The following is a 223,386-nucleotide window of genomic DNA, read 5'->3' as shown; positions in this document are numbered from 1 at the left end:
TCGTCACGGTCGCGCGACAGGTCGCCACGGCGGATGAAGGCCGTGATGTCTTCGTGGTTCACGAGACGGACTTCGATGCCGCCATCGTTCACCGCGGTGACTTCAGCCGAAACGACGGCGTTCTTGCGCAGGTCGCCGGAAGCGGCAGCTTCGCCGACCGAGTCGCGGCCGAGCTGCTTGATGCCGAGCGAGATGCGCTCCTTGTCGACGTCCACATCGAGAACGACAGCCTTGACGACGTCGCCCTTGTTGTACTCTTCGATGACCTGTTCGCCCGGACGGTTCCAGTCGAGGTCGGAGAGGTGAACCATGCCGTCCACGTCGCCGTCGAGGCCGATGAACAGGCCGAATTCGGTCTTGTTCTTGACTTCGCCTTCAACTTCCGTGCCAGCCGGATGGCTGTGCGCGAAGGCCTGCCACGGGTTCTCGAGCGTCTGCTTGAGGCCGAGCGAGATGCGGCGCTTGGTCGGATCGACTTCGAGAACGACCACATCGACTTCCTGGCTCGTGGACAGGATCTTGCCGGGGTGAACGTTCTTCTTCGTCCAGGACATTTCGGAGATGTGGATCAGGCCTTCGATGCCCGGCTCCAGCTCGACGAACGCACCGTAGTCGGTGATGTTCGTGACGGTGCCGGAGATCTTCTTGCCGACCGGGTACTTCGTGCCGATGCCATCCCACGGATCCGACTCGAGCTGCTTCATGCCGAGCGAGATGCGGTGGGTTTCCTGGTTGATGCGGATGATCTGAACCTTGACCGACTGGCCGATGTTCAGGATTTCCGACGGATGGTTGACGCGGCGCCATGCCATGTCGGTGACGTGCAGCAGGCCGTCGATGCCGCCGAGGTCAACGAACGCACCGTAATCGGTGATGTTCTTGACGACGCCGTCAACAACCTGGCCTTCTTCGAGGTTCTGAACGATTTCCGAACGCTGCTCGGCGCGGGACTCTTCGAGGACCGTACGGCGCGAAACGACGATGTTGCCGCGACGCTTGTCCATCTTGAGGATTTCGAAGGGCTGCGGGTTGTGCATGAGCGGCGTGACGTCGCGGATCGGGCGGATGTCCACCTGCGAACGCGGCAGGAAGGCCACGGCGCCGTCGAGGTCGACCGTGAAGCCACCCTTGACCTGGTTGAAGATGACGCCTTCGACGCGCTCGCCGGCTTCGAACTTGGCTTCGAGCTTGATCCAGCTTTCTTCGCGGCGAGCCTTCTCGCGCGACAGAACGGCTTCGCCGAGAGCGTTTTCGATGCGCTCGACATAGACTTCGACTTCGTCGCCGACCTTCAGCGAACCGTCCTTGGCGCGGGCGCCGAATTCCTTCAGCGGCACGCGGCCTTCGACCTTGAGGCCGACGTCAACGATGGCGACGTCCTTCTCGATGGCCGTGATGATGCCCTTGGCGACATAGCCTTCGGCAAGATCGGTCTTGGCGAAGGATTCCTGCAGCAGGGCTGCGAAATCGTCGCGGGTGGGATTGGCTTGAGACATGGAAACTCCTGATGGATGCCGCATGCGGCATCGGCGCCGGGGGTTGGTGTTGATCAAGTCCGGGGAGGTGTCCGCCTTTCCACGTGTCTCGCGGAAAGGCAAATCCGGCGCGGGGACGCGCTCCTCGAACGGTCTTCAGTCTATCTTGGCTGTCTGTGGAGGCCGAAGCGCTCCGTCAACGTCCGAGCGCTGCATCGATGATGGCGCGCGCGGCCGAAAACGCGGCCTCTATACTCATTTCCGACGTGTCGAGCAAGTGCGCGTCGTCGGCCGGCTTCAGCGGGCTGTCGGCGCGGCCCATGTCGCGCTGATCGCGCGTGATGACATCGGCCAGCACGCCATCGTAATCGGCCACACCGCCGCCGGCGATGATCTCGTCGTAACGGCGCCGGGCGCGGACTTCGGCCGATGCGGTGACATAGAGTTTCACCGCCGCATCCGGGCAGACCACCGTGCCGATATCGCGTCCGTCGAGCACGGTGCCGGGCGCGCGCTTCGCAAAGGCGCGCTGGGCTTCCACCAGCGCCCGCCGCACGGCCGGCATCACGGCGATCTTTGACGCCGCCTCGCCGATTTCGTGGCGCGAGAGCACGGTGCGATCGAGGCCGGCAAGCTCCACGCGCCGCGCCGCCTCTGCCGCCACCGCCTCGTCGTCCAGCGGCAGTCCGGCATCAACGAGCGCCTTCGCCGTGGCGCGATAGGTGAGCCCCGTATCGAGATGGTAGAAGCCGTAGGTCTCGGCGATCTTTCGCGAGAGCGTTCCCTTGCCGGCCGCGGCCGGTCCGTCGATGGCGATGGTCAGCATGCCGGTCCCCTTCTGCTTTGCCGCCGCTTTGCCGCAAAACGGGCTGGCGGGCAAGGCGCGGCAGGGCTTGCGCGCCCAAGTTAAGCTTTGACAGATGCGGGCAAGACGATATATGGGGCCGCTATTCATTCAATCCCTGACATGCCGGGAAACCGGCCGCACCGGACTTTCCGGCTATAGACGAGGCTGCACCGTGGTAAAACCGGAACTTGGAACAAAGCGCATCGACCCGGAAACGGGCAAGAAGTTCTATGACCTGAACCGCGACCCGATCGTGTCGCCCTATACGGGCAAGTCCTACCCGCTCTCCTTCTTCGAGGAGACCTCCGTCGCCAAGGTTCTGGAGAAGGAAGAGGAAGAGGACGTCACGGAAGTCGACACCGAAAACACGGAAGTCGAACTCGTCTCCCTGGAAGAGGCCGACGACGATGCATCGGGCGGCGACGACCTGCCGGATCTCGGCGACGACGATGTCGAGATCGACGGTGACGACGACGACACCTTCCTCGAAGCCGACGAAGACGAAGATGACGACGACATGAGCGGCATCATCGGCGTTTCCGACGACGACGACGACGTCTAAGTCCTTCATGGACAAGGGGATTGGCCGCATGCCAGTCCCTGCCCGGCTAAAAAAGAGGGCGGCAGTGAAAAAAATCGGCAAGACGGAGTTTTTCGACTTGCCAAGGCCGATCGCCGGCTTTAATGAGACCGCACTTCCCGAGGCGAACGCTTCGGAAGTCACCCGGGCCGGAGAAAAACCGGCACCCTGATGGGGCTATAGCTCAGCTGGGAGAGCGCTTGCATGGCATGCAAGAGGTCAGCGGTTCGATCCCGCTTAGCTCCACCAAATTTTTTCTAGGCAACCCTCTGTTTGGTCGACTGATGTGAAGACGGCGACGTTTAGCAGTCTTATGCCAGGAAAACTTGGATGCTGAGTCGGTTTCCCCTTTCGGTTTACAGGACTCAGGCGCGCCGGATCGGCTAACGCGTCCTCTTCTGCGCCCTGCGGTAGACGTCATCGTCTTCGTGGGCACCCCTGCGGCACTGTTTTGTGCCAACCGCAATCGACGTAATGGATTTCAGCGCCGCTTTTCGAACCACACTCGTCGTCGCGGTGTCCGTTCGCGGGAAGGCGTGACGATTCTCGTGGAAGACCGTGATCGACTTTCCGGCCTTGTCCCGAAAGAGCACGGTCACGCAGACATCGTCATCGTCGCTTGGGTCGTTGTTGATGAGCCGGTTCGTGACGGTGATGCCCTTGCTGCCGGGCGCGATTCGGATCTCGACGCGCTGGTCACGCTTCCAGTCCCAGCGTGTCCTGGTGACTGGGCAACGTCCATCCTGCAGGCATGTCCCGATCGGCTGCGCCGTCCAGACATAGTCGCGCCACTCTCCCGGATTGACGGTGGGATCACTGGCAAGCAGGCCGATGGCGAGGCTGAAGGCATTGAGAGAATCGGACATGACGTCATGGTGCAGTGCAAAAGACTGCTTGCCAATCCCTCTTGATGCGGTGCCGCCCACCGCGACAGCGCCTTGCGTGAAAAGCGGCTGACAACGAATCGTGAGTGAGCGTGAACACCCGAGCTCAGCAAATCCGCCTAGAGTGGACCAATGCGAATCCAGTATCTTCTCATCGCGGCACTCTCGTCGCTTCTGTTCTGGTCATGGCTTTTCCAGGCCGTCGACCAGCTTGTCGCGGGGCATGACGCGCAAAAGCTGGAGACGTCGCGCGGCAAGCGCGTGATCGAGCTGACGGTCAGGACCGCCTGAGCGGCAACAGCAGCAGCCGCGCTCAGCTGTGCGCGAAAATGTCCGTTTCTTCCCAACCCAGCAGGTCGAGCTTGGCGCGTGTCGGAAGGAAGGCGAAGCAGGCCTCGGCCATCGCCTCACGGCCGTCGCGGGCGAGGCGATAGGCGAGCTTGTCGCGCAGTGCATGAAGATGCAGCACGTCGGAGGCGGCATATTCGAGCTGGGCAGGCGACAGCGTTTCGGCGGCCCAGTCGGAGGACTGCTGCTGCTTGGAAATATCGATCTCCAGCAATTCCTTCAGATTGTCCTTCAGCCCGTGCCGGTCGGTATAGGTGCGCGTCAGGCGAGAGGCGATCTTGGTGCAGAACACCGACGCCGTCGTCACGCCGAAGGTGTGGAAGAGAACGGCGATGTCGAAGCGGCCGAAGTGGAAGATCTTCTGGCGCGCGGGATCGGCGAGCATGGCGACGAGGTTGGGTGCCGCCGTCTGGCCCGCGGCGATGCGGATCACATCCGCCGTGCCGTCGCCCGGCGACAGTTGCACCACGCACAGGCGGTCGCGGCGCGGCACCAGACCCAGCGTTTCGGTGTCGATGGCGATCGCGCCGGTGTAGCGGGCCGCATCGGCCGCCGGAATATCGCCTTCGTGGTACCGGATGGTCGCGCTCATGAAAATCCTCGTTCCGTCTATCGTGAAGGCCCCGCCTATACCGCAATTGCACGCAGCGGGATATATGAAACGCAAGCCGACCTCCGGTTGGCGTCGTGAGGGTGAAGGCGGAATGAAGATCGTGCGCTATGGATATGTCAGTTGCCGATGGGCGATCCTGATCCTGATCGTCTGTGCCGGTTCCCCCGTCGCCGGATTGGCTGCCGGTCAGGCCATGCCGAGCCAGCCGCCTGCCGAAGCCTTTCGCGATCTTCCCGGTGTACGCCCGCCCGCAGATCTGCCGCCCGAAGACGACCCGCCAGTTTGCCAGCAGGTCTTTGTGGAGCGTGACTTTCCCTTTGAGCCCACGCGCGCACCGCGCACCGAATTGCGGTATCGCTGCGAGAAGGATGGCGTCACCTTCGAGAGCGATCATCTGCCGCGCAATCGTGAGCGCATTCAACGCGGGCTGCCCTGGTAGCGACATCTTCCCCGATGGCGCCGAACGCGATAAGCCGAAGGCGGAAGAGGCACCGCGCCTGAGGCGCATGCAAGGCAGACAGGCCCGTAGGGCTGCGGAGGAATGGCATGACCGAAAGAGGACGTCCGCTGGTTATCAGCGCACCGGAACCGCGCACACTCGATTTGATTTTTACGCCCGCGGCGCGGGCCGAGCTGCACGCGCGCTACGAGATCCTGGAAGTCGCCGCCGATGCGGTCGCCGCTCTTGACCCGGCCGTACTGAAGAATGTGCGCTACATCATCGGCCAGCCGCCGCTGGACCATGCGGCGCTTGACGCCATGACGTCGCTTCGCTGCATTCTCAACGTGGAAAGCAATCTCATCAACAACATGCCCTATGATGTGCTCTTTGCGCGGGGCATTCATGTGGTGACCACAGGCCAGGTTTTCGCCGAGCCGGTCGCAGAACTCGGGCTCGCCCTGGCGCTCAATTTGGCCCGCGGCATCGTCGACGCCGATCTCGATTTCCGGGAAGGACGGGAGCGGTGGGGTGGAGATGGCAATCGCTCCGCACGGCTTCTCTCCGGAGCAGAAGTGGGCATTATCGGCTTCGGTGACCTCGGCAAGGCGCTGAACCGTGTTCTCGCCGGCTTCCGTTGCCGTACGCGCGTCTTCGATCCCTGGCAGCCTCGCTCGCTTCTGATCGACCAGGGCGTGGAGCCGGCCGATCTCCAGACGGTTCTTGCCCAGTCTGACTTCATCTTTGTCGTCGCTTCCGTGACCTCGGAAAATCAGGGTTTCCTCAACGCCGACGCCTTCGCGGCCATGCGTGAAGGGGCAGCCTTCATCCTGCTCAGCCGCGCCGGGGTCGTCGATTTCGACGCGCTGATGGCGGCTGTTGCCTCCGGCCATATTGTTGCGGCCAGCGACGTCTTCCCCGAAGAGCCGTTGCCGCTTGACCATCCCGTCCGAACCTTGAACGGCTTCCTGCGCTCGGCCCATCGTGCAGGCGCGCTCGACAGCGCCTTCTTCAAGATGGGGGACATGGTGCTGGAGGATTTGGACCTTATGGATCGCGGCCTGCCGCCCATGCGTTGCAGGCGTGCCGAGCGCGAGACCGTTTCGCGCATGCGATCGAAGCCCGTTACCGTCAACTGAAACGCCAGACGAGGACCGCAGACAGCGGCCGTCAGGCGGCCGCGGTCTTTGTTGCGAGTTCGATGGTCTCCGGCGTCGGCTCGGCCATCACGTCACGCTCCAGATTGGTCAGCATGATGCGCAGGATGGCTGGCAGCGCGCGCATGAAGGCCTCGACACAGTGCGGGTCGAACTGCGAGCCGGCGCGTTCCTGAATGTGCTGGACGGTGCGCTCGACGCTCCAGGCTTCCTTGTAGGGACGCGACGTCGTCAGCGCATCGAAGTTGTCCGCGATCGCGACGATCCGTCCGACCAGAGGAATGTCGTGGCCGGCGATACGACGCGGATAGCCCTGTCCATCCCAGCGCTCGTGATGGCTGCCGGCGATCTCGGCGGCCAGGCGCAGCAGGCTGGACTTAGATTCCTTCAGGATATCGCAGCCGACGATGGTGTGCGTCTGCATGGCCGCAAATTCCTGCTCCGTGAGCTTCCCCTTCTTCAGGAGAACTGCATCGGGAATGGCAACCTTGCCGATATCGTGCATGGGTGAAGCAAGACGGATATCCTTGGCGTAATCCTTGCTGAGCCCGCACTCGAGCGCGATCGCCTCGGAATAGGCCGCAACCCGCTTCGTGTGGCGCGCCGTCTCGGTATCCTTGTAACTCGCCGCAATCATCAGGCGCTCGATGATTTCCTCTTCGCGCTCGCGGATTTCGCGTACTGCCTTGTCCACCTCGGTGCGCAGCCAGTCGGCGCGGTCGGCGAGTTTGTTGCGCGCCTCGACCAGTGCGATCAGATTGCGCACGCGGGCCTGAAACTCGAGCGGATTGACGGGCTTGGTCAGGAAGTCGATGGCGCCGGCGTTCAGCGCAGCCATGCGTGTCGCCGTATCCGTGTCAGCGGTCACGAAGACGATCGGCTTGTCCCGATATTTTTCGAAGTGCACGATCTCCGTCAGCAGCTCGATGCCATTGTAAACGGGCATCTGAAAATCGATGATCGCGATGTCGAATTCCAGGCCCGGCATGTCTGCCAGAACCTTTTCCGGCGCCTGGTAGGGAAGGGCGACGCACCCGGGCAGCTTCTCGACCATCTTGGTGAGGAAGCCGAGGTTGGTCTTGTTGTCGTCCACCAGCAAAATGCGCATGGTCTTCCTCTCTCCGCAAGACGAAGCCGGTTGTCTTCCCGCCTTGCTTCGTCACCGTCTTCCTGGTTTTCAGTTCATGTACCTACAGGCTTTCATCTGCTCCGAAAGTCCTGAAGAAAATCGGAACATAAGTCCATTTATGCCGCAAGCCTTTGTTTCATTTTGACTATCTCCTCCGATAGTTTTACGATGTCATCTCTTTGCACGGCCTGGTTTCGCAGCCGCTGGCAATGGTCAGCAATCCGGTCAAGTCCGACACTGCCGGCCGCTCCCTTCAGCGTGTGAAGGAGGTGGTCCCGCGTGCTGGCGTCCAGCAGATCCATCCGCTCAAGCTGCGACAACAGGCTATGCGCATCCTCGAAGAAGGAGGCGACAAGCTCGGCAAAATCATCTTCGCCCAGCACCGAGATCATCTCCGCCCGTCGCGCGGCGAAGACGGGATCAAGTTCATCCGCGATGACAGCATCCGTGTCGGAGCGGATATCGGGGGCGGCGGCGGCATCTTCGGCGTCGGTCTGCGGCACCGTCTCAGGTTCGCCCGCAACAACAGTTCCGTAGCGCTGGAACACGGCCGTTATTGTCTTCAGCGAAATCGGCTTGGACTGGAAATCGTCCATGCCGGCCTGCGTGCAGAGATCGCGGTCGGTATCCGAGGCATTGGCTGTCATGGCGACGATCGGCGTGCGCACGTATCTGCTGGCTTCTTCTGCCTCGCGAATGCGACGTGTCGCTTCGATCCCGTCCATTCTTGGCATGTGCATGTCCATGAGGATGAGATCGAAGCGTTGCTCACCCGTCAGGGCGAGCGCTTCCAGCCCGTCCTTCGCCACCGTGACGGAGTGGCCCATATGCTTGATATAGCGCATGGCCACGTCCTGGTTGACGGCATTGTCTTCGACGAGGAGCACATGCATGGGCTTTATCCGGGGTGCAGATGCCCGCTGTGCGTCCTCTGCCGGAGGCTTGGCCGTAGCCTCGGTCTCGTTCACCGGCAGTTCGAACCAGAACGTGCTCCCCACGTCCTTCGTGGAGCGTACCCCGATACGCCCGCCGAGGGCCTCGATGATCTCCTTGCAGATCGTCAGGCCGAGACCTGTGCCGCCAAAGCGACGTGTGATGCTGGCATCGACCTGCGAGAAGGGCTGGAAGAGCTTTGTGAGGCCTTCCGGATCGATGCCGATGCCGGTGTCGGAGATATCGGCACCAAACCACAGACGGCCGTTTTCGGTGAACTCGCGGATTTCCAGCGTGACGTTCCCGTTCTTCGTGAACTTCACGGCGTTGCTGAGAAGGTTCAGCAGAACCTGTCTCAGCCGCGTGGCATCCGAAAGCACCCAGGGGGCGGACAGCGCCTCCGGGGCCAGAAAGCGCATCGTGTTGCCATTTTCCGCGGCGCGGTCGCGGATCATGTCGGCAACGTCGCTCGCCAAGGCGAGGACATTCACCGGATGCAGATCGATATCCATCTTGCCATTCTCGATCTTTGCGAAATCGAGAATTTCATTGATGATCTCGAGCAGCGCCTGGCCGGAGCGGCGGATCGTCTGCACGTTCGGCCGAACGTCGTCCGGCAGTGCAGAGAGTTCGAGCAGTTCTGCCGTCCCGAGGATCGCATTCAGCGGCGTGCGGACTTCATGGCCGATCGTGGCCAGAAACTGCGACTTGGCGCTGTTGCCTGCCTGCGCGTCCATATAGGCGGAATTCAGCGCATTCGCCATCGTCTCGAGGCTGAGCCCAGCCGCGCGTACGGATTTCAGCTGTCGCCGGAGGGTGAAGATCAGGAACAGCACGCACACGACAAGCAGCAGGATGATGCCGCCCGTCTTGATCTGGATATCCATAAGGCCGTTGCGCGCATCCGCACGGGCAGTCGAAACCGTTGTATTGGCAAAGGTCAGCAGATCTTCGGTCTGCAGCACCATCCGCTTTGTCGTCTGTGCGACGCTGTTCAACTCGGCATATTGAATCGCCTTGCCGGCTGACAGGCGATCGAAAAACGGCGTCAGGACCTCTACCGATTTCTGGATGCCGTCGATCTTCTCGAGGATCCTCGCATTCCGCGCAAAGCTCTGCTCGAAGCTCGCCTGTTCAAGGATCGTCATGCGCGAATAGAGAATATCGAACCGGCGCGACAGATCCCTTTGGCTGGCACGCCAGGTGGCCGGATGGTGCAGCGTATCGGAAATCAGTTCGTTCAGTTGACGCGTTTCCCGGTCGAGCTGGAAAACCGACCAGAGCGAGTTTTCTCGTATGCCGTCCTCCAGGGAGGCGTAGCGGCTGGAAATCTCGTAAAGCATCAGGCCGAGCAGCAACAGCAGGAACGCGGCAAATCCCTGGAGCAACACCGTTGACGTGCTGACCTGGCGGATGACATCGCCACTGCGCCGCGCTGAGTCTCTCACGGCGTGACCTCGATTGCCTTGATCTGCCAGACCGAGCGCGAGAAATACTTCTCATTGTAGAGATTCTTGTCCTGATCGAAGGGATAGATCAGGAAGAGCGGCCCCTTGCTGCGGATCGACATCGTCTCCCCGTTCATGCGGGTCGCGAGGATGGTATCGAGGTCGGTTGCATCCTCCATCGGAATTTCCGCGGCGTAATCATTGAGTGCGCGCACCTTGATCGTCGTGCCTTGCGCACCTGCGGCAGCCAGAACCTCGTGCAGAAGCGGACCGCTGAAGGTGACCTTGCCCTCAGTCCACGGCGTTTCCATCGTTCCGGTGCGGCCTTTGAGGGCTTCGAGCATGGCGAGGTCGAACTCGGCGGCGGCGCCGGCATTCGGATGCTGGAGATTGGGTCCTGTCACGGTCAGGATGACCTCGCCCGTTGGCTTATCCAGCGCAAAGGCGTGCGAGGAGAAGGGGGCGACAAGCAACGTTGCGAGCAGCGCTCGCTTGAGGAACGACATGGAAGGCTCCGGAAATCAGCTCTGCGCCTGAGCACATTGTGAACAGGGTGTCGCATGTCAGACGAACGCCGGCGCCAACAGGCGTCGCCGACATCGCTCCAGCCTCATGCCGGTGCATCATCATGACACTGGGAACTTACCGAAGCGCCTTTAAATATTAGTGAATATCAAAACTCAAATACGGTACGTACTGCCGCCTCAAAAGCAAAAAGCAGGAGCTGTCCAAATTATTCGAAGTAACGACAGTCGGGACATCCAAGGGTAATTTCCGCGATCAGAAAGACAACCTTGGGAAAAGCATGCGGCCAGAACAAGCCCTGCCTGCAATGGGCAGTTATCGCCCACCAAGCTGCGTTGTTACGCAAATTATATGCAAGAAAGTGAAATAAAAGAAGATCTGCACGAAACGGAGATCTTCAAAGGGAAATGGTGCCAGAAGAGGACTCGAAAGATAATTCCAAGTCTTTGAATTATATCAGCTTAAAAGACGTGTTTTGATCGGAATACCAACACATGTACCAACAAATCGAAAGTCGTCGTGCCTATCACGCTTACCCGTCCCCTGATCTGGCTTATCCCCAAAAAAGGTCAGGCTGGCCTACCGATCGTCGCATCAACCCGGCTGAAGTCGCGGTCGCCGATCATAAGGAACACGCACGATCCGCCTGATCGATCTGCCCACAGCTCGCCGACAAGACGTTTCTCCTTCGAGTCGTCATTGGTGATGTAAGGTGCGCCCTTGTACTCCAGGACCAGATAGCGCCCGTCTGTGAGGAGCGCAATGAAATCGGGATAGAACTTGTCCGTTGCCGTCTGAAGCCAGAACGAGTTTGGCTGTTGCGACGTGTTGCGGACCCAGGCTTTCACCTCTGGCATCCGCTCCAGATAGACCGCACAATCATGTTCTTCGCCCGACGGCTCCAGATCGCCGATGACGCGGAACAAGTGCTTCCTGAAGTCAACCCGACCCTTGTAGGGCTCGCGATATCCGTAGCGGTTTTCATCGAAGGTGAGTTCAAGGTCAGCGCTCGTCTCAAATTCCAAGCCGCTTTGCGGAATGAGCGCCATCTGAAACGCCTCACCTTCGCGACGATCGCGATGCTTCGCGATCACCTTCACCAGCGCGTCGACCAGTCGGAACTTTGCCCTCGCCAACGCTTCAAGCGACATACCCGCGTTTGATGTGATGTGATCAAGCGCCTTCGATATGAAGAGCGTAGAAGAGACGCGGGTGATGTCTCGCCGGGCGGTGAAAGGAAGCCGCCGGTCAAGCCAGTTCACCAGCGCATTCTTTGTCCAGCCGCGTTCCTGAAGGTTGAGCATCAATTGCTCGTGCAGATCCGTCACGAACTGCACATTCACATGGCCCGTCTGATCCACGTCGACATGCGCTTCGTCGCGTGCCTGTTTGGGCGGGACGAAGTAATCCATGATCGGCGCCGGGTCGTCGCTTTCCAGCTTCCACGGAATATCCAGGAAGTGCCCGCGATCAAAGAGTTGCAATCCGTGCGAGGTCTTGACTGCAAGGCGCGGCACCGCAAATCGGATGGCTTCCTGTTCCTCGCCAATCGATTTCAGCCGTGCGCCGCGCGACTTGTGGACCAGCGCTTCCACCATGCCGGCGGCCGCAGGTGGAAGGGCGAGAAGGAGTGCCCTCTTATCGTAATCTGTGAGCGCACCGCGCGCCCGGATGACCTGCTTGTCCGCATCGAATTCGACACGGCCGCCCGTCAATGTGTGGATGTTCTTTTCAAAAGCTTGGAAATCCAGTTCGAAGGGCACAGCCTCTTCATGGGCAAAAGCAATCCCGCCCGGCTCCAGCCCCTGAATCGGCTCGGCAACCGCGCGCACCAGCGCTTGCGCTTCCACCCGCTCGAAGCCGTTGTTCACAAGCCCGTCGCGCAGGGTATTGGCAGCGTTCTGAAAGCTGGTGGTTGTCGCAAATGCAAAAGCGCGGTTCAGGTCTTCATGGTGCTTGCGCTTTGCATGCGGAAGTCGCAGTACGCGGCCAAGAAGCTGCTCAACCGCCCGCGCCGATTTCTGCTCGGCCACAGAACACAACACGTAGGCGAAAGAGCAATCCCAACCCTCTTTCAGCGCCTGTTGGGTGATGATGAAGCGCACCTTGCAATCGCGGTCAAACAGGTCGACGCCCTTAAGACCTTTGCTGTCGCCAGTCGCGATCACAATATGCTCTTCCAGCACACGGAAATCGTCGACCAGGAGCTTTTTCACCTCGTCGGCGTGAAGCGTCGGCTTATCTTTCGATTTCGGTTCGGCCTGCACCAGCATAACCGGGCGAACGAATTCGCCTGTCAGGTTCTCTTCCGCCCGCGCCGTGGCAGATAATTCGTCCAGCCAAGCCATGGCGTCGCTGATCGTATCACGTGGATCGGCCCGCCCGCGAAGAATGACGGGCAGCTTGATCATCTCTTCCGCCTTCAACTCCGCTGCCGAGACATGGTGCAGGACGTTTGAAGCGTAAATGCCGTTGTCTGGCTTGTGCTCCTCCGGCGTAACGGGCGTTGCGGTGAACTCCACAATCAATGAGGGGGAAAGCCGGCCCAACGTGTCGAAGGAAAGGTCGGTGCGGGCATTGTGCGCCTCATCCACGATCACCATAGGCCGGCGCATGCGCAGCACATTGGCAAGCGACGGCAGCGGATCGCCGGAGGGCCCTGCTTCGAGAATGGCCCGCTGTTCATTGGCCAAGCCGCTGAAATGGTCCATCAGCTCGCCATTTGCCTCATAAACCTTACGGCCTTCTGTCTTCTCTACGCGGAAGGCTTGGATCGTCGCGACGATGACCACAGCGCCGCCGTCATAATCGGCACGTTTTGCATAGAGCGCATCTTGAATAGTCATGACGCGGACATTCTCGCCAAACCGATCCGCGAGCGCTCGCCGGTTCGGGTGCGCTCTATCAGATAACGTCGCCAGCGTCTGTTCACGGATCGGGTCAGACGGCACCAGCCAAAGCACTGTTGGATTGTCGCAACGAAGGAACGTGTCGGCGGCTATGGCGACGCTATGGGCGGCAAGGATCGTCTTGCCGCCGCCGGTCGGCACGCGAAGGCACACGTAAGGCAGGCCCGGCAACTGCGAAAGTTCGTAATAAGGCCGGTTCGTCATATCGATGAAGCCGGTTGACGCCTTGCCGAACTCCACTGTCTTTTCCAGAAAGCGCCGAAGGCTGGCAAGCGTCTGAAGCTGATAGGTCTTCAGGGAGAATACGGGCAATGCCATCATCAAATCCCCTCAATCTGATAGGGGATCTGCTTGAAGGTGACGCCAAGGGCGGACAAGCGGTCATCCGGGACTGTGCAGCCCTCCGCATAGACGATCCGCGCACCGGCAAAATCCTTGTCCGGCAACGGCAGCGCTTCCAGCACCGCACCTGTCAGCACATTGCCCGCCTGTTCACGCGCAACGCCTACAGCTTCCGCCGAATGCAGTAGATAGATTGCCCGGTTCTGGAACGTGCCGATCAGCGGCGACGCGCCATCGGCACGCTTGGGGATTGGCGATCCGGTTTCGCAGAAGAACACATGCGCGGCAAGATTGGGAAAGGTTACGGCAGGCGAAACATTGCCATCGGCATCGAACAAAGGTTCGCCCAGAGTGCAGAAGCGGAAGCCGCCGCCGCCGCTCCAATTTACCTCTGAAGTGACACCACCATCATCGGAGTTTTCGATCACCTTTTCGATACGCGGCGCAATGTGATTACGGGCATGCTCGCCCATTTCGATAGCAATCCATTTTCGGTTTAGTTTGTGCGCTGCGGACGCGGAAGTTCCAGAGCCTGCAAAGGAATCCAGAATCATATCACCCGCTGATGTAGATACTTGAATAATATTTTTCAGAAGTTTCTCGGGCTTGGGTGTTTGAAAAACGTTCCCTTCACTAATAATGCTCTTAAGGTGAATGCTGGCTTCTTTATTGCTTCCGTTTTCATTGTGGGGCCACCAAGAGCTAAGTTTTAGTCCTTCGTCCATTTCCCGAAGGTATTTCTTGAGCATCGGTCTGCCCGTGCCTTTTAGGCCAAAAGTTATGCGTCCATCATTTAGCCAGTTCTCATACTGACTTTGGTTGCAACGCCAATAACGGCCTTTGGGAGGAAGGAAACTCTTGCCGGTTGGTCCAATGATCGGGAATTGCCCTTCACTGTAGAATTTTCCCGCCGATAAATTCTCGGCCTTCCAGTCACCGCGAGGATCATTATCTGGATTTTTAAACGTCTTCTCCTGTTCGGGCGTCCTTGCGATCTTGCCAATCACCAGCAGGTCTTCATCCTTCGCATAAGCAAGCAAATGATCATGGTTGTCAGATATATGTTTTGCTGTCTGGTTCGCGGTGTAGGATTTCTGCCAGACTACGTTCGCAATAAAATTCTTGCGTCCGAATATTTCATCCAGAATCACCTTCATGTAGTGGGATTCATTATCGTCTACAGATACCCAAATTGACCCATCGTCACTCAAGAACTCCTTCAGCAACCGCAAGCGCGGATACATCATGCAAAGCCATTTATCGTGGCGGGACAGGTCTTCCGCTTCCTTACCGACAACACTACCCAGCCAAGCGCGGATTTCCGGCGAGTTCACATTGTCGTTGTAAACCCAACTCTCATTGCCGGTGTTGTAGGGCGGGTCGATATAGATGCACTTCACCTTGCCGGCGTAGTAGGGCAGTAGCGCCTTCAGCGCTTCGAGATTGTCGCCCTGCACAAGAAGATTGCCGGCATCCGGATCGCCATGGCTCATGTCTTTGTCGCAATGGATCAGCCGATACGGAACCTCACGATGATGGTTCACAACGGCCTTCTTGCCGATCCAGTCGAGTGTGGGCATCCCAGGTCCTGCAATCTGTCATTGGTCGATGACATGCTTTGTAGTGACCCGAATTGGGGCTGTCACGCCTTCTTGCGCTCCCTATCCAAGATAGCGGTGATCGCCGCAACGGCTTCGGATGACATGCTGCTTTGCTCATCCCGTTGCCGCAACGCGGCGATGATATCCGCCTGCCGGTTGATTGCGACCGTGCCGTAACTGGTGAATGTCGTCAGCACTTGCTCATGCCCCCAGGTTTTGGCTCCAGGCCTTGAACTCCTCTGGGGTACGGCAGCGCTGTTCCCCCAACATCGCAATTGTGTCGCGCAGGCTGTGCGGATTGGCATAGGGCAAGCCCGCCGCCTCGAAGGCCGATCTGAAGATGCGCCGGATGGCCGACGCGTCCTTCCAGTGTTCGCGCGAAAGACCGGCAGCCCCAAAGAGGCCTGCATTGGTCAATGCGACCCTTGTTGCCGGAAACAGCGGATCATCAGGACCGAACAGAAGTGTGTCCTTAAGATAACCGATCCACTCCTTAACGATCGCATCGGCTTCGTCGCCGATAGGGAAAAAGAAGGTGGTGAAGCTCTTACGGTTTTTTGTCCGTACGTCGCGCGCATCCTGAAACACACTTCGAGCGGCAAGATCGACATGCTTCAGCTTAAAGGACGCAACGGCATTGTCCCGTGCACCCGTCAAAAGCGTGAAGGCAATGATCGCCCGATCGCGCTTCTCTATGTCGCTGGCGACGGGCATGCGTGAAAGCACGTGCGTGACCTGCTCGACCGTCGGCACCTTCTTGTCGCGCCGCGCTGTGGCAATCCGGCTGTCGTTGGCGTTCGGATTGAAGTACTCCGCATCGGCGTAGGAAATCCGCGACTTGTAGCCAGGCTGTCCGGCAAGCCAGAAGACGAAGGCTTTGAGCGCCATGAGCCGCGAATAGATCGTCGCCTTGGAGAGCGGTGCCCCCGTCTTGGCGTTTCGCTGCTTTGCCAGGTGAGCCTTGAAGCTCTTGGCCTGATCGATACGAAAGTTCGCGAAGTCGCGATAGTGTGACCATTGCTCGAAACCCGCGATCGACGCCGCGACGAGGTCAACGCTGCTGGTGTCCATTCTCTTGGCTTCTTTCAGGTAGTCAAAATAGCGGCGCTTGATTCGCTCGTTCTTCGGGTGGTGTGTCTTCACCGTTTTGGCTCCTTTCCCAAGTGATCATTGCGACTGGCATTGCCCATCTCGTTTAGGCGTGGATCACCCTTCGGAAATGAAACCGCCGCTTGCCGCTCCAGAAGAGCGAGCTTTGAGGCGCTAAAGCTCCTATGCATGATGGTCTCGCAGGTCTGGCAGATCGCGCTGAGCTGCCCGCTAAGAGCTGTGTGTGGGGTGTAGTCGATCATTCCCCCGGCAGCGGCTTTCGGTTCTCGGCAGCGAAAGCAGTAGAATTCGTGCAGCGCGCATCGCTGCTTTGTTCGGCCCCGCTTGTCGAGAAAGTCCCGCAGATCGCCGCCCAGGATAAGAAAGGGCCGTTGGTCGGCCATATGTGGCAAGCCCGACTTCAGCCATCGCCGCACGCTGCCCTTCGCCACGCCAAGCAGAAGAGCCGCCTCTTCGGTCGTGTAACTGAAGTGCTGCTTTATCGCCCGTCGGTTCGGGCGACGCCCGGCCATTCACCGGCCCCCGCTGTCGATCAGCGAACGGATGTCTTCCACCCGCCAGGCGGTGATGCGCGGCCCAAGCTTGACCGGCTTTGGAAAACGGCCGTCCTTGATGCCGGCCCACCAGGTCGACTTACTGACTGGAATTGGCCCGTGCGGCGCAATGATCGCGGAAAGCCGCAGAAAGCCGGTCGTCGGGAAAGGAGTGTTGTCTGGCATGGTGCCACCTCGTCTTGGTTGAAACGAGGTCGTTCTAGATCGGCCGATAAGGCAGTGGCCGAATTCGGGAATGTCAAACCGATTTCGGTTTCAGCATGTGGCTAATCGGGTTTGTCTTGAAGCAAGAGCTTGGCTTCATTGAGATATTTCCGGACGGTATCATCATCGAGCCGCAAACCAATTTCGGTAACGGCACCTGCAATGTGGGCGGTGGCGTCATTTTTTGCCTTGGTCGGATCGAAACGATATTTCTTCATCGCCATAGCCAGAATCATTTTCAGCATGCTTTCGCGCTCGCGTGGCGGAACTGGCTTTTGGTTCGCAGTGTCGGACGAAAGCTCGGCCAACTTGGCGTGAAGCTCGATATTCTCTTCCAAGAATGCGATTGCCGCGTCGCGAAGCGTTTTTAGTTCCTGTTGCGCCCGTTCCGCTTGGGTGCGGAGCTCCGCTTCGGTCCTTCCGTGCTCGATAATTAAACTGTTCAGAAATTGCGCAAGCGTGTCGAATTCCGTTTTCCAATCGGCGATCTGCACGCCCCGCGATGTAACGGCTTCCAGCGCCTTCGCAGGCACGTGGAACCCCGTTCTGAGCGCCCATGCTAGGAAGAAAGCAGGGGTGTTCTTGTTCAGAAGCTGGCCGGTTTCGATGGCGCGGCTGACAAGCTGCAACTGTGCATGAAAGGCACCCACGAAAACAGAGTTGCTGGCATAAGGCTCCAGGGTCTGGATATTGACCACTTTGGGGTCCTTGCCAAACGAGATTGCCGTTGCTTCCTCTGGCGTCCAGTAGGAGATCTTCGACCAGTAGTCCCAATTGGTCTCTGCAAGACGGGTATTGAAGAAGCGCTTCGCATCCAAAGCCGCAGCCATTTCAAAGCGCTCTTCGAGAAATCGATTGATCTCACTCTCTAGAATCGCATCGAACTGTTCAACGGAAAGGCCATGCCCAATGCTTTCGGTAAACCGACTTGCCGCGTTACTGGCCGCCTCGTAGCGCTCTTTATGTTCGGGATAGGTGTCCCAATACTCCTTGTTGGCAAAAATCCGCTGATCCGGAAACAGTCGATCCACGACAAAGGCGATAGGGTCGACCTCCCAAGGAGGTAATTGTGTGTCCATCCTGCGGTCCTGATTCTCTGCCTTCAGGATTATCAATGGGAAGGCAAAGTCGGGCGAGTCCGGCCACTAGGGATTGGGAGTTATCCCGTGTTTTCACGCAATAGGCGCGTTTCATCCGCCCACCACTCGGCCATCTTCACGCGCTCGTCCCAATACAAGGCGCGGTGATAAGCTTTGCGGACCTCGTCCGCGCCGACATGTGCTAGTTCTGCTTCGATTGCATCAGGGGACCACTTGCCACTTTCGTTGAGCAAGGAGGAAGCGCTTGCGCGGAAGCCGTGGGACGTCGCTTCTTGTTGCGAGAAACCCATCCGCCTAAGTGCGCTGTTCATGGTGTTCTCGCTCATGGTGCGCATGGGTGACGTCACGGCGGGGAACAAGAACTTACCATGACCCGTCAGCGCGCGAAGGTCTTCTAGGATCGACAGAGCCTGCTTGCTAAGCGGCTTGCGATGCTCCCGGCGCATCTTCATGCGTACAGCCGGCAGCGTCCAGATTGACTTACCGAAGTCGATCTCGCTCCACTGCGCTTGGCGAAGCTCGCCCGGTCGGGGATAAAGCAGTGCCATCAATTGCAGTGCCATCCGCGTTTCGGGCATGCCTTCATAAGCCCAGATCGCGCGAAGCAAGCCCCCGAATGCCCTCTTGTCCGTAACAGCAGCACGATGCGCCACAGTCGGTGCGGTCAATGCGCCTTTCAGGCCGAAGGTCGGGTCGTTTTCGGTCCGCGCTGTGGCGATGGCATAGCGGAAAACTTGACCGATGGCCGACCGAACCCGCCTCGCCGTTTCATAATTGCCTTTGGCTTCGATCCTGCGCAATGGAACAAGAACTTCGGCAGCGGTGATGTCGCGGACAGGTCGCGCGCCAATGTCTGCCATGGCAAGGCCAAGCAGCCATTCTTTTTTGTTTTGCGTTGCGTCGGCTTTGCCTTCCTTTGCAATCTTCCGAAGATACTCTTCCGCCACCACTTTGAACGTGACGGCGTTGCTGGCCTGTTTCGCGATGCGCTCCAGCTTCGCATGCTGTGCCGGGTTTACGCCCTTGGCCAGCAGTTCCTTGACGCTTTCCCGCTGGCGTCGGGCATCGGCAAGCGAAACGGCGGGGTAAGCGCCCAGCGCCATCGTCTGCTGTTTGCCGTCAAAGCGATAGGACAGTCGCCACAGTTTCGAACCGTGAGGGGACACCAGGACATGCAGCCCGCCACCATCGCTGTGTTTTGTTGGTCTTTCTGTTGGCTTCAAGGCCTTTAGGGCGGTATCCGTGAGCGCCATGTTGGTATCCAGCCGAAAAATGTTGGCATCGGGCCAAGCCGCAGTTGGCATTCTCTGCCAAGTACCAACGATGCTACCAACAAAACTTTCGGATGCAACGGGACGTCACTGGACGCCAGACAACAAAAAAGCCCGGAGATCCGGGCTTTCTTTGATACTTCTAGACCACCTTGGATGATCTGAAACCGGAATTTGGTGCCCAGAAGAGGACTCGAACCTCCACGCCTCGCGGCACAGGTACCTGAAACCTGCGCGTCTACCAATTCCGCCATCTGGGCGACGGAGCGGGGTGTACGGTCCCGAGGCGGAAGTGTCAACACGGAAAATTGGATTTTTGCGCCGGATGTTGAAAAACCGTCGCAAAGGCAAAACTGGGGTCATCCTGTCCCCGCCCATTCCATTTCTGTGGCGGCGGCGGGTCAGCCTGCCGTGCCGCTATCGACTGTGTCCGCACGGACTGCGCGGTCCGTATGGCCGAGATCACGATCAGGGTCGATGATGTCGCGCAGGCGCTGCTTCAGATCCTTGGGGCCGGGAAAACCCCCATCGCGTTTGCGCTCCCAGAGCAATGCGCCATCGACGCGGATTTCGAAGTTCCCGCCCGTGCCGGGAATGAGCGCCACCTCCGAAAGACTGTCGGGAAAGCTCTGCAGCAGTTCCTGCGCCATCCACCCGGCACGCAGCAGCCAGTTGCACTGGGTGCAGTAGAGGATGGTGACGCGCGGCTTCGTTGCGGCCGGGCTGACGTCATTGGGAGTGTCCGTCATGAATAAGGCTCCTTCGGCATGTCAGTCTCGCCTTCAGCCATAGCCGCCCCTCACGGAATTGTTAACCCGAATTATCATGTTTTCTTGATGCCATGCTTGTCCGGGCCTGCCCGGTCGCCGAAAACGACGGCCCACGAGCACGTGTGTCATGCCAGAGAAAGGACTTCACCAATGGTTGCCAAGACGCAAGATCAAAGGCCGGCACCCGCTGATGCGGCGAAGGGTCTGGTGGTGCCAGCGCTCGGCCCTGTCTACCGTCGCATGACGCCTCTGATGGAGGCGCTGTTGCGCATCCTCGCCGGCCTGCTGCTCGCCGTCCATGGCAGCGGCAAGATTTTCGATCCTTTCGCCATGGTCGCCATGGTTGAGAGCCTGGGCTTCCAGCCAGGCGAATTCTGGTCGCCGCTGCTGGCCATCACAGAGTTCTTTGGTGGTCTCCTGATCGCCTTTGGATTTCTGACGCGGCCCGCTGCGCTCGCCGGTGCGCTTGTTCTCGCCGTCACGGTCTATTTCCATGGCATGGTCATGGACGAAGGATTGACGGGTATGGAAAAATCTCTGCTGTGGATGATGATCCTCCTGTTCTTCTCCATGCGCGGCGCCACTGCCTATGGAATCGACGCCCGGCTTCGTCGCCAGGTCTGACGGATGTCAGGGACTTGATGACAGCGATTCGGCATGCTCAATTCCGTCGAGCGAAGAGGGAGACCCTGACGGGCATGCACATTCTGGTCGTTGAGAACTACGAGGGAACGGATCTTGGCCTCCTCGGTCGGGCCCTCGCCGAAGCCGGCGCCAGCCTCGATGTCCGCCGCCCGTATTTGGGGGATCCCCTGCCGGAGACCCATGACGATCACGATGCGCTCGCGGTGATGGGCGGCGAACAGTCGGCGGTTTCGGATGCGGACTATCCCCATCTCCTGCCGCTCACCAGGCTGATGCGGGCCTTTGGCGATGCCGACAAATCCGTGCTGGGCATCTGCCTCGGCAGCCAGCTTCTGGCCCGTGCCTATGGCGGCGAAAACCGCGTCGGCGGCCATCGCGAATTCGGCTGGTGCCCCGTGACGCTCCTGCCGGCCGGGCAGGAAGATCCGGTTCTCTCCGCGGCCGGCGATTGCTTTCGAATCTTCGAGTGGCACGATGACAGCTTCACCCTGCCGGAAGGCGCCGTGCATCTGGCAACCGGCTCGATCGACAACCAGGCATTCCGCATCGGTCGTGCCGCTTACGGAACCCAGTTTCACTTCGAGGCGGGGCTGGATGTGGTCGATGCCTGGCGAACCCGCTCCGCGGCCACGATTGCCGACAAGGCACCCGGCTGGCTGGAACACTACGATGACGAGGTCCGCGCCCATGCCGGCGATGCGGAGCGTGCCGGCCTCGCATTGGCCAGGGCCTGGATCGGGACCATCCGGCCACGGGCAGGAGGCGCCGCGGCAGCGCGCAAGCAGGCAGAAAATGACGCGACCACGACCGGTTGACGTTGTTCATCTTCCCGCCGCAATCCATGATCATAGGCCGGATGAACCCAAGGGGAATACGACTCATGCTGAAAAAATGCGCGCTTATCGGCCTTGCGGCCGTCTATCTGGCCGGCTGCACCACCACCGATCCCTATACCGGTGAGCAGAAGGTCTCCAACACGACAGGCGGTGCGCTGATCGGCGCCGGCCTTGGCGCGGCCACGGGCCTGCTGATCGGTGGCAATGCGAAGGAGCGCCGCAACGCCGCCCTGATCGGTGCGGGTATCGGCGCGCTCGGCGGCGGTCTGGCCGGCAACTACATGGATCAGCAGGAATCGGAGCTGCGCGCCCAGTTGCAGGGCACCGGCGTTTCCGTGACGCGTGCCGGCGACCGCATCATCCTCAACATGCCCTCCAACATCACCTTCCCGACGGATCAGGACCAGGTGCTGCCGGGCTTCTACCCGACGCTGAATTCGGTCGCGATCGTGCTGCGCAAGTTCAACAAGACGCTGATCGACGTGGACGGCCACACCGATTCCACCGGCAGCCCCGGCTACAACCAGGCGCTCTCCGAACGCCGCGCCGCATCGGTGGCCAATTACCTCGCGTCGCAGGGCGTCGAGACACGCAGAATGTCGGCCATGGGTTACGGACCGGACCGTCCGGTCGCTTCTAACGCGACAGAGGCCGGCCGCGCCCAGAACCGCCGCGTCGAGATCTCCATCGCGCCAATTCAAGAGTAAGTTAATAATTACATAATGCGAGGTGGCAACATTGCCGCCTCGCACTCACCTCTCCGGAGGTGGCGCTGGAGGATAGGCGTGCACAACGTTATTCCGGTCGCGGATCTCGTAATTGCCTTCACCAAGATCTCGGATCGGCCCTGCCGATGCTTGTACTTTTCCAAACCCACCTGGAATATCCAAAACGTAAGTAGGAACGCACAATCCGGACACCCGTCGGCGCAGGGCTTCAACGACATCGCGGCCTTCGGCCAGCGAGAGACGGAAGTGCGCGGTGCCGGGCGCAAGGTCCGGATGATGCAGGTAGTAGGGCTTGATGCGCAGCTCTACGAAGCGCCGCATCAGCGCTGCAAGCGTTTCAGCGTCGTTGTTGATGCCCCGCAGCAAGACCGTCTGGCTGACCAGCACGATCCCTGCATCGGCGAGATCGGCGATGGCCTGTTCCGCCTGCGGCGTGAATTCCCGTTGGTGATTGGCGTGGATGGCGAGATAGATCGTCTTGCCGCTCGCCTTCAGCGCAGCAATCAGCGCGGGATCGATATGGCCGGGATCGACGACGGGAACGCGGCTGTGCAGGCGCACGATCTTCACATGGCCGATGGCCGCCAGTTTCTCCATGATCGCCGCCAGCCTGCGCGGCGACAGCACCAGCGGATCGCCCCCTGTCAGGATCACTTCCCAGATCTCGGGATGATCGGAAATGTAATTCATGGCTTTCTCAAGGGGCGTGCCCGCCAGCGTCCCAAGGCCCTCCGGCCCGACCATTTCGCGCCGGAAGCAGAAGCGGCAATAGACCGGGCAGACATGCACGACCTTCAGCAGAACCCGGTCGGGATAGCGATGCACGATGCCCTCCACCGGACTGTGCGCGAGATCGCCGATCGGGTCGTCCTGCTCCTCGGGCGTGGTGTCGAGCTCGCGCGGATCGGGCACGAACTGCAGCGCAATCGGGTCGGCCGGATCGGCCGGGTCGATCAGCGCCTGCATGGCCGGCGTGATTCCGATCGCATAGCGCGCGCCGACGGCAGACAACGCATCCCGCTGGTCCTCGGCAACAAGACCGGCGGAAACCAGTTCGTCCGCGCTGCGCAGCATGCGCGCGCCACTCATGCCGCGCCCTCCGTTTGGGCCACGGGAGCCCAGAGAACCTGCTCGATCCGGCTTGCGCCCGTTGCCAGCATCACCAGCCGCTCGAAGCCGAGCGCGATGCCGCTCGCTTCGGGCATGATGGCGAGCGCCGCCAGGAAATCCGCGTCGATCGGATAGGTCTCGCCATAGACACGCGCCTTCTCGGCCATCTCCATCTCGAAGCGCCGGCGCTGTTCCTCCGGATTGGTCAACTCGCCGAAGGCATTGGCAAGCTCGACGCCGCAGGCATAGAACTCGAAGCGCTCCGCCACCCGGGCATCGTCACCTGCCGGCCGCGCGAGTGCCGCTTCGCTGACGGGATAGCGATCGAGGATCGTGGCGCGCCCGATGCCGAGATGCGGCTCGATCCGCTCCACCAGCACGCGGCTGTAGAGATCGGCCCAGCGGTCGTCTTCGGCGACGCGAAGCCCGGACAGGCGCATTTGTGCTGCAAGGCCGTCGCGATCCGTTTCACCGTCTTCCGTGACGGTGGCCAGAAGATCGATACCGGCATGGCGAAGGAACGCGTCTGCAACGGAGAGGCGCTCGGGCTCCGCGAACGGATCCACGGAAAGGCTGCCAAAGGTAAGCGTTGACTGACCTGCTGTCTCCGCCGCCAGCGCCAGGAGGGCGGCGGCGTCGTCCATCAGGGTCTCGTAGCCTTCACCCGCGCGATACCACTCCAGCATGGTGAATTCGGGATGATGCAGCGGGCCGCGCTCCCGGTTGCGGAAGACATGCGAGAAGGAGAAGAGCCTCTGCTCTCCGGCCGCCAGCAGCTTCTTGCAGGCAAATTCGGGCGAGGTGTGCAGGTAGAGCGGCTGGCGGGCGCCATCCGTGCCGATGGCCTCGGTGGCAAAGGCATGCAGATGCGCCTCGTTTCCGGGCGAGATCTGCAAGAGGCAGGGATCGACCTCGACGAAGTCGCGCGCCTCGAAATGGCGCGTGATGGCGCTGCGGATGCGGTTGCGCAGGAGAAGAAAAGGGCGCCGGTCGTCATGCACATGCGGCGTCCACCAGGGCGAAGGGCGTGTCATCAGGGGTTCGTTCCCGATCTATCTGCGCTGCCGGCCGCCGTAAGGCTGGCTATTTGCGCGAAATTGCGGTATCGGCGGCGCGAAATCCCGTTTTCGCGCGCCACGACGGGCCGTCTGCCGGCCCGATGCTGTTGCGCTACCTCTGTTACAAGGACGTTCCATGGTCAAGGTCATCGCTTCTTCCGTGCGCAAGGGCAATGTGCTCGATGTCGACGGCAAGCTCTATGTCGTGCTCACCGCGCAGAACTTTCACCCGGGCAAGGGCACGCCGGTGACGCAGGTCGATATGCGCCGCATCTCCGACGGCGTGAAGGTTTCCGAGCGCTACCGCACGACCGAGCAGGTCGAGCGCGCCTTCGTCGAAGACCGCGAACACACCTTCCTTTATGAAGATGGCGAAGGCTTCCACTTCATGAACCCGGAAAGCTACGACCAGGTCGTCATGTCTGCCGAAGACATCGGCGACGGCAAGGCCTACCTGCAGGAAGGCATGGCCGTTATCCTGTCGATCCACGAAGGCGTCGCCATCGCGATCGAACTGCCGCGTCACGTGACGCTCGAAATCACCGAGACCGAGCCGGTCACCAAGGGCCAGACAGCATCGTCCTCCTACAAGCCCGCCATTCTCTCCAACGGTCTTCGCACCCTCGTGCCGCCGCATATCCAGGCCGGCACGCGCGTTGTCATCGCCACGGAAGATACGTCCTACGTCGAGCGCGCCAAGGACTGATCCGGTCTGTTCGCAAGCTTCGCATTGATACGGGCGTCCCTCGGGGCGCCCGTTTTCTCTTGCATGGCAGCTCCGCGTTCAGCCTGTTGACAGCAACGCCAATCATCCTATTTTTAGAATTATTCTAAACTAGGTGATGCCATGCAACTGTTCCGCTCCTCCACGCGCCGTCCCTTCTCGTCCCTCAGCGAAGAGGAAGTCCTGGCTCTCGCCATTTCATCGGAGGAAGACGATGGTCGCATCTACCTTTCCTATGCCGATGCGCTGCGCGCACAGTATCCGGCATCCGCGAAAGTCTTCGAGGCGATGGCGGAGGAGGAGAGCGAGCACCGTCGCGTGCTGATCGAGCAGTTTCAGAAGCGTTTTGGCGAGCGCATACCGCTGATCCGCCGCGAGCATGTGCGCGAATTCGCGCCGCGCAAGCCGGACTGGCTGGTGGCCAACATGCCCATCGAGAAGGCGCGCGAGGAGGCGGAGGCCATGGAGAACGCCGCCCACCGCTTCTATCTCGAAGCTGCGAAGCGCAGCGAGGATGCGTCGACCCGCCGCCTGCTTGGCGATCTCGCCATGGCTGAGAAAGGCCATGAAACCATTGCCCGCCGTCTGAAGGAAGACAATCTGCCGGAGGATGTGCGGGCAGAGGAAGACGAGGGCGCCCGTCGCCAGTTCGTGCTGACCTATGTGCAGCCGGGCCTTGCCGGCCTCATGGATGGCTCTGTCTCCACGCTCGCGCCGATCTTTGCCGCCGCCTTTGCCACGCAGGACACCTGGCAGACCTTCCTCGTCGGCCTTTCGGCCTCCGTCGGTGCCGGCATTTCCATGGGCTTCACCGAAGCGGCCCACGACGACGGCAAGCTTTCGGGGCGCGGATCACCCGTCAAGCGCGGCCTTGCCTCCGGCATCATGACGGCGCTCGGCGGTCTCGGCCACGCTCTTCCCTACCTCATTCCGCATTTCTGGACGGCGACGGCCGTGGCGGTCGCCGTGGTGTTCTTCGAACTCTGGGCCATCGCCTTCATCCAGAACCGCTACATGGAAACGCCCTTCCTGCGTGCCGCCTTCCAGGTGGTGCTCGGCGGTGGGCTGGTGCTGGCTGCCGGTATCCTGATCGGCAATGCCTGACGGGCATGAGCCATGTCGGAACGCGAAAAAGGCGGCCGATCGCCCGGCCGCCTTTCCGTATTCACAAGACCCTGAGGCTTAGTTGCCGACCGAACCGACGAGGACTTCGCCGCCATTCTCGATCGTGACCCAGCGTCCCGAATGGAACGAGGCCTGACGCTTCAGGAAACGGTAGGGCGTGTCGGTCCAAAGTTTCACCTTGTCCTCGAGATTGTCGAGGATGAAGTCGCCTTGGGCGGTGCGGACCGTGAGCACGGCGTGGCCTTCGCCATCCGGCTTGCGGACGACGGTCATCAGCAGGTCGCTGGCGGAAAAACCGCGCTCCAGCAGCATCTTGCGCTTCAGAAGAGCCATGTCTTCGCAGTCGCCGGCCGTCGTCGGGTAGGCCCAGACTTCGTCCTTGCCGTAAAGCTCGAGATCGGTCATCGGCGTGATGTTGCGGTTGACGGCGTCGTTGACCTCGCGGATCACGGCCCAACCGTGTTCCGTCACCTTCGCCGGCATCACTGAGCGCGACTTCACTTCGCACTCGTCCTTGTACTTCTGGCAGAATTCGTAGTGGCCGATCGGCTGCGACGTGATCGCGCCGGTCTGCATCCAGAGCGAGGGGCCAGCCTGTGCCGGGATGGCGTGCGAAGCCGTCATCAGCATGGCGCAGAATGCACCTGCCAGTCCCCAAACCCCCGCAGCCTTTTTCATCCGCATTCCCCTGTCGCCGCGGTCGGAGGCTTCATGCCTCTTTCATTCCGCTCTTGTCCCTGCTGGCTTCCGGCAGGGATCGGGCGTTTTGCCTCGTCCCCAGCTCTGATCGTTAACAAAAGGTTAATCGTCAGGCGCAGGGCAAGTCAATCCAAGGAATTCGCGATTGGCGCATATGGTTAAAATGCCGCCGATTTGCTCAGGCGTCGATGATTCCCTCCAAGGCGCTCCGCAGCCGCGCGATATCCTCCGGCCGCGACAGGCGATGATCGCCGTCGGCAATCAGCGTCAGAACCACGTTGTCGGTCGGCAGATGGCTGACGAGGCGCAGCGCGTGCTCGTAGGGCACATCCGGATCCTTCATGCCTTGAAGAATATGCACCGGACAGCCCGCTTCTATCACGCCGGCAAGAACGCGGTTCCGTCGCCCGTCCTCGATGAGAGCGGCCGTGAAGATGTTCGGATCGGGTCCGTAGGGCGTCGGCTCCTCGAAATAGCCGCGCTCGATGAGGGATACCTTTTCAGCATCAGTCAGGGCTGGCTCGATGAGTTCCGAGGTGAAATCCGGTGCCGGTGCAATCAGCACGAGGCCGCGCACGCGCTGGCCGTTCTCCGCCGCACGCAATTCCTGAATCAAGCGAAGTGCGATCCAGCCGCCCATGGAGGAGCCGACCAGGATTACGGGAGCTGTCCCCGTCAACGCCAACGCAGCCTGGCTCTCTTCCAGCCATCGCGAGATCGTACCATCTCGGAATTCGCCCCCCGAGATGCCGTGTCCGGAATAGTCGAACCGCAGGCAGCCCAGGCCGCGCTCATGGGCGAAACGCTCGAGCTCGATGGCCTTGGTGCCGCTCATGTCGGAGCGGTAGCCACCGAGCCAGACAAGAAAGGGCGTGTCCGGCCGCGATGGCGCCAGAATGCGTGCCGCGATTTCCCGTGCCTCGCTGCCCGTGCCGACCGTCAGCGTTGCCGCCGGGCTTTCGATGGTCGCAGTGCTCATGGGCTCATTTCCTTGGCTGGTGTTTGCATGTTTTTGCCGCGTTTGCCTGTAAAACCGATTCGGAACGTGCGTGACAGGTGGTGATTTTCCGTGGGAGCTGTGCTATGGACTCATCCATTGAACATCCCACATATGCTTCGTGCCTGTTGTTTCCGCCTCTGAAGAGGCGCAAATGCCAGTCACATCGCACCATATGCTCTGCAACAGCTCGAGGAGACAACGACCATTCGCAGGCCATTCAAATCGGAGGCCCCGACCAGGGACGGCCCCCGTTCCAACAAGGAAATCCGAGTTCCCCGGGTGCAGCTCATCGACGCAGAAGGCGGCAACCAGGGCATCGTGCCCACGGACCAGGCGCTCCGCATGGCGGAAGAAGCCGGCCTCGATCTGGTTGAAATCTCGCCCAATGCCGAGCCGCCCGTCTGCAAGATCCTGGATCTGGGCAAGCTGAAATATGCGACCCAGAAAAAGGCCGCCGAGGCCCGCAAGAAGCAGAAGATCATCGAGATCAAAGAGATCAAGATGCGCCCCAACATCGACACCCATGATTACGAGGTGAAGATGAAGGCGATGAACCGCTTCTTCGAGGAAGGCGACAAGGTCAAGGTGACGCTGAAGTTCCGCGGTCGCGAAATGGCCCACCAGGAACTTGGCCTCAAGCTCCTGCTGCAGGTCAAGGAAGACACGCTTGGCATTGCCAAGGTGGAAGCTGAGCCGAAGCTCGAAGGACGCCAGATGATGATGGTTCTGGCGCCGAAGTAAGGCAGCCTGTCTGATCGATCGGGTTAGAGATCAAAGCGGGCCGCTCGCCCGTCTTGCAAAAGCCGCCATCGCCTGGCGGCTTTTGTTTTGCCGGAAGTGGGCGACGCGCTGATTCAGTCGTTGCACTTTGGGTGCGCTTCGGTTAAAAGCCGCCGTCCGAACGGTCCGGCAGGGCATGCCGTGGCCGTTCTTTAAGCTGGAAGCGATCTCGTCAATCGCGTCCCCCAAGAAAAAACGGAGTAGCAAAATGCCCAAGATGAAGACGAAGTCGTCTGCCAAGAAGCGGTTCAAGATCACCGCTTCCGGCAAGGTCCTGGCAGCTGCCGCCGGCAAGCGCCACGGCATGATCAAGCGGTCCAACAAGTTCATCCGCGACGCGCGTGGAACCATGGTTCTCGCCGAGCCCGATGGCAAGAAGGTCATCAAGAACTACCTGCCGAACGGTCTGTAAGACCCGGCGCTGTTGGATTTAAGGAGATCATGACATGGCACGTGTAAAGCGCGGTGTAACCGCTCACGCCAAGCATAAGAAGACGCTCAAGGCCGCCAAGGGTTTCTACGGCCGCCGCAAGAATACCATCCGCGCCGCCAAGGCTGCCGTCGACCGTTCGCGTCAGATGGCAACGGCCGACCGCCGCGCCAAGAAGCGCAATTTCCGCGCCCTGTGGATCCAGCGCATCAACGCTGCCGTCCGCGAGCATGGCCTGACCTACGGCCGGTTCATCGACGGCCTGAACAAGGCTGGCATCGAAGTCGACCGCAAGGTTCTGTCGGACATGGCCATCCATGAGACGGCTGCTTTCGGTGCGCTCGTCGAAGCCGCCAAGAAGGCGCTTGCCTACCTCAAGGATGCCGGCACGGCCAATGAGTTTGAAAGCGCGGTTCGTTAAGCCAGCGCTTCCCAAGCTTTCTGACAATTGAATTGGGAAACCCGCGCTGGCAGGGCTGGCGCGGGTTTTTTCGTTTCGTGGATATCAGACGTGCAACATGATGAGCCGGAAACTTCGGTTTCCACCCTTCCGGAACAAGACATGGAGCGGTTGCTGGCAGCGCTGGTGGCCGGCCGTTCCCGTGTCGAGCGCCTGGAACTGGCCGATCGCACCGTCTGGATCAAGCGCTACGCCGGCCGTGAGGGCCTGATGCGGGTGCGCGCGCAGTCACTTCTCGCCCGCCTGCTGGGAGAACCCATGCTGCGGCCGTCGCCGGTTCTCTCCCCGGACCGCATGATCGGTCGCGAGACGGGCAAGATGGCGGCTTTCAAGGCTGCCGGCTTCCGCACTGCCGGGATCGTCTATCGCGGGCCGCGGGCCCTGGTGCTCGAAAACCTCGGCCGCAACCTTGGCGGCGATATGCGCGATGCGCGTGGCGAGCCTGTTTCGCACGACGCGCTTCTGGTGCGCTGCGCGACGGAGATCGGTCGCCTGCACCGCGCCGGGCTTTGTCACGGCCGCCCCCATCCCCGCGATTTCGTCATCACCGCAGACGATGCCTTCGCCTTTCTGGATTTCGAAGAAGACCCGGAGGCCGTGATGCCGCTGGCGAGCGCCCAGGCGCGCGACGTCCTGCTGCTCTTCCTGCAGATCGCCACCCGCAGCCTGCTGCCGGAAACGCCGGAGCGCGCCTATGCCGCCTGGGCGGCCCAGGCGACGCCTGCGGCCGTCGCGGAGCTGTCACGCATCGTTGCGAGACTGGCGCCCCTGCTGGTCCCGGTCCGTGCCGTGCAGCGCATTCGGCCCGGTCAGGACGTGGCACGCTTCATTGCAGCTGTCGAAACCCTTCAACAATTGACGGGCACCTCCACCGGCGCTGCCCACCGGTCCGGCGAGGACCGTGCGAACTCTTCACCCAACAAGGCAAAGACCCCATGAGCGACGATCTCTCTCATCTTCAACAGACCCTGCTTGCCGACATCGAAGCGGCGGCCGACGAGGCGGCGATCGAAGCGGTGCGCGTCGCCGCACTCGGCAAGAAGGGCTCGATCTCCGAACTCCTGAAGACGCTCGGCGCCATGTCTGCGGAAGAGCGCCAGACCCGCGGCGCGGCGATCAACGCGCTGAAAAACACGGTCGGCGAGGCGATCGCGGCCCGCAAGACCGCGCTGAAGGACAAGGCGATCGCCGAGCGGCTGGCGCGCGAGACGGTGGATATCTCGCTGCCCGTGCGCACCTCTCCGGCCGAGCGCGGCCGCATCCATCCGATCAGCCAGATCATCGACGAAATCACCGCCATCTTCGCGGACATGGGCTTCTCCATTGCGGAAGGTCCCGATATCGAGACCGATTACTACAACTTCACGGCGCTCAACTTCCCCGAGGGACATCCGGCCCGCGAGATGCATGATACCTTCTTCTTCCAGCCCGATGAAAAAGGGGAACGAAAGGTGCTGCGCACGCACACCTCGCCGGTGCAGGTGCGCACCATGGAAGCGCAGAAGCCCCCGATCCGCATCATCATTCCCGGAAAGACCTACCGCCAGGACTCGGATGCCACCCATTCGCCGATGTTCCACCAGGTGGAAGGCCTTGTGGTCGATACCCATTCCAACGTCGCCAACATGCGCTGGATCCTGGAAGAGTTCTGCAAGGCCTTCTTCGAGGTCGATGATGTGACGATGCGCTTCCGCCCGTCCTTCTTCCCCTTCACCGAGCCCTCCTTCGAGGTGGACATCCAGTGCGACCGCTCCTCCGGCCCGATCGTCAAGTTCGGCGAGGGCACGGACTGGATGGAAATCCTCGGCTGCGGCATGGTGCACCCGAATGTTCTGCGCGCGGGCGGTCTCGACCCGGATGTCTACCAGGGCTTTGCCTGGGGCATGGGCCTCGACCGCATCGCCATGCTGAAATACGGCATGCCGGATCTCAGAAACTTCTTCGACGCCGACGTGCGCTGGCTCAGCCACTACGGCTTCCGCCCGCTCGACATGCCCACGCTCTTTGGCGGGTTGAGCGCTTAGGGAAAAGGGAGGATGCCGACGGTCCTTCGCAAATACGGGTTCCGTTTCCACTTTTACGGCTACGGCATGGGCGAGCCGCGGCATATCCATGTCACTGGTCACGGAGGAACGGCCAATATTTGGCTAGATCCGATCGGACTTGTGGAAGCGAAAGGGTTTAATGCAGCCGAGGTGCGGCGTATCATGAACGTCGTGAAAGAGCATCAGGATCAGTTTGTGGAGGCATGGGATGAATTCGCCGAGTTTGTATCCTGAAAACGAGCGCCCCGTGGAAGCATGGTGTGATCTCCATAACGTTCATGTGCGGCTTGCGGACGGGCGGGAAGTTATCACCCCCCTGTGGTGGTATCCAACCCTCTTTCAGGCCACGCCGGCGCAGCGCAACAACATCGAATTGATGCTGGCCGGGGTTCATTGGCCTGACGTCGATGAGGACCTGTCGATCCGGGGCATGCTGGCTGGCTGGAAATATCCGCAGGCCAAGGTGCCGGAGAAGGCTGCTTGAGGCCATGCCGACACTGCTGATCTGGCACGGCTATAAGTTCCGGTTTTACGCCTTGGATGTCGGCGAGCCGCCGCATGTCCATATCGTGAAGGACGGAAAGTCGCTGAAAGTCTGGCTCAACAGTTTGGAAGTGGCCCACAACAAGGGATATAGCGACCAGGAAGTCGCAAGACTGCTCAAAGTGGCCCTGGAACATCGCGATGACTGGATAGGTGCTTGGAATGACTTCTTTGGCCTTTGAAACGGATCAGATGCGTCCCGTTCGCGCCTGGTGCGAAGGCGGTGATGTCCATGTCGCGCTCGCCGACGGTCGTGTCATCGCGACTCCTCTGTGGTGGTATCCCTTCCTGTCAAAGCTCACCGCGGAGGAGCTGAACGACATCGAGTTGATGTACGAAGGCATCTGGTGGCCTGCCGTCGATGAGGGCATCTCGGTAAAGAGCATGTTCCTGGGAGTCAAAGCCCCCGGCGCCAAGTCACCCGAAAAAGCGGCATGAGCGGGACCGGCATCCTTCTGCAGCCGGATGACTATGCGCAGGCCAACCGGTTTGCGTTCGGCGACTCGCCCGCGCTGGCCGACGAACTGCTCGCGCTCGTCCTGGCGGGCACGAAGACGGCGACCTGCGGTGCGCTCGCTCATTTTGGCGCGGGCGGCGAGCCGCTTCCCGAGGTCGGCCGGCAGGATGTGGTGCTGGATGGCAGCGGCCGTCCCGCAGCCGTCATCGAGACGATCGAGGTGACGATCCGTCGCTTCGATGACGTCGATGCGGAATTTGCCCATGCCGAGGGCGAGGGGGATCGCTCGCTTGCCCACTGGCGGCGGGAACATGAGCGCTACTTCCGGCGCAATGGCGGTTTTGCGCTGGACATGCAACTGGTGTGCGAGCGATTTCGCCTCGTAGGCCGATTTGAACGGGATCGGGGCTGAGGCCCAAGTGTAAGAAGAGATTGGCATCATGAAATTCACCCTCTCCTGGCTCAAGGAGCACCTGGAAACCGACGCCACGCTCGAGGCCATCTGCGAGCGCCTCACGTCGATCGGCCTCGAGGTCGAGGATGTCGATGACAAGGCGGCCTACAAGCCCTTCGTCATCGCCAAGATCCTGACCGCCGAGAAGCACCCGCAGGCCGACAAGTTGAAGGTGCTGTCGGTCGATGCCGGCGACGGCAAGCCGGTGCAGGTCGTCTGCGGCGCGCCGAATGCGCGCGCCGGCCTTGTCGGCGCCTTCGCGCGGCCGGGCATGTATGTCCCCGGCATCGATGTGACGCTCGGCGTCGGCACCATCCGCGGTGTCGAAAGCCACGGCATGATGTGCTCGGAGAAGGAACTCAACATCTCCGACGATCACAACGGCATCATCGATCTGCCGGAAGACGCGCCCGTCGGCACCAGCTTCGCGTCCTACGCCGGCCTCGATGATCCCGTCATCGAGATCAATCTCACGCCGAACCGGCCGGACTGCACCAGCGTCTACGGCATCGCCCGCGATCTCGCCGCCTCCGGCCTCGGCACGCTCAAGACCCGCCCCGCGCCGTCCTTCGCGGTCGAAGGCGAGACGCCGGTGAAGGTGACGCTTGATCTCGGCGCCGATACCCATCTCTGCCCCGGCTTTGCGCTCCGCCTGGTGCGCGGCGTCAAGAACGGGCCGAGCCCGCGCTGGATGCAGCAGCGCCTGCTGGCGATTGGCCTGCGCCCCATCAATGCGCTGGTCGACATCACCAACTACATGACCTTCGACCAGGGCCGGCCGCTGCACGTCTTCGATGCCGCCAAGGTTGCGGGCAACCTCACGGTGCGCCGCGCGGCGGAAGGCGAGACGGTGCTGGCGCTCGACACGCGCGAATACACGCTCTCGCCGGCCAATGTTGTCATTGCCGATGACAACGGCGTGGAATCCATCGGCGGCATCATGGGCGGCGAGCATTCCGGCTGCGACGCGAACACGACCGACGTGCTCATCGAATCCGCCCTCTGGGACCCCATGAACATTGCCAAGTCCGGCCGCGGCCTCGGCATCATCACGGACGCCCGCTACCGCTTCGAGCGCGGCATCGACCCCGAATACATGGTGCCCGGCCTGGAGCGCGCCACCGAACTGGTGCTGGAGCTCTGCGGCGGCACGGCGGCGAAGGCGGATGTGGTCGGCTATGCCGGCTACACGCCCAAGGTCGTCGACTTCCCCTTCGCGGAGGTAAAGCGCCTGACGGGCCTCGAGGTCTCCACGCAGGAGAGCCGCGAGATCCTGACGCGCCTCGGCTTCGTCATCTCCGGCACGGGCGAGCGGGTGCAGGTCTCCGTGCCCTCCTGGCGGCCCGATGTGGATGGCAAGGCCGACCTCGTGGAGGAGGTGATGCGCATCCATGGCGTGGACGCGATCAAGGCCAAGCCCCTGCCGGCCAAGGGTTCGGTCAATGGCCGCATCCTCACGACGCTGCAGATCCGCACCCGCGCCGCCAAGCGCGCCTTGGCGTCGCGCGGCATGCTGGAAGCCGTCACCTGGTCCTTCATCCCGAAGGCTGAGGCCGAGCTGTTCGGCGGCGGTTCGCCGCAGCTGGCGCTCGCAAACCCGATTGCGGCCGACATGTCGGACATGCGCCCCTCGCTGCTGCCGGGCCTCTTGACGGCCGCGCAGCGCAATGCCGACAAGGGCTATGGCGACGTCGCGCTCTTCGAGGTCTCCGGCACCTATGAGAGCGACCTGCCCTCCGGCCAGCGCCGGGTGGCGGGTGGCGTCCGCCGTGGCACCGCGACCCTCGCCGGTGCCGGCCGCCTCTGGTCGAATGCGACGAAGGGCGGCGGCAAGCCGGTCGATGTCTTCGACGCCAAGGCCGATGCCATCGCCGTCCTCGAAGCCTGCGGCCTGCCCATGGCCAATGTGCAGTTCGAGGCCGGCGGCCCCGCCTGGTATCATCCGGGCCGCTCCGGCACCATCAAGCTCGGGCCGAAGGTGGTGCTCGGCCATTTCGGCGAGTTCCACCCCAAGACGCTCGATGCGCTCGACGTCTCCGGCGCGCTCGCCGGCTTCGAGATCTACCTCGATGCCATGCCGGAGCCGAAGAAGAAGGCGACCCGCACCAAGCCGGCGCTCGACCTCTCCGCCTTCCAGGCCGTGAAGCGCGACTTCGCCTTCGTGGTCGATAGGGCCGTCGAAGCCGGCGCCATCCAGCGCGCCGCGACCGGCGCCGACCGCAAGCTCATCACCGGCGTCAGCGTCTTCGACGTCTTCGAAGGTGCCGCGCTCGGCGAGGGCCGCAAGTCCGTGGCGATCGAGGTAACGATCCAGCCGGTGGACAAGACGCTGACGGATGAGGATTTCGACGCGCTGACGAAGAAGATCGTCGCCAATGTCGAAAAGACCACCGGCGGCACGCTGCGCGCCTGAGCGCGCCCCGTCCCCCGATGACGACGAAACCGGGTGGCGCGGCCCCGCTGCGCCGCCTACTCTCCTCCCTGAAGTCAACGGGGAGGAAAGGCGATGCGCAAACCCGCCAGCATGAAGGGCCTGGAAGAGCTCGGCCGCGCCAGGCTTTCGGAGAATTTCTTCCTGCGCGATTTCCTTCATTCCGAAATCGCCGCCTTTTATGGCCTCCGCAACATCCCCGACGATCCCGACCTTGCCATTGCCGCCGGCCGAAGGCTCTGCGAAGACCTGCTGGAGCCGCTGCAGGCCACCTTCGGGCGGCTCGCCATCCGCTCCGCCTATCGCTCGCCGCAGGTCAACGCCTTCGGCAACGAACACGGCCTCAACTGCGCCTCCAACGAAGCCAGTGCCGCCGGCCACATCTGGGACATGAGGGACGCCGAGGGCTGCATGGGGGCCACGGCCTGCGTGGTCGTGCCCTGGGTGGCGGATCGTTTTCGCGAAGAGGGCGACTGGCGGCGGCTCGCCTGGTGGATCCACGATCACCTGCCCTATGCCAGCCTCGAATTCTTCCCGAAGCTCTGGGCGGTCAACATTACCTGGCACGAGCGCCCCAGGCGCATCATCTCGAGCTTCGCCACCCCGCGCGGCATCCTCACGCGGCCGGGCATGGCAAACCACGAAGGCAGCCATGCGGCGCACTATGCCGGCTTTCCGCCGCCCGCCGCCGCCGGCCGGGCCGCGGCCCCCTGACCGGCACCGCCGGCGCGCCGGACAGATGGTCTTGTCAAAAAGCGGGCCCGTCAAAGAGCGCAGTCGTCAAAGAGCGGGCATGCGGGCGCGCGCACGCGGCAGCATCTGCCCGTGGCATGCAAATCTGTCGGCCGGGGCGCTGAAAGCTGCCTCGCAGGATAGTCTAAGGATAGCACCTCTCAGCGCCCCGTTCGGTCGTTTCTGCCCGCAGGTCGGTCCCTCTGGAGGGAAGACCACCGCCGTCCGTCTCTCATCGCCCGCCCCGCATCCGGGCCCCCGAGAGGAGGCACGCCTGCGGACGGACAACGGGCGATGCGGCCCGGCAGTCGCCGTCCCCGTGCACACCGCACAGGTGAATCCGGCGCGCTCATGGGATGGACCGGCAGGCAGACGTCCGAACGCCCGACCGACCCGCCCCCGTCGCCGGAGGGAGACCCGTTAACGGACCCGGAGCCTGGGGCCTTGCGTCCTTTCCCCAAACCCCGAACCGGCCCCGCATCGCCGGCACGCCTGCCGGTGTATCCGCTGCGGGACGAGGGCAGTGTAGGCAGGGATTCGGGGGAGGGGGAAATGGGGGGATGGGGATTTTCTCGCAAGAGTGCAGCTGCCGTGCTCCGTCCTGTCGGACCAAAAGGCCAACTTGTAAGGCGACGAAAGCAGCCATAGCGCCCTGACAGCGCAATATCGCCTGCGCGCCGCCAGCTCGGATGTCGTTCTCTGTGTCTAGTATCCCGAAAGCTGCTGTTCGCGACACCACAAATTCGAGAATTGGCTGGGAATTGGCTTCCGCCGAAAATTCAAGAACTGGCCCATCAATTGACTATGCTACCAGCCGAATCACTTTCACAAAGCTTGCTGCAACCACTCACGCTCAAACTTTGAAAGCCTTCCCATCGGATTCTGAATGGCTTCATACATGCGGTTCTTCAAGGTTGTTTTGGTGTCACCCTCAACATAGAATAGCTGAGAGATCTGAATCGGCACCCCTTCCTCGTCCAGTTCCTTTAGAATTTCCGGCTGAAACCAGCTCGCAATACTGCCAATGAACAAACTGTAGTCTACTTGTGGTGAGTGTGTACGAACAAAAATCTCTACTAAGGCAAAATTTTGCGGAAGTCCATATTCGCAAGATCGCAAGAATTTGAATATACTGTCTTGACTCTCAGGTTTTCCTTTATAGCTTCGGTCTTGATTAAGAAGAAAATCTACAATATTTTTAGATTTTCTAAGCTTGTCAATAAGCGTCGCAAGTTGTCTTGTGCTGAAAGCCCCGAAAGAATCAATTTTCTGCTCAGAACAGAAAACATTACATACTTCGAGGATCTCAGGCCATTTTGGCCAATTTGCCCAAATCAATCGATCGCTTTCGTCAAGAGAAAATTCTACCCTTTTCTTTATAGCGATAGCTGTTTCCAGCCCAATCGAAGATGCCAATTTAAGCTCGTCGCCTTCAAGGCCTAACCTGTCACGGTAGTAACGAAATCTATCATCTGACCGCTTTGACCTATCCGGTTTGTCGATATGTACGATGTACTCGTCGGGTAGCTCGTCGTCGTCTGAAAACAATGTTGGGCTGACTTCCAGTTCGGTATGCTCAGGGATGTCATTGAAAAGCATAACTTGGCCGACGTGGTGCTGTCCCAGTCGCCCAGCGCGCCCTTTGATATTTGAGTAGGTGAAGAAGTCATACGAATCCCGATTGATATCTTTGTCGAATATCATTACTGTCTTCGCCGCAGTGTTGACACCCTCAATAAGAGTTGAAGTGCAAAGCAGTATCGGAAGCTTGCCTTCATTGAATAATCGAACCATCTTCGCGGCAATTGCTCTTGGAATTCTGCCATGGTGAACGCCGAAGCCAAACTTAACGGCTAAGGATAGAAAATTGTTCGATCCTATATTTTCTTTTAGCCAAATGGCGAAGTCGCTAGTCTCCTCCGCAACGGCCATCTTCTCAGAGAGCTCGATTGCCAGTTTGTTCGCCCTGCCCGGTGACGAGATGAAGACTAATGCAGGCCAGTTCCGATCTTCTCCGATTTCTTCGATCAGGCGTTCGCGCTTGTCTGGTGCCGCCCGAAGGTCCAAGGTCTCTACGGCAACCGTAGAAAAGCGAGTCCTTAAGAACTCAAAATTCCAGCGAGAATCTGGTGCAGCAGAGATCTTGTCGATATTGGGTCCGAGAAAGAAAAACTGCTTGGATCGCTTGAGCAAACGATATACCGCAGCGTTAAGTGTGTTGCTTCGCTCGTCGCGCCTGCCCGGATCAAGTTTGTAAAACTCGTCAACAACGGTCAGATCTAGATCTCCCAAGTCTTCTCGATATATAAGTCGCTCTTGGGTCCCAAGGAAAATGGTTGGTTCATCAGTCGATGCTTCGCTCTGATGCATCACCAATCTGAATTTTTCTGCGAAACGATCTCGAAAGCGCCTTCGGAATTCATCGAGTAGCGCAATCGTCGGAAGCACGACAGCCACCCGTCGATAGCGTTCAGTCGAGAGTAGAGCGTCGATCAGAAGACTCTTTCCAAAACTGGTGGGGGCGCTCAAAATGAGGTTGCGTCCCGCAAGAAGAGCATCCAGTGCTTTGATCTGTTCGCGGTGAAACGTAACCCCTCCCAATTCGGGAGAGGTTACGGCTTCGGCAACAAAAGCATCTGTCTCGTCAGCCCACTCTGTTTCGATGTAGTTCCAGAGGCCTGTTGACCGGGCCAAAGAGCTTACAAGGGGCCGAAAACTTTGGAGTTCTTCGGGGTGTGTGGCTAAGAGGTTAGCGAGTCTGGGCACAACCTCAAGCAAGTTCGGATCTTCAGGATCGGCCGATTGAATAGCAAAGGACGCAGCCTGTATAACCTGAAACGTTTCGCGCTTCAGATCAGAGCCGGAAAGCTTATTCAGGTAATTCCAGTTGATATCTAGAGCAGGCATTAAATGCACCTTATTCAATTTGCAGCCCCTTAAGGCGCTCATTGAAGGCTTTGCTGAGCGCATCCTTGTCAGCCAGCGGGACGTAAATGAGTTTAATTTTTATTTTTTCAGTCAGCCCTGATGCCTTCAGTTTCTCCCATAAATCTTTCATCTCAGCATCGACCTCCGCACTGTAGTCATCGCATGCCGACACGTGACTCGCTGTCGCATCGCTATTCGCGGCAATCAGAACAGGGAAAACTGCGTTGGCAATTAGATCGTCTAAAGAAGCTTCGGCAGACAGAAGGTCCTTGATCCTTGCGCTGTGTGGAATATCACTGGATACCTGTGGTCCAAGGAGCAACTTCTCGTTCTTGAGGAAACCCGCGGTGATGTGCCCTTTGATGGATGCGACTGCATCCTTAATCGCATCGTTACGGTCTTTGAAAAACTTCGCCTCCCCCAGCCACATCTCAAAACGATCATCTCCGACGTACCGCACATGGACCAGGTCAAATGCCTTTATCGGATCGTTTGATGCGCTGAGATAGTTGACTCTAGCTGCGACGGGAATTGTATTGAAATAAGTTCGGCAAACAGCATGAGCAGCAATTTCAGCAATTTCGCCTCGACGTTCATATTTCTTTGTAATGTATACTCTAGAAGCTGCCTGCTTGAGACGAACAAAAGTGTTGGTGTGATTTGTATTGCGAAGTTCGTCAGATTTTAAAGCGTAGTCGATAATCCATTCTATCAGATTGTCCGCGAAACCAGCGCAGCGCCACTGACTCAGCTCGAAGCCTGCACAATAGCATCCCAAATGTTCAATAGATTCTGTAAGTCGAGTTAGGATGCATTTGGGGGCGATTTCGTAAGGATTCGACATTTAGCACGCTGCTCTTGGTCATATTATAAGACTCTGCCTTAAAATCCTCGAATCGGCAACTCGCTTGGGTTGCGCGCGCTGCTGTGTGGCTATCAATTTCCATGGTGTTGATGGCTTGGAGGAGGCGCTAAACAGCACGACATCCGACCCCCTCCCGCGCCCAGCCTCTACCGTCCCGTCAACCCCTCCTGCGCCGCCGTATACCGCCCACCCGCCACCTTCTCCGGTGCCAGCAGCGCGCCCAGCTCCGCCGCCTCTTCCGGGGTCAGGCGGATATCGGCGGCGGCGAGGTTGGTTTCGAGGTTGGGGATCTTGGTGGTGCCGGGGATGGGGACGATGAAGGGGGCTTGCGCCAGCACCCAGGCGAGCGCGAGCTGGCCGGCGGTGATGCCGCGCTCGCGGGCGCGCTGTTCGAGGAGGGTGACGAGCGCGCGGTTGGCGTTGAAGTTCTCGGCGTCGAAGCGGGGCAGGCCGCGGCGGAAGTCTTTTTCGCCGAGTGTCGCGATGTCCGTGAGCGCGCCGGTCAGCATGCCGCGGCCAAGCGGCGAGAAGGGCACGAAGCCGATGCCAAGCGCCCGGCAGGTGTCGATGACGCCATTGGTCTCGGGGTCGCGGGTCCACAGCGAATATTCGCTCTGGATGGCGGCGATGGGGTGGGTGGCGTGGGCGCGGCGTAGCGTTTCGGCGCCGGCTTCGGAGAGGCCGAGCGCCCGCACCTTGCCTTCTTTGACGAGATCCGCCATGGCGCCGACGGTCTCCTCGATCGGCACGGCGGGATCCACCCTGTGCTGGTAGAAGAGATCGATGACCTCGACGCCGAGCCGCTTCAGCGAGGCTTCAGCCACGGCCCGCACATGCTCCGGCCGGCTGTCGACGCCGGAGGGGCGGGCGGCGGTGGCGTCTTCCCCGATGGTGAAGCCGAACTTGGTGGCGATCTGCACGCGGCCGCGATGCCGCTTCAGGCCCTTGCCGACCAGCTCTTCATTGGTGAAGGGGCCGTAGACCTCGGCCGTATCGAAAAGCGTGACGCCAAGCTCCACGGCGCGGTCGAGAAGCGCGAAGGCATCCTTTTCCGCAAGCGGCGTGCCATAGGCATGGCTCATGCCCATGCAGCCGAGGCCGAGGGCGGAAACGGTGAGGGGGCCGAGTGTGCGGGTGTCCATGCGGGGTCTCCTGTGCTGCCGGCGTCGCTTCTGACGTCGATGGGGCATCATAGGGCGGAGCGGGGCCGTTCGGGAATTGACGAAATGCGGCATCCGGTGTTCTAAATGATAGAACAATGAACCGCACCCAACTCGCCCAGCTCGCCGTTTTCGCCGCCGTGGCCCGCGCCGGCAGCTTTCGCCAGGCGGCCACCGATCTCGCCATCGCGCCATCCGCCGTCAGCCATGCCGTGCAGGCGCTGGAGGCAAGCCTCGGCGTGCGGCTGATGGCGCGCACCACCCGCGCCGTGGCGCCGACGGAGGAGGGACGCCTGCTGCTCGCGACCCTCTCGCCGGCGCTCGCCGACATTGCCGGCGTCCTGGAGGACCTGCGCGAACGGCGGCAGAAGCCGTCCGGCCCCTTGCGCGTGACCATGCCGATGATGGCGGCGGAAGACGTGATTGCCCCGCGGCTCCCCGCCTTTCTCGATGCTTACCCGGATATCGAATTCGACCTCCGGATCGACGACCGCTTCGAGGATATCGTGGAGGCGGGGCTGGATGCAGGCCTGAGGCTCGGCGAAAACCTTCACGCCGACATGATCGCGGTGCGCGCGAGCGGCCCCTGGCGCAGCCTCATCGTCGGCGCGCCCGCCTATTTCGAGCGGCATGCAACGCCCGCCCATCCGCGCGCGCTGACGGGCCATGACTGCATCCGCCGTCGCTTTGCCTCGGGCCGGCTCTATCGCTGGGAGCTGGAAAAGGACGGCCGGGCGCTCTCCGTCGACGTGACGGGGCGGCTCATCCTCGCCGATCAGGGGCTGATGCACCGCGCCGCGCTCGACGGCGTCGGCCTCGCCTTCCTCTTCGAGCACCGGGTGGCCGATGACATCGCCGCCGGCCGGCTTGTGCCCGTGCTGGAAGATTGGTGCCCCGCCTTCGACGGCTTCCACATCTACTACCCCTCCCGCCGGCAGATGCGCCCGGCGCTCAGGGCCTTCTTGGATTTCTTCCGCTATTCCGAGACCGTGACCGTATAGCGCAAGCGGGGGAAGGCCTGCCGCGCCGGTGCGGACGTAAAGCCGCTGACGTGGCTTTGCTGGGCGTTCCCTAAATCCGCTCTGTCGTCGGCGTGATCAGCACGTCTACCGTCCTGTTGAGCGCGGCAAGGTCACTCAGGCTGAGCTCCGCGGTGGTGTCGCGTGCGTTGAGGAAGCGATAGCCTCTCGCGACCAGCTCTGCGGCGACGGACATGAAATCCGGCCAGTTGGGATTGGACTTGCCCCACCCCAGCTCGACAAGGAACTCCGGCCGGTAGGTCTGGTCAATGAAATCCAGAAACGGCCGCAGGACAAAGAGCTCGTAGCCTTCCACGTCAATCTTCACGAAGTCAGGTTTGAAAATGCGGATGAAATTCCGGGCATCTTCAAGCTTGATCGGGATCGCATTGTTCGTCTGCCTTTTCTCGTTGACCAGTGTGACCCAGCCAAGATTGCGATTGTGGGGCAGGTAGATATTCGCTTCGCCAGACTCTTCGCCGAGGGCCGCATTCACGAAGATCTTCTGGACATTGAATTGTGCGATCGTCTTCGTCGCAATCGACAGGAGGTTGGGTATCGGCTCGAACAGGACCACTGTCCCGGTATAGCCCCCTTCGAGAATTTCGCGCGAGAAGAAGCCCGAATTGGCGCCAACGTCAAAGACCGTCTTCGCATTCTTCAGGCGATGCCTGATGGCTCCGGCAATCGTAGAATTGTTTTTCTTTTCCTTCAGGAAAAACTTCTTGGCCTGCGCTTCGGTCGCAGTGGTGGGATCGATTCTCAAGAAGTACCGCAATTTCTTGCGAAGCGATTTCAAATTGGCCATCACCGGTCCCTAAAGGTCTTTCTAACTTAACGATTGCGTAATCTACCAATAATTGTGATGGATTTTCAATGGTCACCCGCCGTACGATCGTGGAGAGCGAACGGTTTTGCAGCGATTTCTCATCCTGTGGTTCAGGCACGCACTGCGGGAAGACCCGGGCGCTCTCCCGGGATTGACGTCTTGCCGGGGCGCAGCGCTGTCTGCGCGAAGCAGGCGATCCGTGTGGCCGCCTCGGGAAAAGGCCGGACCCACCCGTCGTGGCGGCGTCCGCTACCCCTCGAGCGTGACCGTATAGCGCACGAAGCCGTCGGCCGGGCCGTAGCTGTCGTAGAGGGCGCGGGCGCGGGTGTTGGTTTCGTTGGTGTGCCAGTAGAGCCGCTTCCAGCCGCGCGCCTTGCACAGCGCCTTGAGATCGTCGATCAGGGCGCGGCCGACGCCGTGGCCGCGGGCGGCCTCATCCACGTAGAGGTCTTCGAGGTAGCAGTCGTGGGCGATGTCCCAGGTGCTGTCGTGGTGGTGGTGGGTGGCAAAGCCGACCATCTTTCCGTCGAGAAGGGCGACCCGCATGGAGACCCGCTCGGCGGGATCAAGGATGCGGGCAAGCGTGTGGCGGGTCACCTCTTCGGGCACGTCCGCCTTGTAGAAGGTCAGGTAGCCCTGCCAGAGCGGGCGCCACTCAGCCTCGTCGGCGGCTTCGGCAAAACGGATCTCAAGGGTCATGGGCGGCCTCGCGCTTCATCGGTCGTCCCTCGTCGTAGAATCTTCCATTCCGCAATTCCAGTCCGCACACGAGTGGGATAGTGTCCGGCCCTCATCAGGAGGATGCCATGCTTCGTTTCGGAATTCTGTCGACGGCCAAGATCGGCCGCGAACTCGTCGTGCCCGCCATCCAGGATGCGGATAATTGCGTCGTCACCGCCATCGCCAGCCGCGATCAGGCCCGCGCGCGGCAGATGGCCGACCGCTTCTCCGTGCCGCACGCCTTCGGCTCCTACGAGGAGATGCTGGCCTCCGACACGATCGACGCCGTCTACATTCCGCTGCCGACCGCCCAGCATGTGGAATGGACACTGAAGGCGGCGGACGCCGGCAAGCACGTGCTGTGCGAAAAGCCGATCGCGCTGAAGGCCGCCGAGATCGACCAGCTGATCGCCGCGCGCGACCGCAACAAGGTGCTGGTGTCGGAAGCCTATATGGTGACCTATGCGCCGGTCTGGCGGAAGGTGCGGGAACTGCTGGCGGACGGGGCGATCGGCACGCTGAAGCATGTCCAGGGCGCCTTCACCTACTTCAACCGCGACCCGAACAACATGCGCAACATTCCCGCGCTCGGCGGCGGCGGCCTGCCGGATATCGGCGTCTACCCGACCATCTCGACGCGCTTCGTCACGGGCGCCGAGCCGGTGCGGGTGCAGGCGACGGTGGAGCGCGACACGGATTTCGGCACCGACATCTATTCGAGCGTGCGCGCCGATTTCGGCGGCTTCGAGCTGAGCTTCTACATCTCCACCCAGATGGCGGCGCGCCAGGTGATGGTGTTCCACGGCGACAAGGGCTTCATCGAGGTGAAGTCGCCCTTCAATGCCGACCGCTACGGCGCGGAGGAAGTGGAGCTGACCAACCAGAACCACAGCCAGTCTCAGCATTTCCGCTTCCAGGATTCGCGCCAGTATCGCCGCGAGGCGGAAGCCTTCGCGAAGGCTGCGGTCAGCGGCGACCATGCCGATATCGTGTCGCTGGAAAGCTCGAAGAAGAACCAGGCGCTGATCGATGCGATCTACCGTGCCGGGCAGAAGGATGGATGGGAAACGGTCTGAGCGGCCGCATCCGCACCGCCAGGACGGGCGCGCCAGAGATGGATCAGGCGTGCTCGGATGCCATGGCGAGGCCCAGCATCGTCATGATGCCGGCATTGTAGGACAGCACGGCCAGCACGACAGTGGCCCAGCCGAACGCCCCGTTGCTGAGGCCGACGCCAAGCGTCACCGTGAGCAGCACGAGAATGCCGCTGAGCGCACAGGCTGTCACAGACCGCAACTGGGCGGCCGAAACGCCGATCGAATAGGCAACAATGAATGCGAGCATGCCGTCTGTCTCCTCCGACGACAAACATAGTCGAAAAAGACGGCTTGGCGACATTAAAGTCACAGTTTGACGAAAATGCGGTGCATTCCGCCATCAGAAACCCCTATTATTAGGGGGTTCTGATGCAGATCGACTGAAGTCGCAGAGGTTAAATCTGGCCCTTGCGCGGGCAGCAGGGAGACAACGCCCGGTAACGCCAGTGATTCGCTGCGCTGCAATATCTGAGATTGCAGCGCACACTTTTGGCGTGTCTCCGGTGCCGGCTCAGGAAAGGCCAACCAGGCTCGCCGCCGTGGTGCCGGTGGAGAGCACGCGGTCGGCACGCAGCGGCAGCAGGCTGCCGGCCGGAACATCGGCCAGCGTCACCGTCGCGCCGGAGGCAAGCCGGACCGTGACCGTTCCGCCGGCTCCGACATAGATGGCGCGGGTCGTTTCGGGCAGGTCGGCCGTGTCGCCGGGCGTGATGGCGAAGCCGTGACTGGCGGGGGCGGTGAGCGAAGACGCATTGGCGGAAAAGCGGTCAGGCATGGAAAGATCCTCTCGGTTGGGCCTCCAGTCTGGCCGGCCTCGACGGGCGGTGGACCGAGGGGCATAAAAACCTCTGTTGACCCGCAGCCTGCGCACTGGTTTCCCGGCGTCGGGAGCGCCACATTGGACCCATGAGTGCGCTCTTCGATGCTGATTCGCCGACCAACCTTGCGGAATACTCGGTCTCCGAGCTTTCCGGTTCCATCAAGCGGACCGTGGAGCAGGCGTTCGACCAGGTGCGCGTGCGCGGCGAAATCTCCGGCTATCGCGGCCCGCATTCCTCCGGACACGCCTATTTCGCGCTGAAGGACGATCGCGCCCGGATCGATGCGGTGATCTGGAAGGGCACGTTCTCGCGCCTGCGCTTCCGCCCGGAAGAGGGCATGGAGGTGATCGCCACCGGCAAGGTCACGACCTTCCCCGGTTCCTCCAAATACCAGATCGTCATCGAGACCCTGGAGCCGGCCGGTGCGGGCGCGCTGATGGCGCTGCTCGAAGAGCGCCGCCGCAAGCTCGCCGCCGAGGGCCTGTTCGATGCGGCTGCCAAGAAGCCGTTGCCCTTCCTGCCGCGCGTGATCGGCGTCGTGACATCGCCGACCGGCGCCGTTATCCGCGATATCCTGCACCGCATCGCCGATCGCTTCCCCGTGCATGTGATGGTCTGGCCGGTGCGGGTGCAGGGCGAGGGCTCGGGCGACGAAGTGGCCAATGCCATCGCCGGCTTCAATGCGCTCGATGGCACCACCGGCCTGCCGCGGCCGGATGTGCTGATCGTGGCGCGCGGCGGCGGCAGCCTGGAAGATCTCTGGGGGTTCAACGACGAGGCCGTGGTGCGGGCCGCCGCAGCCTCCGCCATTCCGCTGATCTCCGCCGTCGGCCATGAAACGGACTGGACGCTGATCGACCACGCCGCCGACCGCCGCGCGCCGACGCCGACGGGCGCGGCCGAAATGGCCGTGCCGGTGAAGGCGGAGCTGGAAGCCGAGGTTGCGGCGCTCGGCGCGCGGCTGCAGGCGGCAGGCCTCCGGCAGATGGAGATGCGCCGGCAGGCGGTGCGGGCGCTTGCCCGTGCGCTTCCCTCGCTCGACCAGTTGCTCGCCCTGCCGCGCCGCCGCTTCGACGAGGCCGCCGCAGGCCTCGGGCGCGGCCTGTCGCTGAATACGCTGAACAAGCGCCGCAGCTTCGAGCGGGTGGCCGGCCATGTGCGGCCGGAAATCCTCGAGACACACCTCGTGCGCCGCCGCCAGCGCGTCGCCGACGCGGTCACGCGGGCGGATCGCTCCACGGAACGGCTGGTGACCCGGCTCGGCACGCGCCTTGCCGGCTCTGCCGCCGCGCTGCGCGCCTTTCCGCCGCGCCTCGAAGGCCAGATCGGCCGCCAGCACGATCGGCTGCGCAGCCTCGATGCGCGCGGCCAGACCGCGATGGCAGCCTTCCTGAGCCGGCGAAGCGACCGCGTGAAGGCGCAACTGCGCATGCTGGAATCGCTTTCCTACAAGAATGTGCTGAAGCGCGGCTATGCGCTGGTGCGCGACGCGGCCGGCCAGCCGGTGAAGGCCGCCGCCACCGTGACCGCCGGAGACCGGCTCGCCATCGTCTTCCATGACGGCACGGTGGAGGCGGTGGCCGGCGAAGGCAGTGCCGATCCCGTGTCCGGCGCCCCCTCTGCCCAGGGCACCGCCAGCGTACCCACGCCGGCATCAACCCGGCCGAAGAAGCCGAAGACGGCAACGCCGACCGATCAGGGCAGTCTTTTCTGATGCGGGTCCTGATCGTGCTGGCCCATCCGCTGCCAGACAGCTTCGCGGCTGCCGTGGCAGCGGAAGCCCGCGCGGCGCTGGTGGCCGGCGGCCATACGGTGGATTTCCTTGATCTCCATGGCGAGGCCTTCGACCCACGCCTCTCCTGCAGCGAGCGCGCAAGCTACATGACGCCGACCTACAGACCGGACGGGACGGAAGAGCTGATCGCGCGGCTGCAGGCCGCCGAAGGGCTGATTTTCGTCTTTCCGCAATGGTGGTTCAATCTGCCAGCGATCCTGAAAGGCTTCATCGACCGGCTCTTCGTGCCCGGTGTCGCCTTCGATCCCGACCCGGAGGCGGGCCGCATTCGCCCGAAACTCGACCATATCCGCTTCTTCCATGTGCTGACGACGACCGGCTCGCCCTGGTGGATCGTCCACCTCCATATGGGCAATCCCGTCCGCCGCCTGCTGAAACGGGGCCTGGCCATGGCCTGCATGAAGAATGCGCGCTTCCGCATGCTGACCCTGCACGACATGGACCGCGCCAGCGCGGAAAAGCGCACAGCGCACCTTGCCCGCGTGCGGGCCATGCTCTCCCGCATTTGATGCGGCAGGGGAAGAGAGCGCCGGCCATCCCGCGTCAGCGCTCTCCCGACTGAGCCATGCCGGCCTTTACTGTCCGATCCAGATTTCCAGAACGCCGGGGACGATCACCGGGTTCTGCGTTGCCGCGACGCCGCCCTTGATGCCGGTCTGGTTGATGTCACTGGCCAGCAGCTCGGCGGCCGCCTTGTCGGCATCGGCAGAATAGCGCACCTGCGACAGGCCGGCCGCCGCGGCAAGGCGCTGGCCGCCTTGCGCAGCCCCCTGAACCTTCCAGCCGGCAGCCTGAAGCGCTTTTGCCGCATCGATCACCGTTTGGCGCTGGTAGCCGGCAAACTGGACGTAGATTGTGTATTTTGACTTGTCGACTGCGGCGGCGGGTGTCGTTGCAGGAGCTTCAGCCTCATCGACCGGTTTGATGGCTGGGGCGGCATCCGAGGTTGCAATCGTATCCTGCACCTTGGTGCAGTTCTCAAGCGGACGCACCCAGCATTCAATTCCCTTCAGCCAGACAGGTGGTGTCCTGCTTTCGAAAATGGATGCAATCAGTCCGGTTACTGGATTGAAGAGGCCGCCGGCTGCGGTCAGGAAAAGCCAGGCAAGGGCAAGGGCCAAGACGATCCAGCCTAAAATCTGACGCGTCGCCCTCGATGCAACGATCGCAGCGATGACCGTGAAAAGGAAAGTCAGAATAAGACTTACAAGACCGTAGAGAAGCAATGTCCAGGCGTCGATGTTGAATGCGGCGAAAGCGCCTACAATCGCGAGGATGGTCATTGTGGCCATCAGGAAGATGGCAGTCGTGTGATCGACCTTCAGCAGTTCTCTCAGTGTCGATTGCGGATTTGGCAGTTGCGGCATGACATATCCCCCATTTTAGCGATGCAACCATCGCGTCTATTGAGGAAAACATCAATTAAAAAGTGTTTCGTGGCGACGCGCTGAAGCAGGCCGCGTGCGAGCCTGAGCTTCGTTCTCGGAAGCCCCCCAGAAAAAACTCATCTTCCCGGGGGGCTAAGTGATGCCGAGCGCCTTACTTCGTGACCGTCAGCTTGTTCTGCATGCCGGCTTCGTAATGGCCCTTGATGTTGCAGAAGACGAGGTAGGTGCCGGGCTTCAGGTCGACGCTGAGCTCGCCGTCCTTGCCGGGCTTGAGGTCGGCGACTTCGCCGAGGCTCTTCAGCTTCTTCTCGTCCACGCGGTGCTTGGCGGTGTTGAGCGGGATCTTGTCGTCCGGCGACTTCAGCTTCACGACGATCATCTCGTGCTCTTCCGTCATCGCATCATTGTGGACGTGGAAGGTGGCGGGGCCGGCCTTCACGGTCGCGGGCTCGAGCTTCAGGCCCATGGGCTGGCCGCCTTCGCCGGTTTCGACGACGTTGATCATCGTGCCCGCGGCAAAGGCCGGGGCGGCGACAGCGGCGAGCGCGGCGGCGAGCGTCAGGATTGCAATCCGTTTCATGAGTCTGTGCCTTTCTGTGGGGCGGTTGATGGTGCGTTTCTGCCGACCAAGGCTGACTCCCCGCTGAATGCGGGCGCGTGCTCGGGATAAAAGAAAACCCCGTCCGGGGTGGACGGGGTTTGGCAGGGGTAGCTGTGCCCGGCGCGGCAATACCGGTCAACGGCGCCTGTCGCTTCGCGGTGGGGCAGTCCGGCAATCCCGACTGCCGTCATCCTCGGGCTTGACCCGAGGATCCACAGCCACGCATGCGGACGCCGCGTGGATCCTCGGGTCAAGCCCGAGGATGACGCAGGAGTGGAGCATGGCTTCAATCAACCGTGTCCCACAGACAGAGTTGATGACGGAGGCGGTTAAGGTCGCCTTCCATGAGGTCCACCCCATCGGTCGTGGTGGGGGTTTTCGCTCCCTCCGGCGATGTTACGCCCACTCGCCCTTGCGCATGACCGGCACGCGGCTGCCGTCGGCGGCGACGCCGTCGATGTCGACCTTGTCGGAGCCGATCATCCAGTCGATGTGGATCAGGGAGGAATTGCCGCCCTGCGCGGTGATCTGGTCCTGCGAGAGGTTGGCGCCATCGAGGAAGCACTTGGAATAGCACTGGCCGAGCGCGATGTGGCAGGAGGCGTTTTCGTCGAAGAGCGTGTTGTAGAAGAGCACGCCCGAAGCCGAGATCGGCGAGGAATGCGGCACCAGCGCCACTTCGCCGAGGCGCCGCGCGCCCTCGTCCGTGTCGAGCACCTTGTTCAGGACTTCCTCGCCCTTGCTGGCCTTGGCTTCCACGATCCGGCCGCCTTCGAAGCGGACCTGGATATTGTCGATCAGCGTGCCCTGGTGGGAGAGCGGCTTGGTGGAGGAGACATGGCCCTCGACCTTCAGCGCATGCGGCGTGGTGAAGACCTCTTCGGTCGGAATGTTCGGGTTGCAGGTAATGCCGTTCTTGGCGGTGGAGGCGCCGCCATGCCACTCGTGGCCATCGGCAAGCCCTACCGTCAGATCGGTGCCGGGGCCGGTGAAGTGAAGGGCATCGAAGCGCTTCTCGTTCAGCCAGGCGGAGCGCTTGGCCAGTTCGCCATTGTGCTCCGCCCAGGCCGCGACCGGATCGTCGCGATCGACGCGCGAGGCCGCGAAGATGGCTTCGGCCAGCTTGGTGACCGCCACATCTTCCGGGTCGTTCGGGAAGACGAGCTTGGCCCAGGTCGGGTTCGGATAGGAGCAGATGTTCCAGTTGATGTCGAAGTTGGAGATCTTTTCGAGTGCCGGCTTGTAGGCGACCGACATGGCGCGGTTGGCGCGGGCGACCTTGGCCGGATCCTGCGCGGCCAGCATCATCGGATTGTCGCCGGAAATGGCAAGGCGCGCGGCGCCATCCGCATAGGCCTTCGCCATGCCCTCGTAGAGCCAGGCGCTGGCACGGTCGAAGCTTTCGTCCGGCGCATGGGCGTAGCGGGCAAGCGTCGCATCCTCGTCGGCATAAAAGGTGGTGACGAGGCCGGCGCCGGCGAGATAGGCGTGCTTGGTGATGAGGCGGGCAAGCGGCAGGGCGGCAATGGGCGCGGTCATGACGAGATCCTGCCCGCGCTTGAGGCCAAGGCCCACCTTGACCGCCACTTCCGCGAGTTTCTCGAGCTTGACGGGATCGACGGCGGATTTGATCTGCGACTGGATGGTCATGGCTTGCCCCTTGCGGATTGACTGTTGGGAAGGAGATGTAGAGCGCTTTGCGGCGAAAATGAAGCTCGGCCCGCTCACGCGACGAGCGGCGCCACCACGGCAGCGAGCACCGTCACGGCATCCTGCGGCGAAAGCCGGACCTGCAGCCCGCGCTGGCCGCCATTCATGCACACGCTCCCGTGCGCCATGGCTTCGGCCTCGATGGCCGTCGGCACCTTCTTCTTCTGGCCGAAGGGGCTGATGCCGCCGACGACATAGCCGGTGAGCTTCTCCGCCGCTGCCGGCTTCATCATCGCGGCCGACTTGCCGTTGAAGGCGCTGGCGAGCTTCTTCATGCTGACCTCGCGGTCGGAGGGAACGACGACGCAGACCGGCTTGCCGTCCACCTCCGCCATGAGGGTCTTCAGCACGCGCGACGGGTGCTCGCCGATGGCCTCGGCCGCCGCAAGGCCGATGCGGCTGACATCCGGATCGTAGTCATAGGCCAGCACGGTAAAGCTGACCCCGGCGGCGGTGAGCGCAAGCGTGGCGCGCGTGCTCTTCGACATGGGTCAGGCCTTGCCGAAGAGGCCGGCATAGACCTCCGGCTTGAAGCCTGCGGTGAGCGTGCCGTCGCGCTCGAGGATCGGCCGTTTGATCATCGAGGGCTGCGCGGCCATCAGGCGGATCGCCTTCTCCGCAGTCAGATCCTGCTTGTCGGCCTCGTCCAGATTGCGGAACGTGGTGCCGGCGCGGTTCAGAACCGTTTCCCAGCCGAGCGACGTGACGAAGCGGGACAGCGCGGCCTCGGAAATGCCTTCCGCCTTGTAGTCATGGAAGCGGTAGGCGACGCCGTGCCCGTCCAGCCAGGCCCGCGCCTTCTTCATCGTGTCGCAGGCCTTGATCCCGTAGATGGTCACCGTCATCGCACACTCCTTCATGCTGTCCGACGACAGGAATAGCCGCGCCGGGCGCGCGGGGAAAGACGCGACCGGCGGGAAGGCTCAGGTGATGCCGATATAGCGCTCGGGACGGTGGTTGATGGCGAGCGTCATGTTGACGATGGCTGCGCCCAGCACGGAGAGCGCGATGTTTTGCGGCGAGAGCACCAGCATGGAGGCGGAGAGGATGGCGAGATCGACGGCGAGCTGGAAATAGCCGGCACGGATGCCGAAATGGTCCTGCAGGTAGAGCGCGAGGATATTGATGCCGCCAAGCCCGGTGCGGTGGCGAAAGAGGATGAGAAGCCCCGTACCAGAGAGGCACCCGCCGATGATGGTGGCATAGAGCGGGTCGAGCCGCGCCACGTCGATCCAGTGCGGCGTGAAGGCCGAAAACAGCGAGACGAGGCTGACGGCCGCAAAGGTGCGCAGCGCAAAGCGCCAGCCCATGCGCTTCACGGCGAGAATGTAGAAGGGCAGGTTGACGACCGAGAAGATCACCCAGAAGCCGTAACCGCTCAGATATTGCAGCAGCAGGGACAGGCCCGCCGTGCTGCCGACCAGCAGCATGGCCTTGGAGTAAAGCGTCATGCCGAGCGAGACGAAGAGCGTGCCGACCAGCATGGCGATCGCGTCTTCATAAAGCCGGTGGCGCAGCGGCCGGGTGTCGGCCACCTCGGCCGCCGCATCGGGAGAGGAGATCGCCATGCTGCGCCCGCCTCAGAGGGACGCGATGCGCTGGACGACATCCGCCGCCCGCGCCGTTGCCAGACCCGCAATGTTGATGCGCCCGGAGGCCGGCATGTAGATGCCGTGGTCGTGGCGGGCGGCGAGCACCTGCGCCTCCGTCAGCGGCAGGAGCGAGAACATGCCCTCCTGCTCCGCGATGGCGCCGAGCGCCTGCCAGCGGCCGCGCAGGCCATCGGCGAGGATACGGCGCAGGCCGAGAATGCGCTGGCGCATCTCCTCCAGCTCCGCCTTCCAGTCCGCCGTCAGCGCGGCGTCGGCGAGGATGGTGCGCACCACGGCCGCGCCATGGTCCGGCGGCATGGAATAGCTGGTGCGGGCGAGCGCGCCGAGATGCATGCGGGCAATCGCGACCGCCTGCGCCGAGCGGCCGACCGCGAAGGCGCCGCCCGTCCGGTCCCGGTAGATGCCGAAGCTCTTGGAGCAGGAGACGCAGATGAGCGCTTCCTCGACGGTTGCGATCATGGTGCGCAGTCCCGCCGCATCCTCCTCGAGGCCGCGTCCAAAACCCTGGTAGGCGATGTCGATGATGGGCAGCAGGCCGCGACGCGCCACCACCTCGGCAACCGCCTTCCAGTCGGCATCGGACAGCGCCGCGCCGGAGGGATTGTGGCAGCTGGCATGCAGCAGCACCGCATCGCCCTTCTCCGCCTTTTCGAAGGCGGCCAGCATGTCCTCGATCAGCACGCGCTGGGTGGGGATGTCGAAGAAGGGATAGGTGACGACATCGAGGCCGGCGGCCTTGAAGATCGCCGCATGGTTGGGCCAGCCGGGAAGGCCGAGATGCACGCGCCGGCTTCCGAGCCGGGCGGCGAGATCGGCGGAAAGGCGCAGCGCGCCGGAGCCGCCGGGCGTCTGCACACCGGCCGAGGCCCGGACGGTCGCCTGATCGCCCGCCACCAGCGCCCAGAGATGGTCGAGGAAGACGAGGTCGCCTTCAAGCCCCAGATAGGACTTGCTCTCCTGCCCCTCGACAAGCCGGCGCTCGGCCTCCTTCACCGCCCGCATGACGGGGGTCCGGCCCGCCTCGTCGCGATAGACGCCGACACCGAGATCCACCGTGTCGGCGCGCGGATCGTTGCGGTAGAGCCCGATCAGGGCAAGGAGCGGATCGTCGGGCAGGGGCTGGAGCGTGTCGAACATGGGCGGGTTCTCGGTCCTGTTCACGGGGGAAGGGTAAGGTGTCCTCCGATTTACGCCTGCAATGGCGCAAATTCATCCGCAAACTTGCGTCGGTGACCAAATTCCCTTGAAGGATTTTGCGGCCTGTCCAATGGTTGGCGCAGAAATTTGCGGGGAGAGGGCAATGAGCGCGGGTGACGAGATCACGCTGGATGCGGTGGACCGCCGCATCGTGCGGCTGCTGCAGGAGGATGCCGGGCTCAGCAACAATGCGCTGGCCGAGCGCGTGGGCCTTTCGCCCGCGCCGCTGTCGCGCCGTCTGCAGCGTCTCTATGACAGCGGCCTCATCCGCCAGACGGTGGTCATCGATCCGCGCAAGGCCGGCATCGGTCTCCAGGCCTTTCTGGAGGTCACGCTGGAGAGATCCGTCACCATGGTGGGCGAACGCTTCATCGAGACGGTATCGCGCATGCCGGAGGTGATCGAGTGCCATACGGTGGCGGGCGACTTCGATTTCCTGCTGAAGATCGCCGTCCGGGATGTCGCCGACTACAAGCGGCTTCTGTGGGAGGGGTTTGACCGCATTACGGAGGTGAAGACGCTGCGCTCCACCATTCTCATCGACACATCCGTGATGAGGACGGGCCGTTTGCCGTAAGCTCCGCCGCCGGGGTCTGCCCGGCGGCCGAAGTCTGTCAGGAGGCCAGCGAATGCGAGAAGGACGCGGCCAGCAGGCTCACCACCGTGCGTGCCAGATCGCTTTCCAGCCTGTACCAGATCGTCTGCCCGTCGCGCCGGCCGACAATGATCCGGTCGCGACGCAGAACTGCCAGATGCTGCGAGACGGTGGAGTCACGGATCCCCAGGAAATCGGCAAGCTGGCCGACGGAGCGCTCTTCCTTGCTCAATTCGTTGAGAATAAGCAGGCGGTGCCGGTTTGCCATCGCCTTCAAGAGATCACACGCGTGATCAACTGATTTCTCGAGCTTTTCCTGCGGGCTGTTCATTCCCAGCCTCCATATATACTAATTGTATTCAAGATTTCATGCCCTGGTTGTGTGGATGTGCTGCATTTCAGCATATCGAACCATTTCAATAAGGCGATAATAACCGGCGTCCGCAGCAAGGCAATACGCATCCCCCCGGCCTTTACGTTTAAGGTCGCATCAGCTTATGAAATAATATGCGTAATCGACGAATTTCATAATGATTGTTGATGATATAGTCAGTGTTGTTCAAAATTTTTACATTTGAAAGATATGCAGAAACAATCGAGAAACAAATAAAATAGCGATCGTCAACTTTGATCAGCAGATCGTGATTAGACGTTATGCTGGCGACCCGAATCACCCCGCGGGCGACCCAAAAGCATCCGGTAATCGGCATCAGACGGGTGGCCGAAAAAAAGGCGCCCCGTGGTGGAGCGCCTGTGGATATCTTCAGGTGGTGGCAGGATCACCGGATTGTCCGGCGCCGAAGCGATTACGCCTCGGCTTAAAACACCTTCGTTGACGGCCCTGGGTTGAAATGGCAGAGCGCGGGGCTCATTCCCACTCGATCGTGCCCGGCGGCTTCGACGTCACGTCGTAGACGACGCGGTTGATGCCGCGCACCTCGTTGATGATGCGGGTGGCGGCGCGGCCGAGGAATTCCATGTCGTAGTGATAGAAGTCGGCCGTCATGCCGTCCACCGAGGTCACGGCGCGCAGCGCGCAGACGAATTCATAGGTGCGGCCGTCGCCCATGACGCCGACCGTCTGCACGGGCAGCAGCACGGCGAAGGCCTGCCAGATGGCGTCGTAAAGACCGGCCTTGCGGATCTCGTCGAGATAGATGGCGTCCGCCTCGCGCAGGATGTCGAGCTTTTCGCGCGTCACGCCGCCGGGGCAGCGGATGGCAAGGCCGGGGCCGGGGAAGGGGTGGCGGCCGATGAAGCTGTCGGGCAGGCCAAGCTCCCGGCCGAGCACGCGCACCTCGTCCTTGAAGAGTTCGCGCAGCGGTTCGACGAGCTGCATGTTCATGCGCTCGGGCAGGCCGCCGACATTGTGGTGGCTCTTGATGGTGACCGAAGGGCCGCCGGTGAAGGAGACGCTTTCGATGACGTCGGGATAGAGCGTGCCCTGGCCGAGGAAATCGGCGCCGCCGAGCTTCTTCGCCTCTTCCTCGAAGGTCTCGATGAACAGGCGGCCGATGATCTTGCGCTTGGTCTCGGGGTCGGCAACGCCTTCCAGCTCGCCGACGAACCTGTCGACCGCATCCACATGGATGAGGTGGAGATTGTAATGCTCCTGGAACATGGCGACGACGTCGGCCGCCTCGTTCTTGCGCATCAGGCCGTGGTCGACGAGGATGCAGGTCAGCTGATCGCCGACCGCCTCGTGGATGAGGAGCGCGGCAACCGAGGAATCGACGCCGCCGGAGAGCGCGCAGATGACGCGCTTGTCACCGACCTGGGCGCGGATCTGCTCCACCGCCTTCTGGCGGTAGGCCTGCATGGTCCAGTCGCCCTTCACACCCGCGACATTCTGCACGAAGTTCTGGATCAGCTTGGCGCCGTCGGGCGTATGCACGACCTCCGGATGGAACTGCACGGCGTAATACTTGCGCGCCTCGTCGGCGATGAAGGCGAAGGGCGCGTTGGCGGAGGTGGCCAGCACCGAGAAGCCCGGCGGGATCGCGGTGACGCGGTCGCCATGGGACATCCAGACCTGATGGCGCGAGCCGACCGACCACAGCCCGCTGAACAGCTCGCAATCCTTCTCGACATCAAGGAAGGCGCGGCCGAACTCGCGGTGATGGCCGCCCTCGACCTTGCCGCCGAGCTGGGCGCACATGGTCTGCTGGCCGTAGCAGATGCCGAAGATCGGCAGGCCGCTGTCGAACAGCACCTGGGGTGCACGGGGGCTGCCTTCATCCAGCGTGGAGGCCGGGCTGCCGGAGAGGATGATCGCCTTCGGCTTCAGCCGGTGAAAGCCTTCCTCGGCCGACTGGAAGGGCACGATCTCGCAATAGACGCCGGCCTCGCGCACGCGCCGTGCGATGAGCTGCGTCACCTGGCTGCCGAAATCGACGATGAGAACCGTATCGGTATGCGCTGCCTGTGTCATGCCGGACCTATTCTAGACGGGAGGGGCGGCAGCATCGACGGACGGGGACAAGGCCCGTGGCGCTGCGGGTTGGCGTGGCTTTAATCAATGGAACTCGCGGACGCAACGGTTGAATTGCATCCAGACAATCCAGGGCGCTGCCCTCAGCCTGCAAAACCGGGAAGCGTGCCGGCGGCAAGTTCCGCCTCGATGCGATCGACGACCGCGGCCAGCTTCTCGTCGATGACGTCAAGATATTCGGTCCAGTCGCTGACATGCTTGACCTCCGCCGCGCCATCCGAGATGCCGCGCAGGCCGATGAGCGCAACGCCGAAGGCCTGGCAGGCGCGCAGCACGGCAAAGCTCTCCATGTCCACCATGTCTGCATCGATGCCGGCATAGGCGGCCCCCGAGACGACGTTGGCGCCGGTCGAAAGCCGCGCGGCGGGCACGTCCGGAATGCGGATCGAAAGCGGCACGGTGGCGGGCAAGTCGAGGAAGGGCGTGACGCCCTTCTCAAAGCCGAACGCCGATGCATCCATATCGCGGTAGGAGAGGGAGGAGGCCTGGTAGACGCCGGTCTGCTCGAGCGTCGCCGAGCCGGCCGATCCGAGGGAAACGACGAGGTGCGGCAGGCGGCCGGCAGCCTCCAGCTGCGCCAGCGCCCGTGTGAGCACCACGGCGGCCTCGACCGGGCCGACGCCCGTCATCAGGGGCGTGATACGGGCGCGCAGATGCGTGCCATATTCGGCATCCGCAGCCATCACGTAGAGCACGCGCGTGGTGCCGATGGTCTTCGTCTCGATCGTCATCCCTCGATCCCCTCGCGTCCGCGGATAACCATCATCGTCGCCGTCATCGAGGCGATCAGCTTGGCCGGGCCATCAGGCGAGATGGAGTAGGCGCGCCCATCGGAGACGATGATGGTGGAGCCGGGCTTGGTGACTTCGCCGCGAAACAGGAAGCGCTCGCCGCGGCCGGGCGACATGAGGTTCACCTTGAACTCGATGGTCAGGATCGAGGCGTCGGGATCGATCAGCGAATAGGCGGCATAGGTGCCGGCGCAGTCGAGCGCGGCGGAGATCACGCCGGCATGCAGGAAGCCGTGCTGCTGGGTCAGTATCTCGTTGAAGGGCAGCTCGATTTCCACCGTGCCCTGGTTCACCTGCGTCAGCTCGGCGCCGATGGTGCGCATCGCCGCCTGGCGTGCGAAGCTCTTCTGGATACGATCGCGGAAATCCGCCGGGGCATGCTCTGTCATGGGTTCGGGTCGGTTCTGTCACGGAAAAGGACTGGCGCCGGGCCGGATGCTGCAGCGCACTCCGAGACAGTCGCACGCCCGCGCGCCTGAAACAAGCAAAAGCCAGACCCCGCATGCCGCGAGCCGGCCCCGCCCCTCAATTGAGGGCGAGGATCGATCCGTTGAGCAGGCTCGCAAAGGCCACCCAGGCCGCATAGGGCAGGAAGAGCAGGGCGGACAGCCGGTCCTGATGCCAACTGGCGCGGATGAAGAGCAGGATGGCGATCAGCATGGCCATGACGACGATGAAGGCGCCAAGGATCTGCTCGGCCCCGAAGAACATCGGCGACCACGCGAAATTCAGCACCATCTGCGCTACCCACAGCCGCATGGCCTGGCTGTGACGGTGATCGAGGAAGGTGCGCGCGCCCGCGACCCCGATCAGCGCATAGAGCACGGTCCAGACCGGACCGAAGATCCAGTTCGGCGGATTGAAGGGCGGCTTGACGAGGCCCTGATACCAAGGGCCCGGCAGGTTGAAGAGGCCGACAAGGCTGCCGATGACGACGACGCCGGCGACGAAGAGGAGAGTGACGAAGGTTCTTTTCATGATGTCCGCATATAGCGCGCGCCGGCCCTGCTTCCAGCCGTCTCAGAGCCTGACGATATGCTGGTCCCAGGCGACCGGGCTCGAGAGCCCGTTGAAGCCGCCGCGATAGTCCGAAACGGCGAAATCCCTGCCGCCGGCGGCGATGCCGGCGACCTGGTCGACGGTCTTTTCGCTGAGCACCCGGCCGCTCTTCGCATCCACCACGACGAGGCTGTTGCCGACCGGCGAGGTCAGGCCGACGAGATCGCGGGCCCGATCGATGGCGACGGCGCCGACATAATTGGCCAGCCGCGCCGTCGTCTCCTCGGGCAGCGTGAGGAAAGCGAGATCCTCGCCGCGGCGGAAGGAGCCGGCAAGCGGCGGGACGGCATCGCGCGCGCCCTCCCACTGGCAGGCAAACCAGATACGCCCGGCCGCATCGATATCGAGATGGCGGGTGGAAAGGGGCTTCAGGGCCGCAGACAGGGTGTGGCGCTCGACGAGCGCGCCGGTCGCCGCATCGATCAGCGCCAGCGACGGCTCCATATGATCGAGATTGAGCTTGGTGCGGCCGAAATCCGGGTGGGTCTCGATGCCGCCATTGGCAACGGCCATCAGCGTGCCGTCGGCCGAGAGCGTCATGTCGTGCGGGCCGATGCCATAGGTCTCGAATTCGCCGACGCGCCGATAGCCGTCCGTTCCGTCATAGATGCCGATCATGCCGCGATTGGCGTCGAAGTCGTTCTCGGTCGCATACAGCAGCCGGCCATCGGCGGAAAAGCAGCCATGGCCGAAGAAATGCCGGCCGTCCGCCGCACGGATCGTCACGGGTTCGAACCGCTGCTGCGGGCTGAAGACGAGCGCGAAGGTGCCGGGACGGCGGGCGAAGGCGACGGCACGGCTGCCGTCAGCTGTTGCCGCAAGCCCGTGGGCGCGAGCCGGCAGCGCGACACGCTCGATGATCTCGCCGCGCTCGCTGACGGTGGCGATGCCATAGGCGCCGCTGCGGTCCATGAAGGCGGAGGCATAGACCGCCTCCGCACGCGCCAGCGCCTCGCTGCCGGTGGCCGAGAGCCCGAGCGCCCAGGCAGCGCCCGCCATCTTCAGGAAGCTGCGCCGCTCGATGGGCGCAATACGGTTCTTGCCGGCAATCATGCCCGTGCCCCGCCCTCAGTCGCCGTCGGAGAAGGAAAAGCCGGCGCCGAGCCCGACCGCGCCGCCGTAATCATTGCTGAGCCGTTCCAGGAGGTCGTCGACGTTGAGCGCGAGGAAGGCGATCTTGCTGCGCAGGACGGGATCGGCAAGCGCCTGATCGACCGGCTTGTCGATGGCGTGCGCCGCCGTGATCGTCGACTTGAAGACGAAGGCGATGGAGCCTGCGACGGATTCGTCTCCGGCAGGCAGGAGGCTTTCCATGCCCGAGTGGGTGAAGAGGTCCGAAAGGCCGGTCAGGTTGGCGGCAAGGGATGGGAAGGTGTTGGCCGAGCGCCAGAAGAGCGCGGATTTCGGCTTGTCGCGCGCAGTGTCGGTGTTGGCATCCGCTGCGGCCGCCGGCGCGGCGCCACCGGCGAAGAACGGACGGATGCGCTGGTCCTTCACGGTCTCGACACCATGCACGAGAATGCCGAGCAGGCCGGTCGCGGCCTCCTGCGGGGTGCGGAACACGGCATTGTCGGGCCCGGGCTTCATCCAGGCATCGCCGATGCCGCCGGGTGCGGTCCAGGCGGCCTGGAATTCGCCGGCGATATCGTTGAGGTTTTCGGCAATCGCCACGGCATAGCGGCAGCGGAAATCGTCGCCGGTAACCAGCGTTTCGTTGCCGGTGCCGTAGAGCAGATACTCGAGCGGGCCGAGACCCTGCACCGCCACGCTCTTGCCCTTGAGGCCGGAGGCGGTCAGGGCCGTTTCATCCTTCGTGGTCAGGATCGCCTGCAACTGTTTCAGCGCAAGACCCTTGCGGTCGGGAAAGAAGAGGAAGCGTTCGAAGCGGTTTTCGGCAAGCGCCGGGCCGACGCGCAGGATTTCCACCCGCGACCATTTGGCCGCGACATCGTCAAACGCCGTGCGCGTCGCAGCAAGCGTCGCCTCCGAGGGGGTGGCGCAGAGCGCCTTCGTGGCGGTGCCGAGCGTCGCGGTGGAGGCGGAAAGGGCGGCATAGCCCGGCCGGATGAAGTCGGTGACCGCCTTCTGCATGACGCCGGGAAGGGCCGCTTCGTTGAGCGCCGGCGTGACCGGATTGGCGTCCTGCGCCCGCAGGGTCGGGACGGCGAAGGCGGTGAGGGCAAGCGTGGTGGCAAGACCGAGGGAGAATGTCCGGATCATGTCAGAGGGACTCCAGGAAGGTCAGAAGGGCTTTGCGGTCGGCGGCGGCAAGCGCCGCGAACCTGTCACGGGCGGCTTTCGCTTCGCCGCCATGCCACAGAATGGCCTCGGTCAGGCTGCGCGCCCGGCCGTCATGCAGAAAGAACGTGTGCCCGCTCACGGTCGGCGTGAGACCGATGCCCCAGAGCGGCGGCGTGCGCCACTCGCGCCCGTCGGCGCTGCCCACCGCCTGCCCGTCGGCAAGGCCGTCGCCCATGTCGTGAAGGAGGAGGTCGGAATAGGGCCAGATGAGCTGGAAGGAAAGCGCCGGATCGTCGGTGTCCCGCCGGGTCACGAATTTCGGGCGGTGACAGGCCGTGCAGCCGGTCTCGTAGAAGATCTTCTTGCCGGCGAGCGTCTCGGGCAGGCTCGCCTTGCGCCGCGCCGGCACCGCCAGATGGCGGGAGTAGAAGGAGAGGAGATCAAGCACCGGATCCGGCGCTTCCGTATCGCCGAGCCGCGGCTGCACGCCGGTCGGCAGCGCCAGGCACGCGACCTCGGCGGGCGTACAGTCGCCATGGTCGCGCCGGGCGGCGGGCGAGGAAATGCCGATGTCGCCGGACAGCGCATCCGCGGCCTGCTGACGGATCGTCGGCACCTGCGCCTTCCAGCCGAAGCGGCCGAGCAAGAGGCGGTCGCTCTCCGGCTCGCGGGCGAGCGACACCCGCCCGCTGATCCCGTCCCCATCGCGGTCGTCAGGGTCGGCGCCGGCGAGGATATCGGCGGGGTGGATGGCCTCGATCAGCCCGAGCCCGATCATCTGCGGCGTGACGCGCGGCGAAAGCGTCGTCTCCTTGTCGAGCGGACCATAGGCGAGATCCGCGATGCCATAGACCGGCCGGCGCAGCGACACGGTTTCACCGCCGGACAGCGTGACCGGCTCTTCCGTATAGCGCACCACCATGCGCCCCTCGGCGGCAAGGCCGGGCACGGCGCGGTCCTGAAGCTGCGTGCCATAGACGGGATCGGGAACGTTCGGTGCCGCATGTCGTGCGATCGCCGCAGCCTCTTCGGGCGTTCGGGCGGGCCGCGCAAGGCGCAGGAACATGGAGGTCGCGTTGCCGTCCGCCCCCGGCGGATGGCCGCGCCCGTCCTTCAGGTGACATTCCTGGCAGGAGCGCGCGTTGAAGAGCGGTCCGAGACCGTCGGAGGCCTGGGTGGAGGAGGGGGCGGACACCCACAGTTTGCGAAACAGCGCATTGCCGAGCTTGAAGCGCTCTTCCGCCTCGGAGGACAGGTTTTCCGAGCCGTGCGAGAAGATGTCGGCATTGATGGTGGCAATCGACGTGCCGGCCCCGCCACTCATCGCCTCGAAGGCCTCGGCTTTTGAAAAATCCGTCGTCGGCCGCGTGACGTCCACGACGCGGGCAAGGTCTTCGGCGGAAAGATCAGTGCGGGTGGCGAGAAGCCCCGTTTCCTCGGCCAGCGCAACGGCTGATCCGGCCATCAGGGCAAGCAGCACGAACGGGAGGGCCGGGCGAAACATCATCTGGGCGGGCTTTGTTTGAAGCAGGCGAACCGCGCCGGCTGGCGCGATCCGCCGACGGCCTCTTACTTGAAGACGGCGTTAGGATTATCCAGACTGTCGGAACCTTCAAGCTTGATCGTTCCGAGATCGAGTGCGGCAATAACGCGCTCTACCGTCTTCGACTGGGCGATCAGCCCGTCGATCGGTGCCTGCACGATGGCGTTGCCCTCGGTGTTGCCCTCGGCGATCATCTGGTCGTAGGCTTCCACGGTCCGGCCGCGCTCGGCCATCTTTTCCATGGCGGCAACGGTGGTGTCGAGCTTGTCGCGCATCTCCTTGTCGAGTGCGGGATCCTTTGCGGCCACGAGTTCGGAAAGCGAAGGCCCGGTCATCTTCGTACCGTCCACCCGGGTATATTCCCCCGTATAGGCGCCGCGAATGCCGATCGCATCATGCAGGTGCGAATTGTAGGTGTTGTCGGAGAAGCAATCCTGCTCCTCTTCAGGATCGTGGAGAAGCAGGCCGAGCTTCATGCGCTCGCCGGCAAGCTCGCCATAGGAGAGAGAGCCCATGCCGGTCAGGATCGTGGCAAGACCCGCCTTCGGATCGGCCTCGACCGTCTTCGTGGCGGGGCCATCCGGCGTCCAGTCGTTGGTCATTTCCTGAAGGTCCGACACGAGAAGCGTCGTCGCAGCCTTCAGATACTGGGCGCGCCGGTCGCAGTTGCCGTTGGTGCAGGCCTTGGTGTCGTAGTCCGTATAGGGGCGATTACCGGCACCCGGGCCGGTGCCGTTCAGGTCCTGCCCCCAGAGCAGGAATTCGATGGCGTGATAGCCGGTCGCCACATTGGCCTCCACGCCGCCGGCTTCCTGCAGCGTACCCGCAAGGAATTCCGGCGTGATCTTCGAGGCGTCGACCTCCTTGCCGTCGATGGTCAGCTTCGGATTGGCAATGACATTGGCGGTAAAGAGCGCGTTCTCGTCGCTCTCGCTGCCATAGGAGGGATCGACGTAATCGATCAGGCCTTCGTCGAGCGGCCAGGAATTCACCTTTCCTTCCCAGTCATCGACGATCGCATTGCCGAAACGGTAGACTTCGCTTTCCAGGTAAGGATTGCGCGCCTTGAGCCAGGCGTCGCGCGCGGCTTTCAGCGTCGCCTCGCTCGGATTGGCGATCAGCTGATCGACGGCGGCGTCCAGCGCCTTGGCCGTGACCAGCGCATCCTCGAACTTGGCATGGGCCACATCGGCATAATGCTTCACGACGGCGGCGGCATCCGGCGTTGCCGCAAAGGCTGATGTCAGCGGCACGAAGGCGACAGAGGCGGCAAGCGCGAAGACGGCGGCCCTCAACGATGTCCTGGACATGATCTCTCCTATCTCGACGGCCGGCGCGATCCCGTTTCCCCCGGAAGGCCGACACTGGCAGGCCACGAACGCGCATCTGGCGGCGTCCGGGCGCCATCTCTTTGCGCAAATTTAAACTGGTGTCAAAGAGTAAAGTTAAAGTGACAGGCGTGTGACAGCCCGTCGCACTGCTCGTATATGAATGATTTTCAGGCATATGACGCGAAAATCGGCATTTACCGCTTAACCCCGGCGCGATATCAACAACTGCACCGTCACCGAATTTGGGTTACCCATGCGGCACCACGTCAAGCACTACTTCCGGCGCCATGAGCCGAAGGGGCATGTCCACCTGCATCTGAAGTCGTGCATTGGCGCGATCCTTGCCATGTCGGCGGTGGGCGCGCTTGCCACGGTCACGCATCTGCCGCTGCTGATCGCGCCCTTCGGGGCAAGCGCCGTCTTGCTCTTCGGCCAGCCGAAAAGCCCGCTGGCGCAGCCTGCAAACGTAATCGGCGGCTATTTCGTCGCCGCCCTGCTGGCGCTCGGCGTCACCATGTTCTTTCCGGGCATCTGGCTGGCCGGCGCCGTGGGCGTGGGCCTTGCCATCGCGCTGATGCTGGCTTTGCGCGTGACGCATCCCCCGGCCGGAGCCGTGCCGCTGGTGGCGATCGCCGGACAGATGAATGGCGCGGTTCTGCTGGAAGTCGTGATGATCGGCAGCGCGCTGCTCGTTGCCATCGCCACCCTGCACCACCTGATCCCGCCCCGTCAGCAGTACCCGATCCGCATCGAGGAAAGCCCCGCGCCGGTGGAGTGAAACGGGGGGCGTTTGAGGGCGGGATGACGGGGTGTCGGCGGCTTGAGCTGCGTCAGCCACGTGCGATCGGGTAAGCCGGCAATCCCCCTACCGTCATCCCCGGGCTTGACCCGAAGATCCACCCGCTGGCCCGGCGATTGCCGCATGGATGCTCGGCTCAAGCCGGGGCATGAAGGAAAAAAGGAACCGATGGCCGATCCCGGGCGCTACCGCACGGCTCTCACCCGTCGCGACGGAAGCGGCAGAAGAAGAAGCCGTCGGTTTCGGTCGTCGCCGGCGTGAGCGTGACGCTGCGGCCATCGGGCGAGTGCGGCCTGGGGGCTTCCGCGCCGAACAGCGCCGTCCAGTCAGCCGTTGCGTCCTCGATGACGAAGCCGGGGTTTTCGGCGGCGAAGCGGGCCACCTGTTCCTCGTTTTCTTCCGGCAGCATGGAGCAGGTGACGTAGGCGAGGTAACCGCCGGGACGCACATAGGCCGAGGCATTGGCGAGAACCTCGCGCTGCTGCTCCAGCCGTTCCTCGAGGTTCTTCTGGGTCAGGCGCCACTTGGTGTCCGGGCGTCGCCGCCAGGTGCCGGTGCCGGTGCAGGGCGCATCGATCAGCACGCGGTCGAACCGGCCCTGATGGGCAGACAGGCTCGCAAGACTTTCATGGACCTGCACATTGCGCGTGCCGGCGCGCTTCAGCCGCTCGATGATCGGGGCGAGCCGCTTGCGGTCGCTGTCATAGGCATGCACCTGGCCGCGATTGTCCATGCTGGCGGAAAGCGCCAGCGTCTTGCCGCCGCCGCCGGCGCAATAGTCGAGGATCTGCTCGCCGCCCTTGGCAAGCACGAGATCGGCCACGATCTGCGATCCCTCGTCCTGCACCTCGAACCAGCCTTTCTGGAAGCTGAGTTCGGCGGTCACGTTCGGCAGGCGCGCGGCGCCGTCGCCGGCGGGAATGCGCACACCCTGGCGCGCGATGCGGGCCGCCTCGGCACCGGAGCGATCCAGCGCCTTCACCACCTTCTCGCGGCTGGCCTTCAGCGTATTGGCGCGCAGGTCGAGCGCCGGGCGCCCGGTCAGCGCCTGCGCCTCGGCAATCCAGCGCGCGCCAAAGGAGCGCGAGAAGGAGGCGGTCAGCCATTCGGGAATGTCGGCCTGCACATGGTCGGGTGCCTGGGAGAGATCGCGGCCGGCAAAGGCGGCCAGTGTCTCGGCAGCGGGAAGCGTCGGGGCGAAACGGTCGCCGTCGAATTCGGCGGCCAGCGACTCTGCCGTCAGGCCCCACTGGCGCAGGAGAACCGCGAAGGCAAGTGCCTCCGGGGCGTCGCTGTCCATCAGAAAGGCGTGGGACAGCCGCATGCGCAGCGCATCATAGACGATGTTGCCGATCGCGGCGCGATCGCCGGAACCGGCGAAACGGTGCGAAAGGCCCCAGTCCTTCAGCGCATCGGCCACCGGCCGGCGCCGCGTTTCAATGTCCGTCAATACGTCGATGGCTCCGGAGAGCCTTCCGCCAAGTCGCATCGCCTGTCCCAATCCAGATTGAAAGGCCGTGGTAACGGCGATGTCCGGCCGGGGCAAGGCCAAAGACGCGGGGCGCGTGACGGGACGGCCGGTTACGAGATGACGCGGTAGCAGACGCTGGCGTGGCCGGAGCTGACCATGCCGATCGTGCTGGCGGCTGCCTTGGAGAGATCGAGAATGCGGCCGCGGATGAAGGGGCCCCGATCGTTGATGCGGACAACGACGGACTTGCCGTTGCGCTTGTTGGTCACCTGGACCTTGGTGCCGAAGGCGAGGTTGCGGTGGGCGGCCGTCATGTGGGCGGCGTTCATGCGTTCGCCGGAGGCGGTGCGCGACGACAGGGCATACCAGGAGGCGCCGCCGCAGCCGGTGCCGGCTGCCTGGCTTTCGGTCGGCTGCACAAAAAACGCGGCAGCGGAGAGGGCGAGAGCGGCAGCAGCCAGGGTCACAGTCTTAACAGTCAATCGGTCAGTCCTTCGTGGATAACGGCGGGATCAGCTTTGTTGCGGCGCATTACCGGGTGAAAAGTGGCAAAAAAGTGCCGCAACCGACCACAGTATTGGATCGGATGTTCTATCCTGTGCCGTTTCAGGTGATTGTATTGCCGTTTGAATTCGTGCTCGAATTCCATGAATCCGTTTGGAATCAGAATGATTCCTATTTCATGGCGAAAACGGTGGGTCGAAGTTCGGCCCTGTGAATCAAATTTGTCTAAAATTTTTAGAAGACGCGAATCTGGCGATTCAAGCGACTGAATTTCGCGGCCTGATAACCCGAAGGTTGCAGGATATCGCAATGGATATTGCACAACGAAAAAGTCCATCGCCTGCTGTGCAGACGATGGACTCTGAAGCGTAAGAAAGTATTAACCCTATATTGACGACTTACATAAAGCGTCCGGGGAACGACTGTCGGAAGGGTTCACTCCCCGCTGCGACGCCCCCGCCACCGGCCATCGCGCCAGAGGTCGGCCAGCGAGACCCGATAGTTCGGATAGGCGAAGGAGAAGCCGAGCGCCTTCAGCTTGGCATTCGAGACGCGCTTGTTCTCGCCGTAGAAGGAGCGCGCCATGGGCGACAGCTGGGCCGTCTCGAACGGAATTTCCGGTGGCGGCGCGACCCCCATCAAGCGGGCGGCTTCGGTGACGACATCCTGCGGCGGGGCGGGCTCGTCATCGGTGATGTTGAAGATGCCGCCCATTTTCCGCTCGGCGAGGAAGAGCGCCGATGCCCCGATATCCTCGACGCGGATGCGGTTGAAAACCTGGCCGGGCTTGATGAGGCGGCGCGCGGTGCCTTCCTCGAAGTTCCAGAAGGTGTTGCGGCCCGGGCCATAGATGCCGGCGAGCCGCAGCACGGCAACCGGCACCCCCGCCACGTCTCCCGCCGTCAGCCAGCCGTCTTCGGCCTCCACCCGCTCGCGCGAGCGCACGGAGACGGGGTTCAGCACCGTATCCTCGTCCACCCAGGCGCCGCCATGATCGCCATAGACGCCGACGGTGGAGAGATAGCCGGCCCATGCGAGACGCGGGCAAAGCGTGGCAAGGGGAGGAACTCCCGCCCGCAGCAGCGGATCGCCGGCCTGGCCGGGCGCGATCGACTGCACGAGATGCGTCGTTTCGGCAAGACGCGCCGAGAGCGCAGCGTCGATCGCCTGTCCGTCGAAGATCAGCGGGCGGATGCCCTGCTGGCGGAGCTGCTCCGCCTTTTCGGCCGAGCGGGTCGTGCCGACAATGTCGCCGGTTACAGTGCGGAAGGCCTCCGCGATCGCCTGTCCGGAAAAGCCGGCTCCGAGGATGGTGAGTTTCATGGCGTCCTTCCTTCTTCCTGGCCTTCTTCCTGGCCCGTCAGCGCCGCCTGCCATTCGCCGCGCACCGTCTCGTCGTCTTCGCCCGGCAGTGCCCCGTGCGCAAGGGTCGCGAACGCCGCAGGCTGGAGAAGCCGCGACAGGGCCCAGACGGCCGCCCCGCGCACCAGCGGCGAGGGATCGTCGAGATGCGGGCGACAGGGCGCGGCAAGGGCGTGATCCCCGCTGTTGCCCGCCGCCACCAGCACATTGCGCAGGAACCGGTCGCGTCCGATGCGCTTGACGGGCGAGCCGGAGAACAGCGTGCGGAAGGCGGCATCGTCGAGCGCCAGCAAATCGCCGAGCGCCGGCGCCTTCAGGTCGTCGCGGGCCTTGAGGCGGATTTCGGACGCGGCCTGCGCGTACTTGTTCCACGGACAGGCGGCGAGACAGTCGTCGCAGCCGTAGATGCGGTTTCCCAGCATCGGCCGCAGGGCGCGCGGGATCGGCCCCTTGTTCTCGATGGTCAGATAGGAAATGCAGCGCCGCGCATCGATCCGGTAGGGGGCCGGAAACGCCTCGGTCGGGCAGGCATCGAGGCAGGCCCGGCAGGAGCCGCAATGGTCGCGCTCGCCCTCATCGGGGGCAAGGTCGGCCGTGGTGAACATCGAGCCCAGGAAGAGCCAGGAGCCATGGCTGCGGCTGACGAGATTGGTGTGCTTGCCCTGCCAGCCGAGCCCGGCGGCGGCGGCGAGCGGCTTTTCCATGACGGGTGCGGTATCGACGAAGACCTTCACGTCGCTGCCGGCCCGCGCCGCAAAGCGCGTGGCGAGCGCCTTCAGCTTGCCCTTCATCACGCCGTGATAGTCGCGGTGTCGGGCATAGACCGAGATCGCGCCGCGATCGGGGGCGTCGCGAAGGTGACGCGGATCGTCTTCCGGCCCGTAATTCATGGCGACCATGACGAGCGAGCGCACCTCCGGCCACAGCCCGGTCGGATGGCCGCGACGCTCCAGCGTTTCCTCCATCCACGCCATGCTGCCGTGATAGCCTTCGCCGACAAAGGCTCTCAGGACCGGCCGGAGATCGGGGATGCGCCCGGGCGTGGTGATGCGGCAGAGATCGAAGCCTTGGGCGGCTGCCTCAGCGGTCACGAACTGCGTCAGGCTGCGGCGCCGCTTGTCTGCCTGCGCCTGTCCTGCCGCGGTCGGTTCCATCGGTGTCGGGCTCAGAAATCCAGGTCCGCATAGTGCGAGACCGGCAGGATGCCGCGCACGCGCTCGGCCAAGAGCGGGCGGAAGGAGGGGCGCGACTTGATGCGCTGATACCAGTCCTTGGCGGCAGGCGCCTCGTTCCAGTCGATCTCGCCGAGATAGTCGAGGACCGAGACGGACGCAGCCGCGGCGAGATCGGCATAGGAAAGCCGCTCGCCGGCCAGATAGGTGCGCGAGCCCGCCAGCCATGACAGATATTTGAGGTGCTGGCGGATATTGGCGCGCGAGGTGCGCAGGACCTTGGAATCGGGTGCGCCGCCGCCCTGATCGGCCCGCATCTGCAGCTTGAAGACCCGCTCGCGCACCAGCGGCCGCGTGACGTCCGCTTCCATCTTCTGCATGAACCATTCCGTCAGCCGGCGGATTTCGGCGCGCTGGAACGGGTCTTCCGCCAGAAGCCGGCGGTCGCGCTTCAGCACGCCATCCGTTTCGTCGAGAAACTCGCAGATGACGCCGGCGCCACAGAGCGCGCGCATGCTGTCATCCACGTAGACGGGAAGCGTGCCGGCCGGATTGAGCGCCAGGAAGTCCTTGCGCTTGTCCCAGGGCTGCTCCTCCGCGAGATCGGGCTGGTAGCCGTATTCGGACAGGATCAGCCGAACGAAGCGGGAGGCGGCAGACATCGGGTGGTGGTACAGAATGGGCATCGGGAGCTTCTGATTTGCAGGGCGCTTCTTGTCAATCGTGGCCGGCTGTCTGGCGGGCCCTGCCTTCCCTGAAGGGGAAGCTATAGGAGCAAGGCACGACGAACGCAAGGAAACGACGTCTCTCCTAAATAGAGCGGAAATCTTCAGGGAAAATTAATTTCTCCGGCGATTCGGCGCGGAAGATGCCGCCGGGCCGCGAAAAGATGCGGCCCGAGGCGCGATGTCGTCCCGTCAGCTGACGATACCGAAATAGCCCATGCCGAGCAGGGCGATCCCGAGGATAATGCGGTAGATCGCAAAGACGGTGAAACGGTTGCTCTGGATATAGGCGAGCAGCCACTTCACCGCGATGAAGGCGACGATGGTGGAGACGACGAAACCGAGGCCGAGCGCGCCCCAGTCTTCACCGGCCAGGCCACCGTCCTTCAGCGTCTTGACGATCTGGTAGGCGCTGGCCGCATACATGGTGGGAATGCCGACGAGGAAGGCGAATTCGGTCGCGGCGGGGCGGTTGGCCGTGCCGGCGAGCATGGCGACGAAGATCGTCGCGCCCGAGCGCGAGGTGCCGGGAAAAATGCCGGCCACGACCTGCGCGATGCCGACGAGAATGGCGACGAGCCAGGTGATCTGCTTGTAGGGCGGCTTCTTGGCCGCGGCCCATTCGGCATAGATCATCCAGAAACCGCCAAGGATCAGCGCCCAGGCGATCGGGATGGCGCTTTCGGGCAGCTCGAAGCCGAGCTTCTTGACGATGAGGCCGAGGACGGCGGTGATGCCGAAGGCGAGCAGAAGCTTCAGGCCGTAGTCGCGGTTCTTCGGTTCGCGCCAGCCGAGGATGAGATCCATGAGACGGCGCCAGTAGATGATGGTGACGGCGAGGATGGCGCCGGCCTGGATGACGATGTTGAACGTATCGGAGCGGGCGCCGAGCCACTGTTCGGCAATGAGAAGGTGGCCCGTGCTGGAAATCGGCAGGAATTCGGTGATTCCCTCGATGATGCCCAGCAGGATGACGTTGATATAATCCATTGATCTCTCCGGGTTCGGCGATCTGCAATCCGTCGGCCAGCGGCATGGATCGAGCGCGGGGAGGGGCGCGCTTCGGCAACGCAGCCGGCCCGGCGTCGTCGCGTCCGACGATGGTTACGCTATTCCCGTTTGTCTTAAAGATGGTTCGTTAGGCATTTGTTAATGCTGCGCCGCAAAATCCCGAAAGGTGTTGCGGATCTGCCGAAGGCATGTCCTAGACGGGTCGCAGCCCGCCAAAGAAAAAGGCCGCTCCGCCGGTCTGTCCCGGTCGTGCGGCCTTGCCCTCAGTCTCATTCCGGAACAGGCCGCAGCCGGCGTGTTCCAATCGCGTATCAGTTTCCGGCGCCCGGAATGGAAGCTGTCGTGCAAGGATCGACGCCGTAGGCCGGCGTGCAGGCGCCGCGGCTGTCGGCGACGGTGGTGCGCGGTGCAACGAAGGAACCGGCGATGATGACCAGCGCTGCGCAAGCAAAGAAAGCAGCAATCGACTTGCCCATTGACGTTAAAGCCTCTCGAAAGAATGTGATGCCCCGGGGTGCCCCGCTGCGGCGCTCGTGATGCGCTGATAGTCGGAGCTGACAGGCTGATCAATAAGGGATCATGCTGAATCCCCGGTAAATGAAAAAGCCGCATTTGGCTGCGGCTTTCATGCAACGCTTGTGCTGTGGATGGCGGCTTCGCGCCGGGTGCTCAGGCGGCGCGGCCCGAACGCGTGTACTGGCCCTGCGGGCGGTAGCGCACGAGATAGGACGGCAGGATCGCCTCCAGCGCCGTCGGCTTGATGCCCATGCCGTCCAGCGTGCGCCCGTGGGCGATGGCATCGGCGGACACGACATTGTCCGACTTCAGCAGGGTGACCTGATCCGGCGTGATCGGCGGCGTGATGAACGGCACCAGCGAAGCGACCGAGCCCATCAGCGAGGCGATGCCGAAGGGCAGGGAGACCAGCGGGCGCTTGCGGTCGATGACCGCCAGCATGGTTTCGAGACAGTCGCGGAAGCTCATGACTTCCGGGCCGCCGAGCTCGTAGACGCTGCCGGCCGAAAGCTTGCCGTCAACGGCGTTGGCGACGGCTTCCGCCACATCCGTCACATAGACGGGCTGGAACTTCGTGTGCCCGCCGCCGACCAGCGGCAGGGCCGGGAAGAAGCGCGACATATCCGCGAACTTGTTGAAGAAGCCGTCCTCGGGACCGAAGACGATGGAGGGGCGCAGGATGACGGCCGAGGGAACGGTCGACAGGATCGCCTGCTCGGCACGGCCCTTGGTGCGGGCATAGATCGACTGGGAATTGGCATCGGCGCCGATGGCCGACACATGCGTCAGCGTCGCGCCGGCCGCGCGGGTTGCTTCCGCGATGGCGCGGGCACCGAATTCCTGCACGGAATCGAAGGTGTTGCGGCCGCTTTCGAAGAGGATGCCGACGCAGTTGACGACGTGGTCGGAGCCTTCGACGGCGCGGTCCACCGATTTGCGGAAGCGCAGGTTCGCCTGCACGAAGGAGATCTGGCCGACATTGCCGAGCGGCTGCAGGAAGCCTGCGAGATCCGGCCGGCGCACGGCGACGCGGATGCGATAGCCGCGGCGCGCCAGTGCCCTGACGACATGACGTCCAACAAACCCCGAGCCGCCGAAGACGGTGACGAGCGGCGGAAGATTGGCGAGGGTCATGGGGGCGTTACTCCTGGTCGATGAGGATGAAATCGCCTGCGGTTCTACCCCAAGACGATGACAAGGTGAAGGTGGGCCGAGTGCCGCAGTGTGCACTGCGGCAAGGCGGGATCAAAGCCCTTCGACGACCACCATTTCCGCATCCGCAACTTTCTGGCGGATGCCGGCGGCGATCTGGTATTCCGGCGAGTTGTAGCAGTCGATCGCGGCCTGCATCGAGGGGAACTCGATCACCACGTTGCGGGCCCGGACCTCGCCCTCCAGCTTGTGATAGGCGCCGCCGCGCGCGAGGAAGGTCGCGCCGTATTTCTCGAAGGCGACCTTCGCTGCCGAAACGTAGTCCTTGTAGCCTTCCGGGTCGCGAATATCGACGCGGGCGATCCAGTATCCCTTGGCCATGGTCTCTCCTCCTTCGTTTGCGGTCAGGCTCAGGCGTTGGCAGGCCAGAGCGCCCTGTGCATTTCCTCGAGAATAGCCTCTGCCGCCGCCTTCGGGTCTTCTGCCTTGACGATGGGGCGGGCAACGACGAGATGGCTGGATCCGGCCTTCAGCGCGTCTCCCGGCGTCACGACCCGCTTCTGGTCGCCTGCCTCGGCGCCGACAGGACGGATGCCGGGGGTGACGATCGAAAGGCGCTCGCCCACGATCTCGCGGACCATCGCCGATTCCTCGGCCGAGCAGACGATGCCGCCCATGCCAGCATCACGGGCCTGCTCGGCGCGCAGCTTGACCAGCGATTGCGGGTCGGTGGCGTAGCCGGCTTCGGTGAGGTCGGCCTGGTCCATCGAGGTGAGAACGGTGACGCCGAGCAGGCAGAGGCCAGAGCCCTCGGCGGCCTTGACTGCCGCGCGCATCGCCTTGGGATAGGCATGCAGCGTCATCATGGTCATCCCCATCTTGGCGATGTTTTCGACGCCATGGGCGATCGTGTTGTCGATGTCGAGGAGCTTCACGTCGAGGAAGACCTTCTTGCCGGCGCGGGCGAGCGCCTGTGCGAAGGGAAGGCCGCCCGCAAAGACCAGCTGGTAACCGATCTTGTAGAAGCCGACGGTATCGCCGAGCGTTTCCACCATGCGCTCCGCCTCGTCCACCGTGGGAAGATCAAGGCCGACGATCAGTCGGTCACGGGTGTCCATCGCATCACGCTCCCTGCCAGAATTCGACAGGCGTCCACTCGCATGCAAGCCGTCGATCGGCAAGCGGAAATGATCGGCAACGAGAATGCAGGGCGCGCGTGGCCGGCTCAGCCGCGCCGGTAGACCCAAAGCTGCGCCGGCGGAATGTTGCGGACCACGAAGTCGTAATGGCTGATCTGGTAGCGGCCCGGCATGGCGACGACCGGCGACAGCGGGCCGTAGGAGATCTGCATCACGGGCCGGCCGGCCGGCAGCCGGTCGAGCAGGTCCTCGACGAGCGCGACACGGCGCTCCATCGGGAAATTCAGAAGCGGGACGGCGGAGATGACGCAGTCGAAGGTGGTGCCGGAAAGGGCGCCCAGCGTTTCATCGAGATTGAACGCATCGCCATGGACGAAATTCACGCCGGGATAGGTCGAGACCAGATGCTCGAAGAAGCTTTCGGAATACTCGACGGAGACGAGCTTTTCCGGCGCGACGCCGCTCTGCAGGATCGCCTTGGTGATGACGCCGGTGCCGGGGCCAAGCTCGAGGACCGGCAGGCCGGAGGTGTGGTCGATGACGCTCGCCATGCGCCGGGCGGTGAAGCCGGATGTCGGCACGATGGAGCCGACGGCCTTCATGTTGCTGCGGAATCCCTTGAAGAAGCGGATTTCCTCGTCGAACTTGCGACCGAGCCGTTCCTTGACCTTCACGCCGAGCTTCATGCACGCCCCCAGGGATACACCCGTCTGTCGCCGGCGGTTGAGCCCGCCCGGCTTCGTTGCTGCGGCCTCATGTCCGCATCTTGTTGACGAGAATGTGACGGTATTTGCGTCAAAAACAAGTCTCATTGCGGCATTTCTGCGCAAGGTGCGAGGTTTTCCTTACGCTTATGGAAAACGGGCCCGCCGGTCCGGCAAGCCCGTTTCGATTCTCGCGGTGCCGCTGAGGCGTCGGGGACGCCGGCGCGTTCTTAGACGCGCATCGGCATCAGCACGTAGAGCGCATCGTCGCCGGCGAGATCGCGCACCAGCGTCGGCGAGCCCGGATCGGCCAGCATGAACACCGCCTCCTCGCCCGAAAGCTGAGAGGTGATGTCGAGCAAATATTTGGCATTGAAGCCGATTTCCAGCGGATCGCCGTCATAGCCGACCGGCAGTTCTTCCGTGGCGCTGCCGGAATCCGGGTTGTTGACGGTCAGCGTCAGCTGTCCATCGACCAGCGCGAGCTTCACCGCCCGGCCGCGTTCCGACGAGATGGTGGAGACGCGATCGACGGCGGAGGCGAAGGAGGCGCAGTCGATGCGCAGTTCCTTGTCGTTGGCCGTCGGGATGACGCGCTGGTAGTCCGGGAAGGTGCCGTCGATCAGCTTCGAGGTCATGACGATGGAGCCGATGGTGAAGCGGATCTTCGCATCGGAGACTTCGACGGTGACCGTGAGATCGGGATTGTCCACGAGCTTCTGGAGTTCGCCGACCGTCTTGCGCGGAATGATGATGCCCGGCATGCCTTCCGAGCCCGAGGGCGCTTCCACGTCGGCGCGGGCCAGGCGGTGGCCATCGGTCGCAACGGAGCGCAGCTTGAGCTTGCCCTGGCTTTCCACCGTATGGATGAAGATGCCGTTGAGGTAATAGCGCGTCTCTTCCGTGGAGATGGCGAACTGGGTGCGGTCGATCAGCATCTTCAGCTCGCTCGCCTTGAGACGGAACGTGTGGGAGAAGGCGCCGGTGGTCAGGTCCGGAAAGTCGCTTTGCGGCAGGCACTGCAGCGAGAATTTCGAGCGGCCGGAGGCGACCGTCATGGTGGCGCCGTCGGGCGCGGTGGCGAGCATCACTTCCGAGCCGTCCGGCAGCTTGCGTACGATATCGTAGAGCAGATGCGCCGGCACGGTCGTGGCGCCGGCCTGCTGGATCTCGGCCGGGGTCGCTTCCGTCACTTCGAGGTCGAGGTCGGTCGCCTTCATATCGAGGCTGGTGCCTTCGGCGCGCAGCAGGATGTTGGAGAGAATCGGGATCGTGGTGCGCCGTTCCACCACCCGGTGAACGTGGTTCAGCGTTTTGAGAAGGTTCGACCGCTCGATGGTGATACGCATGATGCTACCGCTTTGGACCGGCATGCCGCAGGCCGCGGCACGCGCATGATGTGTGACTGGCGTGGCGGCAAAGTCCGCCCTCAGACGTGGAGGCGCAAAATGGCAGATATCCCGCAGCGGATGCAAGCGCTTTTGCCGGCCGCCGGCCTTATCCCGCAGTAACCTTACCGTGGCCGGGGCGCGGGGCATTGTGACCCCCGGCGCGCCTTGCTCTCGCCGCCCGCCTCCCGCATAAGGGGCGGGCAGGGACGGGCAAGCGCGCGGCGCCCCGCCCGCGTCAGGATGGGGTGCATGCAGGATCGACCGAAGACCTACCGGGTCCACGCAACCGAGATCACGGCCCGGCCGCTGGAGGGCGCGCTCTACCTCGTCGCGACACCCATCGGCAATCTTTCCGACATCACGCTGCGCGCGCTGGAAACGCTGGCCGGTGCGGATGTGCTGGCCTGCGAGGACACCCGCGTCACCCGCGTGCTCCTCGACCGCTACGGCATCGTCAACCGTCCCTATGCCTATCACGAACACAATGCCGCCGAGGTCGGCCCGCGCCTGATCGAGGCGCTGGAGGCGGGCAAGTCCGTCGCGCTCGTCTCCGATGCCGGCACGCCGCTCGTCTCCGATCCCGGCTTCCGGCTGGCGGAGGCGGCGATCGCCGCCGGCATCCGCGTCGTGCCGATCCCCGGTCCCTCCGCGCCGCTGGCCGCGCTGGTCGGTGCCGGCCTGCCCAACGACGCGTTTCTGTTCGCCGGCTTCCTGCCCGTGAAGGACAAGGCGCGCCGCGAGCGGCTGGCGGCCTTCGCCGATGTCGCCGCCACCCTGATCTTCTTCGAATCCCCGCACCGTATCGCCGATACGGTGCGCATCGCATCGGAAGTGCTGGGGCCGGAGCGCGCCGGCGTCGTCTGCCGCGAACTGACGAAGACCTTCGAGGAATTCCGCCGCGGCACGCTGGGGGAGCTCGCCGCCCATTACGGCGAGGCGGGCCCGGTCAAGGGCGAGATCGTGTTCCTCGTCGGCCCGCCGGGCGAGGCCGCCGCCCCGGATGCGGCCGATGTCGATGCGCTGCTGGTGAGGCTCGCCGCAGAGCTTCCGGCCGGCAAGGCGGCGACCGAGGCCGCGCGCCAGACCGGCCTTGCCCGCAGCGATCTCTATCAGCGGCTCCTCGCCCTCAAGACCGGCGCATGACACGGGGCGGGCGGCCATCGACACCCGATCCCGCCCGCCGCAAGGCGCTCCGACGCGGCGCGCTCGCCGAGATCCGCGCCGCCATCGCGCTCACACTGAAGGGCTACCGCATCATCGGTCTGAGGGTCCGCACCCCGCTTGGCGAAATCGACCTGATCGCCCGGCGCGGCGATCTCGTCGCCATCGTCGAGGTCAAGGCGCGCCGCGATCTCGCCGCCGGCGTCGATGCCGTGACGCTTGCCGCGCGCCGCCGCATCCGGGCCGCCGCCGACCTCTGGCTGTCGCGCCGCACTGACGCCGCCCGCCTGTCGCTGCGGTTCGACATCGTCGTCGTCTCGGGCTGGTCCTGGCCGCGCCATTTCACGGACGCCTTCTGACCGCCTGCCCACCCTGCGATTTTTTGGGGGAGCGCATCGGCGCCGTGTCGTGGAAATGAAACAGAACTGTCGCTCGGTCTTCATCCGGAAGGCTTAGGTGCCTGCCATCCCCAACGACCACTGCGGTGGAGAGGACAGGACCATGAGCAAGAAAATCGCGTTTGCCGGCCTCGCGCTGGCCTTTTCGGTAACCAACAGCTACGCCGCCACCACCATCACCTGGTGGCACGGCATGGGCGGCCGCAACGGCGAAGTCATCAACGAGCTTGCCCAGAAGTTCAATGCATCGCAGTCCGAATGCGCGCTGAACCCGGTTTCCAAGGGCACGTATGAAGAGGCTCTCTCGGCCGGCATCGCCGCCTTCCGTTCGGGCGAGCAGCCCAACATCCTGCAGGTCTTCGATGCCGGTGCCGCCACCATCATCAATGCCAAGGGCGCGACGATCGCCGCCGAAGACCTCCTGAAGGACAACGGCTACACGCTCGACCGCGATGCCTTCATCGAAGGCGTGCGCTATTTCTACGCCGATGCCAGCGGCAAGTTCGTCGGCATGCCCTTCAATTCCTCGGCCCCGATCATGTATCTCAACGACGAAGCCCTGAAAAAGGCCGGCGTCGAGGCCCCCAAGACCTGGGAGGAGTTCGAGGCGATCGCCCCGAAGCTCAAGGAAGCCGGCTACATTCCGCTCGTCCAGTCGCAGCTGACCTGGCAGTTCACCGAGAACTTCTTCTCGCGCAACAACATCCAGTTCGCCTCCAACAACAACGGCTATGACAGCGTCGTCGACACCACGATCAACGTCACCGACCCGAACCACGTCATGATGTATGAGAAGCTGAAGGCCTGGTACGATCAGGGCCTGTTCGGCTATTACGGCGCCGCCTGGAACGATAACCAGAAGATGTTCGAGGAAGGCAAGGCCGCGCTCTGGATCGGTTCGTCCGGCTCCTTCGGCGGCCTGCAGAAGACCGCCAAGATGCCCTTCTCCGCAACCTTCCTGCCCTATTGGGGCTCCATCAAGGGTGCCGGCGTGCATTCCTTCATCGGCGGCGCCGCCCTCTTCGCCATGGCAGGCAAGCCGGCTGAGGAAAACAAGTGCACGGCCGCCTTCTTCAACTTCCTGACCTCGACCGAGATCCAGAAGTTCTACCACGAGGCCACCGGCTACGTGGCCATCACCAACGCCGCCTACGAGCTGGCGAAGTCGGAAGGCTACTACAAGGAAAAGCCGGCCGCCGAAGTCGGCATCAAGCAGCTGCAGCTGCCGTCTGCCGAGTGGAACAAGGGCTACCGCCTCGGCTTCTACCCGCAGATCCGCGCCATCATGGAACGCGAATACAACCGCATCTTCGCCGGTGAAACGACCCCGAAGGCCGCGATGGAAACGATCAAGAAGGAAGCCGACGAGCTTCTGGCCCGCTTCGCCAAGACGGCCGGCTGATCGATCCCCCCTGACATGCCTGAAACACCCGGAAGCCCCGCGCTTCCGGGTGCATTCCTGAAAGGGCTCCGATGAAACGCGTCCAGTTCCAGTCGCGATATCTGCCGTATCTGCTGCTCCTGCCGCAGTTCGTGATCATCTCGATCTTCTTCTACTGGCCGGCCGCCCAGGCCATCACCTCGTCCTTCTACATCGAGGATCCCTTCGGCTTCGGCTCCACCTTCGTCGGCCTTTCCAACTATACGGACGTGCTGTTGTCGGCCGAGTACCGCAAGATCGCGCTCTTCACGCTGGTCTTCTGCATACTCGTGACCTTTCTCGTCCTCTCGCTCGGCCTGCTGCTGGCCCTGAAGGCCGATGCCGTCATTCGCGGCCAGTCCGCCTACAAGACGCTGCTGATCGTGGTCTACGCCATCGCCCCGCCGGTCGCCGGGCTGATCGGCATGATGTTCTTCGACCAGCACATCGGCCCCTTCGTCAAATTCGTCGCCCTCTTCGGCTGGGACATGAAGGTGGGGCTCAACTATTTCGACACGGCCTTCGCGATGATCGTGGTGGCGGTCTGGAACCAGATTCCCTACAATTTCATCGTCTTCCTCTCCGGCCTGCAGGGTATTCCCGTCTCCGTCCGCGAGGCCGCCGCCATCGACTGCAAGTCCGGCACGCGCCGTTTCTGGACCGTCATCCTGCCGCTGCTGACGCCGACGGCCTTCTTCCTCCTGGTCATCAACATGACCTATTCGCTCTTCGACACCTTCGGCGTCATCGACGTCATCTCGAAGGACAAGCCGGCCGACAATCCGATCACGCTGGTCTACAAGGTCTATCTCGACGGCTTCCGGGGCAATGATCTCGGCTCGTCCTCGGCGCAATCCGTCATCCTCATGCTGGTCGTGCTCGTTCTGACGATGATCCAGTTCCGCTTCATCGAACGCCGCGTTCACTACGGCTGAGGAGAGCGCCATGCACCGCACCGGATTTTTCGATCACCTGATCCTCCTCCTCGGCGTCTTCTTCATGGTGGGGCCGCTGGTCGTGGCCTTCACGACATCCACCCATTCGGCCGCCGACATCCATTCCAACGGGCTGATGCTGTCGATCGGCAATGACGGCCTTTCGACCTATGACAAGGTCCTGTTCCGCGGCAGCGGCTTCACCGGCGCCGTCACCGGCCTCTCCATGACCATGAACTCGCTGATCCTCGGCATCGGCTTTGCCGTCGGCAAGATCGTGCTGTCGATGCTGGCGGCCTATGCCATCGTCTATTTCCGCTTCCGCTTCGCGACCATCGCCTTCTGGCTGATCTTCACCACGCTGCTTTTGCCGCTCGAAGTGCGCATCATGCCCTCCTATCAGGTGATGAGCGATCTCCACATGCTCAACACCTATCAGGGCCTCATCCTGCCGCTGCTGGCGTCGGCGACAGGCACCTTCTTCTTCCGCCAGTTCTTCAAATCCGTGCCCGAGGAGCTGCTCGAGGCCGCCCGCATCGATGGCGCAGGGCCGGTGAAGTTCTTCATCGACATTCTCGTGCCCCTGTCGCGCACCATGATCGCGGCCGTCTTCATCATCATGTTCGTCTATGGCTGGAACCAGTATCTCTGGCCCATGCTGATGACCACCGACGAGCGCTTCTACACGCTGATGCGCGGCATCAAGCAGATCCTGCAGGTCTGGGTGGGCTCGCAGATCCCCGATTACAACGAGGCCTTCGCGCTCGCCGTGCTCGCCATGCTGCCGCCCGTCATCATCGTCGTCCTGTTCCAGTCCTGGTTCATCAAGGGCCTCACCGAAAGCGACAAGTAAGGAAAAACGCCATGGCCGATATCACCATCGCCGGTGTCTCGAAGATCTATCAGGGTGGCGTCGAGGCGGTGAAATCCGTCTCGATCGACATTGCCGACGGCGAGTTCATCGTGCTCGTCGGCCCCTCCGGCTGCGGCAAATCCACCCTGCTGCGCATGGTGGCGGGGCTGGAAACCATCTCGAAGGGCACGGTGATGATCGGCGACCGCGTGGTCAACAATACCGACCCCGCCGACCGCGACATCGCCATGGTCTTCCAGAACTATGCGCTCTACCCGCACATGACCGTCTTCGAGAACCTCGCCTACGGCCTGAAGAACCGCAAGACGCCGAAGGCCGAGATCGCCGCGCGCGTCGCCGAAGCCGCCCGCATGCTGGAGATCGAACAATATCTCGACCGCAAGCCGCGCGCGCTTTCCGGCGGCCAGCGCCAGCGCGTCGCCATGGGCCGCGCCATCGTGCGCAAGCCCGCCGCCTTCCTCTTCGACGAGCCGCTGTCGAACCTCGATGCCAAGCTGCGCGTCTCCATGCGCGGCGAGATCAAGCGGCTGCAGAAGCGGCTCGGCACCACATCCCTCTACGTCACCCACGACCAGCTGGAGGCCATGACGCTCGCCGACCGCCTCGTTGTGCTCTCGGGCGGCCAGATCGAGCAGATCGGCCATCCCCTCGACGTCTACCACCGCCCGGCCTCCACCTTCGTCGCAAGCTTCATCGGCTCGCCCGCCATGAACCTCGTGACCGCCCATGTCGAAAACGGCGCCGCGTCGATCGGCGCATACCCGGTTGTGGGATCCATGCCGGCGATGGAAAACGGCGCCGTGACGCTCGGTCTGCGGGCCGAGGACATCCAGATCGTCGAGGCCGGAACACCCGGTGCGCTGCCCTTCCGGCTCGATTATACCGAAGAGCTGGGCGCGCAGCGCCTGCTGCATGGGGCCGTCGCCGGTCAGCCCCTCACCGTTGCCGCCTCGCCGGATATTGTGCTGAGGGACACGCTGTCGATCCTGCCGCCGGCCGGCCGCCTGCACTGGTTTGACGCGGCAACCGGAAAGCGCATCGAAGGCGTGCCGCAGGCCGCGCCCGTCCTTGCAAGGCCCTTCGCCCCGGCTGAAAACGCGACGGCGGGAGCCTATTGATGATCACCGATCTGGTTGCCGAGCTTGCCGTTCCCTCCGCGCTGGAAATCGAGCGCTGGAAAAGCCTTGAGCGCACAATCGTTGCCCATGAAGCCGAGGCGGCCGGCATTTCCGCGCTGAACACGCTGGAGCTTGGCGGCCGGCCAGGCCGCAGCGGGCCGCTCGCCTTTCCCTTCACCGCCATCGCCTGGAACCTCGAACGCTGCCTGTTTCCGGAGCTCTCGGCTGACCACCTCGCCGCCACCGGCGCGTCCCTCGTACTGCTGTCGGAGATGGACAATGGCATGGCCCGCACCGGCCAGCGCCACACCACCGCGCGGCTCGCGTCGATGCTCTCCATGGCCTATGCCTATGGCGTCGAATTCATCGAACTCGGCCTCGGCTCCGAGATCGAGGCGAGCTTTGCGACGGACCCCCACAATGCCCGCGGCTTCCACGGCAATGCGCTGGCGGCGTCTGTCACGCTCGCGCGGCCCTTCCTGCTGCGCCTGTGGGGCGAGCGCCCGTGGTTCACCCGCGAGGGCGACCAGCCGCGGCTTGGCGACCGCTGCGCCATCGGCGCCGTCATCGCCACCGAAACGGGCCCGATGCTCGCCGTCTCCGTGCATCTCGAAAGCGCCACCACCGCCGCCTATCGCGAACGCCAGGTGACGGAGATGCTGGATGCGCTGGACGCAGCCTTTCCCGGCATCCCGACGCTGATCGGCGGCGACCTCAACACGGGCAATCATGCCGGCGGCGATTTCGAAGCCGAGGGCCTGTTCCGGGTTGCGGCCGGGCGGGGTTACGAGCGGCATGGCGGCCCGCTCGACGTGATGACCACGCGCCCGAGCCTCATCACCCGCTGGCCGGACCGCGCCATGAAGCTCGACTGGTTCCTCGCGCGCGGCCTGGTTATCGGCGAGACCACCATCGTTCCCTCGCTCGACACCAGCGGCCGGCCGCTCTCCGACCACGACATGATCGTCTGCCGCATCGACGGCTTCGCCTGAGGCGCCGCGGAGGCACGATCGCCGCCTTGTCAGGCGTCGTCCGGCCCTCTACATCGTCAGGGCTTTCATTCCCGGGGAAACGAGATGGCCAAGATCCTGAACGTCGGCGTGCAGATGGACCATGTGTCCGGCATCAACATCGCAGGCGACTCCACTTTTGCGATGAGCCTTGAGGCGCAGCTGCGCGGGCACCGCCTGTTCCACTACACGCCCGACAAGCTCTCGCTGCGCGACGGCACGGTCTATGCCACCGTGCAGCCGATGGAACTGCGCGACGTGAAGGGCGATCACTTCACGCTGGGCGAGCCCGAGCGCATCGATCTTGCGACGATGGATGTGGTGCTGCTGCGCCAGGACCCGCCCTTCGACATGGCCTACATCACCTCGACGCATCTGCTGGAGCGCATCCACCCGAAGACGCTGGTGGTGAACGATCCGGCCTGGGTGCGCAATTCGCCCGAGAAGATCTTCGTCACCGAGTTTGCCGACCTCATGCCGAAGACGCTGATCACCCGCGATCCGGCCGAGATCGCCCGCTTCCGCGAGGAGATGGGCGACATCATCCTGAAGCCGCTCTACGGCAATGGCGGCGCCGGCGTGTTCCATTCCACCCGCGACGACCGCAACATGTCCTCGCTTCTCGAAATGTTCGGCCAGATGTTCCGCGAGCCCTTCATCGCCCAGCAATATCTGCCGGCCGTGCGCAAGGGCGACAAGCGCATCCTGCTGGTGGATGGCGAGCCCGTGGGTGCAATCAACCGCGTGCCGGCCGAGCATGACAGTCGCTCCAACATGCATGTCGGCGGCCGCGCCGAGGCGACCGAGCTGACGACCCGCGAAAAGGAAATCTGCGCCCGCATCGGTCCGGCCCTTCGTGACCGCGGCTTCCTGCTCGTCGGCATCGACGTCATCGGCGATTACATGACCGAGATCAACGTGACGTCGCCGACAGGCATCCGCGAGGTGAAGAAGTTCGGCGGCGCCGACATCGCAGCCCTTCTGTGGGACGCCATCGAACGCAAGCGCGGCTGAGACGCCGGAGCGACCTCTATTTTGCTCTGCTGATTCAACCGCATGCAATCCTTGCGATGGAATCCTGCGGTTTGTTCGCATAATGTTCTTGTCAACAATCGCATGGCGTGCAAGATTTGCCGTCATGGGTTGTAACGGTGCAGGGCTGCTGGGGAAACCATCCTGGGCGCCGGGCCGGGCAGAACGGGTGAGGGCAGGGCATGGTCGCGCGGGTTCAGACGGTTGCCTTTCAGGGGATCGAGGGCGTGGCCGTCGACGTGCAGGTCATGGTCGCGCCGGGCCGCGTCGGCATGCAGATCGTCGGCCTGCCGGACAAGGCGGTTGCCGAGAGCCGCGAGCGGGTGCAGGCCGCGCTGCATGCCTCGGGCCTCGCGCTCCCCGCCAAGAAGGTCACCGTCAATCTCGCGCCCGCCGACCTGCCGAAGGAGGGCTCGCATTTCGACCTCGCCATCGCGCTCGGCCTGATGGCGGCGCTGGGTGCCATCCCGGCCGATGCGCTGTCGTCCTATGTCGTCATCGGCGAACTGAACCTCGATGGCACGATCGCAGCCGTCGCCGGTGCGCTGCCGGCGGCCATCAGCGCCCATGCGCTGGATCGCGGCCTCATCTGCCCGGCCGACAGCGGCGCCGAAGCGGCCTGGGCGGGCGCCGAGATCGACATTCTCGCACCCCGCAGCCTGATTGCGCTGGCCAACCATTTCCGGGGAACGCAGGTCCTGTCGCGCCCCGTGCCGGCGATCCGCGCGCTGGCCGCCAACCTGCCCGACCTCGCCGACATCAAGGGCCAGGAAAGCGCCAAGCGGGCGCTGGAGGTGGCGGCTGCCGGAAACCACAATCTGCTGATGGTCGGGCCGCCCGGTTCCGGCAAGTCGATGCTGGCCGCGCGCCTGCCCTCCATCCTGCCGCCCTTGTCGCCGGCCGAGCTTCTGGATGTCTCGATGATCCATTCGGTGGCGGGGCAACTGCCGGGTGGCAAGCTCTCCGACCGCCGCCCCTTCCGCACCCCGCACCATTCCGCCACCATGGCGGCGATGGTCGGCGGCGGGCTCAGGGCCCGGCCGGGCGAAGCCTCGCTCGCCCATCACGGCGTTCTGTTCCTCGACGAGTTTCCCGAATTTTCCCCACAGGTGCTCGATGCCCTGCGCCAGCCGCTGGAAACGGCCGAATGCGTGATCGCGCGGGCCAATCACCGCGTCTCCTATCCCGCCGCCTTCCAGCTCGTCGCGGCCATGAATCCTTGCCGCTGCGGCATGGCGGGCGAGCCCGGCCACCAGTGCGCGCGCGGCCCGCGCTGCGTGGCCGACTACCAGGCCCGCATCTCCGGCCCGCTGCTCGATCGCATCGACATCCGCATCGACGTGCCCGCCGTTGCCGCCGCCGATCTCCTGCGCCCCGCCCCGGCCGAAACCAGCGCCACGGTCGCCGCGCGCGTCGCCGAGGCGCGCCTGCTGCAGGAGGATCGCTTCCGGGCGCTGTCGGCCGGCCGCGTGACCAGCAATGCGCGCTGCAGTTCGGCCCTGATCGAGACGGTGGCGGAACCCGATCCCGGCGCGCTGCACCTGCTGCGCGACGCGGCGGAGAAGATGCGGCTGTCGGCGCGCGCCTATCACCGCGTGCTGAAAGTGGCGCGCACGCTCGCCGATCTCGACGCCTGCCCGACGGTCGGCCGCCTTCACATTGCCGAGGCGATCTCCTACCGCATCGTCGGCGACCGCATGCCGGCAGCCGCCTGATCCCCGATGTCGATGGCGGGGCCCGGGGCGACCGGGCCTGAGGTGACCGGGCCAGAAGCGCCGGCCAGAAGGTCGGCCGTCGCGGGGCGCGGAGATCCCCGGTCGATGGCGTCAGTAATCGCCCTGCACCGTCTGGCGCCCGCATGACCCCTTTGGGGTGTCGCGCCGATCATGAGAAAAGCGCTGCGCGATGGAACGGATGCAGATTGGCACTGAAGAGACCTTTGTCTGGAGAAGGCGTGTCGGCCTTCGTTCCGTGCCGGCCGGCTGGGCGCATGGCCAGCAATGCGGGAGGCTGACAGCAAGGTCCGGCGAAATCCGGTCCGGCAAGGACACGGTCCTCGTTCCCGGCGGTTGGTGGACGCGCCGACGGGTACGCGCGGACCGCTTGGCAACCGATGTCAGGCCTCGTCGCTGCGCGGCGTGATGGCGCTGAGGGGAAGGCTCAGGCGCACCTCCGCGCCCTCCGGCGGCAGGCGGGTATGCTGGCTGCCGCCCATGCCGGCAATCACACGCTGCTGGAGCGTGGTGCCGAAGCCCTGCTTTTCCGCGGGCGCCGGGGGAGGGCCGCCGCGTTCGATCCAGTCGATGGAGACCTGCTCGCGGCCGTCGATGGTGGTTAACGACCAGCTGACCGTCAAATGTCCGCTCTGGTTCGACAGGGCGCCGTATTTGGCCGCATTGGTCGCGAGTTCGTGCAGGATGAGGCTGAGCGAGAGCACCGCCTGCGAGACAAGCGGCACGGCGGGCCCGTCAAGAGCGATGCGGCCACTGCCCGGTTCTGCAAAGGGCGCCAAAGACTGCTGGACGACGGCCCCCAGTGTCGCCTGCTCGAGCCCGCCGACACCGCGCAGGAGCAGGTTGGAGCGGCCCATGGCATCCAGCCGCTCGCGCAGCATGGCAGCGAGTTCCTTCGGCGTCTGGGCGTAGCGCTGCGACAGGCCGATGACGGCGCCCATGGTTGCAAAGATGTTCTTCAGGCGATGGTCGAGTTCGCGGGCCAGCACATCCTGCTGCTCGGCCAGCCGTTCCTTCTCCGTCCGCTCCTTGCGCTCCGCCCGGAACGCCTTTGCGAGCAGATGGATCAGCCACAGATCGATGGAAACGATCCCGGCATAGAAGGTCATGGCCAGCAGCGCCGAGGGCGACATGCCGAAACTGCCGACCGGGGGAATGAAAAACAGCCACGCGACAAGGCCACACAGTGCCGCCGTGACGGCCCCAGGACCGATGCCCAGGATGAAGCCCGTGAGGATAACGGCCGGAAAAAAGGTCACAAAGGGAAAGCCGGGCGGCAGATAGGGATTGGCAATGTAGCGGATCAGGCAGGCGATCCCCGCCATGCCGATCGCCACAAGGTAATGGCCGGCAATCCGCATCGGCGTACGGCGCTCCGGCCGGCGATCGAAATTGGCAAAGCGGCTGAACCACGCCGTCTTCAGGGTCATGAAAAAACTCGAACTCCGGGCGCAGACAGATGATGCGAGATTGAACCGTGCCTGCCGTCGGGTCTGCCAGGTGATGCCTCCGGAAAGGCCGCTACGCCTTCCAACCGCGATGCCTAAAGTATGCCGCTTCTTCTGTTCGTCAAGGGTTTCGTTCGGCTTTCGGGAGGTGGAAATGCTCTCACGGTTTCATGGGGATAGGCAGGCATATCAGGAAACGGGCGCCCGTCGATGACCCCGAGCCCGCGGCGGCCAACGGGGGCCATGCGCCTCCCTGAAAGGCGCTCAGGAATAGGCGCGCCCGCGGCCGGCAGTTCAATCCGGCCGGAGAGCCGCGAGGAGCGATAAAGGGGTGACCGATGCACCGTGTGAGTGAACGAAAGGCGATATCATGCACCGGTCTCGTCTCAACCGGCGCAACAGGGAAGGGGCGGGCCACAGGCGCGGCCCGCCGGCCTTTTCCTCAGGCGCCGAGGCCTTCGAAAAGCACGGTCGAGAGGTAGCGCTCGGCAAAGGAGGGGATGATGACGACGATCGTCTTTCCCTCGTTCTCCGGCCGCTGGCCGATGGCGATGGCAGCCGTCAGCGCAGCACCGGAGGAAATGCCGACCGGAACGCCTTCGAGGCGGGCGACTTCGCGGGCCGTTGCGACAGCATCGGCGCTGGCAACGGTGACCACTTCGTCATAGATGCCCGTGTCGAGGATCGCGGGCGCAAAGCCGGCGCCGATCCCCTGGATCTTGTGGGGGCCCGGCTGGCCGCCGGAGAGCACGGGTGATTCCGCCGGCTCGACGGCGACGACCTTCAGCGAGGCCTTGTGCTGCTTCAGCACCTGCCCGGCGCCGGTGATCGTGCCGCCCGTGCCGATGCCGGAGACGAGGATATCGACGGCGCCATCCGTGTCGTTCCAGATTTCCAGCGCCGTCGTCTTGCGGTGGATTTCCGGGTTTGCCGGATTTTCGAACTGCTGGGGAATGATGGCGTCCGGCAGCGTCTCGACCAGTTCCTGCGCCTTGGCGATCGCGCCCTTCATGCCCTTGGCGCCTTCGGTCAGCACCAGCTCGGCACCCAGAAGGGCCAGCATCTTGCGCCGCTCGATCGACATGGTCTCGGGCATGGTGAGGATGAGCTTGTAGCCCTTGGCGGCGGCAACGAAGGCGAGCGCGATACCGGTATTGCCCGAGGTCGGCTCGACCAGCGTCGTCTTGCCAGGGGTGATCTTGCCCTGCGCTTCCAGCGTCTCGATCATGGCGACGCCGATACGGTCCTTGACGGAGGCGATCGGGTTGAAGAATTCGAGCTTGGCGAGCAGATGCGCCTTCACGCCCTTCTCGGCGGCCAGCTTGTCCAGTCGAACGATCGGCGTGTCGCCAATGGTCTCGGTGATCGAATTGTAGATGCGCCCGCGGCCCGGCTTGCGTGTCTCCGACATGGAAGTCTCCCCTGTTGATCCTGTTGAGGTGACAGGAGAATAGGGGCTCGCCGGCCCCCATGCCAGTGCCGCGCCGGCATGGAAGCCGCCGCTCACGAGAATTTTCGCCTAGCAAACGACGCTTTGGCGAACAACCGTTTCAGGCGGCCTTGGCGATCATATAGGCCGCGGTGCCGGCCAGAATGCTGCCCGCCGTGCGGTTCAGGATCTTCAGGGCCTGCGGGCGGGCCAGCAGCAGGCGCGCCCGGCTGGCAAGCAGGATATAGGGCAGGAGAACGGCCAGCAGCACCAGTGCGGTCGCAATGATCAGGATGGCGTAATCGACGGCCGTCACATGGGCGATGTCGATCAGCGTCGGCGTCAGCGCCAGATAGAACAGCATGGTCTTGGGATTGCCGAGCGTGACGAGCAGGCCGGAGAGGAAGGCCGCGGCCGGGCTGGACGGCGCGCGTGCCGCCACCTCCTGCGGCAGGATGCCGGCGGTCCAGAGCTTCCAGCCGACATAGGCGAGATAGAGCGCGCCGATGATCTTGATGGCGAGGAAGACGCCGGCAAAGGTTTCCGCAATCACGGCAAGGCCGAGCACGGCTGCGGTGAGATAGACGAGATCGCCGAGAATGAGGCCGAGCCCCATGAAGAAGGTCTCGCGAAAGCCGGTGCCGAGCGCGCGCGCCACGATCGCCGTCATGCCCGGCCCGGGAATGGCGGCGGCGATGAAGAGGGCAAGACTGTAGGCCAGCAGCGTGGTGATGCTCATCGGCGTTCCCGAACCGGTTGGAAGGATGGTGTCCTGTCTTACGCCCGCGCGGCGTCTTTGCAAAGATGGCCGCATGCAACCCATCCGGCGCCCGTGCGTTCCCGCAAAGGTCATCCGCCCCATCGGGGCCGCCAGACAGGGAGACAGCCATGACGACAGCGCTCGTCCTGATCGACATGCAGGTGGGAATCGTCGCGGGTCAGGCGCAGCCGCGCCGCCAGCGCACGCTCGACCGCGCCTATGATACGGTCGCGGCCCGTCTCGGCACCGTGACGCGCAAGGCCCGCGAGGCTGAGGTTCCCGTCCTCTTCGTCCAGCACGAGGATGCCGCCGACCCGCACTTGACGGCCGGCAGCCCCGGCTGGCAGTTGCGCGCGGAATTCGCGCCCGAAGACCGGGACCACATCGTCGCAAAGGCTGCCTGCGATGCCTTTCACGAAACGACGCTGCTCGATGCGCTGCGCACGCTCGACATTTCGCATCTGGTGATCGGCGGGGCGCTGACGCCGTTCTGCATCGACACCACCGTGCGCCGCGCCGTCTCCCACGGCTTCGACGTGACGCTGCTGTCCGACGGCCAGATGTCGGTCGACATGGGCGGCTGGTCCTACACCCAGGTCATCGGCCACCATAATCGCATTCTCGAAGGCTTCTCGGCCGGCGCGCATACGGTGCGCCTCGTGCGCTGCGGCGATCTGGAATTCGCGGTGGCGCCGAAGGGGGCGTTGAAGGTGTCCTAGACGCCGGTGCCTGTCGAGCCAAAGCCGCCGGTGCCGCGCGCGGTCTCGCTGACATCGTCGATCTCGGTGACCGTTGCTTGCGTAACAGGCGCTATCACCGCCTGCGCAATGCGCATGCCGCGCTCCACCGTGAAGGGCTCGGCGCCGAGATTGATCAGCAGAACCTTCACCTCGCCACGATAGTCGCTGTCGATGGTGCCGGGCGTGTTGAGGCACGTGATGCCGTGCTTGAAGGCAAGGCCGGAGCGCGGGCGGACCTGCATCTCGAAACCATCCGGCACCTCGAAGATGAAGCCGGTCGGCACCAGCATGCGTTCTCCGGGCAAAAGCACCATCGGCTCGCCGGCCGGCACGGCGGCGGCAAGGTCCATGCCGGCCGCACCCGACGTCTCATAGCGCGGCAGGGCGATGCCCTCGCCATGCGGCAGGCGTTTCAGGGCAAGGCGCGGTGGGGAAAGGGCGTTTGTCATGCCGCCATAAGCCGGGCCGGGTGGCGGGCCGTCAATTGCATCTTGGCCCCCGAGCCTGTAAAGACGCGCCCAACTCACAGGATTTGAAGCCACCATGACGGAAACACTCGCCGAGGCGGTCTCCCGCCGCCGCACCTTCGCGATCATCGCGCACCCGGACGCCGGCAAGACCACGCTGACGGAAAAGCTCTTGCTGTTCGGCGGCGCCATCCAGCTCGCCGGCGAGGTGAAGGCCAAGAAGGACCGCATCCAGACACGCTCCGACTGGATGAAGATCGAGCGCGAGCGCGGCATCTCCGTCGTGACCTCGGTGATGACCTTCGAATATGACGGCAACGTCTTCAACATTCTCGACACGCCCGGCCACGAAGACTTCGCCGACGACACCTATCGCACGCTGACGGCGGTGGATGCGGCCGTCATGGTCATCGACGCCGCCAAGGGCATCGAGCCGCGCACGCTGAAGCTCTTCGAAGTCTGCCGCATGCGGGACATTCCGATCATCACCTTCATCAACAAGATGGACCGCGAAAGCCGCGATCCCTTCGAGATCCTGGACGAGGTGGAGGAGAAGCTGGCGCTGGACACGGCGCCGGTGACCTGGCCGATCGGCCGATCCAAGACCTTCTGCGGCTCCTATACGCTCGCTGAAAACACCGTGCGCGGTTCCGATACCGAGGTCGTCCCGACCAAGGTCAACGGTCCGCAGGCCGTGGCGAGCCGCCTGCCGGAAAACGAGCGCGAGGCCTTCATCGCGGAGGTGGAGCTGGCCCGTGAAGCCTGCCGCCCCTTCGATCGCCAGAGCTTCCTCGAAGGCCACATGACGCCGGTCTTCTTCGGCTCGGCGCTCCGGAATTTCGGCGTGCGTGACCTCATCAACGCGCTCGGCGATTTCGCCCCGCCGCCGCGCGACCAGGTGGCCGATGTGCGCACCGTGCATGCGGCCGAGGAGAAGATGACGGCCTTCGTCTTCAAGATCCAGGCGAACATGGACCCGAACCACCGCGACCGCATCGCCTTTGCCCGGATCTGCTCCGGCAAGCTGGAGCGCGGCATGAAGGCGCGGCTGGCCCGCACCGGCAAGCAGCTTGGGCTCACCGCGCCGCAGTTCTTCTTCGCTTCGCAGCGCCAACTGGCCGACACCGCCTATGCCGGCGACGTGGTGGGCATTCCCAACCACGGCACGCTGCGCATCGGGGACACGCTGACGGAAGGCGAGGCGCTGGTCTTCCAGGGCGTGCCGAACTTCTCGCCGGAAATCCTGCGTCGCGTGCGGCTGGAAGATGCGATGAAGGCCAAGAAGCTGAAGGAAGCCCTGCAGCAGATGGCCGAAGAAGGCGTCGTGCAGCTTTTCTCGCCGGAAGACGGCTCGCCCGCCATCGTCGGCGTCGTCGGCGCCCTGCAGCTCGACGTGCTCAAGGAACGCCTGCAGCAGGAATACGGCCTGCCGGTCTCCTTCGAAATGTCGCGCTTTTCCGTCTGCCGCTGGATCTCGGCGGAGAAGGCGGAGGATCTGGAAAAATTCGTCACCGTGCGCCGCGGCGATATTGCCCGCGACCTCGATGGCGACCCGGTCTTCCTCGCCCAGGACAGCTTCTCGCTGCGCTACGAGGCCGAACGCTATCCCGCCATCAAGATGGCCGCGATCAAGGAATATCATGTCGCCAAGGCGGCGTGATGGGACAAGGGCGCGGGGCGGCTTCGTCGGCTGCGCTCATGCGCCCCGCTGCCGCTTCTCCGCCACCGCCACCGTCAGCGCCATGACGAAGGCCATGCTGGCCGAAAGCGAGCGGAAGCCGGCATGATCTGCCTCCGCCAGCTCGAACCAGACGGCGGAGGATTCCGCCAGCGGTGAAAAGGCCGAATCCGTCAGCGACACCACCGGCACGCCACGGCCCGAAAGGCTGCGGGCCTGGGTGACGCTTTCCGAGGCATAGGGCGAAAACGACACGGCAAAGCCCGCATCGCGCGGGCCGGCCATGGCGATCAGGTCGTCATCGATGCCGGCGGCGCTGCCCACCAGGCGATAGGGCACCTTCAGCTTGCCGAAGGCATAGGCCATGTAGCTGGTCAGCGGGTAGGAGCGGCGCTTGGCGATGAGCAGGATCGTCTCGGCCGAGCCGAGGATCTCCACCGCCTGCTCGAAGGCGGCGGGATCGATGGCGCGGGCCGCATTGTCGAGCGAGCGATGGGCGGCCGCGACGAAACCGTTGAAGATCGAACCGCTTTCGCGGCCGCTGTGGCCGTTTTCGCCAAGCGCCTTCAGCCGGTCCTCATAGCCCGGCGCCCGCTCCTTCAGCCGTGCCTGGAACACCTGCTGCAGGGCCGAGAAGCCGTCATAGCCGAAATGCTGCGCGAAGCGGACGAGGGTGGAGGGCTGCACCTGCGCCGCCGCCGCAATGCTCGCCGCCGTGCCGAAGGCCACCTCCTCGGGATGATCGAGCGTGAAGGCCGCCACCTGCTTCAGCCGCTTCGGCAGGCTCGTCTTGCGCTCGAGGATCAGGCTCTTCAGCCCCTCGAAATCCTCCGGCGCCTGCACCGCCGTCTTCTGCTCCGTCATGCCCCTACCCCTGCAATCCATCGCCCCTCGCATCGACCGAAATGGATCAGGAATTCGAAAAGCGGAACGCCCATTCTATTGAGCGGCCGCGCAAGAGCAAGGCATGGCATCGTCGAGACCGCGTGTTTCCGGGGAAACCGCGCCGGCCACGGGCGCGGGCCATGATCGCAAATGACGGATGTCGCATCATCGTTAACGCATTTTTACCAATTTGCGTTGGAAAGTGGCTCTTCCGCATGGTTAACAGTTTCAATGAGAACGGCGAGTCGGCGTGTTTCCGCGCGTAGGGAGGCAGGCACCGGGCCGTGGAGTGAGCATCATGTGCCGTTGGGCAGCCTATCGCGGAGAACCGCTTTTCCTGGAGGACATCGTGTCCTCGCCGGCCCATTCGCTGATCGAGCAGTCGCATTGCGCCACCCGCGCCAAGACGGCCACCAACGGCGACGGCTTCGGCATCGCCTGGTATGGCGACCGGCCGGAGCCGGGGCGCTACCGCGATATCCTGCCGGCCTGGTCGGACTGCAACCTGAAAAGCATCGCCCGGCAGATCCGCTCGCCGCTCTTCCTCGCCCATGTGCGCGCCGCGACCGGCGGCGGCACGCGGCGCGACAACTGCCACCCCTTCGTCTTCGGCCGCTGGTCCTTCATGCACAATGGCCAGATCAACGGTTTCGAGCAGTTGCGCCGGCCCATGGAAAGCATGCTCGACAACGATCTCTACGCCGCCCGCACCGGCACGACGGATTCCGAACTGCTCTTCCTGCTGGCCCTGCAATTCGGCCTTGACCGCGATCCGCTGGCGGCCATGGCCGAGACGATTGCCTTCGTCGAGCGCCTGTCGGACCATATGGGCACGCCGCCGCTGATCCGCTTCACAGCGGCCTTCTCCGATGGTCGCGGGCTCTACGCCGTGCGCTATGCCACCGACTGGCGCGCGCCGACACTCTACGCCGCGCCCATGGGCCGGGCCGGCGGCTACTGCCTCGTATCCGAACCGCTGAACGACGACGACGAGGCCTGGGTGGAAATCCCTGACGGCACGGCGGTGATCGTCGGCGAAAACGGCATCGACATGCGCGTCTTCAATCCCGTTGCCGGCAACGAGCCGGCACCGATGCCGGTCCGTCCGTCCGCGCGCACCTTCTGATCAGGCTTTTGCCAGCATCTCGGCGATCCGCCGGGCGAGCTTGTCGGCGACCGCATCCTTGTCCATGTCGGGCCAATCCTCGACACCATCGCGGCTCACAAGGCGCACCTCGTTGCGCGTGCCGCCCATGATGCCGGTTTCCGGCGAGACATCGTTGGCGACGATGAAATCCGCGCCTTTGCGCTCGAGCTTGCGGGTGGCGTTTTCGATCAGCGTCTGCGTCTCCGCCGCAAAGCCGACGACGATGCGGGGGCGCTCCGCATGGTGGCCGACGGTGCTGAGGATGTCGGGGTTTTCGGCAAGCGACAGGGTCGGCGGACCCTCGCCGGGCGTCTTCTTGATCTTCTCCTCCGCGCTGGTCGCCACCCGCCAGTCGGCCACGGCCGCCACCATGACGGCGATATCGGCGGGCAGGGCGCTAAGAACGGCCGCCAGCATCTCCTCGGCCCGCTCCACATGCACCATCGTCACGCCGGTCGGGTCCGGGATGGAGACGGGCCCGCTGACGAGCGTGACGTCGGCCCCGAGCCGCGCCAGGGCAGCGGCAATCGCATGGCCCTGCCGGCCGGAGGAGCGGTTGGCGATGTAGCGCACCGGGTCAATCGGCTCATGGGTCGGGCCTGACGTGACGATGGCGCGGCGGCCGGCGAGCGGCTTGTCGGCGGCCTCGGAGAAAAGCGCCTCCAGCGCCGCGACGATCTCCAGCGGCTCCACCATGCGGCCCGTTCCCGCCTCGCCGCGCTCCGCCATCTCGCCGGCGGCGGGACCAACGAAGCGGATGCCATCCTTCGCCAGCGTCGCGACGTTGCGGCGCGTGGCCGGATGGCTCCACATCTTCGGGTTCATGGCGGGGGCCGCGAGCACCGGCCGGTCGGTTGCGAGCAGCACGGTGCTGGCGAGATCGTCGGCAAGGCCGTTCGCCATCTTCGCCATCAGGTCGGCGGTGGCAGGCGCAATCACGATGGCATCGGCCTCGCGCGCCAGCCGGATATGGCCGACATCCTGCTCGTCCTCGCGGGAGAAGATCTCGGTGAAGACGTGCCCGCCCGAGAGCGCGCCGACGGCAAGCGGCGTGATGAACTGCTGCGCGCCCGCCGTCATCACCGGCACCACCTCGGCGCCCCGCTCCTTCAGGCGGCGGATGAGGTCGAGGCTCTTATAGGCCGCGATGCCGCCCGCAATGATGAGAAGGATGCGTTTGCCGCCAAGTGCCATGCGTTCGCCCCTGAGGTTTCGAAAGCGATTGGGAACATCGGCAAGGACTTAGCGCAATCGCGCTGCCGTGGGAATGCGCGGCCTCATTGGATGGTTACTTGGCGGCAAGCGCGATCGCCGGATCGAGCCTGGCTGCATTGCGCGCCGGCAGGAAGCCGAAGACAAGGCCGGTGAGGAAGGCGGAGGTAAAGGCGAGTACGACCGGCCCGACGGAGAAGCTGACCGGCACGGCGAACTGGCTGGCGAGAAGGGCGATGCCGAGCCCGAGCCCGATGCCGACAAGGCCGCCGATGGAGGAGACGACGAGCGCTTCGACGATGAACTGGGCGAGAATGTCACGCGGCCGTGCCCCCGTCGCCATGCGGATGCCGATCTCGCGGGTGCGCTCGGTGACGCTGACCAGCATGATGTTCATGACGCCGATGCCGCCGACGAGCAGCGAGATGGCCGCGACCGAGCCCAAGAAGATCTTCAGGATGCCCGAGGTCTCCTCGATCGTGTCGCGGATCGAGGCAAGGTTGGTGATCTGCGTATCTTCGCGCCCGTGGCGCTTGTTGAGGAGATCGAGGATCTGGCTTTCGGAAATGGCGATGGCGCTGCTGTCCTCCACCTTCACGGTGATGGTGCGCACATTGCGCTGGCCGAAGAGGCGCAGGCTGCCGGTGGTGAGCGGCACGAGGATCGTGTCGTCCTGGTCGTTGCCGCCGGCCGTCGCGCCCTTCTTCGAGAGCAGGCCGATCACCTGGAAGGGGATGTCGCGCACGATGATGTAGCGGCCGATCGGGTCCGTGCCGTCGCCGAAGAGCGCGGTCGCCGCCGTCTGGCCGAGCACGGCGACAGGCCGGTAATGCGCCATGTCGTCGGCGGAGATGAAGCTGCCCTCTTCCAGCGGCCAGGCCTTGGCATCGATGAAATCGGGCGTCGTGCCGTTGACGCTGGTCTGCGTGTCCTGCCGCCCCGCGCGCACGGTGAGGTTCGCGCTCATTTCCGGCACGGCAGAGGCGATGTTGGGCAATTCGCGGATCGCATCGGCATCGGCCGGCACCAGCGTCACCACGCTGCCGCCGTCGCCTCCGCGGAAATTCTGCATGTTGGGCCTGACGATGAGGAGGTCGGAGCCGAGCGAGGCGATGCGCCCGAGCACCTGGTTCTGCGCGCCGGTGCCAATGGCGAGCATGGCGACGACCGATGAGACGCCGATGACGATGCCGAGCAGGGTGAGCGCGGTGCGCAACAGATTGGCCGCAAGCGAGCGCAGCGACATGCGTGCGGCTTCCGGAAGATCGCCGGCAATCGAGGCGCCGTCCCCGGTCTCCGGCATCGCATCCGCCACCTTGCGGCGTGGCAGCCGGGCAATGCGCGGGTCCCGCGCCGGGCTCGGCCGGTCGGCGACGATCTCGCCATCGCTGATCTCGATGATCCGCTCGGCGGCTTCCGCCACCTCCGCTGCGTGGGTGATGATGATGACCGTGTGCCCCGCCCGGTGCATCTCGGAAAGCCTGGCCATCACGTCGCGGCCGGACGCGCTGTCGAGCGCCCCGGTCGGCTCGTCGGCGAGGATAATGCGTCCGCCATTCATCAGGGCACGCGCGATCGACACGCGCTGCTGCTGGCCGCCGGAAAGCTGGCCTGGGCGGTGGTGCAGGCGTTCCGAAAGGCCGAGCGAGCCGAGCAGGGCCGCCGCCCGGCTCTTGCGCTCGCTGGCCGGAAGCCCGGCATAGACGGCCGGCAGCTCGACATTTTCGAGCGCATTGAGGGTGGGAACCAGATTGTAGCTCTGGAAGACGAAGCCGAAGAGCCGGCGCCGCAGCGCAGACAGCTGGTCCGTATCGAGATCCGCGACATCCTCGCCCGCCACGCTATAGGTGCCGGAGGTCGGCCGGTCGAGGCAGCCGAGAATGTTCATCAGGGTCGATTTGCCGGAGCCCGACGCGCCGACGATGGCGACGAACTCGCCCTCCTCGATGTCGAGCGTGATGCCCTTCAGCACCTCCACCTCGGCCTCGCCGTTGATAAAGCTGCGCCTGAGGTTCCGGAGCGAAAGAAGGGCCATGGGGAAACCTCAGAACATCGGCGGCATGCCGCCGCGGCGACGCTGCTGGCCGGATCGCTCGGAGGCCTGTCCGGTCACCACCGTGTCGCCTTCCGAAAGCCCGGAGCGCACCTCGACGGAGAGGCGGTCGCGCAGGCCCGTTTCGATCGTGCGCGTCTCGCGCCCGCCGCCCGCCGTCGTCACGGTCACCTCCGCCTTGCCGTTGCGGTCGCGCGAAAGCGCCGTCACCGGAACCTTCAGCACGTTCTTCGCGGAGGCCTCGACGAAGAACACCTCCGCCGTCATGTCGATCATCAGCCGCCCTTGCGTATTCGGCACGTCGAAGAGGGCGGAGTAGAGCACGACATTGTTTTCCGTGGACGGCTTCGGCTTCACCTGCCGGAGCTTGCCTTCGATGCGCAGGTCCGGTGCGCCGAGCAGGGTGAAATAGACGGGCATGCCGACCTTGAGCCGGCTCACATCGGCTTCCGAGACATCGGCCTCGATCGTCATGGTCGAGAGGTCGGCGAGCGTGGCGATGGTCGGCGTCGTCTGGTTGGCGTTCAGCGTCTGGCCCTCGGTGGCGGCGATATCGACCACCGTGCCGGCCATGGGGGCATAGATCTGGGTGTGGCCAAGGCTGATGCCGGCATCCTTAAGAGCCGCCTCCTGCTTGCGGATCTGCGCATTCAGCGCGTCGATGTCGGCGCGTGCCCCGGCCTCCGTCGCCTCGGCCTCGTCGAGCGCGGCCTGCGCGGCGCCGTTGGCCTTCACCAGCGCCTGCTGGCGCGCCAGCGTGCGGGCGGCCAGCGTCGCCTGCGCCTGCCGGCCGGCCAGTTGCGCCTTCAGATTGGCGAGCTCGGCTTCGGCGATCTCGATCTGCGTCTTGATCGAGGCGGGATCGATTTCCGCGATCAGGTCGCCCTGCTTCACCTGATCCCCGATCTCGACGGGAATGCGCAGCAACTGGCCGGAGACCTGCGCGCCCACATCCACATCCTTGAAAGGTTTCACGACGCCGGTGGCCGTCACGAGGCTTTCGATGTCCCCGCGCGACACCGTGTCCGTCAGCACATTCGCCTCGGTCTTGCTCTCGGTCGACAGGTAGCGGTAGGCGCCCGCGCCGCCGGCAAGCGCGAGGATGACAAGCGCGATCAGCCAGCGCCCGCGCTTGCCGCGTCGCTTCGGCCGCACCGGCGTCGCTGCGGGAGAGGCTGGCGCAGCCGTCTGCGGGGTTGCCGGTTGCGGATCGCGAAGGGAAGCCATGGACGAGGGGAAACTCCGGGGTGTGCGGCACGGCCGGACATCCGGCAGGCCTGCAGTCTTATCCGGAGATTGTGTTCCGTTCACGCCCTGCCAAGGCTTCATGCGCATGGAATTTTGCCGCAGCCCTCACATCGCGGTGAAGCAGGAGCGGTTCACGCCGGAAACCAGCCCGGCGCGAAGGTGCCGGGCTGGCTGTCGCAGATGCCCGAAGGCCGGTGACGGATCGTGCCCGTCAACGGCAGACGCGGATGCGCTTCACCACGAGATTGCCGTAGTAGTCGTACTTGCGGATCTTCTTGATGAAGCAGTACTGCTTGTAATAGTGCTTGCGGTGACCGTAGTAGTGGCCGACCGGCAGCACCTCGGCGTCATGATAGCCGGTGCCGATGCTGAGCGTGAAGCCGCCAGCGGCCGACGGTGCGGCCGAAGCGACCATCGCGCCAAGCGCGACGATGCCTGCAATGATGACCTTGCGCATGGAACCAACTCCCTGAGTGAGCGCCGTTTCGGGCAGGACCATCCCACCCGTTCACGAGACTACACCCTCAAGGACCGGCTGTGGCGTTCCCTGAGGCACAGGGGCTCGCCGCCTCAGACGACGTGCCAGGCGATGACGACGGCGGCGATCGCGATCACCCAGAGCGCGATGCGGCCGGAACGGCTGTGGCGCGCTTCCGCCTCGCCGATCGCCTCGGCCGTGGCGATATCGAAGCGCAGGCCGTGTTCGGCCATGGAGGTCAGGTCGCGGCTGAACTGCTCGGTCTTGGTCGCGATTTCCGGCGCGGCTTCGGCCAGCCGCATGGCGGCGGAAAGGCCTTCGCGAACATCGACAAGGATGCGCTTCGGCCCGAGATTGTCGCGGATCCAGTCGGAAACGACCGGCTCGGCCGCCTTCCACATGTTGAAGCGCGGATTGAGCGTGCGTGCCACGCCCTCCACCACGACCATGGTCTTCTGGAGCATGACGAGCTGCGGCTGCGTCTGCATGTCGAAGAGTTCGGTGATCTCGAAGAGCAGCGTCAGAAGCCGCGCCATGGAGATGGTCTCGGCCGGCTGGCCGTGGATCGGCTCGCCGATGGCGCGGATCGCCTGCGCGAAGCTCGCCACGTCGTGATGGCCCGGCACATAGCCGGCTTCGAAATGCACCGCCGCCACGCGCGCATAGTCGCGCTGGATGAAGCCGTAGAGGATTTCGGCGAGGAAACGGCGCTCCTTCTTGCCGAGCCGCCCGACAATGCCGAAATCGACCGCGACGATCGTTCCCGCCGCATCCACCATCAGGTTGCCCTGGTGCATGTCGGCATGGAAGAAGCCGTCGCGCAGCGTATGCCGCAGGAAGGACTGGATCAGCGTGTCGGCCAGACGATTGAGATCGTGGCCGGCCCGGCGCAGGGCTTCCAGATCCGACATGCGGGTGCCGTCGATCCACTCCATGGTGACGACATCGCGGCCCGTCCGCTCCCAGTCGACCTTGGGAACGCGGAAGCCCTGGTCGCTGGCGGTGTTCTCGGCGATCTCGGAGAGCGCGGCCGCTTCAAGCCGCAGGTCCATCTCGATGCGGGTGGTCTGCTCGAGCGTGCGGGTGACCTCGACGGGACGCAGGCGGCGCGCATTGCGCACATAGCGCTCCTGCAGCCGCGCCACGAGATACATGGCCTCGAGATCCTGCGCGAAGCGCTGGCGCACGCCGGGACGCACGACCTTCACCGCCACCTTGCGGCGCTGGCTGCCGTCGGCGACTTCGGCCGGGTGCACCTGCGCGATCGAGGCGGCCGCGATCGGCGGATCGAAACGGGCGTAGAGATCGGTGATGCTGCGCCCAAGCGAGCCGGAAATGATCGCCTCGGCCTCGGCCTGCGGGAAGGTCGCCATGCGGTCCTGCAGGAGCGCGAGGTCGGTGGCAAACTGCGCGCCGACCACGTCGGGTCGCGTCGAGAGGAACTGGCCCATCTTGACGTAGGAAGGGCCGAGCCGCTCGATGGCGCGGGCCACGCGTTCACGCCGGTCCTCGCCTTGCCGGGTGCGGCGTTCGAAGAGGCCGGCGACGGACTGCACGACGCGCAGCGCCGGCGGCAGGTTCTCGGCAGGGATGGCGGAGAAGACGCCGGCGCGGATCAGCACGATGCCGATGCGCGCGAGGCGGTAGTAGGCGCCGGGCGTGCTCATCGGCTCACAGCTTCCAGCCGGAGTGCAGCGCCGCAATGCCGCCGGTGTAATTGGTGTAGCCGACGCGGGAGAAGCCGGCGGTGCGGATCATCGCCGCGAAATTCTCCTGGTTCGGGAACTTGCGGATGGATTCGACGAGATACTGGTAGGGCTCGGACTCGCCGGTGATCATCTTGCCGAACTGCGGGATCGCGTTGAAGGACCACGCATCATAGAAACGGTCGAGCAGTGGCAGCTCGACTTCGGAAAATTCCAGAACCAGCAGCCGCCCGCCGCGCTTCAGCACGCGAAAGGCCTCCGACAGCGCCACCTCGATGCGCGGCACATTGCGGATGCCGAAGGCGATCGTATAGGCATCGAAGGAGGCGTCCTCGAAGGGCAGGTCCTCGGCATTGGCTTCCACGAAGGTCAGGTTGCCGGAAAGCCCCTTCTTCTCGGCCCGCTCGGCGCCGACGGCGAGCATGGAGCCGTTGATATCGAGCACGGTCGCCTGCGCGGTCCGGCCGGACGCTTCCACGATGCGAAACGCGATGTCACCCGTGCCGCCGGCAACGTCCAATACCTTGAAGCCGGTGCTGGAGCGCGGATTGAGCGCGGCCACCATCGCATCCTTCCAGGCCCGGTGCAGGCCCGCCGACATCACGTCGTTCATGATGTCGTAGCGCTTGGCGACCTTGTGGAAGACATCGTTGACGAGGGCCTGCTTTTCGCCCTTGCCGACATTGCGGAAGCCGTAGGAGGTTTCCATCCCGCCGTCCGCAGAGGTGCGTGCCTTCGTCATCCGTCTTCTCTCCAAACCCGTTCCGCAAAATCGGCGCGACCATAGCGAATTGTCTTTGCACACGCTATCTGAAGCAAACGGGGCCGCCTGCGGCATACCCGCCCGATGTCAGGCCCCGATATAGGTGAAACGCGTGCCGAGGCAAACGCTTCCGAAGCGACGGCCACGCGGAAAGGACGAAAATGCCTGAACTGCCCGAAGTGGAGACCGTCCGGCGCGGGCTTGCCCCCGTCATGGAAGGCGCGGTGATCGAAAGGCTCGAGCTGCGCCGCCCGGACCTGCGCTTTCCCTTTCCCGCCGGCCTCGCACACGCCGCCACCGGCCGCCGGATCGAGGCGCTGTCCCGCCGCGCCAAATATCTGCTGATCGAGCTGGAGGGCGGGGCGGCACTTCTCTCCCATCTCGGCATGTCCGGCTCCTTCCGCATCGAGGAGGAGGGGGAGGGCGCCGATACGCCGGGCGTCTTCCACATGGCGCGCTCGAAAGATGCGCGCCACGACCACGTGGTCTTCCACCTGCAGCGGGAAGGCCGGCGTGCGCGCGTCGTCTATAACGACCCGCGTCGTTTCGGCTTCATGGACCTGATCGCCGCCGGCGGGCGCGAGGAGAACGCCTATCTGCGCGGTCTCGGCCCGGAACCGACCGGCAACTGGCTGGACGCCGCCTATCTCGCCACCCGCTTTGACGGCAAGGCCCAGCCGCTGAAGACCGCGCTGCTCGACCAGAAGGTCATCGCCGGCCTCGGCAACATCTATGTCTGCGAGGCGCTGTGGCGTTCGGGACTGGCGCCGGAACAGGCGGCCGGCACGCTGGTCGACGGCAAGGGCCGTCCGCGCCCTGAGCTTCTGGCGCTCGTCGACCATGTCCGCGCCGTGATCGCCGAGGCGATCGAGGCCGGCGGCTCGTCGCTGCGCGACCATATCCGCACCGACGGATCGCTCGGCTACTTCCAGCACGCCTTCTCCGTCTACGACCGCGAGGGCGAGCCCTGCCGGCGGGATGGCTGCACCGGAATCGTGGCGCGCGCCGTGCAGGCCGGCCGTTCCACTTTCCATTGCCCGGTCTGCCAGCCGCCCGGAAAGGCCGCTGCCAGACGCCCGGCAAAGGCGCCGGCAAAGGCTGTGGGCAAGCGGAATCTGAAAATAGCGCGTTGACGGGCCGGACTTTTGCCGGTATACGCCGCCCTCAGTTTGGAACGCCCGCCTGGGGGTTCCGGTCAAGCTCCCGAATTGCTTGGATGTGACAGGTCGCCGTGACCCACGCCGCGAAGGTGGAGTTCGTGTCAGATTTCGAAGAGAGGCATCTATGGCCAATACGTCCTCGGCGAAGAAGGCGACCCGCAAGATCGCTCGCCGCACTGAAGTGAACAAGGCTCGTCGTTCGCGTGTTCGCACCTACGTCCGCAAGGTCGAAGAAGCGATTGCATCGGGTGATGCAGCCGCTGCTGCCGCCGCCCTCAAGGCTGCCCAGCCGGAACTCGCACGCGCCGCCAGCAAGGGCGTCCTGCATGCCAACACGGCATCCCGCAAGGTCTCGCGTCTGGCGAGCCGCGTGAAGGCCCTGTCGGCCTGATATCGACCGAAATCGATTGCTGAAAAGCCCGGCCCCTGTGCCGGGCTTTTCGGATTCATGCCTCTGGAATAGACGCAAAATCTCTACATGAGCAACACGTCATGTTTTCCACATGCTGAAAATTCCTAAAGGATTTCAGGGGCTTGCGGTAGTGTTTGCTTACATGACCCCGTGAATGTGACAGCAGCCGGCTATGCATTCGAGTCAAGCGATTTTTTATTTTTTTGCTTCTCCGGCCCTGCGCGAAAAAGTCGAAAATCAAAGCCTTTGATTCTCCTGCGATTCTCTTTTTTGCAGAGGACGTGGGTCGAAATCCGGTGCAAGAGTCAACGCCTCCCCACGTCCGCACCGGTAAAAATCCTAATTGATCTTGCCCGGCACTCCTGCCTAAATGCCTCCATCAGAGACGACGGAGAGCGGCTTCCACAGGCCTTTCTATGAGACCTTGCAGGATGCTGTTCGCACCGACTGCTTTCTGATCGGAGTGGTGACGCACCGTTCCATCGACAATTGTGTGACGTGACCTCCTGCGCCGCAGCGGCGTCGGAATGGCGTCTTTCGTTTCAATGCCGGCTCGAAACTGGGGTGGCATGACGATGGCGATTGGCATGGAGCGGAGAACCGGGCGCATGAGGGCGGCCGGTCCGGGCGGCGGCTGCCCCGCATGAACATGGATCGAGTGAGTATGTAATGCGTTGGATGGCTCGGATGACGAAGGAGAGTTGAGGCCGGGTGAAGGCCGGGGGATCTGCGGACAGGCGGATTGACCGGAGCGTACCTGGCAGGCCACGGCGAGGGAGAGGTCGCCAAGGCCGGTGCGCACCAGGACGGTCCAGCAGATGAGGGGCTGGCACGTCAGCAAAGACACAGGTGGTCCCTGGCACCACCGTCCGGATGAGCCGGGCGGGCCTAGGACTTCGGCGGACAACAGAGGCAGGCTCCTGCTTCTGCGACAGACTTGGAAGGCGGCAGAATGCGAATGACGATGGCGGCAGCGGAAGACGTGTCCAAAAAGGGCGCGGCTCACTTCCACGCGGATGAACGGTCACAGGCGCGGTGTGACACGACGACAGGGGACAATGACGGTATGGCGGCGCACAACGCAATGTTCGAGCGTGTGAGCGCCCGCCTGAAGGCCCAGGTCGGTCCCGATGTGTATGCGAGCTGGTTTGCGCGGTTGAAGCTGCATTCGGTCTCCAAGAGCGTGGTGCGTCTCACGGTGCCCACGACCTTCCTGAAGTCGTGGATCAACAACCGCTACCTCGACATCATCACCAGCCTCTTCCAGCAGGAAGATGCCGAAATCCTGAAGGTCGAAATCCTCGTCCGCTCGGCGACCCGTGGCCGTGTGCCGGAACGCGAGGAAAACACGGCCGCAGCCGGCCAGGACACGGCCCAGCAGCCGGCGCGCCGCCCCCTGCCGCAGACCGTCGGCGCCGTTGCCGCCGCAAGCCTGCCCCAGGCCGCAAAGCCGCAGGCGCCGGCAACCCCGCTCTTCGGCTCGCCGCTCGATCCGCGCTACACCTTTGAGAGCTTCGTCGAAGGCTCCTCCAACCGTGTTGCCCTTGCCGCTGCCCGCACCATCGCGGAAGCCGGCGCCGGTGCCGTGCGCTTCAACCCGCTCTTCGTCCATTCGAGTGTCGGCCTCGGCAAGACGCACCTTCTGCAGGCGATCGCCGCGGAAGCGATCCGGTCGCCGCGCGCCCCCCGCGTGGTCTATCTGACGGCCGAATATTTCATGTGGCGCTTTGCCACCGCCATCCGCGACAATGACGCCCTGTCGCTGAAGGAATCGCTGCGCAATATCGATCTCCTGATCATCGACGACATGCAGTTCCTGCAGGGCAAGTCGATCCAGAACGAGTTCTGCCATCTGCTCAACATGCTGCTCGACAGCGCCCGCCAGGTGGTCGTCGCCGCCGACCGCGCGCCCTGGGAGCTGGAATCCCTCGACAGCCGCGTGCGCTCCCGCCTGCAGGGCGGCGTGGCGATCGAGCTGGAAGGGCCCGATTACGAGATGCGTCTGGAAATCCTGCAGCGCCGCCTCGACGCCGCCCGCCAGGACGATGCGAGCCTCGATATCCCCGTCGAGATCCTGAGCCACGTCGCCCGGCAGGTGACGGCCAGCGGCCGCGAGCTGGAAGGCGCCTTCAACCAGCTGCTCTTCCGCCGCTCCTTCGAGCCGCAGCTGTCGCTGGAACGCGTCGATGAACTGCTCGGCCACCTCGTCAACACCGGCGAGCCCCGCCGCGTGCGCATCGAGGACATCCAGCGCGTCGTCGCCAAGCACTACAATGTCTCGCGCCAGGAGCTGGTGTCGAACCGCCGCACCCGCGTCATCGTCAAGCCGCGCCAGATCGCCATGTATCTGTCGAAGACGCTGACGCCGCGTTCCTTCCCGGAGATCGGCCGCCGCTTCGGCGGGCGCGACCACACGACCGTTCTGCACGCCGTGCGCAAGATCGAGGAATTGATCTCCGCCGATACCAAGCTCGGCCACGAGATCGAGCTCTTGAAGCGCCTCATCAACGAATAGGCCGCTTCCGGCCCCTTCAACGCACAAAGAGCGCGGGTGGACCGGTGTCCGCCCGCGCTCTTTGCTTTGGCCGCTCGTTACTTGCAGACCTTGATCTTCTTGATCACCAGGTTGCCGTAGTAGTCCCAGGTCTTGATCTTCTTGATGTGGCAGACCGGCTGGTAATCGTAGCTGTAGTACCCGGCCTGCGAGGGGGCGGCAAAGGAGAGGGCTGCGACGGCGGCGATGGCGGCGGAGAGAACGATCTTGCGCATGATGTGAGGTCCCTTGATCTGGTTTGGATGAGCCCGTCTCATCCAGTGACCCGACAATCGCATCTCTTCCGCCCGCCCGCTGTTCCGCCGGAAACAGGCTCCCCACCCAGGCATCGCCTGTCAGATTTGACGGGGGCACTGAGCTTTGCCTTGCGCGCCCGCATTTGGCATGATCGCTCTCCAACAGCGACGAGGCGGGTCCGGAGCCGGAGAGGCGCCGAAGCCCCGCACGACAGGGAGGACGACATGGCCGACGATGGACAGACCAACGAGGATCAGCGCGCGCTGATGCTGAGCCGCCTCATTCCGGTGCCGCGGGCCGCGCTCTATCGCTGCTGGACGGACCCGGCGCTCATCACCCGCTGGTTCACGCCGGCGCCGTGGAAGACGGTGGAAGCCGAACTCGACGTGCGCGCCGGTGGACGCAGCCGCATCGTGATGGAATCGCCCGATGGCGACCGTTTCCCCAGCGAAGGTCTTTATCTGGAGGTGGTGGAGAACGAAAAGCTCGTCTTCACCGATGCCTTCACGGCAGCCTGGCAGCCCTCGAACAAGGCCTTCATGGTCGGCATCATCACCTTCGCGGACGAGGCCGGCGGCACGCGCTACACCGCCACCGTGCGCCACTGGAACGCCGAGGATCGCAAGACCCACGAGGAGATGGGCTTCCACGAAGGCTGGGGCAAGGCAACCGACCAGTTGGCGGCGCTTGCCGCGACGCTGGGCGGGTAGGCGGAGGAGGGATCCGGATCTCGCCGCGCGCTCAGCAGGCGAGATCCGCCACCACGGCATCGAGGATCAGCATGCCCTGCGGCGTGCAGCGCAGGCGCGAATTGCCGATGCGTTCGATGAAGCCGTGGTCGATCAGATCCTGTTCGCGCACCGGATCGGGCTCGCGGCCGGAAAGTGCCTGCCAGCGGGCGAGATCGACGCCTTCCTTGAGCCTCAGCCCCATCAGGAGCAGCTCATCGGCCTGTTCCTCAAGACCGAGCGGCTCGATCTCGATCATGCCGTGACCGTCGCGCTCCACCGCCTGCAGCCAGGTTTCCGGATGCCGTTCGGTGGCGGTGGCGAGCTTGCGGTGGCCGGATGTGAGGCGGCCATGGGCGCCGGGACCGATGCCGGCATAATCGCCATAGCGCCAGTAGGTGAGGTTGTGGCGGCTCTCGGCGCCGGGCCGGGCGTGATTGGACACCTCATAGGCCGGCATGCCCTCGCGTGCGGTGATCTCCTGTGTTGCCTCATAAAGAATGGCGGATTGCTCGCCATCGGGCACCAGGAGCTTGCCGGCCTTGTGCAGGCCGAAGAAGGGCGTGCCCTCCTCGATCGTCAGCTGGTAGAGCGAGAGGTGATCGACGGCATAGGAAATCGCCTGCTTCAGTTCCGCATCCCACTCTTCGACCGTCTGGCCGGGACGGGCATAGATGAGGTCGAAGGACATGCGCGGGAAGATCTCGCGCGCCAGCCGGATGGCTGTCAGCGCCTCTTCCACGTTGTGGAGGCGGCCGAGGAATTTCAGGTCGCGGTCGTTCAAGGCCTGCACGCCCATCGACACGCGGTTGACGCCGGCGGCGCGGTAGCCACGGAAGCGGTCGGCCTCGACGCTGGAAGGATTGGCCTCGATCGTCACCTCGATGCCATCACGCACGCTCCAGCGCGCCGCGATGCCATCGAGAAGCGCACCGACCGTTTCCGGCGCCATCAGCGAGGGCGTGCCGCCGCCGATGAAGATGGAGGTGACGGTGCGCGGGCCGCTCAGGGCGAAGGCCGCATCCATCTCCTTGAGAAACGCGGAGATGAAGCGGGCCTGATCCACCGGCTGGTGGCGCACATGGCTGTTGAAGTCGCAGTAAGGGCATTTGGCCGCGCAGAAGGGCCAGTGCAGATAGACGCCGAAGCCCGGATCCTGGCCATCGGAAAGCGCGGAAATACGGGCCGGCTGCATGGTCATGCCGTCAGACAGGTTTCGACGAAGAGCTTGAAGGCGCGCGCCCGGTGCGAGAGTGCCTCGGCATCGCCGGGCTTCCAGCCATGCTTTTCCTCGGCGCTCATCTCGCCGAAGGTGCGCTCATGGCCCTCTGGCTTGAAGATCGGATCATAGCCGAAGCCCTGGGTGCCGCGCGGCGGCCAGACGACGGTGCCCTCCACTTCGCCGCGGAAGGTTTCCGTGTGCCCGTCGGGCCAGGCGAGGCAGAGCACGGAGACGAAACGGGCGGTGCGCTGCGCCGGGTCGGTCGCCCCTTTTTCGGCAAGCGCATCCTCGACCTTCTGCATGGCCATCTGGAAATCGCGCGTGCCCTCAGCCGTTTCCGCCCAGTTGGCGGTGTAGACGCCGGGCGCGCCATCGAGCGCATCCACCACAATGCCGGAATCATCCGACAGAGACGGCAGCCCGGACGCCTTTGCCGAGGCGAGCGCCTTGATCGCGGCGTTCTCCTCGAAGGTCGTGCCTGTCTCGTCGGGCTCCACGAAAGAAAGCTCGGCCGCTGACTTCGCCGAAAAGCCGAAGGGGCCGATGAGATCGCGGATCTCGGCGATCTTGCCGGCATTGTGGCTGGCAACGACGATGGTGCGGGTGTCGAGCGTGCGCATGGGTAAGTCCAGTCCGGGTTTCAAAAGCAAGCACGCAGCGAGCGGCTCATTGTCTTTCGGCAGTCGCGCCATCCCTCCGCCGTCATGGTCGGGCTTGACCCGACCATCCATCGCCACGGATAGAGTTCGTGGAATGGATCCTCGGGTCAAGCCCGAGGATGACGGGCAGCGCGGTGCCATTGTCAGCATGGCAAGCGGCCATTGGCCGCCCGCCTCCTCAGTCGTTCAGCCGCCGATCGCCTGCTTCTGCATCGACACGAGGTCCGAGATGCCGTTGCGGGCCAGACCCATCAGCGTCAGGAATTCGGCTTCGGAGAAGGGCTTGCCCTCGGCCGTGCCCTGGATCTCGACGATGCCGCCGCTGCCGGTCATGACAAAGTTGGCGTCGGTCTCGGCTGCCGAGTCCTCGATATAGTCGAGGTCGATGACCGGCTGGTCGGCGAAGATGCCGCAGGAGATGGCCGCGACATGGTCCTTCAGGACCTTCTCGACCTTGACCATGTTGCGCGCTTCCATCCAGGCGAGGCAGTCGCGCAGCGCGATCCAGGCGCCGGTAATCGAGGCCGTGCGCGTGCCGCCATCGGCCTGGATGACGTCGCAGTCGATCGAGATCTGGCGTTCGCCGAGTGCCTGCAGATCGACCACGGCGCGCAGCGAACGGCCGATGAGCCGCTGGATTTCCTGCGTGCGGCCGCTCTGCTTGCCGGAGGCGGCCTCGCGCTTCATGCGTTCGCCGGTGGCGCGCGGCAGCATGCCGTATTCGGCCGTCACCCAACCCTTGCCGGAATTGCGCAGCCACGGCGGCGTCTTGTCCTCGAGGCTTGCCGTGCAGAGCACATGCGTATCGCCGAACTTCACGAGGCAGGACCCCTCGGCATGCTTGGAAATGCCGCGCTCGAAGCTGACTTTGCGCATTTGGTCGGTTTTTCTGCCGGATGGCCGCATCGGATATTCCTTTCGTCCGTTGGCGCCCTTCTAGCCGAACTTGTCGGGCGGGGAAAGCGTGCGCGCCGGGCTCTCGCGGTGCGAAAGGCTTTTGCGAAAGAAAACAACAGCACTATATTGGTAGGCGTGAACCAATAGTCGGGAAATCATCAGGGAATGCCCATCACCAGGACGCTCGGACACGAAGGGGCCGTTCAGCTCGACGAGCGATCCGGCGAGATCTTCCGCCGGATCGTCGAAAGCTATCTGGAAAGCGGCGAGCCGCTGGGCTCGCGCAATCTCTCGCGCATCCTGCCCATGTCGCTCTCGCCGGCCTCGGTTCGCAATGTGATGAGCGACCTCGAGCATCTGGGCCTCGTCTATTCCCCCCATGTCAGCGCGGGACGCCTGCCCACCCAGCGGGGCCTGCGCTTCTTCGTCGATGCCTTCATGCAGGTCGGCGATCTCTCGCCGGAAGACCGTGCCTCGATCGACCGGCAGGTGCGCGCTGGCGACCGCGACCAGTCGGTCGAAGGCCTGCTCGCCGATGCCAGCCAGATGCTCTCTGGCATGTCGCGCGGCGCCGGCCTCGTCATCACCCAGAAGAACGACCCCGTTCTCAAGCACGTCGAATTCATCCGCCTCGGCCCGACAAAGGCGCTGGCCGTGCTGGTCGGCGAGCACGACCAGGTGGAAAACCGCATCATCGAGCTGCCAGCCGGCGTCACCAGTTCGCAGCTGACGGAAGCCGCCAATTTCCTCAATGCGCACCTCGCCGGCCAGACGCTGAACGAGTTGCGTGGCGAGATCGAGCGGCTGCAGGAAACCGTGCGCCGCGAGCTGGACGGGCTCTCGCAGGATCTGGTCGAGCGCGGCATTGCGGTCTGGTCCGGCACGGATGCGGAGGACAAGGCCGCCCAGCTCATCGTGCGCGGCCGCGCCAATCTGCTCGAAGGCGTGGCCGGCATGGACGATGTCGATCGTCTGCGCCTGCTCTTCGACGATCTCGAAAAGAACGAGAGCCTGATCGAGATCCTGTCCCTTGCGGAAGCGGGATCGGGCGTGCGCATCTTCATCGGCTCGGAGAACAAGCTCTTCTCGCTCTCCGGCTCCTCGCTGATCGTCGCGCCCTACCGGGACGGCGAGGACCGCATCATCGGCGCCGTCGGCGTCATCGGGCCGACGCGGCTGAACTATGCGCGCATCGTCCCGATGGTGGACTACACCGCGCAGCTGATGTCGCGGCTGAGGCGCTAGCCGGCGCGCGACCCGAAAGGCCGCGAGGCCTTGATTTTTGCCGATCAAACCTCGATATCGGCGCTACTTCCTCGAAATGGACGAAAAGCGGAGACCGTCATGACCGACGACACCAACAAGCACGAAGCCGAACATGCCGAGGCGAGCGCCGGCCATGGCTCGGCCGAGGCCGTGGACGCCGCAGCCTTTGCGGGCGCAGCAGCCGAAACCCCGTCCGAACCCGATCCGGCAGAGGCGCTGCGTGCCGAAAACGCCGAGCTGAAGGATCGCTACCTGCGCCTTGCCGCCGAGATGGACAATCTGCGTCGCCGCACCGAGCGCGAGATCAAGGACGCCAAGACCTATGCCGTCGCAGGTTTCGCCCGCGACATGCTCTCGGTCTCCGACAATCTGCGCCGTGCGCTCGACGCCATTCCCGCCGATGCCCGCGCGGCCGGCGACCAGGGTCTGAACACGCTGGCCGAAGGCGTGGAGATGACCGAGCGCGCCATGCTCGGTGCCCTGGAGCGCCACGGCGTGAAGAAGCTCGAGCCGGTCGGCCAGAAGTTCGATCCGAATTTCCATCAGGCGATGTTCGAAATCCCGAACGCCGAGGTGCCGAACAACACGGTCGTCCAGGTCGTGCAGGATGGCTACACGATCGGTGAACGCGTGCTGCGCCCGGCCATGGTCGGCGTCGCCAAGGGCGGTCCGAAGGTGGCAAGCCCCGAGGCCGAGGCACCCGCGACCTGATCGTTACGGCTTTCCAGCCTCTCGCCTGCGAAAGACAAAAGGCCCGGCCGCATCTGCGGACCGGGCCTTATCTTTGCCGAAATCGGGTTGTCTCTAAAGCATGTCGCGCAAAGGTGTGCAGCGGTTTTGCGGTCACGACATGCGATAAGACAAGGCGTTAAAGCGTCAGGCGCGAATGTGAGAGATCGCGACGCGCTTTAGACGTCAGGCTGCGTTCGACGCCGGGTCTTCATTGAGGAAGGCGTAGATCGCGGTGGCGGAATCCGTGGCGCGGAGCTTCGCGACCATGTCCTGGTCGCGCAGCACGCGGGCAATGCGCGACAGCGCCTTCAGGTGATCCGCCCCCGCGCCCTCGGGTGCGAGCAGCAGAAAGGCGAGATCGACCGGCTGGTCGTCCAGCGCCTCGAAATCGACCGGCGCTTCCAGCCGGGCGAAGAGGCCGGTGATCTGGCTGAGGCCCTGAAGCTTGCCGTGGGGAATGGCGATACCGTTTCCGACCCCGGTGGAACCGAGGCGTTCGCGCTGCAGGATGACGTCGAAAATCTCGCGCTCGGGGAGGCCGGTGAGCTTCGAAGCCTTGCTGGCGAGTTCCTGGAGTAGCTGCTTCTTTGAATTGGCGCGCATCGCGGGGATGATCGCATTCTGCTGCAGCAAGCCTGCCAATGCCATTGTCTTTTCCTCGTCCACGAGCGAAGGGCTTTCCGTTCCTTCGCTCTCGTCTCGTTGGGGCTGTCGACTGGCAGGACGGCGGGGGATGGGGTCACCCCCCCGCCGTAGTTCGTCTCAGCCCTTGATGCTGGCGGCGTCGATCCAGCCGATATTGCCATCATTGCGCCGGTAGACGATGTTCAGCCCCGTCCCGTTGGGCGTCTTGAACATCAGGACCGGCTCGTCGGTCATGTCGAGCGCCATCACGGCGCCGGCGACCGACATCGTCCGCAGTTGCTTGGAGCTTTCCGCCACGATGGTCGGCGCGAAGTCTTCGGGAACTTCGTCCTCCTCGTCCGGCACCGGATCCATCACCGTATAGGAGATTTCCTCGAATGCGCTGGCATGGCCATTGCCGTTGTGGTGATCCTTGAGCTTCCGCTTGTAGCGGCGCAGGCGCTTTTCAATACGCTCTGCCGCGCCATCGAAAGCGGCCTGCGGCTCGTTGGCCTGACCGTTCGCCTGCAGCACGATGCCCGTGTCCAGGTGAAGCTTGCAGTCCGCACTGAACCGCGATCCGGACTTGTCCACAGTGACCTGACCTGAATAGCCTCCGTCAAAGTACTTGGTTACGGCCTGCTCGATCTGCTCCTCGATTCGGAGGCGGAACGATTCACCGATGTCCATATGTTTCCCGGATACACGCACACTCATGGAGTTTCCTCTCTTTGTTGTGGTCTGCGTGTCCAGTCTATTCCAAGCGCCCTCCGCATCCAAGCTTTTCAAGCATGTATCGCATCTTTAAACCGTGCGGCCGGGTGCTGCGCCAGAGGCCTTGTTTTCCGGGGCCGGCGCATGTGTGGCGGGGCATTAACGCTTTGAAGCGCCGGAGTCAAATCGCATCCTGGGGAGATCGGCCGTGATCATCCGTGGCAAAATTGTGCCTGACAGGAGCGGATCAGCACGTCTGGAGCTTCGCCATCGCCCGCTTTTCGCGCCGGCGCTGCACGGATGACGCGATATTCATCGCTTCGCGGTATTTCGCCACCGTCCGGCGGGCGATGTCGATGCCGCCGGTTTTCAGCATGTCCACAATATCGTCGTCGGACAGCACCGCATCGGCCGTCTCCTGCGCGATCAGGCTGCGGATCCGGTGGCGGACCGACTCGGCCGAGTGCGCGTCGCCACCTTCTGCCGAACCGATCGAGACCGTGAAGAAATATTTGAGCTCGAACAGCCCGCGCGGCGTCATCATGTATTTGTTGGAGGTGACGCGGCTCACCGTCGATTCGTGCATCTTGATCGCGTCAGCCACCGTCTTGAGGTTCAGCGGCCTCAGGTGATCGACGCCGAGCCGGAAGAAGGCATCCTGCTGGCGCACGATCTCGCTTGCGACCTTGAGGATCGTCTTGGCCCGCTGGTCCAGGCTGCGGGTCAGCCAGTTGGCGGTCTGCAGGCACTCGGTCAGGAAGGCATGGTCGGCGGAATTCTTCTGCGCCGTGCGCGACACCGAAACATAATAGTCGTGATTGACGAGAACGCGGGGCAGGGCCTCCGGATTGAGCTCGATGCCCCATCCATCGGGGGCCGGCCGCATGACGATATCGGGCGTGATCGCCTCGCTGACATCCGTCTCGAAGCTGGTGCCCGGCTTCGGGTCCAGGCCGCGGATCTCGGCCAGCATGTCGAGCAGGTCCTCGTCATCGACGCCGCAGAGCCTGCGCAGGCTGGAAAAGTCCCGCCGGGCCAGAAGATCGAGATGGGCAAGCAGCGCCGTCATGGCCGGATCCAGCCGGTCGCGAGCCTTGAGCTGGATGGCGAGACATTCGGCGAGATTGCGGGCAAAGACGCCCGGCGGATCAAACTGCTGCAGGATCGCCAGGACGCGCTCGACATCGTCCCGCGTCGCGCCCAGCCTGTCGGCAATCTCGGCAAGGTCCGCCTGCAGGTAGCCGGCCTCGTCGAGATGATCGACGAGATGGCCGGCGATCAATCGGTCGGCCGGCGCCGTCACGGCAAGCGGGATCTGCCGTTCCACGAAGCTGCGCAGCGTCGTCCGCTCGGCGACGAAATCGTCGAGATCATAGGTATCGGCGCCCTCGCCATTGCCGCCGGGCATCGACTTCCACTGGTCGAGCAGGCCCGGCGCCTCGGCGCGGCCGGGTTCGCGGTCATCGGGAAAGACGTTCTCGAAATCGGTGTCGAGCTGTTCGGTCATCCGCCGGCCATCGGTGGCGAGCGTGCTGTCATAAAGGTCGGTGGTCGAGCCGTGCGGGGCGGGTGCATCGCCCTCGTGATCGCGCATCTCGCCCGCATCGGACGTCTCGCCGCGCAGGCTACGTTCGCCGCCCGGCTGGTCATCATTCGCCACCAGTTCCAGAAGCGGGTTCTTTTCCACTTCCTGTTCGATGAACTGGTTGAGTTCGACATGCGTCATCTGCAGCAGCTGGATCGACTGCATCAGTTGCGGGGTCATGACCAGTGACTGGCTCTGACGCAGATATAGGCTGGCGGAGAGTGCCATGAGAACGCGAAACCCCCTCAATTCCGGAGCGGTCCGCGTTTGTTCACGTTCTTTTCCACGCCGCGTCTCGGACTGGCCTGAAAATTGCTTATTATGCTCTTCCGGTCAAGTGCCGGCCGCAAAAGCTCGGATTTCCGCGGCTTTTGAAGAAGCGCCCCGCCCGCTGCGTGGGCAGGCTGCCTTTCATAAAGGCAAAGGGGGCGCACGCCCGATAGCCGGCTGCCTCCGTGAAGGCGACGGCTAGGTCTGGAACCTACTGGCCCGAAAATTGCGTAATCGTGGCCCCCGGTCAAGGAAAATGCGCGTGAGGCCGCACCGCTGCCCGGCCCGTCTGGCGCAGGGCTGCGACAGAGCGGGCAGGCGATGGCTCAGAGGCTGAAATTGTCGCCGAGATAGAGGCGGCGGACATCGGGATTGTTGACGATGTCGTTGGCGCGGCCGTGGGTCAGCACTTCACCGGCATGGATGATATAGGCGCGGTCGATGAGGCCGAGCGTCTCGCGCACATTGTGGTCGGTGATGAGCACGCCGATGCCACGCTGCGTGAGATGGCGCACCAGCGCCTGGATGTCGGCGACCGAGATGGGATCGACGCCCGCGAAGGGTTCGTCGAGCAGCATGAAGGTCGGGTCGGTGGCCAGCGCCCGGGCAATTTCGAGGCGCCGCCGCTCGCCGCCCGACAGCGATATGGCCGCCGCCTTGCGCAGGTGCCCGATCGAGAATTCGCCGAGCAGCTCGTCGAGCTTGGCCTCGCGCCGGTCGCGGTTCTTGTCGTGAACCTCGAGCACGGCGCGGATATTGTCCTCGACCGACAGGCCGCGGAAGATCGAGGCCTCCTGCGGCAGATAGCCGACGCCAAGCCGGGCGCGGCGATACATCGGCATGGTCGTGACGACATTGCCGTTGATCTCGATCGAGCCTTCATCGACCGGCACCAGCCCGGTGATCATGTAGAAGCAGGTCGTCTTGCCCGCGCCGTTGGGGCCGAGCAGGCCGACGGCCTCGCCACGGCGCACGACGAGCGACACGCCGTTGACCACGCGGCGCGACCGGTAGGCCTTGGTCAGCCCGCGTGCAATCAGCGTGCCTTCGTAACGCGCCTTTTCGGCGCGCGCGGCATCATCCTGCACCTGCGGGCTGGCGCCCTTGGCGCTGCTGCTCTTGAAAAAGGGGATCTGCACGGGTGTCGGATCAGTTCTGCTGCGGCTTGCGGGATTGCGGGTCCAGCTGAATCTGGACACGACCGCCACAGCTTTCAAGCTGCGCCTCGCCGCTGTCCATCTGCACGTTCAGCCGGCAGCCGACGAACACGTTCTTGCCTTCCGACAGAACGACCTTCTTGCCCTCGAGCACGAAGGTCTGGCGCGTCATGTCGAAGGTGCCCTTGTCGGCGGTCGCCTGCTGCGTGCCGGAGGAGAGGAACACCTTGTCGTTCACCTCGATGCGGTCGATGTCGGCATTGCCGCTGGAAATCGAGCCGCCGCCGGACTTGTAGAACACGGTCATGGCGCCGCCCTGCAGCGTCGTCGTGCCCTGTACCACCTTCACGTTGCCGGTGAAGATCGCCTTGCTTTCGGGATCCTTGATCTCGAGCTTGTCGCTCTCGATCTGGATCGGCTGGTCGTTGGAGAGCTTCAGGCCCTTCATGTTGCTGGTCGTGCTCTGCGCGGCTGCGGGGCCGGCGGCAAGGACGACGAGGGACAGGAGGGCGAGAAGGCGGGCCGTGAAACGATGAGTGGGTGCGTGCGAAAGGGCAAGCATGGCGACGACGGGTTCCTAGTTGTCAATCTTGCGGATGGCTGCCGGATCGACGTTCACCCGGACATTGCCCTCGAAGGTCACATTTCGACCCTTATCCGTCATTCTCAGCGTCTGCGCAACAATGGAACCGCCGCTCATGCTGATGGCGATCGGTTTGTCGCTTTTCATCTCGCCGGAATTGATGTCGAGGAAGGCGGACTGGAAGTCGGCATTGGTGCCGTTGTTGATCGAGATGGAAAAGGGCTTGTCCATCTCGAGCGTGTTCTTGCCCCGGTCGTAGATGCCGCTCTGGGCCTCGACGGTGGCGATCATGCTGTCTTTCATCGGCATCTGCGCACGGATCGTCTGCAGCGTGATCATGTCGGGATTGGCGATGTCCTGCAGCGCGCGCACGGCCTTCATGGAATAGGAGATGCCATCCTTGTTGCGACCGGCGATCGCCGGATTCTGCATGACGATCTTGCCGTCCTCGATGGTGGCGGACTCGATGTCCAGCTCTTCCGGCAGGAAGGTCTTCACCACGGAAACACCGATGAAGGCAGCGCCGATCAGGCCCGCAATGACCGGCAACAGGATGCGCAGCCGCCGCACGCGCGCTGAATGCTGGCGCGCCTTGCGGTAGGCCGCATCGCCGGTATCGAGCCGGGCGCTGCCAGGGGGTGAAACTGCGTCGAGCATGAAGCGGGCTTTCGACTTCCTCGCGGGGGCCCGCTTGCGGGGCGCGTTTGGTAGGTGGCGTTGAACGCAGCGAATATGGCGATTTTTCTGGCAGGCTACAATGGAAGCGCTTAATTGTTTGCCAACCCAGCGCATCGCCCGTTCGATTCTGCGCAAACCGGAAGGATAGGGAATGGACGATCTCGCGCTTCTCGACCGCCGCCGCCTGCGTTCGCGACTGGCTTTCTGGCGCTTTGCCGCCATCGCAATCGCGCTGATTGCGGTGCTCGCCGCCGTCCTCCTGCTTGGCAGCAGCAGCAGCCGCCAGGCCGTGCCGCATGTCGCACGGGTCACCATTTCCGGCCTCATCCAGGATGACCGCGAACTGCTGGAGCGCCTCGACGCGATCGAAAAGAGCGATGCGGTCAAGGCGCTCGTCGTCTCCATCTCCTCGCCCGGCGGCACCACCTATGGCGGCGAGGCGATCTACAAGGCGCTGCGCCGCATCTCGGCCAAGAAGCCCGTCGTCGCCGATATCCGCACGCTGGCTGCCTCCGCCGGCTACATGATCGCGATCGGCGCCGACCATATCGTTGCAGGCGAAACCTCCATCACCGGCTCGATCGGCGTCATCTTCCAGTATCCGCAGATCAAGCCGTTGCTCGACAAGCTCGGTGTCTCGCTCGAAGAGATCAAGTCCGCCCCGCTGAAGGCGGAGCCGTCGCCCTTCCATCCGGCCTCGCCCGAAGCACAGGCCATGATCAAGGCGATGATCGACGACAGTTTCGGCTGGTTCGTCGATCGCGTCGCCGAGCGCCGCGGCATGGACCCGGCCGCCGCCCGACAGCTCGCTGACGGCCGCATCCTGACCGGCCGGCAGGCCAAGGCTGCGGGGCTTGTCGACGACCTCGGCGGCGATCCGGAAATCAAGGCCTATCTGGAAACGCGCAAAATCGACAAGGAACTTCCCCTGATTGAGTGGCGTGCGCCATCGACCGGCCTGCCCTTCGGTCTCGGTTCGCTTGCCAATGCCCTTGCCGAACGCGCGGGAAGCCAGTTTTTTCAATCTTTTCAGGGCATAGAAAAGCACATCACCGACAAGTTGTTTCTTGACGGTATGGTTTCCGTTTGGCAGGTTGAGCCACGCTAAGAGGGAGCGCAAGGCCGGCCGGCGCCCAGTGAGGGCGCTTGCGGCACCGCATGGGTCAAGACTCCCCGGTTGATGTCATTTTTGGGAACAAGGCGAGGGGCGACAGTGATCAAGTCGGAACTGGTACAGATCGTCGCGGCGCGCAATCCGCACCTCTATCACCGCGACGTCGAGAACATCGTCAATGCCGTTCTGGACGAAATCACCGACGCGCTGGCCGCCGGCAACCGCGTGGAACTGCGCGGTTTCGGCGCCTTCTCCGTCAAGAACCGCCCGTCGCGCTCCGGCCGCAACCCGCGCACCGGCGACAGCGTGTTCGTCGAGGAAAAGTGGGTTCCCTTCTTCAAGACCGGCAAGGAACTGCGCGAGCGCCTGAACCCCGGCATGGCCGACAAGGACGACGACTGAGCCCGATGATCGGGATGCGCCTGGGTCGACAGACCCGGCTCAGGCATCCCGGTCGGTGACGGCCTCTTGCCTTCCGGCGCGGCCGCCCTGTTTATGCCGGAGTGACCCGGCATCGGTGTCGGCACCCGCACCGGAGGCGTGAGAAAGAAATGTTCAGGAAGACCGTCAACATCGTCGTGCTCGTGCCGATCGCCATCGTGCTGATCGTCCTGTCCGTCGCCAACCGTCAGGCCGTGACGCTGGCGCTCAATCCCTTCGAGCCGTCCGACGCCGTTTTGTCGGTTTCCGCGCCCTTCTTCGTCTTCCTCTTTGCCGCAACGATCCTCGGCATGATCATCGGCTCCTTCGCCACCTGGCTCGGTCAGGGCAAGCATCGCAAGCGGGCCCGCGCCGGTGCGACCGATGCCGTGAAGTGGCAGAGCGAGGCGGAACGCCAGCGCCAGCGCGCCGAGGCCGCCTCCCAGGCCATCGTCCCCGTCAAGAATTGAGCCCAATCGCCGGCTCTCGATGCGTAAACGGGCGGTGGGCGTTTCCCATCGCGTGAAAAATGCTCTATGGGCAGCGACCAGACCAAGAACAGTCAGTTGATCGCACGGGAACGTCCACGTGAAGGATAGGCAGAAGCGCCCCGCCGGAGGCCCGGCCAAGGGCAAGCTCTCTGGTAAGCCCTCTGGCAAGCCAGGCCCGAAAGGGGCAGACAAGCGTCCGGCCGCTGCCGGCGGCAAGGCCGCATCGCCGCGCGCCGCGCGTCCGCAGGCGTCCGAACGCCTGTCGCCCGACCGCAAGCGCGATGCGGAGCAGCCGAGGTCGGCCGCGCCCTCTGCCCAGCCGAAGCGCGAGCGTACTCCGGCCCGCGAACCGGGCGCCGCGACGGAGGCCGCGCCCCGTTACGTCATGGTGGCGCGCAGCGGCGAGAAGCCGGCCGAGCGCGTGCCGCTGATCCTCGAAACCGTCGCCGGCGGCGATTATCATCTCATCGACAGCGGCGACGGCGAAAAGCTGGAACAGTACGGCCCCTACCGCATCGTGCGCCCCGAGGCGCAGGCGCTCTGGCCGCGTTCGCTTCCCGCCTCCGTCTGGGAGAAAGCCGATGCGGTCTTTACCGGCGACACGGATGAGGAAGGCATGGGCCGCTGGCGCTTTCCCGGCCTGCCGCTCGGCGAGACCTGGCCCATGCGTCTTCTCGACACGGATTTCCTCGGCCGTTTCACCGCCTTCCGCCATGTCGGCGTCTTTCCCGAGCAGCTCGCCCACTGGCGCTGGCTGGCCGGCGAAGCACAAAAGGCAGGGCGCCCGCTGAAGGTGCTGAACCTCTTCGGCTATACCGGCGTCGCCTCGCTGATCGCGGCGCGTGCCGGCTGCGAGGTCACCCATGTCGATGCCTCGAAGAAGGCGATCGGCTGGGCGCGCGAGAACCAGACGATCGGGCGGCTCACCGACCTGCCGATCCGCTGGATCTGCGAGGACGCCATGAAATTCGTGCAGCGCGAGGAGCGCCGCGGCAGCCGCTACGACATCATCCTCACCGACCCGCCGAAATTCGGCCGTGGCCCGAACGGCGAGGTCTGGCACCTCTTCGACCACCTGCCGGCCATGCTCGACACCTGCCGGGCCATCCTCTCGGATGATGCCCGCGGCCTCGTCCTGACGGCCTATTCGATCCGGGCTAGCTTCTATTCGATCCACGAGCTCCTGCGCGAGGTGATGCGCGGCCGTGGCGGCGTCGTCGAATCCGGCGAACTCATCATTCGCGAGGCGGGGCTCGACGCGGCAACGCCGGGCCGCGCGCTCTCGACCTCGCTTTTCAGCCGCTGGGTGCCCGCATGACGCAAGACAGACGCAACGAAGGGCCTTCGAAGGTCGGGCAGATCAAGGACGTCACCAGCCTTGCCAATCCCATCATCAAGGACATCAAGGCGCTTGCGCTGAAGAAGCACCGCGACGAGACCGGCACCTTCATGGCCGAGGGCCTGAAGCTCGTCATCGATGCGCTCGACCTCGGCTGGACCATCCGCACGCTGGTCTATGCCAAGAACGTCAAGGGCAAGCCGGCAGTGGAGCAGGCGGCGCTGAAGACCGTGTCGCGCGGCGGCCTCGTGCTCGAAGTCAGCGAGAAGGTGCTGTCCGCCATCACGAGGCGCGACAATCCGCAGATGGTGGTCGGCATCTTCGACCAGCAGTATCGCCGCCTCTCTGACATCCGCCCGGCGGATGGCGAGACCTATGTCGCCCTCGACCGCGTGCGCGACCCCGGCAATCTCGGCACGGTAATCCGCACGGCGGACGCTGCCGGAGCCTCCGGCGTCATCCTCGTCGGCGATACGACGGACCCGTTTGCCATGGAAACGGTACGCGCCACCATGGGCTCTGTCTTCGCCATGCCCGTCAGCCGTGCAACGCCCGAAGAGTTCATCGCCTGGAAGAAGCAGGCGAGGGCACGGGTGGTCGCGACCCATCTCGCCGGCGCCGTCGACTACCGCACCATTGATTACAAGGCCGCCCCCGTCGTGCTGCTGATGGGCAACGAACAGTCCGGCCTTCCGGACGAACTGGCGCGGCAGGCCGATGCGCTCGCCCGCATTCCGCAGGCCGGCCGGGCCGATTCGCTGAACCTCGCCATCGCCACCGGCATCATGCTCTTCGAGGCCCGCCGCCATCTCCTGACCCTGGATGCCCGCTGATATGCAGGATGATATGACCGCCGAACCGGACGCCCCGCGCCCCGCGCTCTTTTCCCGCCCGCTGCCGATCGCGGCCTTCATCCTGCTGGCCGTGGCGCTCGACCAGGTCATCAAGGTGGTACTGAGCGACATCCTGCCTTTCGAGCAATCCGTGTCGCTGCTGCCGGTGCTGGCGCTCTACCTCACCCACAATTACGGCGTGGCCTTTTCCATGCTGTCGGGCATGGAGACGGAATTCATCATTGCACTCCGGCTTGCCGTCGTCGCCTTCGTGCTGTGGCTCTGGAAGAAGACGCCGAAGCATCGCGGCCTTGCCCATCTCGGCTATGCCATGATCATCGCCGGTGCGATCGGCAATCTCATCGACAAGCTGATCTTCGGCTATGTCGTGGACTATGTGCTCGTTCACACACAGAGCTGGTCCTTTGCCGTCTTCAATCTCGCCGACAGCTACATCACGCTTGGCGCCGGCGCGATCATCCTCGACGAGCTTCTGCCGCGCCGGAAGGCCGATCGTTAAAATGCGAGCGACCACCTGAAGCGAATGGGAACGGGTGGCGTGCTAATCCGGCACGCATGATAGAACCATTCCGGCTCCAGGATCGCGTCCGCTCCGCTTTCACGGCCTCCCGCCATGAGAGGCGGCGTGCCCGCGACCGTCGCGCAGAGACCAAGCCCGTAGCACCCGAGCGCAGCAGTCGCCTTGCGGGCGGTCCCGCCGGCAGTCTCGTGGAGAAAGACCGGGCTGACACGGTGCCGCTGGGCAATGTGCTGGTGGCGGCGACGGGGCTTCTGTCTTCCGCCTTCGTCTTCGGAGCCGGCTTCGGCGTCGGCCTTGGCGTGCTCGCCGCCGGCGTGGCCGCCGCCGGCGTTGTCGGTGCGCTCTCGTTCCTCCGCCGCACATCGCGTCGTCAGGAAGCGGCCGAACGGCGCGGCGACCGACGCTGGGAGCGGGCTGAAACCCGCGAACTTCTCTTCAGCATCCATGACGCCCTGGGTGACATCGCGATGACGCGCGATCCGCTCGGTCGCATCGTGGCGGCCAATGCCGTGGTGCGCCATCTTGCCGGCACCGTCGATCCGATCGGCCGGACCTGTGACGAGCTGGGCTTTCTTTGCGAAGCGGCCGAGGGGCACGATCACCACCGCGTGCGTGTGCCGGGTCTGGATGGCCTGCGCGTCTACGACTGGCACAATGTCATGGTGCGCGATGCCGAGACCGGCCAGCTGACCATGCACTCGATCGGCCGCGACATGACGCGCGAGGAGCGCGTCATGCGTGCCAACGAGGCCGCGCGTCGGGCCGCCGAGCAGACGAGCCAGGCAAAGTCGCAGCTGCTGGCGACCGTCAGCCATGAAATCCGCACCCCGCTGGCCGGCATTCTGGGCATGAGCAACCTCTTGGCCCAGACCCGCCTCACGCCCGAACAGGGCAATTATCTCGCGGGCATCAGCCAGTCCGGCCACGCGCTCGTTCAACTCGTGGAGGACCTGCTGGACTTTTCCAGCATCGAGGCCGGCCGTTTCGAACTGCGCCCCGGCCCGCATCCGCTGCGCGAGCTGATTGAAAGCGTGGTCGAGATGCTGTCCAGCCGTGCCCATGACAAGGGCATCGAAATCGCCTCGACCGTGTCGGCCGCCATTCCGCCGACGCTGACATTCGATGCACCGCGCCTCAGGCAGGTGCTTTTCAATGTGATTGGAAATGCCGTGAAATTTACAGCGAAAGGCGGCGTGCTCGTCTCCGCCGCGCTCGACGCCCACGATCTCGTCATCCATGTGGAAGACAGCGGTGACGGCATGACGGAGGCCGAGCTGGCACGGGTCTTCGACGCCTTCGAACAAGCCGGTGCCACGGCACAGAAATCGGGCGGCACCGGTCTGGGCCTGTCCATATCCCGCCGCATCATGACGGCCTTCGGCGGATCGCTGACGGCGGCCAGCCGGCCGGGGCGAGGCAGCTGCTTCACCATCCGCTTCCCGCTCGACAAGGCGTCAGTGGCCCCGGCCGAAACGCCGTCGCGGGTGCTTTCGGGCACGGTCGCCCTCATTCTCGCCCCTGCCGGCCCCGTTGCGCGGGCGCTGTCCGGCACCATCTCCTCGCTCGGTGGCACGGCCATCGTGGCCACCTGCATCGGCGAGGCCGAGGCGGCGGTCAGCAGCACGGCGGCAGGTGTGGCCGTTCTGACCGACGTCATCGTCGATCATCGCCATGCACCAGAGTTTCGCCAGCTGCTGGCGCGCCATCCGCATCTGGCCGGCCCGCAGCTGCGCAAGACCTGCCTTCTCAATCCCGAAGAACGCCTCGTCCATCCGCTTCATCAAGCCGAAGGCTACCAGACCTGGCTCATCCGTCCCTTGCGCGAGCGGACCCTTGTCGATGTCCTCAAGGGACGCATGAAGGGCATCGAGACGCGTGATGCCATCAACGACAATCGACCCGTGCTGCGGGACGCGCCGCCGGTCGGGGCGTCCCTCGACGTCACTGCCCGGCGCCTTGCGGCACCGCAGCGCAGCGTGCTCCTGGCCGAGGACGATCCCGTCAACGCCATGCTGGTCCGCTCGGTGCTGGAAAAGGCCGGATTTGCGGTCCGCGTCGTCGGCAGCTTCCCGGCCGTGACGGCCGCTCTCTACGAAGGCCCGGAACAGGCGCGCCTCGATCCCGCCCTGCTGATCACGGATGTGAACATGCCCGGTGGCGATGCCGTCTCGCTGGTCCAGGCAATTCGCGCCCGGGAAACGGATGGCGGGCGGCATCTGCCCGTGCTCGTGCTCTCGGCGGATACCTCGCCCGCAACCGGTTTTGCCCTGCGGGCCGCCGGTGCCGATGTCGTGCTGGCAAAGCCTGCCGATCCCGTCGCTCTTCTTTCGGAAATCGCCCGTCTCGTGATTGACTGAGCGATTGCCCTCTGCTGGGAAGATGTGAGGGGCCAGTTTTTTGCGTTGCTTGTCACTTTCATGTCGCAGAATGGTGGTTTATGGCCTCCATTGACGACACGCGACACAGGGCACGCGCCATGACGATCGACCTCCTCGAATCCGGGCTGAAGCCGGCGGTAGCTCCGGCCCTGCTGAAGTCTGAATTCGATCGCGCGAACCAGGATGTGTTCGGCCGGATCGGCAATCTGGAAACGCGGCTGGCGCGCACCAGTGCCGAGGTCGAGGCAGCACTTGCCCTGCGCTACAAGGTTTTCGTTGAGGAGATGAAGGCGGAGGTTTCCGCCGAGTGCCATCGCCGCCGTAAGGAAACGGATGCCTTCGACGCGATCTGCGATCATCTGCTCGTCATCGACAACGCCATCGACGGCGACCTGGAAGACCGCGTCGTCGGCACCTACAGGCTGCTGCGCCAGGACGTGGCGGCCGCAAGGGGCGGCTTCTATTCGAAATCCGAGTTCGAGGTGGATGGGCTCATCGCGCGTCACCCCGACAAGCGCTTCATGGAGCTCGGTCGCTCCTGCGTCCTGCCCGCCTACCGCACGCGCCGCACGGTCGAGCTGCTGTGGCAGGGCAACTGGGCCTATGCGCTGCGCCATGGCGTGGACGCCATGTTCGGCTGCGGTTCCTTCCCCGGCATCGTACCGGAGGAGCATGCGCTGGCGCTGTCCTTCCTGCATCACAACGCGCTGGTCCAGCCGGACTGGTACGTCAAGGCGCGGCCGGAGCTCTACCGCATCATGGATCTGATGCCGGCCGAAGCCATCAACCAGCGCAAGGCGCTCGCCGCCCTGCCGCCGCTCATCAAGGGTTATCTGCGGCTCGGCGCCATGATCGGCGACGGGGGTGTCATCGATGCCGCCTTCAACACCACCGACGTTCTTGTCGTCCTGCCGATCACCAACATCGCTGGCCGTTACCTGAATTATTACGGGGCCGATGCGGGGCGGTTTGCATGAAGCAACCAATTTTGTTGCGGTGCAGCAAATGCGCTTGACTCTGAGCGAAATTCAGGCATAAAAGAAACCAGATCAATTTTTCATCACGAAGTTTCAACTGCATAGACTTTTCAGGCTTTCGGTTCTCCCAAAGACGCAATTTCCCGAATGCCGAGCGTGTTTCAGTAGTGTTTTCAAAACGATAAACCCGCCTTCTCTCGAAGGCGGGTTTTTTATGCGCCGGTCCGGACGGGTAACAGCCGGGGCTCACGCCCCGGCATTGTAGGCCGCAATCGCGGCCATGTTCACGATGTCGCTGTCCTTTGCCGCCATGGAAACGATCTGCACCGACTTGTCGAGGCCGACGAGCAGCGGGCCGATGACGGTCGAGCCGCCGAGTTCCTGCAACATCTTGGTCGAGATCGAGGCAGAGTGGAAGGCGGGCATGACGAGCACGTTCGCCGTGCCCGAGAGGCGGCAGAAGGGATATTGCTCCATCAGCTTGCCGTTCAGCGCGACATCTGCCGCCATCTCGCCGTCATATTCGAAATCGACACGGCGCTTGTCGAGAATGTGCACCGCCTCGCGCACCCGCTCGGAGCGTTCACCCGAGGGATGGCCGAAGGTGGAGTAGGCGAGCATGGCCACGCGCGGCACATAGCCGAGCCGCTTGGCGAGGCCGGCCGCCTCCTCGGCGATATCGGCCAGTTCCTCGGAGGAGGGCATGTCGTGCACGGCCGTGTCGGCAACGAGAACGGTGCGGCCGCGGCAGAGCGCGATGGACACGCCGATGATGCGGTGGCCGGGCTTGGGGTCGAGGCAGCGGCGAACGTCTTCGAGCGCGGTCGAATAGTTGCGCGTCACACCCGTCACCATGCCGTCCGCATCGCCCAGCGCCACCATGCAGGCGGCGAAATGGTTGCGGTCGTGGTTGATGAGGCGCTGGGCATCGCGGAAGAGGTAGCCGTTGCGCTGCAGGCGGGCGTAGAGATAGTCCGTATAGGCGCCGATGCGCTTGGATGAGATGCGCGCATTGACGATCTCGATGCCGGGCCGGTTGAGCTCGATACCCTCGCGCTCGGCCGCCTCGCGGATCCGGTCCTCGCGCCCGAGCAGGATGGCCGTGCCGAGCTGCTGGTTGGCGTAGGAGACGGCAGCGCGCATGACGAGCACTTCCTCGCCTTCCGCAAAGACGATGCGCTTCGGGTGGCGCCGCACGCGCTCGAAAATGCGCTGCGTCGTGGAAGCGATGGGATCGCGCCGCGCCGAGAGCTGGCGCGCATAGGCGTCAAGGTCCGGGATCGGCTTGCGCGCCACGCCCGTCTCCATGGCGGCCTTGGCGACCGCGATCGGGATGGAGGAGATCAGGCGCGGATCGAAGGGCACCGGAATGATGTACTGCGGCCCGAAGCGCGGCCGGTTGCCCTGATAGGCGGCCGCGACATCGTCCGGCACGTCTTCCTTGGCAAGGCTCGCCAGCGCCTGGGCGGCCGCGATCTTCATGGCGTCGTTGATGGTGGAGGCCCGCACGTCCAGCGCGCCGCGGAAGATGTAGGGGAAGCCCAGCACGTTGTTGACCTGGTTTGGATAGTCCGAGCGCCCGGTGGCGACGATCGCGTCGTCGCGGATGCGCGCCACCTCTTCCGGCGTGATTTCCGGGTCCGGATTGGCCATGGCGAAGATGATCGGGCGTGCGGCCATCGACTGGATCATCTCGGCCGAGAAGGCGCCCTTCTGGGAGAGACCGAAGACGACATCGGCGCCGGCCAGGGCTTCGGCCAGCGTGCGGTGCTCCGTCTCCACCGCATGGGCGGACTTCCACTGGTTCATGCCCTCGCTGCGGCCCTTGTAGATCACGCCCTTGGTGTCGCAGAGCGTGATGTTCTCCGGCGCAAACCCCATGGCCTTGATGAGCTCGATACAGGCGATCGCCGCCGCGCCCGCGCCATTGCAGACAAGCCGCGTCGTCTTGAAGTCACGGCCCGTCAGCGCCAGCGCGTTGATGAGGCCAGCCGCCGCAATGATCGCCGTGCCGTGCTGGTCGTCGTGGAAAACGGGGATGTGCATGAGCTCGCGCAGGCGCTGCTCGATGATGAAACAGTCCGGCGCCTTGATGTCTTCCAGATTGATGCCGCCGAAGGAGGGGCCGAGATAGCGCACGCAGTTGATGAACTCATCGACATTTTCCGTATCGACTTCGAGGTCGATGGAATCGACGTCGGCGAAGCGCTTGAAGAGCACGGACTTGCCCTCCATGACCGGCTTGGAGGCGAGCGCCCCCAGATTGCCGAGGCCGAGAATCGCCGTGCCGTTGGAAATGACGGCCACCATGTTACCGCGCGTCGTGTAATCGTAGGCCGTGGCCGGATCGGCCGCGATCGCCTTCACGGGAACCGCGACGCCGGGGGAATAGGCGAGCGAGAGGTCGCGCTGGGTCGCCATCGCCTTGGTCGGCGTGATCTCCAGCTTGCCCGGGCGGCCCTGGCTGTGGAAGTCGAGGGCTTCCTGTTCCGTCACCGTCGTCGTCGCCCGGTCGGGCTGGGGCTTTGCGGGGATCGTGGGCGCGGGCATCGGGGTCCTCCTGCGTTGTGGGTGGCCAGCGGTTGGCTTCTGTTTCCGGTTGTCTTCTATAACCCCCAGCGAATACTGTGCACGCACTTTTTTGACGGAATTCAAGCTCGTGAATGAATTGGGACTGACGCGCGACGAGGTCTTTTCGGCAGCGGAACTCGCGGCCGGGGAAAGCCGTGCCTCCGCCACGCCGATGATGGAGCAGTATATCGAGATCAAGGCCAACAACCCTGACTCGTTGCTCTTCTACCGCATGGGCGATTTCTACGAGTTGTTCTTCCAGGATGCGCTGGATGCATCGCGCGCGCTGGGCATCACGCTCACCCGGCGCGGCCAGCACATGGGCCAGGACATTCCTATGTGCGGCGTGCCCGTGCATGCGGCCGACGACTATCTCCAGAAGCTGATAGCGCTCGGCTTCCGCGTCGCGGTCTGCGAACAGGTGGAAGATCCCGCCGAAGCCAAGAAGCGCGGCTCGAAATCCGTGGTGAAACGCGATGTCGTGCGCCTCGTCACGCCCGGCACCATCACCGAGGACAAGCTGCTCCAGCCATCGGAATCCAACTACCTGATGGCGCTTGCCCGCATCCGCGGCGGCTCCGAGCCCGCCTTCGCGCTGGCCTGGATCGACATCTCCACCGGCGTCTTTCGCGTTGCCGAAAGCGGGGAGGGGCGGCTGCTTGCCGACATCCTGCGCATCGAGCCGCGCGAACTCATCCTCGCCGATGCCGTCTTCTACGATCCCGAGATGAAGCCCGTCATGGACGTGCTCGGCCGGGTCGCCGTGCCGCAGCCGGCGGTGCTCTTCGACAGTGCGACGGCCGAGGCGCGTGTCGCCCGCTACTACGGCGTCAAGACGCTCGACGGCTTCGGCAGCTTCTCCCGCGCCGAGATCGCGGCTGCCGCCGCCGCCGTTTCCTATATCGAGAAGACGCAGATCGGCGCCCGCCCGCCGCTCGGCACGCCCGAGCGCGAAAGCGTCGCCTCCACGCTCTTCATCGATCCCGCCACCCGCGCCAATCTGGAGCTGACCCGCACGCTGTCGGGCGAACGCTCCGGCACGCTGATGCGCGCCATCGACCGGACGGTGACGAGTGGTGGCGCCCGGCTGCTCGCCGAACGGCTGATGTCGCCGCTGACGGACCCCGAAGCGATCGCCGCCCGCCTCGACGCCGTCACGGCCCTGCTGGCCGCGCCGCTGGTGGCGCAGGATGCGCGCGACTGCCTGCGCCGCGTGCCGGACATGCCGCGTGCGCTGTCCCGTCTCGCGCTCGGCCGTGGCGGCCCGCGCGATCTGGGCGCCCTGAAGGCCGGGCTGGAGGGCGCGGTCCGCATCCGCGACATCCTCACCCGCATGGACCTGCCGGCCGAGCTTGCCGCTGCCTCAGCCGCGCTCAGCCGCCTGCCGCAGTCGCTCGCCGATCACCTTGCGGACATTCTGGCGGAGGAACTCCCGCTCCTGAAGCGCGACGGCGGCTTCGTGCGTGCGGGCGCCCGGGCCGAACTCGACGAACTGCGTGCGCTGCGCGACCAGTCCCGCCGCGTCATCGCCGGGTTGCAGCTTTCCTATGCCGAGGAAACCGGCATCCGCTCGCTGAAGATCAAGCACAACAACGTGCTCGGCTACTTCATCGAGGTGACCGCCGGCAATGCCGGGCCACTGACGGAGACCGATGCCGCCAAGGCGCGCTTCATCCACCGCCAGACCATGGCGAATGCCATGCGCTTCACCACGACGGAACTGGCCGATCTCGAAAGCAAGATCGCCAACGCCGCCGACAAGGCGCTCACCCTCGAACTCGGCCTCTTCGACGATATGGTCGCCGCCGTGGTGGAGGCGCAGGAGGCCATCAAGGCGGGCGCGGCGGCGCTTGCCGTCATCGATGTTTCGCTAGGTCTCGCCATTCTCGCTGACGAGCAGGATTACCGCCGCCCGGTGGTCGACCGCTCCCGCATGTTCCGCATCGAGGCCGGCCGCCATCCGGTGGTCGAGCAGGCCCTGCGCAGGCAGGCCTCCGATGTCTTCGTCGCCAATGGCTGCGATCTCTCGCCGGGCGATGGCGGTGACTATGGCGCGCTCTGGCTGCTGACCGGCCCCAATATGGGCGGTAAATCGACCTTCCTGCGCCAGAACGCGCTGATTGCCATCATGGCGCAGATGGGCTCCTTCGTGCCGGCGACCGCCGCCCATATCGGTGTGGTCGATCGGCTCTTCTCGCGCGTCGGCGCCTCGGACGATCTGGCGCGCGGCCGCTCCACCTTCATGGTCGAGATGGTCGAGACCGCCGCCATCCTCAACCAGGCGACGGACCGCTCGCTGGTCATCCTCGACGAGATCGGCCGCGGCACGGCGACCTTCGATGGCCTGTCCATCGCCTGGGCGGCGGTGGAACACCTGCACGAGGTCAACCGCTGCCGTGGCCTCTTCGCCACCCATTTCCACGAGCTGACGGTGCTCTCCGAAAAGCTGGCGCGGCTCTCCAACGCCACGCTGAAGGTGAAGGAGTGGGACGGCGAGGTGATCTTTCTCCACGAGGTTGGTCCCGGTTTCGCCGACCGCAGCTACGGTATCCAGGTCGCCCGCCTGGCCGGCCTGCCGGCAGCCGTCGTCACCCGTGCGCGCGACGTGCTGGCACGGCTGGAGGATGCCGACCGCAAGAACCCGGCAAGCCAGCTGATCGACGATCTCCCCCTTTTCCAGGTGGCCGTGCGCCGCGAGCAGGCGGCAAAGGCCGCGCCTTCGAAGGTGGAGGAATCCCTTAAAGCGCTCGAACTGGACGACATGACGCCGCGCCAGGCGCTCGACGCGCTCTATGCCCTGAAAAAGCAGCTTTCCTGACCGATGCGCAGCGGTGCCGGCCGGAAAGAACTTGGCAAGGCCGGCCCTCTATAAGGAAATCCGGTATCGGTTCTCGGCTGCGAGGCAGGACCAATTTTTTCTGTGCAGTGCCGGGCAAAGGGATTATAGCGCATGCAAACGCAGACGCAGCCGCTCGCAGGACGCGACAGACAGGAGCGCGACGGCGACCCGATGGCCACAGACCTTCACGCCCATCCCGAAATCTTCGATCCGGCAGCTCTTCGCGCCAAATGCCGCTTTATCGCCTCGGCCCATGCCGAGCAGCGCGACCCCATGCGCCGCGCGCTTCTGGCCGCCTTCAAGGAGGCCAATCTGGCGGGACGGGCCAAGGCGCGCGAGCTGCTTTTCGCCGATGGCAGCGGTCTTGCCTGCGCCCGGCGGATCTCCTGGCTGCAGGACCAGCTGATCTCCATCCTGCATGATTTCGTGCTTGCCGAAATCTTCAATGCCGGCCAGACGCCGGAGAGCATGCGCATCACCGTGGCAGCCGTCGGCGGCTATGGCCGCGGCACGCTGGCGCCGGGCTCCGACATCGACCTGCTCTTCCTGCTGCCGCAGAAGAAGCAGGTCTGGGCAGAGCCGGCCATCGAGTTCATGCTCTACATCCTCTGGGATCTCGGCTTCAAGGTCGGCCACGCCACCCGCACGGTGGAGGAATGCATCCGCCTGTCGCGCAGCGACATGACGATCCGCACCGCCATCCTCGAATTCCGCTACATCTGCGGTTCGCAGCCGCTCGCCGCTGATCTCGAAACCCGCTTCGACCGAGAGATCGTCAAGAACACCGGTCCGGATTTCATCGCCGCCAAGCTCGCCGAGCGCGACGAGCGCCACCGCAAGGCCGGCGACACGCGCTACCTGGTCGAGCCGAACGTGAAGGAAGGCAAGGGCGGTCTTCGCGACATCCACACGCTCTTCTGGATCGCCAAATACTTCTACCGGGTGAAGGACTCGGCCGAACTGGTGAAGCTCGGCGTTCTCTCGAAGCAGGAACTGAAGCTGTTCGAGAAGTCCGACGACTTCCTCTGGGCAGTGCGCTGCCACATGCACTTCCTCACCAACAAGGCGGAAGAGCGCCTGTCCTTCGACATCCAGCGCGAAATCGCCGAATGTCTCGGCTATCAGGACCATCCGGGCCTCAGCGCCGTCGAACGCTTCATGAAGCACTATTTCCTCGTTGCGAAGAATGTCGGCGACCTCACCCGCATCATCTGCGCGGCGCTGGAGGACCAGCAGGCCAAGCAGCAGCCGGGGCTCACGGGCGTCATCACCCGCTTTGCCAATCGCAGCCGCAAGATCGCCGGCACCACGGATTTCCTCGATGATGGCGGCCGCATCACCATTGCAGGCCCGGATGTCTTCAAGCGCGATCCGGTCAACCTGATGCGGCTCTTCCACATCGCCGACATTGCCGGTCTCGAATTCCACCCGGCTGCGCTGAAGCAGGTGACACGCTCGCTGTCGCTGATCACGCCGCACCTGCGCGACAATGAGGAGGCCAACCGCCTTTTCCTGTCGATCCTGACCTCGCGGCGCGACCCGGAACTCATCCTGCGCCGCATGAACGAGTCGGGCGTTCTTGCCCGCTTCATTCCCGAGTTCGGCAAGATCGTCTCGATGATGCAGTTCAACATGTATCACCACTATACGGTGGACGAGCACCTGCTGCGCACGGTGCGTGTTCTCTCGCGCGTCGAGCAGGGCAAGGAAGAGGATGCCCATCCGCTGGCCGGCAAGCTCATCCAGAGCATCGAGGACCGCGAGGCGCTCTATGTCGCCGTGCTCCTGCACGACATCGCCAAGGGCCGCCCGGAGGATCACTCCGTTGCCGGCGCCCGTGTGGCCCGAAAGCTCTGCCCGCGCTTTGGCCTGACGCCGAAGCAGACGGAAACGGTCGCCTGGCTGATCCAGGAACATCTGACCATGTCCATGGTCGCCCAGACCCGTGACCTCAACGACCGCAAGACGATCATCGACTTCGCCGAAAAGGTGCAGTCGCTCGAACGGCTGAAGATGCTGCTGGTGCTGACGGTCTGCGACATCCGCGCCGTCGGCCCGGGCGTGTGGAACGGCTGGAAGGGCCAGCTCCTGCGCACGCTCTACTACGAGACCGAACTGCTGATTTCCGGCGGCTTCTCCGAAATGCCGCGCAAGGAGCGCGCCCAGTATGCCGCCGACATGCTGGAAAGGGCGCTGACCGGCTGGAGCGAGGCCGAACGCCAGGCCTATACGAAGCTGCACTACCAGCCCTACCTGCTGACCGTGCCGCTGGAAGACCAGGTGCGACACGCCGCCTTCATCCGCGAGGCGGACCAGGCCGGTCGCACGCTGGCCACCATGGTGCGCACCCACCAGTTCCATGGCATCACTGAAATCACGGTGCTGGCCCCCGACCATCCGCGCCTGCTCGCCGTCATCGCCGGCGCCTGCGCGGCGGCGGGCGCCAACATCGTGGACGCGCAGATCTTCACGACCTCCGACGGCCGCGCCCTCGATACCATCCTCGTCAGCCGTGAATTTGCAGTCGATGGCGATGAGATGCGCCGCGCCACCAGCATCGGCCGGATGATCGAGGAAGTGCTGTCGGGCACCAAGCGGCTGCCGGAGGTGATCGCCGCCCGCACCAAAGGCAGGAAGCGCAGCAAGGCCTTTACCGTCACGCCGAGCGTCACGATCTCCAACGGTCTCTCGAACAAGTTCACCGTCATCGAGATGGAGTGCCTGGACAGGCCCGGCCTGCTCTCCGAAGTCACCTCCATGATGTCGGATCTGTCCCTCGACATCGCCTCGGCCCACATCACCACCTTCGGCGAGAAGGTCATCGACACCTTCTACGTTACCGATCTCGTCGGCGAGAAGATCACCAGCGAGAACCGCCAGATGAACATCTCGGCGCGCATTCGCGCCGTCATCGCCGAGGAGGCCGACGAGGCGCGCGAGCGCATGCCCTCCGGCATCATCGCGCCGCCCGCCATTCCCCGCTCCCCGCGTCGTCCCAAGGCCGATCAATGAGTCTCGTCCGCAAATTCATCACCGTCGGCGGCGCTACGCTCGGCAGCCGCGTCCTCGGTTTCACCCGCGAAACGCTGATGGCAGCGGCGCTGGGCACCGGCCCCTATGCCGATGCCTTCTACGCCGCCTTCCGCTTCCCCAATCTCTTCCGGCGCCTCTTTGCCGAAGGCGCCTTCAACGCCGCCTTCGTGCCGCTCTTTGCCAAGGAGATCGAGGCGAACGGCCTTGATGGTGCCAAGCGCTTCTCGGAAGAGGTGCTGGGCGTCCTCTTCACCGTGCTGCTCCTGATCACCATCGTCATGGAACTGGCGATGCCCTGGATCGTCGCCACCATCATCGCCCCCGGCTTCGTGGGCGACGGGGAAAAGTTCGACGTGACCGTGCAACTTTCCATGGTCATGTTCCCCTATCTCATGTGCATGTCGCTGACGGCGATGCTGTCCGGCATGCTGAACTCGCTGCACCATTACTTCGCCGCCGCCGTCGCCCCGATCTTCCTCAATCTCGTGCTCATCGCGGCGCTGGGCTATGGCCTGTGGACCGGTGCCGATCCGCTGACGACCGCCTGGTATCTCTCCTGGGGCGTGCTCGCCGCCGGCCTGTTGCAGATGGCCGTGCTCTATGTCGGCGTGCGCTATGCCGGCATGCGCTTCGGCTTGAGCCGCCCGCGCATGACGCCGAACGTCAAGCGGCTGCTGTGGCTGGCGCTGCCGGCCGCCGTTACCGGCGGCATCACCCAGATCAACCAGGTCATCGGCCAGATGATCGCCTCCACCAAGGACGGCGCGATCGCGGCACTTCAATATGCCGACCGCGTCTACCAGCTGCCGCTCGGCGTCGTCGGCATCGCCGTCGGCGTCGTTCTCCTGCCGGAGCTGGCCCGCGCGCTGAAGGGCGGCCACCACATCGAGGCGCAGAACCTGCAGAACCGCTCGGCCGAATTCGTGCTGTTCCTGACCCTGCCGGCGGCCGGCGCGCTCTGGGTCATCTCCGACGAGATCGTCCGCGTGCTCTACGAGCGCGGCGCCTTTTCGCCCGAAACCACCTCCGTCGTTGCCGGCATCCTCGGCATCTACGGCCTCGGCCTGCCCGCCTTCGTGATGATCAAGGCGCTCAACCCCGGCTTTTTCGCCCGCGAGGATACGCGCACGCCCATGCGCATCTCCGGCATCTCGGTCGCCGTCAACTGCGCGCTCGCCGTCTCGCTCTTCCCCTTCTTCCACGAACGCGGCATCGCCACGGCGGAAGCCGTCTCCGGCTGGCTGACGGCCATCATGCTCTTCGTCATCCTGGTCCGCCGCGGCCACTGGGTCTGGGAAGGCGCCCTTGTCAGCCGCGTCCTGCGTCTCCTTGCCTCGACATTCGTCATGGCCGGCGTGCTGGAATATGCCTCGCGGCAGATGTCGGGCTGGCTGGATTCCGGGCAGGGCGTGCTGACCCAGCTTGCAGCACTTGCCATCCTCATCGCGCTCTCGATGATCGTCTATTTCGGCCTCGCCTTCGCCACCGGCGGCGCCGACCTCGGCATGCTCCGGCGGAACATGAAGCGGAAGGCGGCGAAGGGCACGGAGAGCGTCGAGTAGACGGTAAGCGTCATCGGCGGGCGAGGTGCACACCCCCCTCTGTCCTGCCGGACATCTCCCCCGCAAGGGGGGAGATCCACCCGGAGCGTCCGCTCGGACATGCTCACCCTATCGCCTCGTTGAGACGCCTGCGGGTCGCGGAGCTGGCGCCCCCAGCCAATCTCCCCCTTGCGGGGGGAGATGCCCGGCAGGGCAGAGGGGGGTGCCCAAAGCCAGCAACGCCTCCAGCACCAGTATACCCCCAAAAGCAAAAAGGCCCGCCACCGGCGAGCCCCTTGCAAGATCGATCGTCGCGGTGATCACCGCGTCAGGCTGATCACCGTGCCGCTCGGGCCATCCTCGTCTTCATCCTTGTTGTCGACGAAGCGGTAGCCCTCGACTTCCTCGCGCAGGCGGTCGTTCTCGGCACGCACGGCCTCGATCACGCCGACCAGTTCGGCGAACTTGGTGGCGTGCTGGAGATCGTTGTTCTCCATGAGCGCGGTGTTGGACTTGAGCGCGCTGTCCAGACGGGTGTTTTCCTCGCGCGCGATGTCGAGCTCGATTTCGAGCTTGCGGCGCTTTTCGGCCTCCGACGACATCTCCTCCTTGAGGGCGGCGACCATTTCCGTATTGGTCAGAAGCTGACGACGCAGGTCCATCACCTCTTCCTTGGAAGAGTTGAGGTTCGAATTGAGCTGCGACAGCTCGTATTCGCGCTGGCTCTTCTCGCGGCGAACCGAATTCAGCGTATGGGCCTCGGCCTGGTAGCGCATGCGCGATTCTTCCAGCAGACGCTCCAGAACGCGGTAGCGGCCGCGCGCAGCTTCCAGCTGGCTCTCCGTCTGCAGGCGAATGTCCTCGCGCTCCTTGATCAGCTGGTCGTTCTCGTTTTTCAGCGAACGCGACACCATGGTCTCGCGCTTCAGCTTGGCGACGAGCGAGGCGATCTGGTCCTTCGCCGCATTCATCATGTTGTCGCGCTCGGCCAGCGCCTTCATGGCGGTATCGACGCGCTCCGTCAGGCTGAGCTTGTCGGCCGTCAGGTTGTTGTTGCTCTCGATGAGCTTGGCGGTCTGCTCGCGCAGGCGCACCACCTCGCTCTTGAACTCCGTTACCTCGCGCTCGGAGCGCTCCTTGAGATCCTGCGCTTTTTCGAGTTCGCCAACCAGCGTCTCCTTGGTGATCTTCAGCTCGCGCACCATGGGATCGAGACGCGACAGGCGCGAATTGAGATCGGCATTGGCAAGCCGGAGGTCGGCGACGGAGGCTTCGAGTTCGATCGTCTTCTGGCGCTGGGCCGTGTGGGCGGCCGCCTCGCGCTGCAGGCCGTATTCCAGCCGCTCGGTCTCGGCCTTCATCGTCTCGATGCGGGCCGTCATCTCCGACCCGCGCTGCCGTTCCTCGTTCAGGTTATCCTCGAGCTGGCCGCAGCGCTCGCGATAATCCGCGAGGTCCTCAAGAATTTCCTCGAACTCCGGAATGAAACGGCCGAACGCTTTCGGAATGTCTTGCAGACGTTCCAGCGTAGATTCGAAGTCGATCAGCTTCTGGATGGCGGGATGACTGGAGACCTTTACTTCGCTCTGGTCAGCCTCAATTGGCGTCTGGCCCTGCTTTTCATTTTTCATGAAAGCTTTGAGGAACGCAATCGGCTCCATATGTGTCTCCCCGGAAAGAATAACCAATTCCTAACACAATTGGTCGTATTTTCAAGATTTTTTAATAATCATGCGGTCTTAGTGCAAGTTTCGCGCAATGTAAGCGAAGATTTTTCGCCCATTTCTGGGTTGAAGCCTCCCTGTCCCGCTCACGCCCGGCGCGACCGCCGGAGCCTAGCACCTTCCGGTGCGTCTCTCTTGATCGCCGCTGTCGCTCGGTGCATAAGCTCGGCCAACTTCGTCGGGGCCGCACCGGTTCCCGTGCGACGGCCCTCCACCAGCCTGAACGGGATCACCATGGCAGAGTTTCAGCCCCTTGTCTTCTCGGGCGTGCAGCCCACCGGCAATCTTCACCTCGGAAATTATCTCGGCGCGATCAGGAAGTTCGTGGCGTTGCAGGAAAACAACGATTGCATCTACTGCGTCGTCGATCTCCACGCCATCACCGCCCAGCTCGTGCATGACGACATGCGCGGCCAGATCCGCTCGATCGCGGCGGCCTTCATCGCGTCAGGCATCGATCCGAAGAAGCATATCGTCTTCAACCAGTCGGCCGTGCCGCAGCATGCCGAGCTCGCCTGGATCTTCAATTGCGTCGCCCGCATCGGCTGGATGGAGCGCATGACGCAGTTCAAGGACAAGTCCGGTTCCAAGAATGCCGAGCAGGTCTCGCTCGGCCTGCTGGCCTATCCGAGCCTGATGGCGGCCGACATCCTCGTCTATCGCGCCACCCACGTGCCCGTCGGCGACGACCAGAAGCAGCATCTGGAGCTTGCCCGCGACATCGCCATGAAGTTCAACCTGGACTTTTCAAAGCAGATCCGCGACGCCGGCACGGGCATCGACATCAAGGTCGGCGACGAGCCGGTGCATGCCTTCTTCCCGATGGTGGAGCCGCTGATCGACGGCCCGGCGCCCCGCGTCATGAGCCTGCGCGACGGCACCAAGAAGATGTCGAAGTCGGATGCCTCCGATCTCTCGCGCATCAACCTGATGGACGATGCCGACCAGATCTCCAAGAAGATCAAGAAGGCCAAGACCGATCCGGACGCACTGCCAAGCGAAGTGGAGGGCCTGAAGGGCCGGCCCGAAGCCGACAATCTCGTCGGCATCTATGCGGCACTCTCCGACCGTACCAAGCTCGACGTGCTCAACGAATATGGCGGCCAGCAGTTCTCAGTCTTCAAGCCGGCGCTGATCGATCTCGCCGTCAGCGTTCTCTCGCCGATCACCGGCGAGATGCGCCGCCTGATGGACGACACGACCCATATCGACGCCATCCTGCGCGACGGCGGCGAGCGGGCGCGCGCCCGGGCCGACAAGGTCATGCACGACGTGCGCGACATCGTCGGCTTCCTGCAATAGGCGGGGTCGGTCCCAGCATGACGAGATCACGGCAACAATTCGGCCCTTGCGGGCCGGATTGTCCCGTGTAATCTCCCGGCCATGGTTTCACGTCGCCTTTCCCGCCTCGAAGGTCACCGCCGCAAGTTCATGGCGGTCATCGATGATACGCCCGAATGCATGCGCGCCGTCCACTATGCCGGCATGCGTGCGAAGAACTCCAATGGCGGCCTCGTGCTGCTCTACGTGATCGCCAATGGCGACTTCCAGCACTGGCTGGGTGTCGAGGAGATCATGCGTGCCGAGGCGCGCGAGGAAGCGGAGACGACGCTGGCGAAGATCGCCCAGGAGGTGCGCGAGACCGTGGGCATCGAGCCCGAAGCGGTCATTCGCGAGGGCAGCGCCACCGAGGAAATCCATGGGCTGATCGAGGAAGACCGCGATATCGCGATCCTCGTGCTGGCCGCCGGTTCCGCCAAGGATGGGCCGGGTCCGCTCGTTTCGTCGATCGCGGGCAAGGCGGCTGCCTTCCCGATCCCCGTCACCGTCATTCCCGATGCGCTGACGGATGAGGAAATCGACGCGCTGGCCTGATGCCTTTGCGGGCCCGCGCTCTTGAAGCGGGCTTCCCGACTGGCTATATTTTGGAATAATTCTAAAGATCGAGACCGGCCGCGGCGACCCGCCCGCCGGCAGACGGAGCAAGATCATGTTCATCCAGACCGAAGCAACGCCGAACCCGGCGACCCTGAAGTTCCTGCCGGGCAAGGTGGTGATGGCGCAGGGCACGGCCGAGTTCCGCTCCGCTGCCGAGGCCGAAGCAGCCTCGCCGCTCGCCGCCCGCCTGTTCGACGTGCCCGGCGTCACCGGCGTCTTCTTCGGCTACGATTTCGTGACCATCACCAAGGACGGTCCGGAGTGGCAGCATCTGAAGCCGGCCATTCTCGGCACGATCATGGAACACTTCATGTCCGGCACGCCGGTCATGGCAACCGCAGGCGCCAATCACGCGCAGGCCGATGAGGATGGCGAGTTCTTCGAGGCCGGTGACGAGACGATCGTCGCGACCATCAAGGAGCTGCTGGAAACCCGCGTGCGCCCGGCCGTTGCCCAGGATGGCGGCGACATCACCTTCAAGGGCTTCCGCGACGGCACCGTCTTCCTCAACATGAAGGGCGCCTGCTCCGGCTGCCCGTCTTCGACGGCAACGTTGAAGCATGGCGTGCAGAACCTGCTGCACCACTTCATCCCGGAAGTGCAGGCCGTCGAGGCCGTCTGAGGCGGGAATGGGCTGGACGGCTTGGACGTAGTCGATTCCACTCCCCGTCATGCTCGGGCTTGACCCGAGCATCCACGCGGCCCTCCGCAACCTTGGCAGTGGATCCTCGGGTCAAGCCCGAGGATGAGGGCGAAGACGTTCTTGGCTTTCGGCTCTCTCCGGGCAACCCTCCGTGAACCTACCCGAAAACCACACGATTTCTCTTGTCGTTGCAGCGCGATACCGGCTATCCGCACCTGATCCGCGATGCATCAATTGATGCATCGCGAGGCGAAACGAGGGATGCATGCCATGATCGTGCTGGCGCTGGATACGGCGGCAAGCGGCTGTTACGCGGCGGTCTATGACGCCACGGCCGGGCGGGAACTGGCGCGGGCCGGCGCCGAGATCGGGCGTGGCCATGCCGAGCAGCTGATGGGTTTCCTGACGGACGCGCTGGAGCGGGCCGGACTTTCCCTGTCGGCTGTGGATCGTTTCGCAGTCTGCGTGGGCCCCGGCTCCTTCACCGGCATCCGCGTCGGCGTTGCGGCGGCCCGTGGTCTGGCGCTCGCCTGCGGCAAGCCCGCCGTCGGCATCACCACCTTCGCAACGCTCGCCGCCATGGCTGACCAGGGCCGCGGCGAGCCGGTCATGGTGCTGCTCGATGCCAAGCGCGACGAGGTCTACGGCCAGCCGTTCGGCTCCGATGGCCAGCCGGCCGGTGGCGCCTTCCTGCTGCCGCTGGACGAGGCGCGCGCCCTTGCGGCAGGTTTCGGCGGCCGTCTCGTCGGCACGGCCGGCGCCGCCCTCGGCCTGCCGGTCGAGGAGATCGGCCCCGCCGATATCGGCGTCATGGCCCGGCTCGGCGTCCTTGCCGCTGTCGGGGAAAAGCCGCGCCCGCTCTACCTGCGCGGCCCCGACGCCAAGCCGCAGCTCGGCTTTGCGCTGGCGCGTGCCTGAAGAAGGGAAAAGCCCTTGAGCCTGACGGACTATTTCAGCCGCAAGCCCGAATTCGATATCTTCGCGATGGAGAAGATCGATTGCCCGCCGGCGGCCGAGCTGCACCGGCAGCGCTTCCCCGCGCCCTGGTCGGATGGCGACATTCACGGGCTTCTGGTGCAGGAACCCGTCTTCGGCCTCGTGGCGCGCCAGTCGAATGCCGCGCTGAAGGGCGTGACGGGCGGCTTCGTGCTGGCACGGGCCGTGGCGGACGAGGCGGAAATCCTGACGATCTGCGTCGATCCGCGCTTTGGCCGCACGGGTCTCGGCTGGCGGCTCATGCAGGCGGCCAAGCGGGAAGCCCTGGCGCGCGGGGCAGCCTCCATGTTCCTCGAGGTGGACGAGACCAATGTCGCCGCCCACGGCCTTTATCGAAAGCTCGGCTTCGAGAAGGTCGGGGAAAGACGCGCCTATTATCAGGATGCCCAGGGCCGGCGGACGGCGGCGCTTGTCATGCGGCGTGATCTTCGCTAGTTCCGCTCTGATGACCTCGAGAAAATTGCGGCCCATGGCGGAACCGGACACATCGCTGGAAGAGCTCTGCGTCGAGCGCGGCATGCGCATGACCGAGCAGCGCCGCATCATCGCGCGCGTGCTGGAAGGCTCCGCCGACCATCCGGACGTGGAAGAGCTTTACCGCCGCGCGGTGAAGGTCGATTCCCGCATCTCGATCTCCACCGTCTACCGCACCGTCAAGCTCTTCGAGGATGCCGGCATCATCGAGCGCCATGATTTCCGCGACGGCCGCTCGCGCTACGAGACGGTGCCGGAAGAGCACCACGACCACCTGATCGACCTGAAGACCGGCGTCGTCATCGAATTTCATTCACCGGAAATCGAGGCGCTGCAGGAAAAGATCGCCCGCGAACACGGCTTCCGGCTCGTCGATCACCGGCTGGAACTGTACGGCGTACCGCTGAAGAAGGACGAGGCGTGAGCATGGGCAGGACGCCCGGAGCCGCCCGATGATCCAGTGGCTGCGGACGGCGCTTGCGGCGATCCTGCTGATCCTTTTCACGCTGGTTCTTTTGCCGGTGCAGCTTGTCTGCCTGCGCTTCGATTTCAGGCCGCGCCGCGTTCTCCCCCGCTTCTGGCACAGGGCCGCCTGCCTGGCGCTCGGCATCCGCGTCCGCGTGCATGGCGAGCTGAATGCGCACCGCCCGCTGATGCTCGCCTCCAACCATGTGTCGTGGAAGGACATCGTGGTGCTCGGCTCCGTCGCCGATGTCGTCTTCATCGCCAAGTCGGAGGTGAAGGCCTGGCCCGTCTTCGGCCTTCTCGCCCGCCTGCAGGCCACCATCTTCATCGAGCGCGACCAGAAGCGCAGCACCGGCGAGCAGGTCAATGAAATCGGCCAGCGGCTGGCGGCGAGCGAGATTGTCGTCCTCTTTCCGGAGGGCACGACATCGGACGGCAACCGCCTGCTGGAGATCAAGACCTCGCTCTTCGGCGCGGCCGCCTCCGCGGTGCCGCTCTCGCCGACCGGTGTCGTGCATGTGCAGCCCGTCGCGCTCTGTTACACCGGGATCTACGGCATGCCCATGGGCCGCTTTCACCGCACCATTGCCGGCTGGCCGGGCGATATCGGGCTGGTGCCGAGCCTGATGGGCCTGTTGCGGGCCGGCGCCATCGATGTGGACGTGGTTTTCGGCGAACCCGTCGTCTACGAGGCCAGCAGCAACCGCAAACTGGTCAGCCGCGAGATCGGCAGCCGCATCCGCTCCATGCTGATCCGCCGCCTGCGCGGCCGTTGAGAGGGCACGGCGCGAATGTCGGGCCTTCATTTTACCGCGCCCTTCGACTACAGAGACGGCCATGAGCACCGAGATCGCCGCCCCGTCGGCCGCTGAGACGGCCCCCGTTCAGACCCCTGTCCAGAAGAAGGTCTTCCTGAAGACCTACGGCTGCCAGATGAACGTCTATGATTCCGACCGCATGTCGGATGCGCTGGCAAAGGACGGCTATATCTCGACCGACAGCGTCGAGGATGCCGATCTCGTGCTGCTCAACACCTGCCATATCCGCGAGAAGGCGGCCGAGAAGGTCTATTCCGAGCTCGGGCGCCTGCGCGACATGAAGAAGGCGCGCGCCGCCGATGGCCGCGAAATGGTGATCGGCGTGGCCGGCTGCGTGGCGCAGGCGGAAGGGGCTGAGATCATTCGCCGTTCGCCCGCCGTCGATCTCGTCGTCGGACCGCAGACCTATCACCGCCTGCCGCAGTTTCTGGAGCGCGCCCGTGCCGGCGAGCGCGTCATCGAGACCGAATACGCGATCGAGGACAAGTTCGAGCATCTGCCGATGCCGGACAAGGCCCGCACCCGCGCCCGTGGCGTCACCGCCTTCCTGACCGTGCAGGAAGGCTGCGACAAGTTCTGCACCTTTTGCGTGGTGCCCTATACGCGCGGCTCGGAAGTCTCCCGTCCCGTTTCCCAGATCGAGGCGGAAGCCCGCCGGCTGGTGGAGGCGGGCGTGCGCGAACTGACGCTGCTCGGCCAGAACGTCAATGCCTGGCATGGCCTGGGCCCCGACGGCACCGAATGGACGCTCGGCCATCTCCTTGCACATCTCAGCGACATCGAGGGCCTCGCCCGGCTGCGCTACACGACCAGCCACCCGCGCGACATGGACGACGCGCTGATTGCGGCGCACCGCGACCTGCCAAAGCTGATGCCCTATCTGCACCTGCCCGTGCAGTCGGGCTCCGACCGCATCCTGAAAGCCATGAACCGGCGCCACAAGGCGGCCGACTACGTGGCGCTGATCGCGCGCATCCGCGCCGTCCAGCCGGATCTGGCGCTCTCGGGCGATTTCATCGTCGGCTTCCCCGGCGAGACGGATGAGGACTTCGAGGACACGCTGCGGCTCATCGAGACCGTGGGTTATGCACAGTCCTATTCGTTCAAATACTCGACCCGCCCCGGCACGCCCGGTGCCGATCTCACCGATCAGGTGCCGGAGGATGTGAAGTCCGAGCGGCTGGAACGCCTGCAGGCGCTGCTGTTTTCCCAGCAGACGGCCTTCCAGAGGGCCTGTGTCGGGCGCGAGATCGACCTTTTGATCGAAAAGCCCGGCCGGCTGCCGGGACAGGTCGTGGGACGCTCGCCCTGGCTCCAGCCTGTGATTGTTGATGCAAAGACATCGCAAATCGGTGACATTATCAGGGTACGAATCACCGCAGCCGGCACCAACAGCCTCCATGCCGAGGTCGCGTGAGGTCCGGACTGCCAATCGATGGAGCCTGACCGCTTGAACGGACACGAATTGATGACGTCGCCATCGCGCCAGTCGAAAGCCTCTGCGGCCGGTGCCAATCACTTCGTGCTCACCTTCGAGAACAACCGCTACGCCAGCGAACTCTTCGGCCAGTTCGACCAGAACCTGAAGCTGATCGAGGAACGGCTGCACATCGATGCGCGCCCGCGCGGCAATTCGGTCTCCATCTCCGGCGATATCGTCGCCACCAATCAGGCCCGCAACGCGCTCGACTATCTCTATGATCGCCTGCTGAAGGGCGGTACGATCGAGAAATCCGACGTGGAGGGCGCCATCCGCATGGTCCAGGCCGCCGACGACCAGTTGCAGCTGCCGACCATGGAGCGGAAAGCCAAGTTGAACCTCGCGCAGATCTCGACCCGCAAGAAGACCATCGCCGCCCGCACCCCGACGCAGGACGTCTACATGCGCGCGCTGGAGCGTTCCGAACTCGTCTTCGGCGTCGGACCCGCCGGCACCGGCAAGACCTATCTCGCCGTGGCGCACGCAGCCCAGCTTCTGGAGCGCGGCGCGGTCGATCGCATCGTCCTCTCGCGCCCGGCCGTCGAGGCGGGCGAACGCCTCGGCTTCCTGCCCGGCGACATGAAGGAAAAGGTCGATCCCTACCTGCGCCCGCTCTATGACGCGCTCTACGACATGATGCCCGGCGACAAGGTGGAACGCGCCATCCAGGCCGGCGTCATCGAAATCGCGCCGCTGGCCTTCATGCGTGGCCGCACGCTGGCAAACGCCGCCGTCATCCTCGACGAAGCGCAGAATACGACATCCATGCAGATGAAGATGTTCCTGACGCGTCTGGGTGAAAACGGCCGCATGATCGTGACGGGCGACCCGAGCCAGGTGGACCTGCCGCGCGGCGTCAAGTCCGGCCTGGTCGAGGCGCTGCAGATCCTGCGCGATGTCGAGGGCGTCTCGGTCGTGCGCTTCAAGGATGTGGACGTCGTGCGCCATCCCATGGTTGCACGCATCGTCAAGGCCTACGAGGCCCAGACGGCGGTTCCGGACGAAAGCGAGCAGCGGTGACCGCTGAGGCGGTGATCTGACGACATGACACGTCTCGATATCCAGATTTCCCGCGAGGAAGGCGATTGGGCCGACGAGGAGGCACTGTTCGCCGAGGCCTCCCGCGTGCTCGAATTCGCCGCCGGTTTCCTGGCGGTCGAGGAAGAACAGCCCTTCGCGATCCAGCCGGTCGAGCTGTCGCTGGTCTTCACGAGCGATGCCGAAATCCGCAAGATCAATGCCGAATGGCGCGGTTTCGACAAGCCGACCAATGTGCTTTCCTTTCCCGCCTTTCCGACCGAGCCCGGTGACATGCCGGGGCCGATGCTGGGCGATATCATCATCGCGCAGGAGACGGTGGCCCGTGAGGCCATCGAGCAGGACAAGCCGTTCGCGGCCCATCTGACCCACCTGATGGTGCACGGTTTCCTGCATCTTTTTGGCTACGACCACGTTGAAGAGGACGACGCCGAAGAGATGGAAGGGCTTGAGACTCGCATTTTGGCCGGTCTTGGGCTATCTGATCCCTACGGGGACACCGATCCGGTGTGACTTTGACCCGGTTTGACAGTTTGGAACGATGAACGATTTCAAGACAGGACCTTTGACGGTCGACAAGGACGAGGCGGACGCCTCGTCTTCGGACGAGGCTGGCAGTACAGGCGCCGCCTCGCGAAGCGAGAGCGGGCGATCGCACAGCTCCTTCTGGCAACGGGCAGCCCGCATTTTCCGGGCAGGCAGTTCAGCGAATCTGCGAGAAGACCTTGCCGATGCCCTGATGACCGAGGGCGGCAGCGACGATGCCTTCTCCCCCGCCGAGCGCGCCATGCTCAACAACATCCTGCGCTTCCGGGAAATCCGGGTCGAGGACGTCATGGTGCCGCGCGCCGATATCGAGGCGGTGGACCAGAGCATCACGCTCGGCGAACTCATGGTTCTCTTCGAGGAGTCCGGCCGTTCGCGCATGCCGGTCTACAGCGAAAGCCTCGATGACCCCCGCGGCATGGTCCACATCCGCGACCTTCTCGCCTATGTGACGAAGCAGGCCCGCAACAAGCGCCGCAACGGCGCGCGGCCCGTTGCGGCCGAGAAGCCGGAAAAGCCGACGCGCCAGCCCCGCGCCGAATTCGACCTCGGCCGCGTCGACCTGACGAAGACGGTCGAGGAAGCCGGGATCATCCGCAAGCTGCTCTTCGTTCCGCCTTCCATGCCGGCGCTCGATCTCATGCAGCGCATGCAGGCCGCCCGTATCCAGATGGCGCTCGTTATCGACGAATATGGCGGCACCGACGGTCTCGCCTCGCTGGAGGACATCGTCGAAATGGTCGTCGGCGATATCGAGGACGAGCATGACGACGAGGAGGTGATGTTTGCCCGCACCTCCGACGACATTTTCGTGGCCGATGGGCGCGTGGAACTCGAGGAGATCGCCAAGGCGATCGGCCCGGATTTCGATGTCACCGAGCAGATCGAGGATGTCGATACGCTGGGCGGCCTGATCTTCGCGGCGCTTGGCCGTATTCCGGCCCGTGGCGAGGTGGTGCAGGCCATTCCAGGCTTCGAGTTCCAGGTGCTCGATGCCGATCCGCGGAGGGTCAAGCGCGTGCGCATCATGCGCCGCCGTGCGCCCGCCGTGCGCCGCCGTCTCAAGGAAGATGCCTCACCGGGAGAGCCGACGGGCTCACCGATCGCTGACCCCGTCCTGTCTGCGGACGGTCCCTCGGCCGGCGATACGCGCAACTGATACCCCCGCAGCCGGCCAACGCCGGCTGTCTCCCCTTCGACTGAAGAGAATCCGGTCGGCCGCGCCGGCCAGCCCCGCGCATCCCAGCCATGGGACGACAAGCTCCGACTTTTTTGGAAGACTGCAGCGTGATTCGGCCGGCGCCCCGTCTTGGGGGCGGGCGCCCGCGCGAGACCGGCGCCGCTGCCGATGGATGCGTTGCGGAGGGGAAGCTCAATGGAACGACTGGCAAGCCGCGTGATCCTGTCATCGGGGATCGGGCGGGTGTTCCTGGCCATGCTGGCCGGCGCGCTGGCCGTGCTCGCGCAGGCACCGTTCTTCGTCATTCTTGCCCCCTTCGTTTCCTTCACCCTGCTCGTCTGGCTGATCGACGGCGCGACGGGCAGGGCCGGCGCCGGCATGATCCGCCGCCGTCTGCCGGCCTTCATGATCGGCTGGTGGTTCGGCTTCGGCTATTTCCTGGCCGGCCTCTGGTGGCTGGGGGCGGCCTTTCTCGTGGAAGCCGACGAATTCGCCTGGCTGATGCCGCTCGGCATCATCGGCCTGCCGGCCTTCCTCGCCGTCTACTTCGGCTTCGCGACGCTCGTTGCCCGGCTTTTCTGGTCGGAAGGGGCGGGGCGCATCTGCGCGTTGGCCGCGTCTTTCGGCCTCTTCGAATGGCTGCGCGCCTTTCTGTTCACCGGCTTTCCGTGGAATGCGATCGGCTATGCGGTCATGCCCGTGCCGTTGCTCATGCAGTCGGCCGGCGCCATCGGCCTGTGGGCGGTCACCACCCTTGCCGTCTTCGTCTTCGCCACGCCCGCGCTGTTCGGCACGCGCCGGGGCCTCGTGCCGGGTGTCGCCTTCGCGCTCGTGCTCGCGGCTGCCCATGTCGGCTACGGCGCGTTCGTCTTGAGCCGCCCGGCGCCCGCAGCGCTCGATCCGGCACTGCCGATCCGCATCGTCCAGCCGGTGATCGACCAGGCCAAGAAGCTCGACGATGCCGAGCGTGGCCGGATCTTCGAGGAGCATCTGGCGCTGAGTGCCGCCGCACCCGCCGAGGGCCGCCCCAAGCCCAAGATCATCGTCTGGCCGGAGACCTCCATCCCTTTCATCCTGACGCTGAACCCGGATGCGCTGGTGCGCATCGCCGATGTTCTGGAAGACGGGCAGGTGCTGATCGCCGGCGCCGTGCGCTCGGAGGATGCGGGCCCGGGCCTGCCGCCGCGCTATTACAATTCCGTCTACGTGATCGACGATCGCGGCCAGATCGTTGCGGCCGCCGACAAGGTGCATCTCGTGCCCTTCGGCGAATACCTGCCCTTCGAAAGCCTGCTGCAGGAGGCCGGTCTTCAGGCGCTCGCCGCCTCCATGCCGGGCGGCTATTCGTCGGCGCCGGCCCACCAGCCCCTGACACTTCCCGGCGGCAAGGTCTTCTATCCCCTGATCTGCTACGAGGCGATCTTCCCCGACGAGATCGAGGCGACAACGGCGACCACGGACGCGCTGCTCAACATCACCAATGACGGCTGGTTCGGCAAGACGCCCGGCCCATTCCAGCATTTCCATCAGGCGCAGTTGCGCGCGGTGGAGACGGGTTTGCCGCTCATCCGTGTCGCCAATACGGGCGTGTCGGCCGTGGTGACGGCGCGTGGCGATGTCGTGGATGGCCTGCAACTCGATGCCAAGGGTTTTGTCGATGTCGATCTGCCCGCCAAGGAGCCGCGTCCGATCCCGCATCCGTGGCAGACGCGTGGTTTTCTCATTGGTTGCGCGCTCATGCTGCTGATCGCACTTTACACGCGTAAACAAAGCACTTGACCGGTGAATTGACCGGAAATCCCTAAAATTGCATAGTGCCGCGGGGGCAATCTTCAACCACGTTGAAACGGAGACGCTGTCAGCATTTGTCTTTAAGGGCTGGCAGTGGCTTAACGTGCCGGGTTGAATTCACACGAACAGGTTTCTTAGGATGATGACGATGATTGAGAACAAGAAGAAGCCCAATCCGATCGACATTCACGTCGGCAGCCGGATCAGGCTTCGCCGAACGATGCTCGGCATGAGCCAGGAAAAGCTCGGCGAACAACTCGGCATCACCTTCCAGCAGATCCAGAAATACGAAAAAGGCACCAACCGCGTCGGTGCCAGCCGCCTGCAGAACATCTCCGGCATTCTCAACGTTCCCGTCTCCTTCTTCTTCGAGGATGCGCCGGGCGAAGCCGGCGTGACGCAGTCGGGCTTTTCGGAGGCGTCGAGCTCCAACTACGTGGTGGATTTCCTGTCCTCCTCCGAAGGTCTTCAGCTCAACCGCGCCTTCGTGAAGATTGCCGACCCCAAGGTGCGTCGCAAGATCGTCGATCTCGTCAAGGCAATCGCCGCCGACGCGGAGACCGACTAGCTTCGGACAAGCCTGTGGGTTCACGAAAAGCGGCCAGAGTGCCGCTTTTTTCGTATCCGTGTCACATAAGGATATATTTATATCCTTCTGCCTTTGTGTTATCGCAGCAGAGTCGTTCAACCGAGCCAAACTTTCTTTGAGGGGAATTCCCGATGCGTGCCAACTACCTCTTCACCAGCGAGTCCGTGGCGGAAGGCCATCCGGACAAGGTCTGCGACCGGATCTCCGACGAAATCGTCGATCTCGTCTATCGCGAAGCCGCCAAGACCGGCGTCGATCCCTGGACGGTTCGCATCGCCTGCGAAACGCTGGCAACCACCAACCGCGTCGTCATTGCCGGTGAAGTGCGCCTGCCGCCGAGCCTGATGAAGAAGGACAAGGACGGCAAGGACGTCATCAACCCCTCCAAGTTCAAGTCCGCCGCCCGCAAGGCGATCCGCGAGATCGGCTACGAGCAGGACGGCTTCCACTGGAAGACGGCACGCATCGACGTGCTCCTGCACTCGCAGTCTGCCGACATCGCCCAGGGCGTCGACAATGCCGCCGACAAGCAGGGCGACGAAGGTGCCGGCGACCAGGGCATCATGTTCGGCTACGCCTGCCGCGAGACCGCCGAGCTCATGCCGGCGCCGATCTACTACTCGCACCGCATTCTCGACCTGCTCGCCGCCGCCCGCAAGAAGGGCGAGGGCGACGCCGGCAAGCTCGGGCCCGATGCCAAGAGCCAGGTGACGGTACGCTACGTGGACGGCAAGCCGACCGAAGCGACCTCCATCGTGCTCTCCACCCAGCATCTGGACGAAAGCTGGGATTCGGCCAAGGTCCGCACGGTCGTCGAGCCCTATATCCGCGAAGCGCTGGCCGACCTGAAGATCGCCGACGACTGCGCCTGGTATATCAATCCGACGGGCAAGTTCGTCATCGGCGGTCCGGACGGCGATGCCGGCCTCACCGGCCGCAAGATCATCGTGGACACCTATGGCGGTGCCGCCCCGCACGGCGGCGGTGCCTTCTCCGGCAAGGACACGACGAAGGTCGACCGCTCCGCTGCCTACGCCGCCCGCTACATCGCCAAGAACGTCGTGGCCGCCGGCCTTGCCGATCGCTGCACGATCCAGCTCTCCTACGCCATCGGCGTCGCCCAGCCGCTGTCGATCTATGTCGATCTGCACGGCACCGGCACGGTGACCGAGGATGAGGTTGAGGCCGCCATCCGCAAGGTGATCGACCTTTCGCCGTCGGGCATCCGCCGGCACCTGAACCTGAACAAGCCGATCTACGCCAAGACGGCCTCCTACGGCCACTTCGGCCGCAAGGCCGGCCGCGACGGCTCCTTCTCCTGGGAGAAGCTCGATCTGGTGAAGCCGCTGAAGGATGCGCTGAAGGGCTGACACGCGCGCAAACTGGCATTATGAGGGCGGGTGCTTCCGGAAGGGGGCACCCGTTTTCACATCCGGCGCCCCGCGTGGCGCCAAGACGATCGATTGCCCAGAGGACAGAGCCGATGACCGACGAGCCCCGCGCCAGCCGCGCCAGCGAAGCCTTCTTCGGCCGTCGCAAGGGCAAGCCGCTGCGCAGCCGCCAGGCCGAGCAGCTGGACACGATCCTGCCGCGCCTCAGGCTCGACCTCGCCAATCCCGCGCCTGCCGATCTCAGGGATCTCTTCCCCGCCGGCATCGAGCGTCTGAGGCTGGAAATCGGCTTCGGGGGTGGCGAGCATCTCATCCACCGCGCCGTGGAGAACCCGCAGACCGGCTTCATCGGCGTCGAGCCCTTCGTCAATTCCATGGCGAAGCTGGTGGCGCAGGTGGAGGAGCGGGGGCTTTCCAACATCCGCCTGCACGATGACGACGCCACCGTCGTGCTCGACTGGCTGCCGGCCGCAAGCCTCGACCAGATCGACCTGCTCTATCCCGATCCCTGGCCGAAGCGCAAACACTGGAAGCGCCGCTTCGTCTCCGCGGTCAATCTCGACCGCTTCGCGCGCGTGCTGAAGCCCGGCGGCCGCTTCTGCTTTGCCTCCGACATCGATACCTATGTCAACTGGACGCTTCTGAAGACGCGCGCGCACGGCGCCTTCGACTGGCCGGCGGAAGGCCCGGCCGACTGGCTGACACCCTATCCGACCTGGCCGAGCACGCGCTATGAGGCCAAGGCGAAGCGGGAAGGCAGAAGCTCTGCCTACCTCACCTTCATCCGGAAATAGGAGTGTTGCGGGAGCGGTCGGTTCCCCGACCGCCCGATCGCGTCGCCATCAGTGCAGGCTGACCGTCTTCAGCTCGTCTTCGGCCGCCTTGTAGAAGGTGCTGGAGCGGTTGTCGGTCAGGAGGATCGGCGTGCCGTCGGCGCCGAACAGCGCCCAGAGATCGATGCCGGGATCCATGTCAGGCGCTTCCGGGAAGCAACGCGAGACATCTTCGGACCGGATTTTGCGGATATACCCGAATTCGCCGGCGCCAAAGCGGGCGAGGTCATTCTTGGACATGGACGTGTTCAGACTTTTCAGTCCCATAGGCTCTGCTCCGTCGTCGGCGAGGGCAGGAGATGCCGACCTTCGCTTGAGCCTCAGTCTGAAACGGAAATGTTAATTTTCCGCACCATGCGGGCGGGTTCCGGACGAACGAGATCGATGGAGAGAAGCCCGTTGCGCAAGTCCGCGCCGAGCACCTGCATGCCGTCGGCCAGCACGAAGATGCGCTGGAACTGACGCGCTGCAATGCCCCGGTAGAGGTAATCGCGCTCCTGCGTCTCCGTCTGCCGGCCACGGATCACCAACTGGTTTTCTTCCGTTGTGACGTCGAGTTCGTCTTCGGAAAAGCCGGCGACGGCGAGCGTGATGCGCAGCCGCTCCGGCATGTCGGCGGCCACGTCGCGGGCCAGCCGCTCGATATTGTAGGGGGGATAGCCGTCATTGCCCTTGGCAACGCGCTCCAGCGTCTTCTCCATGGCATCGAAGCCCAGAAGGAGAGGGCTGGTAAAGGTCGTCATCCTGCTCATGTCAAAGCCCTTGGCGTTCAAGCGACTTGGCGCCGCGCACGCGTGACGCGCAGCGGCCGTTCGATGGACCCCTGAGGCATCCATGCGGCGCAATATGGGAAGTGCCGCCCGCGAACGCAAGGCGCATGGCCACCCCCTCCCACGCAAATCATCATGCGCAATTCAAGTGGTTAACATCCGGCCGGGCGATGGAGACGGGAGGGACACGCAGGAAAATCCGCGCTAGAACCATTCGCATCGTTGAGACGGATACCGACACGCATTCGAGGAGTTGAGCCATGGCCGAGCGCCGCAAGATCATCATCGACACCGACCCCGGCCAGGACGATGCCGCCGCGATCATGCTGGCGCTGGGAAGCCCGGACGAAATCGAGGTGATCGGCATCACCGCGGTCGCCGGCAATGTGCCGCTCGAGTGGACGTCCCGCAATGCCCGCGTCATCTGCGAACTGTGCGGCCGCACCGACATTCCCGTCTTTGCCGGGGCCGAGCGTCCGCTGGTCCGCCAGCTCGTCACCGCCGAGCATGTGCATGGCCGCACCGGCATCGACGGGCCGCAGCCCGATCTGCCGGACCCGACCATGCCCCTTCAGGACAAGCATGCCGTCGATTTCATCATCGACACGCTGCGCGCCGAGCCGGAAGGCACCATCACGCTCTGCACGCTGGGCGCCCTCACCAACATCGCCACTGCCCTCCAGCGTGCCCCCGACATCGCCCCGCGCGTCCGCCAGCTGGTGATGATGGGCGGCGGCTATTTCGAGGGCGGCAACATCACGCCCGCCGCCGAATTCAACATCTATGTCGATCCGGACGCGGCAAAGATCGTCTTTGCCGCCGGCATCCCGATCGTCATGATGCCGCTCGACGTCACCCACCGCGTGCTGACGCTGCGCCGCCGGGTGGAGAAGATCCGCGCACTCGGCACCGCGCCGGCCATCGCGCTCGCCGAAATGCTCGATTTCTTCGAGCGCTTCGATGTCGAGAAATATGGCAGCGATGGCGGTCCGCTGCACGACCCGACGGTCATTGCCTATCTCATCCGCCCGGAGCTGTTCCGCGGCCGCGACTGCAATGTGGAGATCGAGACGGACTCCGCGCTGACGGTCGGCATGACCGTCGTGGACTGGTGGCAGGTGACGAAGCGTCCGCACAATGCCCATGTCATGCGCTTCATCGATGACGAGGCCTTCTTTGAACTGCTGACGGAGCGCGTCGCGCGTCTTTGAGGCGCCGTCCCGCCAACGAAAATGAAGCGGCCCGGAGAGCGATCTCCGGGCCGTCGGTCTTTCAAGCTGGTGTCAGCGCACCGGCTCAGAATTCTTCCCAGGAGCTGTCGGCGCCACTGCCACCACCGCCACCGGCGGCGGCGACCTTCGGTGCGCTGGCGCGGCGCGGTGCCGCCTGCTCCCGGGCCGGCGTGGCTGCGGCGCGCATGGTCTGCGCCGTCTGGCGCAGGCGTGCCGCCGGGCTCGTCTCCATGCGGCCCTGCGCGGCGGAGATGCGGAAGCGGGCGACAAGCTCGGCCAGCCGGCTGGCTTCCTCGTTGAGCGCCATGCTGGACGCGGTGGTTTCTTCCACCATGGCCGCGTTCTGCTGGGTCACCTGATCCATCTGGTTGACGGCCGCGTTGATCTCCTTGAGGCCGACGGCCTGTTCACCGGCGGAATTCGAGATCTGGCGGATCAGCCCGTTGATCTGCATGACCTGCGTGGAGATCTTTTCCAGCGCATCCCCGGCCCGGCCGACGAGATCCACGCCCTCGCGGACCTGGCCGGCGGAGGCATTGATGAGCCCCTTGATCTCCTTGGCCGCATTGGCCGAACGCTGGGCAAGTTCGCGCACTTCCTGGGCGACCACCGCGAAGCCCTTGCCGGCCTCCCCGGCGCGTGCCGCTTCCACGCCGGCATTGAGCGCGAGAAGATTGGTCTGGAAGGCGATGTCATCGATGACGCCGATGATGCGGCTCATCTCGCCGGAGGACTGGGCAATGCCCTGCATGGCGGTGATGGCCTGCTGCACGACATCGCCGGACTGTTCGGCATCGCCGCTGGCGGCCTGCACCGAGGTTGCGGCCGTGCGGGCATTGTCGGCACTGGCATTGACCTGCGAGGTCAGTTCGTCGAGGGCGGCGGCGGTCTCTTCCAGGCTTGCGGCCTGCTGCTCGGTGCGCTGCGAGAGGTGGCCGGATGCAGCGCTGATCTCGCCCGTGCCGGTGCCGATATTGGCGACCGCGGCGTTGACCGTGGCGATCGTCTGTTCGAGGCTGCCGATCGCGGAGTTGAAATCGGTCCTGATCTGCGCGTATTCGCCGGGGAACTCGTCGGTGATGCGGTAGGTGAGGTTGCCCGACGAGAGTTCGGAAAGGCCGGCGGCAAGCTTCGTGACGATGTCGCGCTGCAGGGCGGCACTGGCTGCACGCTCCCGCTCGTTGCGCTGGCGCTCGCTCTCGGCCACGCCGCGCTGGCGTTCCGTCTCCGCTTCCAGCCGATGCGTATCGGCAAGCTTGTGGCGGAAGCCTTCGAGCGCCCTGGCGACGGCGCCGGTTTCATCCGACTTGGCTTGACCGCCAACCGGCTCGTTGTAGTTGCCGCCGCTCAGCTGCGCGACGTCCCGCACCAGGCTTGCCAGCGGGCGCTGGATCAACTGCCGGGCGGTAAGATAAAGCGCGAGCAGCACGACGAGGAGGACGGCGACGCCGCCGGCGATCATCATGTAGGTCTGCTGGTTGACCGGTGCGCTGATGACGGCGGTCGGGACATCGATGAGCAGCACCCAGCGGGCATTGAGACCCGGTAGCTGGAAGGGCATCACGAGCCGGTGCGCATCCTGCCCGTCGCGCCCGGCAATATGTGCAAGCTCCGTCGTCGTCCCGCTTGCAAGGGCCGCCTTGATGGCATCGGTGCCGGCGCCATCGACATCCTTCATCATCACGTCCGGGCTGGGGCCGACAAGCCACTTCATGTCCTGGGAAACCAGCATGACGCTTCCTGTGCCGAAGGGGCGCATGCCGGAGACGCGTTCGCTGAGGGAGCCGAGCGAGATGTCCGCGCCGCCGACCCCGATCAACTTGCCGTTGGAGAAAACCGGATAGGCAATCGAGCTCATCGTGGTCGGCACATCCGTGCCTTCCGCGAGATAGGGCTTGGTGATCGCGCCCTTGCCGCTCTTGGCCGCCGCATCATACCATTCGGCCGCATAATTGGCGGCGAACGTCGAGAACTGGGCCTCGCCCATCTTGTTCTTCGACCAGTAGGGCGTGAAGGCGCCGTCCTTGTTGCCGCCCTTGGCAGGATCGTCCTTGATGACCTTGCCGTCGAAGGCCTGCGGCGCTTCGGCAAACCAGCTTCCGAAGGCAAAGGCATGCTGCTCCAGATTGGCCTTCAGCATGGTGATCGCACCTTCGCGGTCGATCTTCCCGTCCTGGTGTGCGCGTCCGATGACGCCGGTCATGGTGCGGGCAGCGCTCGCGAGCTCGCCGACGCTCGCCGCGATTTCTGCGGCAATCGCCTTTGCCTCGGAGCCCGCCTGATCCGACACCAGCGTCGTGACGCGCTCCTGCGTCTGCGAGATGAGAACCACATTGGAGGCAAGCAAGACAGCCGCAATGGTTCCAGCGGTGACGGCCATCAGCTTGGCTGCCAGGGTCTTCGGGATCAGGGACGGCATGTAAACTCCATGAAGTGCCACATCGCGCGCCTTGCATCACGGATGTGGTTGAAGGGTGAACTGGCACCGACCATCCCTGACAAATGTTAAATTTCTAATGAAACTTCGCCCTCAGATATTGCGTCGCACAATTGTCATACGGTGAAGCCTCCTCCACCACAGCGCGAAAGGGCGAAAAGGAGCGGAAGGGGGCGTTGCGACATCTTGGTGGCACCGTGCAGGCGCCTGCGCGCTGACCGTCAGGCCTGCGCCTCGACGCGGCCTACGGCATCACAACGCAAACTGCCGCGCTCGATCACCAGTGATGTAAAGAAGGAGGCTTTGGAAAAGAATGGCGCACCCGAAGAGATTCGAACTCCTGACCCCCAGATTCGTAGTCTGGTGCTCTATCCAGCTGAGCTACGGGTGCGTCTGCCGCGCTGATCGCGTCGGCGTGGCGATCCTCTAAAACGTCCTTCCGGGGAATGCAAGCGCCGTTGCGAAAAAAAGTGTGACGCGGCGATGACAAACTGTCCCGGAGGTCGTGGCGGTCAGTGTCGCAGGCGGTTGCGGAAGGTGTCGAGGGAAACAGGCTGGTCAGGCAGTTCGATGCGGAACAGGGTGCCGGAAGTGGGCTTTTCCACAAGCGCGATGGTGCCGCCATGGGCAAGCACGATTTCGCGGGCAATGGCAAGGCCGAGACCGGTTCCGCCCGAGCGCACCGACCCGCGAAAGGCGGTGAAGAGGTGCTCGCGCGCCTTCTGCGGCATACCGGGACCCGTATCGTCGACGGAAATGGAGACGACGGATCCGATACGCAACGCCGAGACCGTGATCTTGCGCTGCACCAGCGTTTCGTCGGCCGTCAGCGCCTGCATGGCGTTGCGGCAGAGATTGTGGATGACGCGGAAGATCTGTTCGCCATCCGCATCGATCTCGATCGTCTCGTCCACCTCGATCGCAAAGGTGATGTCGCTCTGGCCGTCGAGGCCCAGCATGTCGGAGACATCGGCGACGAGCGGCTGAAGCTGCAGCTTGCGCCGGTTTGGCGGCTCTTCCCTGGTCCCGCCATAGGCCAGCACGTCGGTCGTGTAGCCCACGGCCCGGTCGATGGTCCGCAGGAGCTTCGGCGCGAATCGCTTGACGATCGGGTCGTCCACGTCGTTCAGACGGTCGGAGATCAGCTGCGCCGAGGACAGGATGTTGCGCATGTCGTGATTGATCTTCGACACGGCGAGACCGAGCTCGGCGAGGTTCTTCTGTTCGCGCAGCGTGCGCTGCAGTTGCGTCTGCATGGCGGCAAGGTGCTGGCCGGCAATGGAGATCTCGTCGCGACCATCGGTCGGGACCAGAACCCGGTCGGGATCGGAGGGATGGCTGGCGAAGTCCTGCATGCTGCCGATGATTCGGCGAAGGGGAACGATCGTCAGCCGGTTGACCGCGACGAAGATCAGCGTGGCAGTGATCAGCGAGATGAAGAAGGACAGGATGAAGACGTTGCGCGCATAGGTGAGCATGGCCTTGCGCAGGTTCCTGTCACGCATGACGACGTCGATCGTCTGGTCACTCTCGCCGATCGGGCCGTACACCCGGATCGTGCGGTTGCCGCCGAAGATCAGCGTGTCGAGCGCGTCGCGGATGGCGTCGAAGGAGCTGACGTCCGCCATGTCGTACTGTGCATAGATATCGACGGGATCCTCGACGGTGGCGATCAGGCGGGACGCGTCCTGGCGACGCAGCGCGATCGTCTTGGTGCCGGTCGCCATCAGCGTCTCGTCCTGCACGGCCCGCGGCAGCTCGATATTGTCGAGGCCGGCCACGGTGACGGCGGCGGCGGCGGCGGTGTTCAGCCGGTCGCTCAGCCAGCGAAGCCGCATCGTCGCCACCGATGGAACGAAGATCATCACTTCCGCCACCATGACGAAGATGACGGTCAGGAGCAGGAGCCGCCCGGACAGGCCACGGAAAAAGCCCGGCTCGGCAATTGCCGGCTTCACATCAGGCTTGATCTCCTCGCTCGCCACGCGCTTCCGTTCCTCCAAAGACGCCCTGCTGCCCGCCTCTACGTCAAGATCCGGTCACCGGACCTGTCGCCATCGCCCGTGCAACGCTGTGCTCGCATTCTAGAGCACTTCCACGGAAGATTGAATGGCTGGTCCCTGCGATCGGGGCGGACCCTGCAGGGGCCAGATTCGGGGTGCGAAATTAGGGCAGGTCGAAGCATTCTGCTTGTTCGAACCCCGCAAACGAAGAGATCGCAGGGTTTTCCCGGCGATCTCTCGTTGTGCCTGAGGGCATGGCGCCCTGAGGGGCGCGCGTGCCGGATGGCTCAGAACTCTTCCCAGCTTCCGCCGCCGCTGCCACCGGCTGCGGCCGTACGGCCTGGCGCGAATGCCTTGGAGACGCTGCTCATGATCCGACGGGCCGGTGAGGCCACCGGCGCGCTTGCCGGGCCGGCCGCCGTCAGCGCCGGACGTCCGTGATCCGTGCCCCCGATCCGAAACTGGCCCATCAGCTGCTTCAGCGTGCCGGTCTCGCCCGAAAGCTTGTGGGCGGCGGCATTGGCTTCTTCCACCATGGCCGCATTCTGCTGCGTCACCTGGTCCATCTGGTTGATGGCGTGGCTGACCTCGCCCAGTCCCGTCGACTGTTCGCGCGCGGCCGTGGCGATCGAGTGGATGTGATCGTTGATCTGCACGACGCTCGTCTGGATCGCGGCAAGGGCGGTGCCCGTGGCCTGGACCAGCTGCACGCCCGTCGACACCTCGTCGCCGGACTTGGCGATCAGCCCCTTGATGTCCTTGGCCGCACTGGCGGCACGCTGCGCCAGCTCCCGCACTTCCTGTGCCACGACGGCAAAGCCCTTGCCCGCATCTCCGGCCCGGGCCGCTTCCACACCGGCATTGAGCGCCAGCAGGTTCGTCTGGAAGGCGATCTCGTCGATCACATTGGTGATCTGGCCGATCTCGCGCGATGCCTGTTCGATCCGCCCCATGGCATGCACGGCGTCGCGCACGATCGAGGCGGACTGCTCGGCATTGGTCGTGGCTTCCCTGACCATCTCACTGGCGAGCTGGGCACGATCCGTCGACTGGCGCACGGCGGTGGTGATCTCCTCCAGGGCGGCCGAGGTTTCTTCGAGCGCGGCTGCCTGCTGTTCGGTCCGTTTGGAAAGGTCGTCGGCGGCACTGCGCAGTTCGCCGGCATTGCCCGCGATCTGGTCGGTCGCCCCGTGCACCTCCTGCATCGTCGTCTGCAGCGTGCGCAGCGCCTCGTTGACGTTCTTCTGGAGGTCCGCGAAGGCGCCCTCGAACGAGCCGGACATACGGCCCGTCAGGTCTCCGCTGGCGAGGCTCGCGACGGCGCGCCGTGTCTCGCCAATCCCCTGATCAACCGTCGAGAGAAGCGTGTTGATGCTCTCCGCAAAGCGATTGAGGCTTGCGTCTTCATAGTCCCTGTCGATTCGGGCGGTAAAATCACCGCGCGAGGCTGCCGAGACCACGTCGGCGATGCCGGTCTGGAGGGCGGCGGTCCGGTCCCTGAGGACGCGCTCATGCGCGTTGAGCTGCATGACTTCCGCGCCGTTGCGCTTGAAGACCTCGACCGCCTGCGCCATCTCGCCAATCTCGTCCTTGCGGCCGGCGAGCGGGATCGGCTCGTCATATTTCCCGCCGGCGATCGCCTTCATGTGGCCGGTCAGACGGGTAATCGGACGGCTGATATGGTGGGTGGCGATCATGAAGGCCGCTGTCAGGCCGACGGCAAGACCGGCGACTGAGGTGAGCACCACCACCATCAGCATCGTGCCGCGGAAGGCATAGACATCGTTGCGCACCGTCTCGAGCACAGCCTTGTCGGTGTCGACGACCGCGTCGATCTCCGCCTGGAAGGCTTTCCGGTTGGCGCGGTTGGCATCCGTATTGCCCTGTGCATTGGCCGCCTGGGGCGACTCCTCGCGTCCCAGCCGCGCCGTTTCCAGCCGGAACGTCCGGAACTCGGCAGCGCGCTTGACCAATGCATCGAAGGCCGGCCGCTGTTCTGCCGGCACGAGCGGCGTCCAGCTCGTCAGCACCTCGTCGATCTTGTCGAGGTTCTTCACGATGCCCTCGGCAAAGGGCTCTGCCTTCGCGGTCGTCGCCGCTGCATAGACGCCGCGCGCCTCCATCACCACGGCGGTGACAAGACGGTTGAGGCGCTCGCCCTTATAGGCCCGGTCTGCAGCATTCTCGAAGGCGTGGAACTGATCGTTGTAGCGCTCGACCACCCCGATGGCGACGGCGCCCATCATGAGGCAGACCAGTGCCATCATCCCGACGACCAGATAGATTTTTCCTCGAATTTTCATGCAACACCAAGCTCCCGACATCGACCACCCAAATCGTCGACGCTTCGAAACTAAGCAACGATAGTTAAGGAACCGATTCTGCATGGCCGGAAAGGTCTCGAAACGAGACGGCATGGAAGAGGCCCTTCAAAAGGAGGCCGCGTTTCTTTCGGGCCGGGCAAAGTCCGGCGTCGCGCCGGTCATCGCGAGATCAAAGCCCGGCGCTCATTGACTTTGCGCGTTCTTTACACTTATAAGCCGGCCACGCCTGGGCTGGGCGCAGACAGGCCTTGTCTCGCCGTGCCCGGATCGTAAACGCTCTTGCAAAACTGCAAACCCAAGAAGGGCCGCACACCGCGGTATTTAAAAAAATGAAGCGTACCTACCAACCCTCCAAGCTTGTTCGCAAGCGCCGGCACGGCTTCCGTGCTCGTATCGCCACCAAGGGCGGCCGTCTGGTCATCAAGGCTCGCCGCGCCCGTGGCCGCAAGCGCCTGTCGGCCTGATCGCCGTGAGCGCCCGGCGTCCTGATCGCGGGCCTTCCGTGGCCGACGACAAGACGCCGGCGGACAAACCAACTGTCGGGCGGCTGAAAAGCCGGCCGCAGTTTCTCGCGGTTCGAGAGGGCGAGCGCCGCAAGGGCCCGTTCTTCCAGCTGGAAGTTCTCGATCGCAAGGCGCCGGAAGACCCGGCCCGTGTCGGCTTCACCGTCACGAAGAAGCACGGCAACGCGGTGGAGCGCAATCGCATGCGCCGCCGCCTGAAAGAAGCCGTGCGCCTCTCCGCAGCATTTGCAATGCAGCCCGGACACGACTATGTCGTTGTCGCCCGCCGCGAGGTGCTCGGCGCCTCGTTCGAAGCGCTCTCGAAAGCCCTTGGCGACCGCATCCAGTCTAAGCCGAAACCGAAGCGGCCGCCGGCCGGCTCCAGGAACGAGTGATGGAAAAAAACCGCAATTATTTCGTGGCGATCGGGCTCTCCGTGCTCATCCTGATTGCCTGGCAGTTCCTCTACATCAATCCCAAGATGGAAAAGGAACGCCTGGCAGCAGAACAGCGCCAGGCCGCCCAGACCCAGACGACGGGGAACGCCACGACCGCGACCAATGGCGCCGCGCAGCCGACGGCCGGCTCTGCCGCAGGCACCGTGCCAGGCGGCGTCGAAAATCGCGACGAAGCGCTTGCCAAGGCCGCCCGCGTGCAGATCGACACGCCCGCGCTCCTCGGTTCCATCAGCCTCACCGGCGCGCGCTTCGACGACCTGAAGCTCAAGGCCTACCACGAGACCGTGGACCCCTCGAGCCCGATCATCACGCTCTTCAGCCCCGCCGACACTCAGGATGGCTACTTTGCCGAAACCGGCTTCGTAGCCGGTGCGGATGTGGGCGCGGTGCCCTCCGCCAACACGGTCTGGACGCTCGCTTCTGGCGAAAAGCTGACGCCGTCGACGCCGGTCACGCTGACATACACCAACGAGAAGGGCGTGGTCTTCACCCGCACCATCTCCGTTGACGACAAGTACATGTTCCAGATGACCGACAGCGTCAGCAACGGTTCCGGCGCGCCGATCGATCTGTCCACCTACGGTCGCGTCACGCGCTTTTCCAAGCCGCTGACGCCTGCGGCCTATGTCCTGCACGAAGGCTTCATCGGCGTTATCGGTGAACACGGCCTGCAGGAAGAGACGTACAAGGCGTCCGAAAAGGACGGCACGCTCTCGCCCGGCAAGGCAACGGGCGGCTGGCTCGGCATCACCGACAAATATTGGGCCTCGGCGCTCATCCCGCCGCAGGCGACGCCCTACGACACCCGCTTCTCGCACTTCACCGATGGTCGCGCCCGCTATCAGGCCGATTACAAGCAGGACACGGTCACGATCGCGCCCGGCCAGAAGTCGGACTTCAAGACGCTGCTGTTCGCCGGCGCCAAGCAGGTTCCGGTCATCGACAGCTACGAGACGACCTATGCCATTCCGCAGTTCGACCTGATGATCGACTGGGGCTGGTTCTATTTCTTCACCAAGCCGATGTTCAAGCTGATGGACTATTTCTTCCATCTCTTCGGCAATTTCGGCGTGGCGATCCTGCTCACCACCATCGTCGTCAAGCTTCTCTTCTTCCCGCTCGCCAACAAGCAGTATGCATCGATGGCGAACATGAAGAAGGTTCAGCCGAAGATGGAGGAACTGAAGGCCAAGTTCGGCGACGACCGGATGGGCCTGCAGCAGGCCATGATGCAGCTCTACAAGGAAGAGAAGATCAACCCGCTCGCCGGCTGCTGGCCGATCGTGGTCCAGATCCCGGTCTTCTTCGCCCTTTACAAGGTCATCTACGTCACGATCGAAATGCGGCACGCGCCGTTCTTCGGCTGGATCCGCGACCTCTCGGCGCCGGACCCGACCTCGATCTTCAATCTCTTCGGCCTGATCCCGATCGAAATGCCGCATATGCTGATGATCGGAGTGTGGCCGATCCTCATGGGCATCACCATGTTCCTGCAAATGCGCATGAACCCGACGCCGCCGGATCCGGCCCAGGCGATGATCTTCACCTGGATGCCGCTGGTCTTCACCTTCATGCTGGCGAGCTTCCCGGCCGGTCTCGTGATCTACTGGGCCTGGAACAACACGCTCTCGATCATCCAGCAGTCGATCATCATGAAGCGCCACGGCGTAAAGGTGGAGCTCTTCGACAATCTCAAGGGCCTGTTCAAAAAGAAATCGGCGCCGGCGAAATAGCCGGCGGGACGATGAGAATGGTCAGGGGCGCGTATCCGGAAGGGTAGGCGCCCTTTTTCGTTGATGCGGTGGTTCTGGGCGGCACCCCCCTCTGCCCTGCCGGGCATCTCCCCCGCAAGGGGGGAGATCTACTCGCGGCCACGCCGTGTTCCATCGGGGCCGGTTCACCTTGTGGAAGCGGTCACGTCGCAGGAAGGCCGCGCGGCTTGCCAATCTCCCCCCTTGCGGGGGAGATGCCCGGCAGGGCAGAGGGGGGTATCCCATCGCCGCCGCATCTCGACCCCCGCACCACCCCGCTTCCCTTTTCCCGCAGAACATGCGACCAGCCGCGTCGTTGGCGCAGCTTCCGGTGGGAAGTCATCGCGCTAAGCTCGCTCACGGAGACTGCGGGTGCCAAAGCCCCTGCAACAGAGGACAACGCCATGACTGCCGCCATGCCGCAAGCCGCAGCGCCTGCAAACGACCAGCGCATCGGTGCCGTGCTGGTGTTCGGTTCCGCCGTGGTCTGGAGTTTCGGCGGTATGCTGGTGCGGTTTCTGCCGGATGCCGACAGCTGGACCATCGTGTTCTGGCGGTCGGTCTTCGCGGCGCTCTTTCTGCTGGGCTTCATGGCGCTGAGGGATGGTCCGCGCACCATGCTGCGGCTCTTCCCGGCCATGGGCCTGCCGGGTGTCGCGGTCGGGGCGTGTTTTGCCACGGCCTCCACCTCCTTCGTTCTGGCGCTCTCCTACACGACGGTCGCCAATGTCGTGCTGATTGGCGCGGCCGTACCGCTGATTGCGGCCTTGATGAGCTGGCTGATCTTCCGCGAGCGCGTGTCCCTGACCACCTGGATCGCCATTGCGCTGGTGATTGCCGGGGTTGGCATCATGGTCTCCGACAGCATGACGGGCTCCGTCTCGCCGCTGGGCGATGCGCTGGCCGTGCTCGTGGCGCTTGCCTTTGCCAGCGCCACCGTCATCACGCGCCGCTTCGCCCATGTGCGCATGACGCCCGCCGTGTGCCTGGGAACGCTGATGGCCGCAACCATGGCCGCCACGCAGACGCCCGCCTTTGCCGTCACCGCCCAGGAAATGCTGGTGCTGATCGCGCTCGGCGCCCTCAATTTTGGCCTTGGCCTTGCGCTTTTCGTCACCGGCGCCCGCCTCATTCCCTCGGCGCTGGCAGCCCTGCTGGGCACCGCCGAAACCGTGCTCCAGCCGCTCTGGGTGGCGATCGTCCACGGCGAGATACCGGCGGCATCCACCATGATCGGCGGGGCCGTGATGCTCGTCGCGCTCTTCGGTTACCTGACGGTGGAGATGCTGCGCCAGCAGCGCCGGCCCGCCGCCGCCGACGTGAAGCCTGTGCCCAAGCCTTGACTTTCGCGTCCAAATCCCGAAAGCCGGGGAGATAACGTCCCACCCGGAGCAGACGAACGATGAACACACCCGCGCCCGACGAAGAACGGCCGCTCTTCGGCAAGCCCTGGGTGTTTATCCGCGGCGTGCCGGCGCTCAAGTTCTTGCCGCCGGAAGGGCCGCCGGAGATCGCCTTTGCCGGCCGCTCCAATGTCGGCAAGTCTTCGCTGATCAATGCGCTGACGGGGCAGAAGGGCCTTGCCCGCACCTCCAACACGCCGGGCCGAACGCAGGAGCTGAACTACTTCGTGCCAGACGGCTATAGCGGCGCGGACGGCGACCTGCCGCCCATGGCGCTGGTCGATATGCCCGGCTACGGCTATGCCGAGGCGCCGAAGGAGACGGTCGACAACTGGACGAAACTTGTCTTCGACTATCTGCGCGGCCGTGCCACGCTGAAGCGCGTCTATGTGCTGATCGACAGCCGCCACGGCATCAAGAAGAACGACGAGGAGGTCATGGCCCTGCTCGACAAGGCGGCCATGTCCTACCAGCTGGTGCTGACCAAGACCGACAAGATCAAGGAAGCCGGCGTGCCCCGGCTTATTGCCGAAAGCCTGGAGCGCATCAGGAAGCGCCCGGCCGCCTATCCGGAAATCCTCTCGACGTCTTCCGAAAAGGGCAGGGGCCTCGACGAACTGCGCGCCGCCATCGTCAAGACTGTTACCACCTGACTGTCACGACCTGATTGTCACGACCCGACTGGCACGCCCTCAAGAAACAGCGACGCCGCGCCTGCCGTGGGGCAGACGCGGCGCGAGGATCGAGGAAGACGGCGACTGGACCCGAAGTGCCGCCGCCTCGCCGTGCCGATCCTGGGAGAACCACTTAGCTCTTCGGCAGCAGAACCTTGTCGATCACGTGGATCACGCCGTTGGACTGCTTGACGTCGGCAATCGTGACATTGGCCACGCCGCCGGTTTCATCGGTCAGCGTCACCTTGCCGCCATCGGCCTTGGCCTTGAGCACGCAGCCGCCGACGGTCTTGACGTCGTGGGTGCCGCCGTCATCGGCGATCATCTTGGCAAGGGCTGCGGACATCACGTCAGCGGCCACCACGTGGCAGGTCAGCACCTTCGTCAGCTGTTCCTTGTTTTCCGGCTTCAGAAGCGTATCGACCGTGCCGGCCGGAAGCGCCTCGAAGGCTTCGTTGGTCGGTGCGAACACGGTGAACGGGCCGGCGCCGGAGAGCGTCTCGACGAGGCCTGCGGCCTTCACGGCAGCGACCAGCGTGGTGTGGTCCTTCGAGTTGACGGCGTTTTCGACGATATTCTTGTTTTCATACATGGCGGCACCGCCAACCATCGGGTTCTCGGCATGCGCTGCCATCGTGCCGGCAGCAAGCATCGTGGCCACGGTCAGGGTGCGGATCATGGTCTTCAGCATGGGTCTTCCTTCCAGTTGTTGGTGGCGCTGCGCGGGCGTCATCCCGTCACTCCAGGCGCCATTCCTCCTTGGGAACGCTGCCATCTACGGGAGGGTCGGGAAGGAAGTTTCAGGCTGGTCAAAGAAAAATCGCCGAGGCGCCGAAAAAGAAAAAGGCCGGCGCTGCGGCCGACCTTTTTTCGATGGTGACGAGGTGCCCGGCTTCTACTCCGCCATCGCACCCACGAGGATGACCGGACCCGTCGCCACGCCCGTCGGCGAGCCGCCGAAGGGTTCCACGCTGACCGCAAGGGTCGCGCCCTTGGTGATGCCGGTGCGCAGGGCGGGCGAAACGGTGAGCGAACCCTCGCCCGTCTGCGGCAGGACGCCGAGGGACACGGTCTTGCCATCCGGCTTGACCAGCCACAGCTCCAGCGACTTCTGCTCGGCTGCGCCAGCCGCAACGGGCGTGACATCCAGCGTGCCGCTCGCCGCGTCATAATGCGCGACGAGGTCGATCGGCGCGTCCTTGCCCTTCATCTCGGCCACCAGCGGCGTGCGCGCGGTGCGCGGCGTCAGGATGTTGCCATTGCCAAAGGCAAGAAGCCCGGCAATGCCAGCGACGGAGGCGAGGGAAAAACCGCGCCAGAAGCCGATGGAATTCCAGATGCCGCGCGGGGCGCGTGCCTCCGAAGCAACCGCTTCGGCAAACAGGCGCTTTTCGATCGCCGCATAGGTGCTCTTGGGCGGTGCGATCGGCTCGTAGTCCTCGTCGAAGCTCGAAAGGTTGCTCTGCCAGCGGTCCACCATGGCGGCAAACGTGCGGTCGGTCGCAAGGCGCGATTCCACCTTGCGGCGGTCCTCGGCCGAGAGCACGCCCAGCACGTATTCGCCTGCAATCACCTCGTCACGCGTCGAGTCGCCACCCTTGGTACCCTTGCTGGTCATTGCTCCATGCACTCTCTCAGCTTCAACAGGCTGCGCCGCAGCCACGTTCTCATCGTATTCAGGGGCACGGAAAACATCTCCGCAAGTTCCTGATAGCTCAGGCCCTCCACATAGGCGCGGCGTACCGCCGTCGCCCTGTCTTCGCCCAGCCGTTCCATGCAACTGTCGATCCGGCGCCCCTCGGCGCGCAGCTCCACCTGCATTTCCGGATTCGGCGCAGAATCGGCCAAATCATAGGCCTCGTCAATCGTGTCTCCTACGGGCTTGCGGGCCCGAATCACGTCGATGGCGTGATTGCGCGCAATCGCCGCAAGCCAGGAAAGCGGCGTGGCCGAGCCCGTCGCAAAACGGTCGGCGCGCTGCCAGATCTTCACGTAGATTTCCTGGAGCGCTTCTTCCGCCTCGTTCCTGTCCCTCAGAATACGCACGCAGATCGCGAAAAGTTTCGGGCTGGTCTGCTGGTAGAGAACGGAAAAGGCTTTCCTGTCCTTCAAGGCGACGCGACCGATCAGGTCGGAAATCGTCTCGGCATCAGTCATGGATATCACCCGTCCCGTTTGCATGGTCATGTGCAGGCCGGCGCCCCGCCGCGTCTTGCTGACGGCGGATGCCCTGCTGTCGGCTGCTGAAAGATCGGTCATGGCCGCGTCACTCCTCGCCAGCTCGGCTTTGCAAACCGGCTGTCACTACGCCGTCACGTCGTGCGCGGATCATGTTCCGCCGGAAATGCGCTGCCTCCCGTCATTTGCTCCGCATCCGGCATTTTCTTTCGCTCCGTCATGTTCTAGAGCGGTGGGCGATCATTTGCAGGGGTATACCATGTCCGCAACCGAAAGCGAAACGCAGGCCCGTCTTCTGGCCCAGGCTCTGCCCTATATGCAGCGCTATGAAAACAAGACAATCGTCGTGAAATATGGCGGCCACGCCATGGGCAATGCCGAGCTCGGCAAGGCCTTCGCCGAGGATATCGCGCTGCTCAAGCAGTCGGGCGTCAACCCGATCGTCGTCCATGGCGGCGGCCCGCAGATCGGCGCCATGCTGACCAAGATGGGCATCGAATCGAAGTTTGAGGGTGGCCTGCGCGTCACCGACCAGAAGACGGTCGAGATCGTCGAGATGGTTCTGGCCGGCTCCATCAACAAGGAGATCGTCGCCCTCATCAACCAGACCGGCGAATGGGCGATCGGGCTCTGCGGCAAGGACGGCAACATGGTCTTCGCCGAAAAGGCGGAGAAGAAGGTGCGCGACCCCGACAGCAACATCGAGCGCGTGCTCGATCTCGGCTTTGTCGGCGATGTCGTGGAAGTCGACCGCACGCTGCTCGATCTGCTCGCCCGCTCCGAGATGATTCCGGTCATCGCGCCGGTGGCGCCCGGCCGCGACGGCCACACCTACAACATCAATGCCGACACCTTTGCCGGCGCCATCGCCGGTGCGCTGAACGCCACGCGCCTGCTCTTCCTCACCGACGTTCCCGGCGTGCTCAACAAGAACGGCGAACTGATCAAGGAACTCTCGGTCGCCGAGGCCCATGCGCTGATCGCCGACGGCACGATTTCCGGCGGCATGATCCCCAAGGTCGAAACCTGCATCGAGGCCATCCAGGCCGGCGTGCAGGGCGTCGTCATCCTCAACGGCAAGACGGCCCACTCGGTGCTGCTCGAAATCTTCACCGAGCACGGCGCGGGAACGCTCATCGTTCCCTGAGCGCGTCTTTGACCGGTGGCATGTGAAAAAGGCGGCGGCGTCAGCTGGCCGCCTTTTCCTTTGCCGCCTCGGCAGGACGCTTGAGCGATAGCGGCGCCTGCGTCGCCTCGAAACTCTCCACCCGCTGGTCGTAGACCGGCGAGATCGTGCCCATCACGCGGTCCCAGAAGGAGAAGTAGTTCGCGTAATTGAAGCGGAACTCGGCATGGTGCTGGTCGTGATAGGTCGTGCACAGCATGGGCGAGGGGTAGCGCGCCGTCTTCGACGCGAAATATTCGAACCCCGCATGGCCGAAGGTGCCGTTGATCTGGTCGAAGGCCCGGTGCGCGAGGAGAATGACGGGCGGGATCGGCACGATGAAGACGACCACGGCATAAAAGCCCTGCGAAAGCGCCGTATCGACGAGCCCGATGGAATCATTGCTCCAGGCGGTCGGCGCCACGCTCTTGTGGTGCAGGGCGTGATATTTGTAGAGCGGCTTGGTGTGCAGCGCCCGGTGGGCGAAATAGAACCAGGCGTCGAAGAGCACCATGGTGAGCAGGAAGAGCGGCAGCGCCGTCCACCAGCTGAAATCCCAGGGCGTGATCGTCCAGCCCTGAAGCTGGGCGAAGATGCCGATGGCAACCGACAGGCAGGTGACGAGGATCGACGCCATGCTCTGGCGGATTTCCGCCTGCCGGCGCTTCTCCCCGAACCGCCCCTTCTGGATGCGGCGTTCCGGGTTGCGGTCATTCATCCAGCTGATGCCGAAGCCCAGGATGAAATAGACGGCAACCGTCACGGCATAGAGGGCGGCCAGAATGCCGCCGAAAAGCAAGGCGCCGTCGAGAAAGCCGTTCATCATTCCGTTTCCGTTCGTTTCGCTGTCTTCCGAGCCGCTTTTACCACGTGGACGGCGCGCCTGCATCGCCTTTCGGCGGCGTGCTCTGTCTTGACGCACCCTATTTCCAGGCAAGCAGCAGCAGGATGCCGGAAACGATCAGCAGGCAGCCCGTCACCTCGATCCGGTTGATGCGCTCCCGGAAGATGAAGACCGAGGAGATAAAGGTGAAGACCAGCTCGATCTGGCCGAGCGCCCGCACATAGGCCACCTGCTGCAGCGTCATGGCCGTGAACCAGCAGGCCGAGCCCGTGACGCCGGCGAGCCCCACAAGGCTGGAGGAGCGCCAGGAGCGCGCCACGCGGCCGATCTCGGCCCGATCCGTGATCGCCATCCAGACCAGCATGTAGACGGTCTGGAAGCCCGTGACGCAGGCGAGCGTGAAAGCCGCCTGCATGATCGGCTGGTCGCCGCCCAGCGAAAGCGAGGCGGAGCGATAGGCGACGGCGGAAATGCCGAAGACGGCGCCCGACGCGATGCCGATCAGCGCCTCGCGGCTCGTCATGGCCCGCACCAGGTTGCCGGGGGAGAGCCGCTGGCGCGCCACCGAAATCAGCATGACGCCGATGACGCCGACGATAATCGCCGCCACCGCGCCCGCCGTCAGCCGCTCGCCGAGGATGATGAGGCCGAACAAGGCTGCCTGCACCGGCTCCGTCTTGGAATAGGCGGTACCGACGGCGAAATTGCGCAGCGAGAAGAGATGGACGAGGAGGATCGTCGCGTAGATCTGCGCAAGTCCCCCGATGATGCCCCAGACCGCGAAGGTAAGGTTCGGCTGCGGCATCCGGTAGCCGGCGAAGGCGGCCAGTGCCGCAACATAGAGGATGGCGACGGGAAAGCCGTAGCCGAAGCGGGCAAAGCTCGCCCCCGTCGTGCCGAGCGAGCTGCGCAGATGCTTCTGCAGGGCCGAGCGCAGGTTCTGCAGGAAGGCGGCTGCGATGGTGATGGGGATCCAGGCGTCCATGATGTTATGGCGGTACCATGCACCCCGGCACGGGAGAAGCGGAAAATCCGCATCATGGCCCGGCGCGCCGAAGAAGCCTCTTCGCGGCGGGCGCGCACCATGCCATAAGGTCGCCCATGACCGATTATCGCCGCGCCCCGACCAAGGCCGAATTCGCCCATGTCACCGACTGGGTCTTCGACCTCGACAACACGCTCTATCCCCATCACGTCGATCTCTTCGCGCAGATCGACCGCAACATGACCGCCTATGTGGCGACCCTGCTGACCCTGTCGCCGGAAGAGGCGCGCGTTCTCCAGAAACAGTATTACCGCGATCATGGCACCACGCTGCAGGGCCTGATGCTGCATCACGGCGTGGACCCCGACGACTTCCTCGAAAAAGCCCATGCGATCGACTACGGCGTCGTGCCGGCCGATCCGGAGCTGGGCGAGATGATCAAAGCCCTGCCGGGGCGCAAGTTCATCTTCACCAATGGCAGCGTGCGCCATGCGGAAATGACGGCCCGCGCGCTCGGTATTCTCGAGCATTTCGACGACATCTTCGACATCGTCGCCGCCGGCTACACGCCGAAGCCCGCCGGCGAGACCTACGACAAGTTCATGAGCCTGCACCGCGTCGATACCAAACGCGCCGCCATGTTCGAGGATCTGCCCCGCAACCTCGTCGTGCCCCGCGCACTCGGCATGAAGACCGTGCTTCTGGTGCCCCGCAACCTCGAATACGACGTTGCCGAAGCCTGGGAACGCGCCGATGAGACCGCCGACCAGATCGATTTCATCACCGAGAACCTGACGACGTTCCTCTCGCATCTCGTGTGAGGGACGAATCGTGCTGTCATGAGGTGGCTGTCGGTCTTCGCACGACCTGGGCCGGGTATGATCTGGCGCGCAAGGCGGAGCTGACACGGTTTCAGGACGCCGACCTGAACCACACACTCCGTCATCCTCTGCCTCCGAGCCAGGATCCACGCCACAGCCGCTGGAAGGAAAGTCGATGCTCGGGTCAAGCCCGCGCATGACACTGGAGAGGTGTCACCCACCCAGAGCCCTCGTCTTGGCCTGTTCCACGCCACACCCCAACCACGCCCCAAAACGAAAAAGGCGCCGGCCGAAGCCGACGCCCAGTTCTGGGAGGATGCTGTTCTGATCAGGCGGCGGCCGTTGCCTGGCCCGGCAGCGGCACTTCCGAGATCGTCTTCAGAACCTGGGAAGCGATCTGGTAGGGGTCGCCCTGGGAGTTCGGACGGCGGTCTTCGAGGTAGCCCTTGTAGTCGTTCTTGACGAACGAGTGGGGAACGCGGATCGAGGCGCCACGGTCGGCAACGCCGTAGGAGAACTTGTTCCACGGAGCCGTTTCGTGCTTGCCGGTCAGGCGCAGATGGTTGTCCGGGCCGTAGACATCGATGTGGGCCTGCAGGTTCTTTTCGAACTGCGCCATGAGCGCTTCGAAATAGTCCTTGCCGCCGACTTCGCGCATGAACTTGGTGGAGAAGTTGCAGTGCATGCCCGAGCCGTTCCAGTCGGTGTCGCCGAGCGGCTTGCAGTGGAACTCGATGTCGATGCCGTACTTTTCCGTCAGGCGGAGCAGCAGGTAGCGGGCCATCCAGACTTCGTCGGCGGCGCGCTTGGAGCCCTTGCCGAACACCTGGAATTCCCACTGGCCCTTGGCCACTTCGGCGTTGATGCCTTCGTGGTTGATGCCGGCGGCGAGGCAGAGGTCGAGATGCTCCTCGACGATTTCGCGGGCGACGTCACCGACGTTCTTGTAGCCGACGCCGGTGTAGTACGGACCCTGCGGAGCCGGGTAGCCGGATTCCGGGAAGCCGAGCGGGCGGCCGTCCTGGTAGAAGAAGTATTCCTGTTCGAAGCCGAACCAGGCGCCTTCATCGTCGAGAATGGTGGCGCGGGCGTTCGACGGGTGCGGCGTGACGCCATCGGGCATCATGACTTCGCACATGACGAGAACGCCGTTGGTGCGGGCCGGATCCGGGTAGAGGGCGACCGGCTTCAGCACGCAGTCCGACGAGCGGCCTTCGGCCTGCTGGGTCGAGGAACCGTCAAAGCCCCAGAGCGGCAGCTGCTCGAGCGTCGGGAAGGAATCGAATTCCTTGATCTGCGTCTTGCCACGAAGGTTCGGCGTCGGCTTGTAGCCGTCGAGCCAGATGTACTCGAGCTTGTATTTGGTCATTTCAACTCTCTCTTTAAGTTACCCGTCGAGGTGAAAGCGGGCCTTTCGCAGAGGGCCCGCAGAAGCAGGTCCAAGCCGGTCGTGGCCTTCGCAAAAGGAAATGCATATCGCGTGCCAGATTCGAGCGGGCGAGTTCTGGGCGAGTCGCAGGATCGGGACGAATCGGGTGCGCCAGGGTGCGAAACAGCGCAAGCGGACGGCAAAAACCGGAACAGAATCCGGCGGATAGGTCAGCGCCCCTGACCTTTTGACGTCAGGCGTGATTAGCCGCTTTTTTTAGCGCTGCGGCAAAATCGCACTAAAAAGCTGCAATTGACCGGAACCCGCCCAGCTCGATTCGTATTTCGCACACAAGGCCCTCGGCAGGACTGCACAAAAAATTGGCTTTGACCGCCTATTTTTTAAGTTTTCGGCGCTCGGCTCGAAATTTAGGCGGCAAATGCAAAAAAAGTAATCAGAAAGAACAATTTATGTGCATTTGACCGCGGCTTTTGGTATGATCCCTGTCAAAGGTCATCGAAAGGAGTTCAGTCATGTTGACCACCCCGCATCGCGAAAGCGCACAGATTATCGCATTCCCGGCGGGTGGACGGCGCGGCTTCCTTCGGCAGGCGCAGATCGGTTCGGACGCAAAGGTGTCCGACAATATCTGCGTCGAAGCGCTGGATACCTGCTGGTATCACAGCGACGCCATCCGCACGGCCACCCCTTCGACCATGGACCCCTGGCGCCAGTAAGCCATCGGGACAGTCCTTTCTCGCACGCCCCTGCCGGATAAAGCCCGGTGGGGGCGTTTGCGTTTGTTCGGTCGCTTTTCGGAAATGTGGAGGGACAGTGTCGAAGCTGGCGCAAAGTTGTGTCGAAAAGCTGATTTTTTCCAAGGATTTGCATTACGAAACTGTAACTGGATTCCGCCACCGTCATCCCTATTCTCCGTCCGCAGGGACTTAGAGAAAGGACCATCCCCATGACGATCCGATCCATCGCTGCCGCAGGCCTTGCCGTGGCGCTTCTCTCCACCGCCACCCTTCCGGCCTTCGCGGCCAAGGACAATGCCGGCAACGACCGCCGTGATCCCGGGCAGCGCTTCGAATGGATGCTGAAGCGGCTCGATACCAACAAGGACGGCAAGATCTCGCTTGCGGAACTTCAGGCCGATACGGCCAAGCGCTTCAGCGTTGCCGACAAGGACGGCAATGGCGAGATCAGCCGCGACGAAATGAAGAGCGTGCGCAAGGCCGTGAAGGACGCCCGCCACGCGCTGCGCGAAGAGCGCCGGGGTGAGAAAGGCCAGAAGAACGAGGAGGCGCGCCGGGAAGCGCGGGAGAAGGTCCAGCAGGCCCGTCTCGCCATGGTGCCCGGCATGCGCAAGGGCGCCTTCAAGCGCGCCGATGTCGATGGCAATGGCAGCCTGAGCCGGGCCGAAGTCGATGCGCTCGTCAGCGCCCGCTTCAAGCGCCTGGACAAGAACGGCGACGGCTTCATCGATGCCGCCGACTTCACGCGCAAGATCTGACCGGACCGGTAGCCCCGGATAAGGATCGGCCCGGAAGGCGCTCTTGCCGTCCGGGCCGCTCGTCTGTCGGGTGTCCTTATCGCTGGCCGGAGGCGAGCGGAATGCCGTCCACCAGCGGGTCGACCTTGGCGTAGAAGCGCGAGATGATCTCCCAGGCCTCGTCGGCCGTCTCCACGAAGTGCACGAGATCGAGATCGTTGGGCGCAATGGTGCCGAAATCGGCCAGCGCCTGGAAATCGATGATCTTGCGCCAGAAGGCCTCGCCGAAGAGGATCAGCGGCACCAGTGCCATGCGGCCGGTCTGCATCAGCGTAATCGTCTCGAAGAGCTCGTCCATGGTGCCGAAGCCGCCCGGAAACACCGTCACGGCCTTGGCGCGCACCAGGAAGTGCATCTTCCGGATCGCGAAATAGTGGAAATTGAAGGAGAGGTCCGGCGTGACATAGGGGTTCGGCGCCTGCTCGTGCGGCAGCACGATGTTGAGGCCGATCGAGGGCGCGCCGACATCGGCCGCACCGCGGTTGCCGGCCTCCATCACGCCCGGCCCGCCGCCCGTCACCACCACGAATTCGCGGTAGCCGGAAAGGGCGGCATGTTCGGAGCACAGCCGGGCGAATTTGCGCGCTTCATCGTAATAGACCGAGGCCGCCGTCAGGTTGGCCCGCTGCGTCTCGTTCTTCGCCGCCCAGGCATCGCCGCCGGGTTCGGGAATGCGCGCGCCGCCGAACAGCACGACGGTGGATTTGATGCCGTGCTCGGCCAGCACCATCTCGGGCTTCAGGAGTTCCAGCTGCAGGCGGATCGGCCGCAACTCCTCCCGGCAGAGAAAGTCGTCGTCGGTATAGGCGAGCCGGTAGGTCGGCGACATCGTCTGCGGCGTTTCCGGCACGGCGCGGGCGCGGTGCTTGTCCTGCTGGCTGTCGGCCAGCGCGTCCCAGACGCCGTCCTTGCGGCGAAGGTTTGCCTTTTTCATGCGTGCCATGTCGTCTCTTCCAGGGGTTTCCTCGTGCGTCCGTCATGACGCTTCGGGTGCTTTCTCGCACATTGGGGCGGGATGAGGGCCATCGCGCCCGTCACGGTCGCGGCGGTCTTCGGCCTTTGCCCGGGCGCGTGCCGGCGGCATATGGCACGCAATCGTTCGCAGGTCGCGGCAAGACCCTCTTTGGCCGCGGCCCGAAAAGCACTTCATCTTTTCGGGTGCATGTTCTAGAGGGGTTTCACCATCCAAACAGACTATCCGTCGAAGCTTAAGGAATTCCGATGACCGCCCATGACACCGCCACCCTGTCGCGCATCGTCGAAGACGCCTTCGAGGCCCGCGATACGATCTCCACCAGCACCCGCGGCGAAGTCCGCGACGCCGTGGACGAAGCGCTGAACCTGCTCGACAGCGGCAAGGCCCGCGTCGCCGTGCGCGGCGAAGACGGCACCTGGACGGTGAACCAGTGGCTGAAGAAGGCCGTGCTTCTCTCCTTCCGCCTCAACCCGATGGAAATCGTGCGCGGCGGTCCGGGCGAATCGGTCTGGTGGGACAAGGTGCCCTCCAAGTTCGACGGCTGGAGCGTCAACGAATTCGAACGCGCCGGCTTCCGCGCCGTGCCGAACTGCGTCGTGCGCCGTTCCGCCTATATCGCGCCGAACGCCATCCTGATGCCCTCCTTCGTCAACCTCGGCGCCTATGTCGGCGAGGGCACCATGGTCGATACCTGGGCCACCGTCGGCTCCTGCGCACAGATCGGCAAGCATGTGCACCTGTCCGGCGGCGTCGGCATCGGCGGCGTTCTGGAGCCCATGCAGGCCGGCCCGACCATCATCGAGGACAACTGCTTCATCGGCGCCCGCTCCGAAGTCGTCGAAGGCTGCATCGTGCGCGAAGGCTCCGTGCTCGGCATGGGCGTCTTCATCGGCAAGTCCACCAAGATCGTCAACCGCGCCACCGGCGAGATCACCTATGGCGAAGTGCCGCCCTATTCGGTCGTCGTCGCCGGCTCGCTGCCGACCGGCGCTACCATGCCGAACGGCCAGCCGGCCCCCAATCTCTACTGCGCCGTCATCGTCAAGACGGTGGATGAGAAGACCCGTTCCAAGACCGGCATCAACGAACTGCTGCGGGATTGATCCGATGCAGGTCGAGGCGTCTCCGGCCGGCATGGGCTGGCTGTTCTTCAGCCCGGCCGGCCGGCTGGGGCGCCTTGCCTTCTTTCTCGCCTGGCTCTTCTGGCTGGCGGTCGCCGGGGTGCCGGTGGCGCAGATTGTGGCCCATCGTGCCGAGGTCGGCACGCCGATGGTCTGGAGCGTGGTCTTCATCCTCGTTGCCGCCGTTTCCGTCGTCTCGCTGGTCATGCTCGCCATCAAGCGGCTGCACGACCTGAACCAGCCGGCGCCGCTGGCCATCTGCCTCTTCATTCCGGCGCTCAGCATCTTTGCCTTTGCCGCTCTCTGCTGGCTGCCGGGAACGCCCGGCCCAAATCCCTACGGCCCGGCCACGGACAGGCCGCGGAGCTGACCGTTTCTCCGCACGCCGCGACATCGAAGCGCCGTGACAGGCCGTGGGCGATGGTCTAAAACGCGGGCTCCAACAGGAATGCCCCATGTCGATCCCCCAGTCCTCCGCCACGCCTGCCGTCTCCACCGATCCCGTCGCCAATCTCGCAAGCCTCATCCGCTGTGCCTCCGTGACCCCGGCCGAAGGCGGCGCGCTGAGCGCGCTCGAAGCCATGCTCGCGCCGCTGGGCTTTGCCGTTGATCGCGTCACCATGACCGAGGAGGGCACGCCCGACATCGAGAACCTCTATGCCCGGCTTGGCAGCGATGGCCCGCATCTGATGTTTGCCGGCCATACGGATGTCGTGCCGGTTGGCGATGCGGCGAGCTGGACCCATCCTCCCTTTTCCGCCGAAATTGCCGGCGGCGAAATGTACGGACGCGGCGCGGTGGACATGAAGGGCGGCATCGCCTGCTTCGTCGCCGCCGTCGCCCGCATCAAGGCCCGCCTGGGCGCGCTCCCCGGTTCCGTCTCGCTGCTGATCACCGGCGACGAGGAAGGCCCGGCCATCAACGGCACGGTGAAGCTGCTCGAATGGGCAAAGGCCCGCGGCGAGCGCTGGGATGCCTGCCTTGTGGGCGAGCCCACCAATCCTGATCGCCTCGGCGACATGATCAAGATCGGCCGGCGCGGCTCGCTCTCCGGCACCGTGACCGTGCACGGTGTGCAGGGCCATGCCGCCTATCCGCATCTGGCCGACAACCCCGTGCGCGGCGTGCTGTCGCTGGCTGAGGCCCTGATGGACCCGCCCTTCGATACCGGGACGGCGGAGTTTCCGGCCTCCAACCTCGAAGTGACCTCCATCGATGTCGGCAACCCCGCCGTCAATGTGATCCCGGCAAAAGCGACGGCAAGCTTCAACATCCGCTTCAACGATTGCTGGACCGCCGACAGCCTGATGGCCGAGATCGAGGCGCGGCTGGCGCGGGCGGCCGAGGCCTCGCCCTTGCGCGAAGGCCGCCCGCCCGTGCGCTACACGCTCGCCTGGCGCGAGCGGCCGAGCCATGTCTTCCTCACCCGCAACAATGCGCTGATCGGCTCGCTGTCGGCCGCTGTCGAGGCGACCATCGGCCGGGCGCCGGCGCTGTCGACCACCGGCGGCACCTCCGATGCGCGCTTCATCAAGGATTACTGCCCCGTCGTGGAGTTCGGCCTTGTCGGCCAGACCATGCATATGGTGGACGAGCGCGTGCCGGTTGCCGATCTGGAGACGCTGACCCGCATCTACGAAGCCTTCATCGAGCGCTGGTTTGCCGATGCCGGGCTTTGAGGAAATCTCCGTCTACCTGCGCGGCATCTTCGCCCTGGTGATGGGCCGGCGCGAGGGCCTGTCCTGGCTCGATGTCAGCGCCGGCGGCGTCTGGCGATCCTTCTACGCGATTGTCTGGAGCCTGCCGGCGCTGGCGATTGGCTGGGCCTCCTTCCGCCTGTCCTTCCTCGCAGCTTTTCCGGCCGGCACATCGGTCGGTGCAGGCTTTTTCGTCAAACTTCTGATCATCGACGTGATGTCCTGGGTCGGACCGCTTCTGATCATCGCCATTCTGTCGAAGCCGCTCGGCTTTTCCGACATGATCGGCCCGCTGATCGTCGCGTCGAACTGGTTCTCGCTGCCGGCGCTTTATTTCGGCGCCGTGCCGATCGCGCTGGAACTCATCCTGCCCGGGTCGATCGGCATCGCCTCTTTCCTGATGCTCGTCGTGCTCCTGGCCTCGATTTTTGCGCTGTTCCGCATCATCCGGGCCATTACCGGCGACCAGACCCTGCTGGCGATGGCGCTCACGACGCTCTTCATCCTGCCGGCCGTCATCATCGCCCAGCTTTTGCAGCACGCTTTCGGGCTCGGCTGAGAGCGCTACTCGGCATCGTCTTCGGCGGTTTCCTGCGGCGCATCCGCATCGCGGTAGTCCACCTGCATGAAATAGAGACCTTCCGGCGGCGCGACCGGCCCGCAGGCCTTGCGGTCCGCGGCCTTCAGCGCGCGCTCGACGTCGTCAGGCGTCCAGCGCCCTTCGCCCACCAGCTTCAACGTGCCGGCGAGCGACCGGATCTGGTTGTGCAGGAAGCTCTGCGCGCTGGCGCGAATATGGATTTCCTCGCCCGCTACCGTCACGGAGAGAAGGTCCAGCGTGCGCACCGGGCTCGTTGCCTGGCAGTGGGCAGAGCGGAAGGTTGTGAAATCGTGCCGGCCGACGAGCCGGTCGGCCGCGGCCTGCATCGCCGCCGCATCGAGCGGTTTGGCCACCCACCAGACGCGGTTGGCCTCCAGCGCCGGCTGCCCGCGCCGGCAGAGGATACGGTAGAGATAATGCCGGCGGATGGCGGAGAAGCGGGCGTCGAAACTGTCCGGCACCGCTTCGGCCTCCAGCACCGAGACGGCATCGCCGGCAAGCCTGAGATGCGCATTCAGCGCATTGGCGAGCTTGAAGGCCGACCACGGCCTGACGAGATCGACATGGGCAACCTGGCCGCGCGCATGCACGCCGCTATCGGTGCGCCCCGCGCCGCGGATCGAGACGGTCTCCTGGGATGCCGCCAGAACGGCCGCCTCCAGCGCGCCCTGCACGGAGCGGCCATTGTCCTGCCGCTGCCAGCCGACGAAACGGGTGCCGTCATATTCTACGGTGAGCTTGAAACGCGCCATCAGCCGGCCGACCGCGCGATGAGCGTGCCGACGGGAAGGGCGGTGCCGCGCAGGAAGTCCTCCGCCGCCAGCGCCTTGCCGCCCGCCTTCTGCAACCGCGTCAGCCGCACCGCGCCGCTGCCGCAGGCAATGTCAAGCTTCTCGGAAACGACGGTGCCCGGCGCACCGCTGCCCTCGCCGAGCGTCGAGCCCAGCACCTTGATGCGCTCCGGCTTGCCGCCGATCACGGCCTCGAGCCAGGCGCCAGGGAAGGGGGCAAGCCCGCGAATATGGTTGTGAACGGTTTCGGCCGGCTGGCTGAAATCGATCTCGGTTTCGGCCTTCGATATCTTCTGGGCGTAGACGACACCCTCTTCGGCCTGCGGCGTCAGCGGCAGGTCGTTGGCGTCGAGCCGTCCCATCGCCTCGCGCATCAGCCGCCCGCCCACCTGCATCATCCTGTCGTGCAGCTCGCCGCCCGTCATGTCCGGGGCAATCGTCACGCGCTCGGTCAGCGCCACGGGGCCGGTGTCCAGTCCCTTGTCCATCTTCATGATCATCATGCCCGTCTCGGCATCGCCGGCCATGATCGCCCGTTGCAGGGGTGCCGCGCCCCGCCAGCGCGGCAGGAGCGAGGCATGGCCGTTGTAGCAGCCGAGCCGCGTGCCGGAGAGGATCGCTTCCGGCAGCAAGAGCCCGTAGGCAACGACGACCGCCACATCCGCATCGAAGGCGCGGAAGGTGGCGCGGTCTTCCTCGGCGCGGAAATTGAGCGGTGTGAGAACGGGGATGCCCAGGAGCTCGGCGGCCTGATGCACCGGTGACTTCACCGTCTCCAGCCCCCGCCGTCCGGCCGGACGCGGCGGCTGCGAATAGCAGGCGACGATCTCGTGCCCCGCTTCCTTCAGAGCCGCCAGCGTCGGCACCGAAAAGGCAGGCGTTCCCATGAAAATGATCTTGAGCGGCATCGGCAATCCCGTGTTTGCCCCGTTCAAACCCCTTCCGCCCCTGAGATCAAGCCTTTTTTCTCGCGTCTGTAGGCGCTGGGGCTCATGCCGGTGCCGCGCAGGAATTCCCGGTTGAAGTTGGACTTGGTCATGAAGCCGGCCTCGAAGGCGACCTGAGTCACCGCCATGTCGGTTTCGGAAAGGAGCCGCTGCGCTTGCCGCACGCGCAGCCCGTTCACATAGCCGGATACGGAGACGCCGTGGACGCGGTTGATGGCCTGCGAGACCGCGCGGGCCGGCCGCTTTAGCCGCCGGGCAAGCCGCATGAGGTTGAGATCCACGTCGCGGTAAAGCTCTGTCTCGCGCATCAGCCGGTCCACCTCGGCGGCAATGGCCGTGTCCTCGCTGCTGGCATCGCCGCCCGCCTGCTCGGGCGTCTCATCTTCCGGTTCCGCCAGTGCCGTTTCCGTGCGCTCCTGCCCGCCGGGATCGGCAAAGGCGGCGGCGAGCGAGAAGAGCGCAAGGCCGATCGTCGTGCCCGTGGAGACGACAAGCCCGCTGTAGCGCCCGCCCGAGACGGCGAAGTCGATGTTGATGACGATGTCCGACAGCGCCGAGGCGACCAGCGTCCAACCGGTGACGGTCATGGCGCGGTGCGAGGGGCCGACGCCGTCGAGGCGGGCCGTCGCCAGCCGGTCCGGTCCGCCGCGCGCCAAGAGAAGGACAGCCGCGCCATAGGCGGCGAATTCGATGATGATCAGCAGCCCCACGCCATCGCGCCAGAACAGCAGGAGCAGGATGACGGCAAACGGAAAGCCAAGATGCGGCCAGTCGGAAAGGCCGGGTCGCCCGCGACCGTTCGCCAGCCCGCGGAAGGCGATATAGGCGAGCGGCGGCACCGCGGTGCCGACCACCGCCATCAGCGGCAGAAGCTCTGTCATGCCATAGCCCCAGCGCGCGCCGACGAGCAGCGATTGCAGGCCATAGACGCCGTAGAGCAGCAGAAAGGTGGTCGCATCGTCACCCCGTTCGGCCGCCCCGCGCACCAGCCGCACGGCAAAGACGAAGAGCAGCACCACAATGACGAAGGGGAGGGGGATCAACAGCACGCGGCAGGTCTTTCATCAGGCATCAGGCGTGGTCTGACCTTTATCGCGATCCGGCGCGACCTGAAACACGTTCGAGGTCGCCGGTTTTTCGGTGTGGCGGGAAAAGGAAGCGGTGTTCAACCGAGCCTGAAAGGCACTGCCATGACCGACCCCGATCCGAAGCCCCACGCCGCGCCCCGGCCGTCCTTCCTCCGTCGCCTGCTGAAGCGCAAGGCCTTCACCATTCCCGCCGGCATCGTGCTCGCCATCATCCTGCTCGATGCCGGCAATGGCCTCTTCACTCGCAAGACGCTCGCCGCCGGCCCCCTCGACACCACTGCGGTCGAACGCATCGCCGTCAAGGGTGCGGCAAGCCGCATCACGATCACCGCCGACCCGTCCAGACCCTTCGAGGCGCGCCTGACGGGCGAGCGTTCCGGCTGGGGCGCGGCCTGGCGTTCGGCCTGGTTCGCCCATGACTGCACGCCCGGCGCCAGCCTTGTCGTCAATGCCGGCACGCTGGACGTCGATACCGGCCGAGCGCCTTACGACTTCGGCCTGGACGATTGCACGCTGACGCTGTCGGCCAATGTCCGCCCCGAGGCCGCCGTCATGATTGACCAGAAGGCCGCGGCCATCACGCTCGCCGGCGATTTCTCCAGCCTCGACATCCGTTCCGATGCGGGCGATGTCCGCGTCGATGGCCATGCCGACCTCATCTCGCTTTCCGGCGCCGCGCTGCGCGCCCGCATCGCCTTCGATACGGTGCGCAACAACGAGACGATCCGGCTGATGGGCGCGATGATGGAGGCCGGCCTCACCTTCCCGCCGGGCACCGCCATCGCCTACCTCGTGGAAGCGACCGCCTCTTACATCGACAGCAAACTGCCCAATACCCCGGGCGCCAAGCCCGCCGTCGAAATCCGCGGCGACATGGTTCACGCGACGATCCGGTGACGGGGCAAGCCCTGTAAGGGCGCAGAAGGACGAGGACGTCCTCAGATCGCCTTGGTGCCGCGAGTCTTGGAGGCCTTGGTGAACTTGCGGATCACCATGTCGCGCTTCAGTTTCGAGATGTGGTCGATGAAGAGCGTGCCGTTGAGGTGGTCGATCTCGTGCTGCAGGCAGGTGGCGAGCAGGCCGTCGGCATCGATGGTCTGCATCTTGCCGTCGCGATTGACGAATTCGACGGTGAGCGTGGCGGGGCGCTCGACCTCGGCGTAGTAGTCCGGAATCGAGAGGCAGCCTTCCTCGTACACGGATCGCTCATCCGACGATTTGAGGATCGTCGGGTTGATCACCACCAGCGGCTGCTTCTCCTCGCCCTCCTTGGAGACGTCGATGACCAGGAGCCGGCGCGGCACGCCGATCTGGATGGCCGCAAGGCCGATGCCGGGTGCATCATACATGGTTTCCAGCATGTCGTCGGCAAGCTTGCGCACCGCATCGTCCACGGTGGCGACGGGTTCGGACACCTGCTTCAGCAGGGGATCGGGCAGGATGATGATCGGCTTGATGGTCATGGCGCTCCCATAGCTCATCTTTTTTGCGGATGGAATTCGCCTCACGGCAAAATTTGCGGGCCCGACCGGCAGGCCGCGCGGTTTCATCAGTATGTTCACGTTTTGATCTGGATCCTGCCACGGGATCTGCTAGGCTCCGCTTATGGAACAGTCCCTTTCGCTTCATGCGCCGCTTTTCGTCATCGCCGGCCAGCCGGTCAGCGCCGGGCTCCTGCTTGCCGTTGTCCTGCCGCTCGCCGTGGTTCTCCTCGTCGTCTGGCGGCTTGCGCGTCGCGGGGAGGGTGCGGATGACGAGCGCCTGGCTGTGCTGCTGGCGACGCAGGCGGAGATGCAGGGGCGGATCGCCGCGCTCGCCGATGTCTTCGGCACGCGGCAGGCGGAGATGAACCGGGCGATCGGCGAACGGCTCGATTGCATGAGCGACCGGATCGGCGCGACACTCGGCGAACAGACCCGCGCCACGCATGACAATCTGCGCCGCCTGCAGGAGCGGCTGGCGGTGATCGATACGGCCCAGGCCAATATCCAGACGCTGGCGAAAGACATGGCGGGCCTGCAGGCCATTCTCGCCAACAAGCAGACGCGCGGTGCCTTCGGGCAGGCGCGCATGGAAGCGATCGTCGCCGATGGCCTGCCGAGCGGTGCCTATGCCTTCCAGGCAACGCTCTCGAATGGCGCGCGGCCGGACTGCGCCATCCGCATGCCGAACGGCCAGCCGCCGCTGGTCATCGACGCGAAGTTTCCGCTGGAAGCGTGGAACAGTTTTCGCGCGGCGAGCGACCCCGAGGCCGCCCGCATTGCCGCCCAGCGCTTTCGCCGCGATGTGGAGGTGCATATCCGCGATATCGCCCAGAAATATCTGCTGCCGGGCGAAACGCAGGATACCGCCTTCCTCTTCGTGCCTTCCGAAGCGATCTTCGCCGATATCCACGAACGTTTCGAGCAGGTGGTGGAGCGCGCCCAGCACCAGCGCATCGTCATCGTCTCGCCCTCGCTGATGATGCTGTCGATCCAGCTGATCCAGTCGATCCTGCGCGACCAGCGGCTGCGGGAAGAGGCGCATCTGATCCAGGGTGAGGTGCGCCACCTGATGGCGGATCTCGCGCGCCTCGACGAGCGTGTCCAGAAACTGCGCGGTCACTTCGCCCTGACCCAGCGCGATGTCGAGGAGATCGTCACCTCCACCGAAAAGCTCAAACGGCGTGGCGACCGGATCGAGGCGTTGGAGCTGGCCTCCGATGCCGCGCCAGCGAAGCCTTCGAGTGATGCAGCCCAACCCGTCGAAAGCCGGCTCGGGGCGCTCCGGTTGCGGGTGGTTGACGAGGACTGATCCTCTCGGGCAGTGTCCGGCCGATTGCACGGGAGGCGATCGCGGCCGGCGTCCGGCTCTCCTTCGGAGGCATGGGCACGGCGGGATCTGTCCCGTGTTCGACACGAACGGCAGGACCCAGCACCCATGATCACCGTCTTCGGCTCCATCAACATGGACCTTATCGCCACCACCGAGCGCCTGCCGAAGCCGGGCGAGACGGTTGCCGGTTCCGGCTTTTCTACGGCCGCCGGCGGCAAGGGCGCCAATCAGGCGCTGGCTGCCCGCCGGGCCGGTGCCGCGGTGCGCATGGCCGGTGCCGTCGGCTCCGACAATTTCGCCGAGCCGGCGCTGGCGCTGATGCGTGAAGCCGGTGCCGATCTCTCAGCCGTCAGGACATCCGATCTCCCGACCGGCACCGCCCATATCCTTGTCGGCGGTGATGGCGAGAACGTCATCGTCGTCGTCGCCAGCGCCAACGGCACTGTGAGCGTCGATGACGCCCGTGCCGCCGTGGCCGCGATGGAGGCCGGCGACACGCTGATGCTGCAACTCGAAATTCCGGCGGCAAGCGTCGAGGCGGCCATCGCCGCCGCCCGCGAAAAGGGCGTGCGCTCCGTCATCAACATCGCCCCGCTGACATCCGATGCGGCCCGCCTCGGCCGCCTTGCCGATATCGTTGTGGCAAACGAGACCGAGTTCGAGCGTCTCGCCGGTGTTGAGGGCATGGACGCCGAGCGCCGGGAAGCCGAGATGCGCAAGCTGCACGGCGAAACCGGCCAGACGCTGATCGTCACGCTCGGCGCGGACGGCGTCATCGCCATCCGGGACGGTATCGTTCGCCGGGCAAAGGGTCTCGTGATCGAGCCGGTCGATACCGTCGGTGCCGGTGACACCTTCTGCGGCTATCTCGCCGCGTCCCTCGATGCCGGCATGGATTTCGAGGCGGCGCTGCGCCGCGCCGCCGTTGCCGGCTCGCTTGCCTGCCTGAAGCCCGGCGCCCAGCCGGCCATTCCGTGGGCGGCCGATGTGGCCGAACGCGCCTGAAGCCGGTCAGCCAGCCACCGGACGCGCCCGGCCTTCCCTTTGTCAGCCGATCGTCATCAGGCTGGCATTGCCGCCGGCCGCTGCCGTGTTGACGCTGATCGAGACTTCTTCCAGCAGCCAGTGCAGGCAATAGGCATCCGGGTTGCGCAGCACCGCCTCGCCGGTCGCGGCCTGCACCAGCGTCAGCGGACCGGGAAGCGCGGCGATCGCCTTGGCGGCGGCACGCACCCGCTCGCCGTCGCCCTCGATCAGCGCGCCGGCAAAGGGCGCAGCCTTCGCCCAGTCGGCTTCCGCCGAGACGCGCGCGGCAACGATCGGCGGCAGCCCGTCCAGCGCACCGGCGAGGTCGGCCGGCAGGTCAACCACGGCCGTGTTGCCCGTGGCGATGACGGCCGAAAGCTGGCGGTAGAGCCCGACCTTCGTTTCCGGCTTCAGCAGGATGCGTCCGCGCGGGTGCAGATGGTAGGTGTTGGTCTCGCCGACCGGCCCCGGCAGATCCAGGGACAGGCCGAGTGCGGAGATGGAGCCGTCGTCGCGCGCCGTCTCCGCCGAGGTATAGGCGCCGCGCCCCTCCATCCAGCGGGCCAGCGGCTCCACCGCCGGGTCGGTGTGGTGCGAGGCGGCCGGCGGCTCGATCGGCGCGCCCGAGACGAGGCGGCCGAGATAGAGCGGCCCGCCCGCCTTCGGCCCGGTGCCGGAAAGCCCGCGCCCGCCGAAGGGCTGCACGCCGACGACCGCGCCGATGATGTTGCGGTTGATGTAGAGATTGCCGACCTTGGCGCGGGCCATCACATGCTCGATCGTCTCGTCGAGGCGCGTGTGCAGGCCCCCCGTCAGGCCGTAGCCGGTGGCGTTGATGTCGTCGATCAGCCGGTCCATGTCCTCGCGGCGATAGCGCAGCACGTGCAGCACAGGGCCGAACACCTCGCGCTCCAGATCGCGCAGGCTGTCGATCTCGATGATGGTGGGGGCGACGAAGGTGCCGTGGGCGGCGTCAGCGCCGGGCGCGATCTGCTCCACCTTGCGGCCACGGGCCCGCATGGCCTCCACATGGCGCTCGATGATGCCCTTGGCTTCGACCGTGATGACCGGGCCGATATCGGTTGAAAGCCGGTCCGTGGCGCCGATTGACAGTTCCTTCAGCGCACCCTTGAGCATGGTCAGCACGCGCTCGGCCACGTCTTCCTGCAGGCAGAGCACGCGCAGCGCCGAGCAGCGCTGGCCGGCGCTGTCGAAGGCCGACGCGATCACGTCGCCGACCACCTGTTCGGCCAGTGCCGAGGAATCGACGATCATGGCGTTCTGGCCGCCGGTTTCGGCAATCAGCGGCAGGGGCTTGCCCTCGGCCGAAAGCCGGTCGGCGAGCTGCGCCTGGATGAGGCGGGCGACTTCCGTCGAGCCCGTGAACATGACGCCTGCCGTTTCCGGAGCGCTGACCAGCGCAGCGCCGATCCGCCCGTCTCCCGGCACATATTGCAGCGCGCTCAAGGGCACGCCGGCCGCATGCAGCAGCGCGACGGCTTCGGCTGCGATCAGCGGCGTCTCCTCGGCGGGCTTGGCAAGTACCGGATTGCCGGCAACCAGCGCCGCCGCCACCTGTCCGGTGAAGATCGCCAGCGGAAAGTTCCACGGGCTGATGCAGACGACCGGGCCGATCGGCGCATGGTTTGCCGTCAGCGTCCGCCGGGCCTGCACGGCGTAATAGCGCAGGAAATCGACGGCTTCCCGCACCTCGGCAATGGCATTGGCGGCGGATTTGCCGGCCTCGCGCATGATGAGGCCCATCAGGCTGCCGATCCTGGCCTCCATGGTGTCGGCGGCACGCTCCAGCATGGCGGCACGCTCGGCGACCGTCACGGATGCCCAGCCAGCCGCATGGGCGGCGGCATCCGTGACGGCGCGGGCCGCCTCGGCCTCACCCGCTTCGCGGACGGAGCCAACCACGTCGCGAAGATCACCGGGATTGAGGACAGGGCGGCTGGAACCGGTATCCGCTCCGCTTGCCAGCAGAGGGCCGGCGTCGTAGCGGCGCTCGGCGGAGGCCGCAAGCGTTTGCGAAAGCTGACCGATCACGTTTTCGTTCGAAAGGTCGAGCCCGGCCGAATTCTTCCGCTCCTCGCCGAAGAGCGCCGCCGGCAGCGCGATCTTGCGGTGCTTGACGCCGACGACAGGCATCGATGCGACGATCTCGACGGGATCGGCCACCAGCTCGTCGATCGAGACCTTGGGGTCGGCGATCCGGTTGACGAAGGAGGAATTGGCGCCGTTTTCGAGAAGACGGCGCACGAGATAGGCCAGCAGCGTCTCATGCGTGCCGACGGGCGCATAGATGCGGCAGGGACGATCCAGCTTCTCAGGCCCGACCACCTCGTCATAAAGCGGCTCGCCCATGCCGTGCAGGCACTGGAATTCGTACTGGCCGACGCTGAAGTCCGGCCCCGCCATGGCGTGGATGGTGGCGAGCGTCTGGGCATTGTGGGTGGCAAACTGCGGGAAGACCACATCGCGCGCTGCTAGGAGTTTGCGGGCGCAGGCAAGGTAGGAGACGTCCGTGTAGATCTTGCGCGTGAAGACCGGGAAGCCGTCGAGGCCTTCCACCTGGGCGCGCTTGATCTCCGCATCCCAGTAGGCGCCCTTGACGAGGCGCACCATGATGCGGTGCCGGGCGCGGCGGGCAAGATCGATGATGTAGTCGAGGACGAACGGGCAGCGCTTGCCATAGGCCTGCACCACGAAGCCGAGACCATCCCAGCCGGAAAGGTCCGGATCGAGGCGCAGCGCTTCGAGAAGGTCCAGTGAGATCTCGAGACGGTCGGCTTCTTCCGCGTCGATGTTGAGGCCGATGTCGTAACCCTTGGCGATGACACAGAGCGCCTTCACGCGCGGCAGCAGTTCGGACAGCACGCGGGCGGCCTGCGCCCGGCTGTAGCGCGGATGCAGCGCCGAGAGCTTGATGGAAATGCCGGGACCGTTGTAGATGCCGCGCCCGGCCGCCGCCTTGCCGATGGCGTGGATGGCCTGCTCGTAATCGGCGTAATAGCGGGTGGCGTCGGCGGCCGTGGTCGCCGCTTCGCCCAGCATGTCGTAGGAGTAGCGGAAGCCGCGTTCCTCCAGCGGGCGGGCGCGCTTCAGCGCCTCGCCGATCGTCTCGCCGGTCACGAACTGCTCACCCATCATGCGCATCGCCATATCAACGCCACGGCGGATCACCGGCTCGCCGGCGCGCGCGATGAGGCGGGTCAGCGCAGCCGAAAGGCTGCGGTCGTTGACGGTGGCGGTCAGCTTGCCGGTAACGACGAGGCCCCAGGTGGCGGCATTGACGAAGAGCGAGCGGTCGCCGCCCACATGCGAGCGCCAGTCGCCATCGGAGATCTTGTCGCGGATCAGCGCGTCGCGCGTCGCCGTGTCGGGAATGCGCAGCAGCGCTTCTGCCAGGCACATCAGCGCCACGCCCTCCTGGCTGGAGAGCGAATATTCATGCACCAGACCTTCGACGCCCGCACCCTTGTGCTTGGCGCGCAGGGCCGTGATCAGCGTGCGGGCGGTTTCGGCAGCCCTGGCGCGCGTCTCGTCCGGCAGGCGTGCGGCCTCCACCAGCGGCGGCAGGCATTCGGTCTCCGGCCGGCGATAGGCAGCCGTGATGGCGGCGCGCAGCGGCGTCGGCTGGCTGACCGGCGGGGCAAACGCGGCGAAGGGGCGCTGGCTGGTGGCGGCAGGCGCTTCTGCGGGGAAATCGACGGACGGGTTGGAAAGGCTGTTCATGAACGATCCCCCAAAGGGCCCCTGGACGGGCCTGCTGTCATGGGCGGATCATAAAAAAGAACGCGCCGAATCTCCATCCGGTGATTTCGCCGTTTTGCCGTGAACCGTACGGATCATGCGCGCTAAAACCGCGATTGATGCGGAAGCGCGATCACACGGCCGGATCATCCAAGATATCCGCCGCCTTCGGCAGGGTTTCCCGCGCCATCAGGCATTCCGGATCGCCCGGCATGCAGGTGCGGCAGACGATCGGGCGAATCTCGTAGATCGTGCAGGCCACATGCTTGCCGATCTCGCCGGAAAGCGCGGCACAGCGATTGTCCGGACAGCGCATGCCGCCGAGATCCTCGGCGACGAGCGCTTCGGGAATGCGGTCCAGTTCCTCGTCCGTTTCCAGTGAGAAGCGCGGCCAGTCCTCGGAATAGGCGCAGCAGGCTCCGCAGCTCTGGCAGTCGAAGGCGGCAGGGTCGCCGGCTGTCAGAAGGTCGCTCACGCGACCACCGCATTGCGGCTGGCGATTTCGTAGTCCTCGGTATGCACGAGCAGGCCATCGGCGGTGACGAGTGCGATGCCGTAGGCGGCGGGCTCATCGACGGAGAGCGAGGTATCGTCTGTGTTGAAGGGCATGGGCTGCTGGTGCATCGGGCTCTTGAAGACGGAGAAGGGAACCCCGCGGCAGGAGCCACTGATGGTGCGGTGCACGTGCCCGGCAAAGATATGCCGCACCGTCGCACCATGCCTGCGGATGCGGGCGTAGAAGTCGTCCTCGTTGATCAGGCGGATGGCGTCCATGCCGGAGAAGCCTGTCGCATGCGGCGGGTGATGCATGAAGAGCAGGGCCGGGCGACCGCCCGTATCGGAGAGCACGCTGTCCAGCCAGTCCAGCCGCTTTTCGCAGAGAAGACCCTTGTGGCTCTCCGGATAATCATAGGGCGGCGCGAAGAGCGTGTCGAGCAACACCAGCCGGCAATCCGGCAGGTCCACCACCTGCTGCACGAAGCCGTTCGGATCGGTCGGCACATCCCTGAAGGTCTCGAGGAAGGCCTCGCGGCGATCGTGATTGCCGATCGTAATGGCAACGGGCGGGATGAAGGTGTCGATGAGCGACTTCAGCCGGCGATAGGATTCCGCGTCGCCATGATGGGCGAGGTCACCGGTGATGACCACGCGATCGGCATCGGCATGGTAGGCGTTCACATGGTCGATGCCGGCCTTCAGGCGCTGGAAGGGATCGAGCCCGATGATGCGGCCGCCTTCGGGCAGCATGTGAAGGTCGGTGAAAATAATGATCTTGCTCATGGTGCCCGGTATGGTCCTGTCTGTCCCGTTCCCTGTGTCTTTCTCTGCCGCGCCGTGTCAGTCAGCGATGTCGAAGAGCACCGTTCCGTAGCCGACCGGTTCTCCTTCCGCCACGCGCGCCCTTGCCAGCGTGCCGTCCGCCCCGGCCGTGATGGCGTGCACGAGGCCGAGCGCTTCCACATAGCCGACAATCTCGCCCGCCTTTATGACACGCGGCAGGGATGGCGTTGGCGCGGTTGCCGGATGGGTGAACCGGAAGAAGCCGACATGCGGCGAGGTGATGGTACGGGTGGCACCGGCGGCGGGCGCTTGCGCGGCGCTGGACGAAGCCTGGGAAGAGGTGGCGGTCGTCGCCGCCCCGGAAGGTGCCGCGCCAGGCGCCATGCGCAGCGAGAGCGCGGTGCCGCCGAGATCGTAGTCGAGCGTGGCGATGCCATGACGCTGCATCAGATCGGCAAGACGGGCGATGGTGTCGGGTTCGATGCGCATCGCGGCCTCAGGCGGAAAGGGAGAGCGTGAAGAGCGCGGTGCCGGGCTCGACCGGCGCGCCGTCCTCGACATGGATCGTGCGCACCACGCCGTCTACCTCGGCCTCCACCGGGTTCATCATCTTCATCGCCTCGATGATCGCGAGCTTGCCGCCCTCCGCGATCCGGCTGCCGATCTGCACGAAGGGTGCCTCGCCGGGCAGCGGCGCGCGGTAGAAGGTGCCGGAAAGGCCGGCGCGGACCACATGCTCCGGACCGGCTGCCGGGGCGGGGGAAGAGACAGGCGTCGCAGCCGCGACCGGCGCGGCAACGGTCTGCGGCGGGTTCACCGCCGGTGTCGCGGCGGGGGTGGGCGCAAGCAGGCTCGCGCCCTTGGACAGCCGGATGCGGCTGCCATCCTCGGAAAGCTCCAGCTCGTGCACGGCGGAGGCTTCCAGAAGCCGCATGAGCTGTTCGATGAGGGTGATGTCGATCGCCATGTTCGCGTCCTTGATGCCTATGCCTTGCTGCGGAAACCGCGGATCGCGATGCCGGCCGCTTCCAGACCCTCGCGCACCCCGCGTGCAATGGCAACGGCTTCCGGCGTATCGCTGTGCACGCAGATGGAATCGATCGGTGTCGGAAGGCTGCGGCCGGTGATCGTCTCGATCGCGCCGGCCTTGACCATGCGCACCACGCGCTCGGCCGCCTTGGCGGCGTCATGGATCACCGCCCCCTCCAGCCGCCGATCGACCAGGAAGCCCTCGTCCGTATAGGCACGGTCGGCAAAGATTTCCGACGCCGTCGTCAGCCCCATCTCGCCCGCCTGCCGCTGCTGGTGGCCGAGCGCGATGACGAGGCAGATGAGGGAGGGATCGACGGCCTTGATGGCGCGGTTGACGGCCATGGCGACCTCGGCATTCTGCTGGGTGAGATTGCCGAGCGCGCCATGCGCCTTCACATGCGTGATGCGGTGGCCGGCATAGGTCGCCATCGCCTGCGCAGCGCCGATCTGGTAGGCCACGAGCCGTTCGATTTCAGCCGGCGTATGGGGAATGTTGCGCCGCCCGAAGCCCCAGAGATCGGCAAAGCCCGGATGCGCGCCGACATCGACACCGCGCTCGCGGGCGAGCGTGAAAGTCGCGGCCATCACGTCCGGGTCGCCGCCATGGAAGCCGCAGGCGATGTTGGCGGAGCTGACGATGGAGAGCATGGCGGCATCGTCGCCCATGCGATAGGCGCCGAAGGCCTCGCCCATATCGGAATTGAGATCGACGCTGAGCCCTGTGCTGCCGGTCATGGTGATCCTCTCTCGCCTGCGCCGAACGCCTCTTGTCGCTGCCATGATAAATGCGCTAGGCACGCCGATATATCACAGACGCATGCGATGGAAAGGCAAGCCGCGTGAGCGAAAACCCGCCGAGACTGAGCATGGAAGGCGCCGGCGCGGTGCTCTTCGATGTGGCTGGCGCGGTGTTTTCCGACGCTCTGCAGGCCCGCATCTGGTCGCTGGCAGCGGGCGTTAAGGCGCTGGATGGCGTCAGCGAAGCCGTGCCGGGCATGAACAATCTGATGGTCGTCTTCGATCCCCTGGCGATCGCCCCCGAGACCGTGGAGCAGGCGCTGCTAGACCGTTGGAGCGTCGGCGAAACGGCAAGGATCGAAGGGCGCGTGATCGAAATCGCCGTGGATTACGGCGGGGCTGGCGGGGAGGATCTGCCGGATTTTGCCGCCCGCCTCGGCCTCGACGTCGAGGAGGTCGTGCGCCGCCATACCGCGCCCAGCTATTCCGTCGCCGCCGTCGGCGCCATGCCGGGCTTCGTCTATCTCTCCGGTCTCGATCCGACGCTCGCAACGCCCCGCCGGGCCGTGCCGCGCATGCGCGCCGCGGTCGGCTCGGTGATGATCGGCGGGGCGCAGGCCGGCATCATGCCGGTGACGGCGCCGACGGGATGGCACATCCTCGGCCACACCGACAGCGTGCTCTTCAACCCCGCCGCCGAGGTGCCGGTGCTCTGCCGGCCGGGCGACCGCATCCGTTTCGTGGCACGGAGCCTGACGCGATGACGCAACGCCGCGACATCGAAATCCTCTCCACCGGCGCGCTGAACAGCGTGCAGGACCACGGCCGCCCCGGCTATCTCGATGCCGGCATCGGTCGCGGCGGCACCATGGACCGCCCCGCGCTCACCCTCGCCAACCGCATGCTCGGCAATGCCGGCGATGCGGCCGGCATCGAGATTGCGCTCTTTCCGTTCCGCCTCCGCTTCCACGCGCCGACCGCCTTTGCCGTGACGGGCGCCGATTGCGAGGTGAAGCTGGCGGACCGCGTTCTGCCGAGCTGGTGGGCAGCTGTGGCGCAAGCCGGCGAAACGCTGACCATCGGCATCCCCCGGCGCGGCGCGCGCGCCCTGCTGGCGCTCGCCGGCGGCATCGACGTTCCCGTCGTGATCGGCGCCCGCGCCACGGACCTGAAAAGCGGCTTCGGCGGCCTCGAAGGGCGCGGGCTGCTGCGCGGCGACCGTCTCCCACTTGGCGAGGCGCCGCCGATCGGCCGAAGGCTTGCCGAGGGTTTCGGCATCGACCCCGTGCCCTTGCGCGGCTTCTGGCCCGCCACCGGCGCGCCGCTGCGCCTGCGCGTGCTGCCGGCCGCCGAATACGAGGCCTTTGGCCCGGCGGAGCGCCAGGCGCTGGTCGAGGCCGACTGGACCGTGACGCCGGACGCCAACCGCATGGGCTATCGCCTCTCCGGCCCGGAGCTGAAGCCGGCAAGACCGATCGAGCTCTTTTCCCATGGCATCATGCCCGGCGTGGTGCAGGTGCCGCCCGGCGGCCAGCCGATCATCCAGCTTGCAGAAGCCAATACCTGCGGCGGCTATCCGAAGATCGCGACGATCATCGAGGCCGATCTCTGGCGTCTGGCCCAGGCGCCGGTCGGCACGCGCCTGCGCTTCGAGGTGGTGGAACGCGACGCGGCGATCGCGGCGCTGAAGGCCGAACGCGATGGGCTCGAGCGGATCGGCCGCGCCCTAACCTTGCTTTGACGGAACAGACAGGGCGGCCGTCCGCCCGCATATGAAGGACAAGACCCATGCGGTGGAAACGCACCATCCAGCTTCTCGACGTGCATTGCGAAGGCGAGATCGGCAAGGTCGCGCTCGGCGGCGTGCCGAAGATCCCCGGCAACACGATTGCCGAGCAACTCGACTACATCAATACGAAGGACGACAGCCTGCGCCGCTTCCTCTGCCTGGAGCCGCGCGCCTCCGTGCTGGGGTCGGTCAACCTTCTTCTGCCGGCAAAACGTCCCGAGGCGGACTGGGGCTTCGTCATCCTGCAGGCCGACCAGGCCCATGCGTCTTCCGGTTCCAACTCCATCTGCGTGACGACAGCGCTGCTCGAAAGCGGCATCGTGGAGATGAAGGAGCCGGAAACCGTCGTGGTGCTCGACACGGCCGCCGGCCTCGTGAAAGCCACCGCGACCTGCCGGGACGGCCGCTGCGAAAAGGTGAAGCTCACCATGGTGCCCTGCTTCGTGGAGCAGCTGGATGCCGAGATCGAAACGCCCGACTGGGGCCGCATCCGTTTCGACATCAGCTATGGCGGCATCTTCTACGCGCTGGTGGATGTCGCGCAGATCGGCACGACCATCGAGAAGGCCAATGCCCGCAAGCTGGTCGATGCCGGCATGGTGCTGAAGGATCTGATCAACAAACAGATCCCGGTCGTTCATCCGGAAATTCCGGAGATCCGCGGCGTCGCCTACGTCATGTTCCGCGATGTCGAGCCCGATGGCACGGTGCGCACCGCCACCACCATGTGGCCGGGCCGCATCGACCGCTCGCCCTGCGGCACCGGCAACTCCGCCAACCTCGCCGTGCTGCATGCCCGCGGCAAGGCCAAGGTCGGCGACAGCTTCCTGTCGCGCTCCATCATCGGCTCGCAGTTCGAGGTCGGGCTGTCTGCCGAAACGACGGTGGCGGGCCGCACGGCCATCATCCCCACCATCACCGGCCGCGGCTGGACCTTCGGCCTGCACCAGGTCTCGCTCGATCCCTTCGATCCGCTCGCCGAAGGCTTCGCCATGACGGACACCTGGGGGCCGGAAGCCGGCCGTATCCGCTGAGCGGGGAAACGGCCGTTAGTTGATGGCGGCGGTTCCGGCCTCTGCGGTCTCGGCCGGAACAGGCGTGGTCAGCGCCTCGTAGCGGGCTCTGGCCTGTTCGTCGCCGCGCTCGGCAGCCTTGCGGTAGAGGTCGAGCGCGGCGGGAATGTCGCGGGCGACGCCTTCGCCATGCTCCAGCATCAGGGCGAGATTGATCATCGCGTCGATGCTGCCGCCATCGACAGCCACGCGGTAGTAGCGTGCGGCCTCCACGTCGTTTTCGCCGAGCTGCACGCCCTCGTCCAGCATGGCGCCAATGTTGAAGGCGGCGATCTCGTCGCCGGCTGCGGCGGCCCGCTCGAACCAGCGACGCGCCTCGGCGCCGTCGGCGCTGACCCCCGCGCCGTCGCGATAGGCGACGCCGAGATTGTAGAGCGCGAGCACGTTGCCGGCCTCCGCCGCCGTGCGGTAGAGCGCGACCGCTTCGCTCGCATGGCCACGCTCGCTGATCAGCACGCCGTAATTGACCATGGCCAGCGCATGGCCGGCCTGCGCGGCCTCTTCCAGGAGCACCATGGCCTTGCCCGTGTCGCCCGCCCGGTGCAGGGCGCGGGCCAGCTGGAAGGTGATGCGCGGCGACCGCTCGTGGCGATAGGCCTCGCGGCAGGCCGAGAGAGCCACGCCGATGACGATCTCTTCGGTCTCGACCGGATCGAAGGCCGTGTTGCGGGTGGTGTCATAGACGCTGCCGGCCGCACGGTCGCAGCGCGCGGCCGGCGAAAGCGACGTATCAGACGCAAGAGAGGGCAGTGAGCTCGCAAGAAGCGCAAGCGCGGTGCAGGCAGCGGCGATCAGGGACGATTGAGCAAACATTTTCGGGCTGGTCATCATGGCCTCCTCGGTTTCGTCCGTCTTAGAGCCATGAGGAGTGCGGCGCTGTACCGCCGGTGACAGGGGCGACGCGCGACCGGGAGTAGAACAGGTGCAGTGCAGAAGGGGCTGGAACGGCCCCCGACCGGCATGCCATGATGGGTCGCGTCCGGCAGAATGGGCCAACTTGCACAGGTCCGAAGACTTGCAAACGGGATGAAGGGCGCGCCGCGTGGGCGGTTAAACCAATGGGGACAGGGACATGCAGACAAAGATCGATCCGCGCGCCGGCTGGCTGACCCGGCGCCATCTTCTCGGCGGACTGGCGCTCGGCGCGTCGGGTCTCGTCACCACCTCGTCGCGCGCCACCGATGTGGTCGGCAAGGCCAGCGCCATCCGCGGCCGCGTCGATCGCCGGCAGGATACGCTGGTCGAGGGGCTGAAGCCGGGCGCCAACATTCTCGACCAGGACAATGTGAAGACCGGCGTCGCGAGCTTCGCCGATCTCGAACTCGGCTCCGACACCCGCATCCTGCTGGGGCCGGAAACCGAGCTTTTCATCGACACCTTCATCGCGGGGCAGGGCGGCACGCTGGAACTCGGCACGGGCCAGATGGTCTTCGACCGTCCTGAAGGCCTGCCGAAGATCGATCTCGCGCTGCGCACCGCCTTCGGCCAGATCGGCGTGCGCGGCACGAAGTTCTTCGCTGGCCCCAATCGCGGCGCCTTTGCCGTCTTCGTCGAGCATGGGCAGGTGGCCGTCACCGGCGGTGGCGTGACGAAGCTGGTCGGCGCGGGGCAGGGGGTGCAGATTTCGCGGCCCGGTGCCGCTCCTGATACGGTGGTGAAGTGGGGTGCTGCCCGCATCAAGGAAGTCTATCGCCGCGTCGGGCTGGAATGACCTCGGGGTGCCAGAGGCGGCCGCTTTCCCACAATGTCATTCTCGGGCTTGACCCGAGAATCCATTTTCCATTTTATATCAGCGGCTTATGGATGGTCGGATCAAGCCCGACCATGACGGGGGAAATGGGCGCTTTTTGCCAGCCAGGTCAGGAAGCCACCGGCGGCCGGTTCGTGAAAAGCTCCATCTCGCCGAAGCCGCGGATCTCGTGGCGGCCGAGCGAGACGAGCGGTCGGCCTGAGCGGGCGGCCGCGACCGGGCCGATGCAGACGGATGTCCCGAGAAACTTGTTGGCATCCTGCAGGCGGGCGGCAAGGTTCACGGCATCGCCATGCGCGGTATAGTCGAGCTTGCCGCCGGCCCCGACCTCGCCCAGCACCGCCATGCCCGTCTCGATGCCGATGCGCGTGCGGCCGAAGCCGCGGGCGGCAAACTCCGGGCGGCTGCGCATGGCATGCGTCACCCGCTCCACCTCGGCTGCGCAGTCGAGGGCGTGCTGCACATGGTCGGCAAGGTCTTCCGGCGCATTGAACAGCGCATGCACGGCATCGCCGACGATCTTGTCCACCATGCCGCCATGGGCGGAGACGATCGCCGTCACCTCGGCGAAGTAGATGTCGAGCAGGGCGATCAGTTCGCGCGGCCCGTGCCGCTGGGCAAGCGTCGAGAAGCCCTCGATATCGGTGAAGAAGGCTGTCACCTCGCGTTCCTCGCCGACGATCCCGCCATCGCCCGCCTCGTCCATTAAGCGGTTGACGACCGAGCTCGGCAGATATTGCGAGAATTTCGAGCGCGCCTTCGCCTCCTGCCGGCGCACGCGGGCAAAATGCAGCGTGCCGGTCAGCACCAGCGGCAGCGCCACGGCGAGTGCCAGGCCGACGGCATCGATCAGCACGGCGCTCGCCGCATAGGTGGCCGCCGCCCCGCCGGCCACCGCAAGAAGCCCGCCGAAGCCAAGCGCCGCCGCCGTCAGCGGCCGCAGGCGCAGCGCCGCAAAGGTCATGAGGAGGCCGAGCACGAGGGCGCCGAGACTCTCCGCCCCGGTCTGCCAGGGCAGGTGGCGCGGCACGAAGCCGGTCAGGAGCGCATTGGCGATGTCGGCATGGATCTGCACGGAGGGTTCGAGCGGCATGGAGGCCGTGGGCCGCAGGCCCCCCAGATGTGGCAGGCTGCTGCCGACGAAAACGAGCTTGCCGGCGATCCGCGCCGCATCGACCGTTCCTGACAGCACGTCGCCGGCCGAGATGGTGCGGGCGGCGAGCGCAGCAACATGGCCGGGCGCAAACCGCAGGCTGCCATCCGCGTCGAGATCGATCACCTGCCGGTTCAACCTGAGCCAAAGCGGCTGTCCGCCGAGAATGGGCGTGCCGCCCGTCACCTGCCGGGCAGCTTCCAGGCCGAGCGTCGGATAGGCGGATTGCCCGAGCACGGCAAAGGGTTGCACGCGGCGGATGCGGGCATCCTCGTCGCCGACGAGAAAGGCCGAGGCCGCGGCGCGCGAACGCTCCATCAGCGGCCCGCAGGAGGTCTCCGCCCCGTCGATGAACCAGAGATCCGGCACGCTGAGCGGCTTGCGCACGGCGAGCGGCGGCACGGGGCGCGGGGTCTCCCGCACCGTTTCGGAAATCAGGAACCCCAGCACCGTCGGTGCCGCCGCGATCGCATCGCCAAGCGCGCCATTGCTGGAATCCGGAGCGATACAGCCGCTGCTGAAGACGAAATCGAGCGCCGTCGCCTTCGGCTTCAGTGCGGCGATCCGGGCAAGCAGATCGGCACTGTCGGCGCGGTTCCAGTCCTGATCCGCCAGTGACTGGATCGCCTTTCGGTCGATGTCGACCACCACGATATCGGGCGCGGCGGGCGCCTCGATCAGCCCGAGCAGAGCGTCGTAAAAGGCCTCGCGCGGGCGCTCCAGCATGTCGGACATGGGCGAGGCGATGAGGGCAGCGATGGCAAGGCTTGCCGCAAGGCCAGCGAGCAGGGCCGGGCGCGGCAGCCGAAAGCGTCGCCTGCGCTTCTTGTCGGGTGTCTGGAGGGGATGGGCGGCCATGCGTCGTTACCGACTGCCCAAGGCGAAAGGCGCCTGTAAGCCATGCCGCAAGCCGGGCGTCATGCTCACGCCTCCTCCGGCTCCGCCAGCCGAAGCAGCCGGCCGATATGGCAGCTGATGATGCCGCCTTCGCTGCGGTCGATGGCGCCGGCCTCTTCCAGCGCCTGGATCGCGCGGTTGACCTTCGGGCGGCTGGCGCCGAGCACGCCGGCGATCTCCGACTGGCTGAGCGCCAGCTGCAGATTGGCGCTGGCGGGCAACTCCTCGCCATGGATCTGCCGGAGCGTGGTGAGGAAGAAGCGGGCGACGCGCGAATCGAGATCGTAAAGCGCGATCGTCTCCATCTGCTCGGTGGTCTCGCGCAGGCGCGTGCAAAGGTAGCGGATGACGGCCTCTGCGGTTTGCGGGCGCGCCGTGATCAGGTCGAGAAATTCCCGCTTGGTGATCACATAGCCTTCCGTCGCCGTCGTCGCGGTGGCATCGGCAGAGCGCGGCTGGCCGTCGAGGATCGCCATTTCACCGAGGATCGTGCCGGCCTCGAGGTGGCGCAGCGACAGTTCCTTGCCCTGCCGGGTGATGAGCGACAGCTTGATGCGGCCGGAGACGACGACGATCATGTAGGCGCCGTCATCGCCGCGCTGGAAGATCACCGTGCCGGCCGTCCACTTGCGATAGCTTGCCATCTCCGCGACGGCGGCGATCGTGTCCTTGTCGAACTCCTCGAAGATCGGAAAGGACCGCCAGAAAGCCGGGCTCCTGTTGACTTCGCTCATGGTTCCGTCCCCCGACGTCCTCGTGCCCCCGCCGTCAAAGCCGGCATGCGCCAGTTTTTGCCCAGCCACTGCGGGCTTGCAACCGAAAAGACGGCTGCGGGTCCTTCGAGACGACGTCCGCACCAGAGAAGGCCGCTGGCGGGAGGTTTGACAGAACTGGTCTTTCGTTCACTTTTGCTGAACGATCTGTCGCGCCCGAGCCGGCTATTGCTGCCGATACTTTCTGTTAAAAGTTGCGCATCGACAATTTCCGCAGGTTTGAAGGACCCAACCGATGCAGAACATCCTCGCCCTTGCAGCCCGCGTGCTGCTCTCGCTTCTCTTCATTCTCGCCGGCTACGGCAAGCTGACCGGCTTCGGCGATACGGTCGGCTATTTCGCCAGCATCGGCCTGCCGGTTCCGACCGTCACCACGGCCCTCGTCGTTGCCGTTGAGCTTCTCGGTGGCCTCGCCATTCTCGCCGGCCTGTTTGCCCGTCCGGTCGCGGCCGTCCTCGCGCTGTTCTGCATTGCCACCGCGTTCATCGCTCACTTCTCCCCCTTCGACCAGATCAGCTTCTTCAAGAACTTTGGCCTGGCCGGCGGTTTCCTGATGATCTCCGCCTTCGGCCCCGGCGCCTTCTCCATCGACGCCCGCCGCGCGTAATTTCCTTCGCCTCCCAAGCGAAGAGGCCCGCCGATCGCTCGGCGGGCCTCTTCGCATTCCGGATCTCTCAAAACGCGACGGATCAGGGATAGATCACGCCCTTCTTCAGGATCACATTGCCGTAAAGGCGCGGCTCGCTGGTCTGGATGATCGTGTGGGCGGCCCGCACGCGATTGTAGAAGTCTGGCCCGACGAGGGGCACGACCTTCTGGTTCGGCTCGTGGCGCGCGCAGGTTTCGATGATGTCGGCATGAACGGGGTCGATCAGGTCGGGATCGCCTTTCACCGTGGCGCGGAAGATCGCTTCCGGCACGAAATCATCGATCGGCATGACGCTGAGCACGGCATCGAGCACGGCAATGAGCCCGTGGCCATCCATGCGGATCAGGCGGCGGGCATGTTCCTGCCCGGGATAGTTTCCGTCGACGAGAGCGATTTCGTCGCCGTGGCCCATGGCGCGCAGCGTCGCCAAAAGCTCGGGGCTGAGAATGGGATTGATACCCTTGAGCATCAGGCAAGCTCCTTGAAGAGAACGTTGGTGTCGAGAAGATAGCGCGAAAACAGTGGAAGGCTGGCCCCGCCGATGGCGCGGGCCTGGTTGCCCACCTGTCCCGCAACGATTTCGGGCAGGGGCACGCCCTGGAGATCGAGATCGTCGAGGGCCTTCTGGGTTGCCGCGACAATCCTGTCGCAGACCCAGGCCGGAAAGCCGCCATCGATGATCGCCGCGCCGAAATCGATGATCGAGACGGAGGCGACGATCGCCTGCGCGAGCGCTGCTGCGCAATCATCGATCCAGCGCGCCAGCGGATCGCCGAAATCGATCCATCCATCCGAGGAATACCACAGCGGCCGCGGGTCGATGCCGGCCGCCTTCAGCTCGTTTTCGAGCACGAAGACCGAGGCGATCTTGAGAAGCTGCACCGCTCGCCCGTCGCGGCCCTGCACTGGCAGGGAGCCGACGGAGCCCGCCGTGCCGGTGCGGCCGGAATAGAGCGCCGAGTTCAGCACCACGCCGCCGCCGATGAAGGAGCCGATGAAAAAGTAGATGAAATCCGGATAGCGCGCGCCATGCCCGAAGACGAGTTCGGCCGCGCAGGCGCTCGTCGCGTCATTCTGCAGGAAGACGGGGTAGGGCAGGCGCGCCTCGAGATCACGGCCGAGATCGACGTCGCGCCATCGATCCATCTCCGCCTGCGGCGCACCCACCTCCGCTGCCCAGTTCCAGAGTTCGAACGGAGCGGCGATGCCGACCCCGGCAATCCGGCCACGCTCGTCCGGCAGCATGCGCGCCTCGATCGAGGCAATGCCGTCCGTGACGAAATCCATGATCTGCTCGGGCATCGGATAGGGATAGATCCGGTGCTCCTGGTAGCGGATGGTGCCGACAAAATCCATGAGCGCCAATGTAGCGCTGCGCCGGCCGATCTTCAGGCCGAAGGCGAAGACGGCGTCCGGATTGAGGCGCATCGGCGTGGACGGCTGCCCCACCTTGCCGCGCTGCGGTTCGCCGCGCACCAGCAACCCGTCCTGCTCCAGCGCCCGCATGATGACGGAAACGGTCTGGGCCGAAAGGCCGCTGAGCCGGGCAATCTGTGCCTTGGAAAGCTCTCCGTGGCGCCGGACGAGCGACATGACGAGACGCTCGTTATAGGCGCGCACGCGCATCTGGTTCGAGCCGCCGCCGGTCAGGACGATATCGGCCGCCGACGCGGGAACGGTCTCCGCTGCCTCCCCCATTCTGTTCCTCCCGACCGCCGTCGTATCTAAGATGATCCGCGGATGCCTCATCTTTCAGCGACTTGCCTGCTTCTGTGGCGGCTTCCGCTCAGCTTTTCCGCAGAATGGCACATCTAATTAATAATTCAATTCGATTTATTTATTGACAGCGCTGTTTTTTGATGTTTCCTTTTGCCCCGGAAATGCCTGGTGGGGCCGAGGAGATAGGCTGACCCGCAGGCAGGACCGGATGCAGCGCTTGGAAAGCGCCATCCCCTTTTGTCCTTTGGGAGGATTACATGAAGAAGACTGTTGTTTCCGCCGCTCTCGGCGCGCTGGCGCTTGGCGTCGCATTCGCTTCGCCGGCTGCTGCTGCCGACGTTTCGGCCTGCCTCATCACCAAGACCGACACGAACCCCTTCTTCGTCAAGATGAAGGAAGGCGCGACGGCAAAGGCCAAGGAACTCGGCGTGAACCTGAAGGCCTATGCCGGTAAGGTCGATGGCGATAGCGAAAGCCAGGTCGCTGCCATCGAAACCTGCATCGCCGACGGCGCCAAGGGTATCCTGATCGCCGCTTCCGACACCAAGGGCATCGTTCCCTCGGTCCAGAAGGCTCGCGACGCCGGCCTGCTCGTCATCGCGCTCGACACCCCCCTGGAGCCGGTTTCGGCTGCCGACATGACGTTCGCCACCGACAACCTGCTCGCCGGCAAGCTGATCGGCCAGTGGGCTGCCGCAACCCTCGGCGATGCCGCCAAGGATGCCCGCGTTGCCTTCCTCGACCTGACCCCCTCGCAGCCCTCCGTCGATGTCATGCGCGACCAGGGCTTCATGATCGGCTTTGGCATCGACCCCAAGGACCCGAACAAGATCGGCGACGAGGATGATCCGCGCATCGTCGGCCACGACATCACCAACGGCAACGAAGAAGGCGGCCGCACGGCCATGGAAAACCTTCTCCAGAAGGATCCGACCATCAACGTCGTTCACACCATCAACGAACCGGCTGCTGCCGGCGCTTACGAAGCGCTGAAGGCCGTTGGCCGTGAGAAGGACGTGCTGATCGTGTCCGTCGACGGCGGTTGCCCGGGCGTGCAGAACGTTGCCGATGGCGTGATTGGCGCCACCTCGCAGCAGTACCCGCTGGCCATGGCTGCCCTCGGCGTCGAGGCCATCAAGAAGTTCGCCGACACCGGCGAAAAGCCGAAGGCGACGGAAGGCAAGGACTTCTTCGACACCGGCGTCTCGCTCGTCACCGACAAGCCGGTTTCCGGCGTCGAGTCGATCGACACCAAGGTCGGCAAGGACAAGTGCTGGGGCTGATACCCCATCCTTCCAAGCAATCACATGAAGAAGGGCGGCCCCGGCCGCCCTTCGCATAAATGCCGGCCTCTTTGACATGGCGCGCAAAACATGCGCCACTGACGAAGCCGGTCCCGTCGCCGGCATGACGCCCGGCGATGTCTCTGGCCACGAAGCCCCGCAATGGGGATCAGTCGGGAGGAACAGCCATGAGCGAGCCGCAAGCCGCAACCAAGCCGCATCTTGAATACGAAAACGTCCTGTCGCAGAGCTCGAAGCAGGTTGCTTCCTTCGATACGAACGACAAGACCCTTCTCCAGAAATTCCAGCACTTCCTGCACTCCAGCCCTGCTGCCGTGCCGTTGATCGTGCTCATCCTGTCGCTGATCGTTTTCGGCATCGTGCTCGGCGGGAAGTTCTTCTCCGCCTTCACGCTCACCCTCATTCTCCAGCAGGTCGCCATTGTCGGTATCGTCGGCGCGGCCCAGACGCTGGTCATCCTGACGGCGGGCATCGACCTCTCGGTCGGCGCCATCATGGTGCTCTCCTCCGTCATCATGGGGCAGTTCACCTTCCGCTACGGCCTGCCCGCGCCGGTCTCGATCCTCTGCGGTCTCGGCGTTGGCGCGCTCTGCGGCTTCATCAACGGCTGGCTCGTCGCCCGCATGAAGCTGCCGCCCTTCATCGTCACGCTCGGCATGTGGCAGATCGTTCTGGCCTCGAACTTCCTCTATTCGGCCAACGAGACCATCCGCTCGCAGGATATCTCCGCCCAGGCGCCGCTCCTGCAGTTCTTCGGTGAAAGCCTGCGTGTCGGCGGTGCCGTCCTCACCTACGGTGTCGTCGTCATGGTGCTTTTGGTCGCCGTGCTCTGGTACGTGCTGAACCGCACCGCCTGGGGCCGCCACCTCTATGCCGTCGGCGACGACCCGGATGCGGCGGAACTGGCAGGCGTCAACGTCAAGAAGATGCTGGTCGCCGTCTACACGCTGTCGGGCCTGATCTGCGCGCTCGCCGGCTGGGTTCTCATCGGCCGCATCGGCTCGGTCTCGCCCACCGCCGGCCAGTTCGCCAACATCGAATCCATCACCGCCGTGGTGATCGGCGGCCTCTCGCTCTTCGGCGGTCGCGGCTCGATCATGGGCATGCTGTTCGGCGCGCTGATCGTCGGCGTCTTCTCGCTCGGCCTGCGCCTCGTCGGCACCGATCCGCAGTGGACCTACCTGCTCATCGGCGTCCTCATCATCTCGGCCGTCGCAATCGACCAGTGGATCAGAAAGGTAGCAGGCTGATGAACCGCGAACCCATCCTCATGGCACGCAACCTGGTCAAGCGCTACGGCCGCGTGACCGCCCTCGACAATGCCGATTTCGACCTCTATCCGGGCGAAATCCTTGCCGTCATCGGCGATAACGGTGCCGGCAAGTCGAGCCTGATCAAGGCCATCTCGGGCGCAGTCAGGCCCGACGAAGGCGAGATCCGGCTGGAAGGCAAGCCGGTGCAGTTCTCCTCGCCGATCGAGGCCCGCAAGGCCGGCATCGAGACGGTCTACCAGAACCTCGCCCTGTCGCCGGCGCTCTCCATCGCCGACAACATGTTCCTGGGGCGCGAGATCCGCAAACCCGGCATCATGGGCTCGGTCTTCCGCTCGCTCGACCGTGCGGCGATGGAAAAGTTTGCCCGCGACAAGCTCTCCGAACTGGGCCTGATGACCATCCAGAACATCAACCAGGCGGTGGAAACGCTCTCGGGCGGCCAGCGCCAGGGCGTGGCCGTGGCCCGCGCCGCCGCCTTCGGCTCCAAGGTCGTCATCCTCGACGAACCGACGGCAGCCCTTGGCGTCAAGGAAAGCCGCCGCGTTCTGGAACTCATCCTGGACGTGCGCTCGCGCGGCCTGCCGATCGTGCTCATCTCGCACAACATGCCGCATGTGTTCGAGGTGGCCGACCGCATCCACATCCACCGTCTCGGCAAGCGCCTCTGCGTCATCAACCCGAAGGACTACACCATGTCCGACGCAGTGGCCTTCATGACGGGCGCCAAGGAGCCGCCGCGCGAAGCGATGGCGGCCTGAGGCCAGACACGCAATGGAGCGCGGGCGGCGGTGTCGCCCGTGTTCACCGACAACTGCATGTGCTGCGGCTGCCCCTCACTCTCCGTCATGCTCGGGCTTGACCCGAGCATCCATGCGGCACCCGCTGCGGCTGAGGCGCGGATCCTCGGGTCAAGCCCGAGGATGACGGACGTAGGGGGCGGTCGCAAGGCGGACCCTTGGCAAGCCGGACCCTTGGCAAGCCGGACTGCGGCGTGCTCTGCGCCACGCGGCACGGCGCCAGCCCAACGCACACATTGGCGTTCGTCGCCCGGAATGATAAGCGGACGATGAACCGGCCGCACCGCTTTCCCGGATGGGGAAGCCGGCGCAAAGCCGCCCTCTTCGTTCTCAAGGAGCCTGCCGATGTCTGACCTCGTGATCCGCCGCCCAGATGACTGGCACCTGCACCTGCGCGACGGCGCGATGCTGGAAGGCGTGATCGGCGATACGAGCCGGCACTTCGCCCGCGCCATCATCATGCCGAACCTCGTGCCGCCGGTGGTGACGACGGCCGATGCGCGCGCCTATCGCGACCGCATCGTCAAGGCCATCCCGGCCGGCGACCGTTTCGAGCCGCTGATGACGCTCTACCTCACCGAACACACCGAGGCCGACGATGTCGCGCGCGGCAAGGAAACCGGGCTCATCACGGCGGTCAAGCTCTACCCGGCCGGCGCCACGACCAATTCCCACGGCGGCGTGCGCAATCTCGACAAGGTCATGCCGGTGCTGGAGCGCATGGCGACCATCGGCCTGCCGCTCTGCGTGCATGGCGAGGTCACGACGCCGGAGGTCGATATTTTCGACCGCGAAGCCGTCTTCATCGAAACGGTGCTCGATCCGCTGCGCAAGCGTCTGCCGGAGCTCAAGGTGACGATGGAGCACGTCACGACGAAGGATGGCATCGACTACATCCGCTCCTCCGCCGGCAATCTCGCTGGCTCGATCACCACCCATCACCTGATCATCAACCGCAACGCCATTCTGGTTGGCGGGATCAAGCCGCATTACTACTGCCTGCCGGTTGCCAAGCGGGAAAGCCATCGCCTGGCTCTGCGCGCCGCTGCCACCTCCGGCGATGCCCGATTCTTCCTCGGCACCGATTCCGCCCCGCATGTCGATCCCCTCAAGGAATGCGCCTGCGGCTGCGCCGGCATCTACACCTCCATCAACACCATGAACTGCCTTGCCCATGTCTTCGAGGAGGAGGGGGCACTCGACAGGCTCGAAGCCTTCGCCTCGCTGAACGGCCCCGCCTGGTACGGCTTGAAGCCGAACGAGGAGACGATCCGCCTCGTCAAGCGCGCCGAGCCGGTGACCTTCCCGGCAAAGATCGAGACGGGTGCGGGTCCGGTGACTGTCTTCGATCCGATGTTCCCTCTCCACTGGGATGTTGCCTGATGTGCCTGACGCGTGAAATTCGCCAGCGCGCCGTCTGGCCGTTCTCCGGCCGGGCTGCTATGCGGCTTTCATCGTCAGGCCATTGAGGAGCGCGCAGATGTTTTCCAACAGCTTTCCCGAAAAATCCGTGATGGGCGACTTGCTCGGCAGCATGCTGTGGGAGATCGGCGCGGTGCATTTCCGCCCGGAGGAACCCTACAAGCTCGCCTCCGGCCTCGCGAGCCCGGTCTATATCGACGGCCGGAAGCTCCTCTCCTATCCGCGCATCCGCTCCGCCGTCATCGACTTCGCCTGCGCGACGCTTCTGTCGGAGGTCGGCTTCGAGCAGTTCGACGTGATCGCCGGGGGCGAAACGGCGGGCATCCCCTTCGCAGCCCTTCTGGCCGACCGCCTCGCTTTGCCGATGATCTACGTGCGCAAGAAGCCGAAGGGCCATGGCCGCAATGCCCAGATCGAGGGCCACATGCCCGAAGGCGCGCGCGTGCTGGTCATCGAGGACCTGACGACGGCGGGCGTTTCCATGTTCACCTTCATCGATGCCATCCGCGCCGCCGGTGGCCGGGTGGACCATGCCATGGCGCTGTTCTTCTACGGCCTCTTTCCGGAAGCCGAGCAGCGCTTTGCCAACAACAAGGTCACGTTCCACCACATTGCCACCTGGCGCAACGTGCTCGCCGTCGCCCGCCGCAAGGCGCTGTTCGACGATGCCACGCTCGCCTCGGTCGAAGAATTCATCAACGCCCCGCTGGCTTGGTCTGAAGCCCATGGCGGCGCATCATCCCTGCCGACGAGCTGACAAGCCGCGGTCCAAGACAAGAACGCCGCAGGCTGCGGCGAAGAACGGAGGAAGTCATGATCCTGTGTTGCGGTGAAGCCCTGATCGACATGCTGCCGCGCGTATCGACGGCCGGCGAGGATGCCTATGCGCCCTATGCCGGCGGTGCGATCTTCAACACGGCGATCGCGCTCGGCCGCCTCGGCGTGCCCTCCGCCTTCTTCACCGGGCTCTCCGACGACATGATGGGCGACATCCTGCGCGACACGCTGAAGAAGAGCCATGTCGACTACAGCTATTGCGCCACGCTCTCGCGCCCCACGACCATCGCCTTCGTCAAGCTGGTCGATGGCCACGCCACCTATGCCTTCTACGACGAGAACACGGCCGGTCGCATGATCACCGAGGCCGAGCTGCCGGCGCTCGGTGCCGATTGCGAGGCGCTGCATTTCGGCGCGATCAGCCTGATCCCGGAGCCCTGCGGCGCGACCTACGAGGCGCTGATGGCTCGCGAGCACGCAACGCGCGTCATCTCGCTCGACCCGAACATCCGCCCCGGCTTCATCAAGGACAAGGACGCCCATCTCGCCCGCATCCGGCGCATGGCCGGCATGTCCGACATCATCAAGTTCTCGGACGAGGATCTTGCCTGGTTCGGGCTGGAGGGTGACGAGGAAACGCTGGCGCGCCACTGGCTGCACCATGGCGCCAAGCTCGTGGTGGTGACCCGCGGCGCCGATGGCGCGGCCGGCTATACGGCCACCCACAAGGTGGAAGTCGGCAGCGAGAAGGTGACGGTGGCCGATACGGTCGGCGCCGGCGACACCTTCGATGCCGGCGTGCTGGCCTCGCTGAAGCTGCAGAACCTGCTGACCAAGCAGCAGGTGGCCGCACTCACCGAAGAGCAGATCGCCAAGGCGCTGACGCTTGGTGCCAAGGCCGCCGCCGTCACCGTGTCCCGCGCCGGCGCCAATCCACCCTGGGCGAGCGAAATCGGCCTCGCCTGAGCCCGGGTCAGGCGCTGAACCCGGTCGTCCCCGGCATGGTTCATTCGCCTGTCATCGCAGCATGGTCAAAAGGGCCATGCGCGATCACATCACATCCGAATCGACTGCGACCGGCGCGTTTGAGCCCGGCGCAATGACAATGGAAGCCCCCGCCGAGGGGGCTCCGGTGGTTCTCGTCGTTACCGACGCCTGGCGCCCGCAGCTGAACGGCGTGGTCCAGACGCTGGAAGAGCTGAGCCGTCTTTTGGCCGATGACGGGATCTCCGTGGTCTTCCTGACGCCGGAGAAATTCACGACCGTGCCGCTGCCCTCCTATCCGGAGATCCGGCTGGCAATCGCCTCCAAGCGTCAGGTGCTGGCCGAGTTCGAGGCGATTGCGCCCGACTACATCCACATCGCCACCGAAGGCCCGCTCGGCATGGCGGCACGCCGGGTCTGCATCGATCGCGGCCTGCCCTTCACCACGGCCTACCATACGCGCTTCCCCGAATTCATCAGCGCCCGCCTGCCGATCCCGGAAAGCTGGAGCTATGCATGGCTGCGCCGCTTCCACAATTCCGGCGACGGCATGATGGTGGCGACGAAAACGCTGGCCGCCGAAATGGCCGCACGCGGCTTCGTGCGCATCAAGCGCTGGTCGCGCGGTGTCGATACCACGCTCTTCAACCCCGCCAAGCGCCGCGATCTCGGCCTGCCGCGCCCGATCTTCCTCAATGTCGGCCGCGTGGCGGTGGAAAAGAACCTGCCCGCCTTCCTCGGCCTCGACCTGCCCGGCAGCAAGGTCATCGTCGGCGATGGCCCGGATCTCGCCTCGCTGAAGCAGCGCTATCCCGACGCCCATTTTCTCGGCCGCAAGACCGGCGAGGAACTGGCAGCCGTGTTCGCCTCGGCCGACGTCTTTGTTTTCCCGAGCCGCACCGACACCTTCGGCAATGTGATGCTTGAGGCGCTGTCGAGCGGCGTTCCCGTTGCCGCCTTCCCGGTGACGGCACCCCGCGACGTTCTGGGCGAAGCCGGTGCGCTCTCGGAAGACCTGCACGAAGCCGCGCTCGCCGCGTTGGAAATCTCCAGCGAGACGGCGCGCGCCCGCGCCATGACCTACAGCTGGCGCGCCTCGGCCCGCGAATTCCTGTCGAACCTCACCCGCGTGCCGCGCGGAACCTTCGCCCAGCGCCGCCTCAGCCTGCGCTGACTTGCGCCCTCAGGGTGTCGCGGTGGGCGTCAGCGGCTTCGGTGCCGTGTTGGGCCCGCCGGTCTTCGCGGTGGCCTTGACCTCGTTCTCGACGGCTGCGCTCGCCGTCCCGTCGCGCGCGGCGATATCGATGAAGACCAGCCGGGCATTCGGATTGTCCGTCTCGTAGCTGATCACCGCGCAACCCGTCTTGCCGCGATGCGGCGCCGCGCCCGTCAGCACGAAGCCGGGCAGGGACGGGTCATAGCGACCCGAAACGGCATAGGGCGCCACCGGGCAGCCGCGGCGGAAGGTGTAGGCGGTCCCTTGAGCAAACTTGCCCTTCTCGATGCTGCCGGAAAACACGATGGCGCCGGGCGTGATCGTCTTGCTGATCGATGCCTTCACCACCTTGTAGGCGATGGTGCCGCTCGCATAGTCAACCGCCATGATCGAGCCGTTATGATCGAAGAGGTCTTCGGCAAGCGCCGCCGGCGCGGCGAGCAGGAGCAGGCTGAGGCAGGCGAGGCGCTTCATGGCGGGTCCGTCCGTGAGGATGCACAGAAGCCGACGCTATCACGACGACCGGTTGAAGCAAGCCGGGTGGGAAAACCGGCCGGCCCGTATGGGACCGGCCGGAGACATCGTGGGCAAAGACCGTCAGGCCTTGGCGGCGAGCAAGGCCTTCACGAGGCCGGCGGTCGAGGCGTCATGCCCTTCGGCGCTTTCCTTGCCTTCCACGACCGGCAGCAGGCCCGTCGCCAGTTCCTTGCCAAGCTCCACGCCCCACTGGTCGAAGGAGTTGATGTTGAAGAGCGCGCCTTCCACGAAGACGCGGTGTTCATAAAGCGCAATCAGGCGCCCGAGCGCAAAGGGCGTCAACTTGTCGTAGACGATCGTCAGGGATGGACGATTGCCGGTGAAGACGCGGTGCGGCGCGATGAAATCGGCCTGGCTGTCATCCATACCCTTGGCCGTCAGCTGCGCCTTTGCCTCGTCGAAGGTGCGGCCCTTCATCAGGGCTTCCGACTGGGCAAGGCAGTTGGCGATCAGAAGGTCGTGCTGGTGGCGCAGCTTCGGCTCGTGGCCATTGGCCGCGATCATGAACTCGGCCGGGATGATGCTCGTGCCCTGGTGGATGAGCTGGTAGAAGGCGTGCTGGCCGTTCGTGCCGGGCTCGCCCCAGACCACCGGGCCGCTCTCGCCCTCGACCGGCGTGCCGTCCACCGTCACGCCCTTGCCGTTCGATTCCATGTCGAGCTGCTGGAGATAGGCCGGGAAGCGCGACAGGCGCTGGTCATAGGGCAGGATTGCGCGCGAAGGGTATCCCAGCACATTGCGATGATAGTAGCCGATGAGGCCGAGCAGCATCGGAAGGTTTTGGCGGAAGGGTGCCGTACGGAAGTGCTGGTCGATCGCGTGGCCGCCGGCGAGGAAGTCCGCGAAATTGTCCGGACCGACGGCGATCATCAGCGGCAGGCCGATGGCCGACCAGATCGAGTAGCGACCGCCGACCCAGTCCCAGAAACCGAAGGCGCGGGCCGTGTCGATGCCGAAGGCGGCGACCTTGTCGAGCGCGGTGGAGACGGCGCAGAAGTGATCCTTGACCGCGGCTTCGCCGAGCGCATCGGCGATGAAGGCGCGGGCCGACTTGGCATTTGTCATCGTCTCAATGGTCGTGAAAGTCTTCGACGCGACGATGAAGAGCGAGGTTTCCGGCGAGAGAAGCTTCAGCGTGTCGGCGATATGCGCGCCGTCGACGTTGGAGACGAAGTGCAGACGCGGACCATCGTGGTAGGGCGCAAGCGACAGCGTCGCCATCACCGGGCCGAGATCCGAGCCGCCGATGCCGATATTGACGACATCGGTGATCTTCCGGCCCGTTGCGCCGGTCAGCGCGCCCGAGCGCACCTTGTCGGCAAAGGCGCCCATGGCGGCGAGCACGCCGTTCACGTCGGGCATCACATCCTTGCCATCGACGAGTACCGGCGTGTTGGAGCGATTGCGCAGCGCGGTGTGCAGCACGGCGCGGCCTTCGGTGAAGTTGATCGGCTCGCCCGCAAACATTGCGTCACGCTTCTCCGCCACCTTGCCGGCAACGGCGATCGCTTCCAGCCCGGAGAGCACCGCGTCATTCACCGCGCATTTGGAGTAGTCGAGGAGAAGATCGTCGAGGCGCGCACTGAACCGGTCGAAACGCCCGGCATCGGCCGCAAAGGCAGCTCTGATATCCGTTGCCTTGGTTTCGGCGGCGGTGGCTTTCAACTGATCGACAAGGGCTTTCATGGAGCACGTCCTCTCGTGACATCGGATGGCGATAGCTAGTCGGTTTGTCACCGCCAAATCAAGCCCGAAGACCCCGGCGAGGGGCATTTCAAGAAAGGAATTTAAATCGGTTTAGCGGCCGCTGGCAGCTGCGGCGAGGTGAGGCATGCACGCCTGCCAAATCTCCGCGCCCCGCCGATGAGCCGGGGCGCGCAGACAGAGCCCGATCAGCCGCGCAGATCCTTGCGCAGGATCTTGCCGACGTTGGATTTCGGAAGTTCGGTCCGGAACTCCACGTACTTCGGGCGCTTGTAGTTGGTGAGCGCGCCGGCGCAGTGTGCCTTGACGTCCGCTTCCGTCAGCGCCTCGTCACGGCGCACAACGAAGAGCTTCACGGCCTCGCCCGAATGTTCGTCCGGCACGCCAATGGCGGCAGCCTCGAGAATGCCGGGGTGGGTGACCGCCACTTCCTCGATCTCGTTCGGATAGACGTTGAAGCCGGAAACGAGGATCATGTCCTTCTTGCGGTCCACGATCTTCGTGTAGCCGTCCGGCGTCATGTAGCCGAGGTCGCCGGAGCGGAAGAAGCCGTCCGGACCGATGGCGCGCGCCGTCTCGTCAGGCCGCTGCCAGTAGCCGGCCATGACCTGCGGGCCGCGAATGCAGATCTCGCCGACCTCGCCCGGCGGCAGGCTGCGGTCGTCCTCGTCGCGAATGTCGATTTCCGTCGAGGGGAGCGGCAGCCCGATCGTGCCGGTGAAGGAATCGGAATCAAAGCGATTGGCGGTGGCAACCGGCGATGTCTCCGACAGGCCATAGCCTTCCGCGATCGGGCAACCCGTCATCTCCTTCCAGCGCTCGGCCACCGGCCTCTGCACGGCCATACCGCCGCCGAGCGACAGGATGAGCCCGGAGAAATCCAGCCGGGCAAAATCGGCATTGTTCATTAGTGCGTTGAACAGCGTGTTGAGGCCGGGGAAGATGTGGAAATGCAGCTTCTGCAGTTCCTTCACGAAGCCCGGAATGTCGCGCGGATTGGGGATGAGAACATTATGCCCGCCGGTCGACAGACCCATGAGCGCATTCACCGTCAATGCGAAGATATGGTAGAGCGGCAGCGCGCAGATGAAGGTCAGGTGCTCCGGGCGCGGCTTGCGGATAAAGGCCGATTGCAACCAGAGTTCGATCTGGGCGAGGTTCGACAGAAGGTTGGAATGGGTGAGCGTCGCACCCTTGGAAACGCCGGTCGTGCCGCCAGTATATTGCAGGAAAGCGACATCGCTCGCGGTCACCACAGGCCGGCTGTAGGTGGCCGAACGGCCGCGCGACAGCACGCTGCGGAAGGGCACGTGACCCGGAAGATTCCAGGCCGGGACCAGCTTCTTGACCTTTCGCACCACAAGATTGACCAGAACGCCCTTCAGGCCGAGCAGGTCGCCCATGCTGGTGACCACGACATGCTGCAGGCCGGTGCGCCCGCGCACCTGCTCCACCGTGTGGGCGAAGTTCTCGAGCACGAAGATGGCCTTCGCACCGGAATCGTTCAACTGGTGTTCGAGTTCGCGCGGCGTGTAGAGCGGGTTGACATTGACCACCGTGCAGCCGGCGCGCAGGATGCCGAAAACCGTCACCGGGTTCTGCAGGATGTTGGGCATCATGACCGCCACGCGGTCGCCCTTCTTCAGGCCGCTGGCCTGCAGCCAGGTGGCGACGGCGAGGCTCTGCCGGGAAAGCTCCGCATAGGTGATCGTCTTGCCCATGCACGTGAAGGCGGGGCGCTCGGCAAAGCGGCCGGCCGATTGCTCGAAGAGGTCCCCGATGGAATGATAGGCAAGCGGCGCGATGGTCGCCGGCACGCCCGGCGGATAGGAGGCAGACCACGGCTTGGGCGCGGTGACAGAAGCGGTGTCGATCAGAGTGTCCGGCATGTCTCTTCCTCCCATTGTTTCCAGGCGGTATTCCCCGCCTTCCCATCTGGCCGGTCGTCGCGGCAAGCGCCGTGGGCCACGATGGCTTTGTTCGTCTGGACATGCTCCCTCATGTCCACCCGGAAAGTAAAGGCACGACATGCCCCGCTCCGTTCGCAAGAGCGTTATATAACTTGGACGTAAACGTCAATATCCGGGAGCCGCAAGCAGCTTTCGGCGGTTCTTCAAAAATCCGCGAGGGTGCCAAAGCATTGACATGCTGTGCGGGTACGTTGGTCTCTCGACGCGTGGCAGGAGCATCCGGCAGCCGGTGTGCAACGCTGCAAGAGCGCGCCGGGCACGAGCCGATCCGGCTTTGGCGCAGGACGGACGGCGGCCATTGTCGCCGCACGCGGCGGGCGCTATGAGGATAGGAGATGCTGACGCAGCAAAGGCAGCGCAGCCCAAGAGGAGAAGCGTGTGAGCAGGCGTGACAACGAACCCCGGATCGTCGAGCCGCGATTGCTGGGGCAGCAGAGCGCTGCATCGCGCTCCGCGCTGGTATTGCCCATTTCCGCCGCGCGCTGGGCGCTGCTCCTCATCATTCTCGCCGGCGTCTATTTCTTCCACGGTTTCCTTGTTCCTGTTCTCGCCGCGCTCGTCATCGGCTTTGCTTCGTGGCCGCTTTATCGCCGCCTGCTGGCGCTGGTCGGCGGCAGCAGGCCGATCGCGGCAACCATCGCCATCCTGCTCGTCGTCTCCTTCATCGTGGTGCCGATTTCGATAGCTGCGGCTTACGCTGTCGATGAGGTGCGGACCTGGGCCACCTGGGCCATCCGGGCGAATGCAGAAGGGGCGGATGTGCCGGCCTGGGTTCTGGCATTGCCGGGTGTCGGCGCCTGGCTCGGCGAGCAGTGGGTCCGCCATGTCGGCCATCCCGGCGCTTTCGGCGAGCTTGTCCAGCTCGTCAGCGGCTCCAACATCGGCAACATCTATCGCGGCGTGCTGGCGGTCGGCGTCTCGGCCTTCCAGTCTTTCCTGACGCTCCTCTTCATGCTGATCTCGCTGTTCTTCGTCTATCTGGACGGCGAGCGGTTCGCGGGTCAGGTGGATGTGCTTGGTGAGCGCATCTTCCCCATGCGCTGGGAGCGCCTGTCGCGCGTCGTGCCCTTGACCATTTCCTCCACCGTCACAGGCATGGGCATCATCGCCATCGGCGAAGGCATCGTGCTCGGCATTGCCTATTGGCTGGCCGGCGTCCCGTCTCCCGTCACGCTCGGTATCATCACCGGCATCATGGCGCTGATCCCCGGAGGAGCGCCGCTGTCCTTTACGCTGGTGTCGATCTATCTCGTGGCCAGCGGCTCGGCGATCGAAGGCCTCGCCTTGTTCGTCTGGGGCTCCACCGAACTCTTCATCGTCGACAAGACGCTGCGTCCGCGCCTTGTTGGCGGGCCAATCAAGCTGCCCTTCCTGCCGACGTTCTTCGGCCTGGTGGGCGGCGTGAAAACCATGGGTTTCCTCGGCCTCTTCGTCGGCCCGGTGCTGATGGCCTTGCTCGTTGCCATCTGGCGTGAATGGATCCGCGAGACAGCGGCCCAGCCCGTGGTGACAGAGCACGAGGCGATCATCCACCACGATCCGGCCCCCACCGCTCCGGCCAAGCCGAAGAGCAAGGCGCGCGCCTCCTGAAGGCCGCCTCCTGAGGGCATTGATCAGCCGGGAAAGCGCTCCGCCAGTGCCCTGGCCGTATCCTGGTCGGTGATGAGAATGGTGGCGATCCGCGCCCGGATCATCGCTTCAAGCGCCGGGATTTTCGCCGGTCCGCCGGCCACGCAGATCCGGTCCGGCACCGACAGAAAATCCTCGAGCGGCATGACGAGATGGCGATCGTCGAAGCCTGTGCGGATGATCCTTCCGGCCTCATCGAACACGTAGCCGGAAGCAAAGCCCACGCCGCCCGCGTCAAGATACTCGCGCAGGACCGTGTCGGTCATCACGCCGCTGTCTTCCAGGAGTGTCGGGCCTGTCAGGGGTGTCGCGCCGAAGAGCGTCTTGGTGCATTGCCGCAACAGCGCGAAATGCTGTTCCACGATCGGTTCCTGCATGAGCAGCGCCTTCATCCGGGCATTGGAGACAACGCCCGGCGCATGCAGGTTAACGCAGCGCGCATTCAGGCGTGCCGCGATGTTGGATGTGCACAGTTCGGGTGAAAAGTCGTAGGTCGCAATCGAACTGCCCGTGACCTGCGCGACCGTAGCGCCCGGCATATGGGCGGGGGCCAGCGCCTGGGAGAGCGCCATCACGGTGCGGCCCCACGCCACCCCGATCACATCGTCGTCGGCAAGCTTCTGTTCGAGAATGCGAGCGGCGAGGCGCCCGAGCCTTTCATGAACCGGAGCACCCGTGCCGCTCGCCGGCAGGACGAAGCACTCGTCGAGACCGCAGCGCTCCTTGAGGGCCATGGACAGATCGGCACGTTCGAGCCGCGTCGGATCGATGGTTATGGTGACGATGCCGTCTTCGCGCGCCTTCTGCAGCAGGTTGAAAACCGAAGCGCGGGAAATGCCGAGCCGTGCGGCGATTTCGTCCTGCTTCAATCGTTCCTCGTAATAAAGCCAGGCGGTCCACAGCGGCAGATCGGCCCCGAACTGCATGGGCGGCATGCGCCGGCGTGGCTGTCTGTCGTCCTTCTTTCCGTCGCCCATGGCGCTTACGAAATCCTCCCTGCAAGGTCCTGATGTTGCAGTTTTCACCCGGTGAGTCCAGATCGCGGTCCGGGCGGCGAGGCGATGATGACGTATGCCATGACACTCTGGAAAACGTCATTGACAAGCTTGCGGCCTGCGGGAACACTGTTCGCCATTGTCTGGGAGGACAGCCGGTTCATCTTGCCTTTTGCTGCCGGGGTGCAGGCTTACGCCTGTTCCCACGGTGCCGTGCGCATTCGCACCGGGCCAGTTTCCGGCAACGACGACGCTGCCGACGCCACGAGGAGGTGGCCGACGGCCGCAGGGGCTGTCGGGTGCCCGAAACCCGTGGGAGGAGACAGCATGTATCTCGGCATCGACCTCGGCACCTCGGGGGTCAAGTCCATCCTGATCGATGCGGCACAGGGTCTTGTGGCGGAACAATCCTCCCGCCCGCTGGAGGTTTCGCGTCCGCATCGCGGCTGGTCGGAACAGCATCCCGATCTCTGGTGGGACGCCGTCTGCGAAAGCCTCGACGGTCTGGCGCGCACGCATCCGGCCCAAATGTCGGCGGTGAAGGGCATCGGCCTGTCGGGCCAGATGTATGGCGCCACAATGCTGGACAGGGCGGATAGGCCGCTGCGCCCCGCCATCCTCTGGAACGATACGCGCACGGGGCGCGAATGCGAGGATCTGGAGCGCCGCGCGCCGGATCTGCGCCGCATCGCCGGTCGGCGCGCCACACCCGGTGTCACTGCGCCGAAGCTCGCCTGGGTGCGCGATCACGAACCTTCCCTCTTCGCCGACATCGCCACCGTTCTGTTGCCGAAGGATTACGTTCGGCTGCGCCTCTCCGGTGACAAGGCGTCCGATCTCGCCGATTCCAGCGGCACCATGTGGGTGGATGTCGCCCGCCGCGACTGGTCGGATACGCTGCTCTCGGCGACCGACATGCGCCGCGAACAAATGCCGACCCTCTACGAAGGCACAGCCCCCACGGGCCGGCTGCGCGCCGAACTGGCCGCCCGCTGGGGCATTGCGGGCCGCCCCGTGATCGCGGCCGGCGGCGGCGACAATGCCTGTGGCGCCTGCGGCACGGGCGTCATCCACGACGGCGAGGGCACCATCTCGCTCGGAACCTCCGGCGTGCTTTTCGTCGCCATGAACGAAGCGCGACCCAGCCTCGAACACGCTATCGAAACGCTCTGTCATTCCGTGCCCGGCACGTGGCACCAGATGTCCGTCATCCTCTCGGCGACGTCCTGCGTCAACTGGCTCTCCCGCCTCGTGCGCAAGCCGGCCGCCGATCTGGTCGCCGAACTCGGAACGGAGCTGGGGGCCCCGAGCCCTGTCCTCTTCGTCCCCTTCCTCGACGGCTGCTGGTCGCCACGCGCCGACGCCGAGATCCGCGGCGCGCTGATCGGCCTGCAGCATGCCTCCGACGATCAGGTGCTGGCCCGCGCTGTTCTGCAGGGCGTGGCCTTCGCCATGAAGGAATGCGCCGATGCTTTCCGCTCCACCGGCACACGCTTCGACAGCCTGCTCGCCATCGGCGGCGGCTCGCGCTCCGATCTCTGGCTCTCCATGCTGGCCACGGCACTGAATGTGGAGTTGAAGGTGCCCGAAGCAAGCGAGCTCGGTGCGGCCTTCGGCGCTGCCCGCCTCGGCATGATCGCCGAAACCGGTGCTGCACCCGATTCGGTGCTCACCGCACCGCGCATCAAGCGCGTCATCCGCCCCGTCGCGAACCTCGTTCCTGCCTATGGCGAGGCCTATGATACCTGGATGTCCGTGATGCCGGAGGTGCGCCGCACCTCGATCGCACTGGCGGGATAGACGATTTCCACCTTCGGCCCGGCCGCTGCGGCGTCCGAATGTGCCGCAAAAAAGCAGCCGACCTCCGGTGGGAGTGTCGGCTGCAAAGGACCGGGGTCTCTTGATGGGAGAGACGCATCCCCGGCCAGGGATGGTGCTGTCGCGGGGCGCCGGCCTCGCAAGATGAAATCGGTGTCAGGCGGCGGCGGCCTTCAGGGGCGAAAGCGGCACGCGGTGGCGTGTGGCGAGACGATCTGCGGTCTGCGCCACCTCCTGCGCCTGCCGCTCCGGTGACCAGCCGAGATGGTGGCCGGCGATTTGCGCCAGCCGCTCCAGTCCGGCAAGCGTGACCGCACCTTCAAAGGGCATCAGCGTGCGCCTGAGCACGATGTCGGAAAGCCGCGTGACACGCTCGTTGGCGAGAATCCAGCCGATCTCGCCCACATGATAAAGGCCGCGATCATCCACCGTCTCGCGTCCGCCCGGCGCGGCGATCGCCTGCGCGACGAGGCCGGCCTGCGTGCCGTAGCGGTTGACGAGCCTGGCGGCGATCGCCGTATCAAGCCCGTTGGCGCGGGCGACCTCGTCGATCTGCCGGTTGCGCGCCGCCGCCTCGCGGGCATGCCCCGCACCGCCGCCGATCGCGGCATCGAGCGTCGAGCGCGTCCGTGTCAGGTTCAGCCGCTTCAGCACCTCGTCGGCGATCTGTTCGGCGCAGGCGCGATAGGTCGTCCACTTGCCGCCGACCAGCGTCAGCACCGGGAAGCGCCGCTTGTCATCCGGCTCGAAGACCTTCAACGAATGGTCGCGGCTGATCGCGCCCGTCGCACCTTCTCCGCTATAGGGCAGGGGACGGATGCCGGCATAGGCAAAGACGATCTCCTCGCGCTTTGCCCTGGAATTCGGCAGCACCTGGTCCAGCACGTCGAAGAGGTAGTCGATCTCCTCGTCCGAGCAGGCGACCGTATCCGGGTTTTGCGCGCGGATGTCGGTGGTCCCGAGCAGGATCAGGTCGTCATCGAGCGCATAGACAAGGCAGGCCCGGAAGTCCCGGGTCTCGAAATAGAGCATGCCGTCACCCAGCTGGCGGGCGATGTCCGGCCGGCGCATGACGAGATGCGAGCCGCGCGTGCCGCCGATCAGCCGTTTGTCGATGCCGAGCTTTCCGTCAGCCTCGTCCGCCCAGGCGCCCGTGCAGTTGACGACGAGCTTCGCGCGGACAGTGACCTCCTCGCCGCTGATCTCGTCGCGCAGCGTGACCGTGTCGCCGGCATGTCCGGCCAACGCCATGTAGGGCACGGCGACGGATTGCGGGCAGTCGCGCTCGGCGTCGCCGACGAGTTCCAGCGCCAGCCGCTCCGGATGCGTCAGCCGCGCATCGTAATATTCGGCAATGGCCGTCACCCGCGGCGAAAGCCCCGGCATGCGTCGCGCCAGCTCGGCCCGCGAGACCAGCCGGTGATCCGGCATCATCCGGTTCTTCCGCCCGAAGCGGTCGAAGAAGACGAGGCCAAGCTTGACGACGAGGATGCCCTTTGCGCCCGGCGTCTTCTTCAGTTTCAGGAAACGCAGCCCGGCCGACAGAATGCCGCCGAACCAGTTGAAGGCCGGCACCCAGACGGGCAGCGGCTTGACCAGATGCGGCGCGTTGCGGATCAGGTGGTTGCGCTCGACGACCGATTCGCGCACCAGCTCGAACTCGCCTGTTTCGAGATAGCGCAGTCCTCCGTGGATGAGACGCGAAGGTGCTGCCGTCGTGCCGGACGCGAAATCGGCCTTGTCGACCAGGACGGCGGGAACACCTTGAAGGGCGAGGTCGCGGTAAAGCCCGATACCATTGATGCCGCCGCCGGCAATGATGATGGCGGGCTCGTTCGCCCCTGCCCTGACTGCCGCGATCGCCTCGTCTCTCGTGCGCATGCCTGTCTCCCCCAGTCCACCTGTTTTCCGGTTCGTGCTATAATGGTAGATTATTACCTTTGGAAGCGGAAAAGCGCGAACGATTTTTGATGATTGTGAAAATCACCATAAAATTCATTGGCTTATTTTTGTAAAAAACTTTCTTACAATCCCGATTGACAATTCGGTTCCGTCCAATAGCCTAGCTTCCAGAATGAAAAGCCGAGCGGGGTTGAAGTCCCCGTGCGCTGGTTGAGGAGCCGGCGGAACGGTTGAGGAGGACAATCATGCGCGAACGCCTCGTCGGAGTCGACGCCGGCGGCACGATGACCAAGGTCGTGCTGTTCGATCTCGAAGGCAATGAGCTGGCTTGCGAACGCCGGCCGAATGTCATGCTGTTGCCGCAGGATGGCTGGACGGAGCGCGATGCCGACGGCATGTGGCGCGCCACCTGCGAGAGCGTCCGGGCCCTGCTTGAGAAGACCGGGACCGATCCGGCCGACATCATCGCCGTCACGCCGTCCGGCTATGGCGGCGGCATCTATCTGGTCGATCGCGATGGCGTGCCGGTCCGCAACGCGCTGGTCTCCACCGATACGCGCAGCATTCCGCTCATCGATGCCTGGCGCCGCTCCGGCGTGGCCGCCGAAGTGCAGAGCCATATCCAGCAGCAGATCTGGCCGGGCCAGTCGCTGGCGATCATGGCCTGGTTCCAGAAGAACCAGCCGGAGGTCGCGGCCCGCACGGCCCATGTCCTGTCCTGCAAGGATTTCCTGCGCCTGCGCCTGACGGGCGACATCTCCACCGATCCGACCGATGCCGGTTGCGCCGGCATTCTCAATGTCAACAGGGGCGACGTGGCGCACGAGGCGTTCAAGGCCGCCGGCATCGAGAACTGGCTGGACAAGCTCGCTCCGATCGGCGGCTCCACCGAGATCGCCGGCCATATCAGCGCGAAGGCTGCCGCCGAGACCGGGCTGAAGGCTGGCACGCCTGTCGTGCGCGGTGTCTACGATGTCGTGGGCTGCGCCCTGTCGTCCGGCGTGGCGACCCGCGATCAGCTGGCCGCGGTGGCCGGCACCTTCTCCATCCATTCGACGCTGCATGCGCGCCCGGCGCTCGATCCGCTGCCGCACATCCAGGTGCCCTATCCCTTCGGTGGCCACATCATGGCCACGACGGCCACGCCGACCTCGGCCAGCAATCTCGAATGGCTGTGCAAGACCATGTTGTCGGCGGAGGCGCAGCGCGCCCTGCTGGAAGGCCGCAGCGTCTATGACATCTGCAACGATCTCGTGGCGGCGGTCTTGCCGCGGCAGAACAACATTCTCTTCTTTCCCTTCCTGTTCGACGGCCCGCGCGGCACGCCGGGCGGTTTCCTCGGCCTGAAGGCCGGCGCGCAGCTCGCCGATATCGTTCGCGCCGTCTATGAAGGCGTCGTCTTCGCCCATCGCTACGACATGGATTACCTGCTGACCGGCCCGGATGCGGCCAAGCCGGGCCTCATTCGCCTTGCCGGCGGCCCCTCGCGCAGCGTCGTCTGGGCGCAGATGTTTGCCGACGGCCTCGGCCTGCCGGTGGAGATCGCCAATGGCAGCGAGTTCGGCGCCAAGGGCGGCGCCATGTGTGCGGCGGTGGCCACGGGCCGCTACGCCGACATGGGCGAGGCCATGGCGCGCATGGTGAAGATCGAGCAGCGCCTCGAACCCCACGCCGACCGCGCCGCCATCCTGGAGCGCAAGTACCGCGCCTACCTGCGCGCCATCGATGCCGTCGCCGACGTATGGTCTGCAAGCCAGGACGACCCGCAGCCGATGGCCGCGGCAAGCTGAGCCGCAGGACCGGGACGGTAGGGGAGAGACGTCATGCTTGAGTTACGTGGTGTTCGGAAGGTTGTTGGTGGGGATGTTCATGTTCACGGGACGGATTTGATTCTGTCGCGTGGGAGCTTGAATGTTTTGCTGGGTCCGACGCTGAGCGGGAAGACGTCGTTGATGCGTCTGATGGCGGGGCTGGATCGGCCGACGTCGGGGAGCGTGTGGTTCGACGGGGTGGATGTGACGGGTGTCGCGGTGCAGAAGCGGTCGGTCGCGATGGTGTACCAGCAGTTCATCAACTACCCCTCGCTGACGGTCTACGAGAACATCGCCTCGCCGCTGAGGATCGCGGGCGTGGATGCGGCGACGCTTGACCGGGAGGTGAGGAAGGCGGCGGAGCTTTTGCGGCTGACGCCCTACCTCGATCGCACGCCGCTCAATCTTTCGGGCGGCCAGCAGCAGCGCACGGCCCTGGCGCGGGCGATCGTGAAGAAGGCGAAGCTGGTGCTGCTGGACGAGCCCTTGGCGAACCTCGACTACAAGCTGCGCGAGGAATTGCGGGCGGAACTGCCGAAGATCTTCTCCGAATCCGGGGCGATCTTCGTCTATGCGACAACGGAACCGTCGGAGGCGCTTCTTTTGGGCGGCAACACGGCGACGCTGTCGGAGGGACGGGTGACGCAGTTCGGGCCGACGGTGGATGTCTATCGCCGCCCGGCCGATCTCGTCAGCGCCATGACCTTCTCGGACCCGCCGCTGAATGCGATCGCGGTGGAGAAGCGGGGCGGCCAGTTCGTCTCGGGCGGGGCGGCGGTGTTGCCGGTGCCGGGACATCTCGCCCATATCGCGGACGGATCCTATACGCTGGGCTTCCAGCCGCACCACGTGTCGCTCGCCGCCCCGGAAGGCCGGGCGTCCGCGCCGATCACGGGCCGCACGCTGGTCTCGGAGATCTCGGGCTCGGAAAGCTTCGTGCATGTGTCCTTTGCCGGCACGAGCCTGGTGCTCCTGGCACACGGCATCCACGACATCGAGCCGGACCGGGAGATCACGCTCTTCGTGCATCTCGACCACCTCATGGCCTTTGCGCCGGACGGGCGGGCGGTCGTTGGGCCAGCGGCGAAGGCCGCGTGAACAGGGAATACCGGCGAAAGCCGCGTGACAAGAGAACGACCGCGCAGGCGGCATGAGGGAATGTCCCGGCCACGGTTTTGGTGGCGGGATAGGGGAACGGGACGGGTGATGGCGCGCAAAGACGCCGGCCCGGACGAGACGTCGAAGCGCATGCGGCAGGTCTTCGGGGCCGGCTGTTTGCAGGAGGAGCGGGACGGGCGAGCCTTTGGAGGGGCCCGTCATGCTCTCGCAAGGAGGAACGATGGCGCGCATCACGCTGGATCATATCCGCCATGCCTACGGGATCCGTCCCTCGGCACCGAAGGATTATGCGTTGAGGGAAGTGCATCACGAATGGGAGGATGGCGGGGCCTATGCGCTGCTCGGCCCTTCGGGCTGCGGCAAGACCACGCTGCTCAACATCATCTCCGGGCTCGTGACGCCCTCGGAGGGTCGCATCCTGTTCGATGGGCGCGACGTGACGCGGGCGTCGACGGAAGCGCGCAATATCGCGCAGGTCTTCCAGTTCCCGGTCGTCTACGACACGATGACGGTCTACGACAATCTGGCCTTCCCGCTGCGCAACCGCGGCGTGGGGGAGGCGGAGGTGAAGCGCCGCGTCGAGGCGATC

General features: G+C 64.6%; 216 protein-coding genes, 3 tRNA genes and 1 pseudogene (1 of these 220 only partly in view). 108 read left to right on the top strand and 112 right to left on the bottom strand.

The annotated features are described in order from the left end of the window. Together rpsA and cmk are read right to left on the bottom strand one after the other, a co-directional pair. Positions 1–1,496, bottom strand: the 5' portion of a protein-coding gene (gene rpsA, locus ACED18_RS09810; protein WP_377291560.1) for a 30S ribosomal protein S1. 208 nt of this gene lie to the left of the window's left edge; only the first 1,496 of its 1,704 coding nucleotides appear in the window; it begins with the start codon at positions 1,494–1,496; the stop codon falls past the left edge of the window. 175 nt (positions 1,497–1,671) lie between these two features. Continuing rightward, positions 1,672–2,301, bottom strand: a complete 630-nt coding sequence (gene cmk, locus ACED18_RS09805) for a (d)CMP kinase (RefSeq protein WP_377291558.1) — start codon at positions 2,299–2,301, stop codon at positions 1,672–1,674. Positions 2,302–2,494: 193 nt separating this feature from the next. Here cmk and ACED18_RS09800 point away from each other — a divergent pair, with 193 nt between their 5' ends. The 3 genes from ACED18_RS09800 to ACED18_RS09790 all read left to right on the top strand — a co-directional run bounded on the left by ACED18_RS09800 (position 2,495) and on the right by ACED18_RS09790 (position 3,151). Next, on the top strand, positions 2,495–2,884 hold the full coding sequence (locus ACED18_RS09800) for a TIGR02300 family protein (protein WP_377291556.1): 390 nt from the start codon (positions 2,495–2,497) through the stop codon (positions 2,882–2,884). Positions 2,885–2,891: 7 nt separating this feature from the next. Next, positions 2,892–3,074, top strand: coding sequence for a hypothetical protein (locus ACED18_RS09795; protein ID WP_377291554.1), 183 nt, complete (start codon positions 2,892–2,894; stop codon positions 3,072–3,074). A 1-nt stretch (position 3,075) separates the two neighbouring features. Further along, positions 3,076–3,151: transfer RNA gene (locus tag ACED18_RS09790), tRNA-Ala, on the top strand. A gap of 134 nt (positions 3,152–3,285) precedes the next feature. Here the strand turns inward: ACED18_RS09790 and ACED18_RS09785 are convergent. Continuing rightward, positions 3,286–3,828, bottom strand: coding sequence for a hypothetical protein (locus tag ACED18_RS09785; protein ID WP_377291552.1), 543 nt, complete (start codon positions 3,826–3,828; stop codon positions 3,286–3,288). Positions 3,829–3,918: 90 nt separating this feature from the next. Between ACED18_RS09785 and ACED18_RS09780 the strand changes: the two genes are divergently transcribed. Next, on the top strand, positions 3,919–4,077 hold the full coding sequence (locus ACED18_RS09780; RefSeq protein WP_377291550.1) for a hypothetical protein: 159 nt from the start codon (positions 3,919–3,921) through the stop codon (positions 4,075–4,077). Between the two features lie 22 nt (positions 4,078–4,099). Here ACED18_RS09780 and ACED18_RS09775 read toward each other — a convergent pair whose 3' ends face one another. Beyond that, positions 4,100–4,726 carry a ribonuclease D gene (locus ACED18_RS09775; protein ID WP_377291548.1) on the bottom strand — a complete coding sequence of 209 codons (627 nt, stop codon included), beginning with the start codon at positions 4,724–4,726 and terminating at the stop codon, positions 4,100–4,102. Here ACED18_RS09775 and ACED18_RS09770 point away from each other — a divergent pair. Together ACED18_RS09770 and ACED18_RS09765 are read left to right on the top strand one after the other, a co-directional pair. Beyond that, positions 4,725–5,186, top strand: a complete 462-nt coding sequence (locus ACED18_RS09770) for a hypothetical protein (RefSeq protein ID WP_377291546.1) — start codon at positions 4,725–4,727, stop codon at positions 5,184–5,186. The genes ACED18_RS09775 and ACED18_RS09770 overlap by 2 nt on opposite strands. Positions 5,187–5,293: 107 nt before the next feature. Beyond that, positions 5,294–6,325 (top strand): hydroxyacid dehydrogenase, encoded by a 1,032-nt coding sequence (locus ACED18_RS09765; protein WP_377291544.1) that lies wholly within the window; start codon positions 5,294–5,296, stop codon positions 6,323–6,325. A 31-nt stretch (positions 6,326–6,356) separates the two neighbouring features. Here ACED18_RS09765 and ACED18_RS09760 read toward each other — a convergent pair whose 3' ends face one another. The 13 genes from ACED18_RS09760 to ACED18_RS09700 form a co-directional block, all read right to left on the bottom strand. Continuing rightward, positions 6,357–7,451: an HD domain-containing phosphohydrolase gene (locus ACED18_RS09760; protein WP_377291542.1), complete on the bottom strand. Its 1,095-nt coding sequence runs from the start codon at positions 7,449–7,451 to the stop codon at positions 6,357–6,359. A gap of 137 nt (positions 7,452–7,588) precedes the next feature. Then, positions 7,589–9,853 (bottom strand): ATP-binding protein, encoded by a 2,265-nt coding sequence (locus ACED18_RS09755; protein ID WP_377291540.1) that lies wholly within the window; start codon positions 9,851–9,853, stop codon positions 7,589–7,591. Continuing rightward, a complete protein-coding gene (locus ACED18_RS09750; protein WP_377291538.1) occupies positions 9,850–10,359 on the bottom strand; it encodes a molybdopterin-dependent oxidoreductase in 510 nt (169 codons plus the stop codon). Before ACED18_RS09750 ends, ACED18_RS09755 begins: the two co-directional genes overlap by 4 nt. 588 nt (positions 10,360–10,947) lie before the next feature. Continuing rightward, positions 10,948–13,608 (bottom strand): DEAD/DEAH box helicase, encoded by a 2,661-nt coding sequence (locus tag ACED18_RS09745; RefSeq protein ID WP_377291536.1) that lies wholly within the window; start codon positions 13,606–13,608, stop codon positions 10,948–10,950. Continuing rightward, positions 13,608–15,209: a site-specific DNA-methyltransferase gene (locus tag ACED18_RS09740; protein ID WP_377291534.1), complete on the bottom strand. Its 1,602-nt coding sequence runs from the start codon at positions 15,207–15,209 to the stop codon at positions 13,608–13,610. Before ACED18_RS09740 ends, ACED18_RS09745 begins: the two co-directional genes overlap by 1 nt. Positions 15,210–15,271: 62 nt before the next feature. Then, positions 15,272–15,427 (bottom strand): hypothetical protein, encoded by a 156-nt coding sequence (locus tag ACED18_RS09735; protein WP_377291532.1) that lies wholly within the window; start codon positions 15,425–15,427, stop codon positions 15,272–15,274. 4 nt (positions 15,428–15,431) lie between these two features. Continuing rightward, on the bottom strand, positions 15,432–16,373 hold the full coding sequence (xerC, locus tag ACED18_RS09730) for a tyrosine recombinase XerC (RefSeq protein ID WP_377291530.1): 942 nt from the start codon (positions 16,371–16,373) through the stop codon (positions 15,432–15,434). Then, positions 16,370–16,852, bottom strand: coding sequence for a helix-turn-helix domain-containing protein (locus tag ACED18_RS09725; protein WP_377291528.1), 483 nt, complete (start codon positions 16,850–16,852; stop codon positions 16,370–16,372). The genes xerC and ACED18_RS09725 overlap by 4 nt, the downstream gene beginning before the upstream one ends. Next, complete coding sequence (locus ACED18_RS09720) at positions 16,853–17,059, bottom strand: helix-turn-helix transcriptional regulator (RefSeq protein ID WP_377291526.1); 207 nt, start codon at positions 17,057–17,059, stop codon at positions 16,853–16,855. A gap of 101 nt (positions 17,060–17,160) precedes the next feature. Beyond that, positions 17,161–18,177, bottom strand: coding sequence for a hypothetical protein (locus ACED18_RS09715; protein WP_377291524.1), 1,017 nt, complete (start codon positions 18,175–18,177; stop codon positions 17,161–17,163). An 80-nt stretch (positions 18,178–18,257) separates the two neighbouring features. Next, entirely contained in the window at positions 18,258–19,451 is a 1,194-nt protein-coding gene (locus tag ACED18_RS09710) for a tyrosine-type recombinase/integrase (protein ID WP_377291522.1), read from the bottom strand. Between the two features lie 193 nt (positions 19,452–19,644). Further along, positions 19,645–19,729: transfer RNA gene (locus ACED18_RS09705), tRNA-Leu, on the bottom strand. Positions 19,730–19,870: 141 nt separating this feature from the next. Continuing rightward, the gene (locus ACED18_RS09700; protein WP_377291520.1) at positions 19,871–20,218 is read right to left on the bottom strand and encodes a SelT/SelW/SelH family protein; all 348 of its coding nucleotides are present in this window, start codon (positions 20,216–20,218) and stop codon (positions 19,871–19,873) included. 171 nt (positions 20,219–20,389) lie between these two features. On the opposite strand from ACED18_RS09700, the gene ACED18_RS09695 reads away from it, so the two are divergent. The 3 genes from ACED18_RS09695 to ACED18_RS09685 all read left to right on the top strand — a co-directional run bounded on the left by ACED18_RS09695 (position 20,390) and on the right by ACED18_RS09685 (position 22,427). Then, a complete protein-coding gene (locus tag ACED18_RS09695; protein ID WP_377291917.1) occupies positions 20,390–20,863 on the top strand; it encodes a DoxX family protein in 474 nt (157 codons plus the stop codon). A 74-nt stretch (positions 20,864–20,937) separates the two neighbouring features. Then, on the top strand, positions 20,938–21,699 hold the full coding sequence (locus ACED18_RS09690) for a type 1 glutamine amidotransferase (protein WP_377291518.1): 762 nt from the start codon (positions 20,938–20,940) through the stop codon (positions 21,697–21,699). Positions 21,700–21,764: 65 nt separating this feature from the next. Next, positions 21,765–22,427: an OmpA family protein gene (locus ACED18_RS09685; RefSeq protein ID WP_377291516.1), complete on the top strand. Its 663-nt coding sequence runs from the start codon at positions 21,765–21,767 to the stop codon at positions 22,425–22,427. Positions 22,428–22,472: 45 nt separating this feature from the next. On the opposite strand, the gene ACED18_RS09680 is transcribed toward ACED18_RS09685, so the two are convergent. Next, a complete protein-coding gene (locus ACED18_RS09680; protein ID WP_377291514.1) occupies positions 22,473–23,537 on the bottom strand; it encodes a lysine-2,3-aminomutase-like protein in 1,065 nt (354 codons plus the stop codon). Next, positions 23,534–24,592 (bottom strand): EF-P lysine aminoacylase EpmA, encoded by a 1,059-nt coding sequence (epmA, locus tag ACED18_RS09675; protein WP_377291512.1) that lies wholly within the window; start codon positions 24,590–24,592, stop codon positions 23,534–23,536. The genes ACED18_RS09680 and epmA overlap by 4 nt, the downstream gene beginning before the upstream one ends. 160 nt (positions 24,593–24,752) lie before the next feature. Between epmA and efp the strand changes: the two genes are divergently transcribed. Together efp and mbfA are read left to right on the top strand one after the other, a co-directional pair. After that, a complete protein-coding gene (gene efp, locus ACED18_RS09670) occupies positions 24,753–25,322 on the top strand; it encodes an elongation factor P (RefSeq protein WP_377291510.1) in 570 nt (189 codons plus the stop codon). A 141-nt stretch (positions 25,323–25,463) separates the two neighbouring features. Then, the gene (gene mbfA / locus ACED18_RS09665; protein ID WP_377291508.1) at positions 25,464–26,444 is read left to right on the top strand and encodes an iron exporter MbfA; all 981 of its coding nucleotides are present in this window, start codon (positions 25,464–25,466) and stop codon (positions 26,442–26,444) included. 78 nt (positions 26,445–26,522) lie between these two features. Here the strand turns inward: mbfA and ACED18_RS09660 are convergent, their stop codons facing one another. Together ACED18_RS09660 and ACED18_RS09655 are read right to left on the bottom strand one after the other, a co-directional pair. Further along, a complete protein-coding gene (locus ACED18_RS09660; RefSeq protein WP_377291506.1) occupies positions 26,523–27,143 on the bottom strand; it encodes a transglutaminase-like cysteine peptidase in 621 nt (206 codons plus the stop codon). 199 nt (positions 27,144–27,342) lie between these two features. Continuing rightward, positions 27,343–28,143 carry an alpha/beta hydrolase gene (locus ACED18_RS09655; protein WP_377291504.1) on the bottom strand — a complete coding sequence of 267 codons (801 nt, stop codon included), beginning with the start codon at positions 28,141–28,143 and terminating at the stop codon, positions 27,343–27,345. A 225-nt stretch (positions 28,144–28,368) separates the two neighbouring features. Between ACED18_RS09655 and infC the strand changes: the two genes are divergently transcribed. From infC to ACED18_RS09595, 12 genes are all read left to right on the top strand, one after another. Continuing rightward, positions 28,369–28,905: a translation initiation factor IF-3 gene (infC, locus tag ACED18_RS09650; protein ID WP_377291915.1), complete on the top strand. Its 537-nt coding sequence runs from the start codon at positions 28,369–28,371 to the stop codon at positions 28,903–28,905. A gap of 247 nt (positions 28,906–29,152) precedes the next feature. Continuing rightward, positions 29,153–29,356, top strand: a complete 204-nt coding sequence (rpmI, locus tag ACED18_RS09645; RefSeq protein ID WP_102020677.1) for a 50S ribosomal protein L35 — start codon at positions 29,153–29,155, stop codon at positions 29,354–29,356. 34 nt (positions 29,357–29,390) lie between these two features. Beyond that, positions 29,391–29,795, top strand: coding sequence for a 50S ribosomal protein L20 (gene rplT, locus ACED18_RS09640; RefSeq protein WP_149738799.1), 405 nt, complete (start codon positions 29,391–29,393; stop codon positions 29,793–29,795). Positions 29,796–29,936: 141 nt separating this feature from the next. Further along, complete coding sequence (locus tag ACED18_RS09635; RefSeq protein WP_377291502.1) at positions 29,937–30,773, top strand: serine/threonine protein phosphatase; 837 nt, start codon at positions 29,937–29,939, stop codon at positions 30,771–30,773. Continuing rightward, positions 30,770–31,858, top strand: coding sequence for a phenylalanine--tRNA ligase subunit alpha (gene pheS / locus ACED18_RS09630; protein WP_377291500.1), 1,089 nt, complete (start codon positions 30,770–30,772; stop codon positions 31,856–31,858). The genes ACED18_RS09635 and pheS overlap by 4 nt, the downstream gene beginning before the upstream one ends. A 12-nt stretch (positions 31,859–31,870) precedes the next feature. After that, positions 31,871–32,113, top strand: coding sequence for a DUF4160 domain-containing protein (locus ACED18_RS09625; protein WP_377291498.1), 243 nt, complete (start codon positions 31,871–31,873; stop codon positions 32,111–32,113). Then, entirely contained in the window at positions 32,088–32,363 is a 276-nt protein-coding gene (locus ACED18_RS09620; protein WP_377291496.1) for a DUF2442 domain-containing protein, read from the top strand. Before ACED18_RS09625 ends, ACED18_RS09620 begins: the two co-directional genes overlap by 26 nt. Positions 32,364–32,367: 4 nt before the next feature. Then, positions 32,368–32,604, top strand: coding sequence for a DUF4160 domain-containing protein (locus ACED18_RS09615; RefSeq protein WP_377291494.1), 237 nt, complete (start codon positions 32,368–32,370; stop codon positions 32,602–32,604). Beyond that, entirely contained in the window at positions 32,585–32,860 is a 276-nt protein-coding gene (locus ACED18_RS09610) for a DUF2442 domain-containing protein (protein ID WP_377291492.1), read from the top strand. The genes ACED18_RS09615 and ACED18_RS09610 overlap by 20 nt, the downstream gene beginning before the upstream one ends. Beyond that, positions 32,857–33,291, top strand: a complete 435-nt coding sequence (locus ACED18_RS09605) for an ASCH domain-containing protein (protein WP_377291490.1) — start codon at positions 32,857–32,859, stop codon at positions 33,289–33,291. The genes ACED18_RS09610 and ACED18_RS09605 overlap by 4 nt, the downstream gene beginning before the upstream one ends. Positions 33,292–33,319: 28 nt before the next feature. After that, the gene (pheT, locus tag ACED18_RS09600; RefSeq protein ID WP_377291488.1) at positions 33,320–35,746 is read left to right on the top strand and encodes a phenylalanine--tRNA ligase subunit beta; all 2,427 of its coding nucleotides are present in this window, start codon (positions 33,320–33,322) and stop codon (positions 35,744–35,746) included. A gap of 93 nt (positions 35,747–35,839) precedes the next feature. Next, a complete protein-coding gene (locus ACED18_RS09595; protein ID WP_377291486.1) occupies positions 35,840–36,478 on the top strand; it encodes a hypothetical protein in 639 nt (212 codons plus the stop codon). Between the two features lie 843 nt (positions 36,479–37,321). Here the strand turns inward: ACED18_RS09595 and ACED18_RS09590 are convergent. The 3 genes from ACED18_RS09590 to ACED18_RS09580 all read right to left on the bottom strand — a co-directional run bounded on the left by ACED18_RS09590 (position 37,322) and on the right by ACED18_RS09580 (position 41,431). Beyond that, the gene (locus ACED18_RS09590; RefSeq protein ID WP_377291913.1) at positions 37,322–39,412 is read right to left on the bottom strand and encodes a DEAD/DEAH box helicase; all 2,091 of its coding nucleotides are present in this window, start codon (positions 39,410–39,412) and stop codon (positions 37,322–37,324) included. A 1-nt stretch (position 39,413) separates the two neighbouring features. Beyond that, positions 39,414–40,268 carry a DUF1837 domain-containing protein gene (locus ACED18_RS09585; protein WP_377291484.1) on the bottom strand — a complete coding sequence of 285 codons (855 nt, stop codon included), beginning with the start codon at positions 40,266–40,268 and terminating at the stop codon, positions 39,414–39,416. A gap of 167 nt (positions 40,269–40,435) precedes the next feature. Further along, positions 40,436–41,431 (bottom strand): aldo/keto reductase, encoded by a 996-nt coding sequence (locus ACED18_RS09580; RefSeq protein ID WP_377291482.1) that lies wholly within the window; start codon positions 41,429–41,431, stop codon positions 40,436–40,438. A 116-nt stretch (positions 41,432–41,547) separates the two neighbouring features. Here ACED18_RS09580 and ACED18_RS09575 point away from each other — a divergent pair, with 116 nt between their 5' ends. Next, complete coding sequence (locus ACED18_RS09575; protein WP_377291480.1) at positions 41,548–42,450, top strand: LysR family transcriptional regulator; 903 nt, start codon at positions 41,548–41,550, stop codon at positions 42,448–42,450. Positions 42,451–42,520: 70 nt separating this feature from the next. On the opposite strand, the gene ACED18_RS09570 is transcribed toward ACED18_RS09575, so the two are convergent. Together ACED18_RS09570 and ACED18_RS09565 are read right to left on the bottom strand one after the other, a co-directional pair. Further along, positions 42,521–43,276: an FkbM family methyltransferase gene (locus ACED18_RS09570; protein WP_377291478.1), complete on the bottom strand. Its 756-nt coding sequence runs from the start codon at positions 43,274–43,276 to the stop codon at positions 42,521–42,523. Positions 43,277–43,546: 270 nt separating this feature from the next. Continuing rightward, positions 43,547–43,996, bottom strand: coding sequence for a GNAT family N-acetyltransferase (locus tag ACED18_RS09565; RefSeq protein WP_377291476.1), 450 nt, complete (start codon positions 43,994–43,996; stop codon positions 43,547–43,549). 107 nt (positions 43,997–44,103) lie between these two features. Here ACED18_RS09565 and ACED18_RS09560 point away from each other — a divergent pair, with 107 nt between their 5' ends. Further along, complete coding sequence (locus ACED18_RS09560; RefSeq protein ID WP_377291474.1) at positions 44,104–45,093, top strand: Gfo/Idh/MocA family protein; 990 nt, start codon at positions 44,104–44,106, stop codon at positions 45,091–45,093. Between the two features lie 43 nt (positions 45,094–45,136). Here the strand turns inward: ACED18_RS09560 and ACED18_RS09555 are convergent, their stop codons facing one another. Together ACED18_RS09555 and ACED18_RS09550 are read right to left on the bottom strand one after the other, a co-directional pair. After that, positions 45,137–45,361 carry a hypothetical protein gene (locus ACED18_RS09555; RefSeq protein ID WP_377291472.1) on the bottom strand — a complete coding sequence of 75 codons (225 nt, stop codon included), beginning with the start codon at positions 45,359–45,361 and terminating at the stop codon, positions 45,137–45,139. Between the two features lie 264 nt (positions 45,362–45,625). Continuing rightward, positions 45,626–45,889 carry a hypothetical protein gene (locus tag ACED18_RS09550; protein ID WP_377291470.1) on the bottom strand — a complete coding sequence of 88 codons (264 nt, stop codon included), beginning with the start codon at positions 45,887–45,889 and terminating at the stop codon, positions 45,626–45,628. A gap of 131 nt (positions 45,890–46,020) precedes the next feature. Between ACED18_RS09550 and xseA the strand changes: the two genes are divergently transcribed. Further along, positions 46,021–47,649, top strand: a complete 1,629-nt coding sequence (gene xseA / locus ACED18_RS09545) for an exodeoxyribonuclease VII large subunit (RefSeq protein ID WP_377291468.1) — start codon at positions 46,021–46,023, stop codon at positions 47,647–47,649. After that, positions 47,649–48,239: an NAD(P)H-dependent oxidoreductase gene (locus tag ACED18_RS09540; RefSeq protein ID WP_377291466.1), complete on the top strand. Its 591-nt coding sequence runs from the start codon at positions 47,649–47,651 to the stop codon at positions 48,237–48,239. Before xseA ends, ACED18_RS09540 begins: the two co-directional genes overlap by 1 nt. A gap of 66 nt (positions 48,240–48,305) precedes the next feature. Here the strand turns inward: ACED18_RS09540 and ACED18_RS09535 are convergent, their stop codons facing one another. The 7 genes from ACED18_RS09535 to ACED18_RS09505 form a co-directional block, all read right to left on the bottom strand. Next, positions 48,306–49,097: a hypothetical protein gene (locus ACED18_RS09535; protein ID WP_377291464.1), complete on the bottom strand. Its 792-nt coding sequence runs from the start codon at positions 49,095–49,097 to the stop codon at positions 48,306–48,308. Positions 49,098–49,269: 172 nt separating this feature from the next. Continuing rightward, positions 49,270–49,698 (bottom strand): plastocyanin/azurin family copper-binding protein, encoded by a 429-nt coding sequence (locus ACED18_RS09530; protein WP_377291462.1) that lies wholly within the window; start codon positions 49,696–49,698, stop codon positions 49,270–49,272. Between the two features lie 417 nt (positions 49,699–50,115). Continuing rightward, on the bottom strand, positions 50,116–51,369 hold the full coding sequence (locus tag ACED18_RS09525; protein WP_377291460.1) for an aminopeptidase: 1,254 nt from the start codon (positions 51,367–51,369) through the stop codon (positions 50,116–50,118). A gap of 74 nt (positions 51,370–51,443) precedes the next feature. Next, positions 51,444–51,917 carry a Cys-tRNA(Pro) deacylase gene (gene ybaK / locus ACED18_RS09520; RefSeq protein WP_377291458.1) on the bottom strand — a complete coding sequence of 158 codons (474 nt, stop codon included), beginning with the start codon at positions 51,915–51,917 and terminating at the stop codon, positions 51,444–51,446. A gap of 3 nt (positions 51,918–51,920) precedes the next feature. Then, positions 51,921–52,274 (bottom strand): ArsC family reductase, encoded by a 354-nt coding sequence (locus ACED18_RS09515; RefSeq protein WP_377291456.1) that lies wholly within the window; start codon positions 52,272–52,274, stop codon positions 51,921–51,923. A gap of 78 nt (positions 52,275–52,352) precedes the next feature. Continuing rightward, entirely contained in the window at positions 52,353–52,997 is a 645-nt protein-coding gene (locus ACED18_RS09510) for a YitT family protein (RefSeq protein WP_377291454.1), read from the bottom strand. 12 nt (positions 52,998–53,009) lie between these two features. Continuing rightward, complete coding sequence (locus tag ACED18_RS09505; RefSeq protein WP_377291452.1) at positions 53,010–54,179, bottom strand: amino acid aminotransferase; 1,170 nt, start codon at positions 54,177–54,179, stop codon at positions 53,010–53,012. Positions 54,180–54,342: 163 nt separating this feature from the next. Between ACED18_RS09505 and ACED18_RS09500 the strand changes: the two genes are divergently transcribed. After that, positions 54,343–54,816: an Lrp/AsnC family transcriptional regulator gene (locus ACED18_RS09500; RefSeq protein WP_377291450.1), complete on the top strand. Its 474-nt coding sequence runs from the start codon at positions 54,343–54,345 to the stop codon at positions 54,814–54,816. Between the two features lie 37 nt (positions 54,817–54,853). Here ACED18_RS09500 and ACED18_RS09495 read toward each other — a convergent pair whose 3' ends face one another. From ACED18_RS09495 to ACED18_RS09455, 9 genes are all read right to left on the bottom strand, one after another. Continuing rightward, a complete protein-coding gene (locus ACED18_RS09495; protein ID WP_377291448.1) occupies positions 54,854–55,165 on the bottom strand; it encodes an ArsR/SmtB family transcription factor in 312 nt (103 codons plus the stop codon). A 537-nt stretch (positions 55,166–55,702) separates the two neighbouring features. Further along, positions 55,703–57,265, bottom strand: a complete 1,563-nt coding sequence (guaA, locus tag ACED18_RS09490; RefSeq protein ID WP_377291446.1) for a glutamine-hydrolyzing GMP synthase — start codon at positions 57,263–57,265, stop codon at positions 55,703–55,705. A gap of 143 nt (positions 57,266–57,408) precedes the next feature. Beyond that, positions 57,409–58,056 (bottom strand): 5'-methylthioadenosine/S-adenosylhomocysteine nucleosidase, encoded by a 648-nt coding sequence (locus tag ACED18_RS09485; protein ID WP_377291444.1) that lies wholly within the window; start codon positions 58,054–58,056, stop codon positions 57,409–57,411. Beyond that, positions 58,053–58,505 carry a PaaI family thioesterase gene (locus ACED18_RS09480; protein WP_377291442.1) on the bottom strand — a complete coding sequence of 151 codons (453 nt, stop codon included), beginning with the start codon at positions 58,503–58,505 and terminating at the stop codon, positions 58,053–58,055. Before ACED18_RS09480 ends, ACED18_RS09485 begins: the two co-directional genes overlap by 4 nt. Positions 58,506–58,641: 136 nt before the next feature. Further along, the gene (locus ACED18_RS09475) at positions 58,642–59,094 is read right to left on the bottom strand and encodes a TspO/MBR family protein (RefSeq protein WP_377291440.1); all 453 of its coding nucleotides are present in this window, start codon (positions 59,092–59,094) and stop codon (positions 58,642–58,644) included. Between the two features lie 42 nt (positions 59,095–59,136). Continuing rightward, positions 59,137–60,228 carry a DUF1513 domain-containing protein gene (locus tag ACED18_RS09470; RefSeq protein ID WP_377291438.1) on the bottom strand — a complete coding sequence of 364 codons (1,092 nt, stop codon included), beginning with the start codon at positions 60,226–60,228 and terminating at the stop codon, positions 59,137–59,139. Between the two features lie 15 nt (positions 60,229–60,243). Next, the gene (locus ACED18_RS09465; protein WP_377291911.1) at positions 60,244–61,392 is read right to left on the bottom strand and encodes an imelysin family protein; all 1,149 of its coding nucleotides are present in this window, start codon (positions 61,390–61,392) and stop codon (positions 60,244–60,246) included. Positions 61,393–61,396: 4 nt separating this feature from the next. Then, positions 61,397–62,923, bottom strand: a complete 1,527-nt coding sequence (locus tag ACED18_RS09460) for a di-heme oxidoredictase family protein (protein WP_377291436.1) — start codon at positions 62,921–62,923, stop codon at positions 61,397–61,399. A gap of 62 nt (positions 62,924–62,985) precedes the next feature. Continuing rightward, positions 62,986–64,269: an imelysin family protein gene (locus ACED18_RS09455; RefSeq protein WP_377291434.1), complete on the bottom strand. Its 1,284-nt coding sequence runs from the start codon at positions 64,267–64,269 to the stop codon at positions 62,986–62,988. Positions 64,270–64,543: 274 nt separating this feature from the next. On the opposite strand from ACED18_RS09455, the gene ACED18_RS09450 reads away from it, so the two are divergent. Continuing rightward, positions 64,544–65,068 carry an HPP family protein gene (locus ACED18_RS09450; protein ID WP_377291432.1) on the top strand — a complete coding sequence of 175 codons (525 nt, stop codon included), beginning with the start codon at positions 64,544–64,546 and terminating at the stop codon, positions 65,066–65,068. 220 nt (positions 65,069–65,288) lie between these two features. On the opposite strand, the gene ACED18_RS09445 is transcribed toward ACED18_RS09450, so the two are convergent. Next, positions 65,289–66,578, bottom strand: a complete 1,290-nt coding sequence (locus ACED18_RS09445) for an RsmB/NOP family class I SAM-dependent RNA methyltransferase (RefSeq protein ID WP_377291430.1) — start codon at positions 66,576–66,578, stop codon at positions 65,289–65,291. A 92-nt stretch (positions 66,579–66,670) separates the two neighbouring features. After that, on the bottom strand, positions 66,671–67,042 hold the full coding sequence (locus ACED18_RS09440) for a septal ring lytic transglycosylase RlpA family protein (RefSeq protein ID WP_377291428.1): 372 nt from the start codon (positions 67,040–67,042) through the stop codon (positions 66,671–66,673). A 14-nt stretch (positions 67,043–67,056) separates the two neighbouring features. On the opposite strand from ACED18_RS09440, the gene ACED18_RS09435 reads away from it, so the two are divergent. After that, positions 67,057–67,278: a hypothetical protein gene (locus ACED18_RS09435; RefSeq protein WP_377291426.1), complete on the top strand. Its 222-nt coding sequence runs from the start codon at positions 67,057–67,059 to the stop codon at positions 67,276–67,278. 221 nt (positions 67,279–67,499) lie between these two features. On the opposite strand, the gene ACED18_RS09430 is transcribed toward ACED18_RS09435, so the two are convergent. The 10 genes from ACED18_RS09430 to dnaN all read right to left on the bottom strand — a co-directional run bounded on the left by ACED18_RS09430 (position 67,500) and on the right by dnaN (position 76,194). After that, positions 67,500–68,387, bottom strand: a complete 888-nt coding sequence (locus ACED18_RS09430; protein WP_377291424.1) for an SDR family oxidoreductase — start codon at positions 68,385–68,387, stop codon at positions 67,500–67,502. Beyond that, positions 68,384–69,580, bottom strand: a complete 1,197-nt coding sequence (gene queG, locus ACED18_RS09425) for a tRNA epoxyqueuosine(34) reductase QueG (RefSeq protein ID WP_377291422.1) — start codon at positions 69,578–69,580, stop codon at positions 68,384–68,386. Before queG ends, ACED18_RS09430 begins: the two co-directional genes overlap by 4 nt. An 11-nt stretch (positions 69,581–69,591) precedes the next feature. Further along, positions 69,592–70,284, bottom strand: a complete 693-nt coding sequence (locus ACED18_RS09420) for a glutathione S-transferase family protein (protein ID WP_377291420.1) — start codon at positions 70,282–70,284, stop codon at positions 69,592–69,594. A gap of 231 nt (positions 70,285–70,515) precedes the next feature. Further along, a complete protein-coding gene (locus ACED18_RS09415) occupies positions 70,516–71,313 on the bottom strand; it encodes an undecaprenyl-diphosphate phosphatase (protein WP_377291418.1) in 798 nt (265 codons plus the stop codon). A gap of 332 nt (positions 71,314–71,645) precedes the next feature. Further along, positions 71,646–71,810: a hypothetical protein gene (locus tag ACED18_RS09410; protein WP_377291416.1), complete on the bottom strand. Its 165-nt coding sequence runs from the start codon at positions 71,808–71,810 to the stop codon at positions 71,646–71,648. Between the two features lie 193 nt (positions 71,811–72,003). Then, complete coding sequence (locus tag ACED18_RS09405; RefSeq protein WP_377291414.1) at positions 72,004–72,984, bottom strand: complex I NDUFA9 subunit family protein; 981 nt, start codon at positions 72,982–72,984, stop codon at positions 72,004–72,006. Positions 72,985–73,095: 111 nt separating this feature from the next. Further along, positions 73,096–73,383: a DUF1330 domain-containing protein gene (locus ACED18_RS09400; RefSeq protein ID WP_377291412.1), complete on the bottom strand. Its 288-nt coding sequence runs from the start codon at positions 73,381–73,383 to the stop codon at positions 73,096–73,098. A 29-nt stretch (positions 73,384–73,412) separates the two neighbouring features. Continuing rightward, positions 73,413–74,120, bottom strand: a complete 708-nt coding sequence (gene pyrF, locus ACED18_RS09395) for an orotidine-5'-phosphate decarboxylase (RefSeq protein WP_377291410.1) — start codon at positions 74,118–74,120, stop codon at positions 73,413–73,415. A gap of 107 nt (positions 74,121–74,227) precedes the next feature. Then, positions 74,228–74,827, bottom strand: coding sequence for a phospholipid N-methyltransferase PmtA (gene pmtA / locus ACED18_RS09390; RefSeq protein WP_377291408.1), 600 nt, complete (start codon positions 74,825–74,827; stop codon positions 74,228–74,230). A 248-nt stretch (positions 74,828–75,075) separates the two neighbouring features. Next, on the bottom strand, positions 75,076–76,194 hold the full coding sequence (dnaN, locus tag ACED18_RS09385) for a DNA polymerase III subunit beta (RefSeq protein WP_377291406.1): 1,119 nt from the start codon (positions 76,192–76,194) through the stop codon (positions 75,076–75,078). Between the two features lie 291 nt (positions 76,195–76,485). Between dnaN and rsmI the strand changes: the two genes are divergently transcribed. From rsmI to ACED18_RS09340, 9 genes are all read left to right on the top strand, one after another. After that, a complete protein-coding gene (gene rsmI / locus ACED18_RS09380; protein ID WP_377291404.1) occupies positions 76,486–77,379 on the top strand; it encodes a 16S rRNA (cytidine(1402)-2'-O)-methyltransferase in 894 nt (297 codons plus the stop codon). Then, entirely contained in the window at positions 77,376–77,756 is a 381-nt protein-coding gene (locus ACED18_RS09375; RefSeq protein WP_377291402.1) for a YraN family protein, read from the top strand. The genes rsmI and ACED18_RS09375 overlap by 4 nt, the downstream gene beginning before the upstream one ends. A gap of 142 nt (positions 77,757–77,898) precedes the next feature. Beyond that, on the top strand, positions 77,899–79,197 hold the full coding sequence (locus ACED18_RS09370; protein WP_377291400.1) for an extracellular solute-binding protein: 1,299 nt from the start codon (positions 77,899–77,901) through the stop codon (positions 79,195–79,197). 71 nt (positions 79,198–79,268) lie between these two features. Beyond that, positions 79,269–80,150, top strand: coding sequence for an ABC transporter permease subunit (locus tag ACED18_RS09365; RefSeq protein WP_377291396.1), 882 nt, complete (start codon positions 79,269–79,271; stop codon positions 80,148–80,150). Positions 80,151–80,160: 10 nt separating this feature from the next. Then, positions 80,161–81,003 (top strand): sn-glycerol-3-phosphate ABC transporter permease UgpE, encoded by an 843-nt coding sequence (gene ugpE, locus ACED18_RS09360; RefSeq protein WP_377291394.1) that lies wholly within the window; start codon positions 80,161–80,163, stop codon positions 81,001–81,003. A gap of 11 nt (positions 81,004–81,014) precedes the next feature. Continuing rightward, positions 81,015–82,142, top strand: a complete 1,128-nt coding sequence (locus ACED18_RS09355) for a sn-glycerol-3-phosphate import ATP-binding protein UgpC (protein WP_377291392.1) — start codon at positions 81,015–81,017, stop codon at positions 82,140–82,142. Continuing rightward, entirely contained in the window at positions 82,142–83,134 is a 993-nt protein-coding gene (locus ACED18_RS09350; protein WP_377291390.1) for an endonuclease, read from the top strand. The genes ACED18_RS09355 and ACED18_RS09350 overlap by 1 nt, the downstream gene beginning before the upstream one ends. 84 nt (positions 83,135–83,218) lie before the next feature. After that, on the top strand, positions 83,219–84,166 hold the full coding sequence (gene gshB, locus ACED18_RS09345) for a glutathione synthase (protein WP_377291388.1): 948 nt from the start codon (positions 83,219–83,221) through the stop codon (positions 84,164–84,166). Positions 84,167–84,366: 200 nt separating this feature from the next. Then, positions 84,367–85,899 (top strand): YifB family Mg chelatase-like AAA ATPase, encoded by a 1,533-nt coding sequence (locus ACED18_RS09340; RefSeq protein WP_377291386.1) that lies wholly within the window; start codon positions 84,367–84,369, stop codon positions 85,897–85,899. Between the two features lie 401 nt (positions 85,900–86,300). Here ACED18_RS09340 and ACED18_RS09335 read toward each other — a convergent pair whose 3' ends face one another. From ACED18_RS09335 to ACED18_RS09325, 3 genes are all read right to left on the bottom strand, one after another. Next, complete coding sequence (locus ACED18_RS09335) at positions 86,301–87,347, bottom strand: HWE histidine kinase domain-containing protein (protein ID WP_377291384.1); 1,047 nt, start codon at positions 87,345–87,347, stop codon at positions 86,301–86,303. A gap of 460 nt (positions 87,348–87,807) precedes the next feature. Beyond that, on the bottom strand, positions 87,808–88,776 hold the full coding sequence (gene cysK / locus ACED18_RS09330; RefSeq protein WP_377291382.1) for a cysteine synthase A: 969 nt from the start codon (positions 88,774–88,776) through the stop codon (positions 87,808–87,810). Between the two features lie 139 nt (positions 88,777–88,915). After that, the gene (locus ACED18_RS09325; protein ID WP_377291380.1) at positions 88,916–89,533 is read right to left on the bottom strand and encodes a LysE family translocator; all 618 of its coding nucleotides are present in this window, start codon (positions 89,531–89,533) and stop codon (positions 88,916–88,918) included. A 149-nt stretch (positions 89,534–89,682) separates the two neighbouring features. On the opposite strand from ACED18_RS09325, the gene ACED18_RS09320 reads away from it, so the two are divergent. After that, positions 89,683–90,273: an isochorismatase family protein gene (locus ACED18_RS09320; RefSeq protein WP_377291378.1), complete on the top strand. Its 591-nt coding sequence runs from the start codon at positions 89,683–89,685 to the stop codon at positions 90,271–90,273. Here the strand turns inward: ACED18_RS09320 and dut are convergent. Then, entirely contained in the window at positions 90,270–90,743 is a 474-nt protein-coding gene (gene dut, locus ACED18_RS09315) for a dUTP diphosphatase (protein ID WP_377291376.1), read from the bottom strand. The two genes, ACED18_RS09320 and dut, sit on opposite strands and share 4 nt — an antisense overlap. Before the next feature lie 94 nt (positions 90,744–90,837). On the opposite strand from dut, the gene ACED18_RS09310 reads away from it, so the two are divergent. Beyond that, positions 90,838–92,421, top strand: a complete 1,584-nt coding sequence (locus ACED18_RS09310) for a peptide chain release factor 3 (RefSeq protein WP_149738744.1) — start codon at positions 90,838–90,840, stop codon at positions 92,419–92,421. A 36-nt stretch (positions 92,422–92,457) separates the two neighbouring features. Here ACED18_RS09310 and ACED18_RS09305 read toward each other — a convergent pair whose 3' ends face one another. After that, positions 92,458–93,303, bottom strand: a complete 846-nt coding sequence (locus tag ACED18_RS09305) for a MurR/RpiR family transcriptional regulator (protein ID WP_377291374.1) — start codon at positions 93,301–93,303, stop codon at positions 92,458–92,460. 319 nt (positions 93,304–93,622) lie between these two features. On the opposite strand from ACED18_RS09305, the gene ACED18_RS09300 reads away from it, so the two are divergent. Continuing rightward, entirely contained in the window at positions 93,623–94,450 is an 828-nt protein-coding gene (locus ACED18_RS09300; RefSeq protein ID WP_377291372.1) for a class II glutamine amidotransferase, read from the top strand. Here ACED18_RS09300 and coaBC read toward each other — a convergent pair whose 3' ends face one another. From coaBC to ubiE, 6 genes are all read right to left on the bottom strand, one after another. Next, positions 94,451–95,665: a bifunctional phosphopantothenoylcysteine decarboxylase/phosphopantothenate--cysteine ligase CoaBC gene (coaBC, locus tag ACED18_RS09295; RefSeq protein WP_377291370.1), complete on the bottom strand. Its 1,215-nt coding sequence runs from the start codon at positions 95,663–95,665 to the stop codon at positions 94,451–94,453. It abuts the gene before it with no gap. Between the two features lie 94 nt (positions 95,666–95,759). Then, the gene (locus ACED18_RS09290) at positions 95,760–97,718 is read right to left on the bottom strand and encodes a MacB family efflux pump subunit (protein ID WP_377291368.1); all 1,959 of its coding nucleotides are present in this window, start codon (positions 97,716–97,718) and stop codon (positions 95,760–95,762) included. A gap of 9 nt (positions 97,719–97,727) precedes the next feature. Beyond that, positions 97,728–98,963, bottom strand: coding sequence for an efflux RND transporter periplasmic adaptor subunit (locus ACED18_RS09285; protein ID WP_377291366.1), 1,236 nt, complete (start codon positions 98,961–98,963; stop codon positions 97,728–97,730). 232 nt (positions 98,964–99,195) lie between these two features. Then, positions 99,196–99,441 carry a hypothetical protein gene (locus tag ACED18_RS09280; RefSeq protein WP_377291364.1) on the bottom strand — a complete coding sequence of 82 codons (246 nt, stop codon included), beginning with the start codon at positions 99,439–99,441 and terminating at the stop codon, positions 99,196–99,198. A gap of 113 nt (positions 99,442–99,554) precedes the next feature. After that, a complete protein-coding gene (ubiB, locus tag ACED18_RS09275; protein WP_377291362.1) occupies positions 99,555–101,129 on the bottom strand; it encodes a 2-polyprenylphenol 6-hydroxylase in 1,575 nt (524 codons plus the stop codon). Between the two features lie 4 nt (positions 101,130–101,133). Next, positions 101,134–101,910, bottom strand: coding sequence for a bifunctional demethylmenaquinone methyltransferase/2-methoxy-6-polyprenyl-1,4-benzoquinol methylase UbiE (ubiE, locus tag ACED18_RS09270; protein ID WP_377291360.1), 777 nt, complete (start codon positions 101,908–101,910; stop codon positions 101,134–101,136). Positions 101,911–102,092: 182 nt separating this feature from the next. Here ubiE and mutM point away from each other — a divergent pair. The 3 genes and pseudogenes from mutM to dnaA form a co-directional block, all read left to right on the top strand. Continuing rightward, positions 102,093–102,983, top strand: a pseudogene (gene mutM, locus ACED18_RS09265) (bifunctional DNA-formamidopyrimidine glycosylase/DNA-(apurinic or apyrimidinic site) lyase); the annotation flags it as partial. Positions 102,984–103,215: 232 nt separating this feature from the next. Next, entirely contained in the window at positions 103,216–103,482 is a 267-nt protein-coding gene (gene rpsT / locus ACED18_RS09260) for a 30S ribosomal protein S20 (protein WP_377291358.1), read from the top strand. 1,087 nt (positions 103,483–104,569) lie between these two features. Beyond that, entirely contained in the window at positions 104,570–106,018 is a 1,449-nt protein-coding gene (dnaA, locus tag ACED18_RS09255) for a chromosomal replication initiator protein DnaA (RefSeq protein WP_377291356.1), read from the top strand. Positions 106,019–106,095: 77 nt separating this feature from the next. Here the strand turns inward: dnaA and ACED18_RS09250 are convergent, their stop codons facing one another. Beyond that, positions 106,096–106,272 carry a hypothetical protein gene (locus ACED18_RS09250; RefSeq protein ID WP_377291354.1) on the bottom strand — a complete coding sequence of 59 codons (177 nt, stop codon included), beginning with the start codon at positions 106,270–106,272 and terminating at the stop codon, positions 106,096–106,098. Between the two features lie 246 nt (positions 106,273–106,518). Here ACED18_RS09250 and ACED18_RS09245 point away from each other — a divergent pair, with 246 nt between their 5' ends. Then, positions 106,519–107,004 (top strand): SRPBCC family protein, encoded by a 486-nt coding sequence (locus ACED18_RS09245; protein WP_377291353.1) that lies wholly within the window; start codon positions 106,519–106,521, stop codon positions 107,002–107,004. A 31-nt stretch (positions 107,005–107,035) separates the two neighbouring features. On the opposite strand, the gene hemW is transcribed toward ACED18_RS09245, so the two are convergent. From hemW to rph, 3 genes are all read right to left on the bottom strand, one after another. Continuing rightward, positions 107,036–108,217 (bottom strand): radical SAM family heme chaperone HemW, encoded by a 1,182-nt coding sequence (hemW, locus tag ACED18_RS09240; protein WP_377291909.1) that lies wholly within the window; start codon positions 108,215–108,217, stop codon positions 107,036–107,038. Between the two features lie 2 nt (positions 108,218–108,219). Then, entirely contained in the window at positions 108,220–108,864 is a 645-nt protein-coding gene (gene rdgB / locus ACED18_RS09235; protein ID WP_377291352.1) for an RdgB/HAM1 family non-canonical purine NTP pyrophosphatase, read from the bottom strand. Between the two features lie 225 nt (positions 108,865–109,089). Continuing rightward, positions 109,090–109,809 (bottom strand): ribonuclease PH, encoded by a 720-nt coding sequence (rph, locus tag ACED18_RS09230; protein WP_377291350.1) that lies wholly within the window; start codon positions 109,807–109,809, stop codon positions 109,090–109,092. A gap of 156 nt (positions 109,810–109,965) precedes the next feature. Between rph and hrcA the strand changes: the two genes are divergently transcribed. Continuing rightward, a complete protein-coding gene (hrcA, locus tag ACED18_RS09225; protein ID WP_377291348.1) occupies positions 109,966–111,045 on the top strand; it encodes a heat-inducible transcriptional repressor HrcA in 1,080 nt (359 codons plus the stop codon). A gap of 99 nt (positions 111,046–111,144) precedes the next feature. Then, positions 111,145–111,777, top strand: a complete 633-nt coding sequence (grpE, locus tag ACED18_RS09220; protein WP_377291346.1) for a nucleotide exchange factor GrpE — start codon at positions 111,145–111,147, stop codon at positions 111,775–111,777. 204 nt (positions 111,778–111,981) lie between these two features. Here the strand turns inward: grpE and ptsN are convergent, their stop codons facing one another. From ptsN to lptC, 6 genes are all read right to left on the bottom strand, one after another. Then, complete coding sequence (gene ptsN, locus ACED18_RS09215) at positions 111,982–112,446, bottom strand: PTS IIA-like nitrogen regulatory protein PtsN (protein WP_377291344.1); 465 nt, start codon at positions 112,444–112,446, stop codon at positions 111,982–111,984. Positions 112,447–112,560: 114 nt separating this feature from the next. After that, positions 112,561–113,139, bottom strand: coding sequence for a ribosome hibernation-promoting factor, HPF/YfiA family (gene hpf, locus ACED18_RS09210; protein WP_377291907.1), 579 nt, complete (start codon positions 113,137–113,139; stop codon positions 112,561–112,563). A gap of 244 nt (positions 113,140–113,383) precedes the next feature. Then, the gene (gene rpoN, locus ACED18_RS09205; protein WP_377291342.1) at positions 113,384–114,949 is read right to left on the bottom strand and encodes an RNA polymerase factor sigma-54; all 1,566 of its coding nucleotides are present in this window, start codon (positions 114,947–114,949) and stop codon (positions 113,384–113,386) included. A gap of 368 nt (positions 114,950–115,317) precedes the next feature. Beyond that, a complete protein-coding gene (lptB, locus tag ACED18_RS09200) occupies positions 115,318–116,079 on the bottom strand; it encodes an LPS export ABC transporter ATP-binding protein (protein ID WP_377291904.1) in 762 nt (253 codons plus the stop codon). A gap of 61 nt (positions 116,080–116,140) precedes the next feature. Next, on the bottom strand, positions 116,141–116,710 hold the full coding sequence (locus tag ACED18_RS09195) for an LptA/OstA family protein (RefSeq protein WP_377291340.1): 570 nt from the start codon (positions 116,708–116,710) through the stop codon (positions 116,141–116,143). 15 nt (positions 116,711–116,725) lie between these two features. Then, positions 116,726–117,388: an LPS export ABC transporter periplasmic protein LptC gene (lptC, locus tag ACED18_RS09190; RefSeq protein WP_377291338.1), complete on the bottom strand. Its 663-nt coding sequence runs from the start codon at positions 117,386–117,388 to the stop codon at positions 116,726–116,728. 172 nt (positions 117,389–117,560) lie between these two features. On the opposite strand from lptC, the gene sppA reads away from it, so the two are divergent. The 8 genes from sppA (at position 117,561) to ACED18_RS09150 (ending at position 125,502) form a co-directional block, all read left to right on the top strand. After that, positions 117,561–118,517 carry a signal peptide peptidase SppA gene (gene sppA / locus ACED18_RS09185; RefSeq protein ID WP_377291336.1) on the top strand — a complete coding sequence of 319 codons (957 nt, stop codon included), beginning with the start codon at positions 117,561–117,563 and terminating at the stop codon, positions 118,515–118,517. A 105-nt stretch (positions 118,518–118,622) separates the two neighbouring features. Continuing rightward, the gene (locus ACED18_RS09180; protein ID WP_377291334.1) at positions 118,623–118,925 is read left to right on the top strand and encodes an integration host factor subunit beta; all 303 of its coding nucleotides are present in this window, start codon (positions 118,623–118,625) and stop codon (positions 118,923–118,925) included. A 149-nt stretch (positions 118,926–119,074) separates the two neighbouring features. Continuing rightward, positions 119,075–119,413, top strand: coding sequence for a DUF1049 domain-containing protein (locus tag ACED18_RS09175; protein WP_377291332.1), 339 nt, complete (start codon positions 119,075–119,077; stop codon positions 119,411–119,413). A 118-nt stretch (positions 119,414–119,531) separates the two neighbouring features. Next, positions 119,532–120,752, top strand: coding sequence for a class I SAM-dependent rRNA methyltransferase (locus ACED18_RS09170; protein ID WP_377291330.1), 1,221 nt, complete (start codon positions 119,532–119,534; stop codon positions 120,750–120,752). After that, on the top strand, positions 120,749–121,606 hold the full coding sequence (locus tag ACED18_RS09165) for a TrmH family RNA methyltransferase (protein WP_377291328.1): 858 nt from the start codon (positions 120,749–120,751) through the stop codon (positions 121,604–121,606). Before ACED18_RS09170 ends, ACED18_RS09165 begins: the two co-directional genes overlap by 4 nt. Position 121,607: 1 nt before the next feature. Further along, positions 121,608–122,126: a signal peptidase II gene (gene lspA, locus ACED18_RS09160; protein ID WP_377291326.1), complete on the top strand. Its 519-nt coding sequence runs from the start codon at positions 121,608–121,610 to the stop codon at positions 122,124–122,126. 209 nt (positions 122,127–122,335) lie between these two features. Beyond that, positions 122,336–124,504 (top strand): hybrid sensor histidine kinase/response regulator, encoded by a 2,169-nt coding sequence (locus tag ACED18_RS09155; protein ID WP_377291324.1) that lies wholly within the window; start codon positions 122,336–122,338, stop codon positions 124,502–124,504. A 119-nt stretch (positions 124,505–124,623) separates the two neighbouring features. Continuing rightward, positions 124,624–125,502, top strand: coding sequence for a GNAT family N-acetyltransferase (locus ACED18_RS09150; RefSeq protein ID WP_377291322.1), 879 nt, complete (start codon positions 124,624–124,626; stop codon positions 125,500–125,502). Between the two features lie 246 nt (positions 125,503–125,748). On the opposite strand, the gene ACED18_RS09145 is transcribed toward ACED18_RS09150, so the two are convergent. Next, complete coding sequence (locus ACED18_RS09145) at positions 125,749–128,052, bottom strand: NADP-dependent malic enzyme (protein WP_377291320.1); 2,304 nt, start codon at positions 128,050–128,052, stop codon at positions 125,749–125,751. 109 nt (positions 128,053–128,161) lie between these two features. Here ACED18_RS09145 and mutS point away from each other — a divergent pair, with 109 nt between their 5' ends. From mutS to murJ, 3 genes are all read left to right on the top strand, one after another. Next, complete coding sequence (gene mutS, locus ACED18_RS09140; protein ID WP_377291318.1) at positions 128,162–130,891, top strand: DNA mismatch repair protein MutS; 2,730 nt, start codon at positions 128,162–128,164, stop codon at positions 130,889–130,891. Between the two features lie 192 nt (positions 130,892–131,083). Next, positions 131,084–133,924: a [protein-PII] uridylyltransferase gene (locus ACED18_RS09135; protein WP_377291902.1), complete on the top strand. Its 2,841-nt coding sequence runs from the start codon at positions 131,084–131,086 to the stop codon at positions 133,922–133,924. After that, positions 133,921–135,507 (top strand): murein biosynthesis integral membrane protein MurJ, encoded by a 1,587-nt coding sequence (murJ, locus tag ACED18_RS09130; protein ID WP_377291316.1) that lies wholly within the window; start codon positions 133,921–133,923, stop codon positions 135,505–135,507. Before ACED18_RS09135 ends, murJ begins: the two co-directional genes overlap by 4 nt. Positions 135,508–135,806: 299 nt before the next feature. On the opposite strand, the gene ACED18_RS09125 is transcribed toward murJ, so the two are convergent. After that, entirely contained in the window at positions 135,807–137,117 is a 1,311-nt protein-coding gene (locus tag ACED18_RS09125) for a hypothetical protein (RefSeq protein ID WP_377291314.1), read from the bottom strand. A gap of 327 nt (positions 137,118–137,444) precedes the next feature. On the opposite strand from ACED18_RS09125, the gene trpS reads away from it, so the two are divergent. The 15 genes from trpS (at position 137,445) to ACED18_RS09050 (ending at position 151,353) form a co-directional block, all read left to right on the top strand. Next, the gene (gene trpS / locus ACED18_RS09120; RefSeq protein WP_377291312.1) at positions 137,445–138,512 is read left to right on the top strand and encodes a tryptophan--tRNA ligase; all 1,068 of its coding nucleotides are present in this window, start codon (positions 137,445–137,447) and stop codon (positions 138,510–138,512) included. An 81-nt stretch (positions 138,513–138,593) separates the two neighbouring features. Beyond that, positions 138,594–139,085 (top strand): universal stress protein, encoded by a 492-nt coding sequence (locus ACED18_RS09115; RefSeq protein ID WP_377291310.1) that lies wholly within the window; start codon positions 138,594–138,596, stop codon positions 139,083–139,085. A 115-nt stretch (positions 139,086–139,200) separates the two neighbouring features. Further along, positions 139,201–139,770 carry a NifU family protein gene (locus ACED18_RS09110; protein ID WP_377291308.1) on the top strand — a complete coding sequence of 190 codons (570 nt, stop codon included), beginning with the start codon at positions 139,201–139,203 and terminating at the stop codon, positions 139,768–139,770. Between the two features lie 291 nt (positions 139,771–140,061). Beyond that, positions 140,062–140,709, top strand: coding sequence for a tRNA (adenosine(37)-N6)-threonylcarbamoyltransferase complex dimerization subunit type 1 TsaB (tsaB, locus tag ACED18_RS09105; RefSeq protein ID WP_377291900.1), 648 nt, complete (start codon positions 140,062–140,064; stop codon positions 140,707–140,709). A 15-nt stretch (positions 140,710–140,724) separates the two neighbouring features. Then, entirely contained in the window at positions 140,725–141,222 is a 498-nt protein-coding gene (locus ACED18_RS09100) for a GNAT family N-acetyltransferase (RefSeq protein ID WP_377291306.1), read from the top strand. Between the two features lie 34 nt (positions 141,223–141,256). Beyond that, positions 141,257–141,685 carry a Fur family transcriptional regulator gene (locus tag ACED18_RS09095; protein ID WP_377291304.1) on the top strand — a complete coding sequence of 143 codons (429 nt, stop codon included), beginning with the start codon at positions 141,257–141,259 and terminating at the stop codon, positions 141,683–141,685. 28 nt (positions 141,686–141,713) lie between these two features. Then, a complete protein-coding gene (locus ACED18_RS09090) occupies positions 141,714–142,502 on the top strand; it encodes a lysophospholipid acyltransferase family protein (RefSeq protein ID WP_377291302.1) in 789 nt (262 codons plus the stop codon). A 61-nt stretch (positions 142,503–142,563) separates the two neighbouring features. Then, on the top strand, positions 142,564–143,961 hold the full coding sequence (gene miaB / locus ACED18_RS09085) for a tRNA (N6-isopentenyl adenosine(37)-C2)-methylthiotransferase MiaB (RefSeq protein WP_377291300.1): 1,398 nt from the start codon (positions 142,564–142,566) through the stop codon (positions 143,959–143,961). A gap of 33 nt (positions 143,962–143,994) precedes the next feature. Beyond that, positions 143,995–145,044, top strand: coding sequence for a PhoH family protein (locus tag ACED18_RS09080; protein WP_377291298.1), 1,050 nt, complete (start codon positions 143,995–143,997; stop codon positions 145,042–145,044). Between the two features lie 24 nt (positions 145,045–145,068). After that, positions 145,069–145,575 (top strand): rRNA maturation RNase YbeY, encoded by a 507-nt coding sequence (gene ybeY / locus ACED18_RS09075; RefSeq protein ID WP_377291296.1) that lies wholly within the window; start codon positions 145,069–145,071, stop codon positions 145,573–145,575. Positions 145,576–145,603: 28 nt separating this feature from the next. Next, positions 145,604–146,767, top strand: a complete 1,164-nt coding sequence (locus ACED18_RS09070) for a hemolysin family protein (RefSeq protein WP_377291294.1) — start codon at positions 145,604–145,606, stop codon at positions 146,765–146,767. A gap of 216 nt (positions 146,768–146,983) precedes the next feature. Further along, the gene (gene lnt / locus ACED18_RS09065; protein ID WP_377291292.1) at positions 146,984–148,567 is read left to right on the top strand and encodes an apolipoprotein N-acyltransferase; all 1,584 of its coding nucleotides are present in this window, start codon (positions 146,984–146,986) and stop codon (positions 148,565–148,567) included. Positions 148,568–148,727: 160 nt separating this feature from the next. Then, positions 148,728–149,147: a helix-turn-helix domain-containing protein gene (locus tag ACED18_RS09060; RefSeq protein ID WP_377291290.1), complete on the top strand. Its 420-nt coding sequence runs from the start codon at positions 148,728–148,730 to the stop codon at positions 149,145–149,147. A gap of 152 nt (positions 149,148–149,299) precedes the next feature. Further along, positions 149,300–150,538 carry a methionine adenosyltransferase gene (gene metK, locus ACED18_RS09055; RefSeq protein ID WP_377291288.1) on the top strand — a complete coding sequence of 413 codons (1,239 nt, stop codon included), beginning with the start codon at positions 149,300–149,302 and terminating at the stop codon, positions 150,536–150,538. A 113-nt stretch (positions 150,539–150,651) separates the two neighbouring features. Then, positions 150,652–151,353 carry a tRNA (guanine(46)-N(7))-methyltransferase TrmB gene (locus tag ACED18_RS09050; RefSeq protein ID WP_377291286.1) on the top strand — a complete coding sequence of 234 codons (702 nt, stop codon included), beginning with the start codon at positions 150,652–150,654 and terminating at the stop codon, positions 151,351–151,353. Between the two features lie 48 nt (positions 151,354–151,401). Here ACED18_RS09050 and ACED18_RS09045 read toward each other — a convergent pair whose 3' ends face one another. Both ACED18_RS09045 and ACED18_RS09040 read right to left on the bottom strand, forming a co-directional pair. After that, positions 151,402–151,659 (bottom strand): DUF1150 family protein, encoded by a 258-nt coding sequence (locus ACED18_RS09045; RefSeq protein WP_149738692.1) that lies wholly within the window; start codon positions 151,657–151,659, stop codon positions 151,402–151,404. Positions 151,660–151,712: 53 nt separating this feature from the next. Then, the gene (locus ACED18_RS09040) at positions 151,713–152,144 is read right to left on the bottom strand and encodes an Hsp20 family protein (protein ID WP_377291284.1); all 432 of its coding nucleotides are present in this window, start codon (positions 152,142–152,144) and stop codon (positions 151,713–151,715) included. A gap of 278 nt (positions 152,145–152,422) precedes the next feature. Here ACED18_RS09040 and ACED18_RS09035 point away from each other — a divergent pair, with 278 nt between their 5' ends. Then, entirely contained in the window at positions 152,423–153,373 is a 951-nt protein-coding gene (locus tag ACED18_RS09035) for a nucleoside hydrolase (protein ID WP_377291282.1), read from the top strand. An 85-nt stretch (positions 153,374–153,458) separates the two neighbouring features. Here ACED18_RS09035 and ACED18_RS09030 read toward each other — a convergent pair whose 3' ends face one another. From ACED18_RS09030 to ACED18_RS09015, 4 genes are all read right to left on the bottom strand, one after another. Further along, a complete protein-coding gene (locus ACED18_RS09030; protein ID WP_377291280.1) occupies positions 153,459–155,813 on the bottom strand; it encodes a methyl-accepting chemotaxis protein in 2,355 nt (784 codons plus the stop codon). Positions 155,814–156,145: 332 nt separating this feature from the next. Beyond that, positions 156,146–156,222 (bottom strand) — tRNA-Arg (locus ACED18_RS09025). Positions 156,223–156,343: 121 nt separating this feature from the next. Then, positions 156,344–157,816: an ATP-binding protein gene (locus ACED18_RS09020; RefSeq protein WP_377291278.1), complete on the bottom strand. Its 1,473-nt coding sequence runs from the start codon at positions 157,814–157,816 to the stop codon at positions 156,344–156,346. A gap of 305 nt (positions 157,817–158,121) precedes the next feature. Next, positions 158,122–160,137 carry a methyl-accepting chemotaxis protein gene (locus ACED18_RS09015; RefSeq protein ID WP_377291276.1) on the bottom strand — a complete coding sequence of 672 codons (2,016 nt, stop codon included), beginning with the start codon at positions 160,135–160,137 and terminating at the stop codon, positions 158,122–158,124. Positions 160,138–160,487: 350 nt separating this feature from the next. On the opposite strand from ACED18_RS09015, the gene rpmH reads away from it, so the two are divergent. From rpmH to yihA, 5 genes are all read left to right on the top strand, one after another. Further along, positions 160,488–160,622, top strand: a complete 135-nt coding sequence (gene rpmH / locus ACED18_RS09010; RefSeq protein WP_149738684.1) for a 50S ribosomal protein L34 — start codon at positions 160,488–160,490, stop codon at positions 160,620–160,622. 38 nt (positions 160,623–160,660) lie between these two features. Next, complete coding sequence (gene rnpA, locus ACED18_RS09005) at positions 160,661–161,056, top strand: ribonuclease P protein component (RefSeq protein ID WP_377291273.1); 396 nt, start codon at positions 160,661–160,663, stop codon at positions 161,054–161,056. Next, positions 161,056–162,852 carry a membrane protein insertase YidC gene (yidC, locus tag ACED18_RS09000; RefSeq protein ID WP_377291271.1) on the top strand — a complete coding sequence of 599 codons (1,797 nt, stop codon included), beginning with the start codon at positions 161,056–161,058 and terminating at the stop codon, positions 162,850–162,852. Before rnpA ends, yidC begins: the two co-directional genes overlap by 1 nt. 422 nt (positions 162,853–163,274) lie before the next feature. Beyond that, a complete protein-coding gene (locus ACED18_RS08995) occupies positions 163,275–164,213 on the top strand; it encodes a DMT family transporter (protein WP_377291269.1) in 939 nt (312 codons plus the stop codon). Between the two features lie 59 nt (positions 164,214–164,272). After that, complete coding sequence (yihA, locus tag ACED18_RS08990) at positions 164,273–164,926, top strand: ribosome biogenesis GTP-binding protein YihA/YsxC (protein WP_377291267.1); 654 nt, start codon at positions 164,273–164,275, stop codon at positions 164,924–164,926. A 154-nt stretch (positions 164,927–165,080) separates the two neighbouring features. Here the strand turns inward: yihA and ACED18_RS08985 are convergent, their stop codons facing one another. The 3 genes from ACED18_RS08985 to ACED18_RS08975 all read right to left on the bottom strand — a co-directional run bounded on the left by ACED18_RS08985 (position 165,081) and on the right by ACED18_RS08975 (position 167,104). After that, positions 165,081–165,638: a fasciclin domain-containing protein gene (locus tag ACED18_RS08985; protein ID WP_377291265.1), complete on the bottom strand. Its 558-nt coding sequence runs from the start codon at positions 165,636–165,638 to the stop codon at positions 165,081–165,083. Between the two features lie 204 nt (positions 165,639–165,842). Then, positions 165,843–166,565, bottom strand: coding sequence for an anti-sigma factor domain-containing protein (locus tag ACED18_RS08980; RefSeq protein WP_377291263.1), 723 nt, complete (start codon positions 166,563–166,565; stop codon positions 165,843–165,845). Next, a complete protein-coding gene (locus ACED18_RS08975; RefSeq protein ID WP_377291898.1) occupies positions 166,562–167,104 on the bottom strand; it encodes a sigma-70 family RNA polymerase sigma factor in 543 nt (180 codons plus the stop codon). The genes ACED18_RS08980 and ACED18_RS08975 overlap by 4 nt, the downstream gene beginning before the upstream one ends. A 280-nt stretch (positions 167,105–167,384) precedes the next feature. Here ACED18_RS08975 and argB point away from each other — a divergent pair, with 280 nt between their 5' ends. Further along, entirely contained in the window at positions 167,385–168,272 is an 888-nt protein-coding gene (argB, locus tag ACED18_RS08970) for an acetylglutamate kinase (RefSeq protein ID WP_377291261.1), read from the top strand. Between the two features lie 40 nt (positions 168,273–168,312). Here the strand turns inward: argB and ACED18_RS08965 are convergent, their stop codons facing one another. Next, the gene (locus ACED18_RS08965; protein ID WP_377291259.1) at positions 168,313–169,113 is read right to left on the bottom strand and encodes a sterol desaturase family protein; all 801 of its coding nucleotides are present in this window, start codon (positions 169,111–169,113) and stop codon (positions 168,313–168,315) included. A 100-nt stretch (positions 169,114–169,213) separates the two neighbouring features. Continuing rightward, positions 169,214–170,119 (bottom strand): EamA family transporter, encoded by a 906-nt coding sequence (locus ACED18_RS08960; protein WP_377291257.1) that lies wholly within the window; start codon positions 170,117–170,119, stop codon positions 169,214–169,216. A 116-nt stretch (positions 170,120–170,235) separates the two neighbouring features. Here ACED18_RS08960 and ACED18_RS08955 point away from each other — a divergent pair, with 116 nt between their 5' ends. After that, a complete protein-coding gene (locus ACED18_RS08955; RefSeq protein ID WP_377291255.1) occupies positions 170,236–170,940 on the top strand; it encodes a pyrimidine 5'-nucleotidase in 705 nt (234 codons plus the stop codon). 328 nt (positions 170,941–171,268) lie between these two features. Here the strand turns inward: ACED18_RS08955 and ACED18_RS08950 are convergent, their stop codons facing one another. Further along, positions 171,269–172,309: a glutamine synthetase beta-grasp domain-containing protein gene (locus ACED18_RS08950; RefSeq protein ID WP_377291253.1), complete on the bottom strand. Its 1,041-nt coding sequence runs from the start codon at positions 172,307–172,309 to the stop codon at positions 171,269–171,271. 533 nt (positions 172,310–172,842) lie between these two features. Between ACED18_RS08950 and ACED18_RS08945 the strand changes: the two genes are divergently transcribed. Next, positions 172,843–173,046: a DUF2735 domain-containing protein gene (locus ACED18_RS08945; protein WP_377291251.1), complete on the top strand. Its 204-nt coding sequence runs from the start codon at positions 172,843–172,845 to the stop codon at positions 173,044–173,046. A gap of 230 nt (positions 173,047–173,276) precedes the next feature. Beyond that, positions 173,277–173,825 (top strand): EF-hand domain-containing protein, encoded by a 549-nt coding sequence (locus ACED18_RS08940; protein WP_377291249.1) that lies wholly within the window; start codon positions 173,277–173,279, stop codon positions 173,823–173,825. A gap of 76 nt (positions 173,826–173,901) precedes the next feature. On the opposite strand, the gene ACED18_RS08935 is transcribed toward ACED18_RS08940, so the two are convergent. Further along, the gene (locus ACED18_RS08935) at positions 173,902–174,807 is read right to left on the bottom strand and encodes an LOG family protein (protein ID WP_377291247.1); all 906 of its coding nucleotides are present in this window, start codon (positions 174,805–174,807) and stop codon (positions 173,902–173,904) included. A 278-nt stretch (positions 174,808–175,085) separates the two neighbouring features. On the opposite strand from ACED18_RS08935, the gene dapD reads away from it, so the two are divergent. The 4 genes from dapD (at position 175,086) to ACED18_RS08915 (ending at position 178,217) form a co-directional block, all read left to right on the top strand. Continuing rightward, positions 175,086–175,943 carry a 2,3,4,5-tetrahydropyridine-2,6-dicarboxylate N-succinyltransferase gene (gene dapD, locus ACED18_RS08930; RefSeq protein ID WP_377291245.1) on the top strand — a complete coding sequence of 286 codons (858 nt, stop codon included), beginning with the start codon at positions 175,086–175,088 and terminating at the stop codon, positions 175,941–175,943. A gap of 4 nt (positions 175,944–175,947) precedes the next feature. Next, entirely contained in the window at positions 175,948–176,331 is a 384-nt protein-coding gene (locus ACED18_RS08925; protein WP_377291243.1) for a DUF805 domain-containing protein, read from the top strand. Positions 176,332–176,416: 85 nt separating this feature from the next. Further along, on the top strand, positions 176,417–177,640 hold the full coding sequence (gene dapE, locus ACED18_RS08920; protein WP_377291241.1) for a succinyl-diaminopimelate desuccinylase: 1,224 nt from the start codon (positions 176,417–176,419) through the stop codon (positions 177,638–177,640). Continuing rightward, the gene (locus ACED18_RS08915; protein ID WP_377291239.1) at positions 177,627–178,217 is read left to right on the top strand and encodes a hypothetical protein; all 591 of its coding nucleotides are present in this window, start codon (positions 177,627–177,629) and stop codon (positions 178,215–178,217) included. Before dapE ends, ACED18_RS08915 begins: the two co-directional genes overlap by 14 nt. 5 nt (positions 178,218–178,222) lie before the next feature. Here ACED18_RS08915 and truA read toward each other — a convergent pair whose 3' ends face one another. From truA to ACED18_RS08900, 3 genes are read right to left on the bottom strand one after another with little or no spacing between them, the layout of a single operon-like run. After that, on the bottom strand, positions 178,223–179,011 hold the full coding sequence (gene truA / locus ACED18_RS08910) for a tRNA pseudouridine(38-40) synthase TruA (protein WP_377291237.1): 789 nt from the start codon (positions 179,009–179,011) through the stop codon (positions 178,223–178,225). Continuing rightward, a complete protein-coding gene (gene fmt, locus ACED18_RS08905; RefSeq protein ID WP_377291235.1) occupies positions 179,011–179,958 on the bottom strand; it encodes a methionyl-tRNA formyltransferase in 948 nt (315 codons plus the stop codon). Before fmt ends, truA begins: the two co-directional genes overlap by 1 nt. Positions 179,959–179,981: 23 nt before the next feature. Next, positions 179,982–181,046 carry a helix-turn-helix domain-containing protein gene (locus ACED18_RS08900; RefSeq protein ID WP_377291233.1) on the bottom strand — a complete coding sequence of 355 codons (1,065 nt, stop codon included), beginning with the start codon at positions 181,044–181,046 and terminating at the stop codon, positions 179,982–179,984. Positions 181,047–181,187: 141 nt separating this feature from the next. Here ACED18_RS08900 and ACED18_RS08895 point away from each other — a divergent pair, with 141 nt between their 5' ends. Next, positions 181,188–181,982, top strand: coding sequence for a hypothetical protein (locus ACED18_RS08895; protein ID WP_377291231.1), 795 nt, complete (start codon positions 181,188–181,190; stop codon positions 181,980–181,982). A gap of 41 nt (positions 181,983–182,023) precedes the next feature. Here the strand turns inward: ACED18_RS08895 and def are convergent, their stop codons facing one another. Continuing rightward, entirely contained in the window at positions 182,024–182,548 is a 525-nt protein-coding gene (gene def / locus ACED18_RS08890; protein WP_377291229.1) for a peptide deformylase, read from the bottom strand. Between the two features lie 142 nt (positions 182,549–182,690). Here def and ACED18_RS08885 point away from each other — a divergent pair, with 142 nt between their 5' ends. Together ACED18_RS08885 and ACED18_RS08880 are read left to right on the top strand one after the other, a co-directional pair. Then, complete coding sequence (locus tag ACED18_RS08885) at positions 182,691–183,878, top strand: DNA recombination protein RmuC (protein WP_377291227.1); 1,188 nt, start codon at positions 182,691–182,693, stop codon at positions 183,876–183,878. 126 nt (positions 183,879–184,004) lie between these two features. Next, positions 184,005–184,904, top strand: a complete 900-nt coding sequence (locus ACED18_RS08880; RefSeq protein WP_377291225.1) for a ribokinase — start codon at positions 184,005–184,007, stop codon at positions 184,902–184,904. 42 nt (positions 184,905–184,946) lie between these two features. Here the strand turns inward: ACED18_RS08880 and putA are convergent, their stop codons facing one another. The 6 genes from putA to ACED18_RS08850 all read right to left on the bottom strand — a co-directional run bounded on the left by putA (position 184,947) and on the right by ACED18_RS08850 (position 191,732). Beyond that, positions 184,947–188,666: a trifunctional transcriptional regulator/proline dehydrogenase/L-glutamate gamma-semialdehyde dehydrogenase gene (putA, locus tag ACED18_RS08875; protein WP_377291223.1), complete on the bottom strand. Its 3,720-nt coding sequence runs from the start codon at positions 188,664–188,666 to the stop codon at positions 184,947–184,949. A 151-nt stretch (positions 188,667–188,817) separates the two neighbouring features. Next, positions 188,818–189,159, bottom strand: coding sequence for a YkgJ family cysteine cluster protein (locus tag ACED18_RS08870; protein ID WP_377291221.1), 342 nt, complete (start codon positions 189,157–189,159; stop codon positions 188,818–188,820). Further along, a complete protein-coding gene (locus ACED18_RS08865; protein ID WP_377291219.1) occupies positions 189,156–189,965 on the bottom strand; it encodes a phosphodiesterase in 810 nt (269 codons plus the stop codon). Before ACED18_RS08865 ends, ACED18_RS08870 begins: the two co-directional genes overlap by 4 nt. Before the next feature lie 57 nt (positions 189,966–190,022). Then, positions 190,023–190,454, bottom strand: coding sequence for a hypothetical protein (locus ACED18_RS08860; protein ID WP_377291217.1), 432 nt, complete (start codon positions 190,452–190,454; stop codon positions 190,023–190,025). 7 nt (positions 190,455–190,461) lie between these two features. Continuing rightward, positions 190,462–190,932, bottom strand: a complete 471-nt coding sequence (gene accB / locus ACED18_RS08855; protein ID WP_377291215.1) for an acetyl-CoA carboxylase biotin carboxyl carrier protein — start codon at positions 190,930–190,932, stop codon at positions 190,462–190,464. A gap of 17 nt (positions 190,933–190,949) precedes the next feature. Continuing rightward, on the bottom strand, positions 190,950–191,732 hold the full coding sequence (locus ACED18_RS08850; protein ID WP_377291213.1) for a LamB/YcsF family protein: 783 nt from the start codon (positions 191,730–191,732) through the stop codon (positions 190,950–190,952). Between the two features lie 104 nt (positions 191,733–191,836). On the opposite strand from ACED18_RS08850, the gene pxpB reads away from it, so the two are divergent. The 3 genes from pxpB to ACED18_RS08835 are packed head-to-tail and all read left to right on the top strand — an operon-like array spanning position 191,837 to position 194,558. Beyond that, positions 191,837–192,499: a 5-oxoprolinase subunit PxpB gene (gene pxpB / locus ACED18_RS08845; protein ID WP_377291211.1), complete on the top strand. Its 663-nt coding sequence runs from the start codon at positions 191,837–191,839 to the stop codon at positions 192,497–192,499. Further along, positions 192,496–193,476: a biotin-dependent carboxyltransferase family protein gene (locus tag ACED18_RS08840; RefSeq protein ID WP_377291209.1), complete on the top strand. Its 981-nt coding sequence runs from the start codon at positions 192,496–192,498 to the stop codon at positions 193,474–193,476. Before pxpB ends, ACED18_RS08840 begins: the two co-directional genes overlap by 4 nt. Positions 193,477–193,523: 47 nt before the next feature. Then, entirely contained in the window at positions 193,524–194,558 is a 1,035-nt protein-coding gene (locus ACED18_RS08835) for a proline racemase family protein (protein ID WP_377291207.1), read from the top strand. A gap of 15 nt (positions 194,559–194,573) precedes the next feature. Here the strand turns inward: ACED18_RS08835 and ACED18_RS08830 are convergent, their stop codons facing one another. Further along, entirely contained in the window at positions 194,574–195,425 is an 852-nt protein-coding gene (locus ACED18_RS08830; protein WP_377291205.1) for a tetratricopeptide repeat protein, read from the bottom strand. Positions 195,426–195,669: 244 nt separating this feature from the next. On the opposite strand from ACED18_RS08830, the gene ACED18_RS08825 reads away from it, so the two are divergent. Continuing rightward, positions 195,670–196,308: a FecR domain-containing protein gene (locus ACED18_RS08825; RefSeq protein ID WP_377291203.1), complete on the top strand. Its 639-nt coding sequence runs from the start codon at positions 195,670–195,672 to the stop codon at positions 196,306–196,308. 148 nt (positions 196,309–196,456) lie between these two features. Here ACED18_RS08825 and ACED18_RS08820 read toward each other — a convergent pair whose 3' ends face one another. Further along, entirely contained in the window at positions 196,457–198,358 is a 1,902-nt protein-coding gene (locus ACED18_RS08820; protein WP_377291201.1) for a CHASE2 domain-containing protein, read from the bottom strand. 65 nt (positions 198,359–198,423) lie between these two features. Next, entirely contained in the window at positions 198,424–199,131 is a 708-nt protein-coding gene (locus ACED18_RS08815; RefSeq protein WP_377291199.1) for a Crp/Fnr family transcriptional regulator, read from the bottom strand. Between the two features lie 274 nt (positions 199,132–199,405). On the opposite strand from ACED18_RS08815, the gene ACED18_RS08810 reads away from it, so the two are divergent. Then, a complete protein-coding gene (locus ACED18_RS08810; RefSeq protein ID WP_377291197.1) occupies positions 199,406–199,777 on the top strand; it encodes a DoxX family protein in 372 nt (123 codons plus the stop codon). Positions 199,778–199,859: 82 nt separating this feature from the next. Here the strand turns inward: ACED18_RS08810 and ACED18_RS08805 are convergent, their stop codons facing one another. Together ACED18_RS08805 and ACED18_RS08800 are read right to left on the bottom strand one after the other, a co-directional pair. Then, complete coding sequence (locus tag ACED18_RS08805; protein ID WP_377291194.1) at positions 199,860–200,288, bottom strand: RbsD/FucU family protein; 429 nt, start codon at positions 200,286–200,288, stop codon at positions 199,860–199,862. After that, positions 200,288–201,517 (bottom strand): ROK family transcriptional regulator, encoded by a 1,230-nt coding sequence (locus ACED18_RS08800; RefSeq protein WP_377291192.1) that lies wholly within the window; start codon positions 201,515–201,517, stop codon positions 200,288–200,290. Before ACED18_RS08800 ends, ACED18_RS08805 begins: the two co-directional genes overlap by 1 nt. A 278-nt stretch (positions 201,518–201,795) precedes the next feature. On the opposite strand from ACED18_RS08800, the gene ACED18_RS08795 reads away from it, so the two are divergent. The 7 genes from ACED18_RS08795 to ACED18_RS08765 all read left to right on the top strand — a co-directional run bounded on the left by ACED18_RS08795 (position 201,796) and on the right by ACED18_RS08765 (position 209,270). Further along, entirely contained in the window at positions 201,796–202,821 is a 1,026-nt protein-coding gene (locus tag ACED18_RS08795; RefSeq protein WP_377291190.1) for a sugar ABC transporter substrate-binding protein, read from the top strand. A gap of 188 nt (positions 202,822–203,009) precedes the next feature. Further along, positions 203,010–204,092: an ABC transporter permease gene (locus ACED18_RS08790; protein WP_377291188.1), complete on the top strand. Its 1,083-nt coding sequence runs from the start codon at positions 203,010–203,012 to the stop codon at positions 204,090–204,092. Further along, a complete protein-coding gene (locus ACED18_RS08785; RefSeq protein WP_377291186.1) occupies positions 204,092–204,874 on the top strand; it encodes an ATP-binding cassette domain-containing protein in 783 nt (260 codons plus the stop codon). Before ACED18_RS08790 ends, ACED18_RS08785 begins: the two co-directional genes overlap by 1 nt. Positions 204,875–205,258: 384 nt before the next feature. Then, complete coding sequence (gene pyrC / locus ACED18_RS08780; RefSeq protein WP_377291184.1) at positions 205,259–206,296, top strand: dihydroorotase; 1,038 nt, start codon at positions 205,259–205,261, stop codon at positions 206,294–206,296. 97 nt (positions 206,297–206,393) lie between these two features. Beyond that, complete coding sequence (locus ACED18_RS08775; protein ID WP_377291182.1) at positions 206,394–207,092, top strand: orotate phosphoribosyltransferase; 699 nt, start codon at positions 206,394–206,396, stop codon at positions 207,090–207,092. 56 nt (positions 207,093–207,148) lie between these two features. Continuing rightward, a complete protein-coding gene (locus ACED18_RS08770) occupies positions 207,149–208,078 on the top strand; it encodes a carbohydrate kinase (RefSeq protein WP_377291180.1) in 930 nt (309 codons plus the stop codon). A gap of 133 nt (positions 208,079–208,211) precedes the next feature. Then, positions 208,212–209,270: a glycosyltransferase family 4 protein gene (locus ACED18_RS08765; protein WP_377291177.1), complete on the top strand. Its 1,059-nt coding sequence runs from the start codon at positions 208,212–208,214 to the stop codon at positions 209,268–209,270. 9 nt (positions 209,271–209,279) lie between these two features. Here the strand turns inward: ACED18_RS08765 and ACED18_RS08760 are convergent, their stop codons facing one another. The 3 genes from ACED18_RS08760 to ACED18_RS08750 all read right to left on the bottom strand — a co-directional run bounded on the left by ACED18_RS08760 (position 209,280) and on the right by ACED18_RS08750 (position 213,442). After that, on the bottom strand, positions 209,280–209,786 hold the full coding sequence (locus ACED18_RS08760; protein WP_377291175.1) for a hypothetical protein: 507 nt from the start codon (positions 209,784–209,786) through the stop codon (positions 209,280–209,282). A gap of 123 nt (positions 209,787–209,909) precedes the next feature. Continuing rightward, positions 209,910–211,535 carry a glucose-6-phosphate isomerase gene (pgi, locus tag ACED18_RS08755; RefSeq protein ID WP_377291173.1) on the bottom strand — a complete coding sequence of 542 codons (1,626 nt, stop codon included), beginning with the start codon at positions 211,533–211,535 and terminating at the stop codon, positions 209,910–209,912. Positions 211,536–211,741: 206 nt separating this feature from the next. Next, the gene (locus ACED18_RS08750; protein ID WP_377291171.1) at positions 211,742–213,442 is read right to left on the bottom strand and encodes a long-chain fatty acid--CoA ligase; all 1,701 of its coding nucleotides are present in this window, start codon (positions 213,440–213,442) and stop codon (positions 211,742–211,744) included. A gap of 459 nt (positions 213,443–213,901) precedes the next feature. On the opposite strand from ACED18_RS08750, the gene ACED18_RS08745 reads away from it, so the two are divergent. After that, the gene (locus tag ACED18_RS08745; protein WP_377291169.1) at positions 213,902–215,113 is read left to right on the top strand and encodes an AI-2E family transporter; all 1,212 of its coding nucleotides are present in this window, start codon (positions 213,902–213,904) and stop codon (positions 215,111–215,113) included. A 23-nt stretch (positions 215,114–215,136) separates the two neighbouring features. On the opposite strand, the gene ACED18_RS08740 is transcribed toward ACED18_RS08745, so the two are convergent. Beyond that, entirely contained in the window at positions 215,137–216,129 is a 993-nt protein-coding gene (locus ACED18_RS08740; RefSeq protein WP_377291167.1) for a sugar-binding transcriptional regulator, read from the bottom strand. A 345-nt stretch (positions 216,130–216,474) separates the two neighbouring features. Here ACED18_RS08740 and xylB point away from each other — a divergent pair, with 345 nt between their 5' ends. After that, positions 216,475–217,947 carry a xylulokinase gene (gene xylB / locus ACED18_RS08735; protein WP_377291165.1) on the top strand — a complete coding sequence of 491 codons (1,473 nt, stop codon included), beginning with the start codon at positions 216,475–216,477 and terminating at the stop codon, positions 217,945–217,947. 174 nt (positions 217,948–218,121) lie between these two features. Here xylB and ACED18_RS08730 read toward each other — a convergent pair whose 3' ends face one another. Continuing rightward, a complete protein-coding gene (locus tag ACED18_RS08730; RefSeq protein ID WP_377291163.1) occupies positions 218,122–219,846 on the bottom strand; it encodes a glycerol-3-phosphate dehydrogenase/oxidase in 1,725 nt (574 codons plus the stop codon). Between the two features lie 266 nt (positions 219,847–220,112). On the opposite strand from ACED18_RS08730, the gene ACED18_RS08725 reads away from it, so the two are divergent. From ACED18_RS08725 to ACED18_RS08715, 3 genes are all read left to right on the top strand, one after another. After that, a complete protein-coding gene (locus ACED18_RS08725; RefSeq protein WP_377291161.1) occupies positions 220,113–221,657 on the top strand; it encodes an FGGY-family carbohydrate kinase in 1,545 nt (514 codons plus the stop codon). Positions 221,658–221,690: 33 nt separating this feature from the next. Beyond that, a complete protein-coding gene (locus tag ACED18_RS08720; protein ID WP_377291159.1) occupies positions 221,691–222,776 on the top strand; it encodes an ABC transporter ATP-binding protein in 1,086 nt (361 codons plus the stop codon). A 241-nt stretch (positions 222,777–223,017) separates the two neighbouring features. After that, the coding region (locus ACED18_RS08715) for an ATP-binding cassette domain-containing protein (protein WP_377291157.1) at positions 223,018–223,386 on the top strand (369 nt) is incomplete at its 3' end.

This window comes from Rhizobium sp. SG2393 (genome assembly GCF_042610495.1).
Taxonomy (GTDB): domain Bacteria; phylum Pseudomonadota; class Alphaproteobacteria; order Rhizobiales; family Rhizobiaceae; genus RU20A.
Note: the sequence above shows the minus strand (reverse complement) of the source record. Positions and strands in the feature narration are given on the sequence as shown.

What these genes read in the sequence shown, in the direction of transcription:
- cmk (WP_377291558.1), bottom strand. Translation starts at nt 2,301, where the DNA reads ATGCTGACCATCGCCATCGACGGACCGGCCGCGGCCGGCAAGGGAACG.
- ACED18_RS09795 (WP_377291554.1), top strand. Translation starts at nt 2,892, where the DNA reads ATGGACAAGGGGATTGGCCGCATGCCAGTCCCTGCCCGGCTAAAAAAG.
- ACED18_RS09780 (WP_377291550.1), top strand. Translation starts at nt 3,919, where the DNA reads ATGCGAATCCAGTATCTTCTCATCGCGGCACTCTCGTCGCTTCTGTTC.
- ACED18_RS09770 (WP_377291546.1), top strand. Translation starts at nt 4,725, where the DNA reads ATGAAAATCCTCGTTCCGTCTATCGTGAAGGCCCCGCCTATACCGCAA.
- ACED18_RS09775 (WP_377291548.1), bottom strand. Translation starts at nt 4,726, where the DNA reads ATGAGCGCGACCATCCGGTACCACGAAGGCGATATTCCGGCGGCCGAT.
- ACED18_RS09765 (WP_377291544.1), top strand. Translation starts at nt 5,294, where the DNA reads ATGACCGAAAGAGGACGTCCGCTGGTTATCAGCGCACCGGAACCGCGC.
- ACED18_RS09760 (WP_377291542.1), bottom strand. Translation starts at nt 7,451, where the DNA reads ATGCGCATTTTGCTGGTGGACGACAACAAGACCAACCTCGGCTTCCTC.
- ACED18_RS09750 (WP_377291538.1), bottom strand. Translation starts at nt 10,359, where the DNA reads ATGTCGTTCCTCAAGCGAGCGCTGCTCGCAACGTTGCTTGTCGCCCCC.
- ACED18_RS09745 (WP_377291536.1), bottom strand. Translation starts at nt 13,608, where the DNA reads ATGATGGCATTGCCCGTATTCTCCCTGAAGACCTATCAGCTTCAGACG.
- ACED18_RS09740 (WP_377291534.1), bottom strand. Translation starts at nt 15,209, where the DNA reads ATGCCCACACTCGACTGGATCGGCAAGAAGGCCGTTGTGAACCATCAT.
- ACED18_RS09725 (WP_377291528.1), bottom strand. Translation starts at nt 16,852, where the DNA reads ATGGCCGGGCGTCGCCCGAACCGACGGGCGATAAAGCAGCACTTCAGT.
- ACED18_RS09720 (WP_377291526.1), bottom strand. Translation starts at nt 17,059, where the DNA reads ATGCCAGACAACACTCCTTTCCCGACGACCGGCTTTCTGCGGCTTTCC.
- ACED18_RS09715 (WP_377291524.1), bottom strand. Translation starts at nt 18,177, where the DNA reads ATGGACACACAATTACCTCCTTGGGAGGTCGACCCTATCGCCTTTGTC.
- ACED18_RS09710 (WP_377291522.1), bottom strand. Translation starts at nt 19,451, where the DNA reads ATGGCGCTCACGGATACCGCCCTAAAGGCCTTGAAGCCAACAGAAAGA.
- ACED18_RS09700 (WP_377291520.1), bottom strand. Translation starts at nt 20,218, where the DNA reads ATGACGGACACTCCCAATGACGTCAGCCCGGCCGCAACGAAGCCGCGC.
- ACED18_RS09695 (WP_377291917.1), top strand. Translation starts at nt 20,390, where the DNA reads ATGGTTGCCAAGACGCAAGATCAAAGGCCGGCACCCGCTGATGCGGCG.
- ACED18_RS09690 (WP_377291518.1), top strand. Translation starts at nt 20,938, where the DNA reads ATGCACATTCTGGTCGTTGAGAACTACGAGGGAACGGATCTTGGCCTC.
- ACED18_RS09685 (WP_377291516.1), top strand. Translation starts at nt 21,765, where the DNA reads ATGCTGAAAAAATGCGCGCTTATCGGCCTTGCGGCCGTCTATCTGGCC.
- ACED18_RS09680 (WP_377291514.1), bottom strand. Translation starts at nt 23,537, where the DNA reads ATGAGTGGCGCGCGCATGCTGCGCAGCGCGGACGAACTGGTTTCCGCC.
- epmA (WP_377291512.1), bottom strand. Translation starts at nt 24,592, where the DNA reads ATGACACGCCCTTCGCCCTGGTGGACGCCGCATGTGCATGACGACCGG.
- efp (WP_377291510.1), top strand. Translation starts at nt 24,753, where the DNA reads ATGGTCAAGGTCATCGCTTCTTCCGTGCGCAAGGGCAATGTGCTCGAT.
- mbfA (WP_377291508.1), top strand. Translation starts at nt 25,464, where the DNA reads ATGCAACTGTTCCGCTCCTCCACGCGCCGTCCCTTCTCGTCCCTCAGC.
- ACED18_RS09660 (WP_377291506.1), bottom strand. Translation starts at nt 27,143, where the DNA reads ATGAAAAAGGCTGCGGGGGTTTGGGGACTGGCAGGTGCATTCTGCGCC.
- ACED18_RS09655 (WP_377291504.1), bottom strand. Translation starts at nt 28,143, where the DNA reads ATGAGCACTGCGACCATCGAAAGCCCGGCGGCAACGCTGACGGTCGGC.
- rpmI (WP_102020677.1), top strand. Translation starts at nt 29,153, where the DNA reads ATGCCCAAGATGAAGACGAAGTCGTCTGCCAAGAAGCGGTTCAAGATC.
- rplT (WP_149738799.1), top strand. Translation starts at nt 29,391, where the DNA reads ATGGCACGTGTAAAGCGCGGTGTAACCGCTCACGCCAAGCATAAGAAG.
- ACED18_RS09635 (WP_377291502.1), top strand. Translation starts at nt 29,937, where the DNA reads ATGGAGCGGTTGCTGGCAGCGCTGGTGGCCGGCCGTTCCCGTGTCGAG.
- pheS (WP_377291500.1), top strand. Translation starts at nt 30,770, where the DNA reads ATGAGCGACGATCTCTCTCATCTTCAACAGACCCTGCTTGCCGACATC.
- ACED18_RS09625 (WP_377291498.1), top strand. Translation starts at nt 31,871, where the DNA reads ATGCCGACGGTCCTTCGCAAATACGGGTTCCGTTTCCACTTTTACGGC.
- ACED18_RS09620 (WP_377291496.1), top strand. Translation starts at nt 32,088, where the DNA reads ATGAATTCGCCGAGTTTGTATCCTGAAAACGAGCGCCCCGTGGAAGCA.
- ACED18_RS09615 (WP_377291494.1), top strand. Translation starts at nt 32,368, where the DNA reads ATGCCGACACTGCTGATCTGGCACGGCTATAAGTTCCGGTTTTACGCC.
- ACED18_RS09610 (WP_377291492.1), top strand. Translation starts at nt 32,585, where the DNA reads ATGACTTCTTTGGCCTTTGAAACGGATCAGATGCGTCCCGTTCGCGCC.
- ACED18_RS09605 (WP_377291490.1), top strand. Translation starts at nt 32,857, where the DNA reads ATGAGCGGGACCGGCATCCTTCTGCAGCCGGATGACTATGCGCAGGCC.
- pheT (WP_377291488.1), top strand. Translation starts at nt 33,320, where the DNA reads ATGAAATTCACCCTCTCCTGGCTCAAGGAGCACCTGGAAACCGACGCC.
- ACED18_RS09595 (WP_377291486.1), top strand. Translation starts at nt 35,840, where the DNA reads ATGCGCAAACCCGCCAGCATGAAGGGCCTGGAAGAGCTCGGCCGCGCC.
- ACED18_RS09585 (WP_377291484.1), bottom strand. Translation starts at nt 40,268, where the DNA reads ATGTCGAATCCTTACGAAATCGCCCCCAAATGCATCCTAACTCGACTT.
- ACED18_RS09580 (WP_377291482.1), bottom strand. Translation starts at nt 41,431, where the DNA reads ATGGACACCCGCACACTCGGCCCCCTCACCGTTTCCGCCCTCGGCCTC.
- ACED18_RS09575 (WP_377291480.1), top strand. Translation starts at nt 41,548, where the DNA reads ATGAACCGCACCCAACTCGCCCAGCTCGCCGTTTTCGCCGCCGTGGCC.
- ACED18_RS09570 (WP_377291478.1), bottom strand. Translation starts at nt 43,276, where the DNA reads ATGGCCAATTTGAAATCGCTTCGCAAGAAATTGCGGTACTTCTTGAGA.
- ACED18_RS09565 (WP_377291476.1), bottom strand. Translation starts at nt 43,996, where the DNA reads ATGACCCTTGAGATCCGTTTTGCCGAAGCCGCCGACGAGGCTGAGTGG.
- ACED18_RS09560 (WP_377291474.1), top strand. Translation starts at nt 44,104, where the DNA reads ATGCTTCGTTTCGGAATTCTGTCGACGGCCAAGATCGGCCGCGAACTC.
- ACED18_RS09555 (WP_377291472.1), bottom strand. Translation starts at nt 45,361, where the DNA reads ATGCTCGCATTCATTGTTGCCTATTCGATCGGCGTTTCGGCCGCCCAG.
- ACED18_RS09550 (WP_377291470.1), bottom strand. Translation starts at nt 45,889, where the DNA reads ATGCCTGACCGCTTTTCCGCCAATGCGTCTTCGCTCACCGCCCCCGCC.
- xseA (WP_377291468.1), top strand. Translation starts at nt 46,021, where the DNA reads ATGAGTGCGCTCTTCGATGCTGATTCGCCGACCAACCTTGCGGAATAC.
- ACED18_RS09540 (WP_377291466.1), top strand. Translation starts at nt 47,649, where the DNA reads ATGCGGGTCCTGATCGTGCTGGCCCATCCGCTGCCAGACAGCTTCGCG.
- ACED18_RS09535 (WP_377291464.1), bottom strand. Translation starts at nt 49,097, where the DNA reads ATGCCGCAACTGCCAAATCCGCAATCGACACTGAGAGAACTGCTGAAG.
- ACED18_RS09530 (WP_377291462.1), bottom strand. Translation starts at nt 49,698, where the DNA reads ATGAAACGGATTGCAATCCTGACGCTCGCCGCCGCGCTCGCCGCTGTC.
- ACED18_RS09525 (WP_377291460.1), bottom strand. Translation starts at nt 51,369, where the DNA reads ATGACCATCCAGTCGCAGATCAAATCCGCCGTCGATCCCGTCAAGCTC.
- ybaK (WP_377291458.1), bottom strand. Translation starts at nt 51,917, where the DNA reads ATGTCGAAGAGCACGCGCGCCACGCTTGCGCTCACCGCCGCCGGGGTC.
- ACED18_RS09515 (WP_377291456.1), bottom strand. Translation starts at nt 52,274, where the DNA reads ATGACGGTGACCATCTACGGGATCAAGGCCTGCGACACGATGAAGAAG.
- ACED18_RS09510 (WP_377291454.1), bottom strand. Translation starts at nt 52,997, where the DNA reads ATGGCGATCTCCTCTCCCGATGCGGCGGCCGAGGTGGCCGACACCCGG.
- ACED18_RS09505 (WP_377291452.1), bottom strand. Translation starts at nt 54,179, where the DNA reads ATGTTCGACACGCTCCAGCCCCTGCCCGACGATCCGCTCCTTGCCCTG.
- ACED18_RS09500 (WP_377291450.1), top strand. Translation starts at nt 54,343, where the DNA reads ATGAGCGCGGGTGACGAGATCACGCTGGATGCGGTGGACCGCCGCATC.
- ACED18_RS09495 (WP_377291448.1), bottom strand. Translation starts at nt 55,165, where the DNA reads ATGAACAGCCCGCAGGAAAAGCTCGAGAAATCAGTTGATCACGCGTGT.
- guaA (WP_377291446.1), bottom strand. Translation starts at nt 57,265, where the DNA reads ATGACACAGGCAGCGCATACCGATACGGTTCTCATCGTCGATTTCGGC.
- ACED18_RS09485 (WP_377291444.1), bottom strand. Translation starts at nt 58,056, where the DNA reads ATGACGATCGAGACGAAGACCATCGGCACCACGCGCGTGCTCTACGTG.
- ACED18_RS09480 (WP_377291442.1), bottom strand. Translation starts at nt 58,505, where the DNA reads ATGACAGAGCATGCCCCGGCGGATTTCCGCGATCGTATCCAGAAGAGC.
- ACED18_RS09475 (WP_377291440.1), bottom strand. Translation starts at nt 59,094, where the DNA reads ATGAAAAGAACCTTCGTCACTCTCCTCTTCGTCGCCGGCGTCGTCGTC.
- ACED18_RS09470 (WP_377291438.1), bottom strand. Translation starts at nt 60,228, where the DNA reads ATGATTGCCGGCAAGAACCGTATTGCGCCCATCGAGCGGCGCAGCTTC.
- ACED18_RS09460 (WP_377291436.1), bottom strand. Translation starts at nt 62,923, where the DNA reads ATGATGTTTCGCCCGGCCCTCCCGTTCGTGCTGCTTGCCCTGATGGCC.
- ACED18_RS09455 (WP_377291434.1), bottom strand. Translation starts at nt 64,269, where the DNA reads ATGTCCAGGACATCGTTGAGGGCCGCCGTCTTCGCGCTTGCCGCCTCT.
- ACED18_RS09450 (WP_377291432.1), top strand. Translation starts at nt 64,544, where the DNA reads ATGCGGCACCACGTCAAGCACTACTTCCGGCGCCATGAGCCGAAGGGG.
- ACED18_RS09445 (WP_377291430.1), bottom strand. Translation starts at nt 66,578, where the DNA reads ATGCGACTTGGCGGAAGGCTCTCCGGAGCCATCGACGTATTGACGGAC.
- ACED18_RS09430 (WP_377291424.1), bottom strand. Translation starts at nt 68,387, where the DNA reads ATGAAACTCACCATCCTCGGAGCCGGCTTTTCCGGACAGGCGATCGCG.
- queG (WP_377291422.1), bottom strand. Translation starts at nt 69,580, where the DNA reads ATGGAACCGACCGCGGCAGGACAGGCGCAGGCAGACAAGCGGCGCCGC.
- ACED18_RS09420 (WP_377291420.1), bottom strand. Translation starts at nt 70,284, where the DNA reads ATGCCCATTCTGTACCACCACCCGATGTCTGCCGCCTCCCGCTTCGTT.
- ACED18_RS09415 (WP_377291418.1), bottom strand. Translation starts at nt 71,313, where the DNA reads ATGGATTATATCAACGTCATCCTGCTGGGCATCATCGAGGGAATCACC.
- ACED18_RS09410 (WP_377291416.1), bottom strand. Translation starts at nt 71,810, where the DNA reads ATGGGCAAGTCGATTGCTGCTTTCTTTGCTTGCGCAGCGCTGGTCATC.
- ACED18_RS09405 (WP_377291414.1), bottom strand. Translation starts at nt 72,984, where the DNA reads ATGACCCTCGCCAATCTTCCGCCGCTCGTCACCGTCTTCGGCGGCTCG.
- ACED18_RS09400 (WP_377291412.1), bottom strand. Translation starts at nt 73,383, where the DNA reads ATGGCCAAGGGATACTGGATCGCCCGCGTCGATATTCGCGACCCGGAA.
- pyrF (WP_377291410.1), bottom strand. Translation starts at nt 74,120, where the DNA reads ATGGACACCCGTGACCGACTGATCGTCGGCCTTGATCTTCCCACGGTG.
- pmtA (WP_377291408.1), bottom strand. Translation starts at nt 74,827, where the DNA reads ATGAAGCTCGGCGTGAAGGTCAAGGAACGGCTCGGTCGCAAGTTCGAC.
- dnaN (WP_377291406.1), bottom strand. Translation starts at nt 76,194, where the DNA reads ATGCGTATCACCATCGAGCGGTCGAACCTTCTCAAAACGCTGAACCAC.
- rsmI (WP_377291404.1), top strand. Translation starts at nt 76,486, where the DNA reads ATGCAGGATCGACCGAAGACCTACCGGGTCCACGCAACCGAGATCACG.
- ACED18_RS09375 (WP_377291402.1), top strand. Translation starts at nt 77,376, where the DNA reads ATGACACGGGGCGGGCGGCCATCGACACCCGATCCCGCCCGCCGCAAG.
- ACED18_RS09370 (WP_377291400.1), top strand. Translation starts at nt 77,899, where the DNA reads ATGAGCAAGAAAATCGCGTTTGCCGGCCTCGCGCTGGCCTTTTCGGTA.
- ACED18_RS09365 (WP_377291396.1), top strand. Translation starts at nt 79,269, where the DNA reads ATGAAACGCGTCCAGTTCCAGTCGCGATATCTGCCGTATCTGCTGCTC.
- ugpE (WP_377291394.1), top strand. Translation starts at nt 80,161, where the DNA reads ATGCACCGCACCGGATTTTTCGATCACCTGATCCTCCTCCTCGGCGTC.
- ACED18_RS09355 (WP_377291392.1), top strand. Translation starts at nt 81,015, where the DNA reads ATGGCCGATATCACCATCGCCGGTGTCTCGAAGATCTATCAGGGTGGC.
- ACED18_RS09350 (WP_377291390.1), top strand. Translation starts at nt 82,142, where the DNA reads ATGATCACCGATCTGGTTGCCGAGCTTGCCGTTCCCTCCGCGCTGGAA.
- gshB (WP_377291388.1), top strand. Translation starts at nt 83,219, where the DNA reads ATGGCCAAGATCCTGAACGTCGGCGTGCAGATGGACCATGTGTCCGGC.
- ACED18_RS09340 (WP_377291386.1), top strand. Translation starts at nt 84,367, where the DNA reads ATGGTCGCGCGGGTTCAGACGGTTGCCTTTCAGGGGATCGAGGGCGTG.
- ACED18_RS09335 (WP_377291384.1), bottom strand. Translation starts at nt 87,347, where the DNA reads ATGACCCTGAAGACGGCGTGGTTCAGCCGCTTTGCCAATTTCGATCGC.
- cysK (WP_377291382.1), bottom strand. Translation starts at nt 88,776, where the DNA reads ATGTCGGAGACACGCAAGCCGGGCCGCGGGCGCATCTACAATTCGATC.
- ACED18_RS09325 (WP_377291380.1), bottom strand. Translation starts at nt 89,533, where the DNA reads ATGAGCATCACCACGCTGCTGGCCTACAGTCTTGCCCTCTTCATCGCC.
- ACED18_RS09320 (WP_377291378.1), top strand. Translation starts at nt 89,683, where the DNA reads ATGACGACAGCGCTCGTCCTGATCGACATGCAGGTGGGAATCGTCGCG.
- dut (WP_377291376.1), bottom strand. Translation starts at nt 90,743, where the DNA reads ATGACAAACGCCCTTTCCCCACCGCGCCTTGCCCTGAAACGCCTGCCG.
- ACED18_RS09310 (WP_149738744.1), top strand. Translation starts at nt 90,838, where the DNA reads ATGACGGAAACACTCGCCGAGGCGGTCTCCCGCCGCCGCACCTTCGCG.
- ACED18_RS09305 (WP_377291374.1), bottom strand. Translation starts at nt 93,303, where the DNA reads ATGACGGAGCAGAAGACGGCGGTGCAGGCGCCGGAGGATTTCGAGGGG.
- ACED18_RS09300 (WP_377291372.1), top strand. Translation starts at nt 93,623, where the DNA reads ATGTGCCGTTGGGCAGCCTATCGCGGAGAACCGCTTTTCCTGGAGGAC.
- coaBC (WP_377291370.1), bottom strand. Translation starts at nt 95,665, where the DNA reads ATGGCACTTGGCGGCAAACGCATCCTTCTCATCATTGCGGGCGGCATC.
- ACED18_RS09290 (WP_377291368.1), bottom strand. Translation starts at nt 97,718, where the DNA reads ATGGCCCTTCTTTCGCTCCGGAACCTCAGGCGCAGCTTTATCAACGGC.
- ACED18_RS09285 (WP_377291366.1), bottom strand. Translation starts at nt 98,963, where the DNA reads ATGGCTTCCCTTCGCGATCCGCAACCGGCAACCCCGCAGACGGCTGCG.
- ACED18_RS09280 (WP_377291364.1), bottom strand. Translation starts at nt 99,441, where the DNA reads ATGCGCAAGGTCATCATTGCAGGCATCGTCGCGCTTGGCGCGATGGTC.
- ubiB (WP_377291362.1), bottom strand. Translation starts at nt 101,129, where the DNA reads ATGAGCACGCCCGGCGCCTACTACCGCCTCGCGCGCATCGGCATCGTG.
- ubiE (WP_377291360.1), bottom strand. Translation starts at nt 101,910, where the DNA reads ATGACGAAGGCACGCACCTCTGCGGACGGCGGGATGGAAACCTCCTAC.
- rpsT (WP_377291358.1), top strand. Translation starts at nt 103,216, where the DNA reads ATGGCCAATACGTCCTCGGCGAAGAAGGCGACCCGCAAGATCGCTCGC.
- dnaA (WP_377291356.1), top strand. Translation starts at nt 104,570, where the DNA reads ATGGCGGCGCACAACGCAATGTTCGAGCGTGTGAGCGCCCGCCTGAAG.
- ACED18_RS09250 (WP_377291354.1), bottom strand. Translation starts at nt 106,272, where the DNA reads ATGCGCAAGATCGTTCTCTCCGCCGCCATCGCCGCCGTCGCAGCCCTC.
- ACED18_RS09245 (WP_377291353.1), top strand. Translation starts at nt 106,519, where the DNA reads ATGGCCGACGATGGACAGACCAACGAGGATCAGCGCGCGCTGATGCTG.
- hemW (WP_377291909.1), bottom strand. Translation starts at nt 108,217, where the DNA reads ATGCAGCCGGCCCGTATTTCCGCGCTTTCCGATGGCCAGGATCCGGGC.
- rdgB (WP_377291352.1), bottom strand. Translation starts at nt 108,864, where the DNA reads ATGCGCACGCTCGACACCCGCACCATCGTCGTTGCCAGCCACAATGCC.
- rph (WP_377291350.1), bottom strand. Translation starts at nt 109,809, where the DNA reads ATGCGGCCATCCGGCAGAAAAACCGACCAAATGCGCAAAGTCAGCTTC.
- hrcA (WP_377291348.1), top strand. Translation starts at nt 109,966, where the DNA reads ATGCCCATCACCAGGACGCTCGGACACGAAGGGGCCGTTCAGCTCGAC.
- grpE (WP_377291346.1), top strand. Translation starts at nt 111,145, where the DNA reads ATGACCGACGACACCAACAAGCACGAAGCCGAACATGCCGAGGCGAGC.
- ptsN (WP_377291344.1), bottom strand. Translation starts at nt 112,446, where the DNA reads ATGGCATTGGCAGGCTTGCTGCAGCAGAATGCGATCATCCCCGCGATG.
- hpf (WP_377291907.1), bottom strand. Translation starts at nt 113,139, where the DNA reads ATGAGTGTGCGTGTATCCGGGAAACATATGGACATCGGTGAATCGTTC.
- rpoN (WP_377291342.1), bottom strand. Translation starts at nt 114,949, where the DNA reads ATGGCACTCTCCGCCAGCCTATATCTGCGTCAGAGCCAGTCACTGGTC.
- ACED18_RS09195 (WP_377291340.1), bottom strand. Translation starts at nt 116,710, where the DNA reads ATGCTTGCCCTTTCGCACGCACCCACTCATCGTTTCACGGCCCGCCTT.
- lptC (WP_377291338.1), bottom strand. Translation starts at nt 117,388, where the DNA reads ATGCTCGACGCAGTTTCACCCCCTGGCAGCGCCCGGCTCGATACCGGC.
- sppA (WP_377291336.1), top strand. Translation starts at nt 117,561, where the DNA reads ATGGACGATCTCGCGCTTCTCGACCGCCGCCGCCTGCGTTCGCGACTG.
- ACED18_RS09175 (WP_377291332.1), top strand. Translation starts at nt 119,075, where the DNA reads ATGTTCAGGAAGACCGTCAACATCGTCGTGCTCGTGCCGATCGCCATC.
- ACED18_RS09165 (WP_377291328.1), top strand. Translation starts at nt 120,749, where the DNA reads ATGACGCAAGACAGACGCAACGAAGGGCCTTCGAAGGTCGGGCAGATC.
- lspA (WP_377291326.1), top strand. Translation starts at nt 121,608, where the DNA reads ATGCAGGATGATATGACCGCCGAACCGGACGCCCCGCGCCCCGCGCTC.
- ACED18_RS09150 (WP_377291322.1), top strand. Translation starts at nt 124,624, where the DNA reads ATGACGATCGACCTCCTCGAATCCGGGCTGAAGCCGGCGGTAGCTCCG.
- ACED18_RS09145 (WP_377291320.1), bottom strand. Translation starts at nt 128,052, where the DNA reads ATGCCCGCGCCCACGATCCCCGCAAAGCCCCAGCCCGACCGGGCGACG.
- ACED18_RS09135 (WP_377291902.1), top strand. Translation starts at nt 131,084, where the DNA reads ATGGCCACAGACCTTCACGCCCATCCCGAAATCTTCGATCCGGCAGCT.
- murJ (WP_377291316.1), top strand. Translation starts at nt 133,921, where the DNA reads ATGAGTCTCGTCCGCAAATTCATCACCGTCGGCGGCGCTACGCTCGGC.
- ACED18_RS09125 (WP_377291314.1), bottom strand. Translation starts at nt 137,117, where the DNA reads ATGAAAAATGAAAAGCAGGGCCAGACGCCAATTGAGGCTGACCAGAGC.
- trpS (WP_377291312.1), top strand. Translation starts at nt 137,445, where the DNA reads ATGGCAGAGTTTCAGCCCCTTGTCTTCTCGGGCGTGCAGCCCACCGGC.
- ACED18_RS09115 (WP_377291310.1), top strand. Translation starts at nt 138,594, where the DNA reads ATGGTTTCACGTCGCCTTTCCCGCCTCGAAGGTCACCGCCGCAAGTTC.
- ACED18_RS09110 (WP_377291308.1), top strand. Translation starts at nt 139,201, where the DNA reads ATGTTCATCCAGACCGAAGCAACGCCGAACCCGGCGACCCTGAAGTTC.
- tsaB (WP_377291900.1), top strand. Translation starts at nt 140,062, where the DNA reads ATGATCGTGCTGGCGCTGGATACGGCGGCAAGCGGCTGTTACGCGGCG.
- ACED18_RS09095 (WP_377291304.1), top strand. Translation starts at nt 141,257, where the DNA reads ATGGCGGAACCGGACACATCGCTGGAAGAGCTCTGCGTCGAGCGCGGC.
- ACED18_RS09090 (WP_377291302.1), top strand. Translation starts at nt 141,714, where the DNA reads ATGATCCAGTGGCTGCGGACGGCGCTTGCGGCGATCCTGCTGATCCTT.
- miaB (WP_377291300.1), top strand. Translation starts at nt 142,564, where the DNA reads ATGAGCACCGAGATCGCCGCCCCGTCGGCCGCTGAGACGGCCCCCGTT.
- ybeY (WP_377291296.1), top strand. Translation starts at nt 145,069, where the DNA reads ATGACACGTCTCGATATCCAGATTTCCCGCGAGGAAGGCGATTGGGCC.
- ACED18_RS09070 (WP_377291294.1), top strand. Translation starts at nt 145,604, where the DNA reads ATGAACGATTTCAAGACAGGACCTTTGACGGTCGACAAGGACGAGGCG.
- lnt (WP_377291292.1), top strand. Translation starts at nt 146,984, where the DNA reads ATGGAACGACTGGCAAGCCGCGTGATCCTGTCATCGGGGATCGGGCGG.
- ACED18_RS09060 (WP_377291290.1), top strand. Translation starts at nt 148,728, where the DNA reads ATGATTGAGAACAAGAAGAAGCCCAATCCGATCGACATTCACGTCGGC.
- metK (WP_377291288.1), top strand. Translation starts at nt 149,300, where the DNA reads ATGCGTGCCAACTACCTCTTCACCAGCGAGTCCGTGGCGGAAGGCCAT.
- ACED18_RS09050 (WP_377291286.1), top strand. Translation starts at nt 150,652, where the DNA reads ATGACCGACGAGCCCCGCGCCAGCCGCGCCAGCGAAGCCTTCTTCGGC.
- ACED18_RS09045 (WP_149738692.1), bottom strand. Translation starts at nt 151,659, where the DNA reads ATGGGACTGAAAAGTCTGAACACGTCCATGTCCAAGAATGACCTCGCC.
- ACED18_RS09040 (WP_377291284.1), bottom strand. Translation starts at nt 152,144, where the DNA reads ATGAGCAGGATGACGACCTTTACCAGCCCTCTCCTTCTGGGCTTCGAT.
- ACED18_RS09035 (WP_377291282.1), top strand. Translation starts at nt 152,423, where the DNA reads ATGGCCGAGCGCCGCAAGATCATCATCGACACCGACCCCGGCCAGGAC.
- ACED18_RS09030 (WP_377291280.1), bottom strand. Translation starts at nt 155,813, where the DNA reads ATGCCGTCCCTGATCCCGAAGACCCTGGCAGCCAAGCTGATGGCCGTC.
- ACED18_RS09015 (WP_377291276.1), bottom strand. Translation starts at nt 160,137, where the DNA reads ATGAAAATTCGAGGAAAAATCTATCTGGTCGTCGGGATGATGGCACTG.
- rpmH (WP_149738684.1), top strand. Translation starts at nt 160,488, where the DNA reads ATGAAGCGTACCTACCAACCCTCCAAGCTTGTTCGCAAGCGCCGGCAC.
- yidC (WP_377291271.1), top strand. Translation starts at nt 161,056, where the DNA reads ATGGAAAAAAACCGCAATTATTTCGTGGCGATCGGGCTCTCCGTGCTC.
- ACED18_RS08995 (WP_377291269.1), top strand. Translation starts at nt 163,275, where the DNA reads ATGACTGCCGCCATGCCGCAAGCCGCAGCGCCTGCAAACGACCAGCGC.
- yihA (WP_377291267.1), top strand. Translation starts at nt 164,273, where the DNA reads ATGAACACACCCGCGCCCGACGAAGAACGGCCGCTCTTCGGCAAGCCC.
- ACED18_RS08985 (WP_377291265.1), bottom strand. Translation starts at nt 165,638, where the DNA reads ATGCTGAAGACCATGATCCGCACCCTGACCGTGGCCACGATGCTTGCT.
- ACED18_RS08980 (WP_377291263.1), bottom strand. Translation starts at nt 166,565, where the DNA reads ATGACCAGCAAGGGTACCAAGGGTGGCGACTCGACGCGTGACGAGGTG.
- ACED18_RS08975 (WP_377291898.1), bottom strand. Translation starts at nt 167,104, where the DNA reads ATGACTGATGCCGAGACGATTTCCGACCTGATCGGTCGCGTCGCCTTG.
- argB (WP_377291261.1), top strand. Translation starts at nt 167,385, where the DNA reads ATGTCCGCAACCGAAAGCGAAACGCAGGCCCGTCTTCTGGCCCAGGCT.
- ACED18_RS08965 (WP_377291259.1), bottom strand. Translation starts at nt 169,113, where the DNA reads ATGAACGGCTTTCTCGACGGCGCCTTGCTTTTCGGCGGCATTCTGGCC.
- ACED18_RS08960 (WP_377291257.1), bottom strand. Translation starts at nt 170,119, where the DNA reads ATGGACGCCTGGATCCCCATCACCATCGCAGCCGCCTTCCTGCAGAAC.
- ACED18_RS08955 (WP_377291255.1), top strand. Translation starts at nt 170,236, where the DNA reads ATGACCGATTATCGCCGCGCCCCGACCAAGGCCGAATTCGCCCATGTC.
- ACED18_RS08950 (WP_377291253.1), bottom strand. Translation starts at nt 172,309, where the DNA reads ATGACCAAATACAAGCTCGAGTACATCTGGCTCGACGGCTACAAGCCG.
- ACED18_RS08945 (WP_377291251.1), top strand. Translation starts at nt 172,843, where the DNA reads ATGTTGACCACCCCGCATCGCGAAAGCGCACAGATTATCGCATTCCCG.
- ACED18_RS08940 (WP_377291249.1), top strand. Translation starts at nt 173,277, where the DNA reads ATGACGATCCGATCCATCGCTGCCGCAGGCCTTGCCGTGGCGCTTCTC.
- ACED18_RS08935 (WP_377291247.1), bottom strand. Translation starts at nt 174,807, where the DNA reads ATGGCACGCATGAAAAAGGCAAACCTTCGCCGCAAGGACGGCGTCTGG.
- dapD (WP_377291245.1), top strand. Translation starts at nt 175,086, where the DNA reads ATGACCGCCCATGACACCGCCACCCTGTCGCGCATCGTCGAAGACGCC.
- ACED18_RS08925 (WP_377291243.1), top strand. Translation starts at nt 175,948, where the DNA reads ATGCAGGTCGAGGCGTCTCCGGCCGGCATGGGCTGGCTGTTCTTCAGC.
- dapE (WP_377291241.1), top strand. Translation starts at nt 176,417, where the DNA reads ATGTCGATCCCCCAGTCCTCCGCCACGCCTGCCGTCTCCACCGATCCC.
- ACED18_RS08915 (WP_377291239.1), top strand. Translation starts at nt 177,627, where the DNA reads ATGCCGGGCTTTGAGGAAATCTCCGTCTACCTGCGCGGCATCTTCGCC.
- truA (WP_377291237.1), bottom strand. Translation starts at nt 179,011, where the DNA reads ATGGCGCGTTTCAAGCTCACCGTAGAATATGACGGCACCCGTTTCGTC.
- fmt (WP_377291235.1), bottom strand. Translation starts at nt 179,958, where the DNA reads ATGCCGCTCAAGATCATTTTCATGGGAACGCCTGCCTTTTCGGTGCCG.
- ACED18_RS08895 (WP_377291231.1), top strand. Translation starts at nt 181,188, where the DNA reads ATGACCGACCCCGATCCGAAGCCCCACGCCGCGCCCCGGCCGTCCTTC.
- def (WP_377291229.1), bottom strand. Translation starts at nt 182,548, where the DNA reads ATGACCATCAAGCCGATCATCATCCTGCCCGATCCCCTGCTGAAGCAG.
- ACED18_RS08885 (WP_377291227.1), top strand. Translation starts at nt 182,691, where the DNA reads ATGGAACAGTCCCTTTCGCTTCATGCGCCGCTTTTCGTCATCGCCGGC.
- ACED18_RS08880 (WP_377291225.1), top strand. Translation starts at nt 184,005, where the DNA reads ATGATCACCGTCTTCGGCTCCATCAACATGGACCTTATCGCCACCACC.
- putA (WP_377291223.1), bottom strand. Translation starts at nt 188,666, where the DNA reads ATGAACAGCCTTTCCAACCCGTCCGTCGATTTCCCCGCAGAAGCGCCT.
- ACED18_RS08865 (WP_377291219.1), bottom strand. Translation starts at nt 189,965, where the DNA reads ATGAGCAAGATCATTATTTTCACCGACCTTCACATGCTGCCCGAAGGC.
- ACED18_RS08860 (WP_377291217.1), bottom strand. Translation starts at nt 190,454, where the DNA reads ATGCGCATCGAACCCGACACCATCGCCCGTCTTGCCGATCTGATGCAG.
- accB (WP_377291215.1), bottom strand. Translation starts at nt 190,932, where the DNA reads ATGGCGATCGACATCACCCTCATCGAACAGCTCATGCGGCTTCTGGAA.
- ACED18_RS08850 (WP_377291213.1), bottom strand. Translation starts at nt 191,732, where the DNA reads ATGACCGGCAGCACAGGGCTCAGCGTCGATCTCAATTCCGATATGGGC.
- ACED18_RS08840 (WP_377291209.1), top strand. Translation starts at nt 192,496, where the DNA reads ATGACGCAACGCCGCGACATCGAAATCCTCTCCACCGGCGCGCTGAAC.
- ACED18_RS08835 (WP_377291207.1), top strand. Translation starts at nt 193,524, where the DNA reads ATGCGGTGGAAACGCACCATCCAGCTTCTCGACGTGCATTGCGAAGGC.
- ACED18_RS08830 (WP_377291205.1), bottom strand. Translation starts at nt 195,425, where the DNA reads ATGACCAGCCCGAAAATGTTTGCTCAATCGTCCCTGATCGCCGCTGCC.
- ACED18_RS08825 (WP_377291203.1), top strand. Translation starts at nt 195,670, where the DNA reads ATGCAGACAAAGATCGATCCGCGCGCCGGCTGGCTGACCCGGCGCCAT.
- ACED18_RS08820 (WP_377291201.1), bottom strand. Translation starts at nt 198,358, where the DNA reads ATGGCCGCCCATCCCCTCCAGACACCCGACAAGAAGCGCAGGCGACGC.
- ACED18_RS08815 (WP_377291199.1), bottom strand. Translation starts at nt 199,131, where the DNA reads ATGAGCGAAGTCAACAGGAGCCCGGCTTTCTGGCGGTCCTTTCCGATC.
- ACED18_RS08810 (WP_377291197.1), top strand. Translation starts at nt 199,406, where the DNA reads ATGCAGAACATCCTCGCCCTTGCAGCCCGCGTGCTGCTCTCGCTTCTC.
- ACED18_RS08805 (WP_377291194.1), bottom strand. Translation starts at nt 200,288, where the DNA reads ATGCTCAAGGGTATCAATCCCATTCTCAGCCCCGAGCTTTTGGCGACG.
- ACED18_RS08800 (WP_377291192.1), bottom strand. Translation starts at nt 201,517, where the DNA reads ATGGGGGAGGCAGCGGAGACCGTTCCCGCGTCGGCGGCCGATATCGTC.
- ACED18_RS08795 (WP_377291190.1), top strand. Translation starts at nt 201,796, where the DNA reads ATGAAGAAGACTGTTGTTTCCGCCGCTCTCGGCGCGCTGGCGCTTGGC.
- ACED18_RS08790 (WP_377291188.1), top strand. Translation starts at nt 203,010, where the DNA reads ATGAGCGAGCCGCAAGCCGCAACCAAGCCGCATCTTGAATACGAAAAC.
- ACED18_RS08785 (WP_377291186.1), top strand. Translation starts at nt 204,092, where the DNA reads ATGAACCGCGAACCCATCCTCATGGCACGCAACCTGGTCAAGCGCTAC.
- pyrC (WP_377291184.1), top strand. Translation starts at nt 205,259, where the DNA reads ATGTCTGACCTCGTGATCCGCCGCCCAGATGACTGGCACCTGCACCTG.
- ACED18_RS08775 (WP_377291182.1), top strand. Translation starts at nt 206,394, where the DNA reads ATGTTTTCCAACAGCTTTCCCGAAAAATCCGTGATGGGCGACTTGCTC.
- ACED18_RS08770 (WP_377291180.1), top strand. Translation starts at nt 207,149, where the DNA reads ATGATCCTGTGTTGCGGTGAAGCCCTGATCGACATGCTGCCGCGCGTA.
- ACED18_RS08765 (WP_377291177.1), top strand. Translation starts at nt 208,212, where the DNA reads ATGACAATGGAAGCCCCCGCCGAGGGGGCTCCGGTGGTTCTCGTCGTT.
- ACED18_RS08760 (WP_377291175.1), bottom strand. Translation starts at nt 209,786, where the DNA reads ATGAAGCGCCTCGCCTGCCTCAGCCTGCTCCTGCTCGCCGCGCCGGCG.
- pgi (WP_377291173.1), bottom strand. Translation starts at nt 211,535, where the DNA reads ATGAAAGCCCTTGTCGATCAGTTGAAAGCCACCGCCGCCGAAACCAAG.
- ACED18_RS08750 (WP_377291171.1), bottom strand. Translation starts at nt 213,442, where the DNA reads ATGCCGGACACTCTGATCGACACCGCTTCTGTCACCGCGCCCAAGCCG.
- ACED18_RS08740 (WP_377291167.1), bottom strand. Translation starts at nt 216,129, where the DNA reads ATGGGCGACGGAAAGAAGGACGACAGACAGCCACGCCGGCGCATGCCG.
- xylB (WP_377291165.1), top strand. Translation starts at nt 216,475, where the DNA reads ATGTATCTCGGCATCGACCTCGGCACCTCGGGGGTCAAGTCCATCCTG.
- ACED18_RS08730 (WP_377291163.1), bottom strand. Translation starts at nt 219,846, where the DNA reads ATGCGCACGAGAGACGAGGCGATCGCGGCAGTCAGGGCAGGGGCGAAC.
- ACED18_RS08725 (WP_377291161.1), top strand. Translation starts at nt 220,113, where the DNA reads ATGCGCGAACGCCTCGTCGGAGTCGACGCCGGCGGCACGATGACCAAG.
- ACED18_RS08720 (WP_377291159.1), top strand. Translation starts at nt 221,691, where the DNA reads ATGCTTGAGTTACGTGGTGTTCGGAAGGTTGTTGGTGGGGATGTTCAT.